The following is a 226,696-nucleotide window of genomic DNA, read 5'->3' on the forward strand; positions in this document are numbered from 1 at the left end:
GTTTCATCCGGCGGGTGAACTCCCGCGCTTCCGTGGGGAAGGCTTCCGCGTAGCGGGCGAAACGCGCGTCCCACGCCTGCTGAGCCGCTTTGCCCGCTTCACGGGCATCCCAGGCGGAGTAGATCGGCTCGGGAATATGGAAGGGCGCATGGGGCCAGTCGAGCTCGGTGCGTGCCAGGGCCACTTCGTCATCGCCTAAGGGCGCGCCGTGGGCGTCCTCTTTGCCCTGCTTATTGGGCGCACCAAAGCCAATGATGGTTTTGCAGATAATCAGGCTCGGCTTATCGTCATGGCTCTTGGCCAGCTCAATAGCGGCTTTCACCTCTTCAGGCTTATGACCATCCACATTGGGCACCACGTGCCAGCCGTAAGCTTCAAAACGCTTGGCGGTATCGTCGGTGAACCAACCTTCCACTTCGCCATCGATAGAGATGCCGTTGTCGTCATAAAGGGCGATCAGTTTACCCAACTGCTGGGTACCGGCCAGTGAGGCCGCTTCGTGGGAGATACCTTCCATTAAGCAGCCGTCACCCAGGAAACACCAGGTGTGGTGATCGACGATGGTGTGCCCAGGGCGGTTAAACTGCGCCGCCAGAGTTTTTTCCGCGATGGCAAAACCCACGGCATTGGCAAAGCCCTGACCCAGCGGGCCAGTGGTGGTCTCAATGCCCGGCGCGTAGCCGAATTCCGGGTGTCCGGCAGTAGGCGAGTGCAACTGGCGGAAATTCTGCAGCTGTTCCAGGCTTAGCTCGTAGCCGCTGAGGTGGAGCAGCGAGTAAAGCAGCATGGAGCCGTGGCCATTGGAGAGCACAAAGCGGTCACGATCGGCCCACTTGGGGTCTTCGGGATTGTGCTTGAGGTAGTCATTCCATAGCACCTCGGCGATATCAGCCATACCCATGGGGGCGCCCGGGTGTCCGGATTTGGCCTTCTGAACGGCATCCATGGACAGGGCGCGAATGGCATTGGCTAGCTCAAAACGGCTATTCATAGCAGTGGTACCTTGGTTGTTATATTGCGTAGCGTCTCGTTAGGCACGAGCAGTCAAGCGTTGAGTAATCAACGACTCTAATGTTCGCTGGTCGTTGGCGAAGCGTCGGATCCCGTCAGCCAGCATCTCGTTGGCCATTGCATCTTGGTTATGCTGCCAACGAAAGCCAGCTTCTGATAGCGGTGTGAATGCTTTACGAGTGACGGTTTTCTGCTGGATTTTTGAGGCCACCTCTCCTTCCATGCTATCAAGCTGTTCTAGCAGTGCGGGAGAGATGGTCAGGCGATGGCAGCCCGCCAACGCTAATACTTGATCGGTGGTACGAAAACTTGCCCCCATGACGACAGTGTCATAATGACCTGCGGCAGCCCTCTCGCAAATCCCCTTTACAAATAGCACGCCAGGGTCTTCTTCTGGTGTGAACTGTTCACCTGTTGTCTTTTGATACCAATCGCTAACGCGGCCAACGAAGGGCGATATCAGGTACACCCCAGCATCAAAGCAGGCCTGTGCCTGAGCATCGCTGAACAAGAGCGTTAAGTTGCAGTTGATGCCTTCACGCTCTAATTGCTGAGCCGCACGGATCCCTTCCCAGGTAGACGCGAGCTTGATCAGCACACGGCTGCGGTTAATGCCCATTTTTTCGTAGCGCTCAATCAGTTCGTAGGCCTTGTGAATACTGGCTTGGGTATTAAAAGAGAGGTGTGCGGACACTTCTGTCGATATTCGTCCAGGTACCACATTGGCAATTTGCCCGCCAATCGCAACCGAAAGTTGGTCAACTATTCGGCTCAGGTCGCTCTCATCACTACATGATTCAGCAAGCACCTTGTCGATCAACTCTTGATAACGAGGCAGTTCGAAGGCCTTGAGAATCAATGAGGGGTTAGTGGTAGCGTCCTGCGGTTGATAGCGCTTTATGGCATCCAAGTCGCCCGTGTCGGCCACGACCAGTGAGTGTTCGCGTAATCCATCCAGAAGCGACATTGCCTACTCTCCTTAAAAATGAACATTCTGTGTTCAAATGATTGTCCATTTAGACCGATTTAGTCAAATCAGCGTGCCACTTAAATCGATTTTAAGGTCATTGAACAAAAGTATAGTGCTTGGTAGATAATGCTTTATATTCATATAATTCTTTTATTATCAATATATTATTGGTTGTTTCTTGGTTTTTATCTTGAATCCTCCAAAAAAATACAACTAGATCTTATGATCGGTGTGTTTACAAATGCTCAGTTGGTGATAGATTGAATAGCGTCAGTAGACGGCTGGCAACTGCGTGGTGGTTTTCATCGTTGTTAGTCGTCCGCGTTTCTATTTCCTAGAAAGGGAGAGCATGAATGTCTAGTGCGACGTCTTCTCTCAGAGTCGCCATTGGCGGTGATGAGGCCGCTTACGACTTGAAAGAGATTCTCATTGGTTATATCCGAGAGTTAGGCTACGAGGTTGAAGATTTTGGCACTTTTAATGCCCAGCCGGTGCTGTACCCCGATGTTGCCTTTGAGGTGGCTACGGCGATTAAGGAGGGGCGCTTCGATCGTGCAGTACTGGTATGTGGCACGGGAATCGGAGTGGCTATTTCTGCCAATAAGGTGCCCGGTATCCGCGCTGCGCAGGCACACGATACTTACTCAGCAGCAAAGGCGCGCACCAGTAATAATGCACAGATTGTCACGCTGGGATCCAGAGTGATTGGGCCAGAGTTGGCTAAATCAATAGTGGCAACCTTTTTGGGCAGCAACTTTTCGGGTGGAAATTCCGAATTAAAAATAGCAAAGATTGACGAATATGAGTCTCGATTGAATACTCCGTAACCGTGGTATCGCTCATATTCGTCGACGCTGATTAATAACAACAGCATGCAAGCTGTGATCACGCAGTTTGGCCTCACTCCAGAGGATATAATAATGACACGCCTATTTAATGATCCAAATGATTTCCCTGAAGAAGCTCGTTTAGGTTTAGTAGCTGCTCATCGCGATAAGCTGATGGCTGTGCCGGGAGGTGTCGTACGCAGTACGCGCAGCCAGCCAGATAGTGTTGCGGTCGTGGTTGGCGGTGGTAGTGGCCATTACCCCACCTTTGCGGGGTTGGTCGGGCAAGGGTTGGCCCATGGGGCGGTCATGGGAAATCTGTTTTGCTCGCCTTCTGCACAGCAAGTTTATTCCGTCGCCAAAGCCGCCAACAACGGCGGTGGTGTGCTGCTCTCTTTTGGGAATTATGCGGGGGACGTGCTGCATTTTGGTGAGGCGCGCGAGCGTTTGATTGCGGACGGTATTCCCTGTGAAATCGTGCTGGTCACTGATGATGTCGCCAGTGCACCCTTGGCGGAGATTGATAAGCGCCGGGGCATCGCAGGTGATCTAACCGTTTTCAAGGCCGCCGCCGCTGCAGCAGAAAAGGGATTATCACTGGAAGAAGTAGTTCAAGTGGCGAAAGAGGCAAATCGCTGCACGCGCTCTTTTGGAGTGGCGTTTGAGGGATGCACGTTGCCGGGTGCAGCCGATTCGCTCTTTCATGTGCCCGAAGGCAGGATGGCCATAGGGCTGGGGATTCACGGCGAGCCGGGTATTAGTGAGACGGATATTCCTTCCGCAGATGGCTTGGCAGAAATCCTCGTTGCCCGATTATTGGAAGAAGTTCCTGACGGTATCAGACTCAAAGGAGCTCGGGTGGCACCGATACTCAATGGCCTGGGTACTATTAAGTATGAAGAGCTGTTCGTTATTTATCGCAAGGTTGACGAGTTGCTGCAGGAAGCTGGATTAAGCATTGTGGAGCCCGATGTGGGCGAGCTGGTGACCAGTCTTGATATGGCCGGGGTTTCGCTGACGTTGTTCTGGCTTGATAAAGACATGGAGCCGCTGTGGACTGCCGCTGCGGATGCGCCGGGCTATCGAAAAGGCAGCGTGACGCCAGCGCAGGCGCTGGATCCTGCCGAGGTAGAGGTGGTTACGCAAGATGAGATTCCCGAGGCTAGCGATGCCTCGCGAAAATTAGCGTGCGGCGTCGTTGAGGCGCTCGAAGTGCTCGCAAATACGGTCAATGAAAACTGCGAGATGCTGGGCCAGATTGATGCTGTGGCTGGGGATGGTGATCACGGTATTGGTATGCAGCGGGGCAGCAGGGCTGCGCTTGAAGCGGCCAAAGAGGCTCTTGATGGCGGCGCGGGCGCGGAGACAGTGCTGCAGTGGGCTGGGCAGCGCTGGTCAGACGAAGCGGGCGGTACCTCTGGTGCTATCTGGCGGGTTATCTTAAAAGCGATGGGGGAGTCGCTTGGCAATGAGAAGCCGTTATCAGGACAGCGTCTTGCTGCTGGCGTGGTCAATGCCCGTCAGCAAGTCATGGCATTTGGTAAAGCTGAATTGGGCGATAAAACGCTTGTCGACGTGCTAGTGCCTTTTGCCGATGCCCTGTCGTGGGAGGCTGAGAAAGGCCAGGGAGCTTTGGCTTGCTGGGAATCCGCTGCACGCATAGCGAGTGAGGCTGCTGAGGCTACCAGGCAATTAATTCCCCGTGTTGGCCGCGCACGACCATTGGCTGAAAAAAGCGTGGGTACGCCTGATGCCGGTTCTGTTTCATTGGCGCTGATTATTCAGGCGCTGATTCCTGTGTTGAAAAAGTGTCAAGCAAGCTGACATGATACATGCCCTTCAATAACCCCTGGATGCCGAGGATGAATGGTCAAGACGCTGCAGATATAGACTTAATGACAGAGATTTCAACGCTCTACTATGTGCAGGGGGAGACGCAGGAAGCGATCGCAAATAGGCTCGGGCATTCGCGTGTGAGAATAGGGCGGCTGCTCAAGCGTGCCCAGGCAGAAGGAATTGTCGATGTCCGAGTGCGCCTGCATCCCGCCGTTAGTGTTGAGATTGAGCAGGAGCTCAAACGGCGCTTTGGCCTGAAGCGAGCGTTGATTGCTCTGGATAATGCCGACCCAGATGTGCAGCGCTCGTCAGTCGCTAGTCTAGTGGCAGACCATCTGTCGCGTAGTTTGACCGATGGCCAGATCGTAGCCGTTGGCATGGGTCGTAACGTGGCCGCCGTGGCGGATAACGTTTTCCTGGCGGAGTCGTTGAAGGTTTCATTTGTGTGCGCAATTGGTGGCTCGCTGCGCGCAGGCGAGCATATGAATCCCGATCATATTTGTCGACGTTTGGCGAGTAGGTTTGGCGGTGATAGTGAGACGCTTTATGCCCCTGCGCTGGTACAGAGCGGTGAACTTAGGGATGCATTGTATGAAAACTCTACCGTGCGCCAGACGCTAGACCGGGCTCGCCGTGCGGATACCGCTTTGATTGGCGTGGGTGACGTAAGTGAAGACAGTAATATGGTGCGGATGGGGTGGTTTTCCGCCCAGGAGATTGCTGAAGCACGGCTCTCTGGAACTGTGGGCGATATGATGGGCTATGACTTTATCGATATCCATGGGAAGCCTTCCGCAACGCAGATGCAGGGGCGTGTGGTGGGACTTAATATACAGGATCTCACGCGTATTCCAGACGTTATTGCTATCGCCAGTGAAAATACTAAAGCGGTTGGGATACTGGGGGCGCTGCGTACCGGGGTTATCGATACCTTGGCGACTAGTGTCACTAACGCGCACACCATTCTGCGTCTCGATGAAGCGACTACCGGGTAAGTGCGCGCTTGATTTGTATTCAAAACCTAAGGTTTCTCGGCATCTTACGCTTAGGTCGGCCCAACTTTCTCTGTTGCATTTATTGGCTTTTCTTGGGCATGTGGGCACTCTTTGGCATGCTTGGTTTCCCCCTTGTCCCTCGCTCCGATGTCAGTGATATTTGGCGGGTGTTTGTACATTTGTACGATGCTGGAACATATAGCATGGCTTTAAGTGATGCTTTCGCATGGCCGTAATAATAAATAGTTTCCATTTTTAAAATTTAAGTATAAAAAACAATCAATTATGATATTGGTCTAAAGTATAAGATTAGAAAGCTCCATTATGGATTGACTCAGCTATGCTTAAAGCAGTTAATTCATATGTACACAACAAGATCTTTTGTAAAGCGTGCGTCGCTAGCCAAGCAATACAAGATATATTAGGAGTGAGTAATGCATAACGCCGATAACAACAATCACACCGAACTGCCTCTGACCATGCAAGCCGTCGTAGCCTACGCGCCTGGTGATTATCGTCTTGAAGAGGTGGGCGTGCCGAAGGTAGGAGAGGGTGAAGTCCTGATAAAGGTTGAAGCGTGCGGAATCTGCGCAGGCGATCTCAAAGCCTATGAAGGCGCCCCCAGCTTTTGGGGAGACGAAACCCAGCCCGCTTATATCAAAGCACCGATGATTCCAGGCCATGAGTTTATTGGTCATGTGATGGCTTTAGGAGAGGGCGTTAAAAACCTTGAGGTCGGTGATCGCGTTATTTCCGAGCAAATCGTGCCTTGCTGGGAGTGCCGTTTCTGTAACCGTGGGCAGTACTGGATGTGCGAAAAGCACGATGTGTATGGATTTCAGCACAACGTAAATGGCGGTATGGCTGAATATATGGTCTTTCCTAAAGAAGCCATTAATCACAAGTTGCCAGATGAGATTCCGATGGAGAAAGCGGTTCTTATTGAACCCTATGCTTGTTCGTTACATGCCGTTAAGCGTGCGCAGATTGAACTGGGAGATGTGGTTGTCCTCTCCGGGGCAGGCACCTTAGGGCTAGGAATGATCGGTGCGATCAAAAAGTCCGGGCCTTCCAAGCTGGTCGTACTGGATCTCAATAACAAGCGCTTAGAACTTGCTAAACAGTTTGGTGCTGACATTGTCCTGAATCCCGCTGAAGTTGATGTTATTGACTACGTTAAAGGCATAACGGAAGGCTATGGTTGCGATATCTATATTGAGGCGAGCGGTGCGGTACAGTCGGTAGAGCAAGGTCTTTATATGATCCGTAAATTGGGTCGCTTTGTCGAATTTAGTGTATTCAAAGAGCCAGTGACTGTTGATTGGAGCATTATTAGCGATCGTAAAGAGCTGGATGTGCTGGGTGCGCATCTAGGCCCTTATTGTTACCCACCTGTCATTGAAGGCATTGGTAATGGTGATTTCCCAACGGATCATGTGGTGACCCATAAGCTGCCGTTAGCCGAATTCCATCAAGGGCTAGATCTAATGCGCAATGACCCTAACGCATTAAAGGTTGTGCTTATACCTGACGGGAAGTAGGTAGTGGAAGTTTCTTATTTATAACTTTTTTATAACTACAATGATAACCGGAGTGATTATGTCGGCGACATTAAATTCGGTGCCCGGTGATAAGCGTATAAAGGTCTATGTGGCAGCTGCTTTTGCGTTAGTGCTGTTTGCACTCATGGCGCTCGATACTAAAGTCATTAGTCTTACTGAACTTGAGAGCGCGGTGGGGTTTTCACCACAGCAATTTGCTCAGGAAACATTTCCAGAGATCCAAGCGTATGTCGAGAATAACGCTGTAAATGCATCGGTATTGGCGCCAGAGGTTCTCCAGGATGCCGGAGCGGCAGGTGAGAAATACGGCGTCGCTGCCGGCATTGGCCATATTGTGCCGGTCTCTTTATCCGGAGTTGCTGTAGAAAGCCGGGGGGGCGTTTACACCCTAGAGGTTGCCGATGTGCCTTCAGATATCGTCATTCGTGTGCAAACAGGCCCAGCCATTAATGGCACTACGCTGAGAGATACAACCGGCAATATTCAATTTGGCGACTTTACCAATCAGATTGAGTACCAAGATGTCGGCGCAGCGCTCAATGATGAAATGAAGCGTCAAGTGCTTGCGGATATTTCCGGGCAAGAGTTAACCGGAAAAACGTTAGAAGTAGTCGGCTCCTTTACCATGATAAATCCCAAAAACTGGCTAATTACTCCTGTGAGTATAGTGACCATTGAGTGAGGGGCGGCTATGAATATCGATAGATCAACAGTGGAAGTGGCTCCACCCGAGGTGATTCTTTCTGCACGCAATATCGAAAAGCGTTTCGGTGCCGTGCAAGCCCTCAAAGAAGTGAACTTCGATATATATCGAGGACAGGTGACAACGCTGTTTGGCGAAAATGGAGCTGGTAAATCTACGCTGATGAAAATTTTGTCTGGTGTCATTGCTCAGACGGCTGGGGAGATTGTATTGGAAGGAGAGAGCGTCAGCTTTTCGTCGCCGTCGGATGCTGAAGCGCTGGGGATTACCATTATTCATCAGGAGTTAAGCTTGGCCCCTAACCTGAATGTGCGCGACAACATTTTTATGGGGCGTGAGCTGACTAAAGGAAGAGGCAGCGTCGACTATAAAGAGGAGGCGCGTCAGGCTGAATTGTTAATGGAGGAGCTGGATGAGCCGATCCACCCTCTTACCCTGGTCGAAGATCTACGGGTTGGGCAGCAACAAATCGTTGAAATCGCGAGAGCGCTGTCCAAGAACTCTCGCATTTTGATTATGGATGAACCGACTTCCGCATTGAGTGCCACGGAAGTCGAGACGTTATTTAAAGTCGTCCAGGATCTCAAAAACAAGGGTGTCTCGATTGTTTATATTTCTCACCATTTGGAAGAGGCGCTACAGATTACCGATCATGCCGTTGTTCTCCGCGATGGGGTCATGACTGCTTACGCTCCACGTAGTGATATCGACCTGCAGTGGATCGTCAGGCATATGGTAGGAGAGAGTTTCGATCTTGGCTCACCGCCCACAGGGTATGAGCAGGGCTCCACCGCGCTCTCTATCCAGAACCTTTACATAAGCGACGATAAAGTGGCAGGTCGCTATGTTGTTGAGGATCTTTCTCTTGATGTGCGCGCAGGCGAGATTGTCTGCATTTATGGGCTAATGGGCGCTGGCAGAACTGAGTTATTGGAGTGTGTGGCAGGGCGAACCCGGCAGTCCAAGGGAGATATCTTGCTCAACTCAACTGACGTATCCCATTACAACATTGCACAGCGAATCGAGAGAGGGTTGGTGTTAGTGCCTGAGGATCGCCAGCGTGATGGGTTAGTACCCACCCTGTCAGTCGGTAGAAATCTGTCGCTAGCCAGTATCCATGCGTTTACTCGCAAGGGGCTTACTTCTTCCAGCTTGGAGGCAGAAATGATTAATTCAGCTATCGATAAGGTGCACATTAAAACAGACGGCGGGGAGGCTTCCATTGGTTCATTGTCTGGCGGTAACCAGCAAAAAGTGGTGATCGGTAAGATGTTGGCTACCCATCCAGACGTCATCATACTTGATGAGCCAAGCCGTGGTATCGACGTGGGTGCCAAGGCCGAAGTGTTCAAGTTATTGAGCCAAGGGGCTCGGCGGGGGTTAGCGGTTGTCTTTACAACATCTGAAGTGAGCGAGTGCTTGAGTATTCCACACAGAGTGCTGGTGATGAGCAAAGGACGGATCTCCGCTGAATTCAAACCGGGTGTAACGAAAGATGAAATTATGGCTGCTTCGGGCGAATCAGTTGCTGCATGATTATTCAATCGGATAGGTAATGACTATGTCTCATCACAACAATAACGCGTTACAAGTTGAAAAAGGCAGTATCGATATCGTCAAGATTTTGCTGGAAGGTAGGGCTTTTTTTGCATTAATCGTGATCATTATTGTCTTTTCCATACTCTCGCCTGTTTATTTTTCAACGGGTAATTTTTTAACCATGTCTTCGCATGTGGCTGTTTTTGGCTTGCTAGGCATTGGCATGCTGTTTGTCATTCTGACTGGCGGTATCGATTTATCGGTTGGCTCTACGTTGGCACTTTGCGGAGTGTTCGCGGGTATGTTGTTAGAAGGGGTGGAGATTGAAGCGTTTAATTTGGCTTTCTTTCCTTCAGTGTGGGTCGTCGTGGTCCTTACCTGCTTACTGGGCGGCCTCGTGGGGGCTATCAATGGCGTATTAGTTGCCTACTTCAAAGTGCCTGCTTTCGTGGCCACACTGGGCATGTTGTATGTCGCGCGTGGAGCCGCACTGCTGCTAACCGATGGGTTAACGTTCAATAGTTTAAGTGGTGACCCTACATTAGGTAATACTGGGTTTGAATGGCTTGGGTTTAATAAACTATTCGGTATACCTGTAGGTGTTTTGATTCTCTTTTGTGCTGCGGTTATTTGCATGTTGGCGCTCAGTCGTACGCCGTTTGGCCGGTGGATTTACTCTACCGGTGGCAATGCGCGTGCTGCAGAGCTATCAGGGGTGCCCGTCAATCGCGTTAAGCTCTCCGTCTACATTATTTCCGGCGTGTGCGCAGCCCTGGCTGGGATTGTGCTTGCCTCACAGTTGACCTCTGCTGGGCCTACGGCAGGTACTACCTATGAGCTGACAGCGATTGCTGCTGTTGTTATCGGTGGCGCCTCACTGATGGGGGGACGTGGCACGGTTCGAAATACTTTATTGGGCGCATTTGTAATTGGCTTTCTCGCCGACGGTCTGGTCATCATCGGTGTGTCTGCTTATTGGCAAATGGTCTTCACGGGTAGCGTGATTGTCTTTGCTGTCATGTTAAATAATGTCCAATACAGTGCTAAACACAAGTCCTCTCAACAAGCCGAGAAAACGACAGAAAGTAAGCGTGAAGGTTCTAGAGCAAGTGCTACTTAACGTAGCATTGCTTAGAAGTGTGGCCTGCTCAGGTCTACCGATTCAAAGACCAACAATCATAACTATGAGGTAATAATCATGCTTCCAAAAAGTAAAAAAGTGCTTTTTACAGCTCTCGCCAGTGTCTCGATGCTCTTTAGTAGCTCTATAGTTGCTCAGGACAAGGGACTGATCTCAATTATTGTCAATGATATGTCAAACCCCTATTGGCAAACGGAAGGAACAATTGCTGAGCGTACAGCAGAAGAATTGGGCTATGATGCAAATGTAAGTTCCCATGTGGGTGACACCAACACTGAAAGCAATCAGGTCGATACGGCAATTACCAATGGGGCTAAAGCAATCATTCTCGACCCTGCTAATGCGGACGGTTCCATTGGCGCTGTGCGAAGAGCAATCGAGGCGGGAATTCCGGTATTTATTATTAACGCTGAGATTAACCAGCAGGGATTGGCCAAAGCGCAACTGGTTTCCAATAATGCGCAAGGAGCCGCGTTAGGAGCGCAACAGTGGGCAATGCAACTAGATGGCGAGGGATCCTATATAGAGTTAAAGGGACCCCCTTCTGATAATAATGCTGCGACAAGATCCAATGGCTATGAGACGGTGCTTAGCCAATACCCCGATCTTAGCCTTGCTGCGTCTGACATCGCTAACTGGGATCGGACGGAAGGGCGCAATAAAATGCAGAGTATGCTCCGTTCTCATCCTGATATTCGAGGCGTCATTAGTGGTAACGACGAAATGGCTTTAGGCGCCATTGTGGCTCTAAAGCAGGAGGGGCGGCTAGACGATGTAATAGTAGGTGGTTTTGACGGTTCACCAGATGCTGTTGATGCGGTTCGCTCGGGTGAACTGGCCTATACCGTTCTACAGCCGGTGGCCGTATTTGCAGAACATGCAGTAAAAATTGCTGATCATTACATTAATACCGGAGAAACAGGGTTGGATAGTGAAAAACAGCTTTATGACTGTTTCCTTATTACTCAAGATAATGTAGATAGCTATACCTCTCCCTTTGTGTTGGAATAATAGGTTTTAGAAGAGTAAGCGTTAGAAGAGTAGGTGTTAGAGGAACTTGCCTAGAGGCCAGTCAGCTTTAAAGCTGGCTGGCTTTTTGAATAAGAGGGGGTGTCAATGATCTTTAATTTTGGTTCCATCAATATCGATTATACTTACCGTGTACCCTATTTTGTCCGCCCTGGCGAAACCTTGGAAAGCGGTGATTATAATATTGGGTTAGGTGGAAAAGGCGTCAATCAGTCACTGGCAATAGCGCGTGCCGAAGGAAGGGTGAGTCACTGGGGGCGAGTTTCATCGATAGATGCCTGGGTGACCAATGAGCTTGAGTCTGCGGGTGTTGGTGTGAAAGATGTCGAATTGACCTCAGAGCCAAGTGGGCATGCCATTATTCAAATTGACGCACTGGGTGAAAACGCTATTCTTTTGTTCTCTGGCGCCAATCATGGTTTTACGCAGGAGAAAATGACGGCTCTTATTGCGCAAACCGCTCCTGGCGACACAATACTTATTCAGAACGAATGTAACGGGCTTGATCAGCTTATTCCATTAGCAGTGAGCCACGGCTGCAAGGTGATATTTAACCCAGCACCAATGACCTCGAAGGTATCATCACTCCCTCTAGACCAATGTGAACTGCTTTTTTTTAACCGTACAGAGGCCGCCGCTTTATTAGAGGTGCCGGTAGAGTCGAGCGCCGCAGATTTGCTAAGGCGTTGTAAAGAATCGCTTGGCGATGTCGAGGTGGTTCTTACCCTAGGTAGCGAGGGGGCTTGGTATCAGTGCAGCAGTGAGACTCTTTTTCAAGCGGCTTTAAAGGTAAAGGCCATCGATACAACGGCCGCAGGCGATACCTTTGTGGGTTACTTCCTTGCTGCTAGGCAAGCTGGCCTAAAGCCTTCACAGTGCTTGCAAAGAGCAACAGCGGCGGCTGCTCTGGCAGTTCAAAAACGCGGCGCTGCCAGTAGTATTCCAATGGCGGAAGAGGTTGATAGATTGATGTGTCAACAAGAAGCGCTATAGAGTGCGGCAGCGATTTGTTTTCAGCATTATCTTAATCACTTTATCTTAGCGTCTTCAGAAGGCCGGCGGCAGTGACGCCCCGGCCACTAAGAACCATATCCGAATCAGGATCCTCCGAAATCAGCGGATTGCTCACGCCATAGTGCCGCCTCGTGGCGTAGGGTGCTGGCGAGCAGTGCGATGTCGTTGGGGCCGGCCACGAAGCGGTAGCCACTATTGGTAAGAGTGGTGACATCGCGACCGGGCCCGGTGATGGTGCCCATCCAGCACCCGCTATTGGCGATGCGGCGCTCAAGGTCCTCAATCAGACGGCGTACTTCGGGTGCCTCGAGACGTTCGAGCAAACCCATTGAGCCCGCCAGGTCGTTGGGGCCGATGAACAGCATGTCTATGCCATCGACCTCGGCGATCGCCTCGACGTTATCTGCCCCTTCAGTATGCTCGATCTGGGTGATCAACAGCAGGTCATCGTTGGCTTGACTGGCGTAATCACTGAAAGCGCCGTAGCCTGAGGCACGTACGATAGGAGCCGCATAGCCACGCTGTCCATGAGGAGGGTAGCGGCAGGCATCGACGATAGCTTGAGCCTGTGCAGCGCTATTGACCATCGGCACCATGATCGAGCGTACCCCCATATCCAGGATCTTCTTCAGGTAGGTGGGGTCGTTGGCGGGAATGCGTAAAACCGCTTCACCACCTGCTGCTTCGATGGCGCGAACTAGATGCGCGGTATGCTCGAGGCTGGAGACACCGTGCTCGTTGTCGATCAGAATAGTTTTCCAACCTGCCCAAACGGCAATTTCGGCTAGTTCGGGGCTGGCGCTTTCCAACCACAGGGCGCTAATGGCTCGGCCCTGCTTAAGGGCAAGTTTGGTACGGTTGCGATGGTTCATGGATAGGTTTCCGTTTCCGAAGAGGGGCTAGGGTGGCGACGACGCTGAACACTCTCATAGATACCGCGGATCAGCAGCAACGCCCAGAGCAGCAGGGTGAGTGTGCCTAGCGCCGCCGCCCAGGGGCGATCGAAGAAGGCCAGCAAGTCGCCTTGGGCCTTCATCATCGATGTCATGAAGTTTTCCTCGACGATTGTGCCGAGAACGATACCCAGTATGGCGGGCGCCAGAGGAAAGCCATTGGCCTCCATGGCGTAACCCAGGACACCCAGCGCCAATACTGTCCAGATGGCAATGACCGAGTTGGTAATGGCGTAAGCTCCCACCAACGAGAACAGTAGTACACAGGGCATGAGGACCCGACGCGGGATACGTACCACCTGACTGGAAGCCATGATCACCAACAGGCCAGCAGGGATCATCGCGAGATTGCTTAGTGCGAAGGCGCCGTAAAGGGTATGTACCAGTTCTGGTGACTCGGTAAATATCTGCGGCCCAGGTGACATCCCGTTGAGTAGCAGGATGCCGATGGCAATAGCCGTGACGCTATCGCCGGGGATACCGAACACCAATGCTGGCGTCCAGGCGCCACCGATAGCGGCATTGTTGGCGGAGCCTCCATCGGTTACGCCCTCAATGTACCCCGTACCGTAGCGTTCGGGATGGCGCGAGAAGCGCCGTGAAATCGCATAACAGATCCAAGCGGCGATATCTGCCCCGGCGCCGGGCAGCGCGCCGATCAGGGTGCCAAGTACGCTGGAGCGGGCGATGTTGCGCTTGAAGCGGCGCAGTACGAGCGCTGCCTCATGCAGCGCTTTGGAAAATGACTCTTGTACTGCATTGGCAGGTTGGTCGCGATGTCCTATCTGTGCACTGCGCAGAATCTCGCTGAGCGCAAACAGGCCGATGATGGCGGGAATAAAGCTAATGCCATCGAACAGTTCGTAATTGCCGAAGGTGAAGCGTGGATGGCCGACGGCGACATCGATGCCGATAGTGGCGATAAATAGGCCGAGGAAGAGGCTGGAAAAGCTCTTGGCGACGCTACCGTTACTAGTTAGTACCGCGCAACTCAGTCCTAGGCAGGCCAGCCAGAAGGTTTCGAAGCTGGAAAACTGCACTGCGACACGGGCCAACTGAGGGGCAATGAGCGCTAGAAGGGCGACACCCACCAGGCCTCCAATGCAGGCGGCGAACAATGACACCATCAGCGTCGAGCGGGAGCGTCCTGCGCGTGACAGGCGGTAAGCGTCCTCGACGTAGGCCGCGGAGGCGGGCGTGCCGGGGATACGCATCAAGGTGCCGGGTACGTCGCCAGCGAAAATCGCTGTGGTAGTTGTGGCGACAATGGCGCTGATGGCGATCAACGGATCCATGAAGTAGGTAAAGGGCACCAGAAGGGCCACCGCCATGGTAGCGGTTAGGCCCGGCATGGCGCCGATGAAAGTGCCATAGAGCGTACAGGCGGCGATGACCGCTAGGGAGGCTGGACTGAATAGGGAGGTGAGGGTCGAGGCGCTCATAGCGTCACCATGCCATTGGCGTCAGCAGGCCCCAGGGGAGCGGGACGCGCAGCAGTGAATAGAACAGCAGATGCACGCCGATCACCAGGGGGAGTGCTAGCAGCACTGCGCCCCCAGCACGCATCCCGAAGATCAGAGCTGTGGCGGAGACTGCCATGAAGGAAGCAATATGAAAGCCCAGGAGATCGAGCAATAGGCCATAGCCGAGTATCACGATCAGCAGGGCCATGGGGCGTGCTGCCATCCTCCATCCTGTTTGCCGAGGTGGCATCGTCGAAGTGCTCGGCGCCTTCCGCCGCCCCCGCGACCCAAAGCCGATTAGCGCTCCGCAAACTATCAGGCCAATCGCCGCGATAGAGGGAAACAGGCCGGGGCCGTACTCCAGCCCGGCCAGGGACGGGAAGGTTGAGGCGCGCCAGAGCACCAGTGCGCCGAAGAGAACCAGTAGGCTCCCCGACAAGCGATCATTGCACATGAACACCTCCTGCTTATCAATCGGCCTCGCTTATTTGGCGAGGCCGATCGCTTCGACCACTTCGCCCAATTGACGATCAGCCTCAGCGAGGAGTTGAGCGGTCTCGTGACGATTTTCGAACACTACCTGAGTGCCACTGCTGCGCTTGAACTCGGCCCAGGCTTCACTGTTGATAGCTGTCTCGATTGCTTGCTCGTAGGTGCAGGCGATCTCGTCCGGTAGACCGTCAGGGCCGCTGACCGTCACAAAGGCACTCAGTGTCCATCCACTCTCCAGTGTGTCAGCTGTCAAAGGGACTTCAGGCATCTGTTCCATCGGAGTATCGCTCATGTAGCCCAGTGCCTTTAGTTCCCCCTGTTCGATCAGGTTGCGGGCCTCAGCGAGTGAAGGTGTCGCAACATCAATGCCCCCTGCCATCAGTTCCTTGAGTGCAGGCCCAGCACCTTGGCTGGGGATCCAGCGAATGGCGTCGGGAGCCAGTCCTTCGGCCTTGAGCATACCGGCTAGGGCGAGATGCCAGATGCCGCCCTGGGCAGTTCCCGAAGCGGTCAATTCTCCGGGGTTCTGGCGTGCCTCGTCGAGTAGATCCTCAAGCGTTTCGTAGGGTGAATTATTTTGTACCACTACCCCAGGCGAGCTGCGGTTAATCAATGCGATGGGCGTGATGTCCTGGTAGGTCAGCGGTGTTAGGCCGAGCCAGTGCATGGTGTCGATCTCGACAGTGGCGGCACCAATGGTATAGCCGTCAGGTTTGCCTCGCGCGAGTGAGGTGTGGCCTACAACGCCGTTTCCACCGGTACGGTTGACGACGTTGAAGGGCACGCCCATTTCTTCTTCGAGCAGGCTGGCCAACCGACGTGCATTGGCGTCGGTGCCGCCACCGGTACCCCAGGGAACGATGAAGGTAACGGCTCGTTCGGGCTGCCAGTGACAGGTTTCAGGGTTATCGGCTGAGGCGGAAGTAGCTGCCAACGAGGCCCATAGGGCCAGTGAGATAGTCATTATTGTTGTCGAATTTGTGCTCATCATGCTGCGTGCTCCTGGCAGTGGCGAGGGATCTTGGCGGCGTTTTTGATAGTTGTTGGGATGCCTTCGTTGTCATTTTTTACACAGTTCAATCGATTGAATAAATACAACTTTGGTCGTTATGAAATTGGAATTACGTGCTTATGAGGCTTGCGATATCACTAAAAAATTCGCTATGAGAGTATGTTACTCATAATTCCAAAAAGAGGCTGGCGCACTAGATCGCGTTCCGTCGCCTATAAATCATGGGAGTTGAGATTTTTATATGGCAAGTCGTCCGACACTTAAAACGATCGCCGATCAGGTAGGCGTTACCGTTTCCGCAGTATCATTAGCCCTGCGTAATGATCTGCGAATTTCCCAAGCGACACGGGAGCGTATACAACAGGCTGCGAAGGAGCTGGGTTACGTCTATAACCGGCATGCGGCGGGGTTGCGGAGAGGCGATAGCGGCACTGTAGCAGTATGCCTTAATGATCTGAGCAACCCGTTTTTCACCGAATTCCTTGGGCACATGGAAGCGCGCTTTCGCGAGGCGGATCGCATGATGCTGTTCTGCCATGCCCATGAAACACCATTGGTCCAGGCGCGCTTCATTCGTCAGATGGCCGAGCATGGTGCCGCGGGGCTGATTTTGGTGCCTGTCGCCGGTACCACCCGAGAAGATCTTGATGGGCCGCAGGTAAGGCATCTACAGGATTTTCCGCTGGTGCTAATTTCCCGGGATGTCGCTGATACAAGTTTCGATCGAGTCATCAACGACGATGTGCTAGGCATCCGTCTTTTATTCGAACACTTATATGAAGCAGGGCATCGGCGCTTTGCTTGGTTGGGTGGTGGCGGTGATACGTCCACTGCCCGTGATCGAGAATGCTCCTTCCGACAGCAGATGGATGCTGCCGGTTTGCCTGTCACCAGTGATTCGGTTCACCACGGGCCAACGACACTTGAATTCGGTGACGCCATGCTAAAGCGGCTGCTTGCGATGCCGGAACCACCGACCGCAATTATGTGTTTTTCGGACATTATTGCCTTTGGTGTGCTGGCGGCGTGCTACCGGCATGGGGTGCGCCCAGGTGTGGATATTTCTGTCACCGGTTTCGATGATATGGCTGCGGCCGCCTACTCGGCACCAGCATTGACCAGTGTGCGGGTACGCACTGACCTAATTGGCCAGTGTGCCAGTGAGTTGCTGCTTTCTCGTATGGCGGGGGAGCAATTTCCGCCGGTTCTGAAGGTAATACCGCCCGAGCTGGTGGTGCGGGCGAGTACCGGGCCGGCAGCATGAGCTTCGCACTCACCTGACCTCTGCTACGGCGAACATAGCGGTGATGGTAACCGAACGTCCTTACATAGACGCCTATCGATCCGATCCTGCGCTACCCAACCTACCTATACCCATGATTGCCCACGTTATCAGCGTTAGGGCGTCACTTTGGGTCAGCCTCATGAGTTGAAAAGGCTTGAGTTACTTTGCAGCAAAGAGCCTAAACGGCTATTTAAGCGTCAAACGTCTATGAATTGACTCAGGTAGCGAGCTAACATTCAGATTGCCCGCTACCTAAGCATCTCCACAATTTTAGCAGTGACTTATTTTAGCCCTTGAATCCGTCGATGGTTTTCCAAAGTCATTACCAACGCTTCAGCCGCTTCCTTGCCTTTGGCACGGAAATGGTCATAGAAAAAATCATGATGTGTGCTGTGTTCATGGAAATGATGCGGCGTCAGCACGACAGAAAGTATGGGAATTTCTGTGTCCAGTTGCACCTGCATCATGCCTTCAACCACTGCCTGAGCAACGAAGTCGTGGCGATAGATGCCTCCATCAATAACAAAGCCCGCACCCACAATGGCGCTGTAACGACCTGTTTTGGCTAGCAACTTAGCTTGAAGAGGCACTTCATAAGCCCCCGCAACTTGGAATATTTCTATTTGATCAGCGGAAAAGCCATGCTCACTGGCAAGTTGAGCAATAAATGCTTCTCTGGCTTGGGCAACAATATCGTGATGCCAAGACGCTTCGATAAAGGCAACGCGAGGGAATGAAGAAAGTTGGGTCTGATTCATGGTCATCCTAAGGGGATTGGTTACCAGAACCAGGGCATGAGGCATCCAATAGCACAGCACCCGCATGCGTTGGAACGCTACGGGTAATATCACTAGGAAACCTTCTCTTTTATCCGGACTATTACCGTCGGCTTCGGGATCTCACCGAATCTGCTGTCCTCAACCGTTAGGTGACACCTCTGGTTGAGCGCTCGTGGGCTTATCCGCATCAATAAAGATATGGCATCACCACCGGTGGGGACTTACACCCCGCCCTGAGAAAGTTCGCCATTACTGGCGGAAGACATTATACGCTGGCTGGCCGACAGATACAGATAGCATGACCAAAAAATTAAGATGATGGATGACGTCTTGAAAGGTGAGCTTAGCAACCAAAAGCATACCTCTTCGCCATCATTGAAGCCCAAACCACTGGTTAAGTGCTAGACTACTGGATGTCATTAGCAGGTTAATTATTGCGTCAATAGGGACAGATTTTAAGATTTAGGGAGTCGATGTGAAGGGCGTCGTGTTGAATGCAGGGAGCGCAAAAGCGCTGGCAATATCACTAACCGTTGGCGCCGTTGGCGGTACGCTGTTTCAACTGTCCGGTTTGCCCCTTGCATGGATGCTTGGCCCTCTTATTGCCAACCTAGTGGTCTCTTCACAAGGCGTGAAGGTCGAAGTGCCTGAGCCACTGCGTAACGTATTTCTAGCCGTCATGGGGTTGGTGTTGGGTAGCCAGGTGACGCCGCAGCTGGCTCATCGCGTACTGGATTGGCCGGTTTCTGCTGCTCTCTTGCTGCTGGGAGTAGCCGTCTCCACTGCCGTAGCCGCTGCCTGGTACCGGCGCTGTGGTTTCGACCCCGTCAGTGCCTGGTTTGGTGCCTCGCCCGGCGCGATGACGGCGATGATTCTGTTGGGCGAAAAGTGCGGTGGCGACCCCCAGCGTATTGCAGTCGCGCAGTCGCTGCGCATCATTTTAGTGATTCTTTTTTTGCCGCCGCTATTTTGGGCCTATGAGGGCGGAGGCGAGGGCATCGGCCCTGTTCATAGCAGTTTTGAACACGGCTGGATGCTTCTGATGATCCCGCTGCTGTTGCCGCTAGGACGCTGGCTGCGAATTCCCAGCCCTGCACTGCTGGCACCACTGCTAGCCGCTGCTCTATTATCCGGTGTTGATATTGCCAGTTTCGCTCTCCCAGAGTGGGGGATGAACCTGATGCTGTGGGTGCTGGGCAGTGCCATTGGTTCGCGCTTTAAGGGCATGACGCGAAAGCTTTTTGGCCGCTATTTATGGCAGTCTGGTGTGGCGACGCTGTTAGCGTTGCTGGTACTTGCACTATTTGCCGAGCTGATTCATCAACTGCTAGGGGTAGGGCGCGATGTGGCGCTGCTGGCGCTGGCGCCGGGGGGTATTGGCGAAATGGCTATTTTGGCCGTCGCGCTCAATATCGACCCGGTGTTTGTTGCCTTTCATCACCTGCTGCGCATGGTCACGCTGATGATCATTGCGCCTTTTTGGGCGCGTTGGCTGCTGCGCCACGCTCCTTCTTAAATCTTAAACAATCAAACTGTTACATAAATAAGTTAACGTCTGTCACATCAACCTCAGACACACCAACGCCAGTCACGTAAGGAAGCCTCATGCTATCGCGTGTTTTACAGCCGCTATTTCGTTACTTCGAAACGCGGGTAAACCCTTATCCGGAAGGCGAGGTTAAAACGCCGCCTAAGGGCTTAATGCCGTTTATTGTGCACTTTTCCCGTCCGATGCTGCCGCTGTTGCTGCTAATGACGCTGTTCACGGCGCTGGTCTCGGCGGCTGAAGTGGTTTTCTTTAGCTACATGGGGCAACTGGTCGATTGGCTGGGCAACGTTGAACGTGCAGGCTTTTGGGCTGAAAACGGCCTGTGGCTTGCTGGCCTGGGGCTATTGCTGCTGATCGGTTTGCCGCTGTTGGTGCTGATGCAGTCATTGGTCACCCATCAGAGTATTTTCGGTAACTACCCGATGATCGGCCGCTGGCTATCCCACCGCCATATGCTTAGCCAGAGCCTGGCATTTTATCAGGACGAATTTGCCGGGCGGGTGTCGCAAAAGGTGATGCAAACGGCGCTGGCGATCCGCGAGACCGTCACCAAGGTGATGGATCTATTGGTCTACGCCATCGTCTATTTCACTGGTGCGGCCTACCTGCTGGGCCGGGCGGATCTTTTGCTGCTGATCCCACTGGGACTGTGGCTGGTGGGCTACCTGTCGATCATGCGCTACTTCGTACCGCGCCTGCGCGATGTCTCCATGGCGCAGGCAGACGCCCGTGCCCAAATGACCGGGCGCGTGGTGGACAGCTACAGCAATATCCAAACCATCAAGCTGTTTGCCGACACCGAGCGCGAGCAGCGCTATGCCAAAGATGCTATGGAAGGCTTTATGGTCACCGTTCACCGCCAGATGCGGCTGGTGACGATCATGAGCGTGGGTTTGACGCTGCTCAACACGGCGCTGTTGGTGGGTACTGCGGCCATGGCGATCAGCGCCTGGTACACGGAGGCGATTTCCCTGGGCGTTTTGGCGATTGCCATCGCGCTGGTTATGCGTATCCGCTTTATGTCTGACTGGATATTGTGGGAAGTCGCCGGGTTGTTTGAAAATATCGGCACGGTTCAAGATGGCATGAACACCATCGCTCAGAAGCCCACGATCAACGATGCGCCCAATGCTAAAGCGCTTCAGGTTCCCCATGGCGAAATTGTGTTTGATGCGCTGCGCTTTCAATACGCCCAGGCGAAAGGGGAGAGTAAAAACGTCTTTGATGGACTCAGCCTGACCATCAAGCCCGGCGAGAAAATCGGCCTGATCGGCCGTTCCGGGGCGGGTAAATCCACCCTGGCCAATCTGCTGCTGCGTTTTTATGACTTGCAAGGTGGGCAGATATTGATCGATGGGCAAAACATTGCCGAGGTGACTCAAACCTCTTTGCGCCACCAGATTGGCATGGTCACCCAAGACACCTCGCTGCTGCACCGCTCGCTGCGTGACAACATCCGTTACGGCAGTCCCCACGCCAGTGACGAAGATGTTTGGAACGCGGTGTGCCGCGCCCATGCAGATACCTTTATCAATGATCTGGTCGACCCGAAAGGGCGTCGCGGCCTGGATGCCCATGTGGGCGAGCGCGGAGTGAAGCTTTCCGGTGGGCAGCGCCAGCGGATCGCGATCGCCCGGGTGCTGCTCAAAAATGCCCCTATTCTGGTTCTGGACGAGGCCACCTCGGCGCTGGACTCGGAAGTGGAGGCCGCCATTCAAGAGCAGCTGGATACGCTGATGGAAGGCAAAACGGTGATTGCCATCGCGCATCGGCTGTCGACCATTGCCATGCTCGATCGGTTAATTGTGGTGGATGAAGGGCGCATGGTGGAAAGTGGCACGCACCAGGAACTGCTTGCACGCAACGGTATTTATGCCAGCCTTTGGCAGCGCCAGTCAGGTGGCTTCCTGGGCCTTGATATCGACGGCAACGGCCCCAACCAACAGTAGATACATACATCAATGTACATATTCGAACTGTACATACTGAGGTAACGATGAAAGCGATCAAGCTGAATCAGCCCGGCGGTTTGGACAAGCTGGACGTTGTCGACATGGAAGCGCCTGGGGAGCCGGGCCCTGGTGAAATCCGAGTACGTCTACACGCCAGCTCTCTGAATTTTCACGACTACGCCGTGGTCGCTGGGATGATTCCCACCGACGATGGGCGTATTCCCATGTCAGACGGCGCAGGCGTTGTCGAAGCCGTGGGCGATGGTGTCAGCGAGTTCGCGGTGGGCGACCACGTGGTATCGACCTTCTTTCCCCACTGGTTGGAAGGCCCGGCGCGTGTCGGTGATTTTCGCACCACGCCAGGTGACGGCGTGGATGGCTACGCTCGTGAGCAGGTTGTACGCCCGGCTGAGTGGTTTACCCATCAGCCCAAGGGCTATAGCCATGCGGAATCCGCTACCTTAACCACCGCTGGCTTGACCGCTTGGCGGGCGCTGGTCGTCGATGGTGGCATTAAAGCGGGGGATAGCGTGCTGGTGATGGGCACGGGCGGGGTATCCATTTTTGCCCTGCAGTTTGCCCGATTAATGGGCGCGCGGGTAATTGCTACCTCATCATCTAACGAAAAGCTGGCGCGGCTGCGTGAGATGGGCGCCGAGCACACCATCAACTATAAAGAGACGCCTGATTGGGGTAAGCGCGTGAAAGAGCTGACCAACGGCGAAGGCGTTGATCATATCGTCGAAGTGGGCGGGCCAGGTACGCTGCCGCAATCCTTTGATGCGATCAAAATCGGTGGGCATATCGCTTTGATTGGTATCCTCACTGGGCGTGAGGGTGAAATACCGACGGCTAAATTAATGGCCAAGCAGGCGAGTTTGAAAGGCTTGATTGTGGGCAGTCGTCGCCACCAGATCGAGATGATTCGTGCGCTGGAAACATTCGATATGCACCCGATCATTGACCGCGAATTCCCGCTTGCCGAGATCGCCGACGCTTTCCGCCACCAGGAATCTGGCCAGCACTTCGGCAAGATCTGCCTGACGTTTTAAAACAGTTGGCTTACTTTCGAGGAAGTGAGTCATAGACAAACAGTTTGCACGCCTTGCGCACTTGCCGGGCGTGCAAGTGCAGACTAATCTGGCAAGCGGCTGTAGACCACGCCTTTTACTTCAAGCTCCAATATCTCATCGTAGGGCACCATCACGCCTTCAACGTCACCCGGTGTGCGATGGCTGTTCTTAATCTCGGTTTCAGGTATCACCTTTACGCCCATTAGCCCAACGTGCTGGATTCTGGCGCTAAAGCGATTGCCCTCATGCTCAATCAGTAGCCGCTCACCGGCAATACACTTCTCGAGCTTGGCGTGGAGTTCTGTTTCGCTAACGTGGACAACACTCATTGCTTTCTCCTTTAGCTTTTGCCATTGCTCTCGCAATAAAATAATAATCCGTTATGTGCGCTAACGACTGTCTATAAAGACTTTATTTTAGACCATAAGTTCGTCTATGAGGTTAGAAGCTGCGCGCACCGTGCTAAAGTGAACGCTTATTGCTAACCATAGGGACAAGGTCATGGGGGAGCATTCATCATCAGCCGACACGCCGCTGTGGGCGGTCGTCGAGCTCGATCAGTTTCGTACCCCTGAGCAGACCCAGGCAAGCCAATGGCGACGTTCGTTCCGTTCGATCTCGTCGTGGCTGGGGGGCAAAAACGATGCTGAGCAGCAGGTAAAAGACGAAAGCGAGCTACGTGCGCTACCCGGGGTTAGGCTAGCACATTTAGTGCCGTCTATTGATTGGGCTCCCGCGGCGAGAGCGTTGGGGCAACAGCTAGAAGGCCAGGATGCGCCTGTAACGTTCTTTATTACCACGCCCTACAGTGGTCATGCTTCGGTGGTAACTCATTGGGCTGAAAAGCATCATGTTGCCTGCTTAGCGCCGCCCACGCTTAGCGAAATAGCCGAGGGTAGCACTCAGTGGATAGAGCAGTGTGTCAATCAACGAGAATGGGCCATTCCCGCTCTGGAACGTTATTTTTTACGCCACACTCAGGGTATTCAGGGCGTTCGAGAGTTTCTTGAGCGTGCTTTAAGTGGCCGTTTGGGTAAAGGTGTGATTGGTTGCGACAGCTGGACTTACGCTTTCCTTCATCGGGTGATCGGTATCGATGGGGCACCGGTGTTTACCCTTCAATCCATGGAGGGCGAGCAACTGGCACGCTATTTTGCACAAATTGCGGCCCATTCGGGGCAGCCGCCGCCTGTTTACAGCACGCGAACCGGTAAGCAGGTATTGTTCGACTCAGCATCTGAGCAAAAGAGTAAAGCGCCTAATAAAGAACTGCAGCGCTTAGCGGCTCACTGCCGCGGTCATATAGGTCTTGCATGGCACTACTGGCGCGAGCGGTTACGTGAGCCAAAAGCAGACAATGAAGAGGCCCTCTGGCTGGTCGATGCCCTAGCAGAGGCGGAGCTTGCCGTTGATACCGGCGATATCGCCACGCTGGTGATGCATGCGTTATTGGTTCATGGCGGTCTGGATGACGACTCTTTGGGGGAAGTGCTGCCGTTCTCTCACCATGAAGCACTCAATGCCCGTTTAGCCCTGCAGCGCAAAGGCATTGTTTCAAGCTGCGAAGGACGTTGGCAGATCGCACCGTTAAGCTACGCGAGCGTTCGCCAGTTACTAGAGTCGCGTAATTATCTGGTCGATCCTCTGTAAGTAGCACCGGTATCAGCGACAGGCCCGCGGAGGGCAACCCATGGAAGAGCAACAGAAGTATGCGCGGCTTTTTAACGATATCGATAGCCAAGCGCTGATTACGTTGGGCGTAGTGCTGCTATCAACCATTGTGCTGATTATTTTCAGCCAACGGGGGCTGAACTGGATCGGCAACCGAATGCATGGTCAAGTTCGCTTTCGTATTTTTGCTCTGGTGCCGATGACGCGCTTACTGATATTGATTACTGCACTCGCCATCATCGTACCGATTATTATTGAGCCGTCGCTGCGCAATATGGTGACCCTGTTGGGTGCACTGGGCTTAGCCATTGGCTTTGCCATGAAAGATTACGTGAGCAGCTTGATAGCAGGCGTTGTTTCAGCGATAGAGCTGCCTTATCGGCCAGGCGACTGGGTTCAAATTGAAGATACCTACGGCGAGGTCAAACACGTTGGCTTACGCACCGTAGATATCCAAACCCCTGACGATGATTTGGTCTATGTACCGCATTTAAAGCTGTGGGATCACGCCGTCTATAATGCCAACAACGGCGGTACCAGCCTGCAGTGCGTGGCGAGCTTTTATCTTCACCCTGAGCACGAGGCTGGTTGGGTACGGAAAGCGCTGCGTGATGTAGCGCTGACCAGTGCCTACCTGAAATTCGACCAGCCGATCATTGTGGTGGCTGAGGAGAAACCCTGGGGCACCCACTACCGCATACGCGCCTATCCGGTGGATCCCCGTCAGCAGTTTCTGTTTATTACCGATCTCACCTTGCGCGGTAAGAAAGTGCTGAGTGCCGCGGGCGTGCAGTCAGCAATGTTGCCACCGGATGCGGCCTTGGATACCCGCAACGCGGTGGGGTCAGCTTACTCAAGAGGTGGTGATTAGCTATCACTCTCTTCGGTTAATTCACCGCTGTGATAGACGTTTTGTACATCATCCAGCTCGTTGAGCATGCCCAGAAACTTTTCGAACATTGCCACGTCGTCACCTTCAACCGGGGTAGTGGTTTGCGGCAGAAACTGGATCTCGTCAGCCTCAAAGTCAATCTCACCGAACGCATCCAGCAGTGCCTGCTTGGCTTTGGCATAGTCGGTGTGCGGGGCGAAAACAGTGATGCGTTCGCCTTCTTGCTCAATGTCGGTGACATCCACATCGGCTTCCATCAGCGCTTCAAGCACGGCTTCTTCATCGTTTCCGGCGAAGGAGAAGATAGCGCAGTGGTCAAACATATGGCTGACGCTACCGGGAGTGCCGATTTTACTCTTGGTTTTGGTGAAGCAGCCGCGCACATCGCCAAAGGTGCGGTTGGGGTTGTCGGTAAGGCAGTCGACAATCACCATCACATTGCCAGGGCCGAAGCCTTCATAGCGTGCAGGCGAGAAATCCTCACCACCGGCACCGCTGGCTTTGTCGAGCGCTTTATCAATAACGTGAGAGGGCACCTGATCTTTTTTGGCACGCTCCATTAAGCCGCGCAGCGCCAGATTGCCATTAGGGTCGGTGCCGCCCGCTTTAGCGCAAACGTAAATCTCGCGTCCATATTTGCTGTAGACCTTGGTCTTTGCATCGGCCGTTTTGGCCATGGATTCCTTACGGTTCTGAAAAGCCCTACCCATGTTGCCGTCCTATGTTTTCTAGACCTATGTTTGCTATATGCCCCGCGCAATGAGCGGCGGGGCGGATGTTTTCAAAAGAGCGAATAAATCGCATAGAGCAAAAAAGAGTAAATTTTACCCAACAGCGTACCATGCTAACAGCGTTATTTAAGACGCTTACCGAAGTGTTGATTGGCTTGGCGTATACTGGCCATCATTGCTCATATTTTGATTTTGACCCCTCAAGGAGGAAAAGACATGCCGTTAACACTCTGGCTATCGCTCGCCGCGATTTGTGCCATGGGCGCTATGTCGCCGGGGCCGAGCTTGGCACTGGTGCTGCGCCATACGTTAGGCGGCGGGCGTTTTACTGGGGTGACCGCCGCAATCTTCCATGCCTTTGGGGTGGGCTTTTATGCGCTACTGACCGTTTGGGGGCTAGGCGCGATAATCGCCGGTTTTCCGCTACTGTTCCAGCTGATTACCTGGTTCGGCGCGGCTTATTTGGCGTGGCTAGGGGTTAAAGCGCTGCGTGCCGGGAAAGCCGGTGCCTTAGAGCCTAATGCGATTGTCACTAGCCGAGGGCAGGCGGCCAAAGAGGGCGTGCTGGTGGCATTAGGCAACCCGAAGCTGATTCTGTTTTTTGTTGCGTTACTGAGCCAGTTTGTGACCCCGGAAATGAGTGGGGTAGCTAAAGCTATCATTGTGTTAACGGCGATGATTATTGATGGCGGTTGGTACGTGTTGGTGGCGGTGGTGCTTTCCCACTCGCAGATTTTGCCCTGGCTACAGCGGCGTGCCCATTGGATTAACCGCATCACGGGCGTACTGTTAATCGCGCTGGCGCTACGAGTGGTCGCCGGACCGCTGGTGTAAAAAGCATAGCCGTGGCATGGTGATACCCATGCCGTTTGGGGTTTTGTGGGGCTGATTGATGCAAATATACGATCAAGACTGCTATACCCACCAAGGGCTGCCGTTCAATTTACGTGCGCTACGCGGCCAAGTGCTGCTGGTGGTTAACGTTGCCAGCCAGTGTGGCTTTACCCCGCAGCTAAGCGAACTCGAAACCCTTTTTCAGCGCTACCGGGATCGTGGCTTCACTGTGCTCGGTTTCCCGTGTAATCAGTTTGGCCGCCAGTCGCCGGAAAGTGCTCAAGCGTTTTGCCAGTTTGGCGAGCAGCAGTTTGGAGTCAGTTTTCCGCTACTGGAAAAGGTCAATGTCAATGGGAGTGATGCCCATCCACTGTTTGTGCTGCTCAAGCGCGAGGCGCCTGGAGTCCTAGGCACACAGCTGATCAAATGGAATTTTACCAAGTTCCTGGTGGGCCGTGATGGCAAGGTGATAGCCCGATTTGGGCCGCGCTATCACGGGCGCCCGCTACGCCTGGCATTAGAAGAAGCCTTGGATCAAACATACCCATAGCCCCACAGGGCACTATCCCTCTATACCTGCTCGCCCCGCGCGACTGCTACACGATTCATGAGTGCGTTCCAGCGGTGACGCACCATCATGGTCGTTAAGCCTGAAAACAGCGCCCAGCTTTTGCGGCGCCAGCCCTTCAAGCGCATATTGTGATTGACCAACTGCTTCATCAGCTTATAGTCGTCAAATTGTCGCCACTCGCTGGCGATTGAAAGCTGATGGCGAGACATCACCGGTGCCATTTCCAGGCGAAACATCCATTCGAGCTCGTTAAGCGTCATATCATAACGCTCTATGACTTCGACCATACGCGCGTAATCGCGTTCGCTGGGTTCACGATCCAGCCACAGCGGGGCTAGCGCTAGCCATAGATCGCCGCGTTCATCTACTAGCTGCTGTGCATTCATGATCGCCTCGTGGGAAGTCGTTGCTGATATAAGTACTTTGGCAGCTATCGTGACGCGAATGCGCCCCGAGCTCAAGGGCGGGCAGGAGCTCAAGGATGGAGAGTCGCTCATGGGAGGACGATAGCTCAGGAGCGGACAGAGCGCACGGAGGCAGCTAGAATAGCCTCTATGAGTCATGACACTGCTATGCCACAAACTATGCCAAAAGCTATGGCAAAACGGTGTCGCTAGTTATGATGTTGCCAGTTACGATATTAAAAGCTAAATCAATCCGATAAAGAGGTTCTCTGTGATTATTAAACCCAAAGTACGCGGCTTTATTTGTACCACTACTCATCCCATCGGCTGCGAGCAGAATGTTCGCGAACAGATTGAAGCGACCCGTGCTCGCGGTTTGGATAAGCAGGCTGGCCCAAAAAAAGTACTCGTCATTGGGGCTTCAAGTGGCTATGGGTTGGCAGCCCGTATTACCGCAGCTTTTGGCTACGGCGCCGATACCCTGGGCGTTTTCTTTGAAAAGCCTGCCACCGATAAGAAACCCGGCACCGCAGGCTGGTACAACAGTGCCGCCTTCGATAAGTTTGCCAAGCAGGAAGGGCTGTACAGCAAATCGATTAACGGCGATGCGTTCTCCCATGAAGCGCGGGAAAAAGCCATTGAACTGATCAAGCAGGACATGGGCGAGATCGATCTGGTGGTGTACTCGCTGGCATCACCCGTTCGCAAGCTGCCGGATAGCGGCGAGCTTAAGCGTTCGAGCCTCAAACCAATTGGCGAAACTTACCGCGCCACTGCTATCGATACCAATAAAGACGCGATTATCGAAGCAGAAGTAGAGCCAGCCACCCAGCAGGAAATCGACGACACCATTACGGTAATGGGTGGCGAAGATTGGGAACTGTGGATGGAAGCACTTGACCAAGCAGGTGTGCTGGCAAAAGGTGCGCGTAGCGTGGCGTTTAGCTATATCGGCACTGAAATCACCTGGCCGATCTACTGGCATGGTGCGCTGGGTAAAGCCAAGGAAGACCTCGACCGCGCCGCAGCGGCTATCGACGCCAAGCTGAAAGAGACCGGTGGCGGTGCCAATGTGGCGGTACTCAAGTCGGTGGTCACCCAAGCGAGCGCGGCCATTCCGGTAATGCCGCTTTATATCGCCATGGTCTACCGCATCATGAAAGAGCAGGGTCTGCACGAAGGCACGATCGATCAATTGAACCGTCTATTCGGCGAGCAGCTCTACTCAGCCCAAGGCAAGCGCGGTGAAATGGTCACTGATGAGGTAGGGCGCCTGCGTTTGGATGACTGGGAACTGCGCGATGACGTTCAGCAAGCGTGTCAGGATCTTTGGCCTGAAGTGACGACTGAAAACTTATTCGAGATTACCGACTATGCTGGTTATAAGCACGAGTTCTTGAAGCTGTTTGGCTTTGAGCGTGACGATGTCGATTACGATGCCGACGTCAATCCAGAGGTTACGTTTGATGTCGTGAATCTGTAAGCCATTCACAGAGGCGGTAGCGCCGCCCAATTCGACCGGAACGCTGGAGGTGTTTATGGACACTAGGGAAAGCAAAACCCCGGAAGAAGAGAAGCAGCATATTATCAATGAGCGGATACCTGAGGATTATGAAACCTCAAAACCTCATCTACAGCCTGAAGCCAAGAAGCGGCCAGGCGGGCTGTATAAGCTACTCCCGCTAGTGGTGATCATTGTCGGCGTGATTGTGGTTAGTATCGTCGTGTTAGGCATTATTAACCGCGGTAATTAGTACTTAACCATTCTCTCTTTTTTGCCGGGCCTTGCGCCCGGCAATTTGCATTCATGCGTCACGTTTTTGTTGCAGTGGTCATAACGCTGCCATCCTCTACGCAATTGGGTAAGATGATCGTTTATCTATGTCGATGGCGGTCTTTCATGCATCTTTTCATGCAACTCAATCAGTTATCATGCAGCCCAACCCGTTAGCCTCACAGGCAGCGCTACCGCGTCGGCGGGTGGCCTTTTTGCTGCTGCCAGGTTTTTCGTTATTGACCCACGCCAGCGCACTGGAACCGCTACAAATGGCTAACCAGCTGAGTGGGCAGATGCTTTACCACACCGTCACATTAAGTCTCAATGACGAGCCCGTGCGCAGCGGTGCTCAGCTTTCGCTCATTGCTCAGCACGCACTAAGTACCGCATTAGGCCCGCTTGACCTGCTGTTGATATGCGCACCAACACCGCTGCCCTATACGCTTCCTGCAAAGTTGAATGAGTGGCTCCGTGGGCACCAGGGGCGCGGTGTGGCACTGGGTGGGTTGGCAGGGGGCACTGAAGTGTTGGCACGCTGTGGGTTGCTTGAAGGCTATCGTGCGACGCTGCCCTGGCAGCGTTTTGAGGCCTTTTCTCAAGCCTATCCGCAAGTGACGCTTTCTCAACAGCTGTTTGAAATTGATCGCGACAGGCTGACCTGCGCGGGGGGAACCGCGGCCATGGATTTGATGCTCACGTTGATTGGCCAGCATCACGGTGCGCGCTTGGCGGAGCAGGTGTCTGAGCAGTTTGTCTGCGACCGCATCCGCTTGGCAGATGAGCGCCAGCATGTGCCGCTGCGTAGCCGCCTGGGCCATGCGCCGCAAAGTCTGGTGGAGGCTGTCACGCTTATGGAAGCCAATATTGAGGAGCCGCTCTCGACCCTGGAACTGGCCGAACATCTGGGTATCTCTCGGCGTCAGTTGGAGCGGCTATTTAAGAAGTATCTGCAGGCGGTCCCTAGTCGCTACTACCTGGATTTACGCTTACAAGAGGCGCGCAAACAGCTTCGCGATAGTGACCGGCCGGTAGGCGATATTGCGTTTGCCACGGGATTTTCCTCAGGCGCGCACTTTTCTACCGCCTACCGTCACCATTTCGGCATGACGCCGAGAGAAGAGCGCCTGGGTTAGAAAGATAAGGTTAGAGGGTTCAGGTTAATGTATCCACAATGCCACCTTCCACACGCAGTGCCGCCCCGGTGGTTGCACTGGCTTGGGGAGAAGCGGCGTAGACGCTCATACTCGCGACTTCTTCGGGTGTTGCTAAGCGCTGGATAATTGAAGAGGGGCGGTTCTCTTTAACAAAGCGTTCTTCCATCTCTTGCTGAGAGATGCCCTCTTTTTCCGCCATTTCCCCCATCATCTTGATCACGCCTTCTGAACGGGTCGGCCCAGGTAGAATGGCATTTACGGTGACCTGGGTGCCGCTGAGCACTTTGGCCAGCCCGCGAGAGACGGAGAGCAGCGCCGATTTGGTCATGCCGTAATGCACCATTTCACTAGGGATGTTGATCCCCGACTCACTGGAGATAAACTGTATGCGGCCCCAGTCGCGCTCGCGCATGCCCTGGGCGTAGTGACGGGAAAGCCTCACCGCGCTCATGATATTAATATCGAAAAATTGCTGCCACGTAGCGTCATCTACATCAAAAAAGTCCTGCGGGGCGAAAATGCCTACGTTATTGATCAGGATATCCGCGCTGGGTTGCTGTTTAATAAGCGTTAGGCAACCTTCAGCGGTGCCGAGATCAGCCGCCACGCCTTCTACCTTGGCATTGGGAGTGTCTTTTTTAAGTGCGCTGATGGCACCATCAACACGTGCTTGGGTACGCCCTGTTATAACCACGTCAGCGCCTGCCTTGGCGAGCCCTTGAGCAATTGCAAAACCAATGCCCGCTGTAGAACCCGTGATAATGGCGTGTTTGCCGCTTAGATCAATCTGCATACGCTGGTCTCCTCTCATCCTGAGTGTCGGTGCTCATCACTATGCAACGCAGCTCAGCGAATAACCGCATAGCTTGCTAATAAGTATGGGGCTCTTTTAGAGTTCTTCAAGGCGGTTCAGTGATACGCCGAGACGCCGCTATTCATAATTTGCCGTCCCATTGCTGAAAGCGCTTGGACTCTTTACCACCTTATACTGTTGTTACTACTTTCCTCCACTGGAGCTAGCGACCCATGAGCCATACCCCAAGCCGTCAAGATTACGACCACTACATGACGCCCAACTACTCACCACAGCAGGTCATTCCCGTGCGTGGTGAAGGTAGCCGCTTGTGGGATCAACAGGGCCGTGAATATATCGACTTTGCCGGGGGCATCGCGGTTAACTCCCTTGGTCATTGCCATCCAGTACTGGTCAATGCGCTCAAAGAGCAGGGCGAGAAGCTGTGGCACCTTTCCAACGTATATACCAACGAGCCAGCGCTGAACTTGGCCAAGACGCTGGTCGAGCGCACCTTCGCCGATAAGGTGTTCTTATGCTCCTCCGGCGGTGAAGCCAACGAAGCTGCGCTTAAGCTGGCACGCCGCTGGGCGGTGGATAATCACGGTGAGCAGAAAGATAAAATCATCTCGTTCTACCAATCTTTTCATGGCCGCACCTTCTTTACCGTCAGCGTGGGTGGCCAGCCCAAATACTCCCAGGGCTTTGGGCCGGTACCGGGCGGAATTCTGCACGCTAATTACAATGACCTGGATAGCGTTCGCGAGCTGGTGGGCGACGACACCTGCGCGATTATGGTTGAACCCATGCAGGGCGAGGGCGGTATCGTGCCCGGCACGCAGGAATTCCTCCAAGGGCTGCGCGATCTCTGCGACGAGCACAATGCGCTGCTGATTTTTGATGAGGTGCAAACCGGCGTTGGTCGTAGCGGCGAACTCTACGCTTATAAGAACTACGGCATTACGCCGGATATTCTTACCAGTGCCAAATCCTTGGGCGGCGGTTTCCCCATTGGCGCCATGCTGGCTATCGACTCGGTGGCTAAATCGCTGGTTGTTGGCACTCATGGTTCTACTTACGGCGGCAATGCGCTGGCATCTGCCGTTGCCCTGGCGGCGGTGGAGCTTATCGATACACCAGAGGTGCTCGAAGGCGTTAAGCATCGCCACGATCTGTTCCGCGAGCATTTAGAAACTATCAACCGCAAGCATGGCGTGTTTAAAGAGATTCGCGGTATGGGCTTATTAATAGGTGCCCAGATGTCGGATGCCTATGAAGGGCGTGCCAAAGACATACTGCCGCTGGCGATTGAAGAGGGCTTGATGGCGCTGATCGCCGGGCCGAACGTACTGCGCATGGCGCCTTCTCTGGTCATTCCTGAAGCGGATATCGCCGAGGGCATGGCCCGCTTAGAGCGCGCGATTGAGCGATTAGTTGCGGCAGCATGAGTGAACAACAGGCTGCGTCAATCGTGTTAACTGAAGGGGAGGCATCGAGGATGCTGGTAGTTCGACCCGTTAAAGCGTCTGATCTCACGGCGCTTGAGCAATTAGCCGAGCATGCAGTACCTAAGCTTACTAACTTGCCTGCTAACCGTGAGCGGCTTCAGGAGCGCATTGCGCGCTCTCAAGACGCCTTTGATGGTGACGTCGAGTTTCCAGAAAACGAGCACTATACGTTTGTTCTCGCCGATGACACACGCGAGGAAGTGCTCGGTACCGCCACCATACGTGCCCAGGCGGGTGCCAATGAGGCCTACTACACCTACCGCCAGGAAACGCTGATTCACGCCTCCCAGCAGTTGAACGTACGTCGTGAAGTGCAGACGCTAGCGCTCTCCCATGAAGTTTCTGACGCTACCCTGCTGTGCGCCTTTTCGCTTAACCCGCGTTATAAAGGCACCAGCGCGGAGAGCCTGCTGCGCCGGGCGCGGTTGATGTTTATCGCCCAATACCCAGAGCGGTTTTCGCGTATTCTGGCGGTGGCGTTTCCCGGCTACTTGGATACGCGCAGTGAATCGCCGTTCTGGGAAAGCGTGGGGCGGCACTTTTTCGCCCGCAGTTTCCAGGATATTAACCACATTGCCGGGGTGCGCTCGAAAAGCTTTATCGCCGAAGTAATGCCCCAGTTCCCGCTCTATTTGCCGCTGCTAACACCCCAGGCGCGGGCGGCGATAGGTCGTGAGCACCCTGCTCATGAAGAGGCGTTGGAGGAGATGCTGGCGGAGGGCTTCGTGCGTTCGCGCCATGTGGATATTTTCGACGCCGGGCCGATTGTCAAAGCCGAGCGCGAGCGGTTGGAAACCTTCCGCAGTGCTGCCTGGCACCCGGTGCGCATTCGCCCTGAACACGCTTTGCCGGATGCTGAACCCGCGCTGGTTGCCAATCAAAAGCTGGGCGAGTTTCGCTGCATCGTCGCCCGCTACGCGCTGTCACCCACGGGCCAGTTGATGCTCTCAGCGGAGCATGCTGAGCGGCTGGGTGTCACGGAAGGGCGAGCGGTGCTTGCTGCGCCGCTGACGCTACCCACCGTGGTAGACGCGCTCGATGAAGGAGAAATGTAATGCGCATTCGACCCATTGCCCGTGATGATCTGGATGGGCTTCAGGCGCTTGCGCAGCAGGCGGGCGTTGGCTTTACCTCGCTGCCGGATAATCGCGAGTTTCTAGCCGGTAAGATTGAAGCGGCTGCCAGTGCCTTTGAAGAGCGCACTCCGGTGGATGATCGGCTTTATTTCTTTGTGCTAGAGGATGAAGTAAGCGGCGAGTTGGCGGGCTGCTGCGCCATTGAGGGGCAGGTGGGGCGCGAGGTGCCGTTCTATAACTATCGGCTGGGAACCCTTGCGCACTCATCCATTCAGCTGGATCTTCACCGCACTATCGACACGCTGTTTTTAAGCTCCGACCACACCGGCGATGCCGAAGTATGCTCGCTGTTTCTGCGTCCTGAGTATCGCGGCGAAGCCAACAAACATTTGCGCAATGGCGCGCTGCTCTCCAAAGCGCGCTGGCTGTTTATTGCCCAGTTTCGTGATCGCTTTCCCGATAAAGTGCTGGCGGAGATGCGTGGGGTGTTTGATGAGCACAATACCAGCCCCTTTTGGGAGAGCCTGGGCAAGCACTTCTTTCCCATGGATTTCAGCGAAGCGGATCGCTTAACCGGCCTGGGGCAGAAGAGCTTTATTGGCGAGCTGATGCCCAAGTTCCCCATTTACACCACCTTTATGGCCGAAGAGGCGCGGGCTTGTATTGGTCAGGTGCATCGCCACACCCGACCGGCGCTGGAGATGCTTAAGAAAGAGGGGCTGCGCTGGGAAGGCTATATCGATATTTTCGACGGTGGCCCGACGGTGGAGGCTTACATTGACGATGTGCGCGCCATCCGTAACTCACGGCTCTGCCAAGTGGAAGTATCCAATAGCGCAGCAGAAGAGAGCGTCAGCCGCTGGCTGGCCGCCACCACCCAGATGCTGCACTTTACCGCCAGTTGGGTAGGCCGCGCGCCTGCTGATGACAACACCATCGTGCTTAGCGAACAAGAAGCGAAGCGCTTAGGCGTTGCCACCGGCGATACCCTAAGGCTACTCGAGACCTAGGCGACGTTTACAGGAGAGTTTTATGCACGCCCAACAGCAGCAACTGATCAATGGCGCCTGGGTCGCAGGCGACGCCGAGCCGTTGAGCAAGCTCGATCCCGTTTCTGGCAAGTCGCTATGGCAAGCAGCGACGGCTAGCTCAGAACAGGTCACGGCCGCTGTGAAAGCCGCCCGCGGTGCCTTTCCCGGCTGGGCGCGCACACCCTTTGCCGAGCGCCAGGCGCTTGTCGAGCGATTTGCCGAGGTGCTAAAAACACGTGGTGAAGACCTGGCCGTGGCGATTGCTTCAGAGACCGGTAAGCCGCTCTGGGAGGCGCGCACCGAAGCGGGTGCCATGGTAGGTAAGGTGGCGCTGTCGGTTAAGGCGTATAACGAGCGCACCGGAGAACGGGAAAAAGCGGTAGGCAGTGCAAATGCAGTGCTGCGCCATCGTCCTCATGGTGTGATGGCGGTGTTTGGCCCTTACAACTTTCCTGGCCACCTGCCCAACGGCCATATGGTGCCTGCGCTATTGGCGGGTAACTGTGTAGTCTTCAAGCCCAGCGACCAAACTCCACTTACCGCGGATTTGACCCTGCAGTGCTGGCTAGAGGCCGGGCTTCCGGCAGGCGTCATTAACCTGGTGCAGGGCGGTGTGCCGGTAGGCCAGGCGCTGGCAGGTAACCCGGATATTGATGGCCTGCTGTTTACCGGTAGCGCCAAAGTGGGCGGTATGTTGCACCAACAGTTTGCCGGACAACTGGATAAAATTCTGGCGCTGGAACTAGGCGGCAATAACCCCCTGGTAGTGAAGGATGTCGACGACGAGCGTGCCGCGGTATTGACCATTCTGCAGTCGGCGTACCTCTCCGGCGGCCAGCGCTGCACCTGCGCGCGGCGTTTAATGGTGCCTGAGGGCGCAGTAGGCGATCGCTTGATCGATGCGCTTTCAGAGGCGATTACCAAGCTACACGTGGCGGGGCAGTTCGAAGAAAATCCTACGCCGTTCTATGGTGGTTTGGTCAGCGTAGCGGCGGCGGACGGCCTGCTCAAGGCCCAAGAGGAGCTGGAGAGCATGGGCGGTACGGTGATCAACCGTATGAAGCGCCAGAAGGAGAACACCAGCCTGTTAAGTCCCGCGCTGATTGATGTGACCGGTCTTGACGTGCCGGACGAGGAGCACTTCGGCCCGCTGCTGAAAATCCACCGCTATCGCGATTGGGATGAAGCGCTAGAGCTTGCCAATAACACCCGCTACGGGCTCTCCGCCGGTTTAATTGGCGGCGATCGAGCCGATTGGGACGACTTCCTGCTGCGTATTCGCGCCGGGATCGTCAACTGGAACCGCCAAACCACCGGCGCATCCGGCGATGCACCTTTTGGCGGCGTGGGTGACAGCGGCAACCACCGCCCCAGCGCGTTTTACGCGGCGGACTACTGCGCCTATCCAGTGGCCTCTATGGAAGCTGACAGCCTGGAGATGCCCGAGACCCTGCCGCCGGGAGTGAGCCTATGAGTGCCGCCGATCTCAGCAGCGTTAGGGAAGTCAATTTTGACGGCCTAGTCGGCCCAACCCATAACTACTCTGGGTTGGCCGTGGGCAATGTCGCTTCCATGAACCACGGTGGGTTAGTGTCTAACCCCAAAGAGGGGGCGCTGCAGGGGCTGCTTAAGATGAAGTCGCTGATGGACGCGGGCTATGCCCAGGGCGTTCTGCCACCCCAACAGCGCCCCGATATTGGCGCACTGCGCGATTTAGGTTTTAGCGGTAGTAATGGTGAGGTGCTGGCTCGTGCTTCTAAAGAAGCGCCGCAACTGCTTCGGGTTGTATGCTCGGCTTCGAGTATGTGGACGGCTAACGCGGGCACTATTACCCCCAGCATTGATGCACCCGATAGTCGGGGACACTTCACACCAGCGAACCTACAGTCTAGCTTTCACCGCTACCTGGAGCCACAAACCACGGGACGTGTGCTGAAAGCGATCTTCCGTGACGAACAGCACTTCTGCCACCACCCGGTGCTGCCCGCTACTCCAGCCTTTTCCGATGAGGGTGCGGCCAATCACACCCGTCTATGCGGTGAGCACGGCGAACCCGGTGTTCACCTATTTGTATATGGTCGCCAGGCGTTTGGTGACGTGCGTAGCGGTGAGCGCGAACCCAAGCGCTACCCTGCCCGGCAAACGCTGGAAGCCAGCCAGGCGGTAGCTCGCCAGCATGGGCTAACGGAAGCGCAAACGGTATTTTCCCAGCAGCACCCGGATGCCATCGACGCGGGTGTTTTCCATAACGACGTCATTGCGGTGGGTAACGGCCCTGTGCTGCTCTACCACGAAATGGCCTTTCTGGATGAAGAAGGCACGCTCGATGAGCTGCGCACCAAAATGGCCAGCCCGCTGATTCCCGTGCGCGTGCCCTTGGAAGCGGTAAGCATGGAGGATGCGGTAGCCTCGTATCTATTTAATTCGCAGCTGCTCTCCAACCCGGATGGCACCATGACGCTGGTAGTGCCCGGCGAATGCCAGGAGCGCGAGGCGGTATGGCGCACCATTCAGGATTATCTGCTGGCGGGCAATAATCCGATCAGTGAAGTGGTCGTTAAAGACGTCAAACAAAGCATGCGCAACGGCGGCGGCCCGGCTTGCCTGCGCCTGCGCGTGGTGCTAACGGAGGCCGAACGTGCAGCGCTCTCTGGCCGCGTGCTGCTCACCAATGCACTGTACACTGACCTGACCGCGTGGGTGGAGCGCCACTATCGCGTTCGCCTCGCCCCGGACGATTTGGCCGATCCACAGCTGGCGGAAGAGTCGCTTGCAGCACTGGATGAACTCACTCAACTGCTGAAAATCGGCCCGGTTTATCCCTTTCAACTGGGGTAGGGTGTGATGTAGTGAGGGAAAATAATAAACGCCATGGCAGTGCCTTGGCGTTTTGGTTTAAAGTTTGCAGCGAAAGCTTAGCCGTCGCTTTGCCCGGCGTATGCGATTAGGAGGGAGCAGTGCGACAATATATGCTGGCCTTGGTGATAGGAGTATTTTTAATAATGTCGACAGGCACTAATGCGAACGGCTTGGATTTCGAAGCGTTAGTGTCTGAGCAAGGCGCAGCAGGCCCACTGCCAGCACTTCAGCCGTTTGAAGCAAGGGATGGCACCACACTTTCATATCGGCATTATCCAAGTGAATCCGACACGGCGCTGGTGCTCGTGCACGGCTCAGGGACCGACAGTCGATATCTGGCAACCTTTGCTCGCGGATTGGCAGCTTCAGGCGCCGCCGCTGTTTACACCCCGGATATTCGAGGGCATGGGCCATCTCCCGTTCGGCGCGGCGATATCGACTATATCAAGCAGCTTGAGGATGATCTTGCCGATCTTATTGCCCACATCGAAGTGGTCAATCCTCAATTAACGCGTATCGTCGTCGGTGGGCATTCGTCAGGTGGCGGGTTAGCAATACGTTTTGCTGGTGGCACGCATGGGCACCGTGCCAACGCCTATCTGCTGCTAGCGCCTTACCTAGGATACGACGCACCTACTGTTCGGAAAAGCTCGGGCGGGTGGGCAGACCCCAAAGTGACCAGGATCATTGCTATATCCATTTTGAATGAACTCGGTATTACCCACTTCAATAAGCTACCGGTGCTGCACTTTAATTTGCCGCCCGAATACCGCCAGGGCTCAGAAACGCTAGCGTATTCGTACCGGCTTATGAAGGGCTTTGCTCCCGCCAATTGGCAGAACGATCTCAGTTCTATGACGGCTCCAGTCCTTCTTATTACTGGATCTGATGACGAAGCATTTTTTGCGGAGCGCTTCGAGCCCACTTTGCGGCCCATCGTTCCACACGCTGATATCGTCACGGTGCCTAATGCATCGCATCTGAGCCTTGTTGTGAACAAAGAGGGCATCAAGACAGCTTACCATTGGCTTCAAGCGTTATAAGAGCGAAAACCTCATGTGTATGGGATGGTGGAAACACTTATGGTTCTCACACCTAGCACTAGGATTACGTCAATATGCCCTTAATCGACATCCGTGCTGCACTCGAAACTGATGTTCCGGACATTCAATCCTGCGCACGACTGGCCTATTCAAAGTATATCAGTCGCATTGGTCGTGAACCCGCGCCCATGCATGCAGACTTCGCAAGCCTAATCGACTACGGCTACATAGATGTTGCCATCCTTGATTCACATTTTGTGGGCTATGTTGTGTTCTACCCCGAAGGCGATCATTTTCACCTCGAAAACGTTGCCATACTACCCGAGTATGGTGGCCTCGGCATTGGGAAGCGATTGATCGATCACGTGGAATGTTCAGCCGAGGAAAAGGGGTACGAAGCCGTGGAACTTTATACGAATGAAGCCATGATAGAAAATCTCGCCATGTACCCCAAACTGGGATACGTCAGGGTCGAGTGTCGGCATGAAGCGGGGTTTAATCGAGTGTATTTCCGAAAGCAGCTAAAGTTAAATGGCTGACAAGAAGAGCTTTCCTAGTTGGGTCGATTCAGTGAACGCGTCACTCTTGAGTTCATCACCGTATTGGAGATTGGTGATTTGAGAAAAGTATTAATGAGCGCCTGTCTCTTGGGTAAAAAGGTTCGCTATGATGGTGGCGCCCTTTCCGTGGATGATCAGATCGTTGAGCAGTGGCGTTCTGAAGGCCGAATCGTTTCTGTTTGCCCCGAAGTTGAGGCGGGGATGAGTATTCCCAGGCCGCCCGCGGAGATTTTCCAAGGCAGTGGTAAGGGCGTTTTAAACGGTGAGGTCGATGTTATCGAAAACGATGGAGGCAAGGTGACCAATGAATTTTTAGCAGGTGCCTCTATCGCTTTGAACCTGTGCCGTAAATTCGATATCGATATCGCAGTGCTTGCTGAGTTCAGTCCTTCATGCGGAAGCACCGCTATTTATGACGGCAGTTTCTCTGGTAAAACAGTACCGGGTATGGGAGTAACAGCCGCACTGCTCCGGGAACATGGTGTGCACGTGTTTAGTCAGTATGAAATAGCCCGAGCTAACACTGCACTTCTTGCTACAAGTTCGTGAAAGCAGTACTAGGATTCGAGATATGACGCCTATTATTCGGTCTACTAACGACAAGGCGTTCGCGGAAAAATTAATTCGCCAAAATATGTCTGCTTACTACGAACAGTTGGATATGCGCTGGAATACAGCCCTGTTTGATAAACAATGGGATGAGTTAGACAGTTACGAATTAGTTATTAACGCTAGCCCAGTAGGGTTGTTATGCATAAATCACGATGAAGCCGCTTACTATATTCGAGAGCTACAAATTGATCAGAAGTGGCAGCGCCAAGGCTTAGGTACAGCGGCAATCCGCCACACAAAGGAAATCGCCCAACAGTCGGGCATCCGCTTACTTCGGCTGCGTGTGTTTTGTATCAACCCAGCAATAGAGCTATACGAGCGTATGGGGTTTCGCGTGCGTAAAACAGAGGGTGGAACTCACTATATGGAGCGGAGCATACTCTAACCCGTTAAATTAATGGGGCTTTACTGTTAAGTACTACAAGAGATTGCGCCGGTGCTGCTGCTGGAACCAACCGACGCTCGCTTTACTTTTTTAGGTTGGATGACGGGGTAGTTTGCCGATTTTTGTATTAATAACCTACCGTAAAGGCTTTCTGAATATGCTGGGGCGTCTCGGCTTCATCAAGCATCGCTACCGCGAAATCCTCCATTGAAATGCGAGATTCTCCGTTATTGTCCACGACGAGGGTATCGGTGCCAAGACGATATCGTCCCGTACGCTCTCCAGGCATGAGCATGGCGGCAGGGGAGAAGTAAGTCCACGCTGTGCTGGTTTCACCCAAGCAGAGTTCATACTGAGCTTGGCATGCCTTGGCAATTTCTAGCGCAGAGGCAGGAAGGAAATCGGGGGCTGTTAAGACCGTATCACCGGCGCGCCCGGGGATTAGCAATCGCGCGGCTCCGCCTACCAAGAGCACTCGCTGACTCGGGAGGGCACTCGCCATTAGAGAACGGGTTAGCGCTACCAACGTCGCTTCTTTTCCATCGGGTGGGCGAACGGCGCTGATCAGCACGTCTTGTCCTTGAATAACATGAGCTAGCTGGTGTGAGTCTGCTATATCCGCGACACAGCGGCTTGCTTCAGTGGGCAGTTTGTTAAGCTGACTCTCTGTTCTCACCACGCCGGTTACGTTATGACCACGTGCTAATGCTTCATTCATAATGCGTTTGCCAACGTCGCCAGCGGCACCAAATATTGCAATCTTCATGATATATCTCTCTTGGGTTAATTAGGAAACCTCTGATTAACTATTGCGCTCGACCATACGGCGTTAAAAATCGCCTCAAAATGCTCATTTACAACCCGTAAACTCCGCTTTTTCGTTGATTTTTGCCTTGTCTGGCCTTCGCTCATTACGTTAATCAGAGGCTCCTTAGTTAAGTTGTTTGGCTTTGCCAATGTTGAGCAGGGTAATTCCGGTTCCAATTAATAGGGTGCCAAGCAGTAAGCCTTCGGGAGCGGTTTCTCCTTGCAGCAATATGGCGACCGGAACGCCCACCACGGCGCCGACGGAACCCAATAGGCTCAGAAACACCGGGCCGCCGCTTTTCTGTAGCAGGAAGAGCAGTAAGAACTGGCCTGCGAAGACCATCGCCTGGAGTGCAATCAGCAAGAACGGCAGGGAGCGTTCTGTCGGAACGCTCAGTGAGAAGCCCGGCAGAAACCCCACGCTGAGGAGAATGATGGCCGCTGCGATAAGCATCCCCGGCGCCAACGCATCGCTGGATACGCCTTCTGGCCAGCGTAAGGTTCGGTAGATGTTGCCGATAGCCAGCAGAACGGGACCAATTAAAGCGAGGAGAATCCAGAGGTAATTGGCATCCGGCGCCGAAAGCTTATGGAAGGCCAGGGTGACGGCCCCCGCGAGGGCTGATATAACCCCCGCCGCACGCAACACCTGAAACCGCTCCATTTTTAACGCTAATGCGCCGATGTAGGTGAGTAGCGGTGGCAGAGTGATGATTAATGCCACGAACCCCGCACCCACATGGGGGATAGCTGAGAAAAAAAGCAGGTTGGCACCCGCTACGCCCAGCAGACCTGAAATAGCGTAATACTCAACGGTGCGAACGTTAACCGGCGGCAGATTGCCGCGGAAGGCCGCGAGAACCAATAGAATAAGCGCCGCTCCTGAAATTGACCAAAACAGAAAAGCGAGCGCCGGTAGCTGAATGTCACCGGCAAGTTTTGCCAAATTAGTCGATAGACCCAGCAAGGCGCCGCCGGATAACAGATACACCAGTGGGGCAAGCCAAGCTCTTTTGCGTGAGTGTGTGCGGGTAGTGCTTAATGATGTCATTCGCGTAGTTCTCATTGGTACCGTTTCGAAGTGTCTTGATATCAAGATATGTGTGATTAATCTTGACGTCAAGATAATTAAGCGCAAAATACGCTCATGGATCATGTAGACAACATTCTCAAACAGTGGCGGCAGGAGCGGCCTGACCTCGATGTAGCGCCGATGGCTACCATCGGGCGGGTCAAACGGCTTAACCACGCTTTAATACGCGTAATGGAGAAGACCTGGGCGAAATACGGTCTGACTGACGCGAGCTTTGACGTTCTGGCAACTCTTCGCCGTGAGGGAGCGCCCTACGCGCTATCGCCGGGGGATTTGATGGCATCCACCATGGTGACTTCAGGCACCATGACTCACCGCATCAACCAGTTGGAAAAGGCGGGTTTGATAAAGCGGGTCAAAAACCCTAATGATGGTCGCGGTTTTTTAATCTCTCTTTCTCAACGTGGATTCGAATTAATCGATGAAGCCGTTGCTGCTCATGTGGAAACCCAGGCGCAGTTGGTAAGCGGCTTGACTGAAGGTCAACGAGCGCAACTCGATGAGCTGCTTAAACAGTTCTTGGCGGGATTGGAGCAGGAGTGATGTGTGTCGCAGTGGCAACTTAGCCACTATTGAGAAGAGTCACGCCTAGACTTTGTTCCATCTCGCTTAAACACCTGAAGACGTTGGCATGGCTGATACGCAGCGCTTGGCTGGCGCCGGATAGCGCCCCCACCTCTGCAATCGCTAGATCGTCCCACCTTATTTGCTGTTCATTCATGCAAACTGAGTTGTCATTTTTCGCGAATGTTTGAGCGTATTTGAACAGGTTAGTCTGTCGTTGAACCAATCAATAGGGGAAGCGCAGAATGAATGTGTTGATCGTCTTGGCTCATCCTGAACGCAAGTCGTTTAATGGCGGCTTAGTGGATGGGGCGGTAGAACAACTGGTGGGCGAGGGGCATACAGTGGAAGTGGATGATCTCTATGCTGAGCAGTTTGATCCGGTGGAGCGCCCTGAGCAATATCCGCATAGCGCCGTGGCGTCGGACTACTTCTATCCCCTCAATGAGCAGCGGGCTCACTACGAGAAAAACACATTACCGCAGGATGTCCAGCGGGAGTTGGCGCGGTTGGAGTGGGCTGACTTGGTGATCTTCCAGTTTCCCTTATGGTGGCACGCCCAGCCTGCCATTTTGAAAGGCTGGTTTGATCGGGTGTTGGTGTATGGCGGGCGCTATACAAGCCGCATGCGTTACGACAGAGGCTACTATCGCGGTAGGAAGGCGATGCTATCAGTCACCACGGGCTCACCGGAGAAAGCATTTCAGCCTTTTGGCCGAGCTGGCAATATGGTGCACTGGCTGTGGCCCATACACGCATCGTTGTATTATGTTGGCTTTGACGTGCTGGCGCCTCAGGTGGGTTACGGCATTCAAGGTGGCGGTATTCGTTACCAAGAGGAAGCTGACATCATTGGTCACCTAGAGGCCTGCAAAGCGGCCTTGGTAGCTCGTCTGAGAAACTTGGACAGCGAACTGCCCATCCCCTTTACCGGATGGGATGACTGGGACGAAGATGGCGTTTTACGCCAAACAAACCCGCTGAGATGGCGGCTAGGCTGAGCTCGTGTAGACTCTTACTGTCTATAAAACAGATCAGCAAAAGGCCCAATCAGCGCCATGACCACCTCGAACCACCGTTTTTCCGATGCTGAGCGCCGTGGGCTCTACCGCGCCATACACGAGCGGCGCGATGTGCGCTCACAATTTCTGCCCGACAGAATACCTCCTGATGTACTGGCCCGCCTTTTGGAGGCCGCGCATCATGCGCCTTCAGTGGGATTTATGCAGCCCTGGGATTTCATCGTGATTGAAAGTCGCAGCGTCAGAGAAGCAGTGCTGGCGATGTTCGAGCAGGAGAATCAGAAGGCCGCCGAACGCTTTGAAGGCGAGCGTCAAGCGCATTATCGCAGCCTTAAGCTGCAAGGTATTATGGAGAGCCCGCTTAATCTCTGTATTACCTGTGACCGAAGCCGGGGCGGCCCTCACGTGCTGGGGCGCAATAGTATGGTGGATACCGATCTTTTCAGCACTTGTCTCGCTGTACAGAATCTCTGGTTGGCTGCGCGGGTAGAAGGTATTGGCGTTGGTTGGGTGAGCATTCTCGACCAAGAGCAGCTGAGCAAGGCGCTGAATCTGCCTGACCACGTTTACCCCTTGGCGTATCTCTGCCTTGGCTATGTTAGCGAGTTTTTAGACCAACCAGAGCTTGAAGCCAAAGGCTGGCGCTCTCGCTTGCCATTAAGTGAACTAGTACATGGCGATCAGTGGGGGCAGCCGCTTGCCAGTGGTTTGTGAGGAAGTTTTTATAAGGGGGGCCAGCTCGCTGTGCCCAAGTCATCTACTCTTTGCTTGCGGCGCTGGTTCTTGTCTTCGTACATGCGCTGGTCTGCCAGAGCAAATACCTGTATGGCAGGCACTTCGCTGGAGCTGGCGAATCCCAAGCTCAAATGAAGCGTCAGTTCTTCACGTTCACCGCTAGCGGTGTCGATAATGCAACGCTGTTCAGGCAAATTGTCTCTGATCAAGTTGGCCATACGCTTGGCTGCCGTCAAGTCGGCAGAAGGAAATAGAATGACGAATTCATCGCCACCGCAGCGTGCAAGTATGTCGCTGTCCCTGCAGTGAAGTTGCAGGTACTTGGCAACGCTGGAAATCAGTTGATCGCCTGCAACATGACCATAATGGTCGTTCACTTCCTTAAGCTTGTCGACGTCCATCATCAATACAGCAAAATCCAGGCTCGGCGTCTGCGCCTTGCCTTGAATGCTCATTTGCAGCGCGGCTTCCAAGAAACCTCGGTTATAAAGGCCGGTGAGTCCGTCACGCTCAGCCGTTTTCTTCAATTCCAAATGTAGCAATTTATTTTCGGTAGCGGCCGCTAGTTGGTCGGCAAAGAGGGAAAGTATTTGCTCCAAGCCGTCTTCTCGGCTGGGAGCTTTCATGATCAGCCAGCCTTCGTACAAGCTTAGACGGCCTTCCATGGACATGACATATAGGTTCTCGCCTTCGTCTGTTTGTGGCCGTGTGTCCGGCTGTACTCTTTGCCTACGAACGCTGGCCAATAGATGCTTTAGACGCTGTTCATCCTTTGGGCTTAGTCCCGCAACAGCCGCGTAGCGTGTCACTTCACAACGTTGTCGTTCTTGTACAAAAACAGCAAAACCGTAGTCGGGGAAATGGGAGTGTAGGTGGTTTAATGAGTCATCTAGCAGGGTATGGATATTGGTCGCACGATTTGCCACCGTCCCGAGATCAAGCAGCGCGTGAAAGACTCGGTTCTGAAACTGAATCTCGCCAATGCTGCGGCCGATCTGACGATTCTGACTGTACGTTATGCGGCCTATGGTTAGAAAATAGATGACTGCCCCCGTCCATTGGTAGATGTCTAAATTGTTGCTCACATAGGGGCGAAACTTGAATCCCGTTAAGGCGCTTCCAATCAAGGCTGCGGTTGTGAAAAGTACGGCTGAAATAAGCATCTTCCGTACTCCGCCGACCACTAAATTGTTCATCAAACAGGCAAGCCCAATGGTGATGGTGGCTAAAACGTAAAAATCCAGCACGCTGCACCAAAAACCAAATAGCAGGCTGTCATAGAGGAGATTTCTGAACTCGGCACGCTTGGAGTTCTGGGCGCTTACAGCAAGCGCATAGGCAACACCGGGCCATAGCAGCAGCAAAATCCCGGGCAGAATAAGTGTCCAGCCGCTACCTTCTACCACGGCAATCCATACGGTGAGTCCGAAGGTATGGCAAAAGGCAAAAATTCGCGGGGCAATTGTCGCCAATGCAAGACGGTGTGTGCGCCTTGATGAATGTTGCATTTGTGAGTCTGTATTCAAAGTTATTTGATTAACAGACTAGCACTTAAGAGGCTAAGAAGCCTTATCCTTAAAATCAGGCGAATAGCGCCTTCATTATCTCCCAGGTTTTAGACTGTTTCAGGGCGTATCTGTTGAATATGGTGAAGCGCTCTCACAACTTGCTAGTAAATGGTTGGCGTGTTCGCGAAGCGCCTCTTTGAGGCCGTCTGGTTTGAGGATGGTAAATTGAAATGGGAGCTGTGCCAGCCAATAGGCAAACCACTCGAAACTATCCGTGCGTGTATGGAGCAGTAGTCCACCTTCAACCTGTTCGAACTGACCTGTACAGAAAAATTGGTTCTCAAAGCCAGCGGACGCGGCATGATCAATGTGTAGCACCAGTGATACTTCATGAGTGGGGCCCCAGGACATGAGGCTTTCGCTCAAAAAATCGGCTGCATCAAAGCGGGTGGGGCGTATGAAGGTACCTGAGAGTAGGTGCACGCCGCTGATGCGATCTAACCGAAATGAGCGCATGGCTCCCCGCAGATGGCAAAAACCGACGGCATACCACCTACCTTGTTGGAAAACTAGCCCGTAAGGGTCGATCTGACGCTTAACTGGATCATGCTGCGGGGAGTGGTAGGTAAGCCCCACGGTTCGCATGGTCTCTGTGGCTTTAGTCAGCGTCTCAAGGGCGCGGTCATCACGGCTGGGTTCGCGCCGGGGTAAGATCACCTGAGTGGTCTCACTGATACCGCGAACACGGCTTTTTAAATTAGCTGGCATCACTCGCTCGAGCTTCGCTTGTACGCTGGCAATGGCGGGCGCTGCGTTTGTTAGTCCCAGCTGGCTAGCGGCCAATAAGCCTAACGAAACGGCGAATGTCTCTTCGTCGGTAAACATCATGGGTGGCAGCTTGAAGCCAGCCACCAATCGGTAGCCACCGTAGCGCCCTTGCTCGGTCACTATCGGCACGCCTATATCTTCCAGCGCCGTAATGTATCGCCGTATAGTGCGCCGATCCACGCCCAGGCGTTCGGCCAATTCAGCGCCGCCCATTTGGCCATTAGCTTGCAGCAACTCAAGCACCGCAAGTACGCGTGTTGTGGGGCCTGCCATTACTGCCTCCCTACTGAAGCCATCGTTAAAGTCTTGCAGAAAAATGCATTGTTGCTTTTATTTAGGGCGGATTCTCACCTATTAACAAACTAATCTGATCTGGCAGTACCTTGTGTCACCGGAAAATTGACTGAAAAAGGAGCCTAATATGTCAGAGCTAACGTTTTACACCCACCCTATGTCCCGCGGGCGCGTTGTGCGCTGGATGTTGGAAGAAGTAGGCATAGACTACTCGGTAAAGGCGATGGAGTTCGATTCAGAGATGAAATCTGAGGACTACTTGGCCATAAACCCCATGGGCAAGGTGCCTGCCATCAAACATGGCAACACTGTTGTGACGGAAGTGGCGGCTATCTGCGCGTACCTGGCGGATCAGGTTCCGGATAAAAAGCTTTCACCACCCCCGCAATCTCCCGAACGTGGAGTTTATTATCGCTGGCTTTTTTTTATGGCGGGTCCGTTTGAAATGGCTACTAGTGCAAAGGCCTACAATTGGAAAATCGACAGCAGCAACGTACAGGCCGTTGGTTGTGGCCAAGTGGAAGACAGTATCAATACGCTTGAAAAAGTACTCAGTGAAAACGCTTATATTTGCGGCGATCAGTTTACTGCCGCAGATATATTGGTTAGCAGTTATCTCTGGTGGGAAACAATGCAGGAGAATATCCCACCAAAAGAGGTGTTTAAGCATTACATAGAGCGTATGGAAAGCAGGCCAGCAGCCAAGCGGGCCAATGAGTTGGACGATGAACTGGCTAAGAAAATGAAGCCTTTGTCCGTCTGATGGCTTAATTGCATTGCCGCTTTTGTATTAAGTTGGCAATTGCCTTCAAGGTAGATGAACCCTATCTGGTTGCAGTTTTTGCGATAGATAATAGCGGTAAAGCCTCTGGCCAGCGGCGTGTGCGGAAGGTATCGGCGCTGGCCAGCCTACCCATATATCGCTACTGTATTCGCCTATGCTAAATAATAAGATAGGGCGCCATTCATGCAAAGCGATATCACCCTCCAGCGGCTCAGCGCTGACGATCCAAATGTTGTGTTAGTTTCGGGGTGGACATTTGAAGCCTGGGGTCATTTACACCCAGGTCTCACCCAAGAACAGGCTATTCAACATTTAAAGGCCGAATGTGGTCAGGGTGGTGTGCCCTCCATCTTTGTGGCTATACAAGGCGAAACCCCTGTGGGAACCGCCAGCCTAATTGCCGATGATATGAGCATTCGTCGTGAATTTACCCCCTGGCTTGCCTCAGTATTTGTCGTACCCGAATGGCGGGGGCAGGGTATTGCCTCTGCGTTGGTACGCCGGATAGAAGTAGAAGCCGCTGAGAGCGGCATCGAGCGCTTCTATCTCTATACTCCCGACCAGCAGGCGCTCTATCGTCGGCTGGGTTGGCAAGATGAAGAAAGCCTTGAGTATCGGGGCGAAAACGTAACAGTGATGTCACGGCAGCTGGGGCTTTAAGGGGCGCTTATGATCAGTGGCCGCGCATTACGCTATTTCGATACTGTGGCCCGGTGCCGTTCGCTGCGCCAAGCCGCCGCGCAACTGCATATTGCCCCCACGGCGATTAGCCGCCAGATCGATTTACTGGAACACCAGCTTGGCGCACCACTCATCGAGCGCGGCCCTAACGGCATTAGCCTGACGGCGGCGGGGGAGTTGTTGGCTGCCCAGGCGCAGCGTACCCTCCGTGACCTAGAGCGGGTGCAGGAACATATTGCCGATTTGAAGGGCTTGCGAACTGGGCGGGTCAGTTTGCAGGTGGCGGAAGGCGTTGTGGCTGGCTTGCTAGCGCCTACGTTAGCCAAGATGGGGCAGCGCTATCCCCATTTGAGTTTTGATATCGGGATCGTCAGCGCTAGCCAAATGGTGGAGGCGCTGCGCCGAGGCGATGCCGATATTGGCCTGTCCTTCTTTATGCCCCGGCATGATGACATTGTGCCCTTTGCTAGTGCCGAGTTGCATCACCATGCAGTGATGGCTCCAGGCCATCCGTTGACCGCAGCTTCTGAGGTGAGTCTTCACACCTTGGCAGAGCACCGGTTGATCTTACCTGATGAATCCTATGGTGCTCGCCAAGCGCTGGAGCGTGCAGCACACCGGGCAGGCGTTACCCTAATACCTACCTTTAAGACCGCCTCGCTGGAAACTCAAAAAGCACTTGCCCTTAACGGCGCAGGCGTTCTGGTATTGCCACCGATGGCGGTAGCTCGGGAGTGCCAATTAGGTCAACTCATTAGCATCCCCTTGGCTCCTTCAGAGCTTGAGGCCGCGCGAATTGATCTCTGCGTTTATCGCCATCGCCAGCGCAGCTTTGCCACTGAAGCTTGCCTTTCGCTGCTGGCAAGTGCCCTACAGACACTGCCAGTCTAATCATCCTGAAAGATTTTAAAAGCGAAGAGTGCACACAAAAAGTGGACACGCTGAGGTCAAGATTGAAATAGCAGAAGACACGGTGTGGGTTCATGCTGAGCTTGTTAATAACGTCAGCCTGATAACAACAGCAAAAGGTAATGTGATGCCTGCACTACACCAACTCACCGCCACTCAATTAATTGATGGCTACCGAGCTTATAGGTTCTCGCCAACTGAAGTAGCCAGCGCCCTGGTTGAGCATATCGACGCCTGGGAGCCGCACATCAATGCGCTGTATGCCTATCAGCCTGATGCGTTCATTAAAGCAGCCGAAGCCTCCACCCAGCGCTGGGCTAAGGGGCAACCTAGCGGCGCGCTAGATGGCGTGCCAATAACCCTTAAAGAGTTGATTGCCACCAAAGGGATGCCAGTGCCGGGGGGAACCGGGCTTGGCGAGCAGCCTGTTGCCACCGAAGACGCTCCCCCCGCTGCTCGATTAGCGGAAGATAACGCTCTGCTGCTGGCGAAAACTACCTGCCCCGACTTTGGCATGCTCTCATCCGGGCTCTCGTCGTTTCATGGTTTGACCCGCAATCCATGGGATTTAGCTTGTAATACCGGCGGTTCAAGCGCGGGCGCGGGCGCTGCCGCCGCTGCTGGGCTTGGGCCACTGCATGTGGGCACCGATATTGGTGGCTCGATACGCCTTCCTGCGGCGTGGTGTGGTGTCGTCGGCTTTAAGCCCACTTTGGGCCGGGTACCGATAGACCCTTATTATGTAGGCCGCTGTGCCGGGCCAATGACCCGAAGCGTAGCGGATGCCGCGCTGATGATGACGGCGCTTGCCCGCACAGATCGACGCGATGCGATGCGTCTGCCGCCGGAAACGATTGACTGGATGGATCTGGAGCTCGACGTTAAAGGTTTGCGAGTGGGTGTGATGATGGAGGCGGGCTGCGGGTTACCTTTGGATGATGAGATTCGCCACCACGTGGAACAGGCTGCAAAGCAGTTGGAAGCCGCTGGGGCAACGCTGGTGCCGATGGCGCCAGTGCTGACCCGCGAAATGTTAGAGGGACTGGATCACTTCTGGCAGGCCCGTCAGTGGGGCGAGCTGTTAAAGCTCTCGGCTAACGAGCGTGAGCAAGTGTTGCCTGCCATTTTAGCCTGGGCCGATGGTGGTGCACACTTAAGTGGCGTAGAAGCAGTGCACGGTTTTCAGCAAACCATGGCGATGCGACGCGCCACCGAAGCCGTATTTGATGAGGTCGATGCGGTGATTTCACCCACCACACCCAATATCGCCTTCCCAGCTGAGTGGCCATCGCCTACCAATGATCCGCGTCGGCCCTTTGAGCACATTGCTTACACCGTGCCGTGGAATATGGGCGAGCAGCCTGCGATCTCGCTTAATGCTGGGTTTAGCCGTTCCGCTAGTTCCGTCAATATGCCGATAGGTGTGCAGTTGGTTGGCCCGCGCTTTGGAGATCACTTTGTGCTGAAACTGGCAAGGCTGCTAGAAACGCGTTTGGCGTTGCCCACGCGCTGGCCGATGCTGCCAGTGATTAACTCTGCAGTTAAATAAGAGGAACACTCATGGAACGTTTATTAGTACTGCCTACCTCCCGGGCGGGCTGGGGGCTGTTAATTGCGTTTGTGGTGCTGGTGCTGGCGGGAACGTGGCCGGTGATTGGTTGGGTAAACAGAGCCACCTTAGTGATGGGCTTGCCTCTGTTAGTAGTGTGGAGCTACCTGGTGATTTTTGCCTGCGTAGTGGTGATGCTGATCGGCAATCGTATTGTGGAGCGAGACGACCATGAATAGCCCTTGGCCACTATTGATTACCTTGACCTATGTCGCTATTGCCATGGTGATTGGCTTACGCGCCAGAGCAGGGCGTTCCATGAATAGCTTGGAGGAGTGGGGCGTAGCGGGCCGCAGCATGGGGCCGGTGACGCTTTACTTGCTTATTGCCGCCGGTAGTGTGAGTGCTTACACCTTTATGGGAGCGCCCGGGTGGGCTTATTCCAAAGGGGTGGCGGTGTTTTATGTGGCGATTTACCTCTCGTATCTAGCGCTGGTCGCTTGGTATTTCGGCCCTAAAGTGTGGCAGTTCGGCGAGCAGTTTGGTCACGTGACTCAGGCGAGCGCCATTGCTGATCGCTACCAGAGCCCCGCCCTGGGCGCACTGGCGGCAATTGTCATGGCGATTGGCTCCATTGCTTATGCGGTGCTGCAGACCATAGGTTCGGCTTATATTCTGTTTGTGGTGAGCGGCGGTTTGATTCCGATTTGGCTAGGTGTCGTGCTGGTACTGGCTTGCATAGCCGTTTATCTCTACGCCAGCGGGCAGCGGGCGATTGGTCGCACCAATGCCTTTCAAGGCGTGTTGATGCTGATTGTGGCTTGGGCCGTTGGCCTCTGGGCCGTTCATAGCGCCACCGGCGGGTTGAGCTTTGCGGGCGTGTTCGAGCGTATCCAAGCCGAGCATAGCGAGTTTCTCACTCTGCCCGGCGCAGGCGGCGATATGAGCTTTAGCTTCTGGACGACCTCGATCATCGTTTCGATGTTTTCGTTTATGCCGCCGGTGTGGACGCAGTGGATGAGCGCCTCCTCGGCACGTACTATTCGTCGCAGCGCAACGTGGCTACCCACGTATTACGTGGTTATTCTGCCTATGGTTGTTGTAGGCTTCATCGGCATTTTTTCGCTGCCTGAGCTGGCTCGGGCCGATACCGTGGTACTTGAGTACGCCATGCAGCACTTGCCGGTGGTATTAGTAGGATTGCTTGGCGCAGGAACCCTGGCAGCCTCAATGTCTTCCAGCGAGCCGTTTATTCATTCGGTATCGCTGTCACTCAGCAAGGATGTACTACAGCCGGTGCTAAAACTCTCGGATGGCGTTACCGGAAAACTTGCGCGGCTGCTGATTCTGCCCATTATGTTTTTAGTGGTCGCGCCGCTCGCCATTGCCGAGCCCGGCAGTTTGGTAATGATTCTGTTAGTGGGGCTCGGGTTTGCCTCCCAGGTGCTGCCTGCCTTTATCGGCATGTTCTTCTGGCCGCGGGCTTCTCGCTTAGGTGTAATGGCGGGTATCGTAGCGGGCTTTCTGATTACCGTGGCGTTTACTACTCTTTGGCCACACCCAATGGGTATTCACGCGGGCTTCTGGGGGCTGATGCTCAACCTGCCGGTATTTGTCGCCGTCTCTTTGATTACGCCTGCTACCCACGCTGAGGTGGTGGAGCGCTTCTTTCGTATTGCCGCTCCACGAGGTTTTACCCAACGGGGACGTCGGGCTGCGGTGTGAGTGCTGACTTAATCTATTCATGGTTATCGACTACCTTTGTACTAAAGTGTTTTTTGCATCAACAAAGGTAATTCGATGAGTCATGCATTGACTGGACATAACCGCCCTCAGCAGGTGATTGAGGCTACCCACCAGGCGAATAACGCCTTACCAACGGCCACCCGCCAAGCTAAGTACGCCAAAATGGCTGCGTCGCCCTACCGCTTTTATCGCGGCAGTAATCATTTGTACTGGAATGATGTATGGCACGATTGGCGGTTCGCCCTGTTTGGCGGCTGGCCGGAGACCCAAACCTGGTTGCAGGGCGACGCCCACGTCTATAACTTTGGCGCTTATGGTCACCACGATGACCAAGTGCGCTACGGCATGGATGACTTCGATGATGCGCTGATTGGCGACTACCAATATGATCTGTGGCGGCTGGCTATCAGCGTCGTATTAGATGCTCGTGAAAATGCTGAGCTGGATCCAAAAACGATTGATAAAGCGCTTAAAAAGTTAATAGAGGGCTATTACCAAACGCTGGTCGATCACGTTGATAGTCAGCCCGTGCACGCCGTGACCCTTGATAGTGCAAAGGGCCTGCTTAAGCCCTTTATGAGTAAAGTCGCCGATAAGCAGAGCCGTGCGCGGATGCTCGAAAAGTGGACGACCCTAGATGAGCAGAAAGGCCGCCAGTTCGCCGAACGGCCTGGCAAGCTCGCTAACCTGCCTGCGGATGTGGCCAGCCAACTACGCCGCTTAATTGAGCAGGAGTATCAGCAAACGCTACAACACGCTATTAAAGAGAGTGATCCCCACCATTTTCGCGTCAAAGATACGGCACGGCGTTTGGATGCAGGCACCGGTTCGTTGGGTGTCGAACGCTATTACGTCTTGATTGAAGGCGGTGTCGAGCACGAGCACGATGACATCATCCTGGATGTTAAAGAGCAGGTACCTCCAGAAGCATTTCGATTAATGGATAAAAAACAGCAGCAGGCGTGGCGTAAGCTGTTTCCTAACGAAGCCATCCGTCATGCAGCTGCCTTCCACGCCATTGCTGAGCACCCAGATGCCTATCTCGGCTGGCTAACCATGAACGGAAAGGTGTTTTCGGTGCGTGAGCGCTCGCCGTTCAAGAAAGACTTTCCGACCCATAAGCTTTCTGGCGGTAAGTCATATCGAAAACTGGCAAAGCAGTGGGGAGAAATTCTCGCCCGTGAACACCTGCGCGGTGCCCAGGCGCTTAACCAGGGTGACTCAACACGCTTTGCCAAGGCCGTTTGCCAACGATTAAAAGGGCGTGAAGACCTGTTTATTGAGGTGGTTACAACACTGGCGGTGGCTTACGCCGACTGCACAGAGCAGGATTACGCTGTGTTTATTGATCACTTCCTGGCGTCGGGGGCTGCTTAATTAACCAATACCATGAGTGGTTATTGCGGCTGTTGCCTACCGAGCATAAATCCCTGCTCTTCAAGTGTCTCTTCCCATACTACACAGCGGTTACGGCCGCTGTGCTTGGCTTGATAAAGTGCTTCATCGGCAAGGCGCAGCAATTTCTTAGGGTCTTGAGTGTGATCAGGATATGTTGCGACACCGCAGGAAAGCGTGATTTTCCGCAGAGAAGAGCCTTGATGAATAAATGCCTGATGAGCAATGGATGTTAACAGCGCCTTTGCGCGCGTCTCGGCAGCGATTCGGGAGGTAGCAGGTAGCAAGGCAACAAATTCTTCGCCCCCAAAGCGACAGATCACATCCAAATCTCTTAAGTGGTGCCGCAATAACAGGGCGATTTCGACCAGTACGGCATCTCCTGCGTCATGACCAAAATCATCGTTAATCTGTTTGAAGTGATCCACATCCAGCATTAGCACGGAGAGTTGACTGTCATGCTGCTTAGCTCGCTGGCAATGGTGCTCGAATGCCGTGTCGAAATGGCGACGGTTGTGCAAGCCTGTTAATGGGTCTTTGCGTGAGAGCCCTTCCAGTTCTTGAACTAACCGGTCGAGGTCGGCGGTTCGCGCCGCCACCTGCTGCTCTAGAGTCTCATTGGCCATGGCAAGTTGTTGCTGTGTATGCCGATAGTGCCACAGAAAAATAGCCGCGTTCGCTAAAGAAAAAGCCAGTGTGCCGTAGCTCAAGGGCACACTGCGCCAGCCCACAAAGCCGTGGGCGACCACCATATCGGCGAGTAGCAGCGGGGCAAAAAAAGTAAAACTCACTACCAGAAGCCGTTGTTCAAGGGTGAGCTTTTGAAAGCGCATGAGCGCAAGTGCCAGCATTATGGGGAGCGTTAAGGCCAGCATGACATCAAAGATGGGGAAGGTTAATGAAAGGCTCAGCACTCCCAATTGAACCAAACCAATCGCCAGCACCAGATACACCAAGTGAATAACCCAAAGGAGAGTTATCCAGCGCTTAGCGGTGCCCTCCAACCAATAGCTGAGTAACAACCCCAGTGCCACCGGCAGGGTGTAGTAACTGGCTGCTCGGAGTGTGTCCCAGGTCAATGGCTCATCGGCAATGAGTTGACGGGCTGGGGTCTCCGCAAGCAGCATTAGCCCTGAAGCATAAGCAAACAACGCAATAGACCCAAAACCACGGCGTTCGGGACCTATTAACGCGAAAATGGTGGCCAGGATAGCGAGCACCAATACCAAAGCACTCACACCGAGATCCTGAGCAGATTCATGGATAATTTGCTTTAAAACCTCAATGCGTTCCATTACCTGGACTTGGCCCCATAAGCCAATACTGGTGTAGTAAGAGTAAAAGCGAAAGGTAAGCGTCTGACCGGCGGCATTTTCTGGTAGGTCTATCATGTGCCATGGCCAGCCCGCAAAATCGCCTTTTCCCTGTTCGTCAAATTCACCATATTGATAGATCAGTTCATCGTCTAGATAAACTTGCCCAATCAAATTGATACTGGTGATAAAAAGTACTGGATCGTTCCAATCACCGGCGGGCACTGTCGTACGTAACCAGAGGTGTTCGTGCCCGTTGCGACCAGGTGGGTTCGAAGGGGAGTCAATCGACTGCCACTCTGTCGAGTCGCTTTGCAGCCATTGAGGATGGCTATCGGCATCGTAAGGAGAGTCGCCCCAGCGATACTCCCAATTATGGAGCGGTTTGGGAGAGGTATCAGCTAGTAGGTAGCCTGAATATGCCAACAGTAACGCAAGCGTTAAGAGCAGTAGAGTGCTTCGGCGAATGGCGAACCCACTAGGCGGCATGGTGAACGTCCTAATCTCTTGGTCGCGATCTTGCTATTAATAAGTGCTACATAGGGGCCATCATTAACGACGCTACGTGCACAATAAAAGTGAGGCTGAGCATTAAGCGTAGAGTTTAACGAATATGAGCCTTAATTAGGTGATGTTTTCTTCAACGCTTGCTAGCGGTTAGCTTCCTGCACTTAACCCAAAAGCCTGGCCACTCGGGCCAGGCTTTGCAAAGCATATAAATACTCAAGTACGCTTTTAGTTACCGCTAGCGGCTCCGCCTACCAGCCCACTGCGAAAATCACTGTCACCGTGATTACGGCTTTTAAGGTGGTTTGCGACAGTATCTTCTGGTGAGCCGGCCATTTCGCGGAACATGCCCATTGAGCCAAGCAGTGCAGAGGACTCGTAGGGTACGAATACTCGCTCACCATTTTTCGCCATATTGGGTAGTACCTTGATATAGCTCTGGCCCAGCAGGTAGCCCACTACGGTGCGCTTATTCTCTTCACTATCGCCAATGGCACTAAGCACCAGTTTAATCGACTCCTGCTCACCTTGGGCACGTAGAATGGCCGACTCTTTGTCACCTTGAGCGTTGAGGATCGAGGATTCACGTTGGCCCTGGGCCATGGCAATCGCCGCTGATTTTTCCCCCTCGGCCTCGGTGACGGTGGCACGGCGCTTACGCTCGGCGGCCATTTGCAGGCGCATAGCGGTTTCCACCTCTTCCGGCATGGCAATATCCTGTACTTCGACACGGGAGATTTTGACCCCCCACTTGGAAGCAGGCTCTTCCATCGCGGCCTGAATCTCATTATTCACTTCCGCACGGGATTCAAACAGTTTATCCAGTTCCATTTTACCAACCACTGAACGTAGCGTGGTTTTCGCCAGTACTTCGACGGCCTGGCTCATATTCTCTACCTCATAGACGGCCCGCTTGGGGTCGATGATTTGGTAGTAGAGCGCGCCATTGATACGAACGGTAACGTTATCAGTGGTGACGACCGGCTGACCGGGGAAATCCATCACCGTTTCGCGGCGGTCAATGCGGGTTTCGTCGGTGGTGATAGCGTTATAGTCCTCACCCATTTTGCGATAGCGCAGCATGGTGATCGCGCGGGGTTGTTCGATAAATGGAATGATGATGTTAATGCCGCTTTCTAAAACGCGGTGAAAAGAACCTAGGCGCTCAACCACCATTACTTCCGATTGGCGAATAATAATTAGGCCTTTAGAGATGATCAGTACTGCGATCACGACAATAATGAGGCTTATTAATAAGCCGGGGCTTATAGGTAGATCCATGGTTAAGGCTCCTTGCGTTGGGAATTGTCATCTTGAAAGGCTGTGTCTTCAGGCTGATGTAATGCGACTAGCGCAGTGGTGCCTTCAAATCGTTTAAATATGACCAGCGTACCGCTGGGTAGCTCGGTTTCACCGCTTTCAAGTACGCGCAGGCGGTAGAAATCGCCGTTGACTTTAATGCCCGTGGCATCATCAAAATCCCGGCGTAGAGTAGTGTAGCGATTACCTTTTTCCACACCTGTGCCTGTTGTGCCATAAGCAATGCCGCGGGGGGAGAAGCGCGGGCGAATGACCATAATGCATATTGGCAGCAGTACCCCGGTAAAAATAGCCATGCCAAGCAGTTGCCAAGGAAGCGTTAATCCTAGCGCTGTAACGGCCGCTGTTAGCGCAGCGGCAATACCCAGCGCTAGCAGCACCATCGCGCCAGAAGTCAGCTCTGCCAAACTTAATAGTAAGGCGAGTACCAACCAGCTATAAGCCGGGCTCCAGTCCATAGCAGTGTTACTCCGTCGTGAATGCAAGTGTTAATGACAATTCGGTCAGCGTAACCTAATTATGTGAACTTATCTTGCTTAGGTCGCAAGCGTGTTTTTGGGTGCGAGCATATCCTCTGAAGGGTGCTATCCTGCCTGCCTTTAAAGATAGCGAGCATAAAAAAGGAGAAGGGCGTGTTGTCGGGCGTGGTCTATTGGCTGGATATGGCGGGTGTCATCGTGTTCGCGCTTTCGGGCGTGATTTTGGCGTGCCGGTCGCGCATGGATCCTATAGGTATGCTGGTGCTGGCAGCGGTGACCGGCATTGGTGGAGGCACGCTGCGTGATTTAGTGCTCGGTGTAAGGCCGGTGTTCTGGGTGACGGATCCAACCTACCTGTGGGTGATTTTAGCCACCGTAGGTGTGTCGTTGATGGGCTTCCACTATATCCACCGCCTGTCGCGGGGCTTTTTACCGATCGCTGATGCGTTTGGCTTGGCACTGTTTACTGTGATTGGGACTCATAAAGCACTGTTGCTGGGCACGTCTGGAACGGTAGCTGTCTTGATGGGCATGATGACCGGCGTAGCAGGCGGCATGATACGTGATGTATTGGCCCAGCGAGTGCCCATGGTGCTTCGCGAAGAAATTTATGCGACGGCAGCGATGGCTGGGGGAATCGTTTACGTGGCGCTGCATGCCCTGGAGGCGCCGCTAACCATGGCGATTGGCGCCTCACTAAGCGTCACCCTCGGGCTGCGTTTGGCGGCGATCCATTGGCACTTGGCGTTGCCGGTGTTTGCCTGGGTCACGGTGCCGCCGAAAACCCATGATGAGGCGGCAGCACCGCTCTCGACACCGCAAAAGGCTAAAGAGCGGGTGAGGATGATTCGCCGTGAGCGCAAAAAACGCTAATCATTAGAGACTAATGATTAAGGGAGCGGTTCGTCTCCCGCCAGCGGTCAAACCAGCGGCGGGGTTGAATAACATGCAAGGTTGGTTCGCTGTCCTCAAGTTCAACCCCTAATCCAATCACGCCAAGGTGGGCATAGAGCGCGCCGTTTGCGCTGCGGTCTGCCAGAGCGACATCGGAAAGCAGCAGCAGCGGGCCACCAGCGAGCGTCAAGTCGCTAAGGCTGATCTGCTTGCCGCTGATCTCTAGCTGCGCCGTGCCCTCGATATCGTGCACATTTAGCAGTCGCCCTAACCAGTCGCTATCCCTTGCGCGTGCGAGAAATAGCCGGGCGAGTAAACCGGTATCGCGCATCTCAAGGCGGAGCTGGCTGACGAGACGAATAGGGTCTTCCCACGCCAATTGCGCATCCAACATGGAAAGCGTTACCCACCAACCGGCATCGGCAGAGCCATTTTCACTTTGTCGGCTAACGTTCTCCAAGCGTAAGAATGAGTCATCTGCGTTAAAACGACGCGTTTCCAGGTCGCCGTCGGTTAGGTGTAAGTCGAGATGAACGTCGCCGCGAAGCTGCTGATCCAACAGCACTAACTCTGCGCCGAAGGCGCGCAGAGTTAGTTCGCCCTGTGCATTTAATCCTTCCAACAGCCACTCGCTTTCCAGGCTGGCTTGCCCATCCAGCAACCTAACACCCGCGCCTTCGGGCAGGTAGCGGTTGTAACGGGTGAAGTCGGGCACCTCGGTAATCGGCAGCGCGATGCGCGTGGTGAAGTGCTCGGGCTGTGGAGATTCAAGCACATCGCTAAAGCGCTCGGTTTGCGTGGTGAGAGCAAAGTGGCGTCCTTCCAGGTGCGGGCTATCATCGCCTTGGCGACTCAAGGCAAAGCGGGGGATGCCAAGCGAGAGCTGGGCCCGCTCGGTGCTATCCAACTGGGCGGTGAGCTCGCCCCGTCCGGTGGCGAGATAATCTAAAAACGTGACTTCTAACTGGTCGGCGTTGACCCGCAGCCGAGTGGGTGCCAGCAAGCGGTTATCGCGAAAGGCGCCCTGAGAAAAGAGTTGTCCTTCACCCGCGATGGCTAAACCGTGGGCGTCAGGCAAAAACGCATTTAAAAAGCCTAGCCGTTGCACGCTTCCCTCGAGTGAAAATTGCCCGCTTGGTACGTCACCTCTGCGTTGAAAGCGACCATCATTTAGCACCAATATGCTCTCTAAGCGTTCGCTCGGTTGGTCGATATCGGCCACTTGCCAGCTCAACCGGGTGCCGCTGATGTTCAGCGTTGAGCCATCCATTGCTGCCTGCTGAATAGGCAGGAAAAGCTGCATATCACTGGTTAACGTGCCGACTTGTTCGCCATGTTGCCAGCGTGTGGTAAGCCCGTTTCCGGCTAAATGTACCTCTCCGCTGAGCTGTTTTGACGCCATGGTGAGCTGGCCGTGGCTGGCGGCTTTCCCGCTAAGCAACTGCAGTGGCGCGGGGTCAGGTAAAATGGCGCCTAAGTAGGTTTGTAAAACGCTGATATTAGGCAGTTGCGCGGATTGCCAGCTCAATGTCGCGGATGCTTCTTCGCGGGCCTTTTCTGGATCAGCTGGGCTCGATGCCGAGACGTTGATAGCGGCATCGTCAAGCAGCAGACGCTCCTGGTGGTGCAGCGTGGCGTTGGCAAAGTAAAGCGTTGCTTCGATAATTTCTTGTGGCGTTAGCTGGGCATCTAATGAGCCGCCACCTCGGGCAATGAAGCCACGCGTATCTGCCATCAACTCAGTTGCTTGAATACTTAGTTGGGCATCAAAAAGGCGCGATTGGCGAATGCTGGCAGAGGCCTCAATTTGCCCATGGCCGGAAAGACTGATGCCTTCCAGTTCAGAGTTCTCACGTTCAGAATCCTGTCCTTCAGAACTCTCTCCTTCAGAACCCCGTTCTCCTATACCGGGCGAAAGATATCGATCCAGCATATCCAGGCGGGTGATATCGCCTTGCAAGGCGAGTGTCGCTGAGGTGGGAAGGTCGAGTTGATCCAGTCGCTGATTAGGAATTTGGGTCGCAAGGCGTAGCTCGGTATGCTCTGCGTAAGGGTGCGTGTCGGCTAGCTCAACATCGGCCAGCTGCGTTGAAAAATGCAGTTGATCGTTCTCAACCGACAAGCGCACTTGGCCCTCGCCCGTAGCCGTGTGACGAGGCGGAGGGGTATCCGCCAGTATCCAGCGCGGCGAGTCAGTCGGCGCATGTAAACGTTGCTCATCAATCGCTAAGCGTAGCAGGGGCGCGTTCAGTATAAGCTTGCTGCCGGGCTGTAATTCTCCTGCGGTGAGCTCCAGTGCTCCAGTTAGCGCCCCGCGCCCCTCAAGGGTTAGCCAGGGCAGGGTGCCTAGGTAGGGCATAAAGACATTCCAGGCATCCGCCTGGGCATCCAACTGAAGCTGTGCTGAGAGCGCTGCTAGTAGGTTGGGGTTCAGCTCGCCGCTGGTAGCGTCGACAGGAGTTATCGAATTGAGCGTTGCATCAGCGTTAAGGTTAATATCACGCACTAAGGTCTCTTGATCACTCAAGCGAACTAAACGACCATTGGTAATGGCGAGGGAAACGTTAGGAATCGCTAGGGTGTCGCGACTTAGCGTGGTCTCCGTTACCTGCAACTGGCCGTCAGCTTCAAGCGCGATGTCACCAACGGTCAGGCGGCGAATACCCTCGGCATCGAGTGTGTCGATATGCAGTTCGCCGCGTAATAGAGCCATTAGCGAGAGCGAAAGGGTGGCGCGTTCGGCTTCAATTGAGATGGGCAGTGCTTCATCTTCACGAGCGAGATAGAGTCCCTCTACTTCCCAGCGGCCTGGGTGGCGGCTAACGCCTTGCTCCCAGCGGATGTCGATGCCCTCGAATTGTGAAATGCGCTCGGGCAGCCACTGGCTGTTAAGCAGCCAATAGCTGCCCGCCACCCAGGTAAAGAGGATAAACAGTAGGCCAACCAACGCCCTTCGCAGCAGGCGAGGTAGGCGATTTTTACGAGTGTTCGCGTCTGACATAGTGGCTTCCCTAGCAGATAACTCCTGTTGGGACGTGTTTTATGGCATTATGCGCGGCGTTGGGCAGTGACGGGTTTTCGATTTCAACGCTAGGCAGGCAACAAACGCCATGTTCAAGGATTTTTACGCGCAGCGCGGAGAGTATGTAGTGATCTCCGCAGAGCAGGCCAGTCGCTTCGCCAAAGGCGTGGCGGGTGACTACAACCCTATTCATAACCCGGATGCACGCCGTTTTTGTGTGCCCGGTGATCTACTGTTTGTACTGATACTCACAAAGTTTGGGTTGTCGCGGCAAATGGAATTTCGCTTCACCAACATGGTGGGCGCTGATACGCCGCTTAAGTTTAGCGAAGCAGACAACGGTGCACTTCACGTCTGTGATGAGAGCGGCAAATGTTACTTACAGGTGGTGCGTAGTGGTGACATTACCCACGATCCTGCGGTGGTGGAAGCCTTTGCGCGTTGCTATGTCGCGTTTTCAGGCAAAAACTTTCCGCACTATCTCAAACCGCTGATGGAAGAGCACGGGGTCATGTTTAACCCCAAACGTCCACTGGTGATCTACGATAGCATGGGGTTTTCACTCGAGCGTTTGGATGGTTTTGCACCGGGCTTGACGCTGAATCACTCTTCGCTGGAGGTTCACGGTAAACGCGCCGATGCACTGCTGGAGTTCTCTATTGAGTCCGCCGGGGAGGCCGTAGGGGTGGGTTCCAAAAAGCTCGTAGTGAGCGGCCTTTGTGACTATGACGCCGATGAAATGGCCGCTATTGTAGAAGAGTTCTATCGTCTCAAGGCCGCTTACGAGACGGCCTCGACTTGAACACTGGTACTTAGCCTCTTGCGAGGCTAAGTATGGATAAGACGCTTATTGGTCAGGCTTGTCCTGCACCGTCAAGCCAACCGTGGTAATACGGCCACCGAGTGTCGCCAGTACCGCCAGCATGATGCCATCGAGCTGAAGTGAGTCGCCTATCTCCGGTTGGCTGGAGAGTGTATTGCGCAGCAGTGCATCGAGAGTCGTCTGGCCATCCTCTCCTTCGATCAACACGCCATACGAGTGGCGTAAATCGTCTATCCTTGTACTGCCCTTGAGCTTTAGCTCCTGATCGGGCAGCTCGTCACTGACCACGCCCACCGCATCTGAAAAGACACAGTCGATAAACGGCCTCGTCTCGGGACGCAGCACCACGAACAGGTGATCGCCAGCCATTAGCTCTGTCGAGCCTCGCGGGGGAATTACGTCCTTACCCCGGGTAATCATCGCGACGACCGTCGTATCGGGTAGTGCCATTTGTGAAAGCCGCCGACCCGCTGCGCGTGGATGGTCGCTCAGGGTGTACTCCACAATATCGGCATCTACCTCTTCCAGCGCGGTAATCTCAAGGCTGGCCGCCGGTACCGCTGGCGGTTTTTCAGTCAATCCCAGCTTGCGGGCCACCACTGGCAGAGTGGTGCCCTGGATGGTTGCCGAGATCAGCACCACGAAAAACACCACATTGAAGATTAATTCTGCACCCTCCAGCCCAAACATCAGCGGAAAAATAGCCAGGATAATAGGGACGGAGCCACGTAGGCCTACCCAGGCCACTAAACTGGCTTCACGGGCATTGAAGCCGAACAGTTTCATGACCGGCAACACGGCGATTGGCCGGGCAACCAAAATCAGTACCGCAGCAATCACCAGCCCTTCCAGCCATACATCCAGCAGAGACACCGGGTTTATCAGCAGCCCCAATACCACGAACATCACGATCTGGCTTAGCCAGGCGAGCCCATCATGAAACAGGAATGTGCTGCGCTGAAAGGCGATACGGTGGTTGCCAATGAACACCCCGGTCAGGAAAATGGCCAGGAATCCGCTCCCCCCTGCGTTGGCTGAGATACCAAAGGAAAGGAAGCCACACGCGGCCACCATTACCGGGTAAAGGCCCGAGGCCACCAGATGGATGCGGTTAATGATCTTGACTGATGCCCATCCTACGCCAAGCCCTACCAGGCCCCCTACGCCCATCTGCATGACGAAAAGCTCAAGCAGCCCCATGCCTGGTTTCATGCCATTGACCAGCACTTCCAGCAACCCGACGGTAAGGAAAATAGCCATCGGGTCGTTTGAGGCGCTTTCGATCTCTAGCGTGGATTTCAGTTTTTTATTGATATGTATGCCGGCGTTTCTTAACAGCGAAAATACCGCTGCGGCATCTGTGGAGCCCACGATAGCCCCTAGCAGCAGGCCTTCCAGCAGCGGTAAGTCGAGAATGTAGGCGGCTGCCACGCCGGTGATTAGAGCCGTGATCAACACCCCGAAAGTGGCGAGCAGGGAGGCGGGTTTCCAGACTTTTCGAATCGATGAGGTAGGCGTTTGAAGCCCGCCGTCAAAGAGGATCATTGCCAGCGCCAGCGTGCCTAGGGCATGTGCCCCCGCTGGGTTGTCGAAGGCGATCCCTCCAATACCACTCTCACCGGCCAGCATGCCAATGACCAAGAACAGAACCAGGACAGGTAAGCCAAGGCGGGCAGATAATTTGCTCGATACAATGCCCACCAATATCAAAATCGCAGCAAGTAAAATGAGCTTGTCAACGGGAAACATAAACGGAGAACCCTTCTAAAAAGGTACTGATAGTTTGAATGGCAGCGTGTCTCTAAAGCGGTGCCACTAATGAATAACTGAACAACTACGTAGTTAGCTCTTTGCGAGGATAGGCGGTGCCCGACCGGGGGGAAGAAGGAGGGCACAGCCGCTGGTGTCGTTTGAAACGACACGGCCAAGAATTGCCTGGCGGGAGATAGCTGAATGCAGCGAGGCGAAAAAGCTAACGGGAGGGGGATCGTCGGCTGACCATTTGATGGCCTTCAAAAGCTCTTTATCTACCTGCCGCTTGGTGGCAGCGTTTCTTATTCGTAGCTTGGTGGGGAGTGGCGCGAAAGCGTAGTGACTCGAAAGACTTTTCAGGCTTTCATCGGTCTGTTGCAGCTCGGTGAAATGTGGCTTGTAAAACTGTTCGACGGCACCCGATAGCAAGACCAGAAAACAGCCCAGAAGCAGGATCTGGGATGCCCAGAGAGGCGCATGCCCGACGTTTTTACCATCACCATCCCTTTGCTGCATCGGGTCTTCCTTGAACAAGCCAGCTATGTATCTGTTATACCTTAGGTGGGGTTGGTTTGCATCAGCCCACCAGTGGCATGACATCCACTTCGACTTCCAGGCGGTGTTCGCCGCCCCCGTTCATGACGCCTTTTAGCGGGGCTACGTCGGCGTAATCTCGCCCCCAGGCCAGTACAGGGTGCTGTTCACTGGCCACGGTGCCATTGGTGGGGTCTAGGGCCAGCCACCCCCATTCGGGAATCCAGGTCGCCAACCATGCATGGGAAGCATCTGCGCCGATCAGGCGTGGCTGCCCGGGCGGGGGCTGGGTTTCCAAATAGCCACTGACATAGCGCGCAGCAAGACCTACCGAACGCAATGCACCAATCGCGAGATGAGCAAAATCCTGGCAGACACCCCGCCGGTTGGCGAGTACTTCGCTTAGCGGCGTTGCGAGTGTGGTAAAGCTGGGGTCGTACTCGAAGGTTTGATGAATCAGTTCATTGAGCGCGAGAGTCGCCTCGACTATTGGCCTGCCTGGGGTAAAGCAGCTGTGGGCAAAGGTGGCCAGCTCATCATTACGGCGAATAAACGGTGAGTCGAGGCGGTAAAGTTGAATGTCAAAACTGTTGTTCTGGCTAAGCTGCTGAGCGACTTGTTCCCACGTCGTTGAGGTGGTGGGTAGCGCTGCTAAGGGGTGTGTACTCAACTGCGTTACCACCGTGACATCCAAGGTTTGATGAACTTCCTCCATGGCGAAATAGAGCACTCGATTGCCGAATACATCGCGGCGCTCCATCTGTACCTGCGGCGTGGGGCTGATCTGCAGTTCCGAGGCACCACAGTGCTGATGCGGCGTTTTACGTGGTAGTACCCGAGCTTCACTATGGCACAGCGTCACGGGGGCGCTGTAGTGGTAGCGGGTGGTATGGCGCAGCGTGTAGTTCATGCATCAGGCTCCATGCTGACTAACTGGCGTGGCCGCTCCACGTGGCTGAAATGACTCTGACTGATGGCTTCAGAAAGCGCGCTTAAGGGTTCAATTAAAGCATCCAGCAGTTGCTCTAAGGCATCCTGTGCCTCCGGTGTATCGGCTAGATGACTTAAGCGATCAATGTCGGCCAGGTGCAGTGCCGCATTGGCCTGAATTAATAGCCGCCGTTCGGCGTTACGGTAGGGCGATGAGCTGCCCGGCAGGCGATCCATCTGTCGTTCAATGCGCTTGAGCATATAGCCCACCGAGCGAGGATTGGTTTCATCGAACAGCAGTAGATCGAGAATCGCCGCAGGGTGAAGCTCACTGCGGTAGCGGCGGCGATAGGCGGTAAAGTTATCGGTGGTGGCGAGCACGACTTCCCACAACGCCAGCCCCGGCGAGTGCGGCGCATTGAGGGTGAGATTGAGCAGCGAGAGCAGTCCCAGTACGCGATCCAGGAAGCGACCAATATCCATAAACCGCCAGCCGTAGTGATGGGGCATGGTTTCGTTACACAGCCCGAAGAAGGCGGCTAGCTGAGCAGACAGCCCCTCGCAAGCGCGCCGTGCCGCGCTGGCCCCCAAGCTTGGGTTGAAGGTGGCCATGCGCTGACGCAGCTGGTGCACCACCCGCCAGGAGTCATCGCCTAAGTGGTCACGCACGCTGCGTGCGTTGCGCATTAGTTGGGCAAACAGTGGCTGTAAGGCCTGGGGATCCACGTCATCAAACTGCGCCAGTAACGCGGCGCGCTTTAGATCAAAACCAATCAAAGGTGCCTGTAGTCGCTGTTGGTCCTCTTCGTTTAGCGTGGTGATATCCAGTGCCAGCAGAAGTTCATCGAGCAGCTGATCGGCGATCTCATCCTGGTCGTACTCCATTAGCCTCATTAGCGCTTCACGCAGCAGTCGCGCGCGGGTGTCTAAGCGCTCGCCGTAGCGGCCTAACCAAAACAGGCTTTCGGCTACTCGGCTGGGTAGGTCGGTGCCGTCACGGGTGGCCACCACCGGGCCGCGGGCCTGGCGGAGCTGGCTGACATGGGGCTGAGGAGAGGCTGCCGTAACCCAGACATCTTTAACGATGGTGCTGCTTAGTGATGGCAAGCCAGGTTCGCCAACCCAAGCTAAACCACCGGGCATTACTTGGTACTCGCCAGCCGCACTATTTTTAGCAGCAGTGCTGCTTTTGGCAGTGGCATTGGGGGTGCGTGTTACAAAGCAGCGTAGGTTGAGCGTGGTGGGCTCCAGGCGCTGTAGGTGGCTATCAAAAACCGGCGCGGTGGCTGGCTGCGTCGTGGCATTGACGTTGGGCAGCAGCAGGGTCTCACCCAGAAGATGCTCGCACAGCATCGGTAAGTAGTCCGCTAACACCGGGGCTTCCAAAATGCCTACCCCCAAGGCGTTAGATAGCGCCACGCCGCCTGAGCGCATGGCCTGGAGTAGCCCGGGTACGCCCAGCTGCGAATCGCCGCGCAGTTCCAGCGGGTCGCAGTAAGCGTCGTCGCAGTGGCGCAGTATCACATCGACTGGCTGTAGACCGCCCAGGGTGCGCAGCCATACTTGGGTATCGCGTACGACTAAATCCTGGCCTTCTACCAGTGCAATATTGAGGTAATTGGCTAAATAGGCGTGCTCAAAATAGCGTGGGCTCCCCGGCCCCGGCGTTAATAAGATAAGCGTGGGGTTATCGCGATGCTGATAGGCCATGGCGATCAGCGTGCGGTGGTGTAGGTCAAGAAACCCCGCTAGCCGCTTTAAGGGCGCATTGCGATACATATCCGGCAGGGCGCGGGCCATCAGTATACGGTTTTCGAGCGCAAGCCCAGTACCGGATGGCGCCTGTAGGCGGTCTGCCAACACCCGCCACTGGCCCTGAGTATCCTGAATCACATCCACACCGTGGAAAATAATCGGCGCGCGGTCATTGGGCAGCGACTGGTGGCAGGGCAGTAATAAATGCGCTGAGGCAAGCAGCTCTTGGGTGGGGAGTAGTCCAGCCTCAAAGAGCGTTTTGGGCCCATAGATATCGTCGTAGAGGGCGCTCAGCAGACGACTGCGCTGGATTAGCCCCGCTTCTAATGCTTGCCACTGTGGTTCATCAATCACCCAGGGTAGCGGGTCGAGCCGCCACGAACGCCCCTGGGTTTCATCATGCATATTGAAAATTACGCCGTTTTCAGCCAGTAGGCGCTGAATCTCGTCATGCTGCTGGTGACGACCCGTCGGGCCCAGGCCCTCCAATGAGCCGAGTAAGCTCTGCCAGCCAGGGCGTAACTGCCCCTGGCCATCGAGCATGGCGTCGAACGTGCCGGGCTGTCCCTTGCCTAGCTGGTGTAAGTAATCCTCAACGAGCCCGTTAGCCACGGGCGCGAGAAGTGAGGGAGAGACAGGGGCCGTCATTATCCTTGTAATCCTAAGCAGTAGGAGGCGGATTATCCTGCACTAGTCGCTAAGAGAAAAGCATTAGCTAGGCGTCCAGCGCAGGTCGAGGGTCTGCGGCAGTTCCAGGCTGGGGGTTTCCAGCTTGGGAACCTGATGGCCATGACTATGGCCGCTGTCACTAAAACGCCCCAGTCTTCGCGCTTCGGCTTCAAACGCATTGACCGGGAAGGTATCGAAATTACGCCCTGTGGGGTGCACTACGTAGTAAGTACAGCCCGCGACTGAGCGCTGGTTCCAGGTGTCGATCACATCAAACACCAGCGGCGCGTGAATGGGGATCTGCGGATGAAGCGCCGAGGGCGGCTGCCAAGCGCGGTAACGCACCCCGGCCACCGCTTCGCCGTTTCTGCCGGTAGCTGAAAGGGGCACCCGGCGGCCGTTGCAGGTCACCACATAGCGGTCACCGCTCATGCCACTCACCTTGACTTCCAGGCGCTCCACTGAGGAATCCACGTAGCGGGCAGTGCCGCCAGCTGAGGCCTCTTCGCCCAATACATGCCAGGGTTCGATGGCTTGGCGCAGCTCAATATCCAGCATGGGGGTGTGCAAGCGTCCGTGCAGCGGGAAGCGAAACTCCAGGAAGGGGGCGAACCACTCTAGATCAAAATCGAAGCCGTGGTGGCGCAAGTCACCCAGCACGTCGTCAAGGTCGCTCCAGAGGTAGTGGGGAAGCATCCAGCGATCCTGCAAGGCGCTGCCCCAGCGCACCGGTTTGGCTCGGTAGGGCGTTTTCCAGCAGCGGGCTACCAGTGCGCGGATCAGCAGCATCTGCATCAGCCCCATGCGGGCATGGGGTGGCATCTCAAAGCCGCGTAGTTCCAGTAAGCCGAGGCGACCGCTGTCGCTATCCGGCGAGTAGAGTTTGTCGATACAGAATTCGGCGCGGTGAGTATTGCCGGTTAAGTCGGTGAGCAGGTGGCGCAATAAGCGATCGACCAGCCAGGGCTGCACCACTTCGCCTTCGGGCATTTGCTGTAGGGCGATCTCCAGCTCATAGAGGGCTTCATGGCGAGCTTCATCCACCCGCGGCGCCTGGCTGGTGGGGCCAATAAACAGACCCGAAAACAGGTAAGAGAGACTCGGGTGGTGCTGCCAGTAGGTGACTAAACTGGCGAGCAGATCCGGACGACGCAAAAACGGTGAATCGTCAGGCGTCAACCCGCCCAGGGTGACATGGTTGCCACCGCCGGTACCGGTGTGGCGGCCATCGAGCATAAACTTTTCAGTGCCCAGGCGGGTTTCACGGGCTTCCGCATACAGCCGTTCGGTTTGTGCCACCAGGGTTTGCCAACTGGCCGCAGGCATAATATTCACTTCGATCACGCCTGGGTCGGGGGTGATCATAAAATTTTCCAGACGCGGATCCCGAGGGGGCGAGTAGCCCTCTATCATGACCGGGCAAGCGAGTTCCTTGGCGCACTCCTCAACGGTGCTAAGTAGATCCAGGTAGTGCTCTAAGCCGGTCAGCGGGGGCAGGAAAATATTTAGGCGACCATCCCGTGGCTCCACACATAGGCTGGTGTGAATAACATTACTTTCCCTATCGCTGTTTGCCGGGGGCTGCTGTTGAACGGATTCGCCCTCGGGGTGTGATGGGCTCGGGTGGCTTGAGCGCCCCAAGCGTTCGGCATCACTGATATGCAGCTGTTCGGCGTTGCGGCGGGCAACTTCACCGTGAATATCACCCAGTTCAGGCCGAGGAGCGAACAGCGATTCAGGCTGCGGCTGCTCCTCTGGGTCAGCCCAGGGAAGCGTTGAAAGGGGTAAGCGTAGGCCCATGGGCGAATCGCCGGGCACCAGAAATAAGTGGTCGCGCTTGAGCGGCCAGCGGCCGCTCTCCCAGCGGTGGGCTTGGCTGATCGAGTGGCGCAGCGGCAGGGCGTAGCCCACGACTTCGTCTAACCCCTGCTCCAATAAGCGAGCTAAACGGTGGCGTTCGGCGTCATCTTTTAGATTGGCTTCGCGTGGGTCGACATTGACCGGCAGCGATTGCTCTTTCCAGAGGTAGTAGTAGGCATCTTCATACGCCGGAATCCAGTAGCGCTCAGCCACGCCCAGGCGTTCGCTAAGTGCTTTGGTAAAGCGTTGGGCAGTGGTGTCATCCACGGCTACCTTGGGGGCGCCTTCCATACAAGCTAGCCATTTTGGATCTCGCCATAGCGGCACGCCATCTTTCCGCCAATAGCAGGCCAGCGCCCAGCGCGGTAACGGTTCACCGGGGTACCATTTGCCCTGCTGTTGCTGAATAGCGCTGCCGGGCGCATAGGCGGCTTGCAGCCGGGTTAGCAGTGCCTCGGCGCGCTCGCGCTTGTGCTCACCTAACGCTTCGGTATTCCACTGTGGGCTCTCCATATCGTCGACGGATACAAACGTGGGTTCGCCCCCCATAGTAAGGCGAACGTCCTGCTGTAAGAGTTCAGCGTCCACTTGGTCGCCCAGCGTGCAGATACGGTGCCACTGTTCATCGCTATAGGGCTTGGTGACCCGTGGGTCTTCATGGATGCGCTCGACCTCCATGGTCACATCAAAGGTGACTTCACACTTATCCGAAAATCCGGTGATGGCCGCGGCGCTACCCGTCGTCGGAGTGGCGGCGAGGGGAATGTGTCCTTCGCCAGCGAATAGACCTGAGGTGGGGTCAAGGCCTACCCAGCCGGCGCCGGGCAGGAAGACTTCGGTCCAGGCGTGCAGGTCGGTGAAGTCCACCTCGCTGCCGCTCGGGCCGTCCAGCGCTTTAACATCTGACTTGAGCTGAATGAGATAGCCGGACACAAAACGAGCGGCGAGGCCCAGATGGCGGAAAATTTGCACCAGCAGCCAGGCACTGTCGCGGCAGGAGCCGCTGGCGAGTGTCAGCGTCTCTTCGCAGCTCTGGACACCGGGCTCCAGGCGCACTAGGTAACCGATGTCATTCTGCAGACGTTGATTAAGCGCGACCAGAAAATCGACGGTGGTAGTCGGTTCACGGGGAACGGCTTTGAGCCACTCCATCAGCCGTGGCCCTGATTCGGTTATTTCAAGATAGGGGCTTAGTTCTTGGCGCAGCGCTTCTGGGTAAGCAAAGGGAATCGTTTGCGCAATGTCGTCCAAGAAGAAATCGAACGGGTTAATCACCGTCATCGGGACGATTAGCTCGACGGCAATGGTTAACTCTTGGCGCGGTTCAGGGAACACCACGCGAGCATTGAAGTTGCCGAACGGATCCTGTTGCCAGTTTAAAAAGTGGTCATTGCCGGAGAGTTTGAGCGAGTACGCTTCGATATGAGTACGGCAGTGGGGCGCTGGGCGCAGTCGAATAACATGGGGCGAAAGACGCACCGGGCGGTCAAAGTGGTAAGTCGTACGATGATACAAGGCAACGCGAATGGTCATGAGCCACCCTCAAAAGAACCGTTATTAACCGGCTGGTCGGTTGGGTTAAGGAATAACCGAACGTTTCGCAAGTATCGTTCCACTTTTACTTTTTTGCAGCCGCTATCTTAACTAAGACGTTTAACTAAAGTGGAAATCGCGTTATGCACCAACTTGATGCCTCTTGCGCGCACCAAGATAGGGCGTAAAGGCGTTTTAATTTCCTCGTGCTCTCTGTCAAGTAGCGTTTAAGTAAGTGAACGTTGAAATATCGCAAAAGATGGTACGCATTTTGCTCTCAATTGTTTGATTGTTTTGCACGCGGCAGGCCTACACTGAGCATTGAGGAAGTTGCCGCTTCCACCCCAGCGCCAGGAGAGCGCCCATGAGCCAAGTGAATTGGAATAACTATGCGTGTCGTGATTACTACGATGAGCTGATGGCCGCTCCCGGTCAGCCACGCGAGTCAGCGGGTGAATTGTGCAACATGTTGGCAAGGTTTAGCGCCGAGGAGTTAGCGGAGCGAAAAACCGCGGCGGAGATCGCTATTCGTACCATGGGGATTACCTTCACCGTCTACTCTGAAGGCGCGATGATTGACCGTGCCTGGCCCTTTGATATTGTGCCGCGAATCATTCCCGCCAGTGAGTGGCGTAAAACCGAGGCAGGCCTTAAGCAGCGCGTGCAGGCGCTGAATCTATTTATCGATGACCTTTACCATGATCAAAAAGTCATTAAGGACAAAGTACTGCCCGCCGAGGTGCTGGCACAATCGGTTAATTTCCGCCCCCAGTGTGTTGGCATTAACCCCCCTCACGGCGTATGGGCTCATGTATGTGGCTCTGACCTGGTGCGCGATGGCGACGGGACGCTCTACGTGCTGGAGGATAACTTACGCATTCCTTCCGGTGTCTCCTACATGCTGGAAAACCGCAATGTCACCAAGCGGGTACTGCCGGAGTTGTTCGCCTCAGGCAAGATTTTGCCCGTTGATGACTATGTGGCTCAGCTTTACGACATGCTGGCGGAGATGTCGCCAAGGCCAGGTGATGACCCCCAGGTAGTGGTACTGACTCCCGGGATCTACAACTCTGCCTATTTTGAGCACGCCTATCTTGCCCAGCAAATGGGCGTCGAGCTGGTGCAGGGAAGTGATCTACTCGTTGATGACGATGATGTGGTGTACATGCGCACCGTGGAAGGGCTACGCCGGGTCGATGTTATTTACCGCCGTGTAGACGATGAGTTTCTCGACCCGGAAGCATTTAACCCGGAATCCATGCTGGGGGTGGCGGGCCTAATGCGCGCCTGGCGGGCGGGGAAAGTAGCACTTGCCAATGCGCCGGGGGCTGGCGTGGCGGACGATAAGGTCGTTTACGCCTTTGTTCCCGCGTTGATTCGCTACTACCTCGATCAAGAGCCGCTGATCCCTAACGTGCCCAGCTACTTGTGTATGTTCGAGGACGACCGCCGCTATGTCCTCGACCACCTGGATGAATTGGTAGTGAAACCGGCCAATGAGTCGGGGGGCTACGGTATGCTCATTGGCCCACGCTCAACCAAAGAGACCCGCGAAGAGTTTGCCCGTTTGATTAAGGCGAACCCGCGCAACTATATGGCTCAGCCTACCCTGGCACTGTCGACCACGCCTACGCTGGCGAATGGGTTACCGCAGCCGCGCCATGTGGATTTACGCCCCTTCATTCTTTCGGGGCCAGAAATCCATGTCACCACCGGTGGTCTGACCCGCGTGGCATTGATAGAAGGTTCGTTGGTGGTGAACTCTTCTCAAGGTGGCGGTAGTAAAGACACCTGGATTGTAGAAACCGACGACAAGGCGGCAGCGGCCGCGGTGAAAGGAGCCTAACGCCATGCTGTCACGCGTTGCAGAGAACCTCTACTGGATGGCGCGCTATATTGAACGTGCGGAAGACACTGCCCGTTTGCTGAGTGTCAATAGCCACCTTATGCTCGATTTGCCGGGGCGCCTGCCGTTAGGTTGGGCACCGCTTATCGAAATGACCGGCAGTCTGGAAGCCTTTACCGCACGCCATAAAGACTTTGATGAACGCAATGTGGTGCACTTTTTATGCGCTGATACTGACAATGATATTTCGATTATCTCTGCGCTTGCCAGTGCCCGTGAGAACCTCAGAACCACTCGGGATGTGGTGCCCCGGGAGATTTGGGAAGAGGTTAACCAGCTCTATCTGAGCGTGGCCGATCATGCCGAAAACGGTGTTAGTCCACGCCGTCGCGATAGCTTTCTCAAAAGCGTCATCCGTAGCTGCCAGGCGTTGACGGGCCTGATTGAAGGCACGTTAAGCCATGGCCCTGCGCGTACCTTTATTGAGCTGGGGCGTCAGTTAGAGCGGGCCGATATGACTACTCGCATCGTGGATGTGCGCTCTGCCAGCCTGCTGCCGCAAAACCCTGAAGAGCTGCTGCCGTTTGAAAACCTGCAGTGGATGAGCGTACTCAAATCGCTCACCGCCTACCAAATGTACCGTCAGCAGGTACGCTTACGCGTTCGGGGCCCGGATGTGCTGCGCTTTTTGCTGCAAGATCCTAATCTGCCACGCTCCATTGCCTGCAGCTTGGAGACGCTGGGCCATGAGCTGACGCTACTGCCAAGACAGGATCGACCGGCAGCGACCGTTTCACTGGTGCGCGCCGATGTGGTGGATGCCGATATTCAAGCGCTGGCCCACTCACCCAGCAAGCTGCACCTGTTTATCGACGAACTGCAGATCGGCTTTGCCGCTATCCACGATACGCTTAGCGCAACCTACTTTGTGAATGACGACAGCGTGCCCCGCGTCACCCAAACCCAGAGTCAGAGCCAGAGTCAAAGCCACGCAGGGGATAACGATAACGACTAACCAGTGGGGGAGCCGCGCTCTAGCGGGCTGGCGGCCTGCACGGTTCGATGCAGGTACGCCAGCTTCTCGCGCACCGCTGGGGCAAGCACTCCTGGGGCCAAATCGAGCAGGCCCATATCCCGGTTGAGCTCATTCACTGCCATCCCTACCTGATGAAAGGCAATCAGCATGCTCTCCAGACTGCCGTCGTACTCAACGGGGGTAATACCCATGTGCAGTGCGGTATTCAGCACGGCGACCATATCCAAGTAGTAGGCAAATGTTTCAGCAAAATCTTCCCAGGGGTGCATGGTGGCGTAAGCAGAGATGAAGTGATTAGGCCAGTCGCTGGGCGCCCCCTGCTGGTAGTAGCGCTCTAACGCTTCAGCATAGGTTGGCCGGTGGTGATTGCCAAATACCGCACGGCAATTCTCTTCATCGCGATCCTTAACCAATACATCCCAATAGTAGTGGCCGATTTCATGGCGGAAATGACCAATTAATGTGCGATGGGATTCGTTCATGTCGACCCGCAAGCGCTCGCGTTCAACGTCGTCGGCTTCTTTGATGTTGATGGTGATATGCCCTGCTGCATGGCCGGTATACACCTTCTCTGTCTTGGCGGTGGAACGCCATAAGCCCTGGTCGGGGAGGGCATCAGCCATAAATGAGAAGCTTAACGGCACAGCAATGTCGTCGTCTTTGGTACCGTGGGGAAGTTTAAGTAGGTCCAGAGTATGAAAAAGGCGCCGTTTAGCAGCCTCTAGTGCCGCCCAACGCTCACGGTGGCCTGCAATATTGAGGTCGGGTATTACTTCGTTGTAACGACAGCAGTCGCAGAGCGTGTCCGCTTGGCCGTGCTCCATCACCACCAGCCGATTACATACGTTTTCAACAGCGTAGTTGTGGCACTTCATTAGCGCTGTATCGCAACCCGGGTGGGTACAGCGATAGCCGCCGTTATCCAAGGGCTCAATGGCCACGATATTGCTACAAGCAGGGCACCAGCCTACTTCTGACTGACAGGCAAGGCAGTGGGTGTTTTCGTAGAACAGCGTATTGCCACAGCGGCAGTGAAAGGTCTGCATAGATAATTCCCTGTGTTTAAACACGCGCTTTCGCCGTGGGCGATCCGCAAGCCTGCGGCACACTGATTAGCCGAAGCATAGCCAGCGCGGTGCCACAATGAAAAGGCTAATTGACGTTCTGGCGTAGATTTTGTTTACTCATGAGATACTTGGTTGACGTTAACGTCAACTTGCTGCTATACCCTGTGTACTTGTCTTACCGCGATGCGTTTTAAAAACAGCTTTTTTTAATACTCGCAACCATAACAACCACAACCATAAATAGGAGCAACGCTATGTCCGTTCGCGAAATTCCCATGTATATCGATGGCCAGCCCGTCCAGTCACAGAGCCAGGAGTGGCGCGACGTGGTCAACCCTGCGACGCAAGAAGTAGTGGCTCGAGTGCCGTTCTGTACCGCTGACGAAGTAGAACGCGCTATCAGTAGTGCCAAAGAAGCGTTCAAGGAGTGGCGTAAAGTGCCGCTGGGGAAGCGCATGCGCATTATGCTCAAGCTGCAAGCGCTGATTCGCGACAATACCGCTGAACTCGCGGCACTGATTACTGAAGAGCACGGTAAAACCCTGCCCGATGCGGAAGGCGAAGTGGGTCGTGGTCTGGAAGTGGTAGAGCACGCTTGTTCGATTACTTCGTTGCAGTTGGGTGAATTAGCCGAAAACGCTGCCAACGAGGTAGACGTTTACACCATGCACCAACCGCTGGGGGTGGGGGCTGGGATTACCGCCTTTAACTTCCCGATTATGTTGCCCTGCTTTATGTTCCCGCTGGCGATTGCCACCGGAAATACCTTTGTGCTTAAGCCCTCCGAACAGGATCCCAGCTCCACCATGCGCTTAGTGGAGCTAGCCCATGAAGCGGGTATCCCTGCGGGCGTGCTCAACGTAGTGCACGGTGGCCCGGACGTGGCCAATCAAATTGCCGATCATCAGGATATCAAAGCGCTCTCGTTCATCGGCTCTACCCATGTGGGGTCGCTGCTGTATAACCGTGCAGCAGCGGCGGGCAAGCGCATGCAGGCGATGATGGGCGCCAAGAATCACTGTGTGGTTATGCCCGATGCTAACCGTAGTCAAGCGATCAACAACCTGCTGGGCTCAGCTTTTGGCGCTGCGGGCCAACGCTGCATGGCGAACTCGGTAGTGGTGCTTGTCGGCGAGGCACGCGAGTGGCTAAGCGATATAGTAGATGCGGCGCGAGCAATGAAAGTAGGCCCAGGCACTCAGCTTGATGCGGACTTGGGCCCGCTGGTGTCACCTGCTGCCCGTGATCGTGTACTACGTTTAATCGATGCAGGGGAGAAAGAGGGCGCCAAACTGATGGTTGATGGTCGCAAGGTTCAGGTAGAGGGTTACCCCAACGGTAACTTCGTGGGGCCGACCCTGTTTGCCGATGTAACCGCCGATATGACCATTTATCGCGAAGAGATTTTTGGCCCCGTGCTGTGTGTGGTCAGTGTTGAAACCCTGGATGAGGCGATTGCCTTTATCAATGCCAATCCCAACGGCAACGGTACCTCCATCTTTACTAACTCAGGCTGGGTAGCGCGCCGGTTTGAAACCGATATCGATGTTGGACAAATTGGTATTAACGTGCCAATCCCCGTACCGGTCGCTTACTTTAGTTTCACCGGGTCAAGGGCTTCAAAGCTGGGCGATTTAGGGCCCAATGGTAAGCAGGCGATTGCATTCTGGACACAAACAAAAACCGTAACGGCACGTTGGTTTGAACCCGAGAATGTTTCCAGTGGTATCAATAGCACGATTTCACTGGGTTAAAAAAGTGGCGCTAACTGGCTCCGCTTAAGCGGGGCCAGTTGCTAACGAGGTCGGTTAACCGCTTGGCAGATCAAGCCAGGTGGCTGGCTTAAAAGTTGTCAAACAGCGGAAGGCTCTCTTCAAGCAGCTGTTCAATGGGGCCGAGCTGGCTTTCATGCAATACTAACAGCGACTCCTTACCCATAAAGTGTTCAGCGGGGGGGACGAGCAGAGCAAACTCACCCTCTTCAAGGTGAAACTCATGTATTTCGCGCATTCCCAGCGGAGTTACACACTGCGTGCAGCGGTAGGTGTCATCTTCGCCATAAATCAGCCGATGGTACATTTTAAACAGCGTATATAGTGCCAAACCACCCTCAAAGGCTGGCCAGCGCGCAGGGGTCTCGCGAATATCGTTGGTAAGGTCTTGCCCTTCGGCTTCGGCGTCTGCAATTGCATTGGCAAGCGGGGCGGCAAGAATGGCGCTGTTGTCGGCAGGTAACGGCGTGTTGTGCTTAGAAGCGTGTTCAAAATCTTGTACAGCGCGCTTAAAGTCAGGAACGCCATCAAGAGTATAGTCGACATGCTGGAGGTCTTCGGGCTCACAGCCGCCATTTTCCCAGCCATGAATGACGCGAAGTGTCATTTGACCCCGTGTCATTGGGCGGGCAAGCAGCATATGTAGCATTATACGAATGTGCAGCTGACGCTCATCGGTATCATTTTCAAATGCTCGGTAAGGGTCAGTAAACAGCTCGTTTAGACGACCGGGGGTATGTTCCTTGGCTTCGTTATGGCTCATGACAGTGTCCCTTTGAACGAACTGTTTATTAAGAGTAGCGCATGTTTTTTTGTCACAGAACGAATCTTCAGTATGGCGAGTAGGGCGGCTGAATAAAAGCCTCTTAATTCAGCTTTTTGTTACACAACCGCTAAGCCGTTTTTATGAGATGGCTAAACTTAACAAGAAAGAGGTGAGCATGTCTTCATCATTAAGTCGTTTTAACGTGCCTGAAACATTGGATGACCTGCCTGACGATATTCGCAGTACCATTTTGACCGTTCAGGGTAAAGCGGGTTTTGTGCCCAATGTCTTTCTGATGTTGGCCCATCGCCCTGCTGAATTTCGTGCTTTTTTTGCCTATCACGATGCGTTGATGGAGCGCGAATCAGATACCCTCACCAAAGCCGAAAAAGAGATGATTGTAGTGGCTACCAGCGCACGTAATCGCTGCCTATATTGTGTGGTTGCTCACGGGGCACTGGTGCGCATTTACAGTAAAGACCCGCTACTCGCTGACCAAGTGGCGATCAACCATCGGGTGGCGCCGATTAGCGAGCGCCACCGGGTGATGCTCGATTTCGCCATGCACTGTGCCATCGATGTGGGTGAAATGACTGATGAATGGCTTGCCCGCCTGCTGGAAGTAGGCTTTAGCCAAGAGGATTGCTGGGATATAGGCGCGATCGCGGCGTTTTTTGGCTTGTCGAATCGGTTGGTTACCCTGGCAGGTACGCCACCCAATGAGGAGTTCTACCTGATGGGGCGAGTGCCTCGCTAAGAGGCGACCAGCGCACCTTAACTTTACTAAGCTATGATTTTGATTGAGAATAGTTCTTGAGACAGCGCTTCGAAAAGTACCCAAAAACGTACTTAGAAAAAGCGCTTAGCAAAACACCTACATTCACTGTCGCCAGGGGAGCCCTGCATAAAAGGGCTGAGATGCGGCTACGCAGACCCTGGAACCTGATCCGGTTCGTACCGGCGGAGGAAGTGCGACATGCTTTACCTAACGTTAGCCGTGCTTGGTGCGGCGCTGTGCTGCTTTGCTTACTTAGGCCTCCGGGCTCGCTGGGTGAATGGCCCACTTGATGACTATGTCACCGCCCGTAACTCGCAAACGGCATCTACCCTGGGGCTCTCCTTCCTTGCCTCCGGCATGGGCGCATGGATTCTCTTTGCTCCTCCTGAAATCGGCGCCTTTGTTGGCCCGCTGGCCCTGGCAGGCTATGCATTAGGCTCTGCGCTGCCGTTTATCGTCTTGGGGCTGTATGGGCCGAAGATTCGCCGGGCGCTGCCCGAGGGGCGCAGCATCGCCGAGTTTGCCGAAGCGTGCTATGGCCCTGGTGTAAGGCGCTGGGTAACGCTGGTATCAATCGCCTATATGGCGTGCTTTTTAGCTGCCGAGCTAACCGCTATTGGCGCCATTACCGCGCTGCTTTCCGATGTGCCCCCCGCACTGGTGATTATTGGCGTGGCGCTTACCACGCTCATCTATACTGCGGCAGGTGGTCTACGGGCCAGCCTTGCCACTGACCGTTGGCAGGCGTGGTTGTTACTGGTACTGCTGTGTGTGGTCGGTGGCATGGCCCTATGGCGGCTTCCCACTATTCCCAACGAGGCTGCGCTTCCTGCCATTCCCATCACCAGTGCGCTCAGCGTAGCGTTAACGCTAGTGATCGCGGTTACCGCGGCCAATCTCTTCCATCAAGGCTATTGGCAGCGCGTGTGGGCCGCTCAAGACGATCAAAGCCTGGGGCGCGGGGCATGGTTAGGTGGCGCAATGACGGTAGTCGTCGTCATGGTGATTGGTGGTCTGGGTGTATTGGCCGCGATGAGTGGTGTGCCATTAGGCGAGCCGCCGATGCCATTTTTTGCCCTGTTAAGTGATGCTCCTGTTTGGCTGACGCTACCCGCCTTGGTATTAGCGGTGACCTTGGTGGCCTCCAGCGTTGATACGCTGCAAAATGGTATTGCCTCGTTGGTGGTCGCGCGCAGCGAGCAGCAGGGCGTATCACTGGTGGCTGCCCGCTGGGTGACAGTGGTAGTAATGGTACCGGTGGTATTAATTGCCTTGCAGGGGTTGTCAGTACTGCGTCTGTTTTTGATTGCCGACCTGCTGTGTGCTGCCATTGTGGTACCTGTGCTGTTGGGCCTGTGGCAACGAATGACGCCACTGGCCGCCATTGTAGGTGGCATCGCGGGGCTGCTGGGTGCCATTCTCCCAGGGTGGTTAAGCCAAGGAAGCTTGGTCGCCGGGATGGTGGCCGCCAGTTTTCCGGGCAGTGTCCCTACCTTGGGGCCATTCGTCGGGGCGTTAATCGCCTCAACGCTGGTGAGTGTGCTGTTAGCCTACTTAACGCTAGCTATTCGCAAGGACATCCATGATTCGAACTCTTCTGACTACCCCTGAAGGTGAGACCCACGAGGGGGATGAAAGCCTGTTGGCTGTCTGGCAGGCGACGCCTGGCAGCCATATCTGGATCGATATGCAGGGCGAGTCCCAACAAAGCGAGCGGGCGATTTTAGAGGCGTTTGAGTTTCACCCCATGGCGATTCAAGATGCCCACAAAGAGCGCCATCCGCCAAAAATTGAAGAGTTTGATAATCACACCTTGATTATTTATCGTGGCATCTCCTCCTTTGATGCCGAACTAAACTATCTGCCTCAACAGGTCTGTTTCTTTGTGGGGGAGCGATTTCTGGTCACCCTCCATCCCGGCCAAGCGCTCTCCATAGAACGGCTATTCAACGAGCACGGTAAAGCCTTGCTGGCCCATTCGCCGGAACATGTCGCGCTGCGGGTGATGTATATTTCTGCGGGCTTTTATATCGATAGCCTGCTTGAGTTCGAAACGGCGTTAAGCGATCTGGAAGACGAGCTGCTGGAAAATGGTAATGATGTGCTAATGCGCAAGATCATCACTTACCGTTCCCGGCTGGTTAAAATGCGCCGCATCTTTAGCTACCACCAGGGGATTACCCAAGAACTCACCGCTTATGACTATGAGCATTTACCGCGGGAAGAGAGCGAAACCCTGCACGCCATCAACGATGTAGCGGATCGCTTCGAACGCCTCTACACATTGACCCAAATGTACTACGACATTTGCGGTGACCTAATCGATGGCTATATCTCTATTTCCTCCCACCAGCTAAATATCACCATGCGGGTGCTCACGGTGATTACCGCGATTTTTGTGCCGCTCACGTTTATTGCCGGGATTTACGGTATGAACTTCGAAAATATGCCCGAGCTGCGTTATCAGTATGGCTACTTTTTTGTCTGGGGAGCCATGTTGGGTATTGCGGGTGTCATGATTTGGCTATTTAAGCGCAAGCATTGGTTTTAAGGACAGGTTTTAAGGACGGGGTTTAGTCTCCCCATAGAACGACTCCAGGAAACAAAAAGTTGACCCATGCATAGGTGGTCGGTGGCTGAGTGTGGCATCCTCTCCAGCGACCAAGACTATAAGGCATAAAGCCGTCGACTAGCGTTTTCACTGGGAGTTGTTCCATGACGATTATGATTATCGGGCTGCTGATTTTTTTAGGCAGCCACTCTGTACGTATCTTTGCTGAAAACTGGCGTCAGCAGCAGATTGCGAAACATGGCGAAACCACTTGGAAAGTCGCCTATTCGGCGGTATCCATCGTTGGCCTGGCCATTGCTATATACGGTTTTGGCCAGATGCGCCTTGATCCCATCTATATCTGGTACCCGCCAATGGGAATGCGCCATGCGGTGGCGCTGCTGATGGTGCCGGCCTTTATTATGCTGGTGGCGGCATACATTCCGCATAACGCGATTAAGGCCAAACTTGGCCATCCGATGATGCTGGCGGTGAAAGTCTGGGCTTTTGCTCACCTGCTGGCCAACGGTCGCTTGGGTGATATTATCTTTTTTGCTGCCTTTCTTATCTGGGCTATCCTGGCGTTCAAAGCCGCCAAAAAACGTGGCCGTCTTGCACCGCCCGCGCCCGTCAGCACCCATAAAATGGCCACCATTGTTACCGTACTCGTCGGCTTGGTAGCGTATGTGGTGTTTGCCTTTTACTTGCACACAGTACTGATTGGCGTCCCTGTTTTTAGCTAATCTATTTTTAGCAGTTTGACGTTAGCCCAACCTAGGAGTCACTCCATGGCCGAGACAACACACACGGTGCCCACCACAATGGCTGCTATGCTTTTGATCGGACATGGCGGTATCGAAAAGCTGGAATACCATCAGGATGTCGCCACGCCGCAGCCCAAGGCGGGCGAAGTGCTGGTGCAGGTGACCGCCACGGCGAAGAACAACACTGATCGCAAAGCGCGTGAAGGGCTGTACCCTACCAAGGACAAAGGCGATGTCACGTCCTTTGCCATGGGAGGTACGCCAACCTTAACTTTCCCGCGTATTCAAGGCGCCGACGTCGCTGGCCGCATAGTGGCGGTGGGAGAGGGCGTTGACGCTGAGCGCATTGGTCAGCGAGGTTTGCTGGATTTTAATATTTACGCCGATGAACGCCGTGATATTAATCTAACCCCGGATTACTATGGCCATGGAGCCGACGGCGGCTTTGCTGAGTATATCGCTGTGCCTGCTGATCAGTTTTATCACGTGCCCAACCCCGAGCTTCACGACGCTGAATTGGCCTCAATGGGCATGTGCTCTTATCAAACGGCTTACCACATGATGACTGCCGCCAAGGTGAGTGCTGGCGAGCGTGTGCTGGTCAGCGGTGCCAGCGGCGGTGTGGGCACTGCGCTCATTCAGCTCTGCCGTATTGTTGGCGCTATCCCGTATGCCGTTAGCCAGTTAGATAAAGCCGAGGCGCTCAAAGCACTAGGCGCAGAAGCGGTCATTGATCGTGGCGACCTACCGACGTTTGTTGACCGGGTGCTGGAAACCACTGGCGGCAAACCAATCGATGCGGTGATGGACTTGGTCGGCGGTGAGATGACCAACCTGTTTATTGACACCATGATTGTCGATATGCAGGGGCGTAAGAGCTACCCCCGTCTCTCTATTGCCGGTGCCAGCGGTGGGAACCTTAGCGAAATGATGTGGACCCGCGTGTATCTTTATCAAGTACAGATATTTGGCGTTTCCCATGGCACCCGAGAAGAGGCCGAACAGCTGGTGGCGTGGATTCGCAGCGGGGAATTAAAACCGGTACTTCACGCCGCTTTTAAGCTTTCTGACCTGCATGCCGCCGAGCGCTATTTTGTTAACCGGGGCAGCAATTATCTAGGCAAAATTGTGCTTGTTCCCGATGCTCAGTGGGCATCTCACGGTGCGCCGTTCGCCCTTGAAAATCCTTCTTCTGCCGTTCAGGAGCGCCGCTAGTGCATAACCTTCATACTATCCAGCTAATGGACACTCATGCCGGTGGTGACGTTAGCCGTATCGTCACAGGGGGTATTGATGTTCTGCCTGGCGCCACCGTTCGCGAGCAGATGGAGTACCTGCGTGATGACGCCGACGGTTTGCGCCGCCTGCTGCTCGAAGAGCCCTACGGCATCCCGGAAATGTCGGTCGATTTGTTGGTGCCGGCCACTCACCCTGAGGCGGTGGCGGGTTACATCATTATGGAAGTGATGGGGTACCCTATTTACTCTGGCTCCAACACGCTGTGTACCGCCACGGCCGTGCTGGAGAGCGGCATTGTGCCCAAGCAGGAAGGCATACAGCGCTTTAAGCTTGAAGCGCCGGCGGGGCTAGTGCAAATCGAAGCGAAGGTGCATAACGGTGTGGTGGAGTCGGTGACTTGTGGCGGCCTTCCCAGCTATATCGATACCTATCGCGATACGATTCAAGTGCCGGGGATTGGCGAAGTCACCTATTCGATCGCCTATAGCGGTGGCTTTTACGCCTTGGTCGATGCAACCGAGCTGGGCTTTAAGTTGGTGCGTGATGAGGAGCGCGCACTTTCAGAGTGTGCCTACAAAATTGTTGAGGCAATAAAAGCGCAGCGGGGCTTTTCTCACTACACTCTGGGCGATGTGGGGCCTCTGCCATTTTTGCACTTTATGGGGCCTGAAGAGCAGATAGGGGAGGGGTATACACGTTCACGGTCAACGACCTACGTTCATCCAGGCGTTATTTGCCGCAGCACAACGGGCACCGGCACCTCGGCACGTCTAGCGCTAATGAACTACGAAGGGCGTTTGAATGTAGGTGATAAGCTAGAGACGGTGTCACTGCGTGAGACGGGGTTTATCGGCACCTTCATTGGCACCCATCAGGAAGGGGCTTACCAGGTAGTGGAAAATACCATTACTGGCCGCAGCTATGTATTGGCCCACTCGGATATTGTGATTAACTGTGATGACCCGATGGTCGCGTGTGGCGAGCTACACCATATCTTGCGCGACCGTCACTCGCCGGAAGCCCTGCCTTTAGAAACATAGCCGTTAGAAACATAGCCTTCGCCTATTAAGCGTTCCCATACCGGGGTCTTTTCGGCCTCGGTCATGCTGCCCCAAACCGCAATTTCATCCAGCGTGCGACCACACCCTTCGCACACCGATGTTGTTGGTTCAATCTGACAGATTTGTATGCAGGGCGAAAGGGGGCGCTGAGCAGGAGGTGCGGCGTCTTTAGTCATTAAGAGGCCGACACCTTACCGCGCAGCGATTTAATTTTGCCCTTACGGGTTTTGTGATCGACGCGGCGGCGCTGTGAACCTTTGGTGGGCTTAGTGGCACGGCGTGCTTTTTGCTGCTTGGTGGCACTCTGTATCAGTTCTTTTAAGCGTGCCAACGCATCCTCTTTATTCAGCTCAAGCTTACGATGGCTCTGGGCTTTAATAATCACCACGCCCTCTTTACTGATGCGCTGATCGGACAGCGCCATTAAGCGCTCTTTGTACAGCGGTGGCAGTGTTGAGCTAAGAATATCGAAGCGCAGATGTACCGCTGAAGCGACTTTATTGACGTTCTGGCCGCCCGCGCCTTGGGCGCGAATCTGGCTAATATCAATCTCCCAATCAGCCAGGGTAACATTGCTAGAAATGGTGAGCATTAATGGCCCCTGTGTTACTCGTGAACCCATAAGGCTAGCACAATTGGCACAGAGGCGATGGTCGTTAGGTGCTTAGCCCACGTTTTAGCGCGCCCGGTTAGCCAGCTAGGTTGTTAACGGGCTGACCATTAATGTAGGCCAGCAGGTTACTGAACGCATCGCCAAAGTAGAGCTCGTAGCTATCCTTTTCCACATAGCCAAGGTGTGGTGTGGCGACCAGATTGGACAGTCCCAGCAGTGAGTTTTCGAATACAGGTTCTGCATCGAATACGTCTACCGCAGCTTGACCGGGTCGCCCGGCTTTTAGTGCTCTTTCCAGCGCCCCAGGTGCCACTAGCTGAGAACGGCTGGTATTCACCAACAGAGATGTGGGCTTCATCTGGTCGAGGGTTTCAGCGTTGACGATACCGCGAGTATCGTCGTTTAAACGAAGGTGTAGGCTGAGCACATCCGCACGCTGGAACAAATCAGCCTGATTTTTGGCTACCTCTAGTCCAGCATCTGAAGCGCGCTGGCGGGTGCCTTCTCTTCCCCACACCAAAACGTTCATTTCAAATGCCTGGCCATAGCGCGCTACTAAGCTGCCGATTTTGCCATAGCCAAAAATGCCTAGGGTGCGGCCTTTAAGGCCCGTGCCTAAGGTACGCTGCCAACGGCCCGCTTTCAGGTTCTCGACCTCTGCGGGTATATGGCGCATCGCGGCAAGCACCAAGCCCCAGGTTAATTCTGCCGCCGCATAGGGCGAGCCAGTGCCCGTCATAACAGTGATGCCATGACGGCGGCAAGCCTCCATATCCACGTGCGCTGCACCACCACCCGTTTGGCTAATGACTTTCAGGTTGGGCAAGCGTTCAAGCAGGGCGGCCGTGATAGGCGTGCGTTCACGGATGAGTACCAACGCCTCGGCATCCTGAAAGCGCGCGCTCAATGCATCCAGGTCAGTAAGCGTATCGTGATAAACCTTTACCTCTTGACCTTCTAGCTGCTTGAAAGCGTCTAAACTGCGCACACAGTCCTGATAATCATCAGCAATGACAATTTTCATTGAATCGGTTCCTTGCTGGGCAGCATATGTTTGTAAAACGCGTCTATGCTGGCAATGCTGTTGTAAAGTGATAGCTGTTATAGGTTGATAATACGCCTAAACCCATTACTCAGGAGTCAAAAATGAGCGACTACCTATTGGATGATTCCCCACTAAGCCCAGGGGTTATTTATCGGTTGCTGTCGGGCACTGTTTGCCCCCGGCCTATTGCCTGGGTGTCTACCCAGAATAAGCAAGGAAATACCAATTTGGCGCCATTTTCCTTTTTTAACGTGGTCAGCGTGAATCCACCGGTGCTGGCGTTTTCTCCACTGCTGAATGGTAGCGGTGAACTTAAAGATACCGTGCGCAATTTAAAAGAAGTACCTGAATGTGTCGTACATGTGGGTAGTGAAGGGTTGATAGAAGCGCTCAATACCACTAGCGCCAGCTTGCCGCCAGGAGAGGATGAGTTTGCGCTGGCCGACCTTGAAAAAGCTGAGATGCCTGGGGTCAGCGTGCCACGCATTGCCAACGCTCCCGTGGCGTTTGGTTGCAAACTATTCGATATGATTAGCTTTGGTGACCAGCCGCTAGCAGGTACTTTGGTGCTGGCTCAGGTTGTCTCCATCCATATTGACGATTCGCTGTGGGATGGTCGCCATGTAGATATGGATCGACTCAAACCTGTTGGTCGGCTTGCAGGCAGTGATTACATCCGTATCAGTGACCGTTTTGCCATCGAAAGACCTGCTTAAAAGCATAATTTTGCGCTAATGGCGGGTGTGACATCAACTGTTACAATCTAAGTAATATTTGTTACTTAGCAACCAACGATAATTAATCTTTAGTCGTATATCCTCCCGCCGATAGAGATAAGAACTGGTTGGTGATTTCGAACGCGTGCGGTGTTAACCATTGCACGTATTCGATATTGCCATTTATGTAGTGGGGAAGTGATCTAGCCAGCAAGGAGCAGATCAATGCAACGATTGGGAATCGGGTTGTTAATAAAAGCCTTGTCACAAAAGGTCTTATTAAGAAAATACTTATCGAATATAGCATTAGCAGTGGGAATGTTTGTTCCACTTCTTGCGCAGGCAGAGCTGAGTTTCGGTATTGTTGCTCCTTCCAGCGGTGGGGCCGCACCGCTAGGATTGGGTATGCAAAAAGGTATCGAGACCTACTTTGCCGAAGTCAACGAGGCAGGCGGGGTTAATGGTGAAACCCTGGCGTTAATTGCCCGGGATGATCAGTACAAACCGCTGCAGGCCGCCAGTAATACCCGACAGTTGATTCAAGAGGATGAAGTGCTCGCGGCGATCGGAAATGTCGGCACTCCGACGGCCACCGTTACTATTCCCATCTTTAATGAATATGAAACGCTGCTGTATGGCGCTTTTACTGGCGCGGGTGTGCTGCGCAAAACGCCGCCTGACCGCTACGTGATTAACTACCGGGCAAGCTATGTACAAGAAACCGCCGCCATGGTGGGCGGGCTGTTGGAGGCAGGTGTTTTGCCCGAGGAGATCGCCTTCTTTACGCAGAACGATAGCTTTGGCGATGCAGGATACAATGGTGCCACCCAGGCATTAACTGCCCATGGCGTCGACAATATCGCGGCACTGGCTCATGGCCGCTTTACTCGTGGTACACGTAATATTCACCAGGGCTTAGCGACCATTCTGGAAGCGCCGGTGACACCACGCGCCGTTATCATCGTCGGTACTTACGGCCCCGCAGCGGACTTCATTCGTGAAGCGAAAAAGGACCTACCTGATACGCTATTTCTGAACGTTTCTTTTGTGGGCAGCCAAGCACTTATGGATGAACTTGGCGATCTAGCGGAAGGCGTCATTATTACCCAAGTCGTCCCACCGCTAAATGCTGACCTGCCCGCCGTTGAGGCCTACCGCAAAGCGCTGGAAACCCATGCCCGTGGTAGTGAGCCTGACTTTATTTCCCTGGAAGGTTATTTGGCGGCAAAACTCTTTGTTGAGGGCGTAAGAGCGGCCGGTGCTAACCCTGACCGTGAGGCGATTGTGGATGGTCTGCTTGGGTTGGGCTCGGTTGATATTGGTTTGGAAGAGCCGTTGAGCTTGGGGCCAAATGACCATCAAGCCAGTGATGCGGTATGGCCAACCATTATTAAAAACGGCCGTTTCGAGTCGGTGGAATGGGCAAGCCTGTTGCCCTAAAGCTTACGTTACCTGTCTGTCCCCTGACACAAGTGAAAACAGATAATGAAAAAAACCTTAAGTATTCGAGCGATGTTGATCAGCCTGTTCTTAGCCGCAGTGCTAGGCGCTGTGGTGCTGGCGGCAACCGGTTGGACGACCAACCAACGGCTAATCGACTCACAGCGTTATATTACCAATGAAGTATTGCCGCTTCAGGATGCCAGCATGGGCATGGTGCTTACCATGGGGGCATTTGGTCAACGCCATGCGGATTTGCTTGCCGCAGAAAGCGTGACTGATCTAGATGAGACCACCTCTCAAGCGGCACTGGATGAGCGTTTTAATGATGCACGGCAAGGCCTCCATGGGGTTGATCAAGCGCAAGGGTTGAGTGAGCTGGATAGCCACTATCAAGCATTGCTGGAAGGAGATACGGCGCTGGAAGCCGTACGCCGCGAAGAGCTGAGCCTACAAACCCAGATGGCTGAGCGCATCAGTGCAATGCAAGCGCTTATTTCTCAAGTAATACTAAGTGCCGAAGATATTGCCGGGCGGACGGCGCTAGCACAGGTTCGCAGTGACCGTGAACAGCGCGAGTTAGTGGAAGCCTGGCGCGAAGATGGCATGACCACGTTACCGACCCAATTGCTCGACAATATGTTTACCGCGCAAGCGGACATCGGACGCCTGAGCGGCAATGCGCGCATGGCATTAGCGCAGCTGTCAGATCTTGGCCGCCAGATGATGCAAACGACTAGCGTCGATGCGCTGGTCAATTTGCGTCACAATGAAATTGCCCAGCAGGTGGGTCTAGCTCGCCAATCACTGGCGGCGATCGCCGACGCGCCTAGCACCGAAGTAGACCAGCGCGCGCAAATCAGTGATCTAGACGATGTCATCGTAGAGCTGGATGGGTTGATGGTATCCGATGACAACGCTGTCTATGAGCTGCGTTTACAGCAGTTAGAGTTAAACGCCCAGGTGCAAGCGGCGCTCACTAATGTTGCCCAAGCCATGGCGCAGATGCGCACGGCGCTGAGCGACGTGGAGGCATTTACCGTGGCTCAGGCGGACAGCGCCGCGACCCAGGCCGAAGCATTAGCCAACGCCGGGCGTTCACTGCTGATTATGGTTACTCTGGCGGTCATCGCGCTGCTTGCCATCTTTGGCTGGCGTACCATGGTGCGTGTATTGGGCCCGCTAGTGGCGATGCGCCAGCAAATGGAAAACATCAGCGGAGCCGCAGGGGAAAACGCTGACCTTTCTAAGCGACTAGAGCTTAAGCGCAATGATGAAGTGGGCCAAACTGCCCAAGCGTTTAACAACATGATGAATACTTTTGAAGGCATGGTGGCACAAATTCGTGAAAGTGCCGAAGCCATCGCGGCCAGCAGCCGACAAATTGCCGCCGGTAATGAAAACCTCTCCCAGCGTACTGACCAGCAGGCAGCATCGTTGGCGGAAACGGCTTCAAGCCTCGAGCAGATCACGGCCACGGTGAAACAGACCGCTGATTACGCTGACCAAGCCAAAGACGCTAGCGGTAATGTTGATCAGCGTGCCCGTGCCGCTGGTGAGGTATCAACGCGCACCACGGCGGCAATGGGTGATATCCGCGAGGCGAGCGAAAAGATTACCTCGATCATCAAAGCCATTGACGATATCGCTTTTCAAACCAACTTGCTGGCGCTCAACGCTTCTGTTGAAGCGGCGCGAGCGGGTGAGCAGGGCCGTGGGTTTGCCGTAGTGGCCCAAGAAGTGCGCAAATTAGCGGGACGTAGCGCCGATGAAGCGGCCCAAATTCGTCATTTGGTAGACGACAGTGTCGCCAAGGTAAGCGAGGGTGAGCAACTGGTAAACGCCTCAAGCAAACACCTGCAGGAAATCATTGATAGCCTGGGAGAGGTGACGCGCTATGTTACCGAGATTGCTGGGGCGACCCATGAGCAATCTGCTGGTATTGATCAGATCAACCAGGCAATTTCGCAGCTGGATCAGGTGACACACCAGAACGCCCGCTTGGTGCAAGAAGCGACGACTGCCAGCCATACGCTGGATGATCGTGCCGGTGATATGCATTCACTGGTAGGGCGCTTTCGGGTCGGCGACGCGGCAGGGCAACGGCATCTAGCGCTTCCGCAGCAGGAGAAAGTGACTCAGTAGTAAGCAATTACTACCTATTGTCGGAAAGCGCTTGCTAGTCTCATCTAACACGCCCTGCGTGTGCTCAAACACTCGATCAATAACCATAAGATAACCAAGAGGAGCACTGAGATGAGCAGCAAGCGCATTTTAATGATCACCGGCGATTTCACTGAAGATTATGAAACCATGGTGCCATTTCAGGCACTTATGGCAGTCGGCCATCGTGTCGATGCAGTTTGCCCCGGGAAAGCCTCGGGCGATACTGTGGCGACGGCGATTCATGACTTCGAAGGCGATCAAACCTATTCCGAAAAGCCCGGCCACCGTTTTGCCCTGAATGCCGATTTTGCCAGCATTAATCCCGCCGATTACGATGCCTTGGTAGTGCCTGGTGGACGTGCACCTGAATATCTTCGTTTGAACAAAGAGGTGCTAACCATGGTTCAGCACTTTTTTGAGACCAATAAACCCGTGGCGGCGATTTGCCACGGCGCTCAGCTATTAGCCGCTGCAAAAGTACTGGAAGGGAAGCAGTGCTCCGCTTACCCGGCCTGCCAGCCGGAAGTAGAGCTTGCGGGTGGCCACTTTGCCAACCTGGAAGTGACCGATGCGGTAACCGATGGCAACCTGGTCACCGCCCCCGCATGGCCTGCCCACCCAGCCTGGCTGGCGCAGTTTATGGCGCTACTGAATAAGTGAGCTTGGCCCACTAACCTAACGAAATTTGCGCCCAGCACCCGCTGGGCGCTCTTGTTTGCTGTGCCAATAATTGCCGCTATGCTCTAATCAGAGGATTCCTGATAATGCGTGTGGTTACGAACACCCCGAGAGACAGCCTATGTGTAAACTGTTTATTCAAGCCGACCCAGAGCTGTGGCGCAGTGCGACACACTCGCTGCGTATCGATGGCATGGTTACCAGCGTGCGAATGGAAAATTACTTCTGGCACATTCTCGAAGAGATTGCCCAGCGTGATGGAATGAACACGGCCCAAATGATTACTCGGCTTTATCATGAATCTATCGACGCCGGGCACGATTTGGGTAACTTTACCTCGTTTTTACGCGTTTGCGCTCTGCGTTATCAGGCGCTTCAATTGACGGGTGATATTCCTACCCAGCATCAAGTGCCTATCGCCACCCTGGATGCTGAGCAAATTTTAGCTCGCGAGGGCGGCAATAGACGTGATCCATTGCATTGACGGGAGTGAGTAAGGCGTTATTGAAGCGGTCACTCAAGTCGCGCTTCCAGCGCCGTTAAAAATTTTTCAATACGCGCTGCGTTGGTGCCCACGTCGCTGGCACCCAGACGTGATGCCGAGCGCATATCCACCTGTACTCCGTTCTCAAGCTCGGTTAGGCGAATGACCACATCATCCTCAAAGCCAAACCAGCGCGTGGTCGCGGTGGCTTCTATGTGGTTGTCGGTAATTCGTGCGATCCGCCAGCCAGCCTCTTCGGCCTCAGCTTGTGCGGCAGCGAGTACCATTTGTGGGGCCTCGTCCAAGACCAGCGGCTTGATATAAGGGTAGGCTGCTTGCTGCTGCTGAGCGGTGGCGTCGCCCGGGTAGTCAACCGCGTTAGGCGCCGCTTCTCGTGCGTCAGCTAACGCTTCAAAGACAGGAGGGTTCTGCGTATCGGTGGTGATGTCGTGAATCGCGGGCACTTGTTGAGCGCGTTGCCAATGCTGCCAGGGTACGTAAAGCAGTGCAGCAGCGGCGACGATAACCAGCGTGGCTATTAAGGCGGGCCTAGAGCGATGAACCAGCAGGCTAAACAGTAGCGTGACAATACTGACCGCGACTGCTCCTCCAGCGGCATAAACGCCGTTACGGAGTAAGTTGAACGCCTCGCCTAGGCTGATAAATTCGCCCCGATAAGCAGGCCCGGAGCCCGCCATCATTAGGGTCGCCACCGCTAGCAGCAAAATGGCTAAGCCAGCTAGCACGCCTGGCCAACGGCCTCCACGAGGGCGTACCGTTGTTAGTCGCGTTACCATGTTCTCTCCTTATCACAGCGTATTTCGCTATTCTTAGCACAACTATTTCTTAGCACAAACACTGGGTCAATGGGCAATGTGAACGTGTTAAAACCTGACGATAGGATATATATGACCGATAACGTAGCCGCTCTTCGCCAGCTACTGCTCAGCGCACCGCGTGACGCCCTGCCAATGACATATCAGCAGGTGGCTAGCGCGCTAGCGCTAACACCGCCGCGGACTATCGCTCAAGTCACTCAGGCGTTAGAGCAGTTAATGCGCGAAGACGCCGCACAGCAGAAGCCTTTCATCGCAGCACTGGTGGTCAGCCGGCGAGGCGGCGATTTACCTGCGGCTGGCTTTTTTGAACTAGCCGTCACCTTAGGCCGCTTTCCTGCGGATACCGCACAGCACGAGGCCGCTTACCGTGTTGAGTTTCAGGGTGCCCTTGACGAGCGTGAGAACGCAGATAAAAACGTTCAGCCTTAAGTTTCGCCACGCTGGCTAGGTGTTTTTCGCAGTGGGTCAAGCAACGGGCCAAGCCCATTATGATCAATTTCGTGCATCAGATGCAGCAGTTGGCCAATTTCCCCGGAGGGAAACCCCTCCCGAGCGAACCAGTTTAAATAAGGGCCGGGAAGGTCAGCGATAAGCCGACCCTCGTACTTGCCAAAGGGCATGGTACGCGTCACTAGCTTTTCCAGATCCTCTGGTTTCATGCAGTTACTCCTTTGATATTGAACGAAACATTTTAGGCGCCATTATCAGGCCGCTGAGCGATTTCGCCAATCAATTGGGCCAGCGCCCGGGCGGGTTCGCTCAAATGGCCGCTACTGGGATGTATCAGCCCTATGTCGCGGTGAAAGGTGCGTTCGCCTAAATCAATCGCACGCACTTTCGCTGGCCAGGGTTGCTGTGCAATCGCTTGGGGCACCAGAGCAACGCCTACCCCTTTGGCGACCAGTTTAACGATGGCCTCCAGTTCATCCACTTCGCATACTTCACGTACATTGCAGTGATTGTCGCGTAGAAAGCGTTCGACCTGCCGTCCTCCAAAGGAAGCACGGTCGTAGCGGACAAATGGCTGGCGGGCGATCAGCTCCTGCCAGTGATCGCCCTCAATATGGCGCGGCACGATTAAACGAAATGGCTCGTGGGCAAGGGGCGTCCAGCGTAAATCGCTGTGCAGTGAAAAGGGCGGGCGAATAATCACCGCCATATCCAGTTCCCCAGCGTCGACTTGATTCACCAGCTCCATGGAGAGCCCAGGCACCACGCGGGTGCGGCATTCGCTATAGGCGTGATGAAAGCGCGCCAGCGCATCGGGCAGTAGCGAGCGCTGTATGGACGCGATGGCCCCAATGTTGACCCGTTGAGTGGTGGCTTGGCCTGCAGTCGTCGCACCCAGCGTGCTGTAGAGGGTGAGCAGTGCATGAGCTTGCTTTAACGTTTCCTGCCCACGCTGCGTCAAGATGGCGGCACGCCCTTTACGCTCAAACAGTGGGATACCCAACTCTTCCTCGAGGCGTTTCATTTGTGCGCTTACCGCCGCTTGAGTCAGGCCAATTTTATTGCCCGCTGCGGCAAAGGTGCCTTCCTGTGCTACCGCAATCAGCGTTTTTAGCTCACGGATCATTGATCAATCCTTTTTGTGAATCAGCTAAATAGTTATTGATTTTATTTTCCCATGAGCGGCCCTAGGATTAATACAGCGGGGCTGCATAAAGTGCCCGCTAACCCTCATAAAACCCAATAATGTGGAGAATGACCATGAGCCTTTCACCCTTCCATCTGGCGATTCCCGTTTACGATGTGGCGCTGGCGCGAGCGTTTTATAATGATGTGTTTGGCCTGGAAGAGGGGCGTTCCAGCGAGCAGTGGGTCGACTTTAATTTCTTTGGCCACCAACTGGTCATTCATGAGCAGCCCAAAACGCCGGGGCAAGAGAGCGCCCACACTAATCCGGTAGATGGGCACAACGTCCCGGTGCCGCACTTTGGCGTAATATTAGCGTGGGACGAGTGGGAAGCCCTGGCCGAGCGCTTGAAATCGCGCGATACGCAGTTTGTGATCGAGCCGTATATTCGCTTTAAAGGCGAAGTAGGTGAGCAGGCCACCATGTTTCTGCTCGACCCCTGCGGAAATGCCCTGGAGTTCAAGGCGTTTAAAGATATGAGTCAGGTGTTTGCTAAATAAGCCCTGCATTAAATCTCGTTTTAAGCGCGTAACGCTTGCTCCTGGCGGCGATGCTGAAGCGGGGGCTCACCAAAGTAGCGCTTATAGTCACGGCTAAACTGAGGCACGCTGCGGTAACCCACCGCCGCAGCGGCCTGATTAACGTTGTGATTATCCTGCAGCAGCAACTGCTGCGCTTTGATTAGGCGCAACCGCTTTAAGTACTGAGCCGGTGATGAGCGGGTAATTTGCTTAAAGTGCTGGTGAAAAGTCGAGGGGCTCATATGGGCCTGTGCTGCCAACTGCTCCACGCTAAAGTCGTCGGCAAAATGGGTGTGGAGCTTAGAGAGCACCTGCACAATGCGTGAATAGTTACCATGCCCCAGTACGAGCGCCCGTAAAGCAGGCCCCTGTTCTCCCTTCAGCGCTTCAAACACCACGTCACGAATGCGGGCGTTGCCCATGGCGCTGCACTCTACCGCTACGTTTAGCGTGCGCGCTAAGCGCCATACGGCGTCCTGCATGCCCTCTGTCATGGCCACCGAGGCCATTGGCAGCGGTGCCTGGGCGTGATGACCGGTATCGCCCATAGCTGTCACCATCTCGCTTAATAGTGCCGGATCCAGGCGCACCGATATACCCAGCAAAGGGGCTTCCGGCGAGCCGTAGGTTTCGCACTCAAAGGGCAGTGGCAACGTTTGGACTAAGTAGTGGCCGGGGTCGTAATAGATTTCGCGATCACCCAGATAACCCATTTTACGCCCCTGGGCAATGATGGTCAGGCTTGGCTCATAGATCAGCGGTGTGCGAATCTGGTGGCGGCTTAAACAGAGTAACGACACGCCGGGCAGTGATGTGCTATTGATTCCGTCGCTTTTAACCAGTGGTGCGATAACGGCAGCCAGCGTATTGCCAGCCTGAGCGGTGGAGGTCATGAGGATTTCTCTTAGGTTTCTAGTGGAATTTGCATAATCATAATGATTTATGCCAATTTTTTGTTATTTTATTACGTGTTATCGGAGTATTTGGCAAAAATGACGTAGCTTCGTTCATCGCTATCATCACTGATTAGGCGAATACTATCGGCATACCTCGCATGCGGGGAAATGTCTGCTGATTTATATGGCAGTCTTTTGCTGATAAGGAGTTTCACCGATGAGCCAAGCATTATCCTACGCCGCATTCGCTGCCGATAAGCCCTTAGCACCGTTTACTTTTGATCGTCGCCAGCCGCGCCCCGATGACGTCGCCATCGAAATTCTCTACTGTGGTGTCTGCCACAGCGATCTGCATTTTGCTCGCAATGACTGGGGCATGAGCCAGTATCCCGTCGTACCTGGCCATGAGATTGTCGGACGCGTGACCTCTGTGGGCGATAAAGTATCGCGTTTTAAAGCCGGTGACCTGGTGGGTGTCGGTTGCATGGTCGATTCATGCCGTACCTGTGCTGCCTGTAAAGATGGCGTAGAGCAGTACTGCCTGGAAGGCTTCACCATGACCTACGGCAGCGAAGATCGTCAGGATGGCACCCTAACCCAGGGTGGCTACTCCGATTCCATCGTGGTGAGCGAGCACTTTGTGCTACAGATGCCTGATGGTATTGATCTGGCCTCAGCGGCGCCGATTCTATGCGCCGGTGTAACGACTTACTCACCGCTCAAGCATCACGGCGTGGGCAAAGGCCATAAAGTCGGTGTGATCGGTATGGGTGGCTTAGGCCACATGGGCGTTAAATTGGCCAAAGCGTTGGGCGCTGAAGTCACGGTGTTCACCCGTTCCGACGCCAAGGTTGAAGAAGCGAAGCGTAACGGTGCAGACCACGTGGTGGTTTCCAGCGACCAGGCACAAATGGATGCCGTGGCTGAAACCTTTGATTTCATGCTCGACACCGTACCTGTCCAACACGATCTAAACCCCTACCTAACGTCGTTGAAGTATGACGGTACCCATATCATTGTCGGCTTGTTAGAGCCCATTGAGCCTGCTATTGAAGCGTTCAATTTGGTCTTTAAGCGTCGTGTGGTTGCCGGTTCACTAATTGGTGGCATTGCGGAGACCGAAGAGCTGCTCAAGCTGTGCGCCGATCAGGGCATTACCTGTGATATCGAGATGCTCGATATCAATAACATTAACGAAGGTTTTGAGCGCATGGAAAAAGGCGATGTGCGCTATCGTTTCGTGATTGATATGGCCACGCTAAAAAACAGTGCAGCCTAAATAACGGATTGTCTAGCTGCCTATCTATCCACTCAGGTAGGTAGCTAGCTGGAGCAAAACAAAACGGCCCGAGTCCTGCAGAGGACTCGGGCCGTTTTTCTAGCTAGCCACTTTAGCGCCTGAGGCGTTTCAACTTCGTGGTTGGCGTGTGACTCTTGCTGCCACCACGCCGGGCAAGAGCATCAAGCCTGCTAACAGCCAAGCTGGCCAGCTACCCAAGCGGGTGAAAGGCGTTAGACCCTCCATGGCGTAAAACTCACCGGTGAGCGTGGTTGTCTCAAACTGCGGCGCGCGTTCAACAATGCGCCCACTGGAATCGATAATAGCGGTAATGCCATTGCTGGTGGCGCGGATCACATAGCGTCCATTCTCTAGAGCGCGTAGGCGTGCCATCTGCAGATGCTGGTGGGGGCCAATTGAGGCGCCAAACCAGGTGTCGTTAGACACCGTCATGATGACACCGCTGTCTTGGGCTCGGCGGGCGACTAGCTGTGGGTAGATGATCTCATAGCAAATAGCGTTACCAATATGAATCCCGGCGGCCTGCATCGGTGTTTGCTCATGCTCACCTTTGGTAAAGGTCGACATGGGCAGGTCAAAAAAATCAATCGCCCCGCGGAGTACACTCTCCAGCGGCAGGTACTCACCAAAAGGCACCAGGTGTTCTTTCTGGTAGCTGCCCTCTACGTCGCCGACGCCAATCACGCTATTGAAGTAACGCTCCTGCTCGTCGCGCTGAACGATGCCGGTGAGCAGAGCGACGTCGGGCGGTAGGTTCGCTTGCACCCGCTCCAGCACTGGTCGGGCCTGGGTCTCCATCATTGGCAGCGCGGTTTCTGGCCAGATGATCAGGTCAACCTCATCGGCGACTTCGCGGGTGAGGTTGCTATAGGTATTCGCCGCCGTGCGCTGCCCTTCGGGCGTCCACTTCAGCAACTGCGGCAGGTTGCCCTGTAGCAGTGCCACGCGCGTGGGCTCGTCCACAGGCGTGGTCCACTGATGGGGGAGTGCCAAGGGAATTAGCCAAATAGACGCCAGTGGCGCAAGTGTCCACCACTGACGGCGCAGCAGTAGTTCAGCGCCAAGCGCACCGCTAAGTGCGACCAGCAGCGAGAGCAGGTAGACGCCGCCAACGGGTGCCCAGGCAGCCAGCGGCGAGTCGACGTAGCCAGAGCCCAGCAACAGCCAGGGAAAGCCGGTAAACAAGTAGGTGCGTAGCACCTCGCCCAGTACCCAGGCGCCAGCAAAGCTGATAAACGCAAGCCGGGCGGAGGTGAAGCGCCGGTAGAGCCAGAAAGTGCCGGCAAAAAACAGCGCCAGAATCGTCACAAACAGCGCTGTTAGGAAAACAGCTAGCGGTACACCGGTGTAGCCATAGTCGTGGATAGAGACATACACCCAAGAGGTGCCGCTGGCGAACAGTGCCACACCGTATAACCAGCCCTTCAGGGCCGCCTGGGCGGGGGTTAAAGTGTGCAGGCCCACATAGAGTAAGCCAATGGCCACCGGGCCAAGCCACCAAAGCTCAAAAGGGGAAGCCGTTAGGGTGGTGAAACCGCCCGCCACCAGGGCGGCAAGCAGCTGTAACAAAAACGCGGGGGGTAAACCCATAGCGATAACCTATCTACGGTAAAGTGCGAGGGAGTGGAGAGAAAACAGCGCGACAACAAGCGCCTAGGCTGGCTTGTTCTCCTGGTCATCATCCTCTTCGTCATCGCGGCGGGTGTCGCGATAGGCTTCGAGTAGACGGATGCGTCGGGTGTCGGCATTGAGAATCACAAACCGCCAGCCGCCCAGAATGGTGTGTTCACCGCGCCGCGGTAGATGGCCAAACTGCTGCATTACCAGGCCGCCAACGGTATCGAACTCATCGTCAGAGAACTCGGTGTCAAAGCGTTCGTTGAAATCTTCGATGGGGGTCAGTGCGCGAATGGCGTAGCGGCCATTCTCTATTTCGCGGATATCGTCCTCTTCATCGGTATCGTGCTCATCTTCGATGTCGCCAACGATCTGCTCAAGAATATCTTCGATGGTGATAATGCCCGCGGTGCCGCCGTATTCATCCACCACCACTGCCATGTGATTGTGGGTATCCCGAAACTCTTTGAGTAGGCTGTTTAGCCGTTTTGATTCAGGGATAAACATCGCGGGGCGCAAAATGTCATCTAACTTGAACGCATCACGCTGGGCCTGTGTCTGGGAGAGCAGGGGGAGTAAATCTTTTACCAGCAGAATGCCTTTTACATCGTCCAGATTTTCGCCAATCACCGGGTAGCGGGAGTGGCCGGTTTCCTGAATCAGTGGTAGGTAGCCGTCGCTGGTTTGATCCAGAGCGATGGCTGAGACCTGGGAGCGAGGTATTAGCACTTCACGAACCTGCTGATCGCTGATATCAAGCGCCCCTTCGATGATCATAATGGCGTCTTGATCCAGCTTTAATTTCCCTGCGGTATGGCGTAAAAACGTCATCAGCTCATCGCGTGAGCTGGGTTCGTCATTGTCTCCGGAAAGGGCGCCAAAGAGTTTCTCGAGCCAGGATTTTTGATTGGGGTTGCTCGATCGGTCTTCGCTCATGCGTCAATTCTCTCGTTTGCGGGCAGACAGTTGCTATCTCGTTGACGACATCGTTATATAAACCATGTCGTCAGGTAGCTGTTTTATCACTGAAACGGGGGATAGTACCAGATTAGTTGTTACGTGATTTAACGCACTCACCGCTAAATAATAAAGAGGTAAGGGGCTAAGCGTGTTCCCTATTGAGCGGGGGGGCTGTCAGCATACGGATCAGGAATGCTTAGCTCGGCTAACAGCTCGCGCTCAAACTGCTCCATTTCCTCGGCCTCGTGATCATCAATATGATCGTAGCCCATTAAATGCAAGATGCCATGCACGACCATATGGGCGTAGTGGTGCTCGATCGACTTGTTTTGCTCGTTGGCTTCTTTGGCCACCACGGCATGGCAAATCACCAGGTCGCCGAGTAACGGTAAATCCACACCCGGCGGGCTCTCAAAAGGGAATGACAGCACGTTGGTGGTTTTGTCTTTGCCGCGGTAATCACGGTTGAGCGTTTGGCTTTCAAGCTCATCCACAAAGCGAATAGTCACTTCAAGACGCTGATCGTCAGGGTGGTGGGCAAACACACAGCCCACCCATTGGGTGAGCTGTGGCAGGCTGGGTAGCAGTGGTTCGTCAATCGCCGCCTGACGATCAACGATGACTTCAATGGCCTCGCTCATCGCGAACTATCCCATGCGTCTTCGCGTGCCTGCATACGTGCGTCACGCTCTTGCTGGCGTGCCTCGCGGCGAGCACGCTCTTCCACTTCCTGCTGGGATTCGAACATATCGTAGGCTTCGATAATGCGCTGTACCAGCGGGTGGCGTACCACATCCTTGGCGGCAAAGTGGGTGACGCCGATGCCTTGAGTGTCTTTCAACACGTCGAGCACCTGAATCAGCCCTGAACGCTGGCCTTTGGGGAGATCGACCTGGGTCACGTCGCCGGTAATCACGGCGGTGGAGCCAAAGCCAATCCGGGTCAGGAACATTTTCATCTGCTCCGGGGTGGTGTTCTGGCTCTCATCCAGAATGATGTAGGAGTTATTGAGTGTGCGGCCACGCATATAGGCCAGCGGGGCAATCTCAATCACCTGACGCTCAATCAGTTTTGCCACCTGCTCGAAGCCAATCATTTCATACAGGGCATCGTAAAGGGGCCGCAGGTAGGGATCGATTTTCTGGGCCAGGTCGCCGGGCAAGAAGCCAAGTTTTTCACCCGCTTCCACCGCCGGGCGCACGAGCAGGATGCGGCGTACTTCCTGTTGGTTGAGTGCCTCAACCGCGGCGGCAACAGCGAGGTAGGTTTTACCGGTACCCGCAGGGCCAATGCCGAAATTGATGTCGTGTTCACGGATACTTGATACGTAGCGCTGCTGGTTGAGCCCGCGCGGTTTGATCATGGTGCGTGGGGTGCGCATGATCACTTCATCGCTGCTGCCGACGCCGTCAGCTTCCTCTTCCAGCGCTTCAAGCCCGGACTCTTGCAGGAACAGGTGCACAGTGTCGGCCTCAAGTTCGCTCGCCGCTGTTTCGCGATAGAGGTGTTCCAACACGTTCGCCGCTGCTTTGATGCGGTTGGCTGGGCCCGCCAGTTGGAACACATTGCCCCGGTTGCGCAGCGTCACATCTAGGCGGCTTTCAATCAGCTTCAAATGCTCGTCCTGCTGGCCGCAAAGGCTAGCAAGGCGCTGCGGATCATTGGGTTCAAGGCTTAAGGTGATGATGCGATTGGCCTGAGGTGTTGGCTGGCTCAAGAGTGGGGAACCCCTCGTTAGTGTGTGTATCGTTCAGCTTACTGCCCCACCAGAAGCGGGGCAATGATCTATGCTAACTGAAAGGTACTTTATACAGTACGGTGCCGAGAGCAGGTTTCCGCGAGGGCGCTGTGAACCCTTCCTTGGGCGCTACTTTTGCCATCCCTGGCAAAAGACCCTCGCTACAACCTGTTCTCGCACTCGTTATCGGGCATTTATAAATGCGTTAAACAATCAATAGCGCTCAGGTGAGGCAAGCTCACCGCGTAGCGAATTGGGAAATGCCTCGGTGATCTCTACATCGACAAAGTAGCCGATTAGTTCGGTGGGGTTGGCAGCGCGGAAGTTAACCACTCGGTTATTCTCGGTACGCCCTGAGAGCTGGCCGGGGTCGCGGGGCGAAAAGCCGTTAACCAGTACACGCTGTGTGCTGCCGACCATGCGGCGGCTAATTTGCGCGGTTTGCTGAATGATCCGCTCCTGCAGAATCGCCAGACGCTGCTTTTTGACACTCTCCGGTGTTTCATCCGGCAGGCCAGAAGCAGGTGTGCCGGGGCGTGCGGAGTAAACGAAGCTGAACGAATGATCGAAGCCGATTTGATGAATTAAATTCATCGTCGCTTCAAAATCTTCTTCTGTTTCGCCGGGGAAGCCGATGATGAAGTCAGAAGAGAAGCTGATGTCCGGGCGGTTGGCGCGGATGCGCTCCATCTTTTCAATGTATTCGGCCGCCGTATGCCCGCGCTTCATGGCAGTAAGAATACGGTCTGAACCCGACTGTACCGGCAGGTGAAGGTGGCTCACCAGCTCAGGGATATCGGCAAAGGCGTCAACTAGGCTGTCGGTAAACTCCACCGGGTGTGAGGTGGTAAAGCGGATGCGGTCAATGCCCTCAACCGCCGCAACGCAGGCAATCAGTTCGGCCAGGTCGATTTCATCGCCAAGCTGGTTTTCACCGCGGTAGGCATTGACGTTCTGGCCCAACAGGTTGATCTCGCGCACGCCCTGGTCGGAAAGGTGAATGACTTCATCCATTACCGCCTCAAAGGGGCGCGAGACTTCTTCACCGCGGGTGTAGGGCACCACGCAGAAGGTGCAGTACTTTGAGCAACCTTCCATGATCGACACAAACGCCGTTGCGCCATCAGAAGAGGGCTTGGGCAGGTGGTCGAATTTTTCGATCTCTGGAAAGGTGACATCTACCGCCGCAATCTGATTATTGCCACGGGCATCCAGCATTGAGGGTACGCGGTGCAGGGTTTGCGGCCCGAACACCATGTCCACGTGAGGCGCGCGCTTGCGAATGGCTTCGCCTTCCTGGCTTGCCACGCAGCCGCCCACGCCAATCACCAGGTTGGGATTGGCGTCTTTAAGTTTTTTCCAGCGTCCCAGCTGATGAAAAACTTTTTCCTGCGCTTTTTCGCGAATCGAGCAGGTGTTTAACAGAATGACATCGGCTTCACGCTCATTATCAGTGAGTTCGAGCTGGTGAGATTCGCCGAGTAGATCCGCCATGCGGGAGGAGTCGTACTCGTTCATTTGGCAGCCGTGCGTTTTGATGAAGAGCTTCTTCGCCATCGGTACCTGTCATCTATGAGTCGTCGGGGGACGAGGATGAATGGAGTGTCGTCGTGCGGTCGGCAGTGATAGTGCCCGAACCGCTATCGTTAGTTGGCGCATTATACGGATACAAGAAACCAGCGGCTAGCGTTCATCCATAATCGATACTTGACCCTCACGATTCTATGGGTATACTACGCACCGTGTTTGAGCAGTTCCTCGATAGCTCAGTTGGTAGAGCAAATGACTGTTAATCATTGGGTCGCAGGTTCGAGTCCTGCTCGAGGAGCCAAGTTATCACATCAGTACTTCACAGGTACTGCGCATTAGCTAGCTGTTTAAGATATGCCGATACGGGGATATCTTCATATAACAGGTAGTGCACTGTTCCTCGATAGCTCAGTTGGTAGAGCAAATGACTGTTAATCATTGGGTCGCAGGTTCGAGTCCTGCTCGAGGAGCCATTTAATCCCCCCCTGTTAGTCTAAGTCTCACTGTTTCTTTAATACTCGCTGCTTAATGGCATCTGGGTGTTTTTCTGTGCCTGAATGCCGCGCATTCGCGCGGTGCTTACTGCTAACGGTTCTTGTGGCGTAAACTACACATAGTCAATCAGTCTGGGAAGTTTATGGTGGGCAAAGTGAATACACCGCAAGCCTTGCAGGTGTTTAAATGTTTAAGCGATGAGACGCGTTTGATGCTGGTACTGCTGGTGGCTCAAGAGCAGGAGCTTTGCGTGTGCGAAATGACCTATGCGCTGCAGGAGTCCCAGCCTAAAGTATCGCGTCATTTGGCTCAGCTGCGTCAGTGTGGGTTGCTGAGTGATCAGCGTGAGGGGCAGTGGGTCTATTACCGGCTTGCCCCCCAGTTGCCTGCCTGGGCTCATGAGGTTATTCGCGCGGGTGGCCAGGGCAGTGCCGCCCAGTTAGCTGCGCTGACTCGGCGCTTAACCAAAATGGGTGACCGGCCAGCCCGCCTGGCGGCGCTCTGTTGAAATCAGGGCTAAAGCCAGAGTTAAAACCAAAACGCCGCCCCTTGCGAAGGGGCGGCGTTTTTTTAACTAGCTTATTTTAACTCGGCGTACTTAGCGCTTTGCGGCTAACCGCTGAGTGTCTTGCAGGCGGGCGTAGTCGAGCAGGATTTCAGCCGATTCGAGCACATAGGCGCGATCAACAGCCAGTGCGTCATCTTCGTCGCTTTCCCCTTCACTGTCTTGGGTTGCCTCTGCGTCCTCAATTCCTTCTGTGACGCTTTCGGTGGCATCCGTACGAGCATCCATCCACTCATCCAGTTCTTCAAGGCCTAGTGCTCGGCGGCGTTGGTTTTCCAGCGAAAGCTGCTCGGCTTCCTGGGCTTCCATTTCACGCTTACGCTGCTCGCGATTTAGGCTCACGCTGGTATGCTGCTCACGTAGCTGGCGGGCCAGCGTGGACTGGCGCTCTAAATAGCGGAAGTTGGCGTTGTCCTCAGCGCGTGCGTCGTGCTGGGCTATCAGCTTGTCTAGCATGGTTTCAGGTTCGCCATAGCGGCGATACTGGACATTCTGAACGGTGTCCCAGGCCAAGGCATTATCCAAACTGCTTTCACCAATACGCTCGGGATCAATCAAACTGGGGAAGTCGATATCCGGCTCAACGCCGCGATTCTGGGTGCTGTCGCCGGAAATGCGGTAGAACTTGGCGCGAGTCAGTTTGATCTGACCATGGCTCAGCTCGTTGAGCGTCTGCACGGTGCCTTTGCCAAACGTCGGCGTGCCCAGTACTAAGCCGCGACCATAATCCTGAATCGCACCGGCAAAGATTTCCGAGGCAGAGGCGGAGAGGCGATTCACCAGCACCCCTAGCGGGCCGTCATAAAGTGTCCCTGCTTCGCTGTCGCCATACAGTTGAATGCGCCCCTGGGCATCGCGCACTTGTACGGTGGGGCCGCGGTCGATAAACAGGCCAATAAGCGAGTTGGCTTCCTGGAGCGCACCGCCGCCGTTGTTGCGTAGGTCAAGCACGATACCTTCCACGCCCTCTTCTTTAAGGCGTTCGACTTCTTTGGCAACATCGCGAGTAGTGCTGCGATACTCCTCTTCACCCGCTTGCCAGGCGTCAAAATCGACGTAGAACGTCGGGATGTTAATCACCCCTAAGCGGTGAGGTTCTCCATCACGCTCGACTTCAATCACTTCGCTATGGGCGGCTTGGTCTTCAAGGCTAACGGTGTCACGGGTAATCTCAACGGTTTGCGAGCGGGTCATATCCACCGCTTGGGCAGGTACCACGTCCAAGCGAACAACGGAGCCTTTGGGGCCACGAATCAGATCCACCACGTTGTCCAGGCGCATGCCGACCACATTGACCATCTCACCCTCTTCCTGGCCTACGGCGATGATGCGATCCGCTGGCTCAAGTACGCCGGCGCGCTCCGCTGGGCCGCCGGGCACAAGGCTGGAAACTTTGACATATTCACCATCGGACTGAAGTAGGGCGCCAATGCCCTCAAGGGAGAGGCTCATCTGAATATCGAAGGATTCGCCCTGGCGAGGGGAGAGGTAGCCAGTATGTGGGTCGATACTGCTAGTAACGGCTGCCATCAGTACGCCAAATACATCTTCAGACTCGGTTTGCTCCAGCCGCGTTAGTTGGCCTTCATAGCGCTGGCGCAGGTTGTCTTCAATCTGTTCGCTATCCTGATCGGTCAGGGCGAGCGTTAAGGCGTCGTTTTTAAGCCGCTTGCGCCATAGCTCGTCAAGCTCGCTTTGCCGGGATGCCCAGGGCGCCTCTTCACGATCAATTTCTAAACGCTCGTTGCTTTCAAAATCGAAATCAAGGCCTTCGTCCAGCTTTGCCAACAAAGACTCAAGGCGCGACCGTTGCCGATCACTAAAGGTGTTATAGAGATCAAACGCATCATCCAACTCACCATTGAAAAGAGCGTCTGCCATGCCCGTCTCTAAGTGACGATAGGGCTCGATATCACTGCGCAGCAGGTAGGCGCGCTGGCCGTCCAGAATATCCAAATAGCGTTGGAAGGCATCCTGCGACCACGCTTCATCAAATGTAATATCAGCATAATGGCCGTAGCGGAGCGAGTCCGCAATTTCCACTGCCGCCTGGCGTTGTTCGTCGGTCGGCTCAAGTTGCGCCAAGGCGGCTGGGCTGGTAACAACCAGCATGACAGCCAGGGCGACCGAACGCGAAAGCGTTGCAAACAAGCTCATCAGTCAAGCTCTCCCGGATTTGTGTACACTCATTCTTCCCTAGACTCGCATATGACCCATGAGTTGCGTAGGTCGAAGGGGTATTGTAGCAGGTCGCCTGCGCGATGAGACTCAATCATTACTGTTATGAGGATTTCCATGTCCGAGACTTTCAACGCTGATCGTTTAACGCGGTTATGCGATTTTCTGCGCCAATCACCGACCCCGTGGCACGCTGCAGGTAATATGGCTGAGCGATTGGAGCAAGCTGGTTTTCAGCGGCTGGAAGAGAAGGCCAATTGGCAGCTAACCCCGGGCAAGCGCTACTACGTCACCCGTAATGACTCGGCGATTATTGCTTTTCAGTTGCCTGAGTCTGAAGTGACGGCGCTGCGTATGATCGGTGCCCACACCGATAGCCCGGGGTTGCATCTAAAGCCTAACGCCACGCAGTGCTCTGCAGGCTGGCTACAGTTGGGAGTGCAGGTGTATGGCGGTGTTTTGTTAGCGCCGTGGTTTGACCGTGACCTGGGGCTGGCAGGGCGTGTGCATGTGCGCCATGCCGATGGTCGCTTGGAAAGCATATTGCTTAATGTCGATCGGGCTATTGCCATGGTGCCGAGTCTGGCGATTCACCTGGATCGTGATGTCAACGCAGGTCGGCCGATTAACCCGCAGACGCAAATGGCGCCAGTGTTGATGCAGAGCGATACGGCTACGCTAGGCGAGCTAGTGGCGCAATGGTTAGAAGAGCAGCACGGCCTGCGTGCAGTGGAAGTAGTGGACTTTGAATTAGGCTTTTACGATGTTCAGCCACCGTCCCTGGTTGGTGTTAAGCAAGAACTGGTGGCCAGCGCCCGGTTGGATAACCTGCTCTCCTGCTTCATCGGTTTAGAGTCACTCTTGGCTTGCGATGGCAGTCAAGGCGCTTTGTTGGTGGCCAACGATCACGAGGAAGTCGGCAGTGCCAGTGCTTGTGGTGCCCAAGGCCCATTCTTGGCGGATGTGCTAAAGCGCATTAATGGCCAGGTGGGCAAGGGAGACGACGAGTCGCTGATTCAACTGATTCAGTCGTCGCTGATGATTTCTTGCGATAATGCCCACGCACTGCATCCTAACTTTCGCGACAAGCACGATGAGCGCCATGGTCCAGCGATTAATGGTGGCCCGGTCATCAAGGTGAACTCCAGCCAGCGTTACGCCACCAATAGTGTCACTGGTGCGCTGTTTCGCGATGTCTGTCGTGAGGCTGACGTACCCGTGCAGTCGTTTGTTACCCGGGCGGATATGGGCTGTGGCAGTACGATTGGCCCGATTACCGCCACCGAGCTGGGTGTGCCCACTATTGATGTGGGGGTGCCTCAATGGGCGATGCATTCGATTCGGGAAACCGCGGGTACTAAAGATGTCGAGTATCTAACCCGCGCCCTAACGCTATTTCTAAACCGTCCTGCGTTAAGCTAGTCCAAGCAAATAGCTGAATTTTGCTTAGCAATAACAGCTTTGCAACACAAAAAAGCCCGCTAAATAAAATTAGCGGGCTTTTAATATGCTTGGTGGCTACGCCCTGATTTGAACAGGGGACCCCATCATTATGAGTGATGTGCTCTAACCAGCTGAGCTACGTAGCCTTTCAACGGGGGCGAATGATACTGATAACCCCGCCTTCAGTCAATGTTTTATTGCTGGTCGTATGGGTGTTGCCGCTTACACATTAAAGCGGAAGTGCACCACATCGCCATCTTTGACAATGTACTCTTTGCCTTCCAGGCGCCATTTCCCGGCGTCTTTGGCTGCCTGCTCACCGCCTAGCGATACGAAGTCCTCATAGGCAACCACTTCAGCACGGATAAAGCCTTTTTGGAAGTCGGTGTGAATCACGCCAGCGGCTTCTGGGGCTGTGGCACCTTCTTTCACTGTCCAGGCGCGCACTTCTTTAACACCGGCAGTGAAGTAGGTTTGCAGACCCAGCAGTGAGTAGCCCGCGCGAATGACACGATCAAGGCCTGGTTCATCCATGCCCATCTCACTTAAGAACATCGAGCGCTCTTCATCATCCAGCTCGGCAATTTCGGCTTCCAGCTGATTGCAAACAGGCACCACAAGCGCGCCTTCTTCAGCGGCGATTTCGTTAACAATATCCAGGTAAGGATTGTTCTCAAAACCATCTTCATTGACGTTAGCGATGTACATAGTTGGCTTCAGAGTCAAAAAGCCGAAGCTCTTCACCTGTCGCTGCTCTTCCTCGCTTAAGCCAAAGCTGCGTAGCGGTAAGCCTTCCGCAACGTGGGGCTGAATACGATCAAGAATCGCCTTAGTGGCAATGGCCTCTTTATCACCGCCTTTCACCGAACGAACCAGACGCTGGCTGGCTTTTTCGACAGTATCCAGGTCGGCCAGCGCCAGCTCTAAATTGATCGTTTCGATATCGGCGCGCGGGTCGACCTGGTTGGCTACGTGGATAACGTTGTCGTTATCGAAGCAGCGCACCACATGAGCAATCGCCTGGGTTTCACGAATGTTAGCCAGAAACTTGTTGCCTAAGCCCTCACCTTTGGAGGCCCCGGCGACCAAGCCAGCAATGTCGACGAACTCCATGGTGGTCGGCAGTACTTTTTGCGGCTTGACGATCTCGGCGAGCTTATCAAGGCGCGGATCCGGCATCGGCACGATACCCACGTTCGGCTCAATGGTACAGAAGGGGAAGTTTTCTGCATCGATGCCTGACTTGGTCAGTGCATTGAATAGTGTGGACTTGCCGACGTTAGGCAGGCCGACGATGCCGCAATTGAAACCCATAAAATGTTCCTGAGAATAAGGTGGTAGGGCGTAAAAGTAATCGCCATTCTACGAGATGCGCTAGCCATCAGCTACCGGCGTAACTTAACAGCTTTTGGCGGCGTCTATGCTGGCTTGAGGCTGTGCAGCTGGTTCATGGCTTTGGCCCAGTCTCCCGCGAGCGCTAGCGGCAGGGTGGTGACACACTCGTCCATGGCGCGAACAATGGCCTCGTGTTCGGCCTTGCCGGGACGCCCCAATACATAATTAGTGACTTGGCGTGCCTCGCCGGGGTGACCAATGCCAATTCGTACCCGGTGAAACTGCTTCTGGCCGCCTAGTGCGCTAATAATATCGCGCAGGCCATTGTGGCCTCCATGCCCGCCACCGGTTTTGTAGCGTGCTTGGCCGGGGGGGAGGTCGAGCTCGTCGTGGGCGACCAGTAGGTTTTCAGGGGCAAGTTTGAAAAACTGGCACAAGGCTGCCACCGCGGCGCCACTGCGATTCATAAAGGTGGCAGGGTTGAGCAGGTGTAGCTCATGGTCGCCTAGGCGCACCTTGGCGTAGTGGCCGAAAAATTTCTTTTCCGGTCGTAGCTCTGCATGGGCGCTCTGCGCAATAGCCTCTACCAGCCAGAAACCGGCGTTATGGCGCGTGGCTTCATATTCCGCTCCGGGGTTGCCTAATCCAATAATGGCTGTTACCTGGCTCATCTTCCCACCTCGCACAAAATATTCAGAAGACCAAAACTATCCAGAAGACTAAAACAATCCAGAAAACATGGTTGACGCCGCGCCAGCGACGGCCCTAAAAAAAATCAAGCGCCGAGGCGCTTGATTCTAACATCGTGTCAGCATCACAAGGGCCATGCAGGCATGGCCCCAATAAGATGCTTAACGGGATACTTACTCGGCGCTGCTGTCTTCTTCGCCTTCGCTTTCACCATCTTCATCTTCTGCATCAGCACGCACTTTTACTTTCGTGATGCTGAGTACTGCATTGTCGTGCTCTTCACCGTGGGACAGGTCAACTGAGGTGACGCCGGCCGGCAGGGTAAGGTCAGACAGGTGCAGTGTCGTGCCAAGCTCAACGGCAGCGATGTCGACTTCGATAAAGTCAGGCAGGTCTTTCGGCAAGCAGCTGATCGCCACTTCGTTGGCCAGTACGTGCAGTTCGCCGCCTTGGTCTTTGATACCGACACACTTCTCTTCGCCCGTCACGTGCAGTGGCACGTTGATGGTGATTTCGTGAGTCGCATCAACGCGCAGGAAGTCGGCGTGGGTCAGCAACGGCTTGAAAGGGTGACGCTGCAGGTCACGAACAACGACTTGCTCTTCTTTGCCTTCGATCATCAGTTTGATGACGGAAGAGAAGAAAGACTCATCTTCAATCGCTTTGTAGAAAGCGGTTTTTTCAACAGCGATGGACTGCGCGCCTTTTTCGCCACCGTATACAACGGCCGGCACTTGCTGGTTCGCACGACGCAGGCGGCGGCTCGCACCTTTCCCCAGGTCGTTACGAACGCTGGCTTTCAGGATAAAATCAGACATGGAATTGCCTCTTAGTTTAAGTAAGGAAGACGCCGCCGACCGCGACCAGACGACGACGTTTCCGTGGCCCCAAAAGGGGGCTGTATCGTCAGCGGATTAGTGGAACATCGCGCTGACAGATTCTTCGTTGCTGACCCGGCGAATTGCCTCAGCGATCAGTCCAGCAACGCTCAACTGGCGAATTTTTCCGCTACGACGGGCAACGTCAGATAGCGGGATGGTGTCGGTCACCACCACTTCATCCAGTACGGAGTTGGTAATATTATCGACCGCAGGGCCGGACAGGATCGGGTGTGTCGCATAGGCCACCACGCGCTTGGCGCCGTGATCTTTTAACGCTTCACCGGCTTTACACAGCGTGCCTGCGGTGTCGATCATGTCGTCGACTACGACACAGGTGCGGCCCTCAATCTCGCCGATGATATGCATCACCTGGGCCTGGTTGGCCTGAGGGCGACGCTTATCGATAATGGCGAGATCGGCATTCAGCTGTTTGGCGATGGCACGGGCGCGAACAACGCCGCCCACGTCAGGGGAAACAACGACGAGGTCGCTGTAATTCTGACGCTCGATATCATCCAGCAGAATGGGAGAGCCGTAGACGTTGTCCACAGGAACATCAAAGAAGCCCTGGATCTGATCAGCATGTAGATCCATGGTCATCACGCGGTCAACGCCTGCTTTAACCATCATGTCCGCCACTACTTTGGCGGAAATCGGTACCCGTGCGGAGCGCACGCGGCGATCCTGGCGAGCATAGCCAAAGTAGGGAAGTACCGCCGTGATGCGAGTTGCCGAGGCGCGACGCAGTGCGTCGACCATCAGGATCAACTCCATCAGATTGTCGTTTGTCGGTGCACAGGTGGATTGTAGAATGAAGACATCCTTACCGCGCACGTTCTCATTGATCTCGACTGCGATTTCGCCGTCGCTGAATTGACCCACCGTAGCGTTACCCATACGGCTGTCTAAGCTCTCGGCAATTTTTTGAGCGAGTGCGGGATTGGCGTTCCCGGCGAAAACCATCAATTTTGACACGCGCAGCCACCTTTGCAGTGTTGGGGATCAGGGGTAAAAACGCAGGCCATTGTTGGGTTGGCTGGGGTACCAGGATTCGAACCTGGGAATGCCGCTACCAAAAAGCGGTGCCTTACCACTTGGCGATACCCCAGCAATAACCTAACGCGCTGACCGGGCGCTTTTAACTGCCCAGAGCGGGACTGTAAATAGCCCAGAGCGGGACTATGAACTGCCCAGAGCATCATGTAGGGGAGAGGTGTTGAGTCCGCGTGCTACCCATGCCGGCCAATGTTGTCCCGCTAATTGCGCGATTGCTTGTGCCGATTGCTGTGTATCGAAAGCAGCAAACAGACAAGCCCCCGTGCCGGTCAACCGACTAGGTGCGTGCTGTGCAAGCCAGTTCAGGGCTTCCGCAATTGGCGGATAGCGTTCCTTTACCACGGCCTCACAGTCATTGCGCCACTCCGGCGCTCCCCCCTGCAGTGCGCGCGCCATAGTAATGGGGCGGCTGTCACGTGTCAATTGCGGGTCTTGGAAGACGCCTGACGTAGACACACTAATACCCGGGTGAATAATCACAAACCAAGGGGTATCAAGCGTCACCGGGGTAAGCCGTTCGCCAACGCCTTCGCCCCAGGCGCTATGGCCATGTACGAATACCGGTACATCGGCCCCCAGCTGAAGCCCCAGACGAGCTAGTTCGACTAACGGCAGATTGAGCTGCCAGAGGTGGTTGAGCCCCACTAATGCGGTGGCTGCGTTGGAACTGCCACCCCCTAAACCGCCTCCCATCGGCAACTGCTTATCGATCGTAAGCGTAGCGCCTAGTGCAGTGCCGCTATGCTGTTGCAATAACCGTGCGGCGCGTACGATCAAATTGTCATCGTGGCTAACGCCGCTAACCTCACTGGTTAACTGAATTTCCCCGTCATCGCGGGGGGCCAACGTAAGGTGGTCGCACAGGTCGATAAACTGAAATAGCGTTTGCAGTGCGTGGTAGCCGTCTTCACGACGGCCCACTATATGCAGCATACGGTTAAGCTTGGCCGGCGCGGGAAGCGTTAATGGCGCGTTCATTGAAACGGTTACCTTTACTCTTCGCTAGCTTGCCACTGGTTGACGACCAGCGTAATACGCACATCATCGTAGTGCATGACCATGCGCCGTGGCAGCCATAAATCGTCGACTTTCTCCCAGTCGCGGTAGTCGATTTCCCAGCCGTCTTGGGTAAGATGGCTAGGAAAGCCCAGTTCGTCGGTTTCTAGCTGATAACTGCCGGTATTGTCATTATCAGGATCACCGGGCAGGCCGCGCACCCAGTTGGGCATAGCGGTGACGGGGAGTGACCAGCCCAACTGCTCTTCCATAAGCGCTTCTGGGGTTTCTGCCTCAAAGCGGCCGTCGCTATTGGAGAGGGAGAAACGTCCCTCGCGCCCCTCAAGCACGTTGCGTCCGCCGCCAAAGGGCCCGCTGATCAGCATACGGAAATAGTAGGGGGTTTGATTCCAGTCCAGGTTGGCGCTGACGTTCTCTTCTGGGGTGCGCAATCCTGCCTTGCCGACCAGCGTCCAGGTATCGAATGCTTCTACATCGGCCTGCTGGCGTTCCCACTGACCTGCCTGGCGGCCACTTTCATCCATGGGAGCCTGGGAGGCACAGCCGGCGAGCAAGAGAAGCGCGAAGCCGGCAAGCCAGAGGCGCGAAGTGTGACGTGTCAATGGCCAGCGGGGCGAGGGGGACGTCAGTGTCAACATAAACAGGCTCCATGTCAGGTGGTTATAGCGCAAGGGTAACATGATGGGGGCGCTTAAAATGGGGTTCGCAGGGTTAGGGTGCCTCTGGCGGCGTTAGTTCAGGACTTATTTAAGGACTGAGCTCAGGATAACGCTCGAGTAGCCCGTCGATCAGTGGGTGTTGGTTCGTCCGCTGCATGATTTGCTGGATCAACTGGCGCGCTTCTTCATCACGCCCCAGTGCATTTAGCACTTCGGCCAGATGCGCAGCGACCTCCTGGTCAGGTAGCTGCATATAGGCGCTTTCAAGCCAGGGCAGCGCTTCTTCAGGTTCGCCAAGGCGGAAGTAGACCCAGCCCATGCTATCGAGCACGGCAGGGTTGTCCGGATCAGCCTCGTAGGCACGCTCAATCAGCTCAAACGCCTCTTGCAAGCGCCCTGGCAAGTTAAGGTCGGCCAGTGTGTAGCCCAGCGCATTGAGCGCTTCGGCATTGTCTGGGTCGGTGCGCAGTATCTGACGCAAATCCTGCTCCATGCCCGCGATGTCGCCTGCTTCCCAACGCCGCATGGCACGCATATAAAGCAGCGATGCGTCATCAGGTGTACGGCTAATTTCGCGGTCTAATAGCGCATCAGCGTCCGCAGGTTGATTTATTTCGTCCAGCAACTGGACTTCGAGCATCACCAATTCAGTAAAGTAATTATCAAAGCGCATCCGTTCAATGCGTAGGAAGGCGCGAGCATCCAGCAGACGATCTTCCTCAATCAGCATTTGCGCGGCCGCCGCGCGAGCGGGCAAAAATTCACTGCCCTCGCTGACTTGGCGATAATAGAGCAGCGCATTATCGATATCGCCTTGCTCTTGGGTGATGGCGCCAAGTAGGTAATAGGCTAAATCTGGCACGTTAGGTTGGCCAATCAGCGGCTGCAGCAAGCGTTGCGCGGGTTCGGGGTGCCCCTCTTCCAGATAAAGCTGGGCTAGCGATAAGCGCAGATCTTCATTGCCTGCATGGCTCTCTAGCAGAGCGTTGGTTTGCACTTCAGCCGCGCTAATATTGTTAAGGCGGATTTCTGCTTGAGCCAGTAGCAGGATAAACCGCACATCGTCAGGGGCGAGTTCAAGGCCCTGTTGGGCAGCGCGTTGAGCGGCCGGGTAATCCTCAACCTCCAGTGCCAAGCGAGCTTTCACCAACCATAACGCAGCAGATTCGGGGTCGAGCAACTCGACTTGATCAAGCCGCCGCTGGGCAAGCGTTGTATCACCCAGGGCAGCCTCAATCAGTGCCGTGCCCAACAGTACATCGCTGTGATGGGGCAGTTGGTCAGTGTTTGGGCGGGCTAAATGCTCACGCAGCTGCTGGGCGATCAACGTTAATGGTGCCTCTTCAGCCACCGCGATCTCTGCAAAGGCGGTGATATCGCCATGGCCGCCAGCTTCAGCAATCGCAATGCGCTGTTCAAGGCTGTCGAGCCAATCACCACGCTGCAGTGAAAAGGCCGCCAGCAGACGATTGGGTGCTTCTGCCTGGGGGGCAAGCTCTCGCCAGCGAAGTGCCGAGGCTTCGACTAATGAAGCTTCATCGCCAAAGCGGGCCGCGAAGGTGGCGCGTTCAGCAAGCGCTGGCTCGCGATAGCGCTTAGCCGCTTCCAGGTAGCCCTGGCTCGCGTAGCGATAGTCGCCACGCTGGCCAGCAAGCTCAGCGCCCAGCAGCGTACTGAGCCCCGCGGCATCCAGCCCGCGGGTTATTGGCGGCGCATTGCGCATTGGGTCATCGGCCCAGGTGCCGAGGTGGCTATCCTGAGGGCTGGGCGTAGATTGGCAGGCGCTCAGCAGCAGAGCAGCATAAGCGGCCAAAGGTAATCGCATCGAATGCCGGAACATAGCGCTCACTAGTGAGAAGCCCGAACAGGTAGAGCCCTTTAAACCAGGGCCCAATAAAGAAAAGCGAGGTCGCATGCGTCTCTCGATTAAGTGGCCAGATGCCCAGCATAGCGGCTTGCCTGCCTGCGGCAAAGTGGTGTGGGCCAGATGATAGCCTGCTGTGATAGAATGTTCCTCCTTGAAAAAGTGGTCAGCAAACTTTATGCCTACTTATTAAAGACCATTGTAGGCAGCTTACAGATATTTGTAGGTAGCGCCGAACCACGCTAAAGACTTGTTTTAGCAAGCCCTAATTGACGGTGCAGCCGCTTATCATCACGACGGCTGCCAAAAAGTCCGACACACTAGCGAAGACGCATAACGCATGACGCTTCTTGCCCTGGGAATAAATCATCGTACCGCCAGCGTGGCCGTGCGTGAGCAGGTGGCTTTTACGCCAACGCAGCTTGAAACCGCATTGGCTGAATTGCGTAACCTGCCACAAATCAGTGAAGCGGCGGTGCTCTCTACCTGCAACCGCACGGAGCTTTACTGTGTCACGGATGCGGCTGGCGAGCAGGCAGTACTCAATTGGCTCGGACGCTTTCATAACTTACGCGTCGATGAGCTGATGCGCTGTGCCTACCACTATCTAGACAACGATGCAGCGCGCCATTTAATGCGCGTAGCGGTTGGCCTGGATTCCATGGTGCTGGGCGAGCCGCAGATTCTGGGGCAGTTGAAGGATGCCTATCAGCAGGCGCGCCAATCCAAGGGCTTGGGTGGCGAGCTTGAACGCCTGTTCCAGCATACCTTCGCGGTGGCCAAACAGGTGCGCACCGAAACCGGCATCGGTAAAAACCCCGTTTCAGTGGCTTACGCTGCCGTCAGCATGGCCAGCCGCATTTTCGATGACTTTAGCCGTTCTCGGGCGTTGCTAATAGGCGCCGGTGAAACTATTGAATTAGTTGCGCGCCATCTAAATGAGGCGGGGGTCCGAGAGCTTACGGTTGCTAACCGCACCCGAGAGCGCGCTGAGTTGGTCGCCGGCCCTCTGGGAGGAACGGCGATCACCCTGCAAGAGATTCCTGACGCTCTCGAGAACGCCGATATTGTGATCTCTTCCACCGCGTCCCCGCTGCCTATACTTGGTAAAGGCATGGTTGAGCGCGCGCTCAAAAAACGTCGCCATCGGCCGGTATTTATGGTCGATATCGCGGTGCCTCGGGATATTGAGCCCGAAGTGGGCGAATTAGCGGATGTGTTTCTTTACACCGTGGATGACCTGGAAGAGGTTATCCAGGAAAATCGCCGCCATCGCCAGGTTGCCGCTGACCAAGCCGAGTCGCTGATCGAACACGGGGTGGGTAGTTGGCAGCATGAGCGGCGTATTCGTAATGGTGGTGAACTGATCCGCGACTACCGCCAGCATGGTGAAGCGCTGCGCGATCTTTCCCGCGACCAAGCGTTGGAGCGGCTGGCACGAGGTGAAGATCCGGCTAAAGTCATTGAGCGCTTGGCGCATCAATTGACTAACCGTTTGCTCCACCAGCCCACCCAGGCCATACGCGATGCAGCGTCTGAAGAGCACCACGATTTACTCAACGCCGCTCCGCGCCTGCTGTTGCCCACTAAGCCTGCCTTTGAGACTACACCAGCGCCCCCGGTTAACTGCCAGAAGGATGATACGCCCGCATGAAAGAGACTCTGCGCCAACGCTTAGACAGCTTTACCGAACGCTTTGAAGAGCTGGCGATGCTGCTGTCGGATCCCGACGTGATCAATAACCAGCAACGCTTTCGCGATTATTCGCGTGAGTATGCTGAGTTAGAGGAGCTGGTGGCGGCCTGGCAGCGCTATCGTGATATTGAAACCAATATGCACGAAGCCGAGCAGCTTAGCCGCGATAGCGACGCGGACATGCGCGAGTTGGCGGAGATGGAGCTAAGCGAAGGGCGGGAGCGGTTAGCCGAGCTGGATATCGAGCTGAAGCGCCTGCTGGTGCCTAAAGACCCTGATGATGGCCGTGGGGTGTTTCTGGAAGTGCGTGCTGGTACCGGCGGCGACGAAGCGGCAATTTTTGCCGGTGACCTGTTTCGCATGTACTCCCGCTACGCTGAAAAACGTGGTTGGCGGGTCGAGGTGGTGAGCGCCAGTCATGGCGAGCAGGGCGGCTACAAAGAGATCATTTCCCGCGTCAAAGGCGATGGTGTTTACGCCCAGCTGAAATTTGAATCCGGCGCCCACCGCGTACAGCGCGTCCCTGCGACCGAGTCCCAGGGCCGCATTCACACCTCTGCTTGCACCGTCGCAGTGATGCCTGAAGTCGATGACGTGGGCGATATCGATATCAATCCTTCGGATCTGCGCGTGGATACCTACCGCTCCAGCGGCGCCGGTGGTCAGCACGTTAACACCACGGACTCTGCGATCCGCATTACTCACCTGCCTACCGGCGTGGTGGTGGAGTGTCAGGAAGAGCGCAGTCAGCATAAAAACCGTGCCAAAGCGATGTCGCTGCTGGCCGCGAAGTTGAAGCGTAACGCCGTCGATAGCCAGCGTCAGACGCAAGCAGATGCACGCCGTTCGCTAGTGGGTTCGGGGGATCGCAGTGAGCGTATCCGCACCTATAATTTCCCCCAGGGGCGGATTACCGACCATCGCATTAATTTGACGCTTTATAAACTCAATGAAGTGGTCAGCGGCGAGCAGTTGGATGACGTGATTAGCCCGCTGATTCACGAGTATCAAGCGGAACAGCTCTCAGCCCTTCAGGATGTCTAATGACCCTTGATGCGCTGTTGAAACAGGCTGCCCAACGTTTGCAGGCGGCGGGTTCCAGCTCGCCGCGTATCGACGCTGAAGTGCTGTTATGCCACGTGCTCGGGCGTGATCGCACTTGGCTCTACACCTGGGGCGATAAAATATGCTCCTTATGGGAGCAGGCCCGTTTCGATGCGCTCATCGCTGCACGTTCCCAGGGCACTCCGGTTGCCTACCTTACCGGGGAACGCGAATTTTGGGGGCTGCGCTTAGCCACCTCACCTGATACGTTGATACCCAGGCCTGATACTGAAACCCTGGTTGAGCTTGCCCTAAAGCGGGCGACGCTCCCCTCAGGCCGGCTGCTCGATCTTGGCACGGGAACGGGTGCCATTGCCCTGGCATTTGCCAGCGAACAACCTCACTGGCAGATAGTGGGGGTGGATCTGCGCTTTGAGGCGGTCGCGTTGGCAACCCGTAACGCGCGCTCGTTAGGCATATCCAATGCTAGGTTTTTACAGAGTGATTGGTTTGCTGCTTTGGAAACGTGTGCGGATGCAGATAAGCAGTTCGATATTATCGTCAGTAATCCCCCGTATATTGCCGCCGATGATCCTCATCTAGCCGAAGGCGATGTGCGTTTTGAGCCACGCTCAGCGCTGGTTGCTAACGCCTGCGGCATGGCGGATTTGCTGCATTTGGTAAACTCCGCGCAGCGCTATCTAGCGGCTTCTGGTTGGTTGCTGCTAGAGCACGGCTATAAACAGGCCGAAATGGTGCGTGAGGCGCTTGAGCGCGCTGGCTATAAAAACGTTGAAAGTGCTCGTGACCTGGGGGGGCATGAACGGGTTACCCTGGGGCACCTTTAATAACTGCCTGATTCATCAGTATTGGATCCTGCCATGAAACCAAAAAATAGAACGCTGGACCGTATCGACCTTAAAATCCTGCGCTGCTTGCAGGAAAATGCGCGTATTTCTTACGTCGATTTAGCTTCGGAAGTGGGTTTATCCACAACCCCTTGCCTTGAACGCGTTAAGCGTTTGGAGAAAGCGGGTATTATTCGTGGTTACCAAGCCATTCTTGACCCGCGGGCTTTGAAGGCCAATTTATTAGTTTTTGTCGAGATCAGCTTAGAAACGCAATCGCCAGCGGTCTTTGATGAGTTTCGCCGTGCCGTCGAGAAGCTACCGCAGATTCAGGAGTGCCACCTTGTCTCGGGTCAGTTCGACTACATCTTGAAGTGCCGCATTCCCGAAATGGCCGCTTACCGCCAGCTATTGGGCGATGTGGTGTTAACGCTACCGGGTGTGAAAGAGTCGAAAAGCTACGTGGTGATGGAAGAGGTCAAAGAGAGCTTCAATTTACACATTCCTGCCTTCGAGGAATTTGAGGATAAGTAAGCCGATGATGGATGACCAGGCGCTGCTGCGCTATAGCCGTCAGATCATGCTGCCCGAGGTGGATTACGAGGGCCAAGAGCGCCTGCAATCTGCCCATGCAGTAATTATTGGGGCCGGCGGTTTGGGCTCTCCGGCAGCGCTCTATTTAGCTGCTGCTGGGATAGGGCGTATCACCATCGCCGATGCAGATCATGTCGAGCTTTCCAATCTTCAACGGCAAATTGCCCATCAGCAGTCCAGTATTGGTTTAAATAAAGCGCACTCTGCCCAGGCCAGCATGTGCGCACTCAATCCCCACTGCCAAGTGGTTGCGTTAGACCAACATGTTGAAGGCGAATCGCTTGAGCAGTTAGTCGCTTCGGCGGATGTGGTGCTCGACTGTACCGACCGTTTCTCAAGCCGCTATGCGGTGAATGCGGCGTCCCAAAAAGCAGGTGTGCCGCTGGTATCGGGTGCGGCAATTCGCTTTTCAGGTCAGTTGGCAGTCTTTGACCCACGCAATGCCGAGTGTCCCTGCTACGCCTGCCTCTATCCGCCCGACGAAAGTGGCGATGAAGCGCTAAGCTGCTCAGAAAGTGGCGTCATGGCGCCACTGGTGGGCTTGATCGGCTGCTTTCAGGCGGTTGAAGCCTTTAAGCTGCTTAGTGGCGCAGGTTCTGCCCACCAAGGCCTCTCTACCTTTGATGGTTTAAGCGGCCAATGGCGGCACTTCCTAGTGCCTCGCGATCCCGCTTGCCCAGTGTGCGCTCAGCGCCTCTGATGTGCTGAAAGCGGCTTAATCGTTAGCTTTTGCTTCTGTGGTGTCATGCTCTGCGGCGTTCGCACTCGTGGTTGAATGCTTTTCAACGGTTGCTTTTGGCGAGGTTTTAGTCATGCTGCCGATAGCGTCGCTAAAGGCACTTTTCAGCACATCGTTGTCGGGGTTCATATCGATACTGCCGTGGAAAACGCTGCCATCTTCAAGTACCAGGCAGGGGGCAACAATAGTGCCTGAAACCTGGGCTCCCTTATGAATGGTTGCGCGGTGGTGTGCCACCAGGTTTCCGGTTACCTCGCCTGATATATGCAGTGTGTGAGCAAATACATCGCCGTTGATATAGCCATTGGCACCTAGCGTCACGGTGTGTTGTTTACAGGTGATAATGCCGCTTACGCGTCCCTCTACCGTCAAATCCTCATCGCTATTAATGTCTCCCTCCACTTGCGTATGACCCCCAATAACGGAGAGGCTTGGTCGCGCACTGCTGGTTGGCGTGCCTGGTGTTGCTGATGAGCGTGTATCAGGTGGCGTTAGCGCCGCAGCCTTATTCTCAGGTGGGGCATTCTTGGCTTTGTTAAACATAGGGTGGCTCCTAGTGAATGACGCCAGAGCGCCTTTGGGGTGCGTGGTATTGAGCATTGAATACCTTAATCGGCTTGTTACTGTCTCAAAGCCTGGAGTTAAGCCAAGTGAGTGGGCTTATTCACGCCGCCGCAATATAAAAGAGCGAGTATAACGTTAGCTGGGGCAACCACATCTAAAGCGGCAGGAAGCGGTATGGGCATTCAAGTATGGTTTATTGTGCTGGGCGTTGGCGTAATGACGCTGATCGTATGGGATGGCAAGCGCCGTAAGCTAAAACAGCGCGCTTTAAGCGCCGCAGGGAGACCACACAAAGCGCCTGCAGTGGATTCCGCTTCCATCTCAGAACACCCCTTTGAAGCAATGTCGCCACCTGAAGAAGCCTCCGCTGTGACGTCTCCCGCCATCCAGTGCATGCCAGGTGGCAGCCGAATTGGGTCAGCCACTCATATTTTAGGCAAAGTGATCGCCGATGAGCCTGTGCTCATTAAGGGCCGTTTGGAGGGGACTCTTATTGCGCCTAATCATCCTGTCTCTGTGACTGCCTCTGGCCACGTCGCATCGTATCTTGAAGGCAACAGTGTCGATATTGACGGAAAAATGGTCGGTACGCTTAAAGCCAACACTAAAGCCACACTGCTGTCTCGGGCGCGTATTCAGGGGATAGTCGAGGCGCCTAGCCTAGAGTGCATGGCGGGAGCTTGGCTCCAGGTGGATGTGGCTAAGAAGGTCAACCTACACAAAATTGCCATGGTGTCTTAACCGCTAGCTGCTACATCTGTCACGCTATTTATTATACCAACGTCTAGATTCGCTCTGCAGTGCTTCAGTTGGTTTTAACCTGGCCGATACCTAATTAAATGACTTATAAACGAAAAAGGGATCAACGGGATGAAGCACCTCTCTATTAAATGGAGCCTGACTGCTGCGTTAGCCTTGCTGGTGCTTATGATTGGGTTGATCAGTGGTCTTGGTTTTTTTGCTAATCACAATAGCTCTCAGGCGCTTGAAGAACTGACGGCTACCAACGTGCGGCTGACGAATTTAGCCAACCGCACGCAAGTCAATGCACTCAGAGCACAAACGTTTTTAGACCGCTCGGCAAGTTTTAGCACTCAGGGTAATCCAGAAAAGGGGCAGGAGAGCCTTGCCATGGCTGCAGAGGCGGTAGCTGAGGCAGAGGCACGTTTTAATGAGTTTCGTGCTGTGCCAATCAATCCTGAAGGCACACTTGCACCCCACCGTGATGCGATTATCAGCGCTTACAATGCCTTTGTGACAGAGGGCATTTCGCCACTGCTCGAGGCCGCCCCTTTCCAAATCCAGCGCAGGCAAGAGGAACTGGGAGTATTAAGCGCCGAGCTGGATCTGGCCATGAGCGGTTTTATTGCTTATACCGAAGAGCGTGGCGCTAGCGTTCTTCAGCAGGTCAATCGCTTGGCGACGACTATTGGCGTCATTGCGATTACCCTTTTAGTGATTTCACTGGTGGCCGTGGTGGTCATTCGGTGGGCAATGATGCGTAGCGTTGTAAGGCCCCTTCGGCGTGCCAGTGAGCATTTTGCACGGATTGCTGATGGTGATCTGACAGGTCAAATTGAAGATCGGGGCCGTAATGAAATTGGTCAGTTGTTCGGTGGCCTGGCGGCCATGCAGGAGAAGTTAAAACAGCTGGTGATAGCATTGAGAGGCAGTAGCGAACAGGTCTTCAGCGGGGCGGGTGATATCTCTGCGGGAAGCCAGGATCTCTCTTCACGAACCGAGCAGCAGGCCTCCGCGCTTCAGCAAACCGCTTCCAGCATGGAGGAGATGTCGACGACGGTAAGTAAAAATGCTGAAACGGCCGAAGAAGCGGATCAGCTCTCGGTGGCGGCATCACAGTCGGCGGAGACAGGTGGTGAAGAGGTGGAGCGCACGGTGCAACTCATGCGTGAGATTGCAGCCAGTGCGAGCCAGGTAAACGATATTATCGGTGTGATTGACTCTATTGCCTTCCAAACCAATATTTTAGCGCTCAATGCATCGGTTGAAGCCGCACGTGCAGGCGAACAAGGTCGTGGCTTTGCCGTGGTGGCCAGTGAAGTTCGCTCACTAGCGACGCGAAGTGCTGACTCGGCCAAAGAGATTCGTAGCCTGATCGAGCAGACCACCACGAAGATTAACGGCGGCGCTGAACAAGCGGAGCGCAGTGGACAGACGATTTATCAAACAGTGGATGCGATTCGTCAAGTCACCACTCTGATGGGCGAAATTTCGACCGCGACGCGGGAGCAGAATAGTGGCATTGAGCAGATTAACGCTGCTCTTACTGAAATGGATTCGGTCACTCAGCAAAACGCAGCGCTGGTGCAACAAACCAGCTCGGCGGCTAGCGCTCTAGAGGGGCAGGCCCGTGAGCTGGCCGACTTGATGGCTACCTTCCGCATTGATGAGAGTGCTACCAGCGCTGTTGCGCTGACGCATAAGGACACTACTCAGCAGCAACAAGTTGACGGTCGTATTGAGCCAGCGCCACGCCAGCAGGCGACGCAAAGTAAAAAAGAGGCCGTCGATGAATGGGATGAGTTCTAGGTCTGAATTAACTACAAGCTGCCGGTGACAAGCGCACTTATCATCGGCAGCTTTTTTACATCTCAGCACACCTCAGAGGCAGCTATTGCTTACGCGCGGGCGGAAACGCGCAGACGCACATAATCTGCCGTCCAGTTTCCTTGCTCATCGCGTAGGCTGTGGCCCAGCAGCGTCATGGTATTCTCAAGCACGGCATCGCGCACATCCTCGTCGAGCCCATGTAAGAACGGGCTGGCAAACGTCTCAAGCCATCCAATCATGCCGGTGGGCAGCGGAGTCGGGCGTGGGATCAGCTCAATGCTTTCTACTTTGAAACCGACGGTTTCCAGCAGATGGCCATATTCATGGGTGGTCGGGAAATACCACGGATGACGGCCGCGGGCGCTAATGCCCCGAAACTGGAGAGCGGCAATCAGCGCGGTGCAAATAGCGGCGACATTGCCATGACCACCGAACTCAGCCACAAACCGGCCTCCCGGCTTCAATGCACGCTTAACGCCTGCGAGTACCGACTGAGGGTCAAGCATCCAGTGCAGCGCCGCATTGCTAAATACCGCATCAAACTCATGGTCGAAGGGCAGTTGGTGGCCATCAACGACGCGAGCGGTAATGCCCCGTTGGCGGGCGGCATTTACCATCTCTTCTGAAGCGTCAACACCGAGAACGTCAGCGCCCAGTTGCACAAGGCGCTCTGTCAAAGAGCCGTCGCCGCAGCCAAGATCCAAAATACGTTCGCCGGGTTGAGGCGCTAACAGCTTGACCACTTCGCTGCCTAGCTTAGGTACAAAATTAGCATTCTGGGCGTAGTCGCTGGCATTCCACTCTTGCCCGGGTGCATTTTGAGGGGTATGGGTCATATCGGCTTCCTGGCGTCGTTATTATTCCGTCAAAATTCAGTTATCAACGTATAGCCATATCAGTATAGCTTGCTGGTGCCTAACTTATTAGATAGCCAATGAAAATCATAATAAATGACTCGCCAGCACTATCTATTTGATAACTTAGATATCGGCCTTGATAAGCAACTTTTAATAGTGGTCTAGTAAAAAAAGCTAGAATGACACCATTTAGCCGCTGGAAGAGGTTGTTAATGAGCCCATCTATGCCTTGCTATAGAGTTAATTCTCCCGTTGGAGTGATTGCCGATACCCACGGTTTGCTGCGTGATGAGGCACTTTGTCTGCTGCAGGGGTGCGAGCTCATTCTTCACTTGGGGGATGTAGGTAGCAAAGAGGCAGATAAAACGATTTTGCAGCGTTTGGAGACACTGGCGCCGGTGCATTGCGTTAAGGGCAATATCGATACGGCGGCGTGGGCGACGAGTTTACCGATACATCAGGACATCATTGTGAACGAGAAGCACCTGCGCCTTGTGCACCGCTTAGAGGATTACGACCCGAGGTTGGCTTGCGATGCACTTCTGCATGGCCACTCCCATAAGCCCCGCAATGAATACCAGGAGGGAATGCTGCTTTTCAACCCAGGTGCGGCGGGAAAGCGGCGATTCAAACTGCCGATTACCCTAGGCAAATCATGGATAGATCAATATGGCGTACGGGGCGCGATCATGCATTTGCTATAGCCATGTTTAACGCCATCCGCAATCCTGTCATGTTGTACAAATCTGTTACCCTGTTAGTTAGCTGTTTTAAATAAGCGTTATCAAGATAAGCGAGGTTCCATGAACGACGTTATTAAGCTGCTGAAATCCCACCGTTCGATCCGTAAATTTAGCGACCGGCCGATCCCGAAAGAATTGCTGCTGGAGCTTATCCAAGCCGGGCAGGGGGCAGCGACCTCCAGCCACGTTCAGGCGTATACGGTTATCCATGTAAAAGACCAGGCGAACCGTGAGCAGATAGCAGAACTGGCCGGTGGGCAAGGTTATATTGCCACCTGTGCAGACTTTCTAGTTTTCTGTGCCGATATGAAGCGTCCCACGGAGGCTTCAGAGCGCACCGGTGCAAACGTTGTGCGGGGCATGACCGAGCAACTGTTGGTAGCAACAGTGGATACGGCGTTGATGGCGCAAAATGTGGCAGTGGCGGCTGAGTCCGAAGGGTTGGGGATCTGTTATATTGGTGGTATCCGCAATAATCCCCAGGAGGTTAGCGACCTGCTACGCCTCCCCAAGCACGTGTACCCAGTGTTTGGTATGTGCCTCGGCTATCCGGATCAAGAGCCTGAAGTGAAGCCGCGCTTACCCGTGGAGGCGGTTCTGAAAGAAGACTACTACACTGAAGACGGCGAACAGGTAGAGTCCTTCGATACGACCATGCAGGCTTACTACCGGGCTCGCAGTAGCAGTAATAAAGACACCGACTGGTCTCGCAATCTCAAGCCTTTGTTCGATAACAAGCTGCGCCCTCATATGCGCGATTTTTTAATCAAGCGCGGTTTTGAAATGAAATAAAGTGCGCTGCACACTATTTTTAATAGGATTTTTGGAAAAGAGAACGCTCAGTCAATCGGTTGAGGTTCTATTTTCCTCGCTTTCAGGAGCTTTACCGTATGCGCGTATTTTCAAATCCCGTCGGTTCCGGCTCTCTATGGTTCGATAATCTCGCAACCGCAGATGGTACCCCCGTTGCCTACGACCCTCAGGCCCGGGCCTTTGTGCCAATGCCGCCTTTTTGCATCAATCGTGACGTTATTGGCTGCAACTGGATTGCCCCTAAAGAGGGGGCTTTTTGCCGCGCTTGTGCGATGACAGCACTGGCGCCAGATCCTAGTCTTCCCAACGCTATTCCGAACTGGGCACAAACGGAAGCGGCTAAACGCTGGGTTTTGGATAACCTGGGTCGTTGGCACTGGTTTCGTCCGGAAGACCCAGGCGCTCCGCCGGTTTTCCATCTACTCGCCGAAGGCCCCACGCCTGTGCCGATGGGGCACATTGAAGGGGTGGTGACCATTAGTGTGGCCGAGGTAGACCCCGTGCTGGTTACGACGCGTAGGGAAGCGTTAGAAGAGCCATACCGAACGATGATTGGTCATATGCGCCACGAGATTTCGCACATGCTCTGGTGGCGGCTTAGCTTACGTGAGGATTTTCTGAGTGCCTTTCGCGAGATGTTTGGTGATGAGCGTCAGGATTATCAGGCCGCGCTTCAGCACCACTACCAAAATGGGCCGCCGCCTGATTGGAAAGAGCGCTATTTAACCACTTATGCCTCTGCGCACCCCCATGAAGATTGGGCCGAAACTGCCGCACATCTGCTGCATTTAACCGATATTGCCGATAGCTTTGCGGCATCAGATCTCACTTCGCCGGAGCTGCCTAGCCCGCAGTGGGATCCTTATGCAGAGCCAGATGCCGAGCGTTTAATATACGTGGCAGCTTCACTCACCGTGGGCGTTAATCATGTTAATCGCTCGATGGGCTTGCCGGATCTTTATCCCTTTGTCCTCTCAGAGACTGCCCGACATAAGCTCGCTTTCGTGCATGATTGGCTACGCCGAGGGGCGCAGGGGTTATGACCTGTATTGGCTACGTCGGCAATAGTGAAGAATTTTCGTCATAACCTATACTGCAGTTTAAGGATTTTTCCGTATACCAATAACAATAAAACCGATGGCGATTAGGTTATCGGCTAACCCGCATGGAGACTGCATATGACTCTTGATCGTGCTTACTACCTGTTAGCTGCTTTCTACAGTTTAATAGTGATTATTGGGGTAATTGCTATATTGGCTGGAGGAGGAACGCTGCTTGCCCCCATTCATTTGTTGTTGGGGGCATTGTCGGTGATTGGGCTGTGGGGGTATATCCTCAAGCGCGGGTTTATGAACCCGCGTATGTGGAGGCCTCTGGCCGGTGTGCTGGCGGTGGGTATCGTGATTCAAATGTTCATCATGCTGACAACGGCGCTTTCGAGCGTTTTATTAACCTGGATGCTGACCAGCAGTATTTTTTCGGTCATGCTGGTGATTATGCTCTACCGTTATGGTGACCGAGATCAACCTCTCTGGGCATCTGATGAAGAGCGCACTGCCGCTCGACAGCTAGACGTTTTATTAAGCGATAGCTCTCCATTAACGGCCATTAAGCGTGATGGAAGCCGCGAAAATAGCGTAAAAGTGACTAAATCTAATGGCGGCTATAGAGCAAGCGTGACACGGCGTTCGCAAGAGGGCCAAGAGCGCTTCGAGGAGCGTTTCCAATATCCTGAAACGCTCGTGTTTTTCTTAGAGAAATTCACCAGCGTAACGGTTGATGATTTTAGACGTTCTGCTTCGTTGGATGATCGAGAAAGCGCCGCGGCCACGGTATAGATAAAATATTCAAGTTATTAGTGAGGTACTAACATCTTGAGCTAGCATTTCTTCTAGCTGGAGGGCCAGCGTTTGCTGTATGTGCAAGTAGAGGGGGAGCAATGATTTCTTTAATCCACTCTCTGCTTGTTGCTTATTGATGTAGTAAGCACTTCTTCTTCCATGGAAGTTGATTGTTTCGCCGACTTTGGTGAAGTGAAAGCCTGTCAGAGCAAGAAGTCGGGGCAAGCTAGGTTCCATCATTGCAAAAACTTGAATTTTACCTAGCTGCCTCCCTAAAGCATAGCCGGTGACAAATAGGCCTGTGGCTAGTAGTGGGAAGAGCTGCCTCTCTTCAGTAGAAAAAAAAGTAACATTGTGATTGGTAGTCGAGCTTTCTAAAGAAGTAGAGCTATCTTTAAGTTTTATTCTGAAAAGGCGATTCACAGCCAGTCGTGAAATTTCATAGTAACTGCCTTGGGCAAGTTTGTCGGGATGCAGCTCTGCGTGTGTAAGGCTTTGGCTGCCATAAGATTGTAATGGGAGCTGGTTAAGTGGATGAGGTCTGGAGGCCTGAGGCATAACCACCCGCACGCAGCCTGCCACTAGTCCTGTTCTGCGGTGTTCTATCAAACAATGAATAGAGTTTTGGTCATGGATATCAAATTCGAGTTTTTTTATGGGGTCGCTGGCTTCTTCGTACTCAAGTTCTTCGCAGTAAACATCATGTCTTAAACGATAAGCCAGTTGTTTCTCATGCTCAGTTATGCAGAGTTTGAATTTGAACTCTTGTATGAATCTTGTAATAAATACCGCTGACGCATCCTTGTTCTTCACTTGCAGTGGTAAAGCGCTCATGTACTATCCCTATTTAAATCCAGAGTTAAGTATAAACGGTATCCATTATTGAGCACTAATTCCACTAAATGCTTCGATGATTTTTATAGGCCTGCCTAAATGAAACCCCTGACCATAAGTTATCCCATAGGCCTTTAGTATTGGCAATAGCGCTTCTTGATCAACGAATTCAGCAATGGTTTGCTTGCCAAAACCTTTAGCGATGTCGGCAATAGCACGAACAATGACGCGGCTGTCAGGGCTAATCAGCAGGCTGCGAATAAAGGAACCATCTATTTTAATATAGTCGACGGGTAACTGCCCAAGGTAGTGAAAACTACTGAAGCCTACTCCAAAGTCGTCCAGTGCGGTACGGCAACCCAGGTCACGTACTGCTTGTAGTACGCCACGGGCGGTAGAAAAATCGGTTACCGCGGCAGTTTCCGTTACTTCCAATATAAGGTGGTGAGGATCAGCGCCGCTAGCCGTCAGCTCGTCTGCCAAGTATTGCTTCAACCCTCCGTCGTGAAGAGACTGACCCGAAAGGTTAACTGCCAGAGTGATACCTCGATCCTGCAATTGGCTAAGTGCTTTTAAACTGTGTCGCAATACCCAACGGTCGATTAAAATAATCTGCCCGCTTTGTTCGGCAATAGGAATAAAGTGCGCGGGAGAAATTAGGCTCCCGTCTGCGTCGCGCATTCTTAGCAACACCTCGTGGTGTTTTACGTCCTGATCTTCCAAACGCATGATGGGCTGCACCATCAACTCGAAGCTATCCTCCTCAAGCGCATTGTGTATGCGTTCAACCCAGTAGACTCGTGCTTGCAGTTCGTCTTTGGCATTCTCCGACTTGGAAAGTAAATGCCAGTGCTGAAGGCCACTCTCTTTCGCTTTGTACATTGCCACATCAGCGCTAGCCATTAGGTCAGCAGGCGTATTGCCATGGGTTGGAAACAGGGCAATACCAATACTGGCCGTTACTCGATGCCGCCGCTCACCCACAACGAAGCCGATACCGTCTAATAGTTGGACAATATATTGCGCGACACTGATGGCTTGATCGGCGTTGGTATCTTCTAATAGGAGAGAGAATTCGTCGCCACCTAGGCGTGCAATAACGCCGCGGGGGCCAAGGTTGCGGAAGAGGGTGTCAGCCACTTCACGAAGCAATTTATCGCCTACATGGTGGCCACTTAGCTCGTTAACCTCCTTGAACTGATTCAAATCCAGTAGCAATACTGCCCCTTTTGTCTTCGATGGGCGTTCAAGGGCGGTTTGCAGTGCATGTTGGAAGAAGCGCCGGTTGTAAAGTTCCGTTAGCGGGTCACGTTCGGCCAGCCACGTTAGCCGAGCTTCGGCAGCCTTACGTTCGGTAATATCCAGACCAACCGATATACGTGACACCTTGCCGTCATTACCCGTTTGTAACGGTGCATGGTACCAAGCGATAGTATGAGTCCTGTGATCGGGCGTACGGAGTGTTTTCTCCTCTTGCTGGGGATGGGAGAACGTATTCACCTTGGTAGAGGCACCTGCCTCGAATACATCAACAAAATGACGCCCGAGTAGCGAAGCTTCATTAAGTCCTAGCATCAACTGGGTATACTCATTGACCAAGCTAATTCGTCCAGTGTCATCCTGGGCAATGATAAATACCTGGGCCGTATCCAGCAGGCCATTAACGAAATCTCGCTCTTTGGCTAGCTCCCCAATGCGCACGGCTAGTTGGTCACCGCGCTCTTGTACTTCACTCTCTAACAATTCAAGTTGGCGTGAAAGCTCAAGGGTAATGCTCTCAAGTACATCGATCTCGTCGGGAATGCGGCGGCGGTGGTTGGGAATGGCGGCGTGTATATCGCTAAATTTTCCGTCAGCTAGGGCAGGAAGCAATCCAGCGACTCTACGCAGTCGAGCCATTGGGCCCAGCAGTATGACCAATAGCAGTAGTTCAGCGGCAATCCAGCCGAGTACGCCTACGAACAAGAGTGTGCGAGTATCCTGGTTAATTGCCTTAATTTGCTCGGTAATGTCTGATATCAGCAGCAAGTATCCGATATTGCTACGTTCATTATCCTCTTCCATGCGTACTGCGCTGAGTTCTAAATGTCTGCCATCATGTTCAAGATTTAATGGTGTTTCCATTAAACGGCGAACAGGAGCTGTATCTGATGCTCGCTGCAAAGGTGCTAGGGTTTGCTCTTCGCTTGTGAGGGCTAGCAGTTGACCATTCCATGATTTTAGCTCTCGTGTTGCCGTCATCCCGCTATCTTCAGTGGGCCCGGTGACAAGTAGTGCGACTTCACTGCCAGATACCTCCTTGGCCTGCCGAGTGACATCGGCTAGCGAGCGGGTCAGTACGACCATACCAACGCTTTCTCCCGCCACTAGCACCGGCACGGCAGCGAACTGTTGGCAGCTAGCTGAACAACGCAATGTAGTGAGTGGCTGCTCGGTGTGCATCACCCGCCTGATCCAACTCAGAATGGGAAGCTGCGTTTGTGTATTGCCGGTGCCCCAATTACCCAAGACTTGCCCCTGGGTATTAATAATTAATATTTCATCGATACCCGCCTCAAGCTGTAGAGCGGGCCACTGGGAGTCTAGTGCTTGCTCAACTGCGGCGGTATTACCTGCTTGCAAGGGCGAGCCTAAGCTTGCCGAGGCCGCGGTTAACCCTGCCAACTGACGTAAATTTTCCGATGAGCGAACTAGCGCTAAACGAATTTCTCGCTGTTGGCGTTCATAGTGCTGGCTTCGGCTTTCTTGAAACTGACGGGTAAGATTGTCGTGGCCTAGCCAGGTAAAGAGCGTTACCAGCGCCAGCAGCAGCAGGCTACTTAACGCGATGACCCGCCATGTCAGGCTAAGGCGTTGGGGCGTTCGGAAAAGGGTAAATGGTTTCATCGCGGTAGCGTCCTAGCCAGGATCGAGGTAAACGTCAGAAGCGCAGCGATAATTGAAACAACCACATGCTCCATCTTCTGCTGGTCGCTGATGAATCTGGATTATCCTGAATAGGCAGCCAACCCGTGCCATCGACATGGTGGTATTCACCTGCCAGCATGACTTGAGGGTGCGGCGTCCACTGCAGGCCAACGGTTAGGTCATCTGCGAATTGGGTATGGGCTGGAACGCTTCCCCCTGTACTCGCCTCGAAAGATTTACCGTTGCGGTCTGCGCGGTTGCTGGTAAGGCTGTCATAACGCATTAACCACTGCCAGTCATTTGCAAAACGCCGAGCGTATTGGATATACCAACTTTCCCCTGTCGTGTCGAAGTTTACAGAAGACTGATTGAAGTTTTTTAACCCTGAACGGCGCAGGGCGTATTCAGTCGTTACACTCCAGAGTTCTTGATTGTATTGGAGTGAAAATACCCAGGGTGTAAAATAAAAATCTCCGTCGCTGACACCTGATTGATGTGACTCTATTTGGGATCTCACGTTGGCATTGCTAATCGCTGCAACGACACGACCTCCATCATGTTCATAACGAACTTGGGCAATCGTAGACTGCTGAGGATCGAAGGTGCCTGATATACGCTGAAGTTGAAGCGTATCGCTTAAATCGTCACCAGCCTGAGGCTTTCCTAAGCCAAACTGTCCTCGTAGTACTCCGTTGCTTAATCTCTGTTCCAAATAGAACGTTAGGCCGTCACCTGTGAGAGCCATTGAGCGTGTTCGGTCAAAATAGATAGACTGAGGCAGTAAGATGCTGGGACGGGTAAATGCCACATCGCGGGTTTGATTATAAAATCCAAAAGGGTTTTTAATCCGACCAAGCTGAACACCAAACGTACGCCCTTGGTCAGAAATCATTTGGTAATCAATGAGACCGTAATCCAGTTTAGGTTCTGCGTCGCTGCTATTGCCTCCAGCTCGACGACTTAGCACCTGAGCAGCAACGAGTACATCCTGATGGGGGCGTAAGGAGACGTTGAGGCCAATTTCGGTAAATTCTATGCTGCCTTCATCCTGGCTGCTCTGACCAAAAAAGTTGTTATTGTCAGTCACGACCAGCGCCTGACTAAGAAAGCCATGTACCTGTAAAGTATCCAGAGCGTGTTCGTCGCTTTGGGCGGGAGCAGATAAACCCATTACAACGGTGCCTAGCAAAGCGGCAAGGGCTCTGCATTCATTCCATCGAAATGACTTGGACTCTATCATCCAGATACTCCCTTTCAAGATACCCAATGGCACCCGGCGTTGAGGCGACGCGCTCGCGCATCTCTTCCTGGTCATTTACTCGGTCGGGGGCTTGACCGGTACCTGAAAAAACCATGCGATCCCAGGCTAATTGAAGTTGGTGCGGGTAAACCGCCAACTGCTCTTTGGTAAAGCGAGCATGTACTGGGTTGTTGTTACTTAAAACGAAAACCCTAACCGCTTGACCATCCGGCCAGGTGCGTTGGCGCATGGCGAAAATCGCGCGGGTAGTATCACGGTTCAGCCAGTGGGTAGTGACGTCAGGGTGAGCCACTAAAAAAAGCGGCGCTTCTCGAGCGATGGCATTCGTTGTTGCGAAAGCGAGCCCCACCAACACAATAAAAGTGGTCGCTGCCAGTAAGGCCAATCGCATTAGAGAGCCGCTTATAATGGGTAATGGCATTGGTAGTGGCTTACTGGTTGATTGATGAACGCCAGGTTCACCCGCGGTGCCGTTCTGCTCTGCGCTGAAAATGTGTATGTATTGATGACGTGTTCTCCCTCGCAGCACTAACGAGACTGTTTTTATATTCAGTCATGATGGTATGACTGAAAGATACACATCTAAAGCAACTGTGCCGTATCGATACGGCGTATACGCAAACACTACATCAATTCAAGAAAAATAACAGAAAGTTATGTCAACGAATAACGAGGATAAGCTGTGGCTATTCCATTACCGTATGCTTGTACATAATAGCTAATCGTCTGTGCGACACTGCGAATGCCATCCATCTTAAAAGGATCATCCACCATGTTCACCGGCCTAAGTGCATTCCCGCTAACCCCCATGAACGAGCAGGGCATTAATGAGTATGAGTTTGTCCGTTTAGTTGCTTATTTAGCTGAGGCAGCGGTGGATTCCATTGGCGTGCTGGGCTCGACCGGTAGCTACGCCTATTTAAGCCGTGATGAGCGCGCCCGTGTTATTCAGCTTAGTGTTGAAAATGCAGTTGGCGCGCCTGTCATTGCAGGCATTGGGGCGCTACGTACTCGTGATGTGCTGGCTAATGCAGAACGCGCTCAGCAGGCAGGTGCCAGCGGCGTGCTGCTAGCGCCGGTCTCCTACCAAAAGCTCACCGACGACGAGGTCTTCGATCTATACGCCACGGTTTGCCAATCGCTGAGTGTGCCGCTCTGCGTGTACGATAACCCTGGCACAACCCATTTTGAATTTAGCGATGAGCTGCATGGACGAATCTCCCAACTGCCCCAGGTTCGCTCTATCAAAATTCCGCCGGTGAGCAATGATATTGACTCCGCAAAGGGGCGAGTGGCTGGGTTGCGCAAGCTGATTCCCGCTGATGTCACTATCGGCATCAGCGGCGACGCGGCAGCAGCCACTGGCCTAAATGCGGGATGTGATGCCTGGTACTCCGTTATCGGCGGGTTATACCCTAAAGCAGCGCTGGCGCTAACCCGAGCTGCTCAAGCAGGGGATGTTCAACAGGCCAAGGCGCTTTCAGACGGCCTTGAGCCGCTGTGGGCACTCTACCGTGAATACGGCGGTAGCCTGCGAGTGGCGGCTACCATTGCAGAAGTCACCGGCAAGGTGAGTCAGCCTTGCTTGCCCCAGCCGCTTAAAACGCTGCAAGCGGGCGATCGTAAAAGAGTAGAGCAGGTACTGGAGCAGCTTGGGCTTGAGTAAAACCTTGTAACAAAAACGCCCAGCCAAGGCCGGGCGTAATAAGCACTTCAATGATGATTACTCAACGAGCTTAAGCAAGCGGTCTGGATAATTGGTGAACAGGCCGTTTGCGCCCATTTCCATCAAACGCTCCATCTCATCGGTTTCATTAATAGTGTAAACGTGTACCGGCAGCCCATTTTCATTTGCTTGACGGATAAAGTCGGCATCAATGACTTCTTGGTCTTCGTAGATATAGTTAGTACCGATTCCCGACGCGTATTCCGCTACCGCCTGGAAGTCTTCATCATTAATCTCTGCTGGGCCCGGTGTCACGCCAGTCCACTCCACTAAACGCGATTCGTCCTCTTCACTGGGGTAGTACCAAACGAGCTGAATGAGCGGAATGTCGTCGTTTAGTTCCTGCACTTTTAATAGGCTCTCCTGCTCGAAAGACTGCACTAATACTCGGCCACTCTCGACCATGTCATGTTTTTCCAGCGTTTTTACCAGGGCTTCTTCCAAGCCTGGGTTTAGCTGCGGTGACTTGGTTTCAATGTAGTAGCGAGCATTGTGACCGAAACGCTCGAAAAGCTCATCCAGCGTGAGGATCTGTGCCCCTGCAAAGTCCGCGTCTGCTTTATCAGCATTGGCTTCATTGAACCAAGAGCCGGTATCCAGCGCTTTCAGCTCTTCCATGGTGTAGTCATTAATCTTGCCTTCACCGTCGCTGGTGCGGTCAATGGCGTCATCATGAAATACCACGACTTCACCATCGGCAGTGATTTGGGCGTCCAGCTCTAAGTAGTCGACATTCCACTCATGGGCCAATTCATAGGCCGCCATGGTGCTTTCCGGCGCGTGGCCGCTGGCCCCGCGGTGGGCGATCACTTGGAATGACTCAAGCTCTTTGAGCTGCTCCTCCAACGGTGTGGACTCCGCCAGCGCGGTGGTTGTGGCAGCACCAGCAAAAAGCCCCAGTGACATTGCGGCGAATAGCGAATGACGTTGCATTAAAGCACCTTAATTGAATGTTCGTTCAATAAGCGTACATGGCCTGGAGCGTTAAAGCCAAGTGACGAGAACTGTTCGGTGATTCATCGAGAGCCGAAGAGAGCAGCCATCAAGCGAATACGCAGTGGGGCTATATAGTCACCTAAGGGCTAGGTACCCACGTTGAGACTCTTCACCAACGCTTGCGCTTCTTTTATAGAGGTCAAACGTACAAATTGAATAGGCGCATAGCGTGGATTCACCATATCGGCAAAGTAGCGTTTACGATTTTGCCGCCACGTTTTTAGTGACCATAGTAGAACCGAATCACGGCTTAGAAATGTTTTGCGGAAGCTCTCGTGATTACCTGTACCAGGCCAAAGCTCCTCTTGGCTGATGATGCGTTTAACAGCACGGGTGAGGGCTTGGCTAAATACTCGCCAAAAGGGGTAGTCGATCCACACTACCATATCCACTTCGCGCCACTTTATATGCCGAGTGCGGTCAAAATTACCGTCCAGTATCCACTCTTGAGGTGAGGCTGCTAAAGCCTCTTCCAGCTCGGCGAAGAACTCATCGTCCGGTGCTCCTTGCCAGTTAGCGCGCCAGAATAATTGATCAAGCTGAACGCATGGGGCATTCAAGGCGTCTGCGAGCTGCTTTGCAAGGGTACTTTTGCCACTGCCACTCGTACCAACCACATTAATTTTCATGGGAGTTCTCTTTAGGTGGCGCGACATTTTAATGAGTGCTCCAAGAGGCAGCAAGGGCACCATACGGCGTCAAAGAGTACCCTGGTACCGTGCCGCCAATTTAGAATGGACGCGCCCTCTATTGCCCCCTCGGGGATAGCGCTTTACAGCGGCGAGCTGTTCCCTCAGTGGCAGGGCGATATACTGATAGGAGCGCTGGTAAATAAGAGGTGTGCCGGGTACGTTTATCTAACAATGGCCGCGAAGCCAGCGATGTAGAAGGCCTGTTTGGTGAGCTAGACGAGCGTATAAGAGATGTGCGGGTAAGGCCCAGAAGGTGAAGTGTACCTACTTACCGACAGCTCCGAGGGCAGGCTACTTCGAGTAGTGCCAGCAAAATAGTTCATGACCGTAGATGCTATTGTTGGCTTGGATGCGCCTCACAGAAAGGAAAGCCCATGATCCATTCAGAGCACCATCGATCTCACCGTTCCGGCTGGCTGCGTGCCGCTGTGATGGGCGCCAACGATGGCATCGTTTCTACTAGCAGTTTAATACTGGGGGTAGCCGCAGCCAATACCACTCAAAGCGGTATTATGCTGGCGGGTATTGCAGGCCTGGTGGCTGGCGCAATGTCGATGGCAGCGGGGGAGTATGTTTCGGTAAGCTCTCAATCGGACACTGAAAATGCTGATCTCGATATCGAACGCAAAGCATTGGCGGAGCACTATGAACTAGAGCAGGAAGAGCTTGCCGCTATCTATGAAACGCGCGGCTTGGCACCCGAATTGGCACGACAAGTCGCCGAACAATTAATGACCAAAGACGCCTTAGGCGCCCATGCGCGAGACGAGATCGGCATCACCGACCTCAGTCAAGCGCACCCCCTCCAAGCCGCACTCTCTTCAGCCGCCACTTTCACTATCGGCGCACTGCTACCGCTACTGGTCGCTTGGTGGGCGCCACCTTCACTGTTGATCCCACTGGTAGCGGTGTTCTCCCTGCTTTTTTTAGCCTTGTTGGGCGGCATAGCCGCCCGAGTGGGTGGAGCACCAATCCTAAAAGCTGCAGCAAGAGTGATGTTTTGGGGCGCTCTTGCGATGGCATTAACCTCCGCCATCGGACATGTGTTTGGAGTGATGGCTTAACGGAGATGAACCATGGCAAATATCGTGGTATGCGCCGATGGCACCTGGAACCGTCCTGAAGAAGACCTGGAAAATGACTTTCCCACTAATGTGCTGCAGCTGGCCCGGGCGATCAGCCCTGAGACACAGGAGGCAAAGCAGCATGTGTTTTACGACTGGGGGCTAGGTTCTTATCACAATAGCCTTAGCGCGGGGGCTACCGGCGCCGGAATTCATAAAAACATCCTTGATGGCTACCGCTATATCGTTCAAAACTACGCCCCCGGTGACAACATTTACCTATTCGGCTTCAGCCGTGGTGCCTATACCGTGCGAGCGCTTAGTGGGTTGATTAATAACTGCGGCATTCTCAAACGAGCAGAAGCCCGATTGATCGTTGAAGCCTGGAAAATCTATAAAAGCCCAACCAGAACCAACCATCCCGCGGGTAAAGCCGCTTGTAAATTCCGCGCCGATTACAGTCACCCTGCTCGGGACGTACACTTTATAGGTGTGTGGGACACCGTCGGCGCACTGGGCATCCCGTTTAGCATTATGGGCCTGTTCGAGAGCCACGATGAGTTCTACGACACCAAAATGGGCGCCAACGTGGCCATTGCTCGCCACGCCCTAGCCATTGACGAGAAGCGGGAAGATTTTATTCCCACTATCTGGACGCCCAGGCAAGGCGTAGACCTCAAGCAAGTCTGGTTTGCAGGTGTACATGCAGATGTCGGCGGATCCTACAAACCAGACAAAAGTGGCATTCAAGCTTCTGACACACCTCTTGCCTGGATGCTGGATGAGGCAAATGCTGCCGGTTTAATCACCGAGTCACATATTCGCGACAACCTAACCGACGGTGCGAAAGGCCAGATTCACAACTCCCGCAAGCATGTCTATCGCTTTAAAAAACCGTTAGATAGACCACTCGTGCTTGATGACACCCTGATGCTAATTCATCCCAGCGTAAAAGCCCGCTATGAGCGCGACGCTAACTACCGGCCTCCCTACTTAAAAGCGTTGGTGGAAGAGTACGGGTGGCAGGGGCTCACTGTGGGTAAGTGAATAAATGGGTAAGAGATCAGTACGGGTTGAATTTCGCCTAAGTGCCTGCATTGATAGAAGGGTAAGCAATTCACAAGGAGTCGTTATGACAACGTTAGTGATTGGCGCGAATGGACAGATTGGCAAGCAGTTTTGCGAACTGGCCCAAAAAGCGGGCACGCCTATCAAGGCGATGATCCGCAGTGAAGAGCAGGCAGCCTGGTTCAAAGAGCGCGGCATTGACAGCGTGCTAGCCGATCTAGAAGGTGAGTTTGAGCACGCCTTTGACGGCTGCGACCAAGTGGTCTTCACCGCGGGGTCAGGGCCCCACACCGGGCCGGATAAAACCCTGATGATTGACCTTTTTGGCGCCATTCGTACTGCCAATATCGCCAAGCAAAAAGGTCTCTCCCGCTACATCATGATCAGCGCTATGCGGGCAGAAAACCCTATGGAAGCGCCCGAAAAGCTGCGCCCCTATATGGCTGCTAAATTTGCCGCCGATGCCCACCTTCGCAACAGCGGTATGCCCTACGTTATTCTCAAGCCAGGGCGTTTGACCGACGAAACCGCCAGCCAGCAGTTTGCCAGTTCATTGGATGAAGCAGGCGACAACCAAATCTCACGAGCCAATGTCGCCCATGCACTGCTGCATGTGGTGCAAACTTCAGGTGTGACCAACCAAGAGTACCTACTATTGGACGGTAAGCGTTCGATTGGCGAGATTATTCAATAATTGGTGTGGTGGTCACTACTCAATGCACATTTGCGTACTTATTTGCCCACGCTTCAATTAAGTAGAAATACTCTTATGCATCAAGAGGTGGCTGCTGCCACCTCTTGATGTTGACTGCATTTTATTTCACAGATCAAGTGTTAGTGCCGAGAGCTTGAGCTGGCGAACACGATGATGCGCTTCGCATTGCTAAACTCACGCTAATGAATACGGCTGTATTGACTACTAAGCCGCAGAAGCCAGCATGCCAGCCGAATGGGGTGCTAACACCAAATTGAAATAATAGGGTCAGTGCAGCACCTATTGCCAAGCCAGCGAAAGCGCCAGCACGGGAAGCGCGGCGCCAGAACAATGCGCCCAGTAGCATGGGTAGTAACTGCACCACGATGCCATAGGCGCCGAGCAGTAGGTCAACCAATGAGCCGGGATTGACAAGGGCAAGTAGGTAAGCCGCAAGTGAGATTAGCACCACGCCGTAGCGAGTCAATTTGAGCGCCTTATTGTCTGGCATGTTGCGAAGTGCTGGTAAGTGCTGGCCCACGTCGCGTACCAGAATAGTAGCGGAGGTATGAGCTAGGTTTGCAGCAGTAGACATGGCAGCGGCCAGGGCGCCGGAGAGAGCTACGCCTATCAGCCAAGCCGGGAAGTCAGCTAGCTCAACTACCAGCGTTAGCAATACTCGATCGGCGGAGTCAAGCGGGCTATCCTCCAACAGTAGAACCCCAGCAAAACCAATAATTAGTAATGGTATCAACAGATAGCTGTAAAGAGGGTAGAGCACGAATACCCGCTTGAGGGTTCGCTCACTGCGAGCACTATAGAATTTCATGAAAATGTGCGGCCACATTACGCAGCCTAGAGCACTTACCAGAATAGCCGTAGAGAAAGCGCCCCAGCCCATGCCGCCTGCGCCGGGCATGGTTAGGTATTCAGGGGCTTCTCGCTGTAGTTCGCGGAACATCTCGCCGACCCCACCAAAGAATTGGTCAGCCGTCGCCAAGCCCAGAAACCACGCCACGCCCACCATCATCACGCCCTGAAGTAGGTTGGTCCAACCGATACCTTGCAAGCCGCTTGCATAGACATAGGCAGCTACCACGCCACAGGCGAGTAAACTGCCGAGCCAGAAGGGAATGGTGCCAGAGGTAGCAGCCTCGAAGAGAAGTCCTGCACCGGCGATCTGAATGGTCAAATAGGGAATCATTGCTAGCACGCTAACCACGCCGATAAATAGGCCTAGCAAGTTGCCGCGGGTTGGGTAACAGGCAGAGAGGAACTCCGCTTGAGTCAGGAAACCATGGAGGCGGCCGAGTCGCGAAATGTAGGGGGCGATCAACCACCACACGATTACGGCCAGTGCCAGGTAGGCGATAATATAGAGTGCTGGAGCTCCTTTGCTGTAGGCCCAGCCAGGTGCACCCAAGAAGGCGAAAGCAGAGAATATCTCCGCTCCGAGAATAAAGAACAGCACCAGTAAACCCATGTGTCGTCCACCGGCCACATACCCTTCCAGAGAGGAGTTTTGATTGTGGCGTGCGCTTAGCCCCACTGTTAGCACAATCAGTAGGTAGGCCAGGGTAATGGTGGTGATCAGCAGTGAATCACTCATCGTCCACCTCCTGCGCGGCATCACTACGATAGGCAATGACCAGTCCCACGAACAGGGCAAACACCCAGGCTACATACCAGAACAGGAAAAAGGGCAAACCGATTATCATCGGTTCAATACGATTCGCTACCAGTGCACCGGGCCAGATCATGGCCAGGGCACAGACAGTAAAGTAAATCAGCATTCCCCTAGAAGGGAGCGAGGGCTGAGTTTTCATGTGCATACCTCGTTTTTATGAAGTTGTATGGTTGTTTCGTTATGCTTTTGTAGAGTTATAAGTAGTTGCGTTAGCCTTAGTCAGTTCGCAACGAGCGCGTTAAGGCCTATCGCTAAAAGCAACCGGCAGCCGGTGGGAATAATGTCGTCATTAAAGTCATAACGAGCGTTATGAAGTGGCGGTGTAGTGTCGCTCTTCGCTGTGCCGAGAAAGAAGTAAGCCCCAGGGCAGCGTTGCAACATGAAGGAAAAATCCTCACCGCCGAGGCTGGGAGCAACGTCGCGTATTAGGGCCGACTCGCTGAGTGTTTGCACAATGCAGGCTTCCACATGACGGGTTTCTGCCTCGGTATTGATCGTCGCCGGAAATATGCGCTGGTAATCGACGTCAATGTCACCGCCATGGGCGATTGCTACCCCTTCACAAACACGGCGAACCATATGCTCCATGCGATCCTGAGTATCAACATCAAGGCTTCTCGCTGTACCGCTGATGTGCACCTCATCAGGAATGATGGCGAAGCCGTCCAGGTCGCCACCCTGCAAACCGCATAGACTCAAGGCGGCGGGCGAGAGTGGATTAATATCACGTGCGACCACGGAGTGCAGGCTTTGAATAAGGGCGCCCGCCATACGAACAGGATCCGTCGATAGATGAGGGTTGACGCCGCCATGGCCTCCTTTGCCGCGTACACGGATATCTAGACGGTCGGTGGCCGCCATGATCGCGCCGGGTCGAATAGCCACTTGGCCTGCAGGTAGCGAAGGCCAGTTATGTAGGGCATAAATCGCCTGCATAGGAAAGCGCTCAAATAGGCCCTCTTCAACCATTGCTCGGCCGCCACCCAGGCCCTCTTCGGCTGGCTGGAAGACGAGATGAAGAGTACCCGCGAAGTCACGATGTTCAGCTAGGTAGCGAGCTACACCGAGCAGTAGAGTGGTGTGGCCGTCATGACCACAAGCATGCATCCGGCCGGGCACTGCTGAGGTATAGCTGTGTTCGTTTAGCTCCTGGATAGGCAGTGCGTCCATATCAGCACGAAGACCAATATGTCGTCCGTTGTCAGGTCGTTTTCCCGTCACGGTCGCAACGATGCCGGTCTTACCGATGCCGGCTTCAAAGGGCAAGCCGAGACGTTCTAGTTCTGTCGCGATGAGCTTGGCCGTTTCGTGTTCCTGAAACCCCAGCTCCGGGTTGCGATGTAACTCGTGTCTTATCTGGATCAGTTCAGCGTGATGGCGCTCGAAGAAGTTTGGATCAATGAGTTCTGTCATAGTCAATTCGCATGGTTGAAGATGGCCTTTTTCATCTTGGTTGTTTCGGTGATATAGAGAAAATAGTTTTTTTATTAGCTTTCCATACTAATATTGGATGGATTGCGGTAGATGTTATGGCTAGGGGCACCAGATGGATTTCAAGCGTTTAAAATATTTCCAAGTGGTTGTGGAGGAAGGCGCCATATCATCGGCGGCCCGTCGGGTACCTCTTGCTCAGCCGGCACTGTCGCGTCAATTGCAGTTGCTTGAAGACGAGGTTGGTACGACGTTGCTGATCCGTTCGCGGCACGGCATTCGGCTGACTGCCGCTGGTGAAGCGTTCTATCGTGATACCCGGCGCTTGCTGGGCGAGTTTGAGCAGGCTAAGCGTAATGCACGACGCATAGCAGATGGTCAGTTCGGTCAACTGCGACTGGGAGTAACCGTCATGCATTTATGGGTGCCGCAGATCATCGGTTTGCTCAATCGCTTTCGTGAGCGTTATCCAGAGGTCACACTGAAGGTAGAATCATTGCTTTCCGGGCCTCAGGTTGAAGCCATTCGGCGTGGCCGGCTCGATGCAGGCATGTTGTTCTTTCCGCCAGAGGACGATAGTAGCCTGTGTTGTCATTGCCTTTATGAAGATCATCTTGTACTGGTCACCAGTGCGACCTCACACCTAGCGCATCACCCTCCAAAGTTTCTTGCTGATCTTAACGACGAGAATTTTATTTGGTTTGACCGCAGTGCTACCCCGGTCTATCACGACAAGCTAATTCATGCCTTTCAGCGAGAGGGCTTCACGCCACATGTGGTGCAAGAGGGAACCGACAATGCGACGATGCTATGCTTGGTGGCTGCCGGTATGGGCTGCAGTATCCTACCGGCAATGACCATGGCTGGAGCGCCAGAAGGCGTAGTGAGCCATCGCTTAGAAGACCTCAATCTGACTTTGCCTCTGATGCTGGTTTGGCGGCGAGATTCGGGGCTGTCAGCAGTACGCCGCCTAATCGAAATTGCAGAAACTGAATCCTTAGCGACGCATGAAATGAAGGAATGAGGTTTTATCCTTCAAAGGCGGCTTTGGCAGCAGCCGGGCGAAAGTCGTCCAGGTTTTTCGCCCCACGTTTGGCGTACTGAGTTAAAGCTGCATTAGCCGCGCCATTGGCTGGGTGCAACGATAGACGATAGTTCACTCACGCATTCACCCCCTTCATGCCCTCCGGTGTATAGCGCTCGCCGATAACCGGAAGGCGAGCAGTGGCCGCCTCAAGCTGTTGCTGCTCATCGGTGGTCAGGGAGATGGACGCCGCTGCCGCATTCTCTTCAAGGTAGCGTAACCGCTTGGTGCCCGGGATCGGTACGATGTTGTCGCCTTTGGATAGCAGCCAGGCCAGAGAGAGCTGCGCAGGGGTACAGCCTTTGAGTGCTGCCATGTCGCCAATCACCTCCGCGATTCGGCGGTTAGTATCCATGGCCTGTTCAGAGAAGCGCGGCAGGTTAGAACGAAAATCGCCTTCGCCGAAATCAGCGTTCTCTTGAAACCTGCCCGTTAAAAACCCTCGGCCGAGAGGAGAGTAGGGCACGAAGCCGATGCCAAGTTCCTTGCAGGTGGGCAGCACCGCTTGCTCCACGTCCCGTGTCCAGAGCGAGTATTCGGTTTGAACCGCCGTCACCGGGTGCACGGCGTGTGCGCGGCGCAGGGTCTCGTCGCTAACCTCGCAGAGGCCAATGTGGGCAATTTTTCCCTCTTTAACCAGTTGTGCCAAGCCCTCCATGGTCTCTTCGATAGGGGTTTCCGGGTTAACGCGGTGAACGTAGTAGAGATCGATCTGTTCGATGCCCAGCCGCTTTAGCGACGCCTCGCAAGCTTGGCGGGCATAATGGGCGCTGCTATCCAGGCTACGCTGATACTCACCAGGGTTGCGAACAATGCCGAATTTGGTGGCGATACGTACGTTTGGCTTGTGGCTGGCGAGAAAACGGCCAATCAGCTCCTCGTTATGGTGTGGCCCGTACATATCTGCCGTGTCAAAAAAGTCGATTCCCAACTCCACCGCCCGAGCCAACACCCGAAGCGATTCGCTATCGTCTCGGGGGCCATAAAACTCGCTCATTCCCATGCAGCCTAAGCCAATGGCGGAAACGGTTAGGTCGGTTCCGAGAGTACGTTTTTGCATGCTATATCTCCTGTAATGACTTACGAAACTATTGCCCATCAAGAGAGCGTGAGCCGTTATCGAGCTCTTGTTGAAACGCGCAATAACAGCGTGGCACTATCCAATAATGAAAAAAATTAACGATTTCGGTAATCCGTTTTCCAGTTTTGAAAACCAGATGCCCCGTGGTTGGGTATGGGATGACACACGAGCCTTTCTGGCGGTGGCCCGCCACGGCACTTTGAGCGGCGCGGCAGCGGAACTCCATCTGGGTATCGCGACGCTCTCCCGACGTATCGAGCGGCTGGAAAAAGCCTTGAAGCTGCCGCTGTTTGTTCGCCAGCAGTCGGGCTATCAGCTTACCGAGGAAGGGGCCGGGTTAATCGAAAAAGCCGAAGCGCTGGAAGCCGCCGCAGCGGCCTTCTCTAGCGGCGGCGCACTCGCTACGCAACTGAGCGGCAGGGTGCGTTTGGCCACGGCTGAAAACCTAGCCACGTCGTTGATTATGCCTGCATTGCCACAATTTTATGCTCAGTACCCCGGCATCACACTTGAGCTGGTGACCGATATCACCACCGTTAATCTGCACCGCCGCGACGCCGATGTAGCACTTAGAATGGTCAAGCCCGAGCGGGGTAATGTCACCCTTCGTCGCCTTGGCACCCTGGGTTTCGGGCTATACGCCAGCCCCCATTATGTAGCGCAGCGTGAGGCTCACCACGATGCTGGCAATTACGACACCGACGCCTTTATCACCTGGGGCGAAACGCAGGCGCACCTGCCTGCCGCCCAATGGGTTGAGCGGGTTCTGCAAGGGCAGGAACCGGCGTTAACCACCACCTCGCTGGCGACCCAGCTAGCGGCGGCGAAAGCGGGGCTGGGGATAGCGGTGTTGCCGCATTTTCTGGCGTTGGAGGCTGGACTGGTGTGTGTCGCTGCGGATATTGGCGTGGATCAGCCCATCTATCTCGTTATTCAGACGGATCTCACCCAATCAGGCCGTACCCGGGCCGTGGCGGACTTTCTGACTGAGCTGGTGGCCAGTAACCGCAAGCGCTTGAGTGGGTGATATAGTCACTAAGTCTTCACTTTTTATCCGACAGGCCATCCATGACACCCACTGATATTGGCAGCGCCTACGATCAGATCACCTACCTCTGGGAAAGCGAAAAATTCAATCTCGCTAACGGGATAGAGGCGCACAAAAGGGCGCTTTCGTTTGTGAAGGGCCGAGGAAAGGCACTCGATATCGGTTGTGGGTGTACCGGCCGCTTTATCGACTTCTTGCAACAAGAAGGCTTTACGCCTGAAGGCGTGGATATTTCCGATGAAATGCTGCGCCTCGCTAAGCAGAAGCACCCTGACGTGACCTTTCACCACCAGGATATTTGCCAGTGGCAGCCGCTGGAAAAATACGACTTTATTACCGCCTGGGACAGCATTTGGCATATTCCGCTAGTGCAGCAGGAAAGTGTGATGACCAAACTTATCGGAAGCCTGAATAAGGGTGGGGTACTGATCTTCTTTTTCGGCGGTACCGACGAACCTGGTGGGCATACCGATAGTTTTATGGGGCCCGAGGTCTACTACTCTACGCTTGGCACAAACGGCTTCGTATCCTTATTGATGAAGTTAGGCGCGGTGTGCAGACATCTGGAGTACGATCAGCACCCGGAGTTGCATACTTATTTGATAGTGCAGAAAAGGTAGCGTCGTGCTTTTCATCAATTAACTATTATCAGGACTGATCGTAATGTCCGCCGATGGCAAAAATATAAATAGCTTTGTCATCGAACCGGTAGATCAGCCGATCTCTTTGTGAAATGCGCCTTGACCACAAGCCAGAAAGATTGTGTCTGAGTGGCTCGGGTTTTCCGATACCAGCCGTTGGATCGTCAGAGCGGAGCATTTCTTTTAAGAGTTTGCAGAGCGCTTTATGCAGCTTCTTATCTGTTTCACGCATTTTTTCATAGGCTTCCCACGTACGGCCCTCAAATACCAGTGATCTCATTCATCTGCTCATTATCAGGTTGGTATCCTTGACCACGACTATGGGTATCTAGAGAAGCCGCAATTTGTTGCATGAGGTCTCGGTTCTGAAGCACATGCAGTGTTTCTTGCTCTCTTTCCCAGTCCTCAGCGCTAATCACCACAAACGCCTCTCCGGCACGACGGGTTACCTTTAAGGGTTCGTGCTGGCTAATCACTTGTTCTACTACGCTTTTCAGGTTGTCTCTGAATTTGTTAACACTGATAATATCCATAACGTCACCATAATGTACGGAAATTCCGTACAACTATATCTCACTAGCTCCGACAAGGCCAAGCGCAGCGATAGCTTTATCGCTGCGCTTGGCCTAGATTTCCTGAATTCATAGTTGCACGTGCTGGTAATATTGTGCAGCTAATAATACTTTGTCTGCATGATGTTGCTGTCTAAAAATCTGCTAATGGTCGATGTGAATGGTCAGTCCCTCTTTCCCCATAGCAATATGGTCAGCGAGTATATTTTGCTGATACTCCCCACCATTTTGCCGCCGGAATGGAATAGGGGATTCATTAAAAAGATTTTCGAGGCGTAGACGCCAAGCGGCTAGCTCCTTCGCTACGCTGACTTTCGAAAGTTTGCCGGTGCCATACACGGCATGGGTTGGCAGTACATCCATACCTGGGAAAAACAGGGCGCCGTGGGTGATGGGGAATAGCAATTCCTCCAAGGGGCCATTAATACCTCGGGGTGAATAGTCCTCCGCTGGGCCACCCACCATTACCGACAGTAATGCCCGTTTGCCTTTGAGAATACCGTCTCCATAGCGATAACGATTGCCTTCATCTTTGTATCCGTAAGCAAATCCATAGGCGTACACCCGGTCTATCCAGCCTTTGAGAATGGCGGGCATACCAAACCACCACAAGGGAAAGTGGAATATGACGGCGTCGGCGGCAAGCAGCTTGTCCTGCTCTGCGGCGACATCCTGCGTCTGCTGGTGAGTGGCATAGGCGTGCTGCGACTCTTGAATAAAGCCTAGCCGGTCATTATTTATACGGTTGGGGAAATCGTGCTCATCAAACGTCGCTTTCCAACCCATGCCATATAGGTCTGACTGCAGCACGGTTTGGCCTTGTCGCTCCAGTATTTGTACCGTTTCAGTTACGAACCGGCGGGTCAATGATGTGGGTTCTGGGTGCGCATACACAATCAATATGGTCTTGGACACTCTAATTCTCCTACAGGCGAATTTACTTGGTGGATACGCTAGAGATTGTGGGCAAGAATAAGCTATCAATAAAATTAATAGTTTTATGATCTACTATATAAAATATGGATAATAAAAGGCTGGATCTTAATTTGTTGGTGACCTTAGAGGCTTTGCTTGAAGAGCAAAATGTCACGAGAGCCGCCGCACGGCTGCATCTTAGTCAGCCTGCCGTCAGCGCTCAGCTGAGCCGCCTTAGGGATATGTTCAACGACCCGCTGCTCATTCCGGCTCACCGCGGGATGATGCCTACCACCAAAGCGTTGGAGTTACTTACCCCACTACGTATTGCACTGGATCAGGTGCGAGAGACGCTGATAACGCACCAGCACTTTGAACCTGCCCAAGCGTCGCTGACCATTACGATTGCATGCACCGATTACCTTCAAGCGGTCATTGGATTGGCGGTCATGAACGAATTAAGGCGTCAAGCACCTGGCATTAGAATCGCCATACGTAGTCTGGAGCCACCCAGGCTGGAAGCTCAAATGGCACGGGGTGAAGTGGATCTTGCGCTCATGACACCCGAAGAGGCGCCCAAGGTTTTACGAATCAGGCCGCTGTATGATGAGAACTATGTGCTGGTTGGGTGCTGGAATCACTCACAGCTAAGTGAAGAAATGACGATTGAAGAGTATGTCCAGCTCGAGCATGTAATCGTTTCGCTCAGCGGAGGCGATTTTTCCACTCAGGTGGATCAGGTCTTACAAACATTGGGCTATAGACGCAATGTTGTTCTGTCGACATCTTCATTCCTGTTCGTCCTTGAGATTGTTGCTCACTCACGTTTTGTAGCACTGGTGCCGCGGCGTTTAGTTGCCCAGCGTTCCGACCTTAAAATTGTTGAATCCCCCATTAAATCACTGGGATTCAAAGTCGGTATGGTGTGGCATGAGCGCAATCATGGTCATAGTGCGCATCGTTGGGTGCGTGAGCAAATATCACGTATCCTTTGCGCGAAATAAACGTTGATCAAGCCGTCATATTAGCAGCGTCCAGCCCCAACTCCCGCTTAAGCCACTCTGCCAGTGGTTCGCTTCGGCGGCTATCGGCTTGGCTGGGCAACCACAGGCAGAGGCGCGCAGGGGTTTGGATACTTCCCCAAGGGGCCACCAGCCTGCCACTCCTCAAGTCGTCTTCCACCAATAGCCTCGGCGCGATGGCGATACCCAGGCCTGCCACTGCCGCTTCCATCAAGTAGTAAAGGTGATCGAACCTCTGGCCTCTGCTGAGCGCCGCCTCAAGCTCTGCCAGCTCCAGCCCTTTGGCAGTGGCCCACTGCGGCCACGCCTGGGGGCGGGAAGATGTATACAAGAGCTTATTGGCAAGCAGCGATTCGGGCTTGGTCGCATCGCACTGGGCCGCTAGCTGTGGGCTTGCCACCGCACATATCTGCTCTTCCATCAGCTCGAATACCTCAACACCTGCGGGCCAGGGCGGCTCGGCAAACGCCAGGGTGGCGCTGGCATCCGTTTGCGTGCCCGGCTGCTCGCTTTCACTCACCACCACCTGCAATTTCAGCTGGGGCAGCTCGCGGTGCAGACGATCCAGGCGGGGAATTAGCCAGCGGGCCAAAAGGCTGCCAGGGCAGGCCAGGGTGAAAGGAGCCTCTTCAACATCACGCTTGAGCGCTGCGCAACTATCCTTCAAGCGTGAAAACGCTTCACCAACACCACTCTGCAGTCGCTCCCCGTGCGAGGTCAGTACAATACCTCGGCCCGCTTTGGCAAAAAGTGCTACTCCAAAATGGTCATCCAGGCTCTTTAGCTGGCGGCTGACAGCACCGTGAGTCACGCTTAGCTCATCGGCAGCGGCGGTCACGCTACCCAAACGGGCAGTGGCTTCAAAGGCGCGCAGGGCGCTAAGCGGTGGCATGCTGTTTTGCATTAATACGTGACTCCAGCTCACATGTTGGTGACATCTTATCGATTTTTATCCCGGCCTGCTTGCGCTACTTTCATTGCATTGTTTGATAACGCATTCAGAGGTCGTGATGAATCAACCTGTAGACGTATCCCAGAGCCTGCCCGATGCCAACGGTTTGTTTGGCAACTTTGGCGGCCGCTTTGTCGCCGAAACGCTGATGCCACTGATTCTAGAGCTGCAAGACGAATACACCATCGCCAAGAACGACCCCGAATTCCAGCGCCAGTTGGCCTACTTCCAGGGTGATTATGTGGGTCGGCCAAGCCCGCTCTACTTCGCTGAACGGCTGACCGAGCACTTTGGCGGGGCGAGCATTTATCTCAAACGCGAAGAGCTGAATCACACCGGCGCGCACAAGATTAACAACTGCATCGGTCAGGTGTTGTTGGCTAAGCAGATGGGCAAAAAGCGCATCATCGCGGAAACCGGTGCAGGCATGCACGGCGTTGCCACCGCTACCGTTGCGGCGCGCTTTGGTTTGCCCTGTGTCATCTATATGGGCGCAACCGACATCGAACGCCAGCAGCCCAATGTATTCCGCATGAAGCTGCTGGGCGCGGAAGTGATCCCCGTTACCTCGGGCACCGGTACGCTAAAAGACGCCATGAACGAAGCGCTGCGTGACTGGGTAACGAATGTCGACGACACCTTCTACATTATTGGCACCGTGGCTGGGCCACACCCGTACCCGGCCATGGTACGTGATTTTCAGGCCGTAATCGGTCATGAAACCCGCGCCCAAATGCTGGAAAAGAAAGGTCGCCTACCGGACTCGCTGGTGGCTTGCATTGGTGGCGGTTCAAACGCCATGGGGCTGTTTCACCCCTTCCTGAATGACCTCGACGTGAAGATGATTGGCGTGGAAGCGGGTGGCAAGGGCGTTAAAAGCGGCCTACATGCGGCCAGCCTGAACGGCGGCACCCCCGGCGTGCTGCACGGCAACCGCACTTACTTGCTGCAAAACGAAGATGGCCAGATTATCGACGCTCACTCGATTTCCGCCGGGCTGGATTACCCCGGTATCGGGCCGGAGCACGCATGGTTGCACGAGCAGGGGCGGGTCGAGTACGTCTCTGCCACTGACGATGAAGCGCTGGAAGCTTTTCAGGTCTGCTGCCGCCAGGAGGGCATTATTCCCGCCCTGGAGACCGCCCATGCCCTGGCCGAAGTGGCCAAGCGTGCCCCCAGCCTGCCCCGCGAGCACTTAATGGTGGTCAACCTCAGCGGCCGGGGCGATAAGGACATGATGAGCGTCGCCCATCACCTGGGTGAAAAATTCGGGGTTAAACAGCTGTGAGCGCGACACAGGAGAACGTCATGACCCATACCTCTCGTCTTGAACACTGCTTTGCTTCCCTCAAGCAGCAAAACCGCCCGGCGCTGGTCAGCTATCTCACCGCTGGCGATCCGGACGCCGAGGCCTCCCGCCGCCTGTTGCACGGGTTGCCAAAAGCGGGGGTGGATATTATCGAGCTCGGTATGCCGTTCAGCGACCCCATGGCCGATGGCCCCGCTATCCAAAAAGCCGCGCTGCGTGCCTTGAATAACGGCCAAACACAAGCCAAAACGCTGGAAATGGTGCGCCGTTTCCGTGCAGAAGACAGCACCACGCCCATTGTGCTGATGGGCTACTACAACCCCATATACTGCTATGGTGTCGAGCGTTTCTTGACCGATGCCGCCAAGGCCGGGGTAGATGGCCTGATTGTCGTGGACCTGCCCCCAGAGCATGACGAAGAGCTTTGTACGCCAGCGGCCCAGCACGGCATTGATTTTATTCGCTTGGCTACACCGACCACCGATGCCAAGCGCCTGCCTAAAGTGCTGGCGAACGCTTCCGGGTTTATCTACTACGTTTCTGTGGCGGGCGTCACCGGCGGCAGTGCACCCACACCAGAACGGTTGGAAGGTGCAGTAAGTCAACTGCGCGCACATACCGAGCTACCCATTGCCGTGGGCTTTGGTATTCGTACCGCCGAGCAGGCCGCCACCATTGGCCGTTATAGCGATGCCGTGGTGGTAGGCTCTGCGTTGGTCGACTGTATTGAACACGCCAACACGCCCGATGAAGCCGTGGAGCGTGTGCATGGCCTAGTAAGTGAACTGGCGGATAGTGTCAGGGCGTGTCGGGAGGTGAGAGAACCGCAAACCTATTGATAAAAGGTCAGTAAAGAGCGGGTTGTTGTGAGAACAGGCATTAGAGCAGGCCAACGCGCCTGCTTTTTATTATTCATCTCTCGCCACTTTTAAAGTTACTTATTTCAATTTGGATTTATAACTATCATTTTTTAAGTTTATGGTTTCTTTCGGTACTCCGCTTGGTAATCACCGTTATCCCAACTAGTGTCAATAGGGTTTTAAGCGAGCTGACGCCTTTCCTTATTACATGCTTTTTCAGGGAAAGGCTCTTGGCTTAGGCCACGCATCAAGTTGTTATTCGCAATGGTTACTTATGGGGAACTATTATGAAGCCCGACAACACATTTGACCCTACGCGCCGTCAAGTGGTGGGCGGCCTTGCTACCGGTATGGCCGCTGCTATGGCCGCACCCGCATTCGCCCAGTCATCTTCGACATCGCCATCCGGTGGTGCAGGTAATACCTCAAACACCAATGACTCAGGAGGCACGTTAAACCAAATGCAGGATCCCAAAAGCAAGTACCCCCAACCGCCCTTTGAACGCCAGCCGCTAGAGTGGCCTGGGCTTGCCAGTGAAATGACACCGCGCCCAGACCACGGCGAAGAGAGTTATCGCGGCAGTGGTCGTTTAACCGGAAGAAGGGCACTGATTACCGGTGGAGATTCCGGCATTGGCCGTGCGGCTGCCATTGCCTATGCTCGCGAAGGCGCTGATGTGGCGATTAACTACCTGCCCGCGGAAGAGTCAGATGCGCGCGAAGTGATTGAGCTTATTGAAGCGGAAGGGCGTACCGCGGCGGCTATTCCAGGCGATCTCCGTGATGCATCGTTTTGTAGCGAGTTAGTGGAAAAGGCCGTTGAGCAATTAGGCGGGTTAGATATTTTGGTCAATAACGCTGGTCGCCAGCAGTGGCAGCCGTCGATTATGGATATTAGCCATGAAGCCTTCGACGACACCATGAAGACCAACCTCTACGCCATGTACTGGATCACCCAGGCGGCCATTCCGCACATGGAGCCTGGGTCAGTGATCATTAATACCACCTCAGTGGTGGCTTACGATCCGCCTAAAATCCTACTCGATTACTCCATGACCAAAGCGGCCATCGTCGCGTTCACCAAAGCGCTGGCGAAGCAGCTGGCCGAGCAAGGTATTCGCGTCAACGGCGTCGCGCCCGGCCCGTTCTGGACTCCACTTCAGCCCAGTGGTGGCCAGCCACAAGACGCCGTGGAAACGTTTGGCGAAAGCACGCCGCTTGGTCGCCCCGGCCAGCCGGTAGAGTTGGCCGGCACTTATGTACTGCTGGCCTCGCCAGAATCCAGCTACACCACTGGCAATATACACGGCGCGGGCGGTGGCGCTGGTGATCCCTAAGCTTTTCTAGCGGGTTTTTACTAACCTGCTTTTTCGGCCTGACCTTCAACGATTCAGGCCATTGCAGTGGTTGCTCGGTTCTTGGAAGAGAATCGAGCAACCAATTCTCTCCGTCTCAAGAATATTTGATAGCGTGGATTCCGTGCTATCGTGCTTTATGCTCGTAAACTTAAAAAACAAAGCGGAGCAGTTAGAGCACGACGATATATGAAGCATTTACGCTTTGTCGCATGGGCAGGAAATGGCTTAAATATATTCGATATAAAACAGTACTTATCAATGGTGACGCCGCCTATTAATGGCAGGCAATAACCATTAAAGCGTTTACAAACTAGAGAGAAATAATGGGAAAGCTCCTTTCACTAATCGTAATAGTAGCGCTTGGCTACACTGGCATTTACTTCTATTACGGCGTGGTCGTTGAGCGGGAGATCCAAGAACAGCTGGATGACCGTGGCCTCTCCGCTGTTAGCATTGATAACGTTGAGTACGATGTGCTGGCGCCCGTTAGTACCTCAGCAGATATAGCTGTCACCGTCACTTATCGCGGCTCGCAAGCAACGCTGGATTTGGCAGTACAGGGCCACCCCCTGTTTTCTGATGAAGTCACGGTCGAATTTGATGGTTTACAAGCACTACGGCTGGGCATCAGCTTCGGGCAGTAAAATGCAATAGCCTACTAAACTGCCGAGTGGCGTGGGCAAACTTAATGAGTGTTTAAATCAGTGCTGGGACGGCCATTCTGTTAGCTCGTGTAAACATAAGGACGTGACATGCCGCATCACATCACTAACCGAAAACGCAGTTATCGAACATCGTTACCCAAAGATAGTTTTTTATGGGAAGGCCTGAATGCTTCAGCCTATATCGCGGGTGCCGCTGCCTTTGTGATAGGCAGTGTCTTCTTCCTGCCAGCCTTTGAGAACTACATGGCGGCAGGGGCCGGGCTGTTCATTTTGGGCTCGTTAATCTATCTAGCGGTGGCGGCAAACGATTGCATAGAAATCATCAGTTATTACCGCCGTCACCCCTCGCACGGCAAGAAGACCATGCTCGAGTTTATAATGTCGGCAGGGTATATCATCGGCAGTGTACTGTTCCTGATAGGCAGCGCCTTGTTTCTGCCCAGCGTGGGCTGGGAAAGAGGGGGCGCCTGGTGCTTTATCGTTGGCAGTGTTCTGTTTACGGTTGGCGCGACGGTCAACGTGACGCAGATCACTCAGGCGGGAACCTTAGTGGTCTTGCAGCTACTCAATGCCGTTGCCATCTCGTTTGTCATCGGCTCCATCCTGTTTTTGGCCGCCTCGATTCCTTATCTCTGGCCGAGCTATCAGACACCGCTTGCCCATGCACTGCACACCTACTTGTGTGCTCAGTTTATTTTCGCCAGCCTGCTGTTTCTCGCCGGAGGAGTCGTCAACTTCTACAGAGCCTATCGGGCTCACCAAGACCATCAACAAAACCCAGACGTAAAGAACCAGTGCCTCACCGAATAAGGTTTATTGAACACTGGTTTTAATGGCTAATCGTCAGTAGGGCAATGCAGCTTACGGACAATTGCTAGCCGTCATCGTAGACCGGGAAGCTATTAAGGGGGCGGTATAAACCGCCCTCAAACTGTCCTCAAACAACCGGCACGGTACCCCCATCGATCACATACTCCGTGCCCGTGATGGTGGCTGCCAGCGGTGATGCCAGAAACGCAATCAGGTTGGCCACTTCTGCAGGTTTTGATGGCCGGCCAATCGGGATGCCGCCCAGCGAATTCATGATGATCTGCTTGCCGCCGGCGTAATCGGTGCCTGCCTCTTGGGCAATCCGTTCGGCCAGCGCAACGGCGGCTTCCGTTTCGATCCAGCCCGGCGACACCCGAACCACACGCACCCCTTTGGGTGACACCTCTTTTGACAAGCTCTTGCTATAGGTGGAGAGCGCCGCCTTGGCCGCCGCATAAGCCGTGGTCGATTCGGGCAGGGGGAGCTCACGCTGAATGGAGGTCACGTGGATAATCACCCCATCGCCCTGGGCCAGCATGCCGGGCAGCAGGGCGCGATCCAGCCGCACGGCGGGAAACAGGTTGATGTCGAGCTCGCGCTGCCACTCCTCCTCCCCAAGGGTAGCGAACCCGCCGCCGGGGGCGGATGAGCCACCCAGTACATGAACGATAATATCGACGCCGCCCAAGCGATCGGTGACCGCATCGGCCACAGTGGCACAGCCTTCGGCCGTCGTCAGGTCAGCAGTTACAAACAGCTCATCGGGCAGGTCAGCGGGGCGAGTACGGGCGGTTGTTAGCACTTGCGCGCCTTCCTCGCGAAAGAGTGCCACCGCGGCCGCACCAACCCCTTTGCTGCCCCCGGTGATCAATACGCGTCGCCCGTCCAAGTTCAGGTGCATTAGTGGATCTCCAATGACTGGATTTGCGACTCGGCAAGCTGGAAAGCGTGGTCAAGTTGCACCGGGCTGCCGGGGAAGTTGCCGGTCACGGTGGCGGTAACCACCATCTTATTGCCTTGTTGGGAAACACTGACCGGCTCGACGCTATACTCAATCTTGGCACGGGTGGCGCGCATCCAAGCTTGAATAGCGGTGTGCCCGCGGTGCGTCTCGCCTTCGTCAAACACACAGGCATCTTGAGTGAAGCAATCCGCAATGTGGGAGGCATCCGCACCGTTGCTGATGCTGAAGTAAGTAGTGATCGCGTCTGGCAGTGACAAGCTCATGATGGTCATCTCTCGTAAGTTAATGTGAGAGAATATTCTGCCTAGACTGACGGGTTATCAAGAACGCACAAAAAGGTAAGTGGCTTACCAATGAGAAAGATTTATACGCCCACTACCGCCGCAAGCGATGTGGAAAATGTATTAAAAATGCTGGAAGGGCGCTGGAAGCTCATTATTCTCTTTCATCTCTTCGATGGAAAAGTGCAGCGCTACTCCGATTTCGAAAAACTCATCCCCGACATCTCCCAGAAAATGCTGGCCCAACAGCTGCGCCAACTGGAAGCGGATGGCATCGTGGCCCGCAAGGTCTACCCCCAGGTGCCGCCAAAAGTGGAGTACCGCCTCACCGAATGGGGGCAAACGCTCTGCCCGGCGCTGGATGCCTTGCTGAAATGGGCCGAGCAGAAGGACCACTTCCAACAGCCAGCCGAACAGAACGATCAAGACACCGCCGCCGCCCAATGAGAGCCGCCTAATGCACTACCGCACCATGACCATCAACGACTATGACGCCGCCATTGCCCTATGGAGCGAGAGTGAAGGCGTGAGGATTCGCGACGCTGATTCACGTGAAGGCATCGAGAAATACCTGCTGCGCAACCCCGGCCTGAGCTTTGTGGCAGAAGTAGAAGGCGAAGGAGATGGAGAAGAAGAGCTGGTGGGAACAATTATGGCGGGCCACGACGGTAAGCGTGGTTATGTGCAGCACCTCTCGGTGGCGGATTCTCACCGCCGGTTAGGCATCGCCACACGGCTGGTAAGCCTCTGCCTGGAAGCGCTCAAGAGCGAAGGCATCCAAAAATCACACCTGATGATTCTTCCCGAGAACGAAGCCGCCCAGACGTTCTGGGCCAATCAGGGCTGGGCGTACCGATCCGATATTCTGCTCTATTCGTTTGTAAATGGAGATAACGAGAACGTTTAGCTGTAGTGCTAGCGCTAGTGCAAGAGACATAACTACAATTATACCTTGTACGTAACTCTGTAATCATTGCACTGAGTCTCACCCAACCCCACCCGCGTCTTCTAACGGTTCTGCGAAGTTTGGGGTCTCAATGGCACCTATTCTTAGCCACCCACACGCCTTCCCTGGCTCTAAAGATGTCACTCGTTTTTCACTGACATATATGGCTGACGAAAGTGGATACTGGCGGTTGCCGAGCTAGAGTCTCAGGGCAAATGACCATCAGTTTTTTTGCCAATGCGGCATCACTGACCGGGATGGCACACAAGGTGCCCGCTTGAATCTCCTCTTCGACGCAAGCCGCCAGCACCAGTGACACGCCAAGGCCAGCTTTGACAGCCTGTTTAACCGCTTCGGTACTGCCCAGTTGCATTGAAACCTTCGGGAACGGCCCTCTTTCGCCAAAGAAATTCGCCAGCAACCGGCCAGTACCTGTTCCGGGTTCACCACCAAGCAAGCTCATTCCGGCAAGGGTTTCCCGGTCTATTTCATGCCAGCCCGCATAGGGGTGATCTGGTCGGGTAATTAAAACCACGGGTTCCTGTCGCCAATCCATTGCCTGGAAGCCAGGTTTCGGGTGCCACCACTCCATCACCGCAATATCCAGCTCGCCGCTGGTCAATTGTCTGGCAATGTTTGGATTGTTATCAATCACAAGGTCCAACTCAGGTACCGCCGGAATGTTCTTGAACGTGCTCACGTAGGGCTGGAGCATGTAAATACCGATGTTAGAACTTGCCCCTACGCGTAAACGCGTACCGCTAACGACTTCTCGGGCACGCTCGTCCAGTTGCAACATACTAAGCGCTAGAGGCATAAGTGCCAGGGCTGCTTTGGTGGGCTCGCATCCCGTTTTACTGCGGCGTATCAACAGGGCACCTAGCTGCTCTTCGAGCTTTTGAATGTGCTGTGAAAGCGTGGGTTGTGCGATACCGAGAGCTTGGGCGGCGGCCTGAAAACGTCGGTGCTGAACCAGTGTGGTAAAACTTTTCAGCCAGACCAAGTTCAGCATGGAGTTGTCTCAGTGATAGTGGGCGAATTAGCCGCATCCTGAGGGCGTTCTCCTTGTAACGCTTGCAGAATGTTGTCGGCAGCACGCTGTTCAATCATCAGCCGCACATCCTGGACGGCAGAGCCAATGTGTGCCGTGAATAGCGTGTTGGGATGTGCTCGCAAAGTGGGGCAAATCTCTTGCGGACGATCCTCTCGAGCCCAATCTTCCATTTCAAAAACATCCGCTGCGTAGCCGCCCAACTGCCCAGACTCCAATGCTTCCAAAACGGCAGCTTCCTGCACTACAGAACCCCGGCATGGGTTGATCAAATAGGCGCCTGGTTTCATCAGGGCCAAGCGCGCAGCGTTCATGGTATGCAGGGTTTGTTTATTGAGCGGCAGGGCCAAAATGACAATGTCGGCTTGCCCGAGCAGCTCTTCAAGCGACTTGCGCGCCACGCCGAGCGTTTCCTCCTCAGCGGCGGGCCAGGCGTCTGGCTGAGAATACAGTAAGGTGGCCCCCCAGCCGTTGAGCCGTGTTGCCACAGCCTTGCCGATGGGGCCCATGCCGACGATACCCACGGTGGCGTCTGCAATCCCAAGCCCATAGAACATTGGCTGCCACCCCCTGAACTGGCCAGAACGAACATACTCGTCGGCTGCCCGAACATGTCGGATTAGGCTAATGGTTAGCCCTATGGTGAGCTCAGCCGTTGGCACCGTCAGCAGGTCCGGTACGAAGGTCAGCCAAACGCCATGACGCGTACAGGCCTCCACATCGAAATTATCGTATCCCTTCAGCGCGGCGCCAATAACTTTCAGCTTGGGGCAGCCAGCTAGAAATTCCTCGCTGACCCGATCCGGCATAAACACCATCATGCCATCTGCGGTTGCCGCGCGGGCCTTTACCTCGGCGGCGGGCAAGGTAGTGTCTGACTGGTTGGTGATTAATTCACAGCTCTGTTCCAGCCTTTCTAGCACACTGTTGTGTACCCGGTGGGTAATGAAAACCCTTGGTTTCATTTGATTTCCTTACTTGAATTTCTTACGAAGATGGCCGCTAAGGCTATCCACCATCGTCACCATAACGAGTATGACAATCAGGATGGCGCTGACTTCCTGGTACTGCATGACACGTAAAGAGCCCATTAGCTCGAAGCCGATCCCGCCAGCCCCCACCATGCCCATGACCGTAGAGGCGCGAAAATTGTATTCCCAGCGATAGATGGAGACATCGGCAAACTGCGGAAGAACCTGCGGCAGCACAGCGTGCCAGTGAACCTGTAATCGAGTCGCGCCAGCAGCATTGGCGGCTTCCACTGGGTCTGGGTCGACATGCTCAATCGCTTCGGCAAAGAATTTACCCACCATCCCGATGGAATGAAGGCCGAGCGCTAGCACGCCCGGCAAGGCGCCAAAACCCACTGCAGCAACGAAGATAATGCCCATGATCAACTCGGGCACCGAGCGCAGAGCATTTAGCAACGTGCGGGTTACGTGGAAGACCACGGGATGGGGCGAGGTATTGCGAGCAGCCAGGAACGCCAGGGGCACGGAAGCGATGACCGCTATTGCCGTGCCAGCAATGCTCATGGCGAGCGTATCGACCAACGGAGACATCCAATCCCTGGCATTGGTGAAATCGGGCGGTAGCGATTCACCCAGCAGGGTGGCGATGGCAGGAACCCCGTTGGCTAGGGTGCGAAAATCCAGCAAGTCCACGTACCAACTAGCCAGGAGAACCACTGCCAGTAACGAGCCCACTTGGAAGAGCTTACTCCGCCAGCCGCGCGCGTGTTCGGCCAGCACCGCGTCAGGAGAGAATGAAGAAAGGGCCGGCGGATCCGTTTTGGTCTGATTCATAACGCCCCCTTACATCTTGGCGAAGTCAAGGTTGAGCAGACTACCCATTTCCCGGATCACATCGTAATCGGAGTCAGTGATAACGGCGAAACCTTCGGCTTTCAGGTTGCTCAGGATTTCTTCATCATCAATGCTAATGAAAGCGTCCTGTATCTCCTGCTTGAGTTCCGGGCTCAAGTTGGAACGCATCGCCCAGGGGTACTGCGGATACTCCCCACTGTGACCCAACACCCTAACCTTGCTGCGATCTATCAGGCCGCGGTCCATCACATGTTCAAAGATCACTTCCGATAGTCCCCCCGCATCTGCATTCCCATTGGCAACGTTCACCGCCACGGCATCATGGGAGCCAACAAAATGGGCTTCATAATCCTTTCCTGCTTCCAAACCAGCCGATTCAAGCAACACGGTTTTGGGAATCAGGTGGCTTGAAGTGGAGGCTCGGTCGCCATAGGCCATCTTCATGCCCTCGATATCGGCATAAGACTCAACGCCGGAATCGACATTGGCAATAATGATGGAGCGGTAGGTGGGCTTGCCATCCACAATCATGGCCGCAAAGGGTTCGATCTCGCTTTTGCTTTTTGCCATTACATAGGAGAGGGGCCCGAAGTAGGCGAGGTCGATGCGACCAAAACGCATGGCTTCGATCATGGAGGAATAATCTGTAGTGACGATTAGCTCAATTTCTTTGCTAAGCGTGCTTTCAAGATAGTCTTTCAATGGCTGGTTGCGTTTGATCAGTTCAGAAGCGTTTTCATCAGGGAGCAGCGCGACTTTTAACAGGTCTGGATTTGGATCAGGATCCGCAGCTAAGGCCGACACGGTCATTCCAGCCATAAGACAGATAGCGAAGAAAAAGCTGAATAGCGGTTTCATTGTGCAATCTCCAGTTTTATCGAAGGGGTATTTGCGGATTGAGGGTTGGGGTTGGTGGTTTCATCGGCTTCGGGCAAAACCCCTGGCGCACCGTGGTAAATCTCATCCAGGTGGCATTGCTGTAACTGTGCCGGGGCTGCATCGAAAACGATTTGGGCATTCGCTAGACCAATAATGCGGTCAGCAAACCGCTGGGCATATTCCAGCTGGTGCAGTGAAATGATGGCGGTAATACCATCTTCACGGCATATGTCTCGCAATAATGTAAGCACTCGCTCAGAGGTTGCCGGGTCAAGGCTGGCCACTGGCTCGTCCGCCAGGATCATGGCGGGCTGCTGCGCCAAGGCACGCGCAATGCCCACGCGCTGCTGCTGGCCTCCGGACAGCTGATCGACCCTGGTAAGCGCCTTCTCAGCCAGGCCTACGCGATCCAGGCAGTGCAGGGCAAGCTCCTGTTCCTGCCTGGGTAGCGGAAACAAACTGCGCCAGGTGCTGTGGTAAGCAAGCCGACCCATCAGCACATTCTGGAGCGCCGTGTGGCGTTCAATGAGCTGATGGTGCTGGAAAACCATGGCGGTTTTGCACCGATGGCGGCGTACCGTAGTAATGGTTTCGAGCGCACCTAGTTCGGCCGATATCACTTTGCCGGTGCTGGGCCGCACCAAGTGGTTGAGGGAGCGCAGTAACGTAGATTTACCTGCACCGGAAAGACCGAGTAGAACCGTAAACTCCCCTTTGTGGAAATCAACGGTGGTGGGTCGGAGTGCGAGAACATTCCCAGGATATGTCACCCCCATTTTCTCGATGCGGAGCATTAAGTCAGAGGATTGAACAGGCTCCATTGGATCACCTTCTGCAATGTATAAGCTCACTTGATTGTGACTTACAATGCAACGTTAGCGCTCCTAGGTGACAAAGCTGTGTCATGCAGATGATAAGTTAATGACCATCAAAGGGGCGGGTAGCATGTAATGACATAAGAAATTGGCGCTTTATAAGTTAAAAAAATTTAATGTTTCTGTGCGCGTGCCGATAATGCATTTTGCTTGGTATCAAGATGCGTTGGGTCTAAACGCTTGAAGTTACCGAGATGGCTTCTACCTGCCCAATGCAACGCGCTGCGGGCTTTCACGAGATCCCCCCATGCTACTTCTAAATCGAAGCGTTAAACTGCGGCTTGCCGTGAGTTTAGGCGCGTGTATCTTGATGTTAATTGTTGTCGGTATTATCGGTCTCTACAGTCTCAGCAAAACCAACGATGCCCTCAACAGGACTTATGAGGGGAACTTACTCACCTTGGGTGATCTTATTAAGGTCAACCAAGCACTGCTCGGCAACCGGGTAAAGATAACGGCCGAGCAGCGTGATCGAACCCCGGCATCTGCTATAACAACGAAGCAAGAGGTAGCGGAGAACGATGCCATTATCGACGCCGCCTGGAGTGATTACTTCCCTGAGCGTGTTTCTGGTGATCAAGAGCGTGCAATAGCCGAAAGCTTTATCGTGTCGCTAGCCAGTCTGCGTGCCGGTATTGACGATATCAACGCGGCAATGATTGGCAATGATTATGACGCCGCCAGAGAGATAGCCACCACCACGCTACGTGCTGAATACCCTAAAGTGCTCACGGCGATTCAGGGCCTTATCGACCTTAACAGCGCCCAAGCCGCCGCCAATAACCAGCAGTCATCAAGTGACTATATTTGGACGCGCAACTTCGTTATAGGCGTTATGCTGGCGGCGATCATCTTCGGCATTCTGCTCTCAATATGGTTGGTTCGCGGCATCATGACACCGCTGGGCAAGGCGCAAGCACTTGCCAACGCCATGGCTGAAGGCAGGCTTGATAACGACGTCGACGCTTCAGCCAAGGATGAGTTTGGTGTGATGCTCAGGGCGTTAAAGAGCATGGAAGCCAAGTTCTCGCAGGTGGTCATGTCCGTTCGTAATAACGCCGAATCCGTGAATGTGGCCGCCGACGAAATCGTGCTAGGCACTGACGACCTCAGCCGCCGGACGCAGGAACAAGCCTCCAGCATCGAACAGACCGCGGCATCGATGGATGAAATCACCTCGACCGTGCGTCAGAACGCCGACAACGCATCCGAAGCCGACAAGCTCGTGCACGATGTTAACCAGCAAGCTAACGCCGGGGGCGAGATCGCAGGTCAAGCCATCAAGGCAATGGAAGGTATCAACGCCTCAAGCCGCAAGATTGCCGGTATCGTCGGCTTGATTGATGAAATCGCCTTCCAGACCAATTTGCTGGCGCTGAACGCCTCGGTAGAAGCCGCACGCGCAGGCGAGCAAGGTCGTGGCTTTGCGGTAGTGGCGAACGAAGTACGCAACCTGGCAGGGCGTAGTGCTGACGCCGCCAAAGATATCAAAAAGCTCGTTGAGGAGAGTATCGGCCAAGTCGACAACGGCTCAAGCCTGGTCAACCGAGCTGGCAAATCGCTCGAAGATATCGTCCACGGCGTTCAGCGCGTCTCGGTGTTGATGGGTGAGATTGCCACTGCCAGCCGCGAGCAGTCCCAAGGTATCGAGCAGGTAAACACCGCCGTCTCGCAAATGGACAGCGTCACCCAGCAGAACGCGAGCCTGGTGGAAGAGTCCAGCTCGGCGGGGCGTTCACTGCAAAGCCAAGCAGAGGCGTTGTTGAACGAGGTGTCGTTCTTTAGAGGAGCGACCAATGGCCAAAACCAACGCGCGCTACCCGCTACGCCAAGACCGCGCGACAGCCAGCCTCGGGCTAGTAAAGGCTTGCCGACTCATGTTCTCGGTAGTAAAAAAGAGACCGAAGAATGGGCATCTTTCTAAACGCCTGAAGCAACCATGAAGCGCCCAGCCAGGGCGCTTTTTTGTGAGCCGAAAGCCTCCGCAAGAAAATTCTGAGCCTACCGATCTGATGTTTTCTTTACTCGTTTGTTAATGGGGATAATTCAAATATCTAGACCAGGACTGTCATAACCTTGTTGGTTCGCCGTCATTATTTGTATGATGGTACGTCTTTCCACGTTAAGCAGAGGTAGTTGTCCAATGAGCCATTGATGCCCGCCGTTGCAATAACGGCCAGTCTCCATTAGCCCCTAAAGCAGGGGGAGTACTTGGCATCGCTGGAATCAACTATGACCACTACCCATCTCACCTTAAAAGGTGTCTCCTACGTTTTGCAGGATGGCAGACCGCTTTTCACCGACCTTCACGAGCAGTTCGACACACGCCCCACGGGGCTGGTGGGTCGCAATGGTGTGGGTAAAACAGTTTTAGCCCAAATTCTCGCGGGTCTGTTGCAACCAACCGCTGGCTATTGTCACTGCCCCAATAGCGTGCATTACCTTGCCCAGCAAGTGGCCCAGTCGAAGGGGGCTTCTGTCGCCGATCTCGCAGGCATTCGAACAACCCTGGACGCATTGGCGCGCATTGAAGCTGGCAGCACCGCACCAGAGGATTTTGAAGCAGTCGATGACCGCTGGGATATGCCCCAGCGGTTTCGCCATGAACTTGAACGCAACGGTTTGGGCTATCTTGAAGCCACAACACCGGCCAACACACTGAGCGGTGGGGAAGCCATGCGGGTTGCCTTAATGGGCACCATGCTCTCGAATGCTGATTTCCTGATTCTTGATGAGCCAAGCAACCATCTCGACCGACCAAACCGCCAAGCACTCATTGAACAACTGCAACGCTGGCCGCGTGGGTTGATTGTGGTAAGTCATGACCGGCAATTGCTGGAATCCATGGAACGTATTGTCGAGCTGTCCCCCTCAGGGCTGCACAGTTATGGTGGCAACTACACTTTCTATGCAGAGGCAAAAGCACACGAGCAGCAAAATGCGGTTGACCAACTCAATAAGCATAAGCTGGAGCGCCAACGCCAAGAAAAGGCGATGCGTAAGCAGCGTGAACGCCAGGAGAAACGGCAGGCCCGCGGAAATCGGCAGGGCAAGGAAGCCAACCAGGCCAAGATACTGCTGGATGGTCAGAAAGAGCGCAGCGAGAACTCCACCGGCGCATTGCGCCAAAAGCAGGCAGCCAGCCGTGATCAGCTTAACCAGCGCGTGCGGGAAGCGGCAAAGCAGGTTGAAAACGAAGCGCACATCACCCTGCATGGGATACCCGTTAATCAGGCCACAAAGCGCAGTTTGGCAGAATTGGAGAGGGTAGAGCTACCGTTCGTCATGGGAGCCACTCGTCACATTCGCCTACAGCTGAGAGGGCAACAGCGCATAGGGGTTGTCGGCCCCAACGGCTGCGGTAAATCCACGCTGCTTCGTGTGCTTGCAGGTCAAATTGAGCCATTATCCGGAACCTGCAAAGTAACCTCTAAAAGCGTCTATCTCGACCAGCGACTAGCGAATCTTGAGCCGGATAAAACCGTGCTCGAACAGCTGCAACTGGCTAACCGCTCAACGACGGAAGGCGAGCTGCGTATGCTACTGGCCCAACTAGGCCTGGACGCGCAGAAGATCACCACACCCAGCGGACTATTAAGCGGAGGTGAACGTCTGAAAGGTGCACTGGCCTGCCTCCTCTACGCCGACTCACCACCGAAACTATTGCTGCTGGATGAGCCAAATAACCACCTCGACCTGCCATCGGCACAAGCGCTGGAAACGCTGTTGCGCAGTTACCAAGGCGCGTTAGTGGTGGTATCCCATGATGATGCGTTTCTGGGAAACCTCGCCCTGACAGACCACCTGATTGCAACCGAACAAGGGTGGCATTTGGAGCCTCAATCCAGCTGAGCTTCTATTGCTGTCTTGTCGATCACCGACCAGACTTCCTGAATCTTATTATCACGGAAGAGGTAGAACGCGTTCTCGCAAAACGTCACTTTTTTGCCGTCCACCGCAAGGCCGAGGAAGCTACCTTTGGGTGTGACATCGAATCGCAACCTGCACGCGACATGGGGTGGATCAACGGTCAAAAGCTCAATGTTGAAGTGAAGATCCGGTATCTGTTCATAATCGGCTTCCAGCATGGCGCGATAACCATCAAGCCCTAGGCACCTGCTGTTGTGGTGGACATCGTTATGCACGAACTGGTCAAGGTTCGTCCAATCCTGATTATTGAGGCAGGTGATGTAATCACGGTAGGTTGCTTCCAGGTCACGTTTGTTCATCTTGGTTCTCCTTTCCTGGTTAGGCGTGAAGGCATTCGCCAAGGGTATACAGGCTCAGTATCATAAGCAGCCTAAACCAAACCACAAAAGTCATCATTCATGTCGTGCCCACCTTGCCCCAATTGCCAATCCGAATTCGTCTATCAGGATCAAAGCCTGTTCATCTGCCCCGAGTGCGCCCACGAATGGAACCCTTCTGAGGCTGAGGCAGAAGACACTGTGACGGTAAAAGATGCCCACGGCACCCTGTTAGCGGAAGGCGATAAGGTAACGATGATCAAAGACCTCAAAGTCAAAGGCAGCTCACTGGTACTCAAGGTAGGCACCAAAGCCGTTATCAAGCGGCTTTTGGACAGCAAAGATCACCAACTGGACTGCAAGGTCGACGGCGCCGGCGACATGATGGTGACCGCCCATTTTGTGAAGAAGGCCTGACTAAAATCTGAACTTACATGACAACCGTGCCGCCGATGACTGCTAGCCGACATTACCGCTGGATCATTTTGCTGATAGCCACCCTGGCTCAAGCAGCGGCATGCTTTTTCGTTCAAGGCATCGGCGCCATAAGCGTTTATATACAGGCAGATATGGCGCTCTCTGCATTTCAGATTGGGACGCTGGTCTCGGCGGCTCAGCTGGTGCCGTTGGTTGGGCTGTTGGTTGCTGGAGAGTTGCTAGACAGATTCAGTGAGCGTTTGGTGGTAGGGGTGGGAACCCTCGTTGTGGGCATTGCGCTTAGCGCTGCCGTGCTGGCGGAGAGTTACTGGGCCATGCTGCTGTTTTTGGTCATCGTAGGGGCAGGCTACAGTACCGCCCAACCCGGCGGTAGCAAATCGGTAGCCGCTTGGTTTGATAAATCCCAGCGCGGCTTTGCCATGGGGATTCGTCAGGCGGGATTGCCGCTGGGTGGTGCGCTGGCGGCGATTATACTGCCAACAGTTGCGATCACCTGGGGGTGGCGCGCCTCTTTTCTGGTGGGTGGGCTGATTGCGATCTTCGGGGCGTTGGTCTTTATGCTCTTTTACCGTGCCCCGGGTGGCGTGGTGCCGGTTGCAAGAGCCTCTGAAGGTAGCGTAAAAAAAGTCGTCTTATCGCGACTGGCGATGATTCGTGAGCCGGCCATGAAACAGATCATGGCGTCCGGTATTAGTTTGATCTCGGTTCAGTACGGCATTTTGATTTTTACCGTGCTCTATCTGCATAGTCGTTTGCAGATGGAGGTACTGCAGGCGGCGACTTTGCTATTCGTAGCCCAGGGGGCTGGGATAGCCGGGCGTATTTTGTTGGCGGCCTGGAGCGACCGCTGTCGCTCGCGCTATTTTCCGGTAATGGTGTGCATGGTGGCGGTAATAGTAGGGCTGCTGGTATTGGTTTGGCTGCCGCTACACTCAACGCTCATGCTGAGCGGTTTGATGGCCTGGCTGGGCTTTTTTGGTTTTGGTTGGTACGGCCCTTGGGTAGCTTATGTGGCTGAGTCTGCACCTGCTGATAAAACCGGTTTTGTACTGGGATTGGCTATGGCGATTAACCAACTGGCGATTGTATCGATACCACCACTCCTTGGGTGGCTGTTAGATATAAGTGACAGTTTTATGCTCGGCTGGAGTCTGCTGATCGCCATGACGTTATTGGGGCTATTAATGACCATCCAGCGGCAAGGAGACATTAATGAAAGCGATCGTGTTTGACGTATTTGGCACTATTGTTGATTGGCGCTCCAGTTTGATTCATCAGTTCAATGAGCTAGAGAAAGAGTTGGGGATTGAACTGCCCAGTGAAGTGTTGACTGATCAATGGCGTCAGCAGTATGCCCCTTCGATGAATAGGGTACGGCAAGGCGAAATCCCATGGATGGGATTGGATGACCTGCACCGAGAAAGCCTAGTCAAACTACTCAATCAACATGGGATTGCGCTAGACGAGGCGACCATTGATCGCGTCAATCACTTTTGGCACCAATTAGAGCCCTGGCCGGATGTTCAGAATGGCCTGCAGCGCTTAAAAGAGCACTACATTATCGGCACGTTGACCAACGGTAACCTCTCACTAATGGTGGACGTTGCCCGTTATGCCAAACTGCCGTGGGATATGATTTTTTGCGCCGAGTTATTCCAACACTACAAACCTGACACTGAAGTCTATTTAGGGGGTTGCCGTCTGCTACGCCTACCGCCTGAAGAGGTAATGCTGTGTGCGGCGCATAATGCTGACCTGCGTGCTGCCCGTGCCTTGGGAATGAAAACGGCGTTTATACCCCGTCGTACAGAATATGGCCCCCAACAGAGCAAAGATTTAGAAGCAGAAGAAGCATGGGATTTTGTGGCTGAAGACCTCGTCGCGTTGAGCGAGAGTCTAATAGAGTGAGCCAACAATACATGCCGTTAGGGCTGGATAGCATTTGTTGAGATAGTGGCAGCTATAGGTATTGAGTGTTTGAGCAGTGAGCTTATCCCCAGGCTTTATTTAATGGTAGAACGAGCAGACGCGCGAACACTGCGCGTCTAGTAACATCTTTTTATCGCAAGGAATGCAAAATGCAGTTAGCTCGATTTTTTGTCGCCATCATGTTGTTTTTTTTTATATCGGCTCAAGCGGTAGCAACTGATTGGACTCCACCTGATAATCCTGATTTGCTTCAGATCTTACATGAGGCGCGACTGGATATGCAGGCCAAGCGGTACGAGTCTGCGCTGGAAAAGCATTTTTGGTTTCACGAGAATGCAGAGCAAATAGATGAAAGTATCTCTGCAGTCAGAACATCATTTGCATTTTATGACTGGGTGAGGCTCGGACAAGAATATCCACCGGCCATGGATGAACTTCTTCAGGTGAGAGGAGGCCTGATCACTAAGTTGATCAATGAAGAGTATGATCGAAATGCATTTCGCGATCTTGTATCAATAAATGCAGTTCTCAATGAGGATTCAAAGACAACGGAAATCTTTAAACTCCTCGACTCGGAGCAACCAGAGGCTGCCAATAGAGCTTTCAATCTCGCGCAACCGGCGTTGATCAAGGATAAAGAATATGAACTGTATGTGAAATACGTCAATCCACAGCATGACTTTCTACGTATGAAGCATAGCTTTGAAAGCGGCATGCTAAGCGCTAACAACTCAGATTCTAATACTTCTAGATCCGATTTCTATATTAATTCATTCCGCAATAAAGCAGCGACATTAGTTGCAGTTCTTGTGGTTAATGACCGCGAATTAGAAGCAGCCGAAATTTCTACATTAGCGAAGGAAGTGCTTGATGACCCACAATTTCATGAGGAGTTGGAGGATGCGTTAGCTGGGACTGTACCTGTTCCTTGGCCTTAAGTTAATAAATATGGCAGCAGGCCGCAAACAACCCCGGGAGGTCTTTGATCAACTTCACTGATCAGCCAGCTACCCCATGCACGACGCAGTGAGCTGTAGTTCATCCAACAGCCTTAGGCAACTCCAGGTGTTTGTATGATCGAATGAGCTATAGGAGTTAATCCTCTGCTGTCAGCATGAAGGCTTCTACAGCAATTATTAGACGTGCTACTTACCTGATTTTTTTACCAAAACGATGATAAGAGTATTTGAAGACCAGGATTTTGAAGCCATAGAGGAACTTTACACCCTCGCCAAGCTAGATGAGTTCCGGTTTGAGCGAGGCCCGTTTGAGCTGATACCGCTTCGGCAAGACGAGGAGCGCCTACGAGGGCTGATGGAATCAGTGATATTTGTTTATGCTGATAAGGGCATTCGTGGGTACGGGGCAGTTTACGAAAATGAGATTGGCACGCTGCTTGTTCACCCGCTTTTTCGCCGCCAAGGCGTCGGTAATCAACTGTTTGGTCATATGATTGCCTGGATCGGAAGACCCGTTACGCTCTGCGTCGCAAGAAGCAACGTGGCGGCAAAAGCGCTCTATCAGCAATATGGTTTTAAAGTGACCGAGGAGTTTGAGGCCTGCTACAACGGTAAGCCGGTGTTAGCCAATAAGATGGAGCAGTCCAGCACTATTTTTGGAAAATCTAGTGCTGACACAGCGTTTTCTAGAAGCCGTACAAGGTAGATATCTGGAGCCGATCCAGTCTTGTTTTTTATACGGCAAAGCCGTATATTTAAGCAATGCTATTCATCGAAACGTCTACGTTCACCAAGCTATTACCGAGTTATCTTACGGATGAGGAGTACCGTGGGCTGCAAACGTATTTGTTGCAGAAACCAGATGCGGGCGACCTTATTAAAGGGTCGGGTGGTGTTCGTAAAGTTCGTTGGTCATCAACAGGTTCGGGAAAGAGTGGCGGTATCCGAGCTATCTATTATTGGAAGAAATCTGACCACGAGATATGGATGCTCACGCTGTATAGTAAAACGGAGCGCGCCAGTATCCCTGGGCGCATGCTCAAGCAGATAGCGGAGGCAATCAAAAATGGTTAAAAGAAATCTTGGAGCAGAGATACTCGACGGCATTAATGAGATAAAACATTTCAAGAAAGGTAGGGGAGCGCTGCGCACTAACGAGTTAGCAGAGCCCTCGCCACCCAAAATGATTCGGTTGAAACTGAACCTATCTCAATCGGCCTTCGCAGGGCTTCTGGGAGTAAGCATACGTACCCTTCAGGACTGGGAACAAGGCCGTAGAGAGCCACAGGGCCCGGCCATTGCTCTTTTGCGTATTGCTGAACAACACCCGGAAGTCTTTGATCAACTTCATTGATCAGGCAGCCACCCACCTCACGACGCTGTAAGCTGAGGCTCATCCACCACCACCGCGTCACGCAACGTTTCAGCGAAGCTTGCCAGGGCGGGTGTCCAGGACTCTGGTTCGGGGGCGACAAAATAGGTATCGACATTGGCGATGGACGTGGGCAGTTCCAGCGTATGAATCCCGAACCGGTGCTGGTGGGCTTCAACCGTCCCACGGGGTAGCACCGTGTAACCCATCCCGGCAGCAACGCAGCCAAGCATCGCGTCCAGGGAGCCGAACTCAAAAATCCGGCCTGCATTGACGCCGTAGGAAGCCAGCAACAGCTCAATACGCTGGCGGTAGCTGCACCCCTGGCGAAACGCCAAGAAAGCAGACGTCAGCAGTTCTTGTGAAGAGGGCATTCTCGTCATAGGTGTTGAGCCGACTAAGACAAGCTGCTCGCTAAATGCTTTGAGCAAGTGGTAGCGGCCATGCTCGAGCCGCCCGGCCACGAAGACACAGTCCACCTGCCCGTTAAGCAACAACTCGACCAGCTCAGCCGTGGGCCCGGTCTTTATCTGGATATCAACGTCAGGCTGCGCTGCGTGGTACGCCGCCAGTATCGGCGGAAGGCGCAACGCCGTCGTGGTCTCCATGGCGCCTATACGCAGCCGCCCACACGCCTTCTCTTGGCCTTTGAACAGCGATACCGCTTCGTCGTGGGCTGTCAGCATGCGCTCGGCGTACTCCACCAGCGCCGATCCGGCACTGGTAGGGCGAACGCGTCCTGCACGGTGAATCAGCTGTACGCCTAACTCTTCCTCAAGTTTCTTGATGTGGGCCGTCACATTGGATTGCACCGTGTGCAGCTGCTTAGCCGCCGTCACGAAGCTGCCGGTTTCGGCTACGGCCATGAATAGTCGAAGTGATTTCAATTGCACACGCCGTCTCCCTGTCAGGCTATCTTTAAACAAGATAGTAACGATCAAAACTAATCGTTTCTAGAAATAGCTCCTCACGCGTAGTCTGGTTGTGTACTAACGCGCTGCCCACCTTGCCCGAAAGGCGGCACGAAAAGGACACCACATGATGACTCGAACACTCACTAGCCACGACCTGTCTGCCCTGATGACAGGGATAATGGCGACCCTGGCGGGGATTGGCATTGCGCGCTTCGCCTATACGCCGCTATTGCCTGCGATTATTCAAGAGGGTTGGTTTACCGCGAGCCAAGGCGCCTACCTGGGGGCCGCCAACCTGCTGGGGTATTTTATCGGTGCACTCGTAGCTCACTCGCTGAGTGAGCGCTTTTCTCCTCGCTTGGTGATGGCCGCAAGCTTTGCGGGTATCGCGCTAAGCTTTGTGCTCTGCGCCGGGGCAGGTGGTTTCCTCTGGTTCTTCTTCTGGCGGTTGGTGTCGGGCATTGCCGGGGCCATCTTAATGGTCGTTGGCCCCTCGCTGGCGTTGGCGGCCACACCACCTGAAAGGCGAACGCGTGTTGGTGCCATGGTGTTTACCGGTATTGGCTTTGGGGCACTGCTTTCGGCCTTCATCGTACCGTTACTTCTTGGGTTAAGCCTGACAGTCACCTGGGGCACGCTGGGGCTGCTCTGTATTGCCGCTGGCCTTTTGTGCGACTGGGGAGTGGCGCACTTAACCTCACCCATAACGGCTAGCTCGGTGGGTAATAGCTCCACCGGGTATGCGGGTGTAAAGGTCGTTGTGCTGCTTGTCATTGGTGCTTATGCCCTGGATGCGATTGGCTTTGTGCCCCATACCGTGTTCTGGGTGGACTATCTCGCCAGGGAAAACGCCCTGGGCAATCAAGCGGCTTCATTGCAGTGGGGTATCTTCGGGTTAGGCGCCTTGTGTGGGCCGTTCATGGTGGGCGTACTGGCGCATCGAGTGGGCTGGCAGGGTGGCTTGATGATCGCCTTTGCGGCGAAGGCCGCCGCTGTCTTGCTGCCGGTGTTCTCGCTTGCACTGCTCAGCCAGTCGGTTTCCTCGTTCATGGTGGGGGCGATGATCCCCGGTATTGTTGCACTCACCTCTGGTCGCCTTGCTGAATTGGTAGGGCCAACCGCCCACAAGAAGCTCTGGGGGCAGGCCACCGCCGCCTTTGCAGCCGCCCAGGCAGTGGCAGGCTATGCCATGTCCGCGCTTTATGGCGCCTGGGGTAGCTACGCGCCACTGTTTGCCATCAGCGGCCTTATTCTCGTCGCGGGCTTTTTACTGGTGCTTCTTAGCCGTGGCGTACAGCAGAGGCATTCGTCTGGCCAACAATCTACACAGCAATCTTCAAACCAAGGGAGGCAATAATGGAGCTCTACCTAAACGCAACCTCACCCTATGCGCGCCTGATGCGCATCGTATTACTGGAAAAAGGCCTAACGGACACCGTGACGCTGAAGTGGTGCGACCCTTGGGCAGACGATGCCGAACTCTTAAAGGCCAACCCCGCCGGGCGTATTCCGGCGTTGATAACGGAGAAGGGGATCACGTTAAGCGAGTCACTGCTGATAGCCGTTTACCTGGATGGCGTTAGCCCAAACAAGCCGATGATTCCCACGGCTGGTTTAGGTGAGGTGCTGCACCTGACCGGGTTGGGTCAAAACCTGATGGATGCCGCGTTCAATACCGTGATTGCCAGAAAGCATTACGGCAATGGAATTGATGATAGCGAGCTGGGGCAGAGGCGTTCGCGGGCCATTCAGCGGCTATTAAAGCAGCTGGACGGTGAGCTTGGCGAAATACAACAGACCTCAACTATCAATCTGGGTCACATTGCCACCTCAGTGGCGCTGGATTATCTCGCCTTTAGGCTGCCAGAGGTGAACTGGAAAAAAGACTACCCGCTGCTTCTGGCATGGCACGCTAGCGTTACTGCGCGAGAGAGCTTTCAGCAGACGGCTTTCTGTTAGGACTTTCTATTAGGAGAAGTGGGGGAGGAAGCGAGCTCAGTGCTGGATCTCAGCCCGCAACTTTTCCACTTCTTCAACCGGCAGTTCTTCAATATCTGCGATCATTTGATCATCCATTTCGGTGCGAGCGATCAGCTTTCGGGCCGCGTTGCGTTTGCCTTCCAAGGCACGTTGCTCGGCTTCCTGACGCCCTTCCAGACGCCCTTCCTGACGCTCTTTTTGCACCAGATTTTCTAAGTTTTCTGCCAACATGTCTTTATCCTCCACCAAACTGTTGAGCCGCTCTAGATTAACTTCTGCACCAAGCCGCTGCAGATGACGTTTAATCCAGCGCGTGATGACCTTATCAATGCGTTCTTTGTTCGGATCCGCTTTGATAATGGCCACAATACGATCAACGGCTAGTTGCAGGGCTTCCCAACTCTCACCGGCGTTTTCGACGCTGAACACACCGCTTAATGGTGTCTGAACTAAGCCTAGCTGTTCATCAGTATAGCGCCCTTCATCGACTAGGTAATAGCGTAGGTGGGGCTGATAAATCTGAAGAAAGTCGGGCGGTTCTGGGGTGATCATCTCGAAGATGTCTAGCGGTGCCGTCCATCGCTCTGAGCCGTTATACAACACGACAGGGAGCACGGGCGGCAACCCTTGGCTGGGCGTGATGATCTTCTGTTTGAATAGTTCGCTATAGAAACAGGCGACGTAGTGCAGTAGTCGAATGGGCATAGTGCGATCCACCGAGGACTGAAACTCCAGCAGAATATACAGAAATACTCGTTGGGTGAGGCCTTTCCATTTCACTTCAACCGACCACACCACATCTTCAATCTTCTCTTCAAAAAGCGGCGTAATGTAGTTGCCGCTGTGGCTCTTCAGGGTGGAGAAATCCATCAGCTTAGCAATCTCAGCAGGCGTAAAGCCTTCGATCAACTGTTGCACGAATTCGGGGTAGCTAAACAGCTCCTTGTAGCCGGTATCATGATGTTTGTGAATGGTGCCCACCATGAGTGCTCCTTATTCAATGTGCCTAAGCGAGTGCATCGCAAAAAAAAATATACCTAAGAATAAATAGCGGGGGCTTGGCAAGCAACTGTTGTCGGGTTGGCGTTAGACACTGCCTGCATTTGATATATCCAGCCCTTATCACCCATGCCAGACTGCATATTCAAAATAAGAATATTAAATAATCCTTTTATGCTTTTTAGGAAATTAAGGATGCACTAAAATGGTGCCCTTTCTGAGCCAGGCCGCTGGGCGCCTGCCGCCGTGTTAAGCCAAAGATAAGGATGTCACCATGAGTGAGCCAGCAAGTGATCAAGAGGGGGCGCACTTTAAGCGCAGTATGCAGACGCGCCATTTGGTGATGCTCTCCTTGGGGGGCGTGATTGGCACCGGGTTGTTTTTGAGTTCCGGTTATACCGTGCAGCAGGCTGGGCCTATTGGGGCAGTGTTGGCCTATCTGGTAGGTGGCATTGTTGCTTGGCTGGTGATGATGTGCCTGGGCGAGCTGGCGGTGCATATGCCGAATTCAGGCGCTTTCAGCGCGCATGCCAGCCGCTATATCGGCCCCGGCACCGGCTATATGGTGGCCTGGATGTACTGGCTCACCTGGACGGTGGCGCTAGGTTCAGAGTTCACCGCGGCGGCGGTCTTTATGGGGCGCTGGTTTCCCGACATCCCCGGCTGGTACTGGAGCGGCATGTTTGCGGCGATTGTTTTTGGCGTTAATGCGTTTACCTCGCGCTTCTTTGCCGAGTCTGAATTCTGGCTTTCACTGATCAAAGTGATTGCGGTGGTGGTGTTTGTGCTGGTGGGCGCCGTGGCGATTATTGGCTGGGTACCGCTGCATGATGCCACTGGCGCAGAGGTCGCCTCACCGGGGCTATCGGCACTGTGGGGAGAGGGCGCCATGCCGCCCAACCTGATGGCCATTGGTACCGCCTTACTGGCAGTGATGTTTGCCTTTTCCGGCACCGAGCTGATTGGCATTGCCGCCGGAGAAACGGTAGACCCGGCCCGCAATGTGCCCAAAGCAATCCGCGCGACCCTGTGGCGATTGATCCTGTTTTTTGTCGGCACCATCGTCGTGATAGCGGCGCTGTTACCCCAGGATCAAGCCGGGCTCAGTCAAAGCCCCTTTGTGGCCGTATTCCAACGCCTTGGCGTGTCGGGTGCAGCCGATATCATGAATTTTGTGATCATCACCGCGCTGCTTTCGGCGGCCAATTCCGGTCTTTATGCCTCGTCGCGCATGCTATGGACGCTCGCTGACCAGGGCACCTTGCCCAAGTCGCTTGGCCGCCTCAACAAGCGTGGCATTCCGATGAATGCCCTGCTACTCAGCATGGTCGGCGGCCTGGGCGCGCTGTTCTCCAGCGTGTATGCCCCTGAAACCGTCTATTTGGTGCTCGTCTCGATTTCCGGATTGGCCGTGGTGGTGGTCTGGATGGCGATTGCGCTTAGCCAGTTTAACTTCCGGCGCCACTACCTCCGTGAAGGCGGGCTACTGAAGGATCTGGTTTATCGCACCCCGTTCTACCCCTGGGTGCTGATTATTGCTTTTGCAGCCTGTCTGGCCGCGTGCATTGGCATTGCCTTCGACCCGCATCAACGCGTGGCGCTCTATTTCGGTGTGCCTTTCATTGGCCTTTGCTACCTGGTGCACTTTGTGCGCCACCGTTCGGCCTCCCAACGTTCTGAACATTCGCCCAACGCCGTTAAGGAAAACGCCGTATGAATGAGTTAAATCCGATCAAAGCCCTGTTGGCCGACGTGCCCTTTATGGTCATCGACGGTGCCTTGGCCACTGAGCTGGAAGCGCTAGGCTGCGACCTCAATGACGCCCTCTGGTCGGCGCGCCTGCTGGCACAGGCCCCGGAGAAGATCCGTCAGGTTCATCAGGCTTACTTTGAAGCCGGTGCCGACTGTGCGATTACCGCCAGCTATCAGGCTACCGTGCCGGGTTTTATGCAGGCGGGGATGACGGCAGAAGAGGCGCGGGCGTTGATTCAGCTATCGGTCACCCTGGCACAGCAGGCGCGGGATGCGGTCTGGCAGCCCGGCCAGACTGACCGCCCCAAACCGCTGGTGGCCGCCTCCGTCGGCCCTTATGGCGCGTATCTGGCGGATGGCAGTGAATACCGAGGCGGCTATGACCTGGATCGCGCCGGGCTGGTTGAATTTCACCGTGAGCGTTTTGAACTCTTGCTGGCGGCGGGGGCGGATCTACTGGCTGCTGAAACTTTGCCCTCACTGGAGGAAGCGCTGGCGATCACCGATTTGCTGGCTGAGCATCCGGGCGCCCAGGTCTGGATCACTTTCTCGGCGAAGGATGGCCAACATATCAGCGATGGCACGCCGATCGCAGAATGTGCGAGGGCCCTGGCCAACTGCCCAGGCGTAGCGGCGATTGGTGTGAACTGCACGGCGTTGGCCCATATCAAATCGCTGATTGAGGAAATCCGCCGTGAGTGCGATCTGCCGGTGTTGGTGTATCCCAACTCGGGGGAAGTGTACGACGCGGTAACCAAAACCTGGCACCCGTCCCAATGCGATCATACCGGTGCCGATCTTTCCGGATTGGTACAAGGAGTTGAGCATTGGCTTGAAGCAGGTGCGTCAGGCATTGGCGGCTGCTGCCGAACGACACCGGAGGATATTCAAGCGCTGGCCCAGTGGCGCCGGTCGCGCCAGATTGTTTAGGCCTTAATGCTGAGTCTCTGCCCGTAACTTTTCTACCTCTTCGACGGGCAGTTCTTCGATATCCGCGATCATCTGCTTCGGTACGAACTATAGTGTCGGCTGATAAAGTTGAGCCTCGCTTAGTGAGCCGCTTTCCAAAGCGCGCTGCTCAGCTTCTCGACGCTCTTCTTGACGTCCCTCCTGACGCTCTTTTTGCACCAGATTTTCCAGGTTTTCTGACAACATATCTTTATCCTCCACCAAACTATTGAGCTGCTCCAGATCCACCTCATGTGCATGGTGCGATCCACCAAGGATTGAAACTCCAGGAGAATGTATAGAAATACTTGCTGGGTGACGCCTACCTGGGCACACCGCTCATTCGAAGCCGCCTTTCGTTCCCAAGCATTAAAAAAACAAGTCACATGGACAAATCATTCTTCGGTGCTAGGCTGAATACTAAAATATTAATAACACCATAATGACACGGCTCATACGCAGAGTGCCCACACGGCACGCACTCTGCCGAATTCCATCTCACCATACTCCCGCATGACCGTCGAGAGTGAGTGAGTAGCCATCTCCCTAGAGTTGACCAGATTCGAATGAATGGCGTACGGCTACGTTTCTTACCTTAGGAAACAGCGACAAAAATAGCAGATCAAGAATAACAAGGGGGAGTTGAAATCATGCCTACCCAACAACCGAGATATACCCCTGCTGTACTCAAAGAGCCTGCAAATTACGGCGTTCTTGAACAGCTGGCGGGAACCTGGGTTAACTACAACCCAGACAACAAAACGACCGGGTGGGGATTACATACCACTTGCCTGCCTTCCCCAGGAACCAACTCCGAAACCATTCCCGGCAAGTTTCATTTTCTCTGCCAAGACTATAAGGAGGAGCTTACCTTTACGTTAGTACCCGGCGGAGTACGCAACCGCGGTGGCGCCAACGAACAGTTCAGCGGAGCGGTAAAGTACGAACAGAGTATTCATGATCTCGATGGCAACCTGCTTCATGACGAAAACGGTATGTACCTCTGGTTGAGTACTCTTTACAACCATCCCGCCGACGACGAATCCATCATGACCGATATCGGTTATCCCGAATTATCAGCGGGTGCTGGCTCCGACGGTCCGGTGTATGTGCCTCCTTATACGGTCTCCCGCAGCGGCACGATTCCCCATGGCAGCACTGTGTTGCTGTTGGGTACAGACTCCGAAAAGAAGGGGAAACCGGAATTTCCCCATGGCACAGCCGCCTGGGATCCCAATCACCTGGCCATCTCACCAAGTATGGGGCTGGCAGGCACCACCGCTGACACCCCCATCAATCTCGATGAACCGGCACCGCCCTGGGTTCACGACCCCAGTCTTGCGGAGAGAGATCCAAGCGGCAACAGAACCTACACGCAGCGCATTTTGGCCGACGATCACTACCCCTATTCGGTGCGTCCCGATCTTCGCTTGCGCGATGCCATTCAGGATCAGGAGATCAAAAGATTCGTACTGATTGAGATGCGCACCCGGGAGGCCGGTGGATCCGAGGGTGGACTATTGAACACTCCATTCGTAGAGCGATTCGCTCGCGTAACCGAGATGAACTTGCGGATGTGGATTGAGACTGTCTTTGAAAACGGCAAGGAAGTTCTGCAGTTGCAGTACGAGCAGATTCAGTATTTTGAATTTCAATTCGGCACTGATGGCGGCACGACCCGCTGGCCACACATTCAGATCAACACTTTACGCAAAAAAGCGTAAGAGTACGCCTGGCCGCACGGGGCCTCGACACTGTTAATGACGGCAGGCGTCGGATTCCCACCACCTGCCGCGGAAACAGGCTAATCGGGGTAACGAAACATAAGGAGATGAAAACCATGGCGCCATCAGAAACAGCGAGAGAGAACGTTTCTCCAGGCCTGTTCGACAGGCTTACAAGCACCAGTGTACCCGTATTACAGGATCTCCAGGAGGCAGCGCAGCTCGCTTTACAGGTGGAATTTACCACTATACCTGTCTACCTCTCGGCACTCTATTCCATTTCAGACACTGGGAGCCATGTCTACCAGACCCTGCGCAGCGTTGCGATGGAGGAGATGTTTCATGTCAACCAGGCGGCCAACATCATCGTTGCCTTGGGCGCGCTGCCCAAATTTACTGGCGATGCGGTTCCTACTTTCCCCGGCTATATGCCACAGGCCAACCCGAAGACGACCCCTATGGTCGGCCTGTTTCGTGCATCCCCCGATGTATTCGCTAATGTCTTTGCCGCCATCGAAAGCCCGTCGCAGTACGGCGCGCCTCCTCAGGGCGACAACTACGACAGCATCGCGCAGCTGTACGGCGCATTGGTTGCGGCGGTGGATGCCTATCCCGGAAACCCCTTCAGTACAACCGGTGTTCCTGGTCGGCAAAGAACCAATATCTATCTCGGCAAATTTGGCGGTAATGTCAACGAAGTGATGGACAAGGAGAGCTTCCACGCGGCGGTTAACGAAATCGTCGAGCAAGGAGAGGGAACCGTTCCCCCTGAAAAGCCTCTGGTTCCGGTTGAGAGCTTCGGTACTTACAACCACTATGGCAAGCGTACCGATGGCACCTACGGGCCCATCCTCGGCACCCCGTACGAGCTGAGCCATTTCCTCAAGTTCCGCGAAGTTGCGCTCGACAGCGCCAATTTCCCGGCGACGCTCCCCATCATCTCCAATCCCGATAGCAGCGACTACACCAACCCGCAGGCCAAGCGGCTGTCTGACAGCTTCGATGATCACTACAGCCTGATGCTGCACGCCTTCGAAGCCACATTCAAGGCTGGCGACTCCGACCCTTATTTCAGTGTCGTCCTTTCAATCATGCACCGGGTGCTGCCGCATCTTGCCCGAGCGTTGATGTCTACCCCGGCCTTTGCCGACGGCGACAGCTCCGTTGGCCCCAATGCCGCACCGGCATGGCGCTACAGAAGCGATACCAATCGCACCTTTGGGGAACTGACGCAGGAGCTTGAAGACGAGCTCGATCAGCTGTCGACATCACCCAGGGAAAACGCATTGCGCACGCACCTTAAGACAGCCTTGGCAGGCGACAAAGAGATAGTGACGTCAGCCAAAGCGCTGGGCTTGTAATGGGCTAACGTTGAAAGGAAATCATCATGACTGACTACAAAATTTACCCGCCTATTGGCATTGCCCGTGTGGGGAACGCGCCGGAAAAATGCTATATCGGCCCCGAGACATATCGCGGTCTGCCCATTAACCTCGACGGAAGAGACTTCACCCAGGATGACTTCCGGGATGAACAGGGACGCATGTGCCGCCAGGCTGCGCGCTTTCATATTTTTCACGGCGACGAAGAGATCACCCTGGATACGCCCGGAGTAAAGGCGATCACCTGGACCGTGCACATGGCGAACAAGAAAGCCAGTTGGTATGAGTTCGCCACCAACGAGGGAGAGCAGGGCTACGCCAGCAATCACCCCTTGCGCAACGCCGATGTGGAAGACCGACACCGCTTGATTATCGACCCAGGGCCACGCCAGATCAGCGGCGCCGATGCCGGTCCCGTCCCCATGGACCGCGATACAATTCCCGAGGGCTATAAGGGCGCAAACTTCCCTAAGGGCATTCTGTATCCCAATCGGGAGTGTATCGACACCTTAGGAGAGCTGCGTACCGACACAGCCGGTCGCCTGCTGGTGTTGGGCGGTTTGGGTGTTTCCGGAACCGAAGATGAAAGCGCCGTGATCAAACAGTACGCTAATAATGATGGCTGGTGGGACGACACCGGTGACGGCCCAGTCAGCGCGGTAATCGAATGGGACAATGGCAGTAGCAATCCGGCTGATCCGGCCTGGGTGTCTGTGGCGCCGCCTTCCTATGCGCCAGAGATCGCCAACCTGGTAACGCTCTGGGACACCATCTTCGACAGCGCTGTGCGTGCTGGACACAACCCACAGATAAATAATCAGGGCATGTGGCAAAGCGGATCCTATGGCTACAAGCCCAACTTCCAGAGCGAGATAAAACCACTACTGGAACGGGCCACCACCTACGCCTGGGTTGCGGCAATCCCTCCCAAGCCCCACAGCTTTGACATGGAGATGCTGGGGGCGGTACCTGATCATGAGGATCACTACCGTGGCCTGCGCAATTGGATTCTGGATGTTCTACGACCACCGGCAGCTGAGAACTCCATTATCTCCGGGCGGGGAGCCACCATGATGCCCTACCTAGCGGGGGACAATTGTCTTATCGGTGGGACGTTTACATCCACTTATCTACGTTTGACAGATACCCAGTTCTTCTTTGTTCAACAGTGGGCGGCGGGGCACTTTGTCAACGAGCCTGTTGCCGATAGTGGCCCTCAATCACTGACACGCAATGTTCTGGAAAACTGTGTAGGAGGTGCGTTTTCTCCCGGTATCGAGCTCACCTGGATCACCCGCAATCGAGCCATCTACAATCGTGACGACCCTTTCCGTATCAATACCGCACCGCCCACCGAAGGGCCACTCAACCTGGGCTTTACGCCTACTGCGATGGAGCCCGGGGATCTCACTCGTTACATGGCCATACCCTGGCAGGCAGACTTCAATGAGTGCTCCTCACAACCCATCGGTGAACGAGTTTTGTGGTGGTGGCCCGCACAGCGGCCTGAATTCGTCTACCTGGAACCGAAACCCCAGGGAGTACGCCAGGCGACTATGCCGATACCGGATGAGCAGACGGGAGGGCAGGTTGCCTGGATCGGCACCGATTTCGATCAGATGCGGGGAGATTTCATCTCCTTTGCCGACGACGTACAGATGGTGCAGTACTGGTCGCGGCTGGGCTTCGTGATGGAAAAAGAGGTTCAAGGCGAGCGCCGCTTTGTGGAGGTTGCACGCACCTTACCCCGACCTTTCACACCGAATGGCAACTGACTTCGATCTCGTTATCCTCGGCGCTGGCCCTGCCGGTTGCGCCACGGCTCTCGCCGCGATAGCGGCGGGGGTCGAGCGCGTGGCGATACTGGACAGGCCTGCCCGCCAGGCCTTCAAAGTGGGGGAATCCGCGGCGCCTGACGTAGTCGCTAAATTGAGGCTGCTGGGTATATCGAATGACCTTGGGGCGAGAGGGCATCGACCCTACTACACCAATCTCTCCCTATGGGCAGGAGAGCGCAGGTTCGACGATTTTCTCCATCGCTCGACAGGGGATGGCTGGCATCTAGATCGGGAGCGCTTTGACGAGGATCTGCGTCAAGCCAGTGGTGAAAAAGGCGCGCAGCTACTAACGCCTGCGGTGTTGGAATCTCTACGCTGGGATAGTAGCGAGTGGCAACTGCAAATAACGTATCAAGACAAACAGCACCTACTGAGTTGTCGTTACCTCGTCGATGCTTCCGGGCGCGGAGCTACCCTCTGCAGGCGACTGGGGGTAGAGCGAAAGCGTCTCGACGATTTGGTGGCGGTGGCGTGTAAATGGCCCAATGTCGGCAGGCTGGAGGGCATAACTCTGGTGGAATCGGTTGCTGACGGCTGGTGGTACGCTACCGGTTTGCCAGATGGTTCAGCACTGTTGGCGTTGATGTCGGATGCATCCGTTGTGCGCCAGAAGGGGCTGCGAAATAGCGAAGCATTCTATGCGCTCTGGGGCCAGACAGAAGAGCTACAACAGTGGCTGCAGCCTTCTCGCCAGCACGCACTCTCGCTTACCTGCTTTGCTGCATACAGCGGTTTTGTGACCCAAGCAGCTGGGCCGGGCTGGATCGCAGTGGGCGATGCCCTGGCTACCTTTGATCCTTTGACCTCTTCGGGAATTTCCAACGCACTGGGTGACGGTTTGGCAGCGGCACCGGTAATCACCGATTGGCTGAACAGGCATGACCTGCAAGCGGCAGAACAGTATGCGCTTCGCGCAAACAGGGGAGTTAACCGCTTTATCAAGGAGTGGCAAGGCCAATATAGCTTGGAGCGACGGTGGTCGGATCATCCATTTTGGGCTCATCGTCGTGAGGTTGGTTAGAGAGGTCGATGCACTGGCCAAGCAGGCGCAAATAAGTCGTGAAATGCACTTCACCGGAAGGATCACGGATGCCAAAGCCCCTGCCGCCCCACTGATGGTCTTCAAGCGGGATCATTGTGGACAGGCCGGCTTCGGTCAGGGCAGCATGGATCTGGTCGGCATCTATCGTCTAGGAGCGCTAGCGTGTTCTCAGTGGGAAATCCCTGCATCGGCAGCGGCTCATCAAATGCTTCCAGTGCCGAGATGGCTGCTTTCGAAGGGAAGACTCGTTGAGTAGCATTCTTTGAGAGATAGCGTCGCCCGCGTGTATCCGCATCAGCTTGCAAGTCTAGTTCATTCATCTTGGCCTCCTGGTTATTATCTCTGTTTCATGAAGCCTCATGCGGCATATAACGCCGGGTCGTGGCCCAGAATGCTAGCGCCAATAGGCTTAGCGAAGCGCCTAAAATGCACACACCCTGCCAACCTGCATGAGCATAGGCGGTGGTCGTGCTGATGGCGCCTAGGCCACTACCGATCGAATAGAACAGCATGTACAAGCCTAATAAGCGGCTATGTGCCTCAGGACGTGTGTGAAAAATCATGCTTTGATTAGTGACGTGAAGAGCCTGCCCACCCATATCAAGCAGCACAATCCCGATGATCAGCGCCCATAGCGACCACTCCATCAATGATAGTGGCCCCCACGCTAGCAGCAGCAACACCAGCGCAGCTGCACTTGTGCGCTGCCCGAGACCTCGATCTGCCCATTTTCCGGCGCGAGCGGCTGCGAGGGCTCCCACTACGCCAGCCAAGCCAAATGCGCCAATGGCCGTATGAGAAAACTCATAGGGTGGTGCGCTAAGTGGCAATACCAAGACACTCCAGAAAACGTTGAAGGCAGCAAACATTAGCATCGCCAGCACGCCGCGAATTTGCAGCACTCGCTCTTCCCGCAATAACACCAACATAGAGACAATCAGGTGTGGATAGCTCATGGAACCTGATGCAGCTTTTAGCGTCGGCAGCCGACGCCACAGAGGTAGTGCCACTGCCAGCATTATGACCGCAGAACACAAATAGACGCCTCGCCAGCCGGCCAGATCGCTTACACCACCAGCGAATACGCGGGCAAGCAACAAGCCAATAAAAACACCTCCTTGCGCTACACCGACGACACGACCCCGTTCATGAGGGGCGGCAGCGCTAGCCGCGTAGGCGATTAACCCTTGCGTCATCGCTGTACCGAGCAAGCCAACACCGAGCATTCCTGCCAGCAGCATTGCGGTGGATTGCGACAATGCTACAACCACTAAAGAGGCCACCAACGCCAACAATTGCAGCGCCATTAGGCGACGACGATTCACCCGATCCCCTAGTGGAACGAGCAGTAGCAAGGCCAAGGCGCAGCCGACCTGAGTGGCCGTGATCACACCGCCAACGGCTGCATGACTGATACCGAAATCCAGGGCCAGTGAATCTAACAGTGGCTGTGCGTAATAGACGTTGGCGACACTTAAGCCGCTGGCCGCAGCGAAAAGTAGCACTAAGCCACGCGGCATGTCCGTTTGGACGACCGGTTTGCTGTTATCACGAAGCGATACAGGCAGTACCGAAGACGCCTTCATAGCCACCTCTCATTCAGCTGGTTTCAAATAAAAACTAGTTGGATGGTAGGTAACCTGGTTTTAAAATGCAACTACATAGATTGCCATAAACACATGGAAGGCAAATATCATGCCCCGCCGCAAATCCACACATACTGAAACCTGCCCGGTGGCACGCTCTGTCGACGTTATCGGGGATCGATGGTCGCTGCTTATTGTACGAGACGCTTTTGACGGCATGAGACGATTCGGTGACTTTCAGCGCAGCCTGGGCATGGCTCGCAATATTCTGGCCGAACGTCTGCGTCGGTTAGTTGAAGCGGATATCCTGGAAACTCGGCCTGCATCTGATGGCACGGCCTATCAGGAATACGTACTGACAGCCAAGGGCGAGAGTCTATTTCCTGTGGTGGTGGCTCTGCGTCAGTGGGGAGAACGCAACTTGTTTTCACACAGCGAGCAGCACTCCCAGCTTATCGACAAGTCAACAGGGCAGCCGGTGCCCTATATGGCCCCTCAGGCCGGTGATGGCGATGTACTGGCCCCGGATGACACGATAGTAAGAAAGCTTCAGTAGCACCGTTAGTTTAGCCCGACGGCCATTGCCCAAAACGGTGGAGGAAATACGCCATGTGGGCTAACCACTGGCTGATTGGCATCAACTGATACCGGTACTAGGGCTGGGTGACATCGGCCTGAGTGGCGCTAATATGTTGCGATTTCATTGCCGAAGAAAGCTTGAGGAAGTCCGCCAGTTGCTGGGTGGCACGCTTCTGTGACGCCTGAACCATCACGAGTTCAACCATCGGCAGCTCCGGAAATCCCTCCCGCTTGCCTAGAATAATGTGGTCTTCAGCAAGCGCACTGGCGGGCAGCACACCGATGCCGAGACCAGCCGACACAGCGGCACGGATATTGTCATAAGAGGCACTGACATAGGCGCTGTAGCCGTGCTTTCCGGGCTGATCCAATGCGGCGAGCGCTGCGCTTCGGTAGCAACAGCCGTCAGGAAAGATAACAAGCGGTATATCAGACATGCGGTCAAAATCATGCCTTTGAGCGGCCACCCAGTGGAGGGGCTCTCGCCGCAGCAGACGACACTGCCAACGTGGGTCGCTTGGCGTGAAGCCTCCCACACACTTAAAGATGGCGAGATCAAGTCCGCTGTTATCGAGCTGGTGGAGCAGTTGCGAGGAGAGCGCAGAGACAACTTCCAGACGCAGATTGCGGTTTAGCTCGGCGCACCGGGAAATAGCACCATGCAGATCCACCACCTTGAAATCATCGGGAACACCAATCAGCAGGCGCCCGGCGATTTCGGGTTGTTGCATGGCACTCACCGCTTCAGACGTACGGGCAAGTATCTCATTGACGGCGGGAAGAAAACGCTCTCCGTCTGCCGTCAAGCCAAGGATGTGGCCTTGGCGACGCTCCAGTAACTTGCAGCCGAGTATTTCCTCCAGCCGCTTCAGACTTTGTGTGACCGCTGACTGGCTGCGGTACAACTGAAGACCTGCCTGCTGAAAACCATTGCCTTCGGCCAACAGTACGAAAGCGCGCAGGTGTTCCAGCGTGACTCGCCTATCGCCCAAGGGGGAAGGTTGGCAATCAAACACACTATCTCTCCATACTTAATATTAATTTAACTGATTATGAATGGTTAATAATTAATTTCCACTACATGTAACTCCCATGCACCATCAGTTTCATGGTGATGGTGCAAAAGCAGGATGGCGCTTTTAAGGGGGCTGCATGAATAATTTCGTATTAACTGGTTTGGTGGTCATTTTCAGTATCGTTTGGAGTTCGGCATTTATAGCCGGTGCCATTGCACTGACTGATTTCGACCCCTTTACGCTGCTCACCATCCGGTTTTTATTGAGTGCGTTACTGATGCTGCCTATTTGCCTTAGCTGCGGCGGTTTCCGGGTATCAACTCATGGCGATCGCATCGCTATCAGGCGCGGATTGCTGCTCGGCGTGCTTAACAACGCCCTTTACCTGGGGCTGAGCTTTGCCGCATTGCAGACGGTTCGCCCCCAGGTCGTTATTGTTATTGTCAGTTGTGCACCGCTGGCAACCAGTTTGCTATCAGCATGGTGGGGCGTAGAACCTCTTTCCCCAATGAAATTACTCGGCGCGGCGCTGGGGTTAGTGGGAGTGGTGATCATCTCTGGCGTTGCTAGCGGAATGCAGGTTGATGTCTGGGGAGTGCTTATGGCAACTGGGGGTATGCTTGCCTTTGCCAGTGGCACCGTGTTCTTCCGCGGTCAAGGCGCAGGCCTGCCCATCTTGCAGGCTAATTTCTGGCAATCCATTGCTGGCGCTGTCGCTCTTCTTCCCATGGCAATGGTATTCGGGCAACCGCTTGCCGTGCCTTCTACCGCTACGATGATAGCGATTGCACATCTGGTACTTGTCGTCACTATCGGTGGGATGAGTCTCTGGCTAGTGCTGATTCGAATCAGCGGCGCCTCGATGGCATCGAGCTACCACCTTCTTAATCCGTTTTTCGGTGTACTACTTGCTTACCTAATACTAGGGGAGCCGTTGCGCATGGCGGATTTCATTGGGGCTGGGCTGATTGTCATCGGCCTGTTTCTGAGCACTCAGGTAAGGGCGAGAGCACCGCAGTGTTAGGGCAGTCGTAGTGAATTAGAGAGCAGTGGCAAAAACATGACGCAGGTCATGGCCGTAGCCTAAAGTGTGATGCGTCGAGCATGGGATTCAACGAACTTTGCTGCTAGGCTCATTTTACTAGAGCTAAAAAAGCCGCAGGGAACAATCTAATGCCACAGGCACCTCGCATCGAGCTTCACCCCGTTAGCCAACGCGTGCAGGTGCATGTGGGTGGCAAGTTGTTTGCCGCCTCCAGCCAAGCCTTCGAACTACGCGAAACTGGCTACCCGCCACGCCACTACTTCCCACGCGAAGACGTGCGGATGGATTTGCTTAACACCTCAGAAACGACGACCCACTGCCCGTTTAAAGGCAGCACGGTGTATTTCTCGTTAGGCGAAAATAAAGATATTGCCTGGAGCTACGAACAGCCGATTGAAGGGATGGAAGCTATAACGGGTAAGGTGGCGTTTTATGAGCAAATTAGCAAATGACGCCTTTTCGACCCTGAGCGGACATTTGTCAAAATCACATATCCATAGATGTTTTTAGTTGCCGGTGCGCGTTTTTCTGGTAAGGGCTGTGATTTGCGTACTTATATTTCTGAGAAAAACAATGCATTAAAGATAGGTGATCAGAGTAATGGTGGCCAGAAAAGCACGCATGCTCACTAAAAACTGATAGATTACAAGGATTAGCAATGACTAAATTCGAAGCTTTTTCTGCGTGGGACGCAACATTGAAAGGTGAAGTCGCTGCACAGTTAAATGGCAGTGGTATTGTTTCTGATGAAGATGGACTTGGGTTGTCTTCAACTTGGATAGAGAGCTGGGATGAAGAGTTTACCGAGCATCTAAGAAATTTCGGTTATACTGGCGGCGAAATAAATAATGTAGGTAAGTACTTTTCCCATGGTGCTGTTTATGCTTTGTACAATGAAGCTAAAACTACTCACTTGAAAGCTATGGCTTACATAAAAAAATTAGCTGACGCAGGTATGTAAGCTAAAAAACCAAGTCAGCGAGACAATTACATGCATGCTCTCGTCACTTCGTCCCATATTTTAGCCTGCATGTAATTGCACCTGCTTGGGGTGTTATGCATTACAGGAGGAATTATGCCTGCGAAAAAGCCATACAGACGCCTGAACGTACTTTTGGCGAAGGACGAGTTTTCAGATAGCGAATACCGCGACCTTCTTAGCCCCGATGCAAAAGTATCCGAACTAGCAATAGAGGAGGCTCACGAATTTGATGGTGTTATATATGTGAAAAAACCAGAGGAAAAGAGACCTCGTTGGGCTCCGTTAATTGACACCTTGGTTGGCACAGAAGTTGATCAACTCTCAAATAGATCGAGCTCCGCCGTATTCCTTATTCGTGTAGATAGAAAAGTGCTAGCCTTCACATTCGGTTACGGGCGGTTTCTTCTCAATTTAGGGTGCTTTCAGCAGGATTTCGGCTTAAAGACAGCGTTAAATACTCTTAACCATCAAAGCCTTCGAAGTGTTGATCTGCATACGCTTGAAGATCAGCCTATCCAGAAAAGATCGCAAGCCGCACGAGGCTCTGAAGCGAGTGTTTTCGGTATCGATATCTTTCGTGATGTTCTCCGGGCAGTCACTGGTTCACCACGTGCTGGAGTGGGGTTCAAGAATATCTCTGGTGGTGATGCGATTTATTCCTTCAGTCAGGAAATGATAGTCGAAGAAATGCCTCGTGTAGCCTCACAGCTAATTTCCTTTTACGCACTTGATTTATATAAAAACTCGTTTGGCTGGGTAGACAATATTCGCCGTATTAAGGATGGTGACACTATATCAGCGCTGGATGGATTGTTACTGGATGCGGTGAAGAACAAAGACTTGGGGCTGATAATTACACTTCCGGAAATCATTGAATGGGACAAGGTTATAGGCTTTAGCTTTACTAGATCCAAGAATGAACTGACTCCGACTATTGATGCGGATCAATATTTAAATAACGTGGACATGGCTTCTGTAACAATTGAATCGATTAAAAGAGACCGACTATTTGTAACCGATGTCCATGAAAACGAGTTCGGCCATTCAGTTTACTCTTGTTTGTACTTGGAACTAGATACTGGAGATACAAAAAAAATCATATTTGGTGGAAATTGGTATGAGATAGATAAGTCATTTATGAATGGAGTCGACTCAACACTGGCTATGGTCGCCTTAAGTGATCTAAAGTTCCCCGGAGTCTACGTTTGGGAAGAAGATGGAAAAAACAAGATTGAGACCGAGGGCGACTACAATGAAAGAGCCGCGGCGGCACAAGGGTTTTTTCTTTTAGATAAAAAGTTAGTGAAGTGTACAAAGACGACCTCACCAATTGAATTGTGTGATTTACTGACCCAAGGTAAGCAGCTTATTCACGTCAAGCACCGGAAGGGAGGATCAGCAGGATTGAGCCATCTCTTTGCGCAAGGTAGTGTGTCGGCTGAAGTAATGTTGGGGGACAAGGGATTTCGAAAAAAAGCAAGAACGGTACTTCGGCGCGTCAATCCTCGAGCAAGAGATCTCGTGCCATTAAATTCAATTAGAAGTTCCGAGTACGAAGTTATCTTCTTGATCTTGGGTGCTGACGGACAAAGCCTAAAAGAAAATTTGCCGTTTTTCAGCAAGGTGAATCTTACACGGGTCTATGAAAACCTTTCGCAGCGAGGCTTTACTGTAAAGATCGCCGGCGCCTCACAGATAGAGCGAGATCACGTATAAGAATGCAAAGCACGCGACAAGCGCGTGATTGCGGAGGTTATATCAGCCCACGCTGAATGTCCTCTCTTGGCCGACACAAGAATTACCGTGCATAGGTGCTATCGACGTAGAGCAGTGCTGGTTTATCGGCGCCCACGCCAATGTAGGCGGCGGCTATGGCGCTGACGACACACTGGCCGATATATCGCTGAGCTGGATGTTAGCCAAGGCGCAAAAGGCAGGCCTAAAACTGGCACCCTACGAAGTTGCTGAGGATGCCTGGAAGACAGCACCCAAAGATTCGTTTTCTGATTTCCTGAAGGGGTTCTACGCCAGATACAAACGCCTTGGAAAGACAACTGACGGCCGATTTTACCGACAATATTCGGAAGTGATGCCAGGGCAGTGTGCGGTGAATATTTCAGTCGATGAGAGTGTTTGGAAGCGCTGGGCCGATAATACGTGCGAGTACCGGCCACGTACCTTGACCGATGCCCACCTTTTCCCACCGGAGGAGTAGGCGGTCGGGCACTTTTGACTCGCAGGCTACGAGCTGGCGCTATGCCGCATTCACCCAGGCGCCATAAGCAGTCGCATGGAAGCGATGGCTGACCTAGATCACGAAGTGGCCACTATCGACTAAAAACTAAGTATTCAAAGTAGGCTTAATCTAAATGAACTGCTACGCTCGAAGTATTAGAGCGAAAAAAAACGCCGCAGGGAATTGACGATGCAGAATGCCCGCATAACGCTTCATCCAAGCAAGCAGCGCATGCACGTTCAGGTTGATGGCATTCTGATAGCCGACTCCAGTAATACATTGGAACTCCGCGAACACGGCTACCCGCCACGCCACTACTTTCCACGTGAAGATGTGCGCATGGACTTACTCACCCCTTCAGAAACCACCACTTATTGCCCCTTTAAAGGGCGTACGGTGTATTTTTCACTGGATGAAAGTCGGGATATTGCTTGAAGTTATGTGGAGCCGATTGAAGGTATGGAGCCTCTAGCGGGCAGGATGGCCTTTTATGAAGAAGTGCGCGAATGACTCTTTTCAACCCAAAGCGGTCATGCCGGGAAATGCAGCAGGAGCGCGAGTTTTGGATATATAGCCTAATGGAAATACATAGTTCGAAGAATCATAGGCTTGGGAGAATCTGGCAGGCTGCATTTGCCGGAAAAAAGTGCCAGCACGTTCATTCAATCATAGAACGCGCCGTCTAATACGCTGTTAAGCCTTACAACCCTCAAGGAGGAAGAAATGGCTGCTAATCATCAAGTTAAGTGTATCAATAAGACTAACCGGCAAAGTGCTCACGAGCGGATCAGCAGCATCGGCGGTGTAAACGGCGATGGTACTCGATGGAAACTCAGCCTCGACCGAGCCATTGAAGGCATTGAGGCTGGAAAGTGGAAATTTTACGTCAGCGTTGGTGGCGAGTCAGTCTGGGTAGTTGTTGCGAAAAGCGCAAGCGGCAGAAAATACCTGAAAACTCAAAATGATGGGGAGCAGCCAAACAATCTCCTCAGCTTGCCTGAGTGCCCATAGGCTTAACAAGGCGCTTAAGTTTGTTCCGGCCTTTGGCCTCCACCGGACGGCACTGACGGGCCGCCGCTTAGCTTGGCGTTAAATGCCCTATCAGGTAAATCTCACCTGAAAGTATATAGATCGTTATTTTACTGAAGTAAGGACTTATTATAAATGACACCAGTGGAAAACATTGCTGATTGGATCAAGGATAAACCGCTATGGTGGCAACATTCAGTGAAATTGTCATTAAGTGAGGGCGCGTTATCTCCTATACATTTTGATGAAATCTATAAAGTATCTTTAGTAGAGCATGATATTATTTCTGATGAGGAAATATCAAAGCTGTTGAGCCTGCCACTAGATACCTCAGGCTTCAATGAAGAAGCTGGCAAGGTAACATTGAAGCAGATTGACACTGTCGTAAATGTCGGAGCTTTGTCTGAAGATCAGTTGTTATCTTTTCCAAAAAGTGGAATGACTATAATTTACGGTGATAATGGTGCGGGAAAATCATCTTACTCAAGAATAATTAAACATGCTTGTTTATCTAGAGGTGGTACACCTAAAATTCTAGGAAATGTATTTGAAAAATCCGACAAGCCCACTTCAGCAAACATTTCAATAAATGTTAATGAAGATGCTCATGAACATAATTGGAATCTAAGTTTTAAGAGTAATGAGAACTTAAAATCAATAAGGGTTTTTGATAGTGATGCAGCTGCACATTTTGTAACGAACGAAGATGAATTGGGTTATAAACCCAGTGGATTGCATCTTTTAGAAGATTTAGCTGAAGCGATTGATTATGTTAATCGGCAAGTGGCCGAAGAAACAATGGCTGGAAATGGCTTTGTTGGCTTGCCTACTTTTTCAGATACAAAAACTGGTTTATTTATAAACCAATTATCTGCTTCTACGGGAATCGAAGAGCTAGACTTCTACGCAATTGATGATAATAATATTTTAAAAATTGAAGAGCTGAAGAAAGAAATAGATTTATATAAGGCGAAGTCACCAAAACAAATAAAGACGGAATTATCAGGTTCAATTAGACAGTTAAAACCTCTTTACCAATACCTTGTTGAATCTAAGTCGGTAGTTGATGACGATAAATTCGATAGCTTAAAGGAAAAAGAGCGCGACTTTATAAAGAAGAAGCAGTTGGCAGATGAAGTAAAGGATAGAACATTCTCTGGATTACCTATTTCTGGGGTTGGTGATGAAAATTGGAAAGTTATGTGGGACTCGGCAGAAATATTTATAAAGTCCTTACCTTCAACCACCTTATTCCCCCCCAAAGAAAAGGATAATTGCCCGCTATGCTTGCAAGAAATTGGGGATGTTTCATCTAAGAGAATGGCCACTTTTATCGATTTTTTGGCAGATAATACAGTAACGATTTCTTCAACAAGTAAAGCGATATTAGATAGAGAAAAGAAAGATATTAAGGACTATAGGTTTGATTTAGCGCCATATGAAAGTGCTATAGCTTTAGCTGATGAAAACATTGTTGATTTCAGAGTTGATATAGAAAGCTTTTTAAGTGAATTGAAGTTAAGGAAGTCGAGCTTTACTACAAATACCTTGCCTGAAAATACTGATGCTCTTGATTTAGTCCCTTTGGAAAGACTGAAAGAATTAATAGGTAATATCAGTACTAAACTAGAATCGATTCCAGAAGATGACAGTGCAGACTCAATGATAGAAAAAAAAGAACAAGAATATAAGGAGCTAATAGATAAGGAGTTATTTAGAGATAACTTGGAAAATATTAAATATAACTTACTTCGTCATAAGCTAGTTGCTAAATATAATCTTTTGAAAGAACAATGTAAATCAAGACCAATCACAGACAAAAATTCAGAAATATGCAAAGAAGAAGTAATTACCCCTTTGGTTGATGCTTTTAACAAGGAACTAAAAAAATTTGGTTTTAGCCGGTTCAATGTATCACCAAAAACCAGAGGAAGGTCTGGCGCTCAATTGTTAAAGTTAGCGATATCAGATGGTAATGAGCCCTTAGTTTCAAAGGTTGCAAGTGAAGGAGAGCAAAGGTGTATCAGTATTGCTTGCTTTCTTGCTGAAATGTTAGCCGATAAAAGAAAATCAGCTGTAGTATTTGATGATCCAGTTAATTCTCTTAGTCATCAATGGAGCCATAAGGTGGCAAAGAGGCTTGTTGAAGAATCCCTTGAAAGACAAGTGGTAGTCTTAACACATGATATAGTTTTCTATAAGCTTTTACTCGAGGAAATAGAAAATACGGGCGCTACAGAATTAAATGAGATTTGCCTTGAAAGAAGTAGGAAGCGAGCTGGCCTAGTTCGAAAAAACCCACCATGGGATGCATTAACAACCAGTAAAAGAATTAAGCAGCTTAATGTGCAGCTTCGAGATCTTCGAAAGATTGATACGGATGGTACCGAACGAGAATTTAGAGAAGCCGCGTATAACTTTTATGGTTATTTACGAGAAGCTTGGGAAAGGCTAGTTGAAGAGAAATTATTAAATCAAGTTGTTACTAGATTTGGTCGAGCAGTTCAAACCAATAGGTTAAGGAAAATAATCGATGATATTACTCAATCGGATTTCGATAGAATAGAGAAAGGTATGAGTCGCTGTAGTACGTATTTTAGAGGTCATGATAGTGCTCCAGCAATTGGCGACCCATTTCCAACGATTGAAGAAGTTCAAGAGGATTTGGATAGCCTCGCCACTTTCAATGATGAATTGCAAAATCAACGGAAGCGAAGCTAGAGGTGGAGCATTTAACTTGTTGCTGTATGCGGAAAATTCACTCGCTTCGCTCCTGATTTTTCGGTGAGCAAAGCGTTATTTTTTTAGGAAAATTTATGGATATATCAACAATTGCAAGCGCGCTTAAGCTACCAAAGAAAGCATACTTTTTGGGTGGCATTATTTCAGGATCCTACTGTTTTCTAAGGACGACTTCCTCAAGCAGCTTTCATTACTTTACTTTAAGGAAAGCTACACTCTTTGGATTGGAATTGCGTTCTTACTATCGATAGGAATGTCAATTATTGCAGCCTTCGAATTCATTATGGAAAAGTACAAAGCATACAGGCATAAAAAAGAAGAGGCTGCTAATAAAAAACAGACTGAGCTAGAAAACGAACTACGTAAAGCTGCAATGATTTTCTGAGACTTAGCGTTATGTTTACAATCGAGAAAGGAGTTTTCAGTGAAGTTGGATACGTTCGATGACGTAGTTAAGTCGATAAAAAATAACTCAGATAGGGAGTTTCATCTTCTTTTAGGCAATGGTTTCAGCATGGCATATGACCAGAAGATATTCTCATATAATGCCCTCCATGACTTTATCGAAAAGCTCAAAGATAAAGACCTTTTGAAGATTCTATCTGTTATCGAAACAAAGAATTTTGAGTTAATTATGCAGCAACTAGATAATCTATTGTCTTTGATTGATGCGTTCGAAGGTGGAGATTCTTTGAGGCAGAATATTGAATCTGCATACAAAAAACTGAAGAACAGCTTGTTGGATGCTGTGCAATCACTTCATCCCGAGCATGTTTTTAAGGTTCCTGACGAAGAAAGTAAAGCCTGTGCACAGTTTATCAATATCTTCTTAGGTAGTGGAGGCAGTGTTTTTTCAACTAATTATGATTTGCTTCTCTATTGGATTTTAATGCGTAATAAATCCGTCAGGCACATAGATGGATTTGGAAGGGAAGCTCTTAATTATGAGCTAGGAATCGATCCGGATGACATAGAATGGTCCGATTTAAAATGGGGCCCAAATAAAAAAGATCAAAACATATACTATGTACATGGAGCATTGCCATTCTTTGATGCGGGCTCACAAATTGTCAAAGAAGAATATGATCATGATTCGTATTTACTCGAGAAGATTAGTGCGCGGATGGATGATGGGGAGTATCCAATATTTGTTACTGCGGGTAATAGTGAGCAAAAACTAGCTCACATAATGCACAATCATTACTTGTCATATTGCTATGACTCGCTGTCAGAAATCACAGGAACTCTAGTTGTATTTGGATTTAATTTTGGAAAATATGATCATCATATTATTGAAGCGATTAACCGAGCAGCGAAAAGCGGGAGGAAAGAATTTCCTAAGCTCTTGAGTATCTATATAGGTGTATATTCAGATGAAGATTTAAAGCACATTGAACAAATCGAGTCTAAGTTCAAAACAAAGGTTAAAGTCTTTGATGTCAAAACTGCAAATGTATGGGGTAGAACATAACAAGTCAATGCACCGGAGCCTCAAAGCTACGTTTTGCAATTTATGCATTCGCTACCGCTCCACTAGCATAAATTACAACTACGCTTCGTGTCCCGGTGATTGAGGCGTTGAAGCACTATATCAGTGTCGCCTAAAAGACCCCTTCTGGCTGAAAACCGACACCACCAGCGATAATGTCGACTTTGATTACAACCTTCGCATCCCACTAACCCTCATAACCTCCCTAGTCACCGCATCATTCAATATCCCCCGCTTAGCTTCGATCAGCGTAAGCCAGTCGCGGGCGCGGGTGATACCGGTGTAGACCAGCTCGCGGGTGAGAATTGGGTTGGGCGTTTGCGGTAGCAGCAGGGCGGTGTGCTGGAATTCCGAGCCTTGGGATTTGTGTACCGTCATCGCGAACACGGTTTCTACCGCGTGCAGGCGGGAAGGTAGCACCCAGTGAATCGGGTTTTCTGCATCACTGGTCGGAAAGGCTACGCGCAGTAATGATTTACTCGGAGTGCGTGGATCAGGCACCGCCATTGTGATGCCGATATCTCCGTTCATCAGTTTCAGGCCGTAATCGTTTTGGGTAACCAGCACCGGGCGGCCTTCGAACCAACCTTTCTCTAGCGTGTTGTCGTTGCCGAACAGCAGCTTTTCGCGGCGCAAGGTTTTGGCGATGCGCAGGTTTAAGCCTTCTACCCCCCAGGGGCCTTTGCGTAGCGCGCATAGCAGCTGAAAGCGGCTATAGGCGCTCAGCACTTGCTTCGCCCAGGCATCGTAAACGTCGCCGTTCTCTTCAAACGCTAGCGATGTATCAGGCCGTTCACTCGCTAGGGTATTCAGGTAGTACTGGTAGCCGGTGGGTGGTGCAATTGGCTCGCCCTTGAAATTGGTGCGGCCTTCGCCTGCGTTGGGAAAACGTTGCGGGCTGCCGGTGATCACCAGGCGCTCAAGGGCGCTGTCTTCGTTTTGTGCGTCGGGCTTCAACACCAAGTGGTGCAGGTCGGCGTATCCGTTATTCAGTACGCCATGCACGGCTTGGTGTTTATCCCGTTCCCGCAATGCCTCACTTAGCGGCTGATTAATCGCCTGGGCGAGCTGGCCGATGCCGCTTGTTTCAGTAAAGCGGTGGCTTACCCGTAGCATGGTAATGGCTTGGTCCAGCGGCTGGCCTTCCGGGTCGATTAATGTTTCCGGCAGCGGGTGGTCGGTAAGTTCGGCCAGCCACTGCGCTGTGGTGGGTGTGTAGTGGGCGGCGTCTGCGCGGCGGCACAGATCGCCCAGCACGGCGCCTGCTTCCACGGATGCCAACTGATCTTTATCCCCCAGCAGCACCAGCTTGGCGCTGGCGGGCAGGGCGCTAAGCAGCGCCGTCATCATTTCGATATCCACCATCGAGGCTTCATCCACCACCAGCACATCCAGCGCCAGCGGGTTGGCTGCGTTATGGCGGAAGTGGCGGGTATCTGCTCTGGCACCCAACAGCCTGTGAAGCGTGGTCACTTCCGTAGGAATGTCTATTGCGTTCGATGAGGAGGCGGCTGGCTGCTCACCTAATAGAGATTCCAACCCGCTAAGGGGTAAGTCTTTCACCTGCCCGGCGATGGATTCATTTAGCCGTGCGGCGGCTTTGCCGGTGGGGGCAGCTAGGCGAATGCGGAGCGGGTGAGCGTTGGGTTCTGCTAGCTGCAGAGTTTGCAGCAGGGCCAGCAGGCGCACCACGGTGGTGGTTTTGCCGGTGCCGGGGCCGCCGGTGATGATTGCGAATGGGCTGCGTGCAGCAAGGGCGCAGGCGGTTTTTTGCCAATCCAGGGTGTTGGTGGCGGGGAATAGGGCATCCAGCGCACTTTTGAGTATTTGGGGGTGACTATCGTCACCCTTCGCGAGCTGAAGCTCCCTCCCACCAGTTTTATCCAGTTCTGCGGAGGCTAATCGGGCGGCGATTTCCTGGTGTAGGGTTTGCTCGAACTGCCAGTAGCGGCGTAGGTAGAGTTTGCTGGTGTTACCGCTGTAGCTCACCACCAGCGGTGTATTACCGGGGCCGTCGCTGATCAGCGTGGGGTGGTGGAGCGCGGCCTGCCATTCACTCAGCGTTAGCGTGGCCAGCACATGGCTGGGCAGCGGCGGCGGGTCGTTCAGGTCGTCGCCTTCCGGCGGCAGCGAAAGCGCAAAATCCGGCGCTTCCAGGGTGGCGGCTATATCCAGGCACACGTGGCCACGGCCGAGCTGGTGGCTGGCTAGCGCTGCTCCCAGCAGTAGCAGCGGCGGGGCGTTGTGGGTTTCGCGGTCGAGAAAACGCACTAGGGCCAAATCCAGATCCCGCAGCCAGCCACGGGAAACCCAGCGTTCACACAGTAGGAATAGCGCGGCGGTATCGCTGAGCGCGGGGTGCGGCTGGGGAGCACTGGCGGTTGATTCTGTCGGTGGTGTTGCCGATGCGGTTGAATCAAGTGCAGCGGGCGGTGCGTCATCGGCGAACAGGTCTAGATTCATGGACTCGTTCTTGGAAGCCGTGTCTCGCTTACTCATGCCAGTGCCTCCTGGTTGCTTGCTGCTGACGCTGTTGATGAGCCAGCAAAGAGTGCATCCAGCGCTTCGATCAGCGCGACCGGCGCGGGCACGGCGTGTACGCCGCGGGCGGTGGTGCGGCTGCCGCGCAGAAATACCGTCATCGAGCCGCCCAGGTGTTGGTGCGGGTCGTAGTCGGGCAGGCGTGCTTTCAGCAGGCGGTGGAGGGCGAGCATATACAGCGCCGCTTGCAGGTCGTAGCGTTTTTCGAGCATGGCATCGCGTAGGGCGTCAGTGGTATAGGCGTTGTCGTCGCTGCCCAGGTAGTTGGATTTCCAGTCGAGCACATAGAAGCGGCCTTCATGCTCAAAGGCGAGGTCGATAAAGCCTTTGAGCATGCCGTTGAGGGTGTCGGAATCCAATACGGGGCGTGATACCCCTGGCAGTAAGTGGTCACTGACAAGCTCATCCAGCTTGCGCGTTTGTACCTGGTGCGCGGCAAACCAGAACTCCAGTTCTACCTGATAGCTTTCGAGTTCGCATAGGGCTACCTGGCTGCCTTCGCTAGGCTCTTTCAGGGACGGGGACGTGGAAAGAGGCAGGGGAAATGGCGTGGCGAGCAGTTCTTCAAACCAGCCCGCCAGAGTATCGTGCCATGCCTGCCAGCCTCGTAGCTGCACGCGCCGCCGCAGCATATCTTCCCGGGCGGCGGGGTCTTTCAGCGCACTGTTAAAGCCCAGTTGGCCCGCCCACTCTAAAAGCCCGTGTAAAAAGGTGCCGGGGCCGGGGCCACGCGGGAATCTATGTAAATGAAACGCTTCGGTGTTAATGGCGTTGTCGTGGGGCTCATCCAGTACTTCCAGGGTGGTGGCTTCCTGGGGCGTGGTGGGTTCTGGCGCGGGCGTTGTCAGCGGGGTGGTGCTAGATCCAGAGACCGCCCCAGAAGTACGCAGCGCCGAGTAGCTGGCGATCCACCACTGTTCTCGGGCGGGGCGTAACGGGGTGCGGGCGTGGCCCAGTGCCTGCTGTTCCGGCGCCGGGGTGAAGCGCAGCGCGGTGGGTTCCGGGGCGGCATTTAGCGCGATATCGCTGCCTTCCACCAGTTCGCCAAGCGCGTGGGTAAACGCGCTGGGGGCAATGGCCTTGCCGCCGTTAATCAGGTGGCCGATGGCGCTGTTCTCGCCGCTTTTCAGCGCTGCCAGCCCCAGCCAGGTGGCGTGCCGGGCGCGGGTGAGCGCCACGTAGAGCTTGCGCAGGTCTTCGCCCAGGCGTTCGCGGTCGGCGGTGGCCAGCGTGGCTTCATCGGCGCTTAGGCTGAGTTGCAGCGTGCCGTCGCTATCGTGCCAGCGCAGCGGCAGGTCGGTGTCGTTGACCGGGCGATGGTTGGCGATAAACGGCAGGAACACCAGCGGGTACTCCAGCCCCTTGGATTTGTGAATGGTCACTACCTTGACTAGGTCTGCGTCGCTCTCCAGGCGCAGCTTGTGGCTGTCGCCGTGACTATCCGGGTCGGCGATGGCTTCCGCCAGAAAGCGAATCAGCGCGTGTTCGCCATCCAGTTCCTGGCTGGCATGCTGCAGCATTTCGCCCAGGTGGAGCAGGTCGGTTAGCAAACGCTCACCCTCGGCGAACTCGCCCAGCAGCCGTGCGGCGATACCAAAATCGACCATCAATCGGCGCACCAGCGGCAGCACGCCCTGGCGCTGCCATAGGCGGTGGTAGTCGCTGAACTGCTCGACCCGCGCTTCCCAGGCCAGTTCGCTCTGGTTGAGATGGTCGAGTTCTTCAAGGCTTAGTCCAAGTACTGATGTTGCCAGGGCGGCGCGCAACTTGGCTTCCGCCTGGCGGGAGTTGGCCTGGGGTTCGGCGCAGGCGCGCAGCCAAATGGCTAGCTGCGGGGCAATGGGAGAGCTGAACACCTTGTCGTGATCGGAAAGGTAGACGCTCTTGATGCCCCGGCTGGCCAGCGCTAGGCGAATCGCCCGCGCTTCCTGCAGGCCGTTGACCAGCACGGCCATGTCCGAGGGGGCCAGCGGAGTGAGTGATTGCTCTCCGTTATCGTCATCGCCATCAGCGACCTTCGCAAAGCCCGCTTGCTGTTGGCGGCCTGCTTCCAAAAGGGCGGCCATGTACGAGGCGCAGCGCTCGGCCATCTCGGTTTGGTAGGCGGTTTTGGAGAGCGGCTCGTCGCTTTCCAGCGGCCATAGGGTCATCGCTGCTAGCGGTTTGCCGTTGAGTACCAGCGTATCTTTGGTGCCTTTGGCGTTGACGGGGTTGAACGGCAGCGGGTTGTTGCCGCCATCAGCACGGAACAGGAAGGCGCCGGCATCATGCTGGTCGGCGTAGCTGAAGCAGTGGTTGACCGCTGCCACCATGGCACTGCTGGAACGGAAATTGGTGCCCAGCGTGACGTGGCGGCCATCGGTGTCGTGCCGGGCCTGCAGGTAGGTGAAGATATCCGCACCGCGAAAGGCGTAGATCGCCTGCTTGGGGTCGCCAATCAGCAGGATGGCGCTGTCGCGGCGGGGCGTTGCAACGTCATACACGGCGTTGAAGATGCGGTACTGGATCGGGTCGGTATCCTGGAACTCGTCGATCAGCGCTACGGGGAACTGGCGCTGAATCTGCGCGGCCAGGGCATCTTTGTTGAGGCCTTTCAGGGCGCGATCCAGATGGGTGAGCAGGTCGTTGGGGCCCATCTCGGCGCGGCGCTCCTGTTCGCGCTCCAGCCGGGCGCGGCACCACTGTACGGCGTGAGTCAACAGGTCGTTGCGTGGCTCGGGCAGGGCATCCAGCGCTTTCGGTAGCTGTGCCAGCGCTTCCCATGCTTGCGGGCAGGGCGGCGCGCCCTCTTTCCAGATGTCGGCCATGCCGTCGGGCGTCATGCGTTTCCAGGCGGCGTCGGTGAGCGCCGGGCGGTCGGCATCCGTTTCGCACCACTCGCGTAGTGCGCTTAGCCAGTTGGCGCGGCTTTTGGCGTTGAAGCTTTGGCCCTTGAAGGCTTTGCGTGTGGCGGCCTCTTCCAGGGCGGGCACCAGCTCGTCCAGCCAGGCGGGCCAGGGGGCTTTGAGCTCGCTGAGTTGGGCGCTGCGCTCTGCTTGGGTGGCGGCCAGGGTCTCGCTGGGTGCGGGTTTTGCGCTGCCCAGGGCTTCGCTTTCGGGCAGTAGCCGCTGCAGCGGGGCGTGCAGGTCGTCCGGTGATTTCCAGTAGCGGGTGACAATGCCGAGTGCGTCGCTGTCCAGCGGGTAGTAGAAGCTGCGCCAGTAGTCGCGCACCACTTCCTGTTCCAGTTCGCGCTGGTCGTTTTCCAGGTTGAGGGAGAACAGGCTGCCGCTGTCGAAGGCGTGTTCGCGCAGCATGCGGTAGCACCAGCTGTGGATGGTGGAAACCGCGGCTTCGTCCATCCATTCTGCGGCCAGCGCCAAGCGCCGTGAGCAGGCGGGCCAGGTGGCGGGGTCGTATTGGTCGCGGAGTTCTAGGAGCAACGGATCAGCAGTTCGCTCGGCAGCAGGCCGACGCGAGGGCGCCGTGAACCCATCCGTGGGGGCTACTTTTGCCATCCCTGGCAAAAGACCCTCGCTTTGGCCTGCTCCCTTCGCTTGGTCGGTATCCTCAGCTCGAAATACTTCTGCTGCTTCTACCAGTCGATTGCGGATGCGTTCGCGTAGCTCTTGGGTGGCGGCGTTGGTGAAGGTGACGACCAGGATTTCCGGTGGCGTGAGCGGGCGGATAAACGCGGTGTCGTCGTCAACGCTATGACCGCCGAGTACTAGCCGCACGTAGAGCAGGGCGATGGTGAAGGTTTTACCGGTGCCAGCGCTTGCCTCTATCAGTCGGCTGCCGTGGAGTGGGAGGCCCAGGGGGTCAAGAGATGTGATAGAAGGCATGGCGGTATCCCGAGCAGTATTTCACTGGTCAGCACGGCAGGGCGCTGTAGGACGAGGCTTGTCCAACGCTTATTTGAACACGAGAAGGTAGCTGGGTAGAAGTCGGGCTGTTCTGGAAGTCGTTACTATGGCTGTTTCAGGCTGCCTGTGTTCAATCATTATATACACATCATTGTTTACAGTTATTGAATAGATTCTGGTTCTTAATTTAAAAAGTGCATTTTAACCAGTGTGCTTGAGTAGGGATATAAAGCTGACGTGGCTTAGTTATTGAGACCGCCGTCTTTTATATATTTTATTTGTCGTCATAAAGGCAGCGTAATGGGGCGTTTCCGTAAGCTATTGATGATCGCCTCGGCTGCTTTAGTCAATATACGTCCCCTGCGAACACAGAGGATAGTCGTTGCAGAGGGGAGCTCGTTTTCTGCGATATCGACAATGGCCATGGTTTGGTGCTTCTCTTCATGGCTCACCGCGTAGTCGGGTAATATGGTGAGGTTACCGGTCTGCATAACGTGCACCTTGATCAACTCGATGTGGTCGAGTTCGAAGCCAATCTTTGCGGTGAGGCCCAGCCTTAACAGGGAGGTATCAAGCGCTCGCCGAGTATGGAACGTTGGGTCGAGCATTGTCAGCTCGTAGGGGGTTAAGTCTTTCAGGTTCAACGTACTATGCTTGGCCAATGGGTGTTGGTGAGGCATGGCCGCCTTGAATTGGGTCGTGAATTTTTCAACGATACTGATACCAGGATAGAAGTCATCTTGCATGGTAATTCCGAAATCCACCTGATCATTTTCAAGGGCTTGGTAGACGGCCTCTGCCCCTGAAATACGTCCTTTGAATTCGACGAGTGGATGGGCTTTTTGAAACTCTGCAATGGCAGGGAACAGCCAGGCCCTAGCAACGCCTTCGATAGTGGCATATCTCACCGTGCCTGCCGTCAATCCGTGTATATCGGCTATCTTGGCTCTTGCCAGCTCCATTTCACGCATGGTGCGCTGCATGTGGAGCGCCAGAACCCTGCCTTCTTCCGTAAGCAGCATCCCATCCGCGCAGCGATCGAACAGCGTTGTCTGGAAGCTGTGCTCAAGGTTCTGGATTTGGCGACTAATGGCCGAAGCGCTGACATGAAGGGAGAGCGACGCTTGGCGTATCGACCCCGTTTCCGCGACGGTCAAAAAGTACTTGAACATTGAAATTTGCATATTGGTTCCCTGTTTTTTTAATTAAAACAATAATATAGGTAGGTGTTCACTTTTCGGCAACGAGTCGTGCTAACAATAGCGTTTTTCTCATACCCTGACGCTCCCTATGCTCTACCTTACTGCAATGCAGTACTTGGGTATCTCTTGATAGCGGCAATCGTGAGCTCAGTAAGCTATGTGAAGGCTTGTATAAAAACGTGTCTGTAAACAGGTCTGTAAATATAGCTTAAGGAAATTCAAGACGCTTGCTCAACACGATTTGTTATAAAACTAACAAGTAAAGCTAAAAAGAGATGTTGGCTTTGGCTCTACGCTTAAAGGTGACTTAAATGTTGACAGGAATGAATCGGAAGTTGTTCTGGTTAGTGCTTATATTGGCACTTATCGGAAGCTGGCTTCCCTACTTTAATATTCTCAATGAACTGGTGTGGGTAGGCCCACTATCTCTTCCTCTGGCCTGGGTATTGACCTGTAATATAGTGCTGACACTTTGTGCCATTGCACTTTATCCACTCTACTTCAAGCCACTCTCTGAACGTATTGATGCATTTGAGCATCAGGAGGGCGGGCATGAATAGCACCGCTGTCACTATCATCATACTGATCGCGTTCATCGCTATCTTTGTCGTGATATCGCTGCGTGCCCGGCAGCATAATGCGTCGACCATTGACGATTACGTCGTGGGTGGGCGCTCCATGAATACCGCGCTGCTGCTGATGTCCATGGGGGCGACTTACTTTTCTACCTGGACGCTGCTGGGTTCATTCGGTGTCTATTATCGGGAGGGGATCTGGTTCGCGGGCTTTACCACCTGGGCGATCATTCAGGGCAGTGTGTTTATTTGGCTGTTTGGCACGCGCATTTGGTATATCGGTAAGCGCTTTAACTTCATTACTCCTGGGCAAATGGTAGAGCACTACTACTCGAGCCCCACGCTTCGTTTGCTGTTTTCCATCGTCGGTATCATCGCCTTAGTGCCGGTGATGCTGATTCAGGTAACGGGCAGTGCCCGTGCACTGGAAAGCCTGACCGGCGGTGCTATCCCCTATGCCGTTGGGGTTATCGTGACCTCGGTGGTGGTGGGCTTTATCGTGCTCTGGGCGGGCTTCAGGGGCACCGCATGGGCGGATGCCTTTATGGGGACATTCTTTGCCACAGTACTGGTGTTCACGGCGGTCTTCATCATCGGTAAAGCGGGCGGCTGGTCGTTTCTGCAGAACGTGGCGGAAGTTGAACCACAGCTATTGACGAATAAAGGCAATCCGGTGGCCATGCTGGAGTTATGGGTTGGGCTGAGTTTTGGCGCCTGGGCGTTGCCCCATATGTGGCAGAAGTTCTACTCGGCGCATTCAGCGAAAGTGTTGGGCAAGGTGGCCATGTTCACCCCGTTCTGGAACTCCTGGATGATGGCCTGCATTCCGCTGGTGATAGGCCTTTCTGCCAACATTCCTGGGCTGGTGCCAGGAGCGGCGGACAATAGCGATGCGATTCTGCCCCTGATCTTTGCTGAATATGCCCCTATTCTCGGCTCCTTTGTGGTCGCCGGTATCCTTGCCGCTGCCATTTCTACCATCAACAGCCAGTTGCTCTCTTCGGCAAGCCTGGTGGCTGAGGATGTATGGCGTCGGTTCTTTGATAAAGAGATGAGTGAAAAGCGCTTGCGCCTGGTCAATAAGGTGGTCATTGGGCTGATCACCAGCATTGTACTGGTGCTTGCCCTTAGCCCTTCCGGGGCTGGCTATCTGGTGCCTGTTGCCTCCCTGGGCTTCAGCCTTGGCTTGCAGCTGGTACCCACCGCGCTGGGAATGCTCTATTTCCGCTGGATTACTCCCGCTGGTGCGTTAACCGGGATGGTGGTGGGTGTCATCACACTGTTCGTAAGCGCTGCTACCGATTTCACGCTGTTCTTTGGCCCGGGGATTAGCGCAATCATCGTCAATGGCCTGTTGGTGGCCCTTGTTAGTCGCTTTACCCAGACTGCGCCAGTGAACGGCGACAATGACTACCATGCGCTGTTCGCTCAGCTCTATGGCAAGCAACCTACGCAAAAGGTAACTGCTCATGCAATCAGCTAAAAAAGTCGCCGTCGTTCAGGCGGGATCCCATCCCTTTGACCCTATGTTGACCGCTGAAAAGGGGGCAAGGTTAATCAGTGAAGCTGCCGCCAAAAAGGCAACGGTGGTGGTTTTTCCAGAAGCTTTTTTGGGGGGCTACCCTAAGGGGGCAAGCTTCGGTAGTCCGGTAGGCAAACGGACTGAGGAGGGACGTGATGAGTTTCTTCGCTACTACCGAAGCGCCATTGACCTTGATGGGCCAGAGCTGGCCCTGATTACTGATGCAGCTCAGGCACATAACGTCTTCGTGGTCATGGGGGTGATTGAGCGTACGGCCTATACCCTCTACTGCACGGTACTGTATATAGATCCTGAGCAGGGCTTGGTGGGCAAACATCGCAAACTGATGCCTACTGGCGGTGAGCGTATCATCTGGGGGTTCGGCGATGGCTCGACGCTGCCGGTTTTCAAGACCGGTGTAGGTACGGTGGGCGCGGTGATTTGCTGGGAAAACTATATGCCCATGATGCGCTCGGCCATGTATGGCAAGGGGGTCGATGTTTACTGTGCCCCAACCGCCGATGACCGTGATACGTGGCTGGCCAGCATGCAGCATATCGCTCTTGAAGGACGTTGCTACGTGTTAAGCGCCTGCCAGTATCTGACACGGGGCGATTTTCCCGATGATTATGACTGCCTGCTGGCACCGGCGAGCGAGCCGGAAACGATACTGATGCGAGGCGCGAGCATAATCGTAAGCCCCATGGGGGAAGTTCTCGCCGGCCCTCTGTTTAACGAGGAGGGCATTCTCTATGCCGAGGTCTCCCAGGACGTCATCGTACGCAGCAAGCTTGATTTCGACCCGGTTGGCCACTATGCCCGCCCGGATGTATTCAGCCTGCATGTGGATACAGAAGTGAAGTCGCCGGTAAGAAGTGACTGATCACGTTTAAGCTTGCTGTGAAATCAACTCATCAGATGGCTGTTTCATGCTCCACTGGATCAGCCATCGTTGAGATGGAGTATTGCCATGACTTTTCATATCGACTACCCCCGAGTGGTACCCGAGCGGCGGCCTCCCGGTCATGAACCGGCGGCCCCGCGCTATACATTGCGCTGGACACGACCGGTCAATCGACTCTGCTGTGTCTATTTTGGTATTCAGGGGCGCGAGCTTACCTGGGATGACCAAGCGGCGTTTTTCAGCCGTATCAGGGACTCTTTTGTTATCGACTCCGCGCCGGAAGCTCACGAAACGCTGCGCTTTACCGATGAAGCGGGCTACACCAATGCGGTGCTGGTCGCTTACTGGACCGATCCTTCGGTCTATATGGAGTGGTTGCAGGATGCTGCGTTTATCCAGTGGCTCGCACAGCCACAGCGCACTGACGATACGTTCGGCTATTGGCGGGAGACCATCCACGTCCATTATGACCGCCATGAAACGATCTACTCGGAAGGTAACTATCGAATAGGGTTGGGGCGTTGTCCTGACACCAAGGTGGTTCCCATGACTACCAACGGCTATTTTGGCGCTGCCCGTGACCGCTTTCCGGTTTCTGCGGTGGATCCACTGGCGAGCACCTTTAAGGTTAAGATGCCTGCACCGGGTAGCAAAACGACACTCGGGCAACGTTTGTTTGCTCAAGTGCCTCATAACCTGACCTCGATTCGATCCGGTCAGTATTGGGGGGAGGCGAAGCAGGAGCAGTTTGACGACTACGAGGAGTCATTACGCCCCAAATTGATGGAAGGTATGCAGTACTTGCTCGACAATAAGGAGGAAACGGGCACGCTCTGCTTGAGGGTCATGTCAAACCTTGATGATAGTGGTGACGAGCGTTACGAAACCTCGGTACATGCTTACTTTGCCTCTTTGGAGGAGATGGAAAGCTGGGCCAGTTCACATCCTACCCATAAAGCCATTTATGACCATGCCATCGCGAAGAACAGACAATATGGCAAAAAGCGCGAAGTGGTCACCTGGCATGAAGTCTTCCTGTTAACCGAAGGCGTGCCATTTGAGTACATCAACTGCCACCCTGAAACTGGCATATTGCCATTTTGCACGCTTTATGAGCGTTGTTAATATATTGTTAGTCGCTAAGAGTATCCTGACTCATGCCGCTTCCCCACTTTAACCAATCGGGCGCGCTTCGGCTAAGACTCTCGCTTGGGTGGGGCTTGGCTCATCAGTCGATACATAGGTGACAATTTCCACCGGCAGTTTGAGGTATTCTTCGAGTATTTGTTTGAGTTCAGCACAAGGCTGTGGCGGTATCGCTGTCTGGGAGATCAACAGTAGATCAACGCCGCCGCCTCGCTTTGAATCATCTAGCCTTGAACCAAACACATGAGTTTCCACCGAATCACCAATAAACTCGCTCACACCAGAAAGAATGATTGCGCGATGTGTTTGGGTAATACGCATGAAGTCAGCTCCTTAACTGTATGACAGCCCCGCCACCTGATAATCTTATCGCCGAGCCACTTTAGGTGCATTTTAGTTTACGCTACCGGCGGCTTCGGTTCACTCTAACGATGGGATCTCATGCTGACATCGCTGCTGGATAATGACTTCTATAAGATCACGATGCAGAACGCCGTGATCAAACGCTTTCCTTATGCCCATGCGCGCTACGCCTTTATCAATCGTGGCGAGCATGCTTTTCCTGATGGCTTTGGCGCTGAACTTCGCTACGAAGTCGATAAGATGGCATCGCTGCGTTTGAGCGATGAGGAGAAGCGCTATCTCGAAATAACGTGCCCTTATCTCGACCCTACGTATCTCGATTTCCTTGCCGGGTTTCATTACAACCCCAGCGAGGTGATTGTAGAGCAGCAGGGGAGCGATCTTTCGGTGATCATTGAAGGGCCCTGGTATCGCACCATTCTCTGGGAAGTGCCGCTGATGGCGTTAATCAGCGAGCTGTGGTATCGGTTGCGTGGTGTGACGATCACCCCTGACGCTGATGCGATGATTGAACAGCGCGCCCAGGAGAAGATCGAACTCTACCGCCGTTTAGGTCTGAAAATCGCTGAGTTTGGCACCCGGCGGCGCTTCTCTTCTGACGTTCACGACCGGGTGGTTGGTGCACTTAGTCACCACGGCGGTGAGGCCTTCAGTGGCACCAGCAATGTGCTGATGGCCATGCACCACGGTGTTAAGCCGATCGGCACCCACGCTCACGAGTGGTTTATGTTCCACGGTGCTCGCTTCGGTTTCAAAATGGCCAATAGTCTGGCGCTGGAGCATTGGGTGGATGTGTATCGCGGTGATCTGGGGATCGCCTTAACGGATACCTTTACCTCTAAGGCGTTTTACGACAGCTTCGATAAGAAGTTCGCCAAACTGTTCGATGGCGTTCGCCACGATAGCGGCGACCCTATCGAGTTTGCTTCCCAGACCATCGACCATTACGAGCGTTTGGGCATCAACCCGCTAAGCAAGACGATTATCTTCTCCGACGCGCTAACCCCGGAGAAGGTCGAGCGGATACATACCTTCTGCAAAGGTCGCATCGGCATGGCGTTTGGTATCGGCACCAACTTCACTAACGATGTCGGCGTTGAGCCGATGAACATGGTGATCAAGATGGTCGAGGCGCGCCCAGAAGGGCAGGGATGGCTGCCGGTGATCAAGCTTTCCGACGTGGCGGAAAAGAACACCGGCGACCCGGAGATGATCTCGCTGGCGAAGCGGATTTTGTCGCTGAATGGGAAGAATGCTTAGCCTCTAATCTGTTCGAAACATGGAAACCGCTTGTGGCTGATACCTCCAAACCACCCCATAATCCTCATGATCGGTTCTTTCGTAGCGCGATGGAAAACCACGCCGTCGCGCAGGGGTTCATGCAACATTATTTGCCCAAAAAAATCAGTGCTGCCTTGGATTTGGACAGTCTCAAGCTGGAGCATGATAGCCACCTCGATTCAGCCCTGCGAGAAACCGTCTCCGACTTGGTGTACCGTTGTCAATTGGCGGGGCAACCGGCGTATCTAGCTGTATTGGTCGAACATCAGTCAAGCCCCGACCCACACATGCCCGTGCGTATCGGGCACTATTTGTTTGGGATGCTGACCAAGCAGTTGAAGCAGCGCCCCAAGGAACCCCTGGCACCGGTTCATGCACTGGTGTTCTACCACGGCCGTCAAACACCCTACCCCTACTCGATGGATCTTGCTGACTGCTTCAAAGATCCGCTGGGGCTAATGGAAACGCTGTTCCAGGGGCCAATACCATTAGTGGATGTAAATCAGCTTGATGACGAAGCACTAAAACAACAGCAATGGATAGGCTTGGTTGCTCGGGTGCTAAAGCACATTCGCGAACCGCACATCGATCCTTACCTGATGGAATGGCTGCGTGACTGTGCGAGCTTTGATGAGCACAGTCGCCAGCAGTTGGATTTCATCGCTACCTTGCTAAACTATGTGGTAGGAACAGGCAACGTGATTGACCTTGATCAGTTGATTGAAGAGAGCCATCGCTTGCCCCAGCCTATAGGAGACACCTTTATGACCATTGCCACCCAGTTGGAAGCCCGAGGTGAAGCGCGAGGTGAAGCCAAAGGCAAAATCGAGGGTAAACTCGAAACCGCTCGGAACCTCCTGCAAGAGGGGGCTGACCCCCAGTTTGTAGCCAAGGTGACGGGGTTGCCTATTGATGATGTTAAGCGCCTTCAAAACCACGCTGAATAAGGTAGGCCCTAATTTTTCACTGATCGGTGCAGTGGCGCATAGAGCGCTTCGGCCAGCGTGGCGAAGTTGTGACCCAGAGCATCCTCGTTGAATAGCTTTTCAAAGCTCGGCCATTGGTGGGAGAGGTAGGCGCTTTGGGCGACTTCGCCGGTTTGAAAGCGTCCGCCTTCGTAGGCGGTTTCGGCGGCGGCGTAGGCATCGCTTTCCCTTGCGCTATCGGCTTCCAATTCCGGCGTGCCTTGTTTGGCCAGCCAGGCGAAAGCGGCTTGCGGAGCCAGCGGTAGCGGGGCCTGCATGCCATCGCACCAGGCGCTGAGTAGGGCATCTAGCTGGTAGCGGGCATTTTCGGTGTCTAAAGGCTCCAAGCGCACATGGCCTGCTTTTGAGAGTAGCTGGGTAGTCATCGGGTGTTTGGCATTGCCCGCTAAGTGGGCGACCCAAGGGCGTAGCAGGTGCTGCCAGCGATATTGACCGCGGCCACGCCCTTGGCTGATTAAACTACTGCTGAGCAGTAGCAGGCGGCAGCGGTTGCCCGCGTCATCCTGGCGAAGCTCTCCCAGCCAATCTTCCAGCGTTACCTGCCCCTCAGCGCTTTCAACAACATGCACCGCTTGGGGCGCCGCTACTACTTGTGGCCACTCTTGCAACGCTTCTTCGTAGGCGCCAAACAGGGCGTCCATTGGTTCTGCCAGTGCTTCGCGCATTCGCTCGCCAAAGGCACCCACGGCTAGCACGCCCTGGCCTTTAAAGCGTTCCAGTGCTGCGTGCAGGGCTTCCACTCGCGGCAGGCCGTTATCCACGGCGTGGCGCTGGGCGGCGATTAACTGATCCTGCAACTGCCAGTTCTGTAGCCCGTCCAAAGTGAAGGGCTCTACATCCAGTTGGGTAAGCTCTTCTTGCTCGAAGTAGACCCCCAGACGGGTGTTGAAAAACGCCTTGGCGGGTTCGCGTAGAAAGCTGCCTAGCTGGTTCAGGGTTAACGTGCTCTGCTGTTCGCTGTCTGGTTTAAGCGTTGCTGGTCTCTCGCCTGATTGGCTTTCGCTTCGCGGTGCGTGCAGGGCGTGCCACTCGTGAGCGTATGTGAACAGTCGCGCTTGAGCGGGGGAGTCGCTGGCCTGGGAAGAGAAGTAGCGGCGGCTAAACGGTTGCAGCGGGTGCTCGGTGGTTAACGCTTCCAGCAGCGGCTCGCCGTTTTGCGTGTGCCAGCCCGCTTCCAGGTGGTCGCGCAACTGACCGACCAGCACCGAGGGCGGCATGGGGTTGTTGTCGATCTGGCTGCGGCCCACCCAGCTAATATAAAGCTGCTGGCGGGCAGAGAGCAGCGCTTCCAGAAACAGGTAGCGGTCGTCTTCCCGCCGCGAGCGGTCGCCGGGGCGGTAGTCGCTGCCCATCAAGTCAAAGTCCAGCGGCGGCTGGGAACGGGGGTACTCGCCGTCGTTCATGCCCAATAAACACACCCGCTTAAACGGAATGGCGCGCATGGGCATGAGGGTGGCGAAGTTGACCGCGCCCGCCAGGAAGCGCTGGGAAAGACTATGTTCGTCGATTTGCCCTAGCCAGTGTTCACGTACCATGGAGAGCGGCAGCGGGTCAAAAAGCTCGGCCTCTTCGGTGCTGTCCAACAGCTGCTGTAGCGCGGTTTCCAGCTTGGTGAGCATGACGCTCTCTTGAGCGTCGTCGGTCAAGAAGTAGGTTTCCAGCAGTTCACGCAGCCGGGCCACCCAGCTGGCGGCGTCGGTGGGCTGGCAGAAGGTTTCCCAGGTGCTTTCCAGTTTTTCCAGCAGATTTGCCAGCGGGCCTGCCAAAGAGGCTTCCAGCCCGCCGATATCATCGAATGGCTCGATGCCTTGCCACGCCTCTGCACTTCCCACCGTATACCCCAGTAGCAACCGGCGCAGGCCAAAGGCCCAGGTGTTCTGAGTTAGCCCTTCGGGTAGATCCAGCCGGGTGCGCTGCTCGGCATTGAGCCCCCAGCGGATGCCTGCACCCTCGATCCAGCGGCTGAGGGTGGGCAGGTCGTGTTCATCGATGCCAAAGCGTGCGCGCAGCGCGGGGACTTCCAGCAAGTCGAGCAGGTCGCTCACTGAAAGGCGCAGCTCCGGTAGGCGCAGCAGTTTTTCCAACGCAATCATCATCGGTAGGCGGTGGCGGCTGGCCTGATCCGACAGAGTATAGGGAATGTAGCGCGGGTCGTCGGGTCTAGCGTTCGCGTTGTAGCTACCGAAGGCGGAGCGGTACTGGCCGAATACGGCTTCAATATGCGGCGCGTAGCGGTCGATATCCGGCACCATGACGATGATATCCCGCGGGCGCAGATCCGGGTCGGCGCTGAAGGCCGCCAGCAGCTGATCGTGAAGTATCTCCACTTCCCGCTGGGGGCCGTGGGCGATATGAAACACGATGGAGTCGTCGCTGGCCGGGTCTAGCGCGGGCCAGTGGGTTTGGGTCTCCGCTACCGGTCGCAGCTCGCGAATATCGTCCTGTAGCTGGCTGAGCAGGCAGTTGCGCTCTTCGCCGCTGAAGGGCTCGAACATGTCGATGCGCAGCGCCTGCTGCTCGAATAGGGTTTGGTAGTTGCCCGCGTCGTCGTGTTCGTCTAGCAGGCGCAGGTAGTCGCGCCCCTGTTTGCCCCAGGCGGCCAGCAGCGGTTGGGCGTGCAGGTGCAGGGCGTCGTCGGCATCACCGGTGCCCAGCACATCCAGGGCGTCGGGCATGCCGGCCTTGCGCCGCTGGCGGTAGCGGCTGGCGCGGAGCAGGTCTTTGTGCTCGATGATATCCGCCCAGTAGTACTGGCAGGGGTTGTGCACGCAGAGCACGATCTGGCAGCAGCGCGACAGCGCCGCCAGGGCTTCTAACGTCTGTTGCGGCAGCGATGAGATGCCGAAAATAATCAATCGCCGGGGCAGGCCGGGTGGGCACGCTTGGCCTTCAAGCTGAACGGCGGCTTCCAGAAAGCGGCTGTGCACCTGGGCGCGGCTGCTATTAAGGCCCGCCTCGCCTAGATTATTAGCCACATCGTCGCGCAGTGCGCGCCATAGCTCTGGCTGCCACAGCTGGTGTGCTTCCAGCGGGCGGGCTTCGCCCCGGGCAGTGATGAGTACATCGTTGCCCTTGGCCCAGGCGTCCAGCCAGTCGGCGCGATACACCTGGTACTGATCGAACAGATCCGCCAGCCGCTCGGCCAATTGGTAGTGCTTGCGCTGGTCGCGATCCACTTCTAAAAAGCGTGCCAGCGGCGCAAAAGCTTCCTGCTCGGCAAGGCTGGGCAGCAGGCGCAATAAGCGCCATATCAACCGCGATTTATCAAACGGCGAGGTTTCGGGCACTGCGTGCTCGTCGTGCGTTAAGTGAGTCAGCACCGTGCGATAGGCCTGCCATAGAAAACGCGCAGGCAGCGTGACGTTCAATGCTGCTGCTATGCCTGCACCGCCTTGGGCCGGATCCTCCGCTAGCGCCAGTTTTAGCCACTGCCCAATGCCGTTGCTCTGCACCAGAATGGTCTCGTTCTCCAGCGGCGAGAGCGGATGTCGGCGCATCCACTCCACCGCCAAACCGCGCAAATCTTCCAGGCGATTGGCATGTACCACCATAAAGCCTGGCGTTAACGGCGTTTGCGAGAGCAGCGAGTTTGCAGACATGCACGATGTTCCTTAGTTAATCATTCCTTTACGGCAGGGGCGGGATGACTAGGATATGTTGACGTTTGGGAATGAGGCACCGGCAAGATCAGCCGAACTCACTGGTCAGAGGTGTTGCTAAAAGCAAGGAATGGGCGATAAGCGCTCTAGCTGCCCGCTTCTGGCCGCGATAGCGGTTTAATAGATAGGCGCAACCCCAAGGAGTTGGCTACTTTGCTAATGGTCGCAAAAGCCGGGTTTCCTTCCCCCGATAGGGCTTTGTAAAGCCCTTCACGGCTCATGCCTACGTCTTTGGCGAGTTGGCTCATGTTGCGAGCACGGGCGATATCACCAAGTGCGGCGGCAAGAAGAGCAGGATCATTTTCTTCCATTACTGCATCAAGATAGGCCGCAATATCCTCCTCAGTTTGAAGATAATCAGCAGTATCGTAGTGACTGAAAGTGACATTAGGAACGGTCATGGTGTTACTCCTTCCATTGCGCGGCAATGGCTTTGGCTAGTTCGATATCGTGGGATTGGGTGGCTTTATCACCACCGCACAGCAGAACCACGATTACTGGCCCCTTGGTAATATAATAGACGCGGTAGCCTGGCCCATAAGGAATTCGCAGTTCAGAAACGCCTTTACCGACCGGCTTCACATCTCCAGGGTTGCCCAGACTCAAACGTCGGATGCGGGCTTCAACCTTGGCGCGGGCACGGATATCGCGAAGCTCGCGTAGCCATCTATCGAAGACATCGGTTTTAATCAACTCGATCATGGTGATAACTATAGTTGGCAGTTCTGAGAGTGTCAACTTTGGTTGACGTCTGATCAAAAGCAAAGAAACGATGGGGGGAACGCTATGGTGTCAGAAGTTAATCATCTTGCGGGATGCGATATATATCGCCAAGCTATGCGGATACCGTGAACAACGCTAAGAGAGATTTCTAATGTCTGATTCATCGCAAAACTCCCGTCGTCACTCTTCCCAAGTGGTCGATGGCCCAGGCAAAGCCGCTAGCCGCGCCATGCTGCGCGCCGTGGGCTTTACGGATGCCGATTTCAAGAAGCCTCAGGTGGGTATTGCCTCTACCTGGAGCATGGTGACGCCCTGCAATAGTCATATTAACGAGCTGGCTGAGTTTGCCCGTGACGGTGCCGATGCAGGCGGTGGTAAAGGTGTTATTTTCAATACCATCACCATTTCCGATGGTATTGCCAACGGCACCGAAGGGATGAAGTATTCACTGGTGTCGCGGGAGGTGATCGCCGACTCCATCGAAACCGTCGCCGGTTGTGAAGGCTTTGATGGCTTAGTCGCCATTGGCGGTTGTGATAAAAACATGCCGGGCTGTCTGATGGGCCTGGCGCGTTTGAATCGCCCCAGCGTGTTCGTCTATGGCGGCACCATTATGCCCGGCAAGGGGCATACCGATATCGTTTCGGTCTTCGAGGCGATGGGTGCGCACTCCCGTGGTGATATCGACCTGATTGAGCTTAAGAACATCGAAGAAACGGCGATCCCTGGCCCTGGCTCCTGTGGCGGCATGTACACCGCCAACACCATGGCGTCGGCGATTGAAGCCTTGGGCATGAGCCTGCCGGGTAGCTCGGCGCAAAATGCCATCTCCCAAGAGAAGCGTGACGACTGCAAAGCGGCGGGCGAGGCGGTGCTGGCGCTGCTGGCGGACGATATCAAACCCTCCGATATTATGACCCGCGAGGCGTTCGAGAACGCGATAACTGTCGTCATTGCTTTGGGTGGCTCTACCAATGCGGTGCTGCACCTTATTGCCATGGCGCGCACCATCGGCGTTGAACTGTCACTGTCCGATTTCACTGAAATAGGTAAGCGCGTACCGGTGCTTGCCGACCTGCGCCCCAGCGGCCACTACATGATGAGTGAGCTGGTGGCGATTGGCGGTATTCAGCCGCTGATGAGAATGCTATTGGATGCGGGCTTGCTCAACGGCAACTGCTTGACCGTCACCGGCAAAACGTTGGAAGAGAACCTTGCTGAGGTTGAGCCTTACCCTGCTGAACCGCCGATTATTGCATCGCTGGGTAATCCGATTAAAACGGAAAGCCATCTGCGCATGCTCTACGGCAACTTGGCACCGGAAGGCGCGGTAGCGAAGATTACCGGGAAGGAGGGCACTCGCTTCTCTGGTTCAGCGCGGGTATTTGGCTCGGAAGAAGAGGCCCAGGCGCGTATTAACGATGGCACCGTCGTTGCCGGCGATGTGGTGGTGATTCGCTATGAAGGGCCGAAAGGTGGCCCCGGCATGCGTGAAATGCTCACACCGACCTCGGCGATTATGGGCCGTGGTTTGGGTAACGATGTGGCGCTAATTACCGATGGGCGCTTCTCCGGTGGCAGCCACGGTTTTGTGGTCGGCCATGTGTCACCAGAAGCTTTTGACGGCGGCCCGTTGGCGCTGGTGAAAGATGGCGATACCATCACCATCGATGCTGAAGCGGATACCATCGACGTTGATCTCTCCGATGAAGAGCTGATGCGCCGTCGCGCCGCCTGGCAGCAGCCAGAACCCCGCTATACACGCGGTGTGCTGGCTAAGTATGCGCGTTTGGTTAGCTCGGCCAGCACCGGCGCGGTGACCGACCAGGAGTAATCCGTGTTGTCGTTATGAGCGTATCCTCATGAGCGCGCTGTCATAAAGAATTAAAGCGCAAGGCTTAGTATAAAAGCCTTGCGCTTTTTTATTGGGATAACAGGTGGCCGAAATGGTGGAGCAATCGCAGGCAAGCGAGCGCATAGGTGAGGTGTTTTGGATATTTTTAGCACTCGGCTTAACTTCTTTTGGCGGCCCGGTAGCGCACCTGGGGTATTTTCGCACGGCCTTTGTGGAACGGCGCCAGTGGCTCTCTGAGCAGGCCTATGCTGATCTAGTGGCGCTGTGTCAGTTCTTACCGGGGCCCGCCAGCAGCCAGGTGGGCTTTGCTCTTGGCCTATTGCGCGCGGGGCCTTGGGGGGCTGCCATGGCGTGGCTGGCGTTTACACTGCCCTCGGCGATTATCCTGGTGCTGTTTGCGTTTGGCGCGGCGGTGCTGGATGGCCCTATTGGCAGTGGCATTATCCATGGCTTAAAAGTGGTGGCGGTGGCGATTGTTGCCCACGCGGTGTGGGGCATGGCGCGTAATCTCTGCCCGGATAAAACCCGCACGGGAATCGCGCTTGCGGCGGTATTTACGGTGGTGCTGGTCAGTGGCCCACTGGGTCAGGTGTCGGCGATTGTGTTGGGGGGCTTAGCCGGGCTAACACTGTGTCGCGATAGCGCTGCCGCTACGGCAAGTGAGTCGCTGCATTTTCCGGTGACGCGTAAGGCAGGCATGGTGGCGCTGGGGGTATTCGCAGGGCTGTTGATTCTGCTGCCGTTATTGGCGGGGATGGCGGTTTGGCTGGATATCGCCGATGCGTTTTACCGTTCAGGCGCATTAGTGTTTGGTGGCGGGCACGTAGTGCTTCCGCTGTTGGAAGCGGAAGTGGTGCAGTCGGGTTGGCTTACGTCGGATGAGTTTTTGGCTGGTTACGGTGCCGCCCAGGCGGTACCGGGGCCGCTGTTTACGTTTGCGGCTTACTTAGGCGCGCTGCTGCCCGGTATCAATGGTTTAGTCGGTGCTTTGCTGGCGCTGCTGGCAATCTTTATCCCCGGCTTTTTGCTGTTAGTGGGCGTGCTGCCGTTTTGGAATCAATTTCGTCAGTGGGGCAGTGCCCAGGCGCTAATGCGCGGTGCCAATGCGGCGGTGGTAGGCATTTTAGGCGCAGCGCTTTATCAGCCGGTGTGGACGAGTGCGATCATTGGTGCAGAGGAGTTTGCCCTGGCGTTAACCGGTTTCTTGCTATTAACCGTATGGAAGCTGCCCGCTTGGGTAGTGGTGGTTGTTGTAGCGTTTGGGGGTATTGCGATTGCGCCATGAGCCGTCATTACGAACGAAGTGAAGTAATCTCGGGATTGGGGTAGGCGTGAAAAAAAGCTTTCTTGGCAGACCGCCGGGAGGCGGCCTGCGTGGAGTGGAGAAGTGGGAACAGCAGAAAAAGTGTCTGCTATGGCGCCTCCAGCTCTAAGGTGCGACGCAGGGCGTGAAGTTCATCCACTCCCAGATGCTCAAGCCTTCCGGCGAGCAGGTCGCTGATTTTCTGAACGGGAAGCCCTGCCCGGCGGGCAATTTCTCGGCTTCCTAAGTCTGATACGGCGATCAGACGCGTGATAATACGCATTAATCGCGTACGTTTTTCAAGTTCCCTGACGTCGAGGTCAGGGCTGCTTCGCGGAGGATCAAGCTGTTCCGCAGTGGCAGTTGCGCGTGCCGTGCTCATGTGGCTCCATCAGTCTGAAATGACAAACACACAATGCCGCCAACCGGTGCGCATTTCAATGCCTATTTTGATGAAAATTTCGCGACCTCGGCAACGCCCGCAAACGGGCTAGCTCTGGTAGACTATTCGCCTTCCTATTTTGATGTGTGCCTGACTCGGCGCACGCTGTTTTTTAATTTAGTTTCGCTTTTTATAGGCCGTTGGGCCGAGGAGTTTTGCATGTCGTCGAACAGCGCACCCAAGGTGGGCGTGATCATGGGATCCAAGTCCGACTGGCCAGTCATGGAGCACGCTGTTTCCATGCTGGAGCGTTTGGGCGTGGCTTATGAAACTCGCGTGGTGTCAGCACACCGTACACCTGACCTGCTGTTTGACTATGCCAAGAGCGCTGCCGAGCGCGGTTTGCAGGTAATTGTGGCAGGCGCGGGCGGTGCTGCTCACTTGCCAGGTATGGTGGCCTCGCAAACGCCACTCCCGGTACTGGGTGTGCCGGTGGAGTCGAAAGCGCTAAAAGGTTTGGATTCGCTGCTCTCCATTGCCCAGATGCCCGGCGGCATCGCAGTGGGCACCTTGGCGATTGGTAAAGCGGGCGCGACCAACGCAGGGTTGTTAGCAGCGCAGATCGTTGGCCTGCAAGATGCGACCGTACGCAGCGCGGTTGAAGCGTTTCGCGCCGAGCAGACTCAGAAAGTTCTCGACAACCCTGACCCGCGCCCCGAGCCGGAAGCGGAATAAGGAGTCTGGCTATGAACTCTGGTATTGCAAAAAACATTGGCGTACTGGGTGCAGGTCAATTAGGCCGCATGTTGGCGCTAGCGGGTTATCCGCTGGGTAATCGTTTCACTTTTTTAGATACTACGGGTAATCCCAGTGCTGGAATTGGCGATGTAATTGTCGATCCTAATAACCAGCACCTGGCTGAGTTTTTGGCCAAGGTTGATGTAGTGACCTACGAGTTCGAACACCTGCCCGTTCAACTGTTGCGCGAAATTGAGCAGCACAAGCCGGTTTATCCCAGCAGTCGTGCCATTGAAGTGTGCCAGAACCGGGTCGAAGAGAAGACACTGTTTGATCGTCTAGGCATTCCGACCCCTGCTTACCGGGTAGTGCAGAGCGCCGAGCAGCTTGAAGCCGCCGCCCGTGAGTTGGGTTGCCCGGTGGTGGCTAAATCGGTCACTGAAGGCTACGACGGCAAGGGGCAGGCGGTATTGAAGCAGCCCGAGCAGGCTGGCGAGGCGTGGAGTGCTATTGGCCACTCTCAGTTAGTTGTTGAAGCATTTGTCGATTTCGTGCGGGAAGTCTCGATGATTGCCGTGCGCGGTCGTGATGGTGAGGTGGTGTTCTACCCCATGGCCGAGAACCAGCATGTGGATGGCATCCTGCGCTACTCCGTGGCGCCGCTGCCTGATCTGGATGCCAGCGTGCAGCAAACCGCTGATGGCTATATTCGTGCGCTGCTGGATGAACTGGATTACGTGGGCGTGCTAGCGCTAGAGCTGTTTCAAACCCGCGATGGCAGCCTGCTCGCTAACGAAATGGCGCCTCGCGTGCATAACTCCGGTCACTGGACGATGGACGGCGCAGTGACCAGCCAGTTTGAAAACCACCTGCGCGCGATACAGGGCTTGCCCTTAGGTGATACCCAGGCGATTGCGCCCACCTGCATGATTAACGTGGTTGGTCGTGAAGGCGACAACGCAGCGATTCTAGCGCTTGCCAATACGCACCTGCATCGCTACGACAAAGCAGAGCGCCCTGGTCGTAAGCTTGCCCACGTCAATATTCTTGCGCCTAACCATGCCGAGCTGCTGGAAAAAGTTGACGTCTGCAGTGCCTTACTGCCCGAGGCACCGCCGGCTGCGTTGAGCTTCGCCATTAAACAGTAGTTTCTAAAGCCGTCTGCCTAGCCCAGACGGCTTTTTTACGCATGTTGACCAACCACACAACTTATAGCGCTAAAAATACTTAAATACGCTAAAAAGGAACGACAACAAAAATCAGCCATTAGGCAGACCTTTGGAACGCCGTCTGGGCTTAAGCCAATTGACCAATTAGCAGCACCCATAAAGCGATTAATGCAAAGTGGCCGGGGTACCACGCTAGCCATAAGCGCCGCGGCATCACTAAGTAGACAGGGGGGATTCGTTGCGCTGCGCCTGCAGCAAGTACCAGCACGATGAGGCACGTACCTACGGTAAACGATTTGGCCATGTCAGAGGCATTCATCTGCCCGGCAATCCAAAGTGCCGGAAACGCCGCCAAGCCTGCCCATAGGCGCGCTTGAAAATGGTTTTCAGCTTGGCTCAAAGCGTGCATCGCGAACATTAATAGCGGAATCAGCAGCAGCCCGTTGTGCCCGTACTCCACCCAAAAACCGAGCAAGTACCACACGGTCACACCTACCGCTGCACCGGCTAACAACCAGGGCAAACCTAACGTTTGCTGCTGGTAGTGCTGCCAGCCTTGGCGCACTAGCGCACCTAAGGTTAAACCACTGGCCAGGGTAAAGCAGACGTTGAGGATAAATGCGTCTGATGAGCGTGGCATCATCATGTAGGGGAGTTGGGCAACCAAGCCGATAATTAGAATTCGGCGCGAGTAGCGCAGTGGGTTGCGGGTATTAAACAGCCCGTGCCAGGCCACCATGGCGGCAAACAGCGGGAAGGCGATACGGCCAATGGAAGACCCGGCCCAGCTTAGATCCCAATCGCCGGGCAGCACATAGCGAGTGAGGTGATCCACGGTCATGGTGATCAGCGCCAGCCACTGCCCCCAGCCGGTCCAGTGAGAAGAGAGGCGAGGTAGCGTGCCTGCATGTGGGCTAGTCGGGTGAGCCATAAAACCTCCGTGTTGAACATGCTCGATGATACACAGACAGAGGTAGCTTTACCTAGTTCACTGAATTTTCAGCGTTAGGTAGAAACGCATCACCCCGGCGGTTGCCGGGGTGATGGACACTAAGGCTTGCTGTGATGCTTACTCTTGCCCACCGAAATAACGGTTGTAGATCTCGTCGTAAGTGCCGTCTTCTTTCACTTCAGCCAGGGCTTCGTTGAACTGCTCAGCGAGTGCTTCGTCGCGTTGACGGAACGCGATACCAAAGCCATCACCAAAATACTCTTTAGGTTCGGTGAGCATCTCGCCGACAACAACGTAGTTGCCTTCTTCGCTATCCAGTAACGTGGACTTACCGACTGGGTAGTCGAGGAACAAGATGTCCAAACGCTCGGACTCCATGTCCAGCACCATGTCATCGGCGGTAGAATAGCGGTTGATGTCGGCGACATCGCCATACATGTCGGTGACGTAATTGTCCTGCAGAGTGCCGCGCTGAACGCCGATGGTCATGCCGGCGAGCGACTCTTCATTGGTTGCATCAAGGTCGGTGCCTTCAGGAGCAAACCAGGCGGACGGTGGGGTGATGTAGGGGTCAGAGAACAGCACTTGCTCGCGACGGTCATCATTGATCGTCATGGAGGACATAATAGCGTCGTATTTACGTGCCATGAGACCCGGGATAATGCCGTCCCAGCCCTGTACAACCCATTCACATTCAACGCCGATACGCTCGCAGAGGGCGTTGCCCAGGTCGATATCAAAGCCGGTCAGCTCGCCATCCGGCGTGCGATATTCCATCGGCTCGTAAGGCACATCAACCCCGATACGTAGTTGGTCTTCTTGCGCCTGGGCGGCGCTTGCTGCAACGGCTAAGCCTAGCAGTGAGACAGACAGCAGTTTTTTCATTATGTATCTCCTTGGAAGCAGAGTTCATCTAAGCAACCACCGCCTAATGATGGCGTTGCCTATATGGCGTTGACCACGTTAGTCACAGGTTGCGTTGTGATGATCATTGATAACTTATCCTAACTCGGCGTTGACGAAAAGCGCTTGATGATTCGTAAACCAACGTTTGTTTCACACTAGGAGTTCTGTGGCTGTAGATGTGCGAGCAGCTTTTTTTCTAGATAACGAAAGAGATACAGGATGGTGAAGGTTAAACACAGGTATATCGCTGCCACAAACAAGAATGCGTCAAAAGGTGCATAAAAACGCGCATATACAAAGCGCGCCGCGCCGGTCAGGTCCATAATCGTCACTACGCTGGCAATAGCGCTGGCATGTAGCATGAAAATGACTTCGTTGCCGTAGGCCGGCAGTGCGCGACGAAAAGCGCTGGGGATAATAATGCGCCGCATGGTCTGCTGAGGTGACATGCCATAGGCACGAGCCGCTTCAATTTCACCTTTCGAGGTAGACTTAATCGCGCCGCGAAAAATCTCGGTCGTATAGGCGGCGGTGTTGAGGGTAAATGCAATGAGTGCGGGAACGAACGGTTCTTCAAGTATCACCCATAGCCAACTTTCTTGGATTCCGTCCACGAACACCACGCCGTAATAAATCAGGTAGAGTTGGATGAGTAGCGGTGTGCCACGAAAAACATAGGTGTAAGCAAAAATAGGCCACTTAATCCAGGCGTGTTTTGAACCACGCCCAATGGCAAGGGGTACCGCAGCGATTAAGCCAATGACCAGCGATAAAAAGACCAGTTGCACCGTGGTGGTCAACCCATCGCCATAGTAGGAAAGCGTTTGCAGCGTGAAAATACTGTTCTCGGCAAGCTGATTTTCGAGCCATGTCATGAAAGCGGTCATTAGTCTGCCTCCCCATAGCCAATGTTGTAGCGTTTTTGCAGACGAGCAAAGATCCATTCCGAAACGCTGGCGATGAGCAGATAGATAAGCGCGACAATAATCATGAAAGTGAAAGGTTCGCGCGTCGCTTTAGAGGCTTCTGAGGCGACACGCACCATATCAGAAAGCCCGATTACCGAGACCAGTGCGGTGGTTTTGAGCAATACCATCCAGTTGTTGGAAAGGCCAGGCAGTGCATGGCGCATCATCTGCGGAAAACGGACGCGACGAAAAACCAGCCCATCGCTCATGCCATAGGCTTTACCTGCTTCGATTTGCCCATTATCGACCGCCATAAAAGCGCCGCGAAAGGTTTCCCCCATATAGGCCCCGAAGATTAGCCCAATGGTGACAACGCCCGCGACGAAGGCATTAATATTGATAAAAATATCGATATCGAACGAGTAGTAAATCCAGTCGGTGATCATGTTGACGCCAATTTGGCCGCCGAAAAAAAACAGCATCATCAACACGAGGTCGGGCACACCGCGAATAAGTGTGGTGTAAAGCGTGGCAAGACGATGAGCTAACCAGTTGCGCGACATCTTCGCGCTGGCGGTCAGGAGCCCTAAAATAATCGCTAAAATCAGCGACAACACCGCTAATTGGATGGTGACGCCAGCCCCTTCGATCAGCCGGGGGCCATACCCTTGTAAATCAATCATGGTCAGCCTCGCGGATCAGTAATTAGGTGCCAGGAATTGCTGCAGGCGCGGTGATTGCGGGTTGCCTAACACTTGATCGGGCGGGCCAGCCTCTTCCACCAGGCCCTGGTGAAGGTAAATCACTTGGCTAGAGACATCACGGGCAAACCCCATCTCGTGAGTCACCACGACCATGGTGCGCCCCTCTTCAGCGAGGTCGTGCATGACTTTCAATACGTCACCGACCAATTCCGGGTCAAGGGCGGAGGTGGGTTCGTCAAACAGCATCACTTCTGGATCCATCGCCAGTGCGCGGGCAATAGCGCCGCGCTGCTGTTGGCCGCCGGACATCTGTGCTGGGTAGGCGTTGGCGCGGGCCGTTAAGCCAACCCGATCGAGCAGTGCATGGGCGTGCTCCAAGGCTTCTTTTTTGGGTTTTTTCAGCACATGAATCGGCGCTTCGATGATGTTTTCGAGCAGCGTCATGTGGGCCCACAGGTTAAAGCTCTGGAACACCATGGAGAGCTTGGCGCGCATTTGTACCACCTGCTTCCAATCTTCAGGTTCGCGGCCGTGCTTCGTGGTCTTAAAGCGAATGGGTTCGCCATGGACAATGAGGTCGCCATCGTCGGGCTGTTCAAGCAAGTTCATGCAGCGCAAAAAAGTACTTTTACCCGATCCAGAGGCACCAATCAGGGTAATCACATCGCCCTTTTGGGCTTGTAATGAAAGACCTTTCAGAACTTCCGTATCGCCAAAGCGTTTTTTAATATTACGCACTTCAAGGGGAGTAGGCGTAGCGGCCATATCATTGGCTCCAGTACAGAGTTGCCGCAGCAACAAGTGGGTTTGTTTGATGCGGCTGGCGCGAAAAAGGGGCGATTCTATCAGGCTGGGCGCATTATGCGCGCTTTCCTTCTAACATTATGCACTCGACGATAGTCGTATCGACGTCGAGGGTCCTGTTGTCGCCTCACCATTGTTATTGTCTTGGCTAAAGTAGATCCTGCTTGGGGGGTTAAACGATAGGCGCCACCAACAGCGCGGCACGGGCGCCCACCTCTACTTGTGCGTTAGGAAACACCACATGAAGGGGCGTATCGCCTACCCGAAACTCACCCGACTTACCGTCTTGGGCCAGCAGAGTGCCGGGCTCAAAGCGGCTGAAGTTGGCTGTGTCCTCGGCAAAACAGAGTGTAAAGTCCTCCGAGTGACGCATTAATTCGTGTTGAACCTGGAAAAACTGCATTTGCGTGGCGGGCTGATTGGGTGGCGTATGTCCTTCACTAAGCGCGGTGAGTAGTGTACGCATCGGTTGTAATGATGCCATATCGTTGTGGCCAAAAGGCGCTACCCGCCCTAGCTCAAAGGTAAATGCCTGAGCGGCGTGATAGTGCTTGCTGTAGTGGGAGAATGTCCAGCTGTGCTGATGTTGGTGCAGCACCGCCTGCATACCCGCCGCCGCCAGCCAGCCCCACTGCTCAGCATCGGTGGAGGATTCGGCAAAAGGCTCCACTACAAAACGGGGGTAGCGGCTATCCCGAATTGCGGTATGTAGGTCGTAGTGCAGTTTGGGGCGCCCGGCATGGCGGGCATAAAAACTATCCACCGCGGCCATTAATTGCCTGGCGCGATCTGGCTCCTCGCCCTTGGCGGCTAGTTCGCGGCTAAACAGCCGGTTTAAATTGGTGGTAAGGAAACGCTGCTGCGCCTTAAGCGCGGGCAGGTTGCCTAAAATCACCAGCACAGGAGCGCCGAGCGATATGCTGCCCGCTTCTACGCCGCTTAACCATTCACCCACCAGTTCAACCGGTGCGGTTTCATTGCCATGGATCGCCGCTGAAAAAATGCACGTGTGGGCGCTTTGGCTTACCGTGTTAGGGGTGAGCTCCAAAATACCAGGCGCATGCAAATGATAAGTGCCGCTGGCGAAGACGCCTTGGCTGGCGGTGGGGAGTTGCCCATCAAGCGACCAGTCGAGCCATTGGCCTAGCATTGTCGCTCCTCAGTTAACTGTTTTGAGTATCGTTGTCAGTATAAAAGCGAGCCTAGGTTTACCACGCTGGGCGTATGCCACAAGCCCGCAGGTCGTTCGCGTGTAAAACCCTAGCGTATTCGTGAAAAAGCGTCTTCATGAAACACGCGGAAGCTGAAAAGTGGCTTTATTTAATCGCTAACAGCAAAAAACGCCCATGGGGTGCATGAGCGTTTTTCAATTTGTTCATCACGTTACGCTGAACGCTGGCGCTGCATTTCTTCCTGGTACTCGCTAGCAAGCGATGTCTTTTGTTTATCTTGCAGGCCACGGCCCGCCAGCTGGAAAACCTCTTGCTCTTCTTCATCCAGGTGGTGAGTGACTAAATCCTGGAGCTGTTTGGCGTGGGTCAACCAGTGGGTTGCACTGTAGTCAGTTTCATCAAGCAGTTCTAAAAGCTCATCAATTTCATGATGTTCGGCAACGCTATGGCGGGCTTTTTCCTGAGTCAGGTCGATTGACATCATTGGGATATAGAGCGCCCGCTCTTCGGCAGCGGCGTGATAATGCAGCTCTGCCCGTACCTGCTGATACAGTTTATCTCGCTCATCGCTGTCTCCATGTGTTTCAACTAAGCGGGCGAGCAGGTCGCGCTGAATATCGTGATCCTTGCGCAGGGCTTCAAAAATCGTCATTCCAGACTCCTTGGATACGTTTGATGTAGGCAAGTCAAAAGCTAGTGGTGGTTGGCGTAAAGTGCAAGATGGCGTTCGTCGATGAAATCGACGCCCACGGACGAAAACATTCGCTTTTTTCTATGCTTGAGTGCGCTATGTTGTGTTTACTACTTATTAGGCGACGCTCACTGCACTACTCATAACTGCACTATTCATAAGTGAAGGAGATAGTAATGACAAAGGTACTGGTACTTTATTATTCCATGTATGGCCATATTGATACGCTGGCTCAGGCCGTGGCAGAAGGCGCAAAGGGTGTGAGCGGTGTTGAGGTGGCGGTGAAACGCGTTCCTGAAACCATGCCTGAAGAGGCGTTCAAGAATGCAGGCGGTAAGCAGGATTACGACACGCCGGAAGCGACGCCTCAAGAGCTTGCCGATTACGATGCGATCATTTTCGGTACGCCCACCCGCTTTGGGAATATGGCCGGTCAAATGCGTACCTTTCTGGATCAGACCGGTGGCCTGTGGGCGAACGGTGCTCTGCGTGGCAAAGTCGCTAGCGTGTTCACTTCTACCGGTACTGGCGGCGGTGATGAGATGACCATCACCTCTACTTGGACCACGCTGGCCCACCACGGCATGATCATCGTGCCGATTGGTTACGGTCTCGAAGAGCAATTTGATATTTCCAAAGTCAGCGGCGGTACGCCTTACGGCGCCGCAACCATTGCTGGTGGTGATGGCTCACGC

Annotated in this window: 217 protein-coding genes, 4 tRNA genes, 1 pseudogene and 2 riboswitches (1 of these 224 cut by a window edge); of the genes and pseudogenes, 128 read left to right on the plus strand and 94 right to left on the minus strand. The window is 54.1% G+C overall.

Going from position 1 to position 226,696, the window contains the following annotated elements:
* Positions 1-991, minus strand: a pseudogene (locus K7H09_RS00005) (transketolase); the annotation flags it as partial.
* A 39-nt stretch (positions 992-1,030) separates the two neighbouring features.
* Positions 1,031-1,978: a transaldolase gene (gene tal / locus K7H09_RS00010; RefSeq protein WP_141440795.1), complete on the minus strand. Its 948-nt coding sequence runs from the start codon at positions 1,976-1,978 to the stop codon at positions 1,031-1,033.
* Between the two features lie 356 nt (positions 1,979-2,334).
* On the opposite strand from tal, the gene K7H09_RS00015 reads away from it, so the two are divergent.
* The 9 genes from K7H09_RS00015 (at position 2,335) to K7H09_RS00055 (ending at position 12,606) form a co-directional block, all read left to right on the plus strand.
* Positions 2,335-2,808: an RpiB/LacA/LacB family sugar-phosphate isomerase gene (locus tag K7H09_RS00015; RefSeq protein ID WP_022522467.1), complete on the plus strand. Its 474-nt coding sequence runs from the start codon at positions 2,335-2,337 to the stop codon at positions 2,806-2,808.
* Between the two features lie 93 nt (positions 2,809-2,901).
* Complete coding sequence (locus K7H09_RS00020) at positions 2,902-4,632, plus strand: dihydroxyacetone kinase family protein (RefSeq protein ID WP_141440796.1); 1,731 nt, start codon at positions 2,902-2,904, stop codon at positions 4,630-4,632.
* 38 nt (positions 4,633-4,670) lie between these two features.
* Positions 4,671-5,639 carry a sugar-binding transcriptional regulator gene (locus K7H09_RS00025; protein WP_022522469.1) on the plus strand — a complete coding sequence of 323 codons (969 nt, stop codon included), beginning with the start codon at positions 4,671-4,673 and terminating at the stop codon, positions 5,637-5,639.
* 434 nt (positions 5,640-6,073) lie between these two features.
* Positions 6,074-7,180, plus strand: coding sequence for an MDR/zinc-dependent alcohol dehydrogenase-like family protein (locus K7H09_RS00030; RefSeq protein ID WP_027959986.1), 1,107 nt, complete (start codon positions 6,074-6,076; stop codon positions 7,178-7,180).
* A gap of 58 nt (positions 7,181-7,238) precedes the next feature.
* Complete coding sequence (locus K7H09_RS00035; protein ID WP_022522471.1) at positions 7,239-7,883, plus strand: DUF2291 family protein; 645 nt, start codon at positions 7,239-7,241, stop codon at positions 7,881-7,883.
* Positions 7,884-7,892: 9 nt separating this feature from the next.
* Positions 7,893-9,440 carry a sugar ABC transporter ATP-binding protein gene (locus tag K7H09_RS00040; RefSeq protein ID WP_039860922.1) on the plus strand — a complete coding sequence of 516 codons (1,548 nt, stop codon included), beginning with the start codon at positions 7,893-7,895 and terminating at the stop codon, positions 9,438-9,440.
* A 25-nt stretch (positions 9,441-9,465) separates the two neighbouring features.
* Positions 9,466-10,563: an ABC transporter permease gene (locus K7H09_RS00045; RefSeq protein ID WP_201764718.1), complete on the plus strand. Its 1,098-nt coding sequence runs from the start codon at positions 9,466-9,468 to the stop codon at positions 10,561-10,563.
* A gap of 78 nt (positions 10,564-10,641) precedes the next feature.
* On the plus strand, positions 10,642-11,595 hold the full coding sequence (locus K7H09_RS00050) for a D-ribose ABC transporter substrate-binding protein (protein ID WP_009288677.1): 954 nt from the start codon (positions 10,642-10,644) through the stop codon (positions 11,593-11,595).
* 105 nt (positions 11,596-11,700) lie between these two features.
* Positions 11,701-12,606, plus strand: a complete 906-nt coding sequence (locus K7H09_RS00055; protein WP_167522521.1) for a ribokinase — start codon at positions 11,701-11,703, stop codon at positions 12,604-12,606.
* Between the two features lie 104 nt (positions 12,607-12,710).
* Here the strand turns inward: K7H09_RS00055 and K7H09_RS00060 are convergent, their stop codons facing one another.
* Genes K7H09_RS00060 through K7H09_RS00075 form a run of 4 tightly spaced genes read right to left on the minus strand, consistent with a single transcriptional unit; the run spans position 12,711 to position 16,526 of the window.
* On the minus strand, positions 12,711-13,499 hold the full coding sequence (locus K7H09_RS00060; RefSeq protein ID WP_141440798.1) for an HpcH/HpaI aldolase family protein: 789 nt from the start codon (positions 13,497-13,499) through the stop codon (positions 12,711-12,713).
* On the minus strand, positions 13,496-15,022 hold the full coding sequence (locus tag K7H09_RS00065) for a tripartite tricarboxylate transporter permease (protein ID WP_230803095.1): 1,527 nt from the start codon (positions 15,020-15,022) through the stop codon (positions 13,496-13,498). The genes K7H09_RS00060 and K7H09_RS00065 overlap by 4 nt, the downstream gene beginning before the upstream one ends.
* A 4-nt stretch (positions 15,023-15,026) precedes the next feature.
* Positions 15,027-15,497, minus strand: coding sequence for a tripartite tricarboxylate transporter TctB family protein (locus tag K7H09_RS00070; RefSeq protein ID WP_022522477.1), 471 nt, complete (start codon positions 15,495-15,497; stop codon positions 15,027-15,029).
* A gap of 30 nt (positions 15,498-15,527) precedes the next feature.
* Positions 15,528-16,526 (minus strand): tripartite tricarboxylate transporter substrate binding protein, encoded by a 999-nt coding sequence (locus K7H09_RS00075; protein ID WP_022522478.1) that lies wholly within the window; start codon positions 16,524-16,526, stop codon positions 15,528-15,530.
* Between the two features lie 262 nt (positions 16,527-16,788).
* On the opposite strand from K7H09_RS00075, the gene K7H09_RS00080 reads away from it, so the two are divergent.
* Positions 16,789-17,811, plus strand: coding sequence for a LacI family DNA-binding transcriptional regulator (locus K7H09_RS00080; RefSeq protein ID WP_041158279.1), 1,023 nt, complete (start codon positions 16,789-16,791; stop codon positions 17,809-17,811).
* Positions 17,812-18,113: 302 nt separating this feature from the next.
* Here K7H09_RS00080 and K7H09_RS00085 read toward each other — a convergent pair whose 3' ends face one another.
* On the minus strand, positions 18,114-18,590 hold the full coding sequence (locus K7H09_RS00085) for a 6,7-dimethyl-8-ribityllumazine synthase (protein WP_039860244.1): 477 nt from the start codon (positions 18,588-18,590) through the stop codon (positions 18,114-18,116).
* Between the two features lie 97 nt (positions 18,591-18,687).
* Positions 18,688-18,856: riboswitch (FMN riboswitch) on the minus strand.
* A gap of 230 nt (positions 18,857-19,086) precedes the next feature.
* Here K7H09_RS00085 and K7H09_RS00090 point away from each other — a divergent pair.
* The 3 genes from K7H09_RS00090 (at position 19,087) to K7H09_RS00100 (ending at position 23,164) form a co-directional block, all read left to right on the plus strand.
* The gene (locus tag K7H09_RS00090) at positions 19,087-20,127 is read left to right on the plus strand and encodes an AbrB family transcriptional regulator (RefSeq protein WP_141440800.1); all 1,041 of its coding nucleotides are present in this window, start codon (positions 19,087-19,089) and stop codon (positions 20,125-20,127) included.
* An 89-nt stretch (positions 20,128-20,216) separates the two neighbouring features.
* The gene (locus tag K7H09_RS00095; RefSeq protein ID WP_009288174.1) at positions 20,217-22,109 is read left to right on the plus strand and encodes an ABC transporter ATP-binding protein; all 1,893 of its coding nucleotides are present in this window, start codon (positions 20,217-20,219) and stop codon (positions 22,107-22,109) included.
* Between the two features lie 47 nt (positions 22,110-22,156).
* Entirely contained in the window at positions 22,157-23,164 is a 1,008-nt protein-coding gene (locus K7H09_RS00100) for a zinc-dependent alcohol dehydrogenase family protein (protein WP_009288175.1), read from the plus strand.
* Between the two features lie 83 nt (positions 23,165-23,247).
* Here K7H09_RS00100 and K7H09_RS00105 read toward each other — a convergent pair whose 3' ends face one another.
* On the minus strand, positions 23,248-23,514 hold the full coding sequence (locus K7H09_RS00105; RefSeq protein ID WP_027959997.1) for a hypothetical protein: 267 nt from the start codon (positions 23,512-23,514) through the stop codon (positions 23,248-23,250).
* 172 nt (positions 23,515-23,686) lie between these two features.
* Here K7H09_RS00105 and K7H09_RS00110 point away from each other — a divergent pair, with 172 nt between their 5' ends.
* Together K7H09_RS00110 and K7H09_RS00115 are read left to right on the plus strand one after the other, a co-directional pair.
* Complete coding sequence (locus K7H09_RS00110; RefSeq protein WP_141440801.1) at positions 23,687-24,835, plus strand: hypothetical protein; 1,149 nt, start codon at positions 23,687-23,689, stop codon at positions 24,833-24,835.
* Between the two features lie 40 nt (positions 24,836-24,875).
* On the plus strand, positions 24,876-25,727 hold the full coding sequence (locus K7H09_RS00115; RefSeq protein WP_141440802.1) for a mechanosensitive ion channel family protein: 852 nt from the start codon (positions 24,876-24,878) through the stop codon (positions 25,725-25,727).
* Here the strand turns inward: K7H09_RS00115 and K7H09_RS00120 are convergent.
* Entirely contained in the window at positions 25,724-26,458 is a 735-nt protein-coding gene (locus K7H09_RS00120; RefSeq protein WP_141440803.1) for a YebC/PmpR family DNA-binding transcriptional regulator, read from the minus strand. The two genes, K7H09_RS00115 and K7H09_RS00120, sit on opposite strands and share 4 nt — an antisense overlap.
* A 237-nt stretch (positions 26,459-26,695) precedes the next feature.
* On the opposite strand from K7H09_RS00120, the gene K7H09_RS00125 reads away from it, so the two are divergent.
* Positions 26,696-27,313, plus strand: a complete 618-nt coding sequence (locus K7H09_RS00125) for a LysE family translocator (RefSeq protein ID WP_208797091.1) — start codon at positions 26,696-26,698, stop codon at positions 27,311-27,313.
* A 58-nt stretch (positions 27,314-27,371) separates the two neighbouring features.
* Positions 27,372-27,863, plus strand: coding sequence for a glutathione peroxidase (locus K7H09_RS00130; protein WP_039860245.1), 492 nt, complete (start codon positions 27,372-27,374; stop codon positions 27,861-27,863).
* A gap of 20 nt (positions 27,864-27,883) precedes the next feature.
* Here the strand turns inward: K7H09_RS00130 and K7H09_RS00135 are convergent, their stop codons facing one another.
* Positions 27,884-28,270, minus strand: coding sequence for a DUF7079 family protein (locus K7H09_RS00135; protein ID WP_027960003.1), 387 nt, complete (start codon positions 28,268-28,270; stop codon positions 27,884-27,886).
* Between the two features lie 289 nt (positions 28,271-28,559).
* Between K7H09_RS00135 and fabV the strand changes: the two genes are divergently transcribed.
* The 3 genes from fabV to K7H09_RS00150 all read left to right on the plus strand — a co-directional run bounded on the left by fabV (position 28,560) and on the right by K7H09_RS00150 (position 31,198).
* Positions 28,560-29,771: an enoyl-ACP reductase FabV gene (gene fabV, locus K7H09_RS00140; protein WP_009288181.1), complete on the plus strand. Its 1,212-nt coding sequence runs from the start codon at positions 28,560-28,562 to the stop codon at positions 29,769-29,771.
* Positions 29,772-29,826: 55 nt separating this feature from the next.
* Positions 29,827-30,042 (plus strand): hypothetical protein, encoded by a 216-nt coding sequence (locus K7H09_RS00145; RefSeq protein ID WP_141440805.1) that lies wholly within the window; start codon positions 29,827-29,829, stop codon positions 30,040-30,042.
* Positions 30,043-30,220: 178 nt separating this feature from the next.
* Entirely contained in the window at positions 30,221-31,198 is a 978-nt protein-coding gene (locus K7H09_RS00150; protein ID WP_180091052.1) for a GlxA family transcriptional regulator, read from the plus strand.
* A gap of 19 nt (positions 31,199-31,217) precedes the next feature.
* Here K7H09_RS00150 and K7H09_RS00155 read toward each other — a convergent pair whose 3' ends face one another.
* A complete protein-coding gene (locus K7H09_RS00155; protein WP_141440806.1) occupies positions 31,218-32,012 on the minus strand; it encodes an SDR family NAD(P)-dependent oxidoreductase in 795 nt (264 codons plus the stop codon).
* A gap of 233 nt (positions 32,013-32,245) precedes the next feature.
* Here K7H09_RS00155 and K7H09_RS00160 point away from each other — a divergent pair, with 233 nt between their 5' ends.
* The 9 genes from K7H09_RS00160 to K7H09_RS00200 all read left to right on the plus strand — a co-directional run bounded on the left by K7H09_RS00160 (position 32,246) and on the right by K7H09_RS00200 (position 41,086).
* A complete protein-coding gene (locus K7H09_RS00160) occupies positions 32,246-33,460 on the plus strand; it encodes an aspartate aminotransferase family protein (RefSeq protein WP_027960007.1) in 1,215 nt (404 codons plus the stop codon).
* Between the two features lie 50 nt (positions 33,461-33,510).
* The gene (locus K7H09_RS00165; protein WP_141440807.1) at positions 33,511-34,575 is read left to right on the plus strand and encodes an arginine N-succinyltransferase; all 1,065 of its coding nucleotides are present in this window, start codon (positions 33,511-33,513) and stop codon (positions 34,573-34,575) included.
* Positions 34,575-35,606, plus strand: coding sequence for an arginine N-succinyltransferase (gene astA, locus K7H09_RS00170; RefSeq protein WP_138801075.1), 1,032 nt, complete (start codon positions 34,575-34,577; stop codon positions 35,604-35,606). Before K7H09_RS00165 ends, astA begins: the two co-directional genes overlap by 1 nt.
* A 22-nt stretch (positions 35,607-35,628) precedes the next feature.
* Positions 35,629-37,101 (plus strand): succinylglutamate-semialdehyde dehydrogenase, encoded by a 1,473-nt coding sequence (gene astD, locus K7H09_RS00175; RefSeq protein ID WP_141440808.1) that lies wholly within the window; start codon positions 35,629-35,631, stop codon positions 37,099-37,101.
* Complete coding sequence (gene astB, locus K7H09_RS00180) at positions 37,098-38,465, plus strand: N-succinylarginine dihydrolase (RefSeq protein ID WP_230803097.1); 1,368 nt, start codon at positions 37,098-37,100, stop codon at positions 38,463-38,465. The genes astD and astB overlap by 4 nt, the downstream gene beginning before the upstream one ends.
* Before the next feature lie 164 nt (positions 38,466-38,629).
* The gene (locus tag K7H09_RS00185; RefSeq protein WP_161575212.1) at positions 38,630-39,529 is read left to right on the plus strand and encodes an alpha/beta hydrolase; all 900 of its coding nucleotides are present in this window, start codon (positions 38,630-38,632) and stop codon (positions 39,527-39,529) included.
* 74 nt (positions 39,530-39,603) lie between these two features.
* Positions 39,604-40,068, plus strand: coding sequence for a GNAT family N-acetyltransferase (locus tag K7H09_RS00190; protein WP_138801079.1), 465 nt, complete (start codon positions 39,604-39,606; stop codon positions 40,066-40,068).
* A 63-nt stretch (positions 40,069-40,131) separates the two neighbouring features.
* Positions 40,132-40,638, plus strand: coding sequence for a DUF523 domain-containing protein (locus K7H09_RS00195; RefSeq protein ID WP_141441531.1), 507 nt, complete (start codon positions 40,132-40,134; stop codon positions 40,636-40,638).
* A 22-nt stretch (positions 40,639-40,660) separates the two neighbouring features.
* Positions 40,661-41,086, plus strand: coding sequence for a GNAT family N-acetyltransferase (locus K7H09_RS00200; RefSeq protein ID WP_141440812.1), 426 nt, complete (start codon positions 40,661-40,663; stop codon positions 41,084-41,086).
* Positions 41,087-41,213: 127 nt separating this feature from the next.
* On the opposite strand, the gene K7H09_RS00205 is transcribed toward K7H09_RS00200, so the two are convergent.
* Positions 41,214-41,852: an NAD(P)-dependent oxidoreductase gene (locus K7H09_RS00205; protein ID WP_141440813.1), complete on the minus strand. Its 639-nt coding sequence runs from the start codon at positions 41,850-41,852 to the stop codon at positions 41,214-41,216.
* A 165-nt stretch (positions 41,853-42,017) separates the two neighbouring features.
* A complete protein-coding gene (locus tag K7H09_RS00210; RefSeq protein WP_141440814.1) occupies positions 42,018-42,944 on the minus strand; it encodes a DMT family transporter in 927 nt (308 codons plus the stop codon).
* 96 nt (positions 42,945-43,040) lie between these two features.
* On the opposite strand from K7H09_RS00210, the gene K7H09_RS00215 reads away from it, so the two are divergent.
* The gene (locus K7H09_RS00215; protein ID WP_230803099.1) at positions 43,041-43,529 is read left to right on the plus strand and encodes a MarR family winged helix-turn-helix transcriptional regulator; all 489 of its coding nucleotides are present in this window, start codon (positions 43,041-43,043) and stop codon (positions 43,527-43,529) included.
* Positions 43,530-43,548: 19 nt separating this feature from the next.
* On the opposite strand, the gene K7H09_RS24385 is transcribed toward K7H09_RS00215, so the two are convergent.
* Positions 43,549-43,707 carry a helix-turn-helix domain-containing protein gene (locus K7H09_RS24385; RefSeq protein ID WP_233974201.1) on the minus strand — a complete coding sequence of 53 codons (159 nt, stop codon included), beginning with the start codon at positions 43,705-43,707 and terminating at the stop codon, positions 43,549-43,551.
* An 88-nt stretch (positions 43,708-43,795) separates the two neighbouring features.
* On the opposite strand from K7H09_RS24385, the gene K7H09_RS00220 reads away from it, so the two are divergent.
* Both K7H09_RS00220 and bluB read left to right on the plus strand, forming a co-directional pair.
* Entirely contained in the window at positions 43,796-44,551 is a 756-nt protein-coding gene (locus K7H09_RS00220) for an NAD(P)H-dependent oxidoreductase (RefSeq protein ID WP_039860256.1), read from the plus strand.
* 57 nt (positions 44,552-44,608) lie between these two features.
* Positions 44,609-45,286 carry a 5,6-dimethylbenzimidazole synthase gene (gene bluB / locus K7H09_RS00225; protein ID WP_009288193.1) on the plus strand — a complete coding sequence of 226 codons (678 nt, stop codon included), beginning with the start codon at positions 44,609-44,611 and terminating at the stop codon, positions 45,284-45,286.
* 8 nt (positions 45,287-45,294) lie between these two features.
* Here bluB and K7H09_RS00230 read toward each other — a convergent pair whose 3' ends face one another.
* Together K7H09_RS00230 and K7H09_RS00235 are read right to left on the minus strand one after the other, a co-directional pair.
* Positions 45,295-46,815, minus strand: coding sequence for a sensor domain-containing diguanylate cyclase (locus K7H09_RS00230; protein ID WP_035538237.1), 1,521 nt, complete (start codon positions 46,813-46,815; stop codon positions 45,295-45,297).
* A gap of 117 nt (positions 46,816-46,932) precedes the next feature.
* Positions 46,933-47,916, minus strand: coding sequence for a helix-turn-helix transcriptional regulator (locus tag K7H09_RS00235; protein ID WP_022522513.1), 984 nt, complete (start codon positions 47,914-47,916; stop codon positions 46,933-46,935).
* Positions 47,917-48,064: 148 nt separating this feature from the next.
* Between K7H09_RS00235 and K7H09_RS00240 the strand changes: the two genes are divergently transcribed.
* The 7 genes from K7H09_RS00240 to K7H09_RS00270 all read left to right on the plus strand — a co-directional run bounded on the left by K7H09_RS00240 (position 48,065) and on the right by K7H09_RS00270 (position 54,983).
* On the plus strand, positions 48,065-48,700 hold the full coding sequence (locus tag K7H09_RS00240; RefSeq protein WP_041158265.1) for a glutathione S-transferase family protein: 636 nt from the start codon (positions 48,065-48,067) through the stop codon (positions 48,698-48,700).
* Between the two features lie 204 nt (positions 48,701-48,904).
* The gene (locus tag K7H09_RS00245) at positions 48,905-49,381 is read left to right on the plus strand and encodes a GNAT family N-acetyltransferase (RefSeq protein ID WP_009288196.1); all 477 of its coding nucleotides are present in this window, start codon (positions 48,905-48,907) and stop codon (positions 49,379-49,381) included.
* A gap of 9 nt (positions 49,382-49,390) precedes the next feature.
* Positions 49,391-50,293: a LysR family transcriptional regulator gene (locus tag K7H09_RS00250; protein ID WP_009288197.1), complete on the plus strand. Its 903-nt coding sequence runs from the start codon at positions 49,391-49,393 to the stop codon at positions 50,291-50,293.
* Between the two features lie 145 nt (positions 50,294-50,438).
* On the plus strand, positions 50,439-51,860 hold the full coding sequence (locus K7H09_RS00255; RefSeq protein WP_141440819.1) for an amidase: 1,422 nt from the start codon (positions 50,439-50,441) through the stop codon (positions 51,858-51,860).
* Between the two features lie 11 nt (positions 51,861-51,871).
* The gene (locus K7H09_RS00260) at positions 51,872-52,099 is read left to right on the plus strand and encodes a hypothetical protein (protein ID WP_027960159.1); all 228 of its coding nucleotides are present in this window, start codon (positions 51,872-51,874) and stop codon (positions 52,097-52,099) included.
* Positions 52,092-53,585 carry a sodium:solute symporter family protein gene (locus K7H09_RS00265; protein WP_141440820.1) on the plus strand — a complete coding sequence of 498 codons (1,494 nt, stop codon included), beginning with the start codon at positions 52,092-52,094 and terminating at the stop codon, positions 53,583-53,585. Before K7H09_RS00260 ends, K7H09_RS00265 begins: the two co-directional genes overlap by 8 nt.
* 75 nt (positions 53,586-53,660) lie before the next feature.
* Positions 53,661-54,983, plus strand: a complete 1,323-nt coding sequence (locus K7H09_RS00270; protein WP_009288200.1) for a DUF2252 domain-containing protein — start codon at positions 53,661-53,663, stop codon at positions 54,981-54,983.
* Positions 54,984-55,003: 20 nt separating this feature from the next.
* On the opposite strand, the gene K7H09_RS00275 is transcribed toward K7H09_RS00270, so the two are convergent.
* The 3 genes from K7H09_RS00275 to K7H09_RS00285 form a co-directional block, all read right to left on the minus strand.
* Complete coding sequence (locus K7H09_RS00275) at positions 55,004-56,803, minus strand: GGDEF domain-containing protein (RefSeq protein WP_009288201.1); 1,800 nt, start codon at positions 56,801-56,803, stop codon at positions 55,004-55,006.
* Positions 56,804-57,049: 246 nt separating this feature from the next.
* The gene (locus K7H09_RS00280; protein ID WP_141440821.1) at positions 57,050-58,102 is read right to left on the minus strand and encodes an SPFH domain-containing protein; all 1,053 of its coding nucleotides are present in this window, start codon (positions 58,100-58,102) and stop codon (positions 57,050-57,052) included.
* A 2-nt stretch (positions 58,103-58,104) separates the two neighbouring features.
* Positions 58,105-58,599 carry an NfeD family protein gene (locus K7H09_RS00285; RefSeq protein ID WP_141440822.1) on the minus strand — a complete coding sequence of 165 codons (495 nt, stop codon included), beginning with the start codon at positions 58,597-58,599 and terminating at the stop codon, positions 58,105-58,107.
* A gap of 177 nt (positions 58,600-58,776) precedes the next feature.
* Between K7H09_RS00285 and K7H09_RS00290 the strand changes: the two genes are divergently transcribed.
* Entirely contained in the window at positions 58,777-59,493 is a 717-nt protein-coding gene (locus K7H09_RS00290) for a trimeric intracellular cation channel family protein (protein ID WP_082116921.1), read from the plus strand.
* Between the two features lie 10 nt (positions 59,494-59,503).
* On the opposite strand, the gene K7H09_RS00295 is transcribed toward K7H09_RS00290, so the two are convergent.
* Positions 59,504-62,515, minus strand: a complete 3,012-nt coding sequence (locus tag K7H09_RS00295) for a hypothetical protein (RefSeq protein WP_022522528.1) — start codon at positions 62,513-62,515, stop codon at positions 59,504-59,506.
* A 109-nt stretch (positions 62,516-62,624) separates the two neighbouring features.
* Between K7H09_RS00295 and K7H09_RS00300 the strand changes: the two genes are divergently transcribed.
* Positions 62,625-63,338, plus strand: coding sequence for a DUF3581 family protein (locus tag K7H09_RS00300; RefSeq protein WP_009288206.1), 714 nt, complete (start codon positions 62,625-62,627; stop codon positions 63,336-63,338).
* A gap of 45 nt (positions 63,339-63,383) precedes the next feature.
* Here the strand turns inward: K7H09_RS00300 and K7H09_RS00305 are convergent, their stop codons facing one another.
* The 5 genes from K7H09_RS00305 to K7H09_RS00325 all read right to left on the minus strand — a co-directional run bounded on the left by K7H09_RS00305 (position 63,384) and on the right by K7H09_RS00325 (position 72,392).
* On the minus strand, positions 63,384-65,108 hold the full coding sequence (locus K7H09_RS00305; protein WP_141440824.1) for a potassium/proton antiporter: 1,725 nt from the start codon (positions 65,106-65,108) through the stop codon (positions 63,384-63,386).
* A 93-nt stretch (positions 65,109-65,201) separates the two neighbouring features.
* On the minus strand, positions 65,202-65,627 hold the full coding sequence (locus K7H09_RS00310) for a hypothetical protein (RefSeq protein ID WP_022522530.1): 426 nt from the start codon (positions 65,625-65,627) through the stop codon (positions 65,202-65,204).
* A gap of 61 nt (positions 65,628-65,688) precedes the next feature.
* Positions 65,689-66,555, minus strand: a complete 867-nt coding sequence (locus K7H09_RS00315; RefSeq protein WP_022522531.1) for a transglutaminase family protein — start codon at positions 66,553-66,555, stop codon at positions 65,689-65,691.
* Complete coding sequence (locus K7H09_RS00320; protein WP_022522532.1) at positions 66,552-68,978, minus strand: circularly permuted type 2 ATP-grasp protein; 2,427 nt, start codon at positions 68,976-68,978, stop codon at positions 66,552-66,554. Before K7H09_RS00320 ends, K7H09_RS00315 begins: the two co-directional genes overlap by 4 nt.
* A 63-nt stretch (positions 68,979-69,041) precedes the next feature.
* Complete coding sequence (locus K7H09_RS00325; protein ID WP_230803101.1) at positions 69,042-72,392, minus strand: transglutaminase family protein; 3,351 nt, start codon at positions 72,390-72,392, stop codon at positions 69,042-69,044.
* 364 nt (positions 72,393-72,756) lie between these two features.
* Here K7H09_RS00325 and K7H09_RS00330 point away from each other — a divergent pair, with 364 nt between their 5' ends.
* Both K7H09_RS00330 and K7H09_RS00335 read left to right on the plus strand, forming a co-directional pair.
* On the plus strand, positions 72,757-74,238 hold the full coding sequence (locus K7H09_RS00330) for a circularly permuted type 2 ATP-grasp protein (protein WP_022522534.1): 1,482 nt from the start codon (positions 72,757-72,759) through the stop codon (positions 74,236-74,238).
* A gap of 4 nt (positions 74,239-74,242) precedes the next feature.
* Positions 74,243-75,253 (plus strand): alpha-E domain-containing protein, encoded by a 1,011-nt coding sequence (locus tag K7H09_RS00335; protein ID WP_022522535.1) that lies wholly within the window; start codon positions 74,243-74,245, stop codon positions 75,251-75,253.
* Here the strand turns inward: K7H09_RS00335 and K7H09_RS00340 are convergent.
* Positions 75,250-76,320, minus strand: a complete 1,071-nt coding sequence (locus K7H09_RS00340) for a zinc-binding metallopeptidase family protein (protein ID WP_230803111.1) — start codon at positions 76,318-76,320, stop codon at positions 75,250-75,252. The two genes, K7H09_RS00335 and K7H09_RS00340, sit on opposite strands and share 4 nt — an antisense overlap.
* A 275-nt stretch (positions 76,321-76,595) precedes the next feature.
* Here K7H09_RS00340 and K7H09_RS00345 point away from each other — a divergent pair, with 275 nt between their 5' ends.
* Positions 76,596-78,095 carry a CoA-acylating methylmalonate-semialdehyde dehydrogenase gene (locus K7H09_RS00345; RefSeq protein ID WP_009288214.1) on the plus strand — a complete coding sequence of 500 codons (1,500 nt, stop codon included), beginning with the start codon at positions 76,596-76,598 and terminating at the stop codon, positions 78,093-78,095.
* Positions 78,096-78,183: 88 nt separating this feature from the next.
* Here K7H09_RS00345 and K7H09_RS00350 read toward each other — a convergent pair whose 3' ends face one another.
* Entirely contained in the window at positions 78,184-78,876 is a 693-nt protein-coding gene (locus K7H09_RS00350; protein WP_009288215.1) for a hypothetical protein, read from the minus strand.
* Positions 78,877-79,054: 178 nt separating this feature from the next.
* Here K7H09_RS00350 and K7H09_RS00355 point away from each other — a divergent pair, with 178 nt between their 5' ends.
* The 6 genes from K7H09_RS00355 (at position 79,055) to K7H09_RS00380 (ending at position 85,251) form a co-directional block, all read left to right on the plus strand.
* Positions 79,055-79,636 (plus strand): peroxidase-related enzyme, encoded by a 582-nt coding sequence (locus K7H09_RS00355; RefSeq protein ID WP_022522537.1) that lies wholly within the window; start codon positions 79,055-79,057, stop codon positions 79,634-79,636.
* Between the two features lie 124 nt (positions 79,637-79,760).
* Positions 79,761-79,866, plus strand: a riboswitch (TPP riboswitch).
* Entirely contained in the window at positions 79,856-81,268 is a 1,413-nt protein-coding gene (locus K7H09_RS00360) for a sodium:solute symporter family transporter (protein ID WP_009288217.1), read from the plus strand. Its footprint overlaps the riboswitch before it by 11 nt.
* Positions 81,240-82,208, plus strand: a complete 969-nt coding sequence (gene corA, locus K7H09_RS00365) for a magnesium/cobalt transporter CorA (RefSeq protein ID WP_022522538.1) — start codon at positions 81,240-81,242, stop codon at positions 82,206-82,208. The genes K7H09_RS00360 and corA overlap by 29 nt, the downstream gene beginning before the upstream one ends.
* Before the next feature lie 164 nt (positions 82,209-82,372).
* Positions 82,373-82,951 (plus strand): NnrU family protein, encoded by a 579-nt coding sequence (locus tag K7H09_RS00370; RefSeq protein WP_009288219.1) that lies wholly within the window; start codon positions 82,373-82,375, stop codon positions 82,949-82,951.
* 45 nt (positions 82,952-82,996) lie between these two features.
* Entirely contained in the window at positions 82,997-84,187 is a 1,191-nt protein-coding gene (locus tag K7H09_RS00375) for a zinc-binding dehydrogenase (RefSeq protein WP_022522539.1), read from the plus strand.
* Positions 84,187-85,251, plus strand: coding sequence for a proline racemase family protein (locus tag K7H09_RS00380; RefSeq protein WP_009288221.1), 1,065 nt, complete (start codon positions 84,187-84,189; stop codon positions 85,249-85,251). Before K7H09_RS00375 ends, K7H09_RS00380 begins: the two co-directional genes overlap by 1 nt.
* On the opposite strand, the gene K7H09_RS00385 is transcribed toward K7H09_RS00380, so the two are convergent.
* From K7H09_RS00385 to K7H09_RS00395, 3 genes are all read right to left on the minus strand, one after another.
* Positions 85,218-85,448 (minus strand): DUF1289 domain-containing protein, encoded by a 231-nt coding sequence (locus K7H09_RS00385; protein ID WP_084625311.1) that lies wholly within the window; start codon positions 85,446-85,448, stop codon positions 85,218-85,220. The genes K7H09_RS00380 and K7H09_RS00385 overlap by 34 nt on opposite strands.
* The gene (gene arfB, locus K7H09_RS00390) at positions 85,448-85,864 is read right to left on the minus strand and encodes an alternative ribosome rescue aminoacyl-tRNA hydrolase ArfB (protein WP_027960041.1); all 417 of its coding nucleotides are present in this window, start codon (positions 85,862-85,864) and stop codon (positions 85,448-85,450) included. The genes K7H09_RS00385 and arfB overlap by 1 nt, the downstream gene beginning before the upstream one ends.
* 97 nt (positions 85,865-85,961) lie before the next feature.
* The gene (locus tag K7H09_RS00395) at positions 85,962-86,909 is read right to left on the minus strand and encodes a D-2-hydroxyacid dehydrogenase family protein (RefSeq protein WP_230803112.1); all 948 of its coding nucleotides are present in this window, start codon (positions 86,907-86,909) and stop codon (positions 85,962-85,964) included.
* 122 nt (positions 86,910-87,031) lie between these two features.
* Here K7H09_RS00395 and K7H09_RS00400 point away from each other — a divergent pair, with 122 nt between their 5' ends.
* The 5 genes from K7H09_RS00400 (at position 87,032) to K7H09_RS00420 (ending at position 92,414) form a co-directional block, all read left to right on the plus strand.
* Positions 87,032-87,646 carry a flavin reductase family protein gene (locus tag K7H09_RS00400; RefSeq protein WP_022522543.1) on the plus strand — a complete coding sequence of 205 codons (615 nt, stop codon included), beginning with the start codon at positions 87,032-87,034 and terminating at the stop codon, positions 87,644-87,646.
* Positions 87,647-87,964: 318 nt separating this feature from the next.
* Positions 87,965-89,086: an ABC transporter substrate-binding protein gene (locus K7H09_RS00405; protein WP_230803113.1), complete on the plus strand. Its 1,122-nt coding sequence runs from the start codon at positions 87,965-87,967 to the stop codon at positions 89,084-89,086.
* A 45-nt stretch (positions 89,087-89,131) separates the two neighbouring features.
* Positions 89,132-91,231: a methyl-accepting chemotaxis protein gene (locus K7H09_RS00410; protein WP_009288225.1), complete on the plus strand. Its 2,100-nt coding sequence runs from the start codon at positions 89,132-89,134 to the stop codon at positions 91,229-91,231.
* Positions 91,232-91,342: 111 nt separating this feature from the next.
* The gene (locus K7H09_RS00415) at positions 91,343-91,912 is read left to right on the plus strand and encodes a DJ-1/PfpI family protein (RefSeq protein WP_022522546.1); all 570 of its coding nucleotides are present in this window, start codon (positions 91,343-91,345) and stop codon (positions 91,910-91,912) included.
* Positions 91,913-92,051: 139 nt separating this feature from the next.
* On the plus strand, positions 92,052-92,414 hold the full coding sequence (locus tag K7H09_RS00420) for a ribbon-helix-helix domain-containing protein (RefSeq protein WP_027960044.1): 363 nt from the start codon (positions 92,052-92,054) through the stop codon (positions 92,412-92,414).
* 29 nt (positions 92,415-92,443) lie between these two features.
* Here the strand turns inward: K7H09_RS00420 and K7H09_RS00425 are convergent, their stop codons facing one another.
* A complete protein-coding gene (locus K7H09_RS00425; RefSeq protein WP_009288227.1) occupies positions 92,444-93,211 on the minus strand; it encodes a DUF1499 domain-containing protein in 768 nt (255 codons plus the stop codon).
* Positions 93,212-93,322: 111 nt separating this feature from the next.
* On the opposite strand from K7H09_RS00425, the gene K7H09_RS00430 reads away from it, so the two are divergent.
* Entirely contained in the window at positions 93,323-93,682 is a 360-nt protein-coding gene (locus K7H09_RS00430; protein WP_230803114.1) for a hypothetical protein, read from the plus strand.
* On the opposite strand, the gene K7H09_RS00435 is transcribed toward K7H09_RS00430, so the two are convergent.
* Complete coding sequence (locus K7H09_RS00435) at positions 93,679-93,912, minus strand: DUF3820 family protein (RefSeq protein ID WP_022522550.1); 234 nt, start codon at positions 93,910-93,912, stop codon at positions 93,679-93,681. The two genes, K7H09_RS00430 and K7H09_RS00435, sit on opposite strands and share 4 nt — an antisense overlap.
* 32 nt (positions 93,913-93,944) lie before the next feature.
* Positions 93,945-94,829 (minus strand): LysR family transcriptional regulator, encoded by an 885-nt coding sequence (locus tag K7H09_RS00440; RefSeq protein WP_009288228.1) that lies wholly within the window; start codon positions 94,827-94,829, stop codon positions 93,945-93,947.
* A 134-nt stretch (positions 94,830-94,963) separates the two neighbouring features.
* On the opposite strand from K7H09_RS00440, the gene K7H09_RS00445 reads away from it, so the two are divergent.
* Positions 94,964-95,389, plus strand: a complete 426-nt coding sequence (locus tag K7H09_RS00445; protein WP_022522552.1) for a VOC family protein — start codon at positions 94,964-94,966, stop codon at positions 95,387-95,389.
* 20 nt (positions 95,390-95,409) lie between these two features.
* Here K7H09_RS00445 and K7H09_RS00450 read toward each other — a convergent pair whose 3' ends face one another.
* The gene (locus tag K7H09_RS00450) at positions 95,410-96,303 is read right to left on the minus strand and encodes an AraC family transcriptional regulator (RefSeq protein ID WP_039860276.1); all 894 of its coding nucleotides are present in this window, start codon (positions 96,301-96,303) and stop codon (positions 95,410-95,412) included.
* Positions 96,304-96,523: 220 nt separating this feature from the next.
* Between K7H09_RS00450 and K7H09_RS00455 the strand changes: the two genes are divergently transcribed.
* Positions 96,524-97,585 (plus strand): NAD(P)-dependent alcohol dehydrogenase, encoded by a 1,062-nt coding sequence (locus K7H09_RS00455; protein WP_009288229.1) that lies wholly within the window; start codon positions 96,524-96,526, stop codon positions 97,583-97,585.
* A 129-nt stretch (positions 97,586-97,714) separates the two neighbouring features.
* On the opposite strand, the gene lnt is transcribed toward K7H09_RS00455, so the two are convergent.
* The 5 genes from lnt to miaB all read right to left on the minus strand — a co-directional run bounded on the left by lnt (position 97,715) and on the right by miaB (position 103,478).
* Entirely contained in the window at positions 97,715-99,196 is a 1,482-nt protein-coding gene (gene lnt / locus K7H09_RS00460) for an apolipoprotein N-acyltransferase (RefSeq protein WP_230803115.1), read from the minus strand.
* Between the two features lie 63 nt (positions 99,197-99,259).
* Positions 99,260-100,159: an HlyC/CorC family transporter gene (locus tag K7H09_RS00465; protein ID WP_009288231.1), complete on the minus strand. Its 900-nt coding sequence runs from the start codon at positions 100,157-100,159 to the stop codon at positions 99,260-99,262.
* A 179-nt stretch (positions 100,160-100,338) separates the two neighbouring features.
* The gene (gene ybeY / locus K7H09_RS00470; RefSeq protein WP_009288232.1) at positions 100,339-100,824 is read right to left on the minus strand and encodes an rRNA maturation RNase YbeY; all 486 of its coding nucleotides are present in this window, start codon (positions 100,822-100,824) and stop codon (positions 100,339-100,341) included.
* The gene (locus K7H09_RS00475) at positions 100,821-101,900 is read right to left on the minus strand and encodes a PhoH family protein (RefSeq protein ID WP_009288233.1); all 1,080 of its coding nucleotides are present in this window, start codon (positions 101,898-101,900) and stop codon (positions 100,821-100,823) included. The genes ybeY and K7H09_RS00475 overlap by 4 nt, the downstream gene beginning before the upstream one ends.
* 234 nt (positions 101,901-102,134) lie before the next feature.
* Positions 102,135-103,478 carry a tRNA (N6-isopentenyl adenosine(37)-C2)-methylthiotransferase MiaB gene (gene miaB, locus K7H09_RS00480; RefSeq protein ID WP_009288234.1) on the minus strand — a complete coding sequence of 448 codons (1,344 nt, stop codon included), beginning with the start codon at positions 103,476-103,478 and terminating at the stop codon, positions 102,135-102,137.
* Between the two features lie 198 nt (positions 103,479-103,676).
* On the opposite strand from miaB, the gene K7H09_RS00485 reads away from it, so the two are divergent.
* From K7H09_RS00485 to K7H09_RS00495, 3 genes are all read left to right on the plus strand, one after another.
* Positions 103,677-103,752, plus strand: a tRNA-Asn gene (locus K7H09_RS00485).
* Between the two features lie 96 nt (positions 103,753-103,848).
* Positions 103,849-103,924 (plus strand) — tRNA-Asn (locus tag K7H09_RS00490).
* A 164-nt stretch (positions 103,925-104,088) separates the two neighbouring features.
* Positions 104,089-104,454, plus strand: a complete 366-nt coding sequence (locus K7H09_RS00495) for a metalloregulator ArsR/SmtB family transcription factor (protein ID WP_022522558.1) — start codon at positions 104,089-104,091, stop codon at positions 104,452-104,454.
* A 90-nt stretch (positions 104,455-104,544) separates the two neighbouring features.
* Here K7H09_RS00495 and K7H09_RS00500 read toward each other — a convergent pair whose 3' ends face one another.
* Positions 104,545-106,668 carry a carboxy terminal-processing peptidase gene (locus K7H09_RS00500; RefSeq protein WP_230803118.1) on the minus strand — a complete coding sequence of 708 codons (2,124 nt, stop codon included), beginning with the start codon at positions 106,666-106,668 and terminating at the stop codon, positions 104,545-104,547.
* 138 nt (positions 106,669-106,806) lie between these two features.
* Between K7H09_RS00500 and K7H09_RS00505 the strand changes: the two genes are divergently transcribed.
* Positions 106,807-108,111, plus strand: coding sequence for a M18 family aminopeptidase (locus tag K7H09_RS00505; RefSeq protein ID WP_230803120.1), 1,305 nt, complete (start codon positions 106,807-106,809; stop codon positions 108,109-108,111).
* A 90-nt stretch (positions 108,112-108,201) separates the two neighbouring features.
* On the opposite strand, the gene K7H09_RS00510 is transcribed toward K7H09_RS00505, so the two are convergent.
* From K7H09_RS00510 to K7H09_RS00550, 9 genes are all read right to left on the minus strand, one after another.
* A tRNA-Met gene (locus K7H09_RS00510) sits at positions 108,202-108,278 on the minus strand.
* Positions 108,279-108,354: 76 nt separating this feature from the next.
* Positions 108,355-109,446: a redox-regulated ATPase YchF gene (gene ychF, locus K7H09_RS00515; protein WP_041158247.1), complete on the minus strand. Its 1,092-nt coding sequence runs from the start codon at positions 109,444-109,446 to the stop codon at positions 108,355-108,357.
* Between the two features lie 104 nt (positions 109,447-109,550).
* A complete protein-coding gene (gene pth, locus K7H09_RS00520; RefSeq protein ID WP_022522562.1) occupies positions 109,551-110,138 on the minus strand; it encodes an aminoacyl-tRNA hydrolase in 588 nt (195 codons plus the stop codon).
* 192 nt (positions 110,139-110,330) lie between these two features.
* Entirely contained in the window at positions 110,331-110,975 is a 645-nt protein-coding gene (locus tag K7H09_RS00525) for a 50S ribosomal protein L25/general stress protein Ctc (RefSeq protein WP_009287568.1), read from the minus strand.
* Positions 110,976-111,071: 96 nt separating this feature from the next.
* On the minus strand, positions 111,072-112,013 hold the full coding sequence (locus tag K7H09_RS00530) for a ribose-phosphate pyrophosphokinase (protein ID WP_009287569.1): 942 nt from the start codon (positions 112,011-112,013) through the stop codon (positions 111,072-111,074).
* A 58-nt stretch (positions 112,014-112,071) separates the two neighbouring features.
* Positions 112,072-112,146, minus strand: a tRNA-Gln gene (locus K7H09_RS00535).
* Positions 112,147-112,217: 71 nt separating this feature from the next.
* Complete coding sequence (gene ispE / locus K7H09_RS00540; protein ID WP_230803121.1) at positions 112,218-113,072, minus strand: 4-(cytidine 5'-diphospho)-2-C-methyl-D-erythritol kinase; 855 nt, start codon at positions 113,070-113,072, stop codon at positions 112,218-112,220.
* Positions 113,073-113,086: 14 nt separating this feature from the next.
* On the minus strand, positions 113,087-113,749 hold the full coding sequence (lolB, locus tag K7H09_RS00545; RefSeq protein WP_022522563.1) for a lipoprotein insertase outer membrane protein LolB: 663 nt from the start codon (positions 113,747-113,749) through the stop codon (positions 113,087-113,089).
* Positions 113,750-113,858: 109 nt separating this feature from the next.
* The gene (locus K7H09_RS00550; RefSeq protein WP_230803122.1) at positions 113,859-115,685 is read right to left on the minus strand and encodes a tetratricopeptide repeat protein; all 1,827 of its coding nucleotides are present in this window, start codon (positions 115,683-115,685) and stop codon (positions 113,859-113,861) included.
* A 289-nt stretch (positions 115,686-115,974) separates the two neighbouring features.
* On the opposite strand from K7H09_RS00550, the gene hemA reads away from it, so the two are divergent.
* Genes hemA through K7H09_RS00575 form a run of 5 tightly spaced genes read left to right on the plus strand, consistent with a single transcriptional unit; the run spans position 115,975 to position 120,515 of the window.
* Complete coding sequence (hemA, locus tag K7H09_RS00555; protein ID WP_230803123.1) at positions 115,975-117,288, plus strand: glutamyl-tRNA reductase; 1,314 nt, start codon at positions 115,975-115,977, stop codon at positions 117,286-117,288.
* Complete coding sequence (gene prfA / locus K7H09_RS00560) at positions 117,285-118,373, plus strand: peptide chain release factor 1 (protein WP_009287574.1); 1,089 nt, start codon at positions 117,285-117,287, stop codon at positions 118,371-118,373. The genes hemA and prfA overlap by 4 nt, the downstream gene beginning before the upstream one ends.
* Positions 118,373-119,221 (plus strand): peptide chain release factor N(5)-glutamine methyltransferase, encoded by an 849-nt coding sequence (gene prmC / locus K7H09_RS00565; RefSeq protein WP_141440842.1) that lies wholly within the window; start codon positions 118,373-118,375, stop codon positions 119,219-119,221. The genes prfA and prmC overlap by 1 nt, the downstream gene beginning before the upstream one ends.
* 33 nt (positions 119,222-119,254) lie before the next feature.
* The gene (locus tag K7H09_RS00570; protein ID WP_007113443.1) at positions 119,255-119,755 is read left to right on the plus strand and encodes an Lrp/AsnC ligand binding domain-containing protein; all 501 of its coding nucleotides are present in this window, start codon (positions 119,255-119,257) and stop codon (positions 119,753-119,755) included.
* A gap of 4 nt (positions 119,756-119,759) precedes the next feature.
* A complete protein-coding gene (locus K7H09_RS00575) occupies positions 119,760-120,515 on the plus strand; it encodes a HesA/MoeB/ThiF family protein (RefSeq protein WP_141440843.1) in 756 nt (251 codons plus the stop codon).
* A gap of 15 nt (positions 120,516-120,530) precedes the next feature.
* On the opposite strand, the gene K7H09_RS00580 is transcribed toward K7H09_RS00575, so the two are convergent.
* The gene (locus tag K7H09_RS00580) at positions 120,531-121,097 is read right to left on the minus strand and encodes a bactofilin family protein (protein ID WP_022522569.1); all 567 of its coding nucleotides are present in this window, start codon (positions 121,095-121,097) and stop codon (positions 120,531-120,533) included.
* 195 nt (positions 121,098-121,292) lie between these two features.
* Between K7H09_RS00580 and K7H09_RS00585 the strand changes: the two genes are divergently transcribed.
* Positions 121,293-121,859: a bactofilin family protein gene (locus tag K7H09_RS00585; protein ID WP_152419273.1), complete on the plus strand. Its 567-nt coding sequence runs from the start codon at positions 121,293-121,295 to the stop codon at positions 121,857-121,859.
* Positions 121,860-121,988: 129 nt separating this feature from the next.
* Positions 121,989-123,668, plus strand: a complete 1,680-nt coding sequence (locus K7H09_RS00590; RefSeq protein WP_009287580.1) for a methyl-accepting chemotaxis protein — start codon at positions 121,989-121,991, stop codon at positions 123,666-123,668.
* A gap of 89 nt (positions 123,669-123,757) precedes the next feature.
* Here the strand turns inward: K7H09_RS00590 and K7H09_RS00595 are convergent, their stop codons facing one another.
* Entirely contained in the window at positions 123,758-124,525 is a 768-nt protein-coding gene (locus K7H09_RS00595) for a class I SAM-dependent methyltransferase (RefSeq protein WP_022522572.1), read from the minus strand.
* Positions 124,526-124,770: 245 nt separating this feature from the next.
* Between K7H09_RS00595 and K7H09_RS00600 the strand changes: the two genes are divergently transcribed.
* The 4 genes from K7H09_RS00600 to K7H09_RS00615 all read left to right on the plus strand — a co-directional run bounded on the left by K7H09_RS00600 (position 124,771) and on the right by K7H09_RS00615 (position 127,940).
* Positions 124,771-125,250, plus strand: coding sequence for a metallophosphoesterase family protein (locus tag K7H09_RS00600; RefSeq protein WP_230803128.1), 480 nt, complete (start codon positions 124,771-124,773; stop codon positions 125,248-125,250).
* 99 nt (positions 125,251-125,349) lie between these two features.
* Positions 125,350-126,081 carry an oxygen-insensitive NADPH nitroreductase gene (gene nfsA / locus K7H09_RS00605; protein ID WP_027960062.1) on the plus strand — a complete coding sequence of 244 codons (732 nt, stop codon included), beginning with the start codon at positions 125,350-125,352 and terminating at the stop codon, positions 126,079-126,081.
* Positions 126,082-126,179: 98 nt separating this feature from the next.
* Positions 126,180-127,145, plus strand: coding sequence for a zinc-binding metallopeptidase family protein (locus K7H09_RS00610; RefSeq protein WP_039859614.1), 966 nt, complete (start codon positions 126,180-126,182; stop codon positions 127,143-127,145).
* A gap of 135 nt (positions 127,146-127,280) precedes the next feature.
* The gene (locus K7H09_RS00615) at positions 127,281-127,940 is read left to right on the plus strand and encodes a hypothetical protein (RefSeq protein WP_009287585.1); all 660 of its coding nucleotides are present in this window, start codon (positions 127,281-127,283) and stop codon (positions 127,938-127,940) included.
* A gap of 9 nt (positions 127,941-127,949) precedes the next feature.
* Here the strand turns inward: K7H09_RS00615 and K7H09_RS00620 are convergent, their stop codons facing one another.
* Genes K7H09_RS00620 through K7H09_RS00635 form a run of 4 tightly spaced genes read right to left on the minus strand, consistent with a single transcriptional unit; the run spans position 127,950 to position 133,336 of the window.
* Positions 127,950-128,777, minus strand: a complete 828-nt coding sequence (locus tag K7H09_RS00620; RefSeq protein WP_041158244.1) for a PEP-CTERM/exosortase system-associated acyltransferase — start codon at positions 128,775-128,777, stop codon at positions 127,950-127,952.
* Positions 128,778-128,822: 45 nt separating this feature from the next.
* Positions 128,823-131,663: a bifunctional diguanylate cyclase/phosphodiesterase gene (locus K7H09_RS00625; RefSeq protein ID WP_039859617.1), complete on the minus strand. Its 2,841-nt coding sequence runs from the start codon at positions 131,661-131,663 to the stop codon at positions 128,823-128,825.
* A 34-nt stretch (positions 131,664-131,697) separates the two neighbouring features.
* Positions 131,698-132,924 (minus strand): hypothetical protein, encoded by a 1,227-nt coding sequence (locus K7H09_RS00630; RefSeq protein WP_022522579.1) that lies wholly within the window; start codon positions 132,922-132,924, stop codon positions 131,698-131,700.
* Positions 132,893-133,336 carry a hypothetical protein gene (locus tag K7H09_RS00635; RefSeq protein WP_022522580.1) on the minus strand — a complete coding sequence of 148 codons (444 nt, stop codon included), beginning with the start codon at positions 133,334-133,336 and terminating at the stop codon, positions 132,893-132,895. The genes K7H09_RS00630 and K7H09_RS00635 overlap by 32 nt, the downstream gene beginning before the upstream one ends.
* Before the next feature lie 381 nt (positions 133,337-133,717).
* Here K7H09_RS00635 and K7H09_RS00640 point away from each other — a divergent pair, with 381 nt between their 5' ends.
* Positions 133,718-134,611 carry a dihydrodipicolinate synthase family protein gene (locus tag K7H09_RS00640; RefSeq protein ID WP_141440847.1) on the plus strand — a complete coding sequence of 298 codons (894 nt, stop codon included), beginning with the start codon at positions 133,718-133,720 and terminating at the stop codon, positions 134,609-134,611.
* Between the two features lie 57 nt (positions 134,612-134,668).
* Here the strand turns inward: K7H09_RS00640 and K7H09_RS00645 are convergent, their stop codons facing one another.
* Together K7H09_RS00645 and K7H09_RS00650 are read right to left on the minus strand one after the other, a co-directional pair.
* Positions 134,669-135,604, minus strand: coding sequence for a glycerophosphodiester phosphodiesterase family protein (locus K7H09_RS00645; RefSeq protein WP_141440848.1), 936 nt, complete (start codon positions 135,602-135,604; stop codon positions 134,669-134,671).
* Positions 135,605-135,753: 149 nt separating this feature from the next.
* Complete coding sequence (locus K7H09_RS00650) at positions 135,754-136,296, minus strand: adenylate kinase (RefSeq protein WP_041158240.1); 543 nt, start codon at positions 136,294-136,296, stop codon at positions 135,754-135,756.
* 105 nt (positions 136,297-136,401) lie between these two features.
* Here K7H09_RS00650 and K7H09_RS00655 point away from each other — a divergent pair, with 105 nt between their 5' ends.
* From K7H09_RS00655 to K7H09_RS00670, 4 genes are all read left to right on the plus strand, one after another.
* Positions 136,402-136,554, plus strand: coding sequence for a PQQ-dependent sugar dehydrogenase (locus K7H09_RS00655; protein WP_230803133.1), 153 nt, complete (start codon positions 136,402-136,404; stop codon positions 136,552-136,554).
* A 179-nt stretch (positions 136,555-136,733) separates the two neighbouring features.
* Complete coding sequence (locus K7H09_RS00660; protein WP_141440849.1) at positions 136,734-137,423, plus strand: VIT1/CCC1 transporter family protein; 690 nt, start codon at positions 136,734-136,736, stop codon at positions 137,421-137,423.
* A 12-nt stretch (positions 137,424-137,435) separates the two neighbouring features.
* Complete coding sequence (locus tag K7H09_RS00665) at positions 137,436-138,470, plus strand: DUF2235 domain-containing protein (protein WP_141440850.1); 1,035 nt, start codon at positions 137,436-137,438, stop codon at positions 138,468-138,470.
* 85 nt (positions 138,471-138,555) lie between these two features.
* A complete protein-coding gene (locus K7H09_RS00670) occupies positions 138,556-139,185 on the plus strand; it encodes an SDR family oxidoreductase (RefSeq protein WP_141440851.1) in 630 nt (209 codons plus the stop codon).
* A gap of 133 nt (positions 139,186-139,318) precedes the next feature.
* Here K7H09_RS00670 and K7H09_RS00675 read toward each other — a convergent pair whose 3' ends face one another.
* The 3 genes from K7H09_RS00675 to K7H09_RS00685 form a co-directional block, all read right to left on the minus strand.
* On the minus strand, positions 139,319-140,794 hold the full coding sequence (locus K7H09_RS00675; protein WP_141440852.1) for a sodium:solute symporter family protein: 1,476 nt from the start codon (positions 140,792-140,794) through the stop codon (positions 139,319-139,321).
* Positions 140,787-141,011, minus strand: coding sequence for a DUF3311 domain-containing protein (locus K7H09_RS00680; protein ID WP_052475592.1), 225 nt, complete (start codon positions 141,009-141,011; stop codon positions 140,787-140,789). Before K7H09_RS00680 ends, K7H09_RS00675 begins: the two co-directional genes overlap by 8 nt.
* A gap of 80 nt (positions 141,012-141,091) precedes the next feature.
* Complete coding sequence (locus K7H09_RS00685; protein ID WP_052475591.1) at positions 141,092-142,285, minus strand: M20 aminoacylase family protein; 1,194 nt, start codon at positions 142,283-142,285, stop codon at positions 141,092-141,094.
* A 133-nt stretch (positions 142,286-142,418) separates the two neighbouring features.
* On the opposite strand from K7H09_RS00685, the gene K7H09_RS00690 reads away from it, so the two are divergent.
* Positions 142,419-143,327 carry a LysR family transcriptional regulator gene (locus K7H09_RS00690; protein ID WP_052475590.1) on the plus strand — a complete coding sequence of 303 codons (909 nt, stop codon included), beginning with the start codon at positions 142,419-142,421 and terminating at the stop codon, positions 143,325-143,327.
* Between the two features lie 4 nt (positions 143,328-143,331).
* On the opposite strand, the gene K7H09_RS24390 is transcribed toward K7H09_RS00690, so the two are convergent.
* Both K7H09_RS24390 and K7H09_RS00695 read right to left on the minus strand, forming a co-directional pair.
* The gene (locus K7H09_RS24390; protein ID WP_263364864.1) at positions 143,332-143,463 is read right to left on the minus strand and encodes a hypothetical protein; all 132 of its coding nucleotides are present in this window, start codon (positions 143,461-143,463) and stop codon (positions 143,332-143,334) included.
* Positions 143,464-144,447, minus strand: coding sequence for an aldo/keto reductase (locus tag K7H09_RS00695; RefSeq protein ID WP_230803134.1), 984 nt, complete (start codon positions 144,445-144,447; stop codon positions 143,464-143,466).
* A 106-nt stretch (positions 144,448-144,553) separates the two neighbouring features.
* On the opposite strand from K7H09_RS00695, the gene K7H09_RS00700 reads away from it, so the two are divergent.
* Both K7H09_RS00700 and K7H09_RS00705 read left to right on the plus strand, forming a co-directional pair.
* Complete coding sequence (locus tag K7H09_RS00700; protein ID WP_230803135.1) at positions 144,554-145,495, plus strand: LysR family transcriptional regulator; 942 nt, start codon at positions 144,554-144,556, stop codon at positions 145,493-145,495.
* Between the two features lie 41 nt (positions 145,496-145,536).
* A complete protein-coding gene (locus K7H09_RS00705; protein WP_230803136.1) occupies positions 145,537-146,136 on the plus strand; it encodes a class I SAM-dependent methyltransferase in 600 nt (199 codons plus the stop codon).
* A 28-nt stretch (positions 146,137-146,164) separates the two neighbouring features.
* Here K7H09_RS00705 and K7H09_RS00710 read toward each other — a convergent pair whose 3' ends face one another.
* The 3 genes from K7H09_RS00710 to K7H09_RS00720 all read right to left on the minus strand — a co-directional run bounded on the left by K7H09_RS00710 (position 146,165) and on the right by K7H09_RS00720 (position 147,644).
* Positions 146,165-146,437, minus strand: coding sequence for a Txe/YoeB family addiction module toxin (locus K7H09_RS00710; protein WP_022522593.1), 273 nt, complete (start codon positions 146,435-146,437; stop codon positions 146,165-146,167).
* Positions 146,418-146,690 (minus strand): type II toxin-antitoxin system Phd/YefM family antitoxin, encoded by a 273-nt coding sequence (locus tag K7H09_RS00715; protein WP_035584465.1) that lies wholly within the window; start codon positions 146,688-146,690, stop codon positions 146,418-146,420. The genes K7H09_RS00710 and K7H09_RS00715 overlap by 20 nt, the downstream gene beginning before the upstream one ends.
* Before the next feature lie 183 nt (positions 146,691-146,873).
* Entirely contained in the window at positions 146,874-147,644 is a 771-nt protein-coding gene (locus K7H09_RS00720; protein ID WP_035584462.1) for an NAD(P)H-dependent oxidoreductase, read from the minus strand.
* A gap of 137 nt (positions 147,645-147,781) precedes the next feature.
* Between K7H09_RS00720 and K7H09_RS00725 the strand changes: the two genes are divergently transcribed.
* Complete coding sequence (locus tag K7H09_RS00725; protein ID WP_230803280.1) at positions 147,782-148,648, plus strand: LysR family transcriptional regulator; 867 nt, start codon at positions 147,782-147,784, stop codon at positions 148,646-148,648.
* A 7-nt stretch (positions 148,649-148,655) separates the two neighbouring features.
* Here K7H09_RS00725 and K7H09_RS00730 read toward each other — a convergent pair whose 3' ends face one another.
* On the minus strand, positions 148,656-149,570 hold the full coding sequence (locus K7H09_RS00730; protein WP_161463037.1) for a LysR family transcriptional regulator: 915 nt from the start codon (positions 149,568-149,570) through the stop codon (positions 148,656-148,658).
* Positions 149,571-149,676: 106 nt separating this feature from the next.
* Between K7H09_RS00730 and trpB the strand changes: the two genes are divergently transcribed.
* From trpB to K7H09_RS00755, 5 genes are all read left to right on the plus strand, one after another.
* Positions 149,677-150,906 carry a tryptophan synthase subunit beta gene (gene trpB, locus K7H09_RS00735; protein WP_161463036.1) on the plus strand — a complete coding sequence of 410 codons (1,230 nt, stop codon included), beginning with the start codon at positions 149,677-149,679 and terminating at the stop codon, positions 150,904-150,906.
* Between the two features lie 20 nt (positions 150,907-150,926).
* Positions 150,927-151,766, plus strand: a complete 840-nt coding sequence (gene trpA / locus K7H09_RS00740; RefSeq protein WP_230803137.1) for a tryptophan synthase subunit alpha — start codon at positions 150,927-150,929, stop codon at positions 151,764-151,766.
* A gap of 308 nt (positions 151,767-152,074) precedes the next feature.
* Positions 152,075-153,124, plus strand: coding sequence for an SDR family oxidoreductase (locus tag K7H09_RS00745; protein WP_230803140.1), 1,050 nt, complete (start codon positions 152,075-152,077; stop codon positions 153,122-153,124).
* A 344-nt stretch (positions 153,125-153,468) separates the two neighbouring features.
* Entirely contained in the window at positions 153,469-153,789 is a 321-nt protein-coding gene (locus K7H09_RS00750; RefSeq protein WP_230803142.1) for a YdgA family protein, read from the plus strand.
* A gap of 108 nt (positions 153,790-153,897) precedes the next feature.
* The gene (locus K7H09_RS00755; RefSeq protein WP_230803143.1) at positions 153,898-154,620 is read left to right on the plus strand and encodes a YrhK family protein; all 723 of its coding nucleotides are present in this window, start codon (positions 153,898-153,900) and stop codon (positions 154,618-154,620) included.
* Positions 154,621-154,747: 127 nt separating this feature from the next.
* Here K7H09_RS00755 and K7H09_RS00760 read toward each other — a convergent pair whose 3' ends face one another.
* Positions 154,748-155,521: an SDR family oxidoreductase gene (locus K7H09_RS00760; RefSeq protein ID WP_230803152.1), complete on the minus strand. Its 774-nt coding sequence runs from the start codon at positions 155,519-155,521 to the stop codon at positions 154,748-154,750.
* A complete protein-coding gene (locus K7H09_RS00765; protein ID WP_230803154.1) occupies positions 155,521-155,847 on the minus strand; it encodes a nuclear transport factor 2 family protein in 327 nt (108 codons plus the stop codon). The genes K7H09_RS00760 and K7H09_RS00765 overlap by 1 nt, the downstream gene beginning before the upstream one ends.
* A 90-nt stretch (positions 155,848-155,937) precedes the next feature.
* On the opposite strand from K7H09_RS00765, the gene K7H09_RS00770 reads away from it, so the two are divergent.
* The gene (locus K7H09_RS00770; RefSeq protein WP_230803156.1) at positions 155,938-156,312 is read left to right on the plus strand and encodes a winged helix-turn-helix transcriptional regulator; all 375 of its coding nucleotides are present in this window, start codon (positions 155,938-155,940) and stop codon (positions 156,310-156,312) included.
* A gap of 10 nt (positions 156,313-156,322) precedes the next feature.
* A complete protein-coding gene (locus K7H09_RS00775) occupies positions 156,323-156,772 on the plus strand; it encodes a GNAT family N-acetyltransferase (RefSeq protein ID WP_199284850.1) in 450 nt (149 codons plus the stop codon).
* A 190-nt stretch (positions 156,773-156,962) separates the two neighbouring features.
* Here the strand turns inward: K7H09_RS00775 and K7H09_RS00780 are convergent, their stop codons facing one another.
* The 5 genes from K7H09_RS00780 to phnC are packed head-to-tail and all read right to left on the minus strand — an operon-like array spanning position 156,963 to position 161,388.
* On the minus strand, positions 156,963-157,823 hold the full coding sequence (locus K7H09_RS00780; RefSeq protein ID WP_133733740.1) for a LysR family transcriptional regulator: 861 nt from the start codon (positions 157,821-157,823) through the stop codon (positions 156,963-156,965).
* Positions 157,817-158,827: a phosphonate dehydrogenase gene (locus K7H09_RS00785; RefSeq protein ID WP_230803158.1), complete on the minus strand. Its 1,011-nt coding sequence runs from the start codon at positions 158,825-158,827 to the stop codon at positions 157,817-157,819. The genes K7H09_RS00780 and K7H09_RS00785 overlap by 7 nt, the downstream gene beginning before the upstream one ends.
* Before the next feature lie 9 nt (positions 158,828-158,836).
* The gene (gene phnE / locus K7H09_RS00790) at positions 158,837-159,667 is read right to left on the minus strand and encodes a phosphonate ABC transporter, permease protein PhnE (protein ID WP_176301979.1); all 831 of its coding nucleotides are present in this window, start codon (positions 159,665-159,667) and stop codon (positions 158,837-158,839) included.
* 9 nt (positions 159,668-159,676) lie between these two features.
* A complete protein-coding gene (gene phnD, locus K7H09_RS00795) occupies positions 159,677-160,546 on the minus strand; it encodes a phosphate/phosphite/phosphonate ABC transporter substrate-binding protein (RefSeq protein ID WP_230803160.1) in 870 nt (289 codons plus the stop codon).
* Positions 160,543-161,388 (minus strand): phosphonate ABC transporter ATP-binding protein, encoded by an 846-nt coding sequence (phnC, locus tag K7H09_RS00800; RefSeq protein WP_230803162.1) that lies wholly within the window; start codon positions 161,386-161,388, stop codon positions 160,543-160,545. Before phnC ends, phnD begins: the two co-directional genes overlap by 4 nt.
* A gap of 301 nt (positions 161,389-161,689) precedes the next feature.
* Here phnC and K7H09_RS00805 point away from each other — a divergent pair, with 301 nt between their 5' ends.
* Both K7H09_RS00805 and K7H09_RS00810 read left to right on the plus strand, forming a co-directional pair.
* Positions 161,690-163,366 carry a methyl-accepting chemotaxis protein gene (locus tag K7H09_RS00805; protein WP_269063910.1) on the plus strand — a complete coding sequence of 559 codons (1,677 nt, stop codon included), beginning with the start codon at positions 161,690-161,692 and terminating at the stop codon, positions 163,364-163,366.
* Between the two features lie 308 nt (positions 163,367-163,674).
* The gene (locus K7H09_RS00810) at positions 163,675-165,294 is read left to right on the plus strand and encodes an ABC-F family ATP-binding cassette domain-containing protein (protein ID WP_230803165.1); all 1,620 of its coding nucleotides are present in this window, start codon (positions 163,675-163,677) and stop codon (positions 165,292-165,294) included.
* On the opposite strand, the gene K7H09_RS00815 is transcribed toward K7H09_RS00810, so the two are convergent.
* The gene (locus tag K7H09_RS00815) at positions 165,282-165,671 is read right to left on the minus strand and encodes an ester cyclase (RefSeq protein ID WP_161463006.1); all 390 of its coding nucleotides are present in this window, start codon (positions 165,669-165,671) and stop codon (positions 165,282-165,284) included. The two genes, K7H09_RS00810 and K7H09_RS00815, sit on opposite strands and share 13 nt — an antisense overlap.
* Positions 165,672-165,770: 99 nt before the next feature.
* Here K7H09_RS00815 and K7H09_RS00820 point away from each other — a divergent pair, with 99 nt between their 5' ends.
* The 6 genes from K7H09_RS00820 (at position 165,771) to K7H09_RS00850 (ending at position 170,369) form a co-directional block, all read left to right on the plus strand.
* Positions 165,771-166,106: a zinc ribbon domain-containing protein YjdM gene (locus tag K7H09_RS00820; protein ID WP_161463005.1), complete on the plus strand. Its 336-nt coding sequence runs from the start codon at positions 165,771-165,773 to the stop codon at positions 166,104-166,106.
* A 17-nt stretch (positions 166,107-166,123) separates the two neighbouring features.
* On the plus strand, positions 166,124-167,359 hold the full coding sequence (locus K7H09_RS00825; protein WP_230803169.1) for an MFS transporter: 1,236 nt from the start codon (positions 166,124-166,126) through the stop codon (positions 167,357-167,359).
* A complete protein-coding gene (locus K7H09_RS00830) occupies positions 167,340-168,035 on the plus strand; it encodes a haloacid dehalogenase type II (protein WP_230803171.1) in 696 nt (231 codons plus the stop codon). Before K7H09_RS00825 ends, K7H09_RS00830 begins: the two co-directional genes overlap by 20 nt.
* 170 nt (positions 168,036-168,205) lie before the next feature.
* A complete protein-coding gene (locus tag K7H09_RS00835) occupies positions 168,206-168,994 on the plus strand; it encodes a hypothetical protein (protein WP_230803173.1) in 789 nt (262 codons plus the stop codon).
* Between the two features lie 235 nt (positions 168,995-169,229).
* On the plus strand, positions 169,230-169,721 hold the full coding sequence (locus K7H09_RS00840) for a GNAT family N-acetyltransferase (RefSeq protein WP_230803178.1): 492 nt from the start codon (positions 169,230-169,232) through the stop codon (positions 169,719-169,721).
* Positions 169,722-170,081: 360 nt separating this feature from the next.
* Complete coding sequence (locus K7H09_RS00850; RefSeq protein WP_230803180.1) at positions 170,082-170,369, plus strand: helix-turn-helix domain-containing protein; 288 nt, start codon at positions 170,082-170,084, stop codon at positions 170,367-170,369.
* A 17-nt stretch (positions 170,370-170,386) separates the two neighbouring features.
* Here K7H09_RS00850 and K7H09_RS00855 read toward each other — a convergent pair whose 3' ends face one another.
* Positions 170,387-171,280 carry a LysR family transcriptional regulator gene (locus tag K7H09_RS00855; RefSeq protein WP_022522636.1) on the minus strand — a complete coding sequence of 298 codons (894 nt, stop codon included), beginning with the start codon at positions 171,278-171,280 and terminating at the stop codon, positions 170,387-170,389.
* Between the two features lie 145 nt (positions 171,281-171,425).
* Here K7H09_RS00855 and K7H09_RS00860 point away from each other — a divergent pair, with 145 nt between their 5' ends.
* Entirely contained in the window at positions 171,426-172,658 is a 1,233-nt protein-coding gene (locus K7H09_RS00860; RefSeq protein ID WP_230803181.1) for a YbfB/YjiJ family MFS transporter, read from the plus strand.
* The gene (locus K7H09_RS00865; RefSeq protein ID WP_230803185.1) at positions 172,658-173,260 is read left to right on the plus strand and encodes a glutathione S-transferase N-terminal domain-containing protein; all 603 of its coding nucleotides are present in this window, start codon (positions 172,658-172,660) and stop codon (positions 173,258-173,260) included. The genes K7H09_RS00860 and K7H09_RS00865 overlap by 1 nt, the downstream gene beginning before the upstream one ends.
* Positions 173,261-173,296: 36 nt before the next feature.
* Here K7H09_RS00865 and K7H09_RS00870 read toward each other — a convergent pair whose 3' ends face one another.
* The gene (locus K7H09_RS00870) at positions 173,297-174,265 is read right to left on the minus strand and encodes an Rpn family recombination-promoting nuclease/putative transposase (RefSeq protein ID WP_022522639.1); all 969 of its coding nucleotides are present in this window, start codon (positions 174,263-174,265) and stop codon (positions 173,297-173,299) included.
* A 289-nt stretch (positions 174,266-174,554) separates the two neighbouring features.
* Between K7H09_RS00870 and K7H09_RS00875 the strand changes: the two genes are divergently transcribed.
* Both K7H09_RS00875 and mmuM read left to right on the plus strand, forming a co-directional pair.
* Positions 174,555-175,997: an amino acid permease gene (locus K7H09_RS00875; RefSeq protein ID WP_230803187.1), complete on the plus strand. Its 1,443-nt coding sequence runs from the start codon at positions 174,555-174,557 to the stop codon at positions 175,995-175,997.
* Positions 175,994-176,962, plus strand: a complete 969-nt coding sequence (gene mmuM, locus K7H09_RS00880; RefSeq protein WP_230803189.1) for a homocysteine S-methyltransferase — start codon at positions 175,994-175,996, stop codon at positions 176,960-176,962. The genes K7H09_RS00875 and mmuM overlap by 4 nt, the downstream gene beginning before the upstream one ends.
* Positions 176,963-177,049: 87 nt before the next feature.
* On the opposite strand, the gene K7H09_RS00885 is transcribed toward mmuM, so the two are convergent.
* On the minus strand, positions 177,050-177,187 hold the full coding sequence (locus K7H09_RS00885; protein ID WP_162484071.1) for a hypothetical protein: 138 nt from the start codon (positions 177,185-177,187) through the stop codon (positions 177,050-177,052).
* 443 nt (positions 177,188-177,630) lie between these two features.
* On the opposite strand from K7H09_RS00885, the gene K7H09_RS00890 reads away from it, so the two are divergent.
* The 5 genes from K7H09_RS00890 to K7H09_RS00910 all read left to right on the plus strand — a co-directional run bounded on the left by K7H09_RS00890 (position 177,631) and on the right by K7H09_RS00910 (position 183,222).
* Positions 177,631-178,704 carry a peroxidase, FMP-type gene (locus tag K7H09_RS00890; protein WP_052475584.1) on the plus strand — a complete coding sequence of 358 codons (1,074 nt, stop codon included), beginning with the start codon at positions 177,631-177,633 and terminating at the stop codon, positions 178,702-178,704.
* A 116-nt stretch (positions 178,705-178,820) separates the two neighbouring features.
* A complete protein-coding gene (locus K7H09_RS00895) occupies positions 178,821-180,065 on the plus strand; it encodes a ferritin-like domain-containing protein (protein ID WP_041158202.1) in 1,245 nt (414 codons plus the stop codon).
* Between the two features lie 26 nt (positions 180,066-180,091).
* The gene (locus K7H09_RS00900) at positions 180,092-181,861 is read left to right on the plus strand and encodes a LodA/GoxA family CTQ-dependent oxidase (protein WP_041158201.1); all 1,770 of its coding nucleotides are present in this window, start codon (positions 180,092-180,094) and stop codon (positions 181,859-181,861) included.
* A complete protein-coding gene (locus K7H09_RS00905) occupies positions 181,851-182,945 on the plus strand; it encodes a tryptophan 7-halogenase (RefSeq protein WP_041158200.1) in 1,095 nt (364 codons plus the stop codon). The genes K7H09_RS00900 and K7H09_RS00905 overlap by 11 nt, the downstream gene beginning before the upstream one ends.
* On the plus strand, positions 182,932-183,222 hold the full coding sequence (locus tag K7H09_RS00910) for a hypothetical protein (protein ID WP_041158199.1): 291 nt from the start codon (positions 182,932-182,934) through the stop codon (positions 183,220-183,222). The genes K7H09_RS00905 and K7H09_RS00910 overlap by 14 nt, the downstream gene beginning before the upstream one ends.
* Positions 183,223-183,313: 91 nt before the next feature.
* On the opposite strand, the gene K7H09_RS00915 is transcribed toward K7H09_RS00910, so the two are convergent.
* Complete coding sequence (locus K7H09_RS00915; protein WP_230803191.1) at positions 183,314-184,552, minus strand: MFS transporter; 1,239 nt, start codon at positions 184,550-184,552, stop codon at positions 183,314-183,316.
* 109 nt (positions 184,553-184,661) lie between these two features.
* On the opposite strand from K7H09_RS00915, the gene K7H09_RS00920 reads away from it, so the two are divergent.
* Entirely contained in the window at positions 184,662-185,108 is a 447-nt protein-coding gene (locus tag K7H09_RS00920; RefSeq protein WP_230803193.1) for a winged helix-turn-helix transcriptional regulator, read from the plus strand.
* A gap of 97 nt (positions 185,109-185,205) precedes the next feature.
* Here K7H09_RS00920 and K7H09_RS00925 read toward each other — a convergent pair whose 3' ends face one another.
* A complete protein-coding gene (locus K7H09_RS00925; RefSeq protein ID WP_230803195.1) occupies positions 185,206-186,147 on the minus strand; it encodes a LysR substrate-binding domain-containing protein in 942 nt (313 codons plus the stop codon).
* A gap of 136 nt (positions 186,148-186,283) precedes the next feature.
* Here K7H09_RS00925 and K7H09_RS00930 point away from each other — a divergent pair, with 136 nt between their 5' ends.
* The 10 genes from K7H09_RS00930 (at position 186,284) to K7H09_RS00970 (ending at position 195,652) form a co-directional block, all read left to right on the plus strand.
* Entirely contained in the window at positions 186,284-187,171 is an 888-nt protein-coding gene (locus K7H09_RS00930; RefSeq protein WP_230803197.1) for a DMT family transporter, read from the plus strand.
* Positions 187,172-187,320: 149 nt separating this feature from the next.
* Positions 187,321-187,644: a DUF427 domain-containing protein gene (locus K7H09_RS00935; protein WP_230803199.1), complete on the plus strand. Its 324-nt coding sequence runs from the start codon at positions 187,321-187,323 to the stop codon at positions 187,642-187,644.
* Positions 187,645-187,850: 206 nt separating this feature from the next.
* On the plus strand, positions 187,851-188,153 hold the full coding sequence (locus K7H09_RS00940) for a hypothetical protein (protein WP_230803204.1): 303 nt from the start codon (positions 187,851-187,853) through the stop codon (positions 188,151-188,153).
* 114 nt (positions 188,154-188,267) lie between these two features.
* Positions 188,268-189,890, plus strand: coding sequence for a TIGR04141 family sporadically distributed protein (locus tag K7H09_RS00945; protein WP_230803206.1), 1,623 nt, complete (start codon positions 188,268-188,270; stop codon positions 189,888-189,890).
* Positions 189,891-189,918: 28 nt separating this feature from the next.
* On the plus strand, positions 189,919-190,389 hold the full coding sequence (locus tag K7H09_RS00950; protein WP_230803208.1) for a phospholipase effector Tle1 domain-containing protein: 471 nt from the start codon (positions 189,919-189,921) through the stop codon (positions 190,387-190,389).
* Positions 190,390-190,599: 210 nt separating this feature from the next.
* Positions 190,600-190,845, plus strand: coding sequence for a DUF427 domain-containing protein (locus K7H09_RS00955; RefSeq protein ID WP_230803210.1), 246 nt, complete (start codon positions 190,600-190,602; stop codon positions 190,843-190,845).
* Positions 190,846-191,133: 288 nt separating this feature from the next.
* Positions 191,134-191,421, plus strand: coding sequence for a DUF3892 domain-containing protein (locus K7H09_RS00960; protein WP_230803212.1), 288 nt, complete (start codon positions 191,134-191,136; stop codon positions 191,419-191,421).
* Between the two features lie 153 nt (positions 191,422-191,574).
* Positions 191,575-194,160 (plus strand): AAA family ATPase, encoded by a 2,586-nt coding sequence (locus K7H09_RS00965; protein WP_230803214.1) that lies wholly within the window; start codon positions 191,575-191,577, stop codon positions 194,158-194,160.
* 175 nt (positions 194,161-194,335) lie between these two features.
* Entirely contained in the window at positions 194,336-194,566 is a 231-nt protein-coding gene (locus K7H09_RS24585; RefSeq protein ID WP_414727635.1) for a super-infection exclusion protein B, read from the plus strand.
* 39 nt (positions 194,567-194,605) lie between these two features.
* Entirely contained in the window at positions 194,606-195,652 is a 1,047-nt protein-coding gene (locus K7H09_RS00970; protein WP_230803216.1) for a DUF4917 family protein, read from the plus strand.
* Positions 195,653-195,838: 186 nt separating this feature from the next.
* Here the strand turns inward: K7H09_RS00970 and recD are convergent, their stop codons facing one another.
* The 3 genes from recD to K7H09_RS00985 all read right to left on the minus strand — a co-directional run bounded on the left by recD (position 195,839) and on the right by K7H09_RS00985 (position 203,240).
* Entirely contained in the window at positions 195,839-198,133 is a 2,295-nt protein-coding gene (gene recD / locus K7H09_RS00975) for an exodeoxyribonuclease V subunit alpha (protein ID WP_414727636.1), read from the minus strand.
* Between the two features lie 32 nt (positions 198,134-198,165).
* Positions 198,166-202,035 carry an exodeoxyribonuclease V subunit beta gene (gene recB / locus K7H09_RS00980; protein WP_230803220.1) on the minus strand — a complete coding sequence of 1,290 codons (3,870 nt, stop codon included), beginning with the start codon at positions 202,033-202,035 and terminating at the stop codon, positions 198,166-198,168.
* Between the two features lie 305 nt (positions 202,036-202,340).
* Positions 202,341-203,240, minus strand: coding sequence for a LysR family transcriptional regulator (locus K7H09_RS00985; protein ID WP_027960112.1), 900 nt, complete (start codon positions 203,238-203,240; stop codon positions 202,341-202,343).
* A 329-nt stretch (positions 203,241-203,569) separates the two neighbouring features.
* On the opposite strand from K7H09_RS00985, the gene K7H09_RS00990 reads away from it, so the two are divergent.
* The 4 genes from K7H09_RS00990 to K7H09_RS01005 all read left to right on the plus strand — a co-directional run bounded on the left by K7H09_RS00990 (position 203,570) and on the right by K7H09_RS01005 (position 207,384).
* The gene (locus tag K7H09_RS00990; protein ID WP_022522681.1) at positions 203,570-203,818 is read left to right on the plus strand and encodes a hypothetical protein; all 249 of its coding nucleotides are present in this window, start codon (positions 203,570-203,572) and stop codon (positions 203,816-203,818) included.
* Entirely contained in the window at positions 203,811-205,316 is a 1,506-nt protein-coding gene (locus tag K7H09_RS00995; protein WP_230803225.1) for a sodium:solute symporter family protein, read from the plus strand. Before K7H09_RS00990 ends, K7H09_RS00995 begins: the two co-directional genes overlap by 8 nt.
* Positions 205,303-206,238 carry a carbon-nitrogen hydrolase family protein gene (locus K7H09_RS01000; RefSeq protein ID WP_230803227.1) on the plus strand — a complete coding sequence of 312 codons (936 nt, stop codon included), beginning with the start codon at positions 205,303-205,305 and terminating at the stop codon, positions 206,236-206,238. Before K7H09_RS00995 ends, K7H09_RS01000 begins: the two co-directional genes overlap by 14 nt.
* A gap of 87 nt (positions 206,239-206,325) precedes the next feature.
* Complete coding sequence (locus K7H09_RS01005) at positions 206,326-207,384, plus strand: phenylacetaldoxime dehydratase family protein (RefSeq protein WP_230803228.1); 1,059 nt, start codon at positions 206,326-206,328, stop codon at positions 207,382-207,384.
* A 48-nt stretch (positions 207,385-207,432) separates the two neighbouring features.
* Here K7H09_RS01005 and K7H09_RS01010 read toward each other — a convergent pair whose 3' ends face one another.
* The gene (locus K7H09_RS01010; RefSeq protein WP_041158177.1) at positions 207,433-207,726 is read right to left on the minus strand and encodes a nucleotidyltransferase domain-containing protein; all 294 of its coding nucleotides are present in this window, start codon (positions 207,724-207,726) and stop codon (positions 207,433-207,435) included.
* A 120-nt stretch (positions 207,727-207,846) separates the two neighbouring features.
* Here K7H09_RS01010 and pncB point away from each other — a divergent pair, with 120 nt between their 5' ends.
* Together pncB and K7H09_RS01020 are read left to right on the plus strand one after the other, a co-directional pair.
* Entirely contained in the window at positions 207,847-209,028 is a 1,182-nt protein-coding gene (gene pncB, locus K7H09_RS01015) for a nicotinate phosphoribosyltransferase (RefSeq protein ID WP_027960117.1), read from the plus strand.
* A gap of 32 nt (positions 209,029-209,060) precedes the next feature.
* Positions 209,061-209,996 (plus strand): Rpn family recombination-promoting nuclease/putative transposase, encoded by a 936-nt coding sequence (locus tag K7H09_RS01020; RefSeq protein ID WP_041158175.1) that lies wholly within the window; start codon positions 209,061-209,063, stop codon positions 209,994-209,996.
* Between the two features lie 8 nt (positions 209,997-210,004).
* Here K7H09_RS01020 and recC read toward each other — a convergent pair whose 3' ends face one another.
* The 3 genes from recC to K7H09_RS01035 all read right to left on the minus strand — a co-directional run bounded on the left by recC (position 210,005) and on the right by K7H09_RS01035 (position 214,396).
* A complete protein-coding gene (gene recC, locus K7H09_RS01025; RefSeq protein WP_230803230.1) occupies positions 210,005-213,634 on the minus strand; it encodes an exodeoxyribonuclease V subunit gamma in 3,630 nt (1,209 codons plus the stop codon).
* A gap of 146 nt (positions 213,635-213,780) precedes the next feature.
* Positions 213,781-214,095 carry an addiction module antidote protein gene (locus K7H09_RS01030; protein ID WP_022522689.1) on the minus strand — a complete coding sequence of 105 codons (315 nt, stop codon included), beginning with the start codon at positions 214,093-214,095 and terminating at the stop codon, positions 213,781-213,783.
* Between the two features lie 4 nt (positions 214,096-214,099).
* Complete coding sequence (locus tag K7H09_RS01035) at positions 214,100-214,396, minus strand: type II toxin-antitoxin system RelE/ParE family toxin (RefSeq protein ID WP_022522690.1); 297 nt, start codon at positions 214,394-214,396, stop codon at positions 214,100-214,102.
* A gap of 172 nt (positions 214,397-214,568) precedes the next feature.
* On the opposite strand from K7H09_RS01035, the gene ilvD reads away from it, so the two are divergent.
* Both ilvD and chrA read left to right on the plus strand, forming a co-directional pair.
* On the plus strand, positions 214,569-216,251 hold the full coding sequence (gene ilvD / locus K7H09_RS01040) for a dihydroxy-acid dehydratase (protein ID WP_009287633.1): 1,683 nt from the start codon (positions 214,569-214,571) through the stop codon (positions 216,249-216,251).
* A 112-nt stretch (positions 216,252-216,363) separates the two neighbouring features.
* The gene (gene chrA / locus K7H09_RS01045; protein WP_200890240.1) at positions 216,364-217,557 is read left to right on the plus strand and encodes a chromate efflux transporter; all 1,194 of its coding nucleotides are present in this window, start codon (positions 216,364-216,366) and stop codon (positions 217,555-217,557) included.
* 127 nt (positions 217,558-217,684) lie between these two features.
* On the opposite strand, the gene K7H09_RS01050 is transcribed toward chrA, so the two are convergent.
* The gene (locus K7H09_RS01050) at positions 217,685-217,957 is read right to left on the minus strand and encodes an XRE family transcriptional regulator (protein WP_008958942.1); all 273 of its coding nucleotides are present in this window, start codon (positions 217,955-217,957) and stop codon (positions 217,685-217,687) included.
* 219 nt (positions 217,958-218,176) lie between these two features.
* On the opposite strand from K7H09_RS01050, the gene purE reads away from it, so the two are divergent.
* Both purE and K7H09_RS01060 read left to right on the plus strand, forming a co-directional pair.
* A complete protein-coding gene (gene purE, locus K7H09_RS01055; protein WP_022522693.1) occupies positions 218,177-218,692 on the plus strand; it encodes a 5-(carboxyamino)imidazole ribonucleotide mutase in 516 nt (171 codons plus the stop codon).
* Positions 218,693-218,703: 11 nt separating this feature from the next.
* Positions 218,704-219,843 carry a 5-(carboxyamino)imidazole ribonucleotide synthase gene (locus tag K7H09_RS01060; protein ID WP_041158172.1) on the plus strand — a complete coding sequence of 380 codons (1,140 nt, stop codon included), beginning with the start codon at positions 218,704-218,706 and terminating at the stop codon, positions 219,841-219,843.
* A 148-nt stretch (positions 219,844-219,991) separates the two neighbouring features.
* Here the strand turns inward: K7H09_RS01060 and K7H09_RS01065 are convergent, their stop codons facing one another.
* From K7H09_RS01065 to K7H09_RS01095, 7 genes are all read right to left on the minus strand, one after another.
* Positions 219,992-220,795, minus strand: a complete 804-nt coding sequence (locus K7H09_RS01065) for a TraX family protein (protein ID WP_041158171.1) — start codon at positions 220,793-220,795, stop codon at positions 219,992-219,994.
* Between the two features lie 138 nt (positions 220,796-220,933).
* Complete coding sequence (locus K7H09_RS01070) at positions 220,934-221,701, minus strand: transporter substrate-binding domain-containing protein (protein ID WP_009287639.1); 768 nt, start codon at positions 221,699-221,701, stop codon at positions 220,934-220,936.
* 176 nt (positions 221,702-221,877) lie between these two features.
* On the minus strand, positions 221,878-222,609 hold the full coding sequence (locus tag K7H09_RS01075; RefSeq protein ID WP_022522697.1) for an ABC transporter permease: 732 nt from the start codon (positions 222,607-222,609) through the stop codon (positions 221,878-221,880).
* A complete protein-coding gene (locus K7H09_RS01080) occupies positions 222,609-223,313 on the minus strand; it encodes an ABC transporter permease (protein ID WP_027960125.1) in 705 nt (234 codons plus the stop codon). The genes K7H09_RS01075 and K7H09_RS01080 overlap by 1 nt, the downstream gene beginning before the upstream one ends.
* A gap of 15 nt (positions 223,314-223,328) precedes the next feature.
* On the minus strand, positions 223,329-224,099 hold the full coding sequence (locus K7H09_RS01085; RefSeq protein WP_022522698.1) for an ABC transporter ATP-binding protein: 771 nt from the start codon (positions 224,097-224,099) through the stop codon (positions 223,329-223,331).
* A 211-nt stretch (positions 224,100-224,310) separates the two neighbouring features.
* Positions 224,311-225,288 (minus strand): succinylglutamate desuccinylase, encoded by a 978-nt coding sequence (locus K7H09_RS01090; RefSeq protein ID WP_022522699.1) that lies wholly within the window; start codon positions 225,286-225,288, stop codon positions 224,311-224,313.
* A 233-nt stretch (positions 225,289-225,521) separates the two neighbouring features.
* Positions 225,522-225,962 carry a hemerythrin domain-containing protein gene (locus tag K7H09_RS01095; RefSeq protein WP_022522700.1) on the minus strand — a complete coding sequence of 147 codons (441 nt, stop codon included), beginning with the start codon at positions 225,960-225,962 and terminating at the stop codon, positions 225,522-225,524.
* 215 nt (positions 225,963-226,177) lie between these two features.
* On the opposite strand from K7H09_RS01095, the gene wrbA reads away from it, so the two are divergent.
* Positions 226,178-226,696, plus strand: partial view of an NAD(P)H:quinone oxidoreductase gene (gene wrbA, locus K7H09_RS01100; RefSeq protein ID WP_041158170.1) — the 5' portion only. It continues 81 nt past the right edge of the window; only the first 519 of its 600 coding nucleotides appear in the window; its start codon is at positions 226,178-226,180; the stop codon falls past the right edge of the window.

It is taken from the genome of Halomonas sp. IOP_14 (assembly GCF_021021315.1).
In the GTDB taxonomy this organism is placed as follows: Bacteria; Pseudomonadota; Gammaproteobacteria; order Pseudomonadales; family Halomonadaceae; genus Vreelandella; species Vreelandella titanicae.

Excerpts from the sequence above, each read along its gene's own strand:
- K7H09_RS00685 (WP_052475591.1), bottom strand. The coding sequence starts at position 142,285 with ATGACAGAACTCATTGATCCAAACTTCTTCGAGCGCCATCACGCTGAA.
- ychF (WP_041158247.1), bottom strand. The coding sequence starts at position 109,446 with ATGGGTTTCAATTGCGGCATCGTCGGCCTGCCTAACGTCGGCAAGTCC.
- K7H09_RS00850 (WP_230803180.1), top strand. The coding sequence starts at position 170,082 with ATGGTTAAAAGAAATCTTGGAGCAGAGATACTCGACGGCATTAATGAG.
- K7H09_RS00905 (WP_041158200.1), top strand. The coding sequence starts at position 181,851 with ATGGCAACTGACTTCGATCTCGTTATCCTCGGCGCTGGCCCTGCCGGT.
- recC (WP_230803230.1), bottom strand. The coding sequence starts at position 213,634 with ATGTCTGCAAACTCGCTGCTCTCGCAAACGCCGTTAACGCCAGGCTTT.
- K7H09_RS00660 (WP_141440849.1), top strand. The coding sequence starts at position 136,734 with ATGATCCATTCAGAGCACCATCGATCTCACCGTTCCGGCTGGCTGCGT.
- K7H09_RS00425 (WP_009288227.1), bottom strand. The coding sequence starts at position 93,211 with ATGGTAACGCGACTAACAACGGTACGCCCTCGTGGAGGCCGTTGGCCA.
- K7H09_RS00815 (WP_161463006.1), bottom strand. The coding sequence starts at position 165,671 with ATGAACAAACGTGACCTGGAAGCAACCTACCGTGATTACATCACCTGC.
- K7H09_RS01095 (WP_022522700.1), bottom strand. The coding sequence starts at position 225,962 with ATGACGATTTTTGAAGCCCTGCGCAAGGATCACGATATTCAGCGCGAC.
- K7H09_RS00300 (WP_009288206.1), top strand. The coding sequence starts at position 62,625 with ATGTTCAAGGATTTTTACGCGCAGCGCGGAGAGTATGTAGTGATCTCC.
- K7H09_RS01085 (WP_022522698.1), bottom strand. The coding sequence starts at position 224,099 with ATGGCCGCTACGCCTACTCCCCTTGAAGTGCGTAATATTAAAAAACGC.
- recB (WP_230803220.1), bottom strand. The coding sequence starts at position 202,035 with ATGCCTTCTATCACATCTCTTGACCCCCTGGGCCTCCCACTCCACGGC.
- K7H09_RS00810 (WP_230803165.1), top strand. The coding sequence starts at position 163,675 with ATGACCACTACCCATCTCACCTTAAAAGGTGTCTCCTACGTTTTGCAG.
- K7H09_RS00625 (WP_039859617.1), bottom strand. The coding sequence starts at position 131,663 with ATGAAACCATTTACCCTTTTCCGAACGCCCCAACGCCTTAGCCTGACA.
- K7H09_RS00960 (WP_230803212.1), top strand. The coding sequence starts at position 191,134 with ATGGCTGCTAATCATCAAGTTAAGTGTATCAATAAGACTAACCGGCAA.
- K7H09_RS00885 (WP_162484071.1), bottom strand. The coding sequence starts at position 177,187 with ATGTTGTCAGAAAACCTGGAAAATCTGGTGCAAAAAGAGCGTCAGGAG.
- K7H09_RS00630 (WP_022522579.1), bottom strand. The coding sequence starts at position 132,924 with ATGATAGAGTCCAAGTCATTTCGATGGAATGAATGCAGAGCCCTTGCC.
- K7H09_RS00675 (WP_141440852.1), bottom strand. The coding sequence starts at position 140,794 with ATGAGTGATTCACTGCTGATCACCACCATTACCCTGGCCTACCTACTG.
- K7H09_RS00190 (WP_138801079.1), top strand. The coding sequence starts at position 39,604 with ATGCCCTTAATCGACATCCGTGCTGCACTCGAAACTGATGTTCCGGAC.
- K7H09_RS00680 (WP_052475592.1), bottom strand. The coding sequence starts at position 141,011 with ATGAAAACTCAGCCCTCGCTCCCTTCTAGGGGAATGCTGATTTACTTT.
- K7H09_RS00785 (WP_230803158.1), bottom strand. The coding sequence starts at position 158,827 with ATGAAACCAAGGGTTTTCATTACCCACCGGGTACACAACAGTGTGCTA.
- K7H09_RS00080 (WP_041158279.1), top strand. The coding sequence starts at position 16,789 with ATGGCAAGTCGTCCGACACTTAAAACGATCGCCGATCAGGTAGGCGTT.
- K7H09_RS00760 (WP_230803152.1), bottom strand. The coding sequence starts at position 155,521 with ATGCACCTGAACTTGGACGGGCGACGCGTATTGATCACCGGGGGCAGC.
- K7H09_RS00265 (WP_141440820.1), top strand. The coding sequence starts at position 52,092 with ATGAATAGCCCTTGGCCACTATTGATTACCTTGACCTATGTCGCTATT.
- phnD (WP_230803160.1), bottom strand. The coding sequence starts at position 160,546 with ATGAAACCGCTATTCAGCTTTTTCTTCGCTATCTGTCTTATGGCTGGA.
- K7H09_RS00205 (WP_141440813.1), bottom strand. The coding sequence starts at position 41,852 with ATGAAGATTGCAATATTTGGTGCCGCTGGCGACGTTGGCAAACGCATT.
- K7H09_RS00215 (WP_230803099.1), top strand. The coding sequence starts at position 43,041 with ATGGATCATGTAGACAACATTCTCAAACAGTGGCGGCAGGAGCGGCCT.
- K7H09_RS00020 (WP_141440796.1), top strand. The coding sequence starts at position 2,902 with ATGACACGCCTATTTAATGATCCAAATGATTTCCCTGAAGAAGCTCGT.
- K7H09_RS00645 (WP_141440848.1), bottom strand. The coding sequence starts at position 135,604 with ATGCAACGTCATTCGCTATTCGCCGCAATGTCACTGGGGCTTTTTGCT.
- K7H09_RS00820 (WP_161463005.1), top strand. The coding sequence starts at position 165,771 with ATGTCGTGCCCACCTTGCCCCAATTGCCAATCCGAATTCGTCTATCAG.
- K7H09_RS00865 (WP_230803185.1), top strand. The coding sequence starts at position 172,658 with ATGGAGCTCTACCTAAACGCAACCTCACCCTATGCGCGCCTGATGCGC.
- K7H09_RS00065 (WP_230803095.1), bottom strand. The coding sequence starts at position 15,022 with ATGAGCGCCTCGACCCTCACCTCCCTATTCAGTCCAGCCTCCCTAGCG.
- K7H09_RS00085 (WP_039860244.1), bottom strand. The coding sequence starts at position 18,590 with ATGAATCAGACCCAACTTTCTTCATTCCCTCGCGTTGCCTTTATCGAA.
- K7H09_RS00955 (WP_230803210.1), top strand. The coding sequence starts at position 190,600 with ATGCAGAATGCCCGCATAACGCTTCATCCAAGCAAGCAGCGCATGCAC.
- K7H09_RS00835 (WP_230803173.1), top strand. The coding sequence starts at position 168,206 with ATGCAGTTAGCTCGATTTTTTGTCGCCATCATGTTGTTTTTTTTTATA.
- bluB (WP_009288193.1), top strand. The coding sequence starts at position 44,609 with ATGACCACCTCGAACCACCGTTTTTCCGATGCTGAGCGCCGTGGGCTC.
- K7H09_RS00070 (WP_022522477.1), bottom strand. The coding sequence starts at position 15,497 with ATGTGCAATGATCGCTTGTCGGGGAGCCTACTGGTTCTCTTCGGCGCA.
- trpA (WP_230803137.1), top strand. The coding sequence starts at position 150,927 with ATGACCCATACCTCTCGTCTTGAACACTGCTTTGCTTCCCTCAAGCAG.
- K7H09_RS00580 (WP_022522569.1), bottom strand. The coding sequence starts at position 121,097 with ATGTTTAACAAAGCCAAGAATGCCCCACCTGAGAATAAGGCTGCGGCG.
- K7H09_RS00275 (WP_009288201.1), bottom strand. The coding sequence starts at position 56,803 with ATGCCGCCTAGTGGGTTCGCCATTCGCCGAAGCACTCTACTGCTCTTA.
- K7H09_RS00455 (WP_009288229.1), top strand. The coding sequence starts at position 96,524 with ATGAGCCAAGCATTATCCTACGCCGCATTCGCTGCCGATAAGCCCTTA.
- K7H09_RS01005 (WP_230803228.1), top strand. The coding sequence starts at position 206,326 with ATGACTTTTCATATCGACTACCCCCGAGTGGTACCCGAGCGGCGGCCT.
- K7H09_RS00145 (WP_141440805.1), top strand. The coding sequence starts at position 29,827 with ATGGACACTAGGGAAAGCAAAACCCCGGAAGAAGAGAAGCAGCATATT.
- K7H09_RS00935 (WP_230803199.1), top strand. The coding sequence starts at position 187,321 with ATGCCACAGGCACCTCGCATCGAGCTTCACCCCGTTAGCCAACGCGTG.
- K7H09_RS00615 (WP_009287585.1), top strand. The coding sequence starts at position 127,281 with ATGACTCTTGATCGTGCTTACTACCTGTTAGCTGCTTTCTACAGTTTA.
- K7H09_RS00025 (WP_022522469.1), top strand. The coding sequence starts at position 4,671 with ATGAATGGTCAAGACGCTGCAGATATAGACTTAATGACAGAGATTTCA.
- K7H09_RS01000 (WP_230803227.1), top strand. The coding sequence starts at position 205,303 with ATGCAATCAGCTAAAAAAGTCGCCGTCGTTCAGGCGGGATCCCATCCC.
- K7H09_RS01070 (WP_009287639.1), bottom strand. The coding sequence starts at position 221,701 with ATGAAAAAACTGCTGTCTGTCTCACTGCTAGGCTTAGCCGTTGCAGCA.
- K7H09_RS00990 (WP_022522681.1), top strand. The coding sequence starts at position 203,570 with ATGTTGACAGGAATGAATCGGAAGTTGTTCTGGTTAGTGCTTATATTG.
- K7H09_RS00525 (WP_009287568.1), bottom strand. The coding sequence starts at position 110,975 with ATGTCTGATTTTATCCTGAAAGCCAGCGTTCGTAACGACCTGGGGAAA.
- K7H09_RS00230 (WP_035538237.1), bottom strand. The coding sequence starts at position 46,815 with ATGCAACATTCATCAAGGCGCACACACCGTCTTGCATTGGCGACAATT.
- K7H09_RS00915 (WP_230803191.1), bottom strand. The coding sequence starts at position 184,552 with ATGAAGGCGTCTTCGGTACTGCCTGTATCGCTTCGTGATAACAGCAAA.
- K7H09_RS00355 (WP_022522537.1), top strand. The coding sequence starts at position 79,055 with ATGTCTTCATCATTAAGTCGTTTTAACGTGCCTGAAACATTGGATGAC.
- K7H09_RS00360 (WP_009288217.1), top strand. The coding sequence starts at position 79,856 with ATGCTTTACCTAACGTTAGCCGTGCTTGGTGCGGCGCTGTGCTGCTTT.
- K7H09_RS00115 (WP_141440802.1), top strand. The coding sequence starts at position 24,876 with ATGGAAGAGCAACAGAAGTATGCGCGGCTTTTTAACGATATCGATAGC.
- K7H09_RS00730 (WP_161463037.1), bottom strand. The coding sequence starts at position 149,570 with ATGCAAAACAGCATGCCACCGCTTAGCGCCCTGCGCGCCTTTGAAGCC.
- K7H09_RS00075 (WP_022522478.1), bottom strand. The coding sequence starts at position 16,526 with ATGATGAGCACAAATTCGACAACAATAATGACTATCTCACTGGCCCTA.
- K7H09_RS00665 (WP_141440850.1), top strand. The coding sequence starts at position 137,436 with ATGGCAAATATCGTGGTATGCGCCGATGGCACCTGGAACCGTCCTGAA.
- purE (WP_022522693.1), top strand. The coding sequence starts at position 218,177 with ATGTCGTCGAACAGCGCACCCAAGGTGGGCGTGATCATGGGATCCAAG.
- K7H09_RS00825 (WP_230803169.1), top strand. The coding sequence starts at position 166,124 with ATGACAACCGTGCCGCCGATGACTGCTAGCCGACATTACCGCTGGATC.
- K7H09_RS00260 (WP_027960159.1), top strand. The coding sequence starts at position 51,872 with ATGGAACGTTTATTAGTACTGCCTACCTCCCGGGCGGGCTGGGGGCTG.
- K7H09_RS00710 (WP_022522593.1), bottom strand. The coding sequence starts at position 146,437 with ATGAGATCACTGGTATTTGAGGGCCGTACGTGGGAAGCCTATGAAAAA.
- K7H09_RS00035 (WP_022522471.1), top strand. The coding sequence starts at position 7,239 with ATGTCGGCGACATTAAATTCGGTGCCCGGTGATAAGCGTATAAAGGTC.
- astA (WP_138801075.1), top strand. The coding sequence starts at position 34,575 with ATGCGCATTCGACCCATTGCCCGTGATGATCTGGATGGGCTTCAGGCG.
- K7H09_RS00550 (WP_230803122.1), bottom strand. The coding sequence starts at position 115,685 with ATGCGACCTCGCTTTTCTTTATTGGGCCCTGGTTTAAAGGGCTCTACC.
- K7H09_RS00320 (WP_022522532.1), bottom strand. The coding sequence starts at position 68,978 with ATGACGGCCCCTGTCTCTCCCTCACTTCTCGCGCCCGTGGCTAACGGG.
- K7H09_RS00060 (WP_141440798.1), bottom strand. The coding sequence starts at position 13,499 with ATGAACCATCGCAACCGTACCAAACTTGCCCTTAAGCAGGGCCGAGCC.
- K7H09_RS00640 (WP_141440847.1), top strand. The coding sequence starts at position 133,718 with ATGTTCACCGGCCTAAGTGCATTCCCGCTAACCCCCATGAACGAGCAG.
- K7H09_RS00150 (WP_180091052.1), top strand. The coding sequence starts at position 30,221 with ATGCAGCCCAACCCGTTAGCCTCACAGGCAGCGCTACCGCGTCGGCGG.
- K7H09_RS00120 (WP_141440803.1), bottom strand. The coding sequence starts at position 26,458 with ATGGGTAGGGCTTTTCAGAACCGTAAGGAATCCATGGCCAAAACGGCC.
- K7H09_RS00435 (WP_022522550.1), bottom strand. The coding sequence starts at position 93,912 with ATGAAACCAGAGGATCTGGAAAAGCTAGTGACGCGTACCATGCCCTTT.
- K7H09_RS00505 (WP_230803120.1), top strand. The coding sequence starts at position 106,807 with ATGTCCGAGACTTTCAACGCTGATCGTTTAACGCGGTTATGCGATTTT.
- K7H09_RS00635 (WP_022522580.1), bottom strand. The coding sequence starts at position 133,336 with ATGCGATTGGCCTTACTGGCAGCGACCACTTTTATTGTGTTGGTGGGG.
- K7H09_RS01060 (WP_041158172.1), top strand. The coding sequence starts at position 218,704 with ATGAACTCTGGTATTGCAAAAAACATTGGCGTACTGGGTGCAGGTCAA.
- K7H09_RS00715 (WP_035584465.1), bottom strand. The coding sequence starts at position 146,690 with ATGGATATTATCAGTGTTAACAAATTCAGAGACAACCTGAAAAGCGTA.
- K7H09_RS00100 (WP_009288175.1), top strand. The coding sequence starts at position 22,157 with ATGAAAGCGATCAAGCTGAATCAGCCCGGCGGTTTGGACAAGCTGGAC.
- K7H09_RS00890 (WP_052475584.1), top strand. The coding sequence starts at position 177,631 with ATGCCTACCCAACAACCGAGATATACCCCTGCTGTACTCAAAGAGCCT.
- K7H09_RS00340 (WP_230803111.1), bottom strand. The coding sequence starts at position 76,320 with ATGCAGACCTTTCACTGCCGCTGTGGCAATACGCTGTTCTACGAAAAC.
- K7H09_RS00770 (WP_230803156.1), top strand. The coding sequence starts at position 155,938 with ATGAGAAAGATTTATACGCCCACTACCGCCGCAAGCGATGTGGAAAAT.
- K7H09_RS00895 (WP_041158202.1), top strand. The coding sequence starts at position 178,821 with ATGGCGCCATCAGAAACAGCGAGAGAGAACGTTTCTCCAGGCCTGTTC.
- K7H09_RS00235 (WP_022522513.1), bottom strand. The coding sequence starts at position 47,916 with ATGGCAGGCCCCACAACACGCGTACTTGCGGTGCTTGAGTTGCTGCAA.
- K7H09_RS00570 (WP_007113443.1), top strand. The coding sequence starts at position 119,255 with ATGAAACCAAAAAATAGAACGCTGGACCGTATCGACCTTAAAATCCTG.
- K7H09_RS01050 (WP_008958942.1), bottom strand. The coding sequence starts at position 217,957 with ATGAGCACGGCACGCGCAACTGCCACTGCGGAACAGCTTGATCCTCCG.
- K7H09_RS00125 (WP_208797091.1), top strand. The coding sequence starts at position 26,696 with ATGCCGTTAACACTCTGGCTATCGCTCGCCGCGATTTGTGCCATGGGC.
- K7H09_RS00420 (WP_027960044.1), top strand. The coding sequence starts at position 92,052 with ATGTGTAAACTGTTTATTCAAGCCGACCCAGAGCTGTGGCGCAGTGCG.
- K7H09_RS00705 (WP_230803136.1), top strand. The coding sequence starts at position 145,537 with ATGACACCCACTGATATTGGCAGCGCCTACGATCAGATCACCTACCTC.
- phnC (WP_230803162.1), bottom strand. The coding sequence starts at position 161,388 with ATGGAGCCTGTTCAATCCTCTGACTTAATGCTCCGCATCGAGAAAATG.
- tal (WP_141440795.1), bottom strand. The coding sequence starts at position 1,978 with ATGTCGCTTCTGGATGGATTACGCGAACACTCACTGGTCGTGGCCGAC.
- K7H09_RS00335 (WP_022522535.1), top strand. The coding sequence starts at position 74,243 with ATGCTGTCACGCGTTGCAGAGAACCTCTACTGGATGGCGCGCTATATT.
- K7H09_RS00930 (WP_230803197.1), top strand. The coding sequence starts at position 186,284 with ATGAATAATTTCGTATTAACTGGTTTGGTGGTCATTTTCAGTATCGTT.
- K7H09_RS00095 (WP_009288174.1), top strand. The coding sequence starts at position 20,217 with ATGCTATCGCGTGTTTTACAGCCGCTATTTCGTTACTTCGAAACGCGG.
- hemA (WP_230803123.1), top strand. The coding sequence starts at position 115,975 with ATGACGCTTCTTGCCCTGGGAATAAATCATCGTACCGCCAGCGTGGCC.
- K7H09_RS00135 (WP_027960003.1), bottom strand. The coding sequence starts at position 28,270 with ATGAATGCACAGCAGCTAGTAGATGAACGCGGCGATCTATGGCTAGCG.
- K7H09_RS00405 (WP_230803113.1), top strand. The coding sequence starts at position 87,965 with ATGTTTGTTCCACTTCTTGCGCAGGCAGAGCTGAGTTTCGGTATTGTT.
- K7H09_RS00775 (WP_199284850.1), top strand. The coding sequence starts at position 156,323 with ATGCACTACCGCACCATGACCATCAACGACTATGACGCCGCCATTGCC.
- K7H09_RS00310 (WP_022522530.1), bottom strand. The coding sequence starts at position 65,627 with ATGCAGCAAAGGGATGGTGATGGTAAAAACGTCGGGCATGCGCCTCTC.
- K7H09_RS01010 (WP_041158177.1), bottom strand. The coding sequence starts at position 207,726 with ATGCGTATTACCCAAACACATCGCGCAATCATTCTTTCTGGTGTGAGC.
- K7H09_RS00410 (WP_009288225.1), top strand. The coding sequence starts at position 89,132 with ATGAAAAAAACCTTAAGTATTCGAGCGATGTTGATCAGCCTGTTCTTA.
- K7H09_RS00945 (WP_230803206.1), top strand. The coding sequence starts at position 188,268 with ATGCCTGCGAAAAAGCCATACAGACGCCTGAACGTACTTTTGGCGAAG.
- K7H09_RS00965 (WP_230803214.1), top strand. The coding sequence starts at position 191,575 with ATGACACCAGTGGAAAACATTGCTGATTGGATCAAGGATAAACCGCTA.
- astD (WP_141440808.1), top strand. The coding sequence starts at position 35,629 with ATGCACGCCCAACAGCAGCAACTGATCAATGGCGCCTGGGTCGCAGGC.
- K7H09_RS00270 (WP_009288200.1), top strand. The coding sequence starts at position 53,661 with ATGAGTCATGCATTGACTGGACATAACCGCCCTCAGCAGGTGATTGAG.
- K7H09_RS00690 (WP_052475590.1), top strand. The coding sequence starts at position 142,419 with ATGGATTTCAAGCGTTTAAAATATTTCCAAGTGGTTGTGGAGGAAGGC.
- pncB (WP_027960117.1), top strand. The coding sequence starts at position 207,847 with ATGCTGACATCGCTGCTGGATAATGACTTCTATAAGATCACGATGCAG.
- K7H09_RS00830 (WP_230803171.1), top strand. The coding sequence starts at position 167,340 with ATGAAAGCGATCGTGTTTGACGTATTTGGCACTATTGTTGATTGGCGC.
- K7H09_RS00985 (WP_027960112.1), bottom strand. The coding sequence starts at position 203,240 with ATGCAAATTTCAATGTTCAAGTACTTTTTGACCGTCGCGGAAACGGGG.
- K7H09_RS00755 (WP_230803143.1), top strand. The coding sequence starts at position 153,898 with ATGCCGCATCACATCACTAACCGAAAACGCAGTTATCGAACATCGTTA.
- miaB (WP_009288234.1), bottom strand. The coding sequence starts at position 103,478 with ATGGCGAAGAAGCTCTTCATCAAAACGCACGGCTGCCAAATGAACGAG.
- K7H09_RS00160 (WP_027960007.1), top strand. The coding sequence starts at position 32,246 with ATGAGCCATACCCCAAGCCGTCAAGATTACGACCACTACATGACGCCC.
- K7H09_RS00250 (WP_009288197.1), top strand. The coding sequence starts at position 49,391 with ATGATCAGTGGCCGCGCATTACGCTATTTCGATACTGTGGCCCGGTGC.
- K7H09_RS01075 (WP_022522697.1), bottom strand. The coding sequence starts at position 222,609 with ATGACCGCTTTCATGACATGGCTCGAAAATCAGCTTGCCGAGAACAGT.
- K7H09_RS00745 (WP_230803140.1), top strand. The coding sequence starts at position 152,075 with ATGAAGCCCGACAACACATTTGACCCTACGCGCCGTCAAGTGGTGGGC.
- K7H09_RS00595 (WP_022522572.1), bottom strand. The coding sequence starts at position 124,525 with ATGACCCATACCCCTCAAAATGCACCCGGGCAAGAGTGGAATGCCAGC.
- K7H09_RS00155 (WP_141440806.1), bottom strand. The coding sequence starts at position 32,012 with ATGCAGATTGATCTAAGCGGCAAACACGCCATTATCACGGGTTCTACA.
- K7H09_RS00055 (WP_167522521.1), top strand. The coding sequence starts at position 11,701 with ATGATCTTTAATTTTGGTTCCATCAATATCGATTATACTTACCGTGTA.
- prfA (WP_009287574.1), top strand. The coding sequence starts at position 117,285 with ATGAAAGAGACTCTGCGCCAACGCTTAGACAGCTTTACCGAACGCTTT.
- K7H09_RS00185 (WP_161575212.1), top strand. The coding sequence starts at position 38,630 with ATGTCGACAGGCACTAATGCGAACGGCTTGGATTTCGAAGCGTTAGTG.
- K7H09_RS00620 (WP_041158244.1), bottom strand. The coding sequence starts at position 128,777 with ATGAGCGCTTTACCACTGCAAGTGAAGAACAAGGATGCGTCAGCGGTA.
- K7H09_RS00030 (WP_027959986.1), top strand. The coding sequence starts at position 6,074 with ATGCATAACGCCGATAACAACAATCACACCGAACTGCCTCTGACCATG.
- recD (WP_414727636.1), bottom strand. The coding sequence starts at position 198,133 with ATGAATCTAGACCTGTTCGCCGATGACGCACCGCCCGCTGCACTTGAT.
- K7H09_RS01035 (WP_022522690.1), bottom strand. The coding sequence starts at position 214,396 with ATGATCGAGTTGATTAAAACCGATGTCTTCGATAGATGGCTACGCGAG.
- K7H09_RS00375 (WP_022522539.1), top strand. The coding sequence starts at position 82,997 with ATGGCCGAGACAACACACACGGTGCCCACCACAATGGCTGCTATGCTT.
- K7H09_RS00280 (WP_141440821.1), bottom strand. The coding sequence starts at position 58,102 with ATGGATCTACCTATAAGCCCCGGCTTATTAATAAGCCTCATTATTGTC.
- K7H09_RS00445 (WP_022522552.1), top strand. The coding sequence starts at position 94,964 with ATGAGCCTTTCACCCTTCCATCTGGCGATTCCCGTTTACGATGTGGCG.
- K7H09_RS00575 (WP_141440843.1), top strand. The coding sequence starts at position 119,760 with ATGATGGATGACCAGGCGCTGCTGCGCTATAGCCGTCAGATCATGCTG.
- trpB (WP_161463036.1), top strand. The coding sequence starts at position 149,677 with ATGAATCAACCTGTAGACGTATCCCAGAGCCTGCCCGATGCCAACGGT.
- K7H09_RS00400 (WP_022522543.1), top strand. The coding sequence starts at position 87,032 with ATGAGCGACTACCTATTGGATGATTCCCCACTAAGCCCAGGGGTTATT.
- K7H09_RS00385 (WP_084625311.1), bottom strand. The coding sequence starts at position 85,448 with ATGACTAAAGACGCCGCACCTCCTGCTCAGCGCCCCCTTTCGCCCTGC.
- K7H09_RS00860 (WP_230803181.1), top strand. The coding sequence starts at position 171,426 with ATGATGACTCGAACACTCACTAGCCACGACCTGTCTGCCCTGATGACA.
- K7H09_RS24385 (WP_233974201.1), bottom strand. The coding sequence starts at position 43,707 with ATGAATGAACAGCAAATAAGGTGGGACGATCTAGCGATTGCAGAGGTG.
- K7H09_RS00350 (WP_009288215.1), bottom strand. The coding sequence starts at position 78,876 with ATGAGCCATAACGAAGCCAAGGAACATACCCCCGGTCGTCTAAACGAG.
- K7H09_RS00240 (WP_041158265.1), top strand. The coding sequence starts at position 48,065 with ATGTCAGAGCTAACGTTTTACACCCACCCTATGTCCCGCGGGCGCGTT.
- K7H09_RS01030 (WP_022522689.1), bottom strand. The coding sequence starts at position 214,095 with ATGACCGTTCCTAATGTCACTTTCAGTCACTACGATACTGCTGATTAT.
- K7H09_RS00415 (WP_022522546.1), top strand. The coding sequence starts at position 91,343 with ATGAGCAGCAAGCGCATTTTAATGATCACCGGCGATTTCACTGAAGAT.
- K7H09_RS00245 (WP_009288196.1), top strand. The coding sequence starts at position 48,905 with ATGCAAAGCGATATCACCCTCCAGCGGCTCAGCGCTGACGATCCAAAT.
- K7H09_RS00700 (WP_230803135.1), top strand. The coding sequence starts at position 144,554 with ATGAAAAAAATTAACGATTTCGGTAATCCGTTTTCCAGTTTTGAAAAC.
- arfB (WP_027960041.1), bottom strand. The coding sequence starts at position 85,864 with ATGCTCACCATTTCTAGCAATGTTACCCTGGCTGATTGGGAGATTGAT.
- K7H09_RS00345 (WP_009288214.1), top strand. The coding sequence starts at position 76,596 with ATGTCCGTTCGCGAAATTCCCATGTATATCGATGGCCAGCCCGTCCAG.
- phnE (WP_176301979.1), bottom strand. The coding sequence starts at position 159,667 with ATGAATCAGACCAAAACGGATCCGCCGGCCCTTTCTTCATTCTCTCCT.
- K7H09_RS00495 (WP_022522558.1), top strand. The coding sequence starts at position 104,089 with ATGGTGGGCAAAGTGAATACACCGCAAGCCTTGCAGGTGTTTAAATGT.
- K7H09_RS00050 (WP_009288677.1), top strand. The coding sequence starts at position 10,642 with ATGCTTCCAAAAAGTAAAAAAGTGCTTTTTACAGCTCTCGCCAGTGTC.
- K7H09_RS00900 (WP_041158201.1), top strand. The coding sequence starts at position 180,092 with ATGACTGACTACAAAATTTACCCGCCTATTGGCATTGCCCGTGTGGGG.
- K7H09_RS00765 (WP_230803154.1), bottom strand. The coding sequence starts at position 155,847 with ATGAGCTTGTCACTGCCAGACGCGATCACTACTTACTTCAGCATCAGC.
- K7H09_RS00465 (WP_009288231.1), bottom strand. The coding sequence starts at position 100,159 with ATGAGCGAAGACCGATCGAGCAACCCCAATCAAAAATCCTGGCTCGAG.
- ybeY (WP_009288232.1), bottom strand. The coding sequence starts at position 100,824 with ATGAGCGAGGCCATTGAAGTCATCGTTGATCGTCAGGCGGCGATTGAC.
- K7H09_RS00875 (WP_230803187.1), top strand. The coding sequence starts at position 174,555 with ATGAGTGAGCCAGCAAGTGATCAAGAGGGGGCGCACTTTAAGCGCAGT.
- K7H09_RS00285 (WP_141440822.1), bottom strand. The coding sequence starts at position 58,599 with ATGGACTGGAGCCCGGCTTATAGCTGGTTGGTACTCGCCTTACTATTA.
- chrA (WP_200890240.1), top strand. The coding sequence starts at position 216,364 with ATGGTGGAGCAATCGCAGGCAAGCGAGCGCATAGGTGAGGTGTTTTGG.
- K7H09_RS00130 (WP_039860245.1), top strand. The coding sequence starts at position 27,372 with ATGCAAATATACGATCAAGACTGCTATACCCACCAAGGGCTGCCGTTC.
- K7H09_RS00670 (WP_141440851.1), top strand. The coding sequence starts at position 138,556 with ATGACAACGTTAGTGATTGGCGCGAATGGACAGATTGGCAAGCAGTTT.
- K7H09_RS00780 (WP_133733740.1), bottom strand. The coding sequence starts at position 157,823 with ATGCTGAACTTGGTCTGGCTGAAAAGTTTTACCACACTGGTTCAGCAC.
- K7H09_RS00450 (WP_039860276.1), bottom strand. The coding sequence starts at position 96,303 with ATGACCTCCACCGCTCAGGCTGGCAATACGCTGGCTGCCGTTATCGCA.
- mmuM (WP_230803189.1), top strand. The coding sequence starts at position 175,994 with ATGAATGAGTTAAATCCGATCAAAGCCCTGTTGGCCGACGTGCCCTTT.
- astB (WP_230803097.1), top strand. The coding sequence starts at position 37,098 with ATGAGTGCCGCCGATCTCAGCAGCGTTAGGGAAGTCAATTTTGACGGC.
- K7H09_RS00040 (WP_039860922.1), top strand. The coding sequence starts at position 7,893 with ATGAATATCGATAGATCAACAGTGGAAGTGGCTCCACCCGAGGTGATT.
- K7H09_RS00165 (WP_141440807.1), top strand. The coding sequence starts at position 33,511 with ATGCTGGTAGTTCGACCCGTTAAAGCGTCTGATCTCACGGCGCTTGAG.
- K7H09_RS00750 (WP_230803142.1), top strand. The coding sequence starts at position 153,469 with ATGGGAAAGCTCCTTTCACTAATCGTAATAGTAGCGCTTGGCTACACT.
- K7H09_RS00840 (WP_230803178.1), top strand. The coding sequence starts at position 169,230 with ATGATAAGAGTATTTGAAGACCAGGATTTTGAAGCCATAGAGGAACTT.
- K7H09_RS00805 (WP_269063910.1), top strand. The coding sequence starts at position 161,690 with ATGCTACTTCTAAATCGAAGCGTTAAACTGCGGCTTGCCGTGAGTTTA.
- K7H09_RS00370 (WP_009288219.1), top strand. The coding sequence starts at position 82,373 with ATGACGATTATGATTATCGGGCTGCTGATTTTTTTAGGCAGCCACTCT.
- K7H09_RS01065 (WP_041158171.1), bottom strand. The coding sequence starts at position 220,795 with ATGGCTCACCCGACTAGCCCACATGCAGGCACGCTACCTCGCCTCTCT.
- prmC (WP_141440842.1), top strand. The coding sequence starts at position 118,373 with ATGACCCTTGATGCGCTGTTGAAACAGGCTGCCCAACGTTTGCAGGCG.
- K7H09_RS00995 (WP_230803225.1), top strand. The coding sequence starts at position 203,811 with ATGAATAGCACCGCTGTCACTATCATCATACTGATCGCGTTCATCGCT.
- ispE (WP_230803121.1), bottom strand. The coding sequence starts at position 113,072 with ATGAACGCGCCATTAACGCTTCCCGCGCCGGCCAAGCTTAACCGTATG.
- K7H09_RS00330 (WP_022522534.1), top strand. The coding sequence starts at position 72,757 with ATGAGCCAAGTGAATTGGAATAACTATGCGTGTCGTGATTACTACGAT.
- K7H09_RS01090 (WP_022522699.1), bottom strand. The coding sequence starts at position 225,288 with ATGCTAGGCCAATGGCTCGACTGGTCGCTTGATGGGCAACTCCCCACC.
- nfsA (WP_027960062.1), top strand. The coding sequence starts at position 125,350 with ATGAACGACGTTATTAAGCTGCTGAAATCCCACCGTTCGATCCGTAAA.
- K7H09_RS01080 (WP_027960125.1), bottom strand. The coding sequence starts at position 223,313 with ATGATTGATTTACAAGGGTATGGCCCCCGGCTGATCGAAGGGGCTGGC.
- corA (WP_022522538.1), top strand. The coding sequence starts at position 81,240 with ATGATTCGAACTCTTCTGACTACCCCTGAAGGTGAGACCCACGAGGGG.
- K7H09_RS00255 (WP_141440819.1), top strand. The coding sequence starts at position 50,439 with ATGCCTGCACTACACCAACTCACCGCCACTCAATTAATTGATGGCTAC.
- K7H09_RS00210 (WP_141440814.1), bottom strand. The coding sequence starts at position 42,944 with ATGACATCATTAAGCACTACCCGCACACACTCACGCAAAAGAGCTTGG.
- ilvD (WP_009287633.1), top strand. The coding sequence starts at position 214,569 with ATGTCTGATTCATCGCAAAACTCCCGTCGTCACTCTTCCCAAGTGGTC.
- K7H09_RS00395 (WP_230803112.1), bottom strand. The coding sequence starts at position 86,909 with ATGAAAATTGTCATTGCTGATGATTATCAGGACTGTGTGCGCAGTTTA.
- K7H09_RS00325 (WP_230803101.1), bottom strand. The coding sequence starts at position 72,392 with ATGACCATTCGCGTTGCCTTGTATCATCGTACGACTTACCACTTTGAC.
- K7H09_RS00015 (WP_022522467.1), top strand. The coding sequence starts at position 2,335 with ATGTCTAGTGCGACGTCTTCTCTCAGAGTCGCCATTGGCGGTGATGAG.
- K7H09_RS00295 (WP_022522528.1), bottom strand. The coding sequence starts at position 62,515 with ATGTCAGACGCGAACACTCGTAAAAATCGCCTACCTCGCCTGCTGCGA.
- K7H09_RS00105 (WP_027959997.1), bottom strand. The coding sequence starts at position 23,514 with ATGAGTGTTGTCCACGTTAGCGAAACAGAACTCCACGCCAAGCTCGAG.
- K7H09_RS00045 (WP_201764718.1), top strand. The coding sequence starts at position 9,466 with ATGTCTCATCACAACAATAACGCGTTACAAGTTGAAAAAGGCAGTATC.
- K7H09_RS00315 (WP_022522531.1), bottom strand. The coding sequence starts at position 66,555 with ATGAACTACACGCTGCGCCATACCACCCGCTACCACTACAGCGCCCCC.
- K7H09_RS00110 (WP_141440801.1), top strand. The coding sequence starts at position 23,687 with ATGGGGGAGCATTCATCATCAGCCGACACGCCGCTGTGGGCGGTCGTC.
- K7H09_RS00500 (WP_230803118.1), bottom strand. The coding sequence starts at position 106,668 with ATGAGCTTGTTTGCAACGCTTTCGCGTTCGGTCGCCCTGGCTGTCATG.
- K7H09_RS00655 (WP_230803133.1), top strand. The coding sequence starts at position 136,402 with ATGGACGCGCCCTCTATTGCCCCCTCGGGGATAGCGCTTTACAGCGGC.
- lnt (WP_230803115.1), bottom strand. The coding sequence starts at position 99,196 with ATGGGTTTACCCCCCGCGTTTTTGTTACAGCTGCTTGCCGCCCTGGTG.
- K7H09_RS00430 (WP_230803114.1), top strand. The coding sequence starts at position 93,323 with ATGACCGATAACGTAGCCGCTCTTCGCCAGCTACTGCTCAGCGCACCG.
- K7H09_RS00650 (WP_041158240.1), bottom strand. The coding sequence starts at position 136,296 with ATGAAAATTAATGTGGTTGGTACGAGTGGCAGTGGCAAAAGTACCCTT.
- K7H09_RS00305 (WP_141440824.1), bottom strand. The coding sequence starts at position 65,108 with ATGTTTCCCGTTGACAAGCTCATTTTACTTGCTGCGATTTTGATATTG.
- K7H09_RS00220 (WP_039860256.1), top strand. The coding sequence starts at position 43,796 with ATGAATGTGTTGATCGTCTTGGCTCATCCTGAACGCAAGTCGTTTAAT.
- K7H09_RS00600 (WP_230803128.1), top strand. The coding sequence starts at position 124,771 with ATGCCTTGCTATAGAGTTAATTCTCCCGTTGGAGTGATTGCCGATACC.
- lolB (WP_022522563.1), bottom strand. The coding sequence starts at position 113,749 with ATGTTGACACTGACGTCCCCCTCGCCCCGCTGGCCATTGACACGTCAC.
- K7H09_RS00695 (WP_230803134.1), bottom strand. The coding sequence starts at position 144,447 with ATGCAAAAACGTACTCTCGGAACCGACCTAACCGTTTCCGCCATTGGC.
- K7H09_RS00590 (WP_009287580.1), top strand. The coding sequence starts at position 121,989 with ATGAAGCACCTCTCTATTAAATGGAGCCTGACTGCTGCGTTAGCCTTG.
- pth (WP_022522562.1), bottom strand. The coding sequence starts at position 110,138 with ATGAGCCAGGTAACAGCCATTATTGGATTAGGCAACCCCGGAGCGGAA.
- K7H09_RS00870 (WP_022522639.1), bottom strand. The coding sequence starts at position 174,265 with ATGGTGGGCACCATTCACAAACATCATGATACCGGCTACAAGGAGCTG.
- K7H09_RS00440 (WP_009288228.1), bottom strand. The coding sequence starts at position 94,829 with ATGATCCGTGAGCTAAAAACGCTGATTGCGGTAGCACAGGAAGGCACC.
- K7H09_RS00920 (WP_230803193.1), top strand. The coding sequence starts at position 184,662 with ATGCCCCGCCGCAAATCCACACATACTGAAACCTGCCCGGTGGCACGC.
- K7H09_RS00585 (WP_152419273.1), top strand. The coding sequence starts at position 121,293 with ATGGGCATTCAAGTATGGTTTATTGTGCTGGGCGTTGGCGTAATGACG.
- K7H09_RS00610 (WP_039859614.1), top strand. The coding sequence starts at position 126,180 with ATGCGCGTATTTTCAAATCCCGTCGGTTCCGGCTCTCTATGGTTCGAT.
- K7H09_RS00200 (WP_141440812.1), top strand. The coding sequence starts at position 40,661 with ATGACGCCTATTATTCGGTCTACTAACGACAAGGCGTTCGCGGAAAAA.
- K7H09_RS00940 (WP_230803204.1), top strand. The coding sequence starts at position 187,851 with ATGACTAAATTCGAAGCTTTTTCTGCGTGGGACGCAACATTGAAAGGT.